Genomic DNA, 230,686 nt, shown 5'->3' on the forward strand with positions numbered 1-230,686 from the left:
AAGAGTTCCGCCGTCCAGAGTTTGCCTGTGTTCCGTTGTTCAAAGACGAAATGGTGTTAGTCGCCAGTAAAAAACATCCCCGTATGAATTCGCCGCTGCGTGAAAGCGATGTTTACAGTGAGCAACACGCCGTTGTTGCTCTTGACAGATATGCCTCATTCAGTCAGCCGTGGTATGACACCGCCGATAAACAAGCCTGCGTGGCTTATCAGGGAATGGCCATGGTCAGCGTATTAAATGTCGTTTCTCAGACACAGTTAGTCGCTATTGCGCCGCGCTGGCTTGCTGAAGAGTTCTCCGATTCACTGAATCTGCAAATTTTACCTCTGCCGCTCAAGCTTAATAGCCGGACCTGTTATCTTTCCTGGCATGAGGCTGCGGGTCGGGATAAAGGGCATCAGTGGATGGAAGAGCTGCTGATCAATATTTGCCGTCGCTAGGTTCTGGTGAATAAACCGCATGGCGTCATGCGGTTTATTCTGCGGTTTTTAAAACTGGCGATATTTTGTGCTGTGTTAATTTTTTCAGTTACTTATGCATGCTCAAAAATAGATGATTTCCTGATCCATCCTCTTTTTAAGAGATGAATTATTATTGTCTCCACTCATACCAGACGAATTCACCATATTCATGTCTGTCAGCTGTTTTTTCTGCTTTTATTGCTCATTCCCGCATCCCGTTTGCTAATTGCCTGCCTCATAACGAGCGGTTAAGGTATCCATCACTCTGCACATTATAAGATGGGTTTACCCTGTCAGAAGACGGCGCGGAAATGAATTCTGTAGACCGTCTATAACAAAAGCCTGGAGGCAAAGCATGGAGATGTTGTCTGGCGCGGAAATGGTCGTCCGATCGCTTATCGATCAGGGCGTGAAACAAGTGTTCGGCTATCCCGGAGGCGCGGTTCTCGATATTTATGACGCGCTGCACACGGTAGGCGGTATTGATCATGTTCTGGTTCGTCATGAACAGGCTGCTGTGCATATGGCTGACGGCCTGGCCCGCGCCACGGGCGAAGTGGGTGTTGTGCTGGTCACTTCCGGGCCGGGGGCGACCAATGCCATTACTGGCATAGCGACTGCGTATATGGACTCTATTCCACTGGTCATTCTTTCCGGACAGGTGGCGACGTCGCTGATTGGCTATGATGCGTTTCAGGAGTGCGACATGGTGGGGATCTCACGCCCCGTGGTGAAGCACAGCTTTCTGGTTAAACAAACTGAAGATATCCCGGGCGTACTGAAAAAAGCCTTCTGGCTGGCCGCCAGCGGTCGTCCTGGGCCAGTGGTTGTCGATCTGCCAAAAGATATTCTCAATCCGGGGAATAAACTGCCTTACCTTTGGCCTGAGTCGGTGAGCATGCGTTCGTATAATCCGACCACGCAAGGGCACAAAGGACAGATTAAACGTGCGCTGCAAACGCTGCTGGCTGCGAAAAAACCGGTGGTCTATGTGGGGGGAGGCGCCGTCAATGCAGCCTGCGAAACGCAACTACGCGAACTGATCGAGAAGCTTAATCTTCCTGTCGCGTCATCACTGATGGGGCTGGGGGCGTTCCCTGCCACGCATCGGCAGGCGCTGGGCATGCTGGGTATGCACGGCACCTACGAAGCCAATATGACGATGCACAATTCTGACGTGATTTTTGCCGTCGGCGTGCGTTTTGACGATCGCACCACGAACAACCTGGCGAAATACTGCCCGAATGCGACGGTGCTGCACATTGATATCGATCCTACTTCTATCTCTAAAACGGTGCCGGCGGATGTGCCGATCGTGGGAGACGCACGACAGGTGCTGGATCAAATGTTGGATCTGCTGGCGCAGGAGACCGCCTCTCAACCGCTGGACGAGATCCGCGACTGGTGGCAACAAATCGAGCAATGGCGTGGCCGTCAGTGCCTTAAATACGACACGCAAAGTGAGAACATCAAACCGCAGGCGGTGATCGAGACGATCTGGCGTCTGACCAATGGCGATGCGTATGTCACTTCTGACGTGGGCCAGCATCAGATGTTTGCTGCGCTGTATTACCCGTTTGATAAACCGCGTCGCTGGATCAACTCAGGCGGGCTCGGCACGATGGGCTTTGGTTTGCCCGCCGCGCTGGGGGTAAAGCTGGCGTTGCCAAACGAAACGGTTATTTGCGTAACGGGTGACGGCAGTATACAGATGAATATTCAGGAACTTTCCACTGCGCTGCAATATGAACTGCCAGTGCTGGTGCTGAACCTGAATAACGGTTACCTCGGCATGGTAAAACAGTGGCAGGATATGATTTATTCGGGCCGTCACTCCCAGTCCTATATGAAATCACTTCCGGACTTTGTCCGTCTGGCTGAAGCCTATGGTCATATTGGCATGCGGGTAACCGATCCGTCAGAGCTGGAAGCGAAGCTCGGCGAAGCGCTTGAGCACGTTAAAAACAATCGCCTTGTCTTCATGGACGTTATCGTCGATGGCACAGAGCACGTTTATCCGATGCATATTCGTGGCGGTGGTATGGATGAAATGTGGTTAAGCAAAACGGAGAGAACCTGATATGCGCCGGATATTATCTGTATTACTGGAAAATGAGTCGGGCGCACTGTCGCGGGTTATTGGGCTTTTTGCCCAGCGCGGCTATAACATTGAAAGCCTGACCGTCGCACCGACCGATGACCCTACGCTCTCGCGCATGACGATCCAGACTGTCGGCGATGCGAAAGTGCTTGAGCAGATCGAAAAGCAATTGCACAAGCTGGTGGACGTACTGCGCGTCAGCGAGCTGGGGCAGGGGGCTTACGTCGAACGTGAAGTGATGCTGGTGAAAATTCAGGCCAGCGGTTACGGCCGTGAAGAGGTCAAGCGCAACACGGATATTTTCCGTGGGCAGATTATTGACGTCACGCCTTCTATATATACTGTCCAGCTTGCCGGAACGAGCGATAAGCTGGACGCTTTCCTGGCCTCTGTCAGGGATGTGGCAAAAATTGTTGAAGTTGCGCGCTCTGGCGTTGTTGGCCTCTCGCGCGGCGATAAAATCATGCGTGAGTAGCGCAATAGGTTCGCCTCTTTCAGCCCGGTAGCCAAAGCCGGGCTTTTTTTTGCGTAATCCGCCGACAACGCAGACAAAAGCGGTTGCCGTGAAGGCTATTCTGCGTTTAGATGTTAAAATATTTAACCATAACCTTGACAGGGCCATGGACTCTTTTCTTTTTTTGAGGGGCAATTGTGAAACTGGATGAAATCGCCCGGCTCGCCGGCGTGTCGAGAACCACGGCCAGCTATGTGATTAACGGTAAAGCAAAGCAGTATCGTGTCAGCGATAAGACCGTTGAGAAAGTGATGGCAGTCGTTCGTGAGCATAATTACCATCCGAATGCTGTCGCAGCAGGTTTACGTGCCGGGCGCACCCGCTCTATTGGCCTGGTGATCCCGGACCTGGAAAACACCAGCTATACCCGCATCGCCAACTATCTGGAACGTCAGGCTCGTCAGCGGGGCTATCAGCTGTTGATTGCCTGCTCCGAGGATCAGCCCGACAACGAGATGCGCTGCATTGAGCATCTGCTGCAACGTCAGGTTGATGCCATCATCGTGTCGACCTCTTTACCACCCGAGCATCCGTTCTATCAGCGCTGGGCGAACGATCCGTTCCCGATAGTGGCGCTGGATCGTGCGCTCGATCGTGAACATTTCACCAGCGTGGTGGGTGCCGATCAGGACGATGCAGAAATGCTGGCTGCCGAGCTGCGTACCTTCCCGGCTGAAACGGTGCTGTATCTTGGCGCTTTGCCTGAACTTTCGGTAAGCTTCCTGCGTGAACAAGGGTTCCGTACGGCATGGAAAGACGATCCGCGTGACGTTCATTATCTCTATGCCAACAGTTATGAGCGCGAAGCGGCTGCCCAGCTGTTCGAGAAATGGCTGGAAACGCACCCGATGCCGCAGGCGTTGTTTACCACCTCGTTTGCTCTGTTGCAGGGAGTGATGGACGTGACGTTACGTCGCGATGGCAAGCTGCCATCCGATCTGGCGATTGCTACCTTCGGTGATAACGAACTGCTCGACTTCCTGCAATGTCCAGTGCTGGCGGTGGCTCAGCGTCACCGCGACGTCGCCGAGCGCGTGCTGGAGATTGTTCTGGCAAGCCTGGATGAACCCCGCAAGCCGAAACCCGGGCTTACGCGTATCAAACGTAATCTCTATCGGCGCGGAATTTTGAGCCGCCATTAATATTTCCACAGGGGCGGTATAACTGCCCCTTTTGCGGCGAATTTATTGCGATAAATAATTCCCGGATAAAAATTAGGATTTATCTCTAAGATTCATAGCCTGCTATTTTTCTGAATCCATTTTGGTGTTAAAAAGCACAATTATAAATTTTTGACTGACATTTCTTTGTATTGTTTTGTTACAAACAGGCGCCAGCCGATGAATATTCAGCCATTTTTCACTCTCCCTCCAGGCCTCAATGCACACGAACGAATCCATATTGCCTCGGGATTAAACTGGTGCTGTTATCCCCCGGCGATATGCCTTAAAATGCTGCCCGCGTCGCAAACTGACACTTTATATTTCCCTGCGATGATATTGAGTGAGTCTTAACGCTCGTGTGCATATTCGGTTTTTTTCTTACAAATATTCATAACGTTAATTTTGCCTCGCCAGTTGTTTAGTTATTAGCCAGGTCACTCTTGCTCTGTAAATAGGATGCTTTCGGGTCCGTACAGAGAGAGTCCTGGCTTGACAAGCTTTTCCCTCGCTCCGTAAACTCCTTCAGGTGGGAATTTGTGGGTTAAAGTGGTGAGGAGGGGTGAGGCTGGCATGTTCCGTGGAGCAACGTTAGTCAATCTCGACAGCAAAGGGCGTTTATCGGTACCAACCCGATACCGTGACCAGCTGATTGAGAACGCTTCGGGTCAACTGGTTTGCACCATTGACATCAACTCCCCCTGCCTGCTGCTTTATCCTTTGCCTGAATGGGAAATCATTGAGCAAAAGCTGTCGCGACTGTCGAGCATGAACCCGCAGGAACGCCGCGTACAGCGGTTGTTATTGGGACATGCCAGTGAATGTCAGATGGATAGCGCCGGGCGATTATTGATTGCGCCTGTGTTGCGGCAACATGCCGGTCTGACTAAAGAAGTGATGCTGGTCGGGCAGTTCAACAAGTTTGAACTGTGGGACGAAACGACCTGGTATCAACAGGTCAAGGAAGATATCGACGCTGAGCAGTCTGATTCCGCAACATTATCGGAACGGCTGCAGGACTTGTCTCTATAAATATGATGGAAAATTATAAACATACAACGGTGCTGCTGGATGAGGCCGTTAACGGCCTGAATATTCGTCCAGATGGCATCTATATTGATGGCACTTTTGGTCGCGGTGGCCACTCGCGTTTGATCCTCTCTCAGCTTGGAGCGGAAGGGCGCCTGCTGGCAATTGACCGCGATCCGCAGGCGATTGCCGTTGCGCAAACCATCGATGACCCTCGCTTTTCCATCGTGCATGGACCTTTCTCTGCGCTTGCGGATTATGTCGCCGAGCGCGGCCTGACCGGCAAAATCGACGGGATCCTCCTCGATCTTGGCGTCTCTTCACCACAGCTTGATGATGCAGAACGCGGCTTCTCCTTTATGCGCGACGGTCCGCTGGATATGCGTATGGACCCCACCCGCGGCCAGTCTGCCGCCGAGTGGTTACAAACTGCTGACGAAGCGGATATTGCCTGGGTGATCAAAACCTTCGGCGAAGAACGCTTTGGCAAACGTATTGCGCGCGCCATCGTGGAGCGCAACCGCGTTGAGCCAATGACCCGTACCAAAGAGCTGGCAGAAGTCATCGCGGCGGCAACGCCAGTGAAGGACAAGCACAAACATCCTGCGACCCGCACCTTCCAGGCGGTTCGTATCTGGGTAAACAGTGAACTGGAGGAAATAGAGCTGGCGCTAAAAAGCTCGCTCGACGTGCTGGCCCCGGGTGGGCGGTTATCCATCATCAGCTTCCATTCGCTGGAAGATCGCATCGTTAAGCGCTTTATGCGTGAACAGAGCCGCGGTCCGCAGGTTCCAGCTGGGCTGCCGATGACGGAAGAACAACTCAGAAAGCTGGGAGGCCGTCAGTTGCGAGCATTAGGCAAGTTGATGCCGGGCGAAGAAGAGGTGGCAGAGAATCCACGTGCCCGTAGTTCAGTGCTGCGTATTGCAGAGAGGACGAACGCATGATCAGCAGAGTGACAGAGACCCTAAGCAAAGTTAAGGGATCGTTAGGAAGCAACGAGCGCCATGCCTTGCCTGGCGTGATCGGCGACGATCTTTTGCGGTTTGGGAAGCTGCCACTCTGCTTGTTCATTTGCATCATTGTGACGGCAGTCATGGTGGTAACCACCGCTCACCATACCCGTTTATTAACTGCGCAGCGCGAACAGATGGTACTGGAACGCGATGCGCTGGATATTGAATGGCGAAATCTGATCCTTGAAGAAAACGCGCTCGGCGATCACAGCCGGGTTGAACGGATCGCAACGGAAAAACTGCAATTACAGCATGTCGATCCTTCGCAGGAAAATATCGTAGTACAAAAATAAGGGAAAACGCGACGCATGAAAGCAGCGGCAAAAACGCTAAAACCAAAACGCCAGGAAGAACAGGCCAACTTTATCAGTTGGCGTTTTGCGTTGCTTTGCGGCTGCATTTTACTGGCGCTGGGTTTCCTGCTGGGACGCGTGGCGTGGCTACAAATCATCGCGCCTGACATGCTGGTGCGTCAGGGGGATATGCGTTCTCTGCGCGTGCAGGAAGTTTCTACCTCTCGTGGGATGATCACCGACCGCTCCGGCCGCCCGCTGGCGGTGAGCGTACCGGTGAAGGCGATCTGGGCCGATCCTAAAGAGCTGCATGACGCAGGCGGGATCACCCTTGATAACCGCTGGAAGGCGCTCTCAGACGCGTTGAAAATGCCGCTGGATCAGCTGGCGTCACGCGTTAACGCCAACCCGAAAGGGCGCTTCATCTATCTTGCCCGTCAGGTGAACCCTGATATGGCTGACTACATTAAAAAACTCAAGCTGCCCGGCATTCATCTGCGGGAAGAATCCCGCCGTTATTATCCTTCCGGCGAAGTCACCGCGCACCTGATTGGCTTCACCAACGTGGATAGCCAGGGGATTGAAGGCGTTGAAAAAAGCTTCGACAAGTGGCTTACCGGCCAGCCTGGCGAGCGAATCGTGCGTAAAGACCGCTATGGTCGCGTCATTGAAGATATTTCCTCGACAGACAGCCAGGCCGCGCACAACCTGGCCCTGAGTATTGATGAGCGCTTGCAGGCGCTGGTCTATCGTGAGCTGAACAACGCCGTCGCGTTTAACAAGGCGGAATCGGGCAGTGCCGTGCTGGTGGATGTGGCGACAGGTGAAGTGCTGGCGATGGCCAGTAGTCCCTCATACAACCCGAATAATTTTGCCGGTACAGCAAAAGATGCGATGCGTAACCGCTCCATCACCGATGTGTTTGAACCCGGTTCAACCGTAAAACCTATGGTGGTGATGACGGCTCTACAGCGGGGCATCGTCAACGAAAATACCGTTCTGAATACGATCCCTTATCGAATTAACGGCCACGAAATAAAAGACGTGGCACGTTACAGCGAACTGACCCTGACCGGGGTCTTACAGAAGTCGAGTAACGTCGGTGTGTCAAAACTGGCGTTAGCGATGCCGTCCTCAGCGTTAGTAGATACTTACTCACGTTTTGGGCTGGGAAAGGCGACCAATTTGGGGTTGGTCGGAGAACGCAGTGGCTTATATCCTCAAAAACAACGGTGGTCTGACATAGAGAGGGCCACCTTCTCTTTCGGCTACGGGCTAATGGTAACTCCCTTACAGTTAGCGCGAGTCTACGCAACGATTGGCAGCTATGGCATTTATCGCCCGCTGTCGATCACCAAAGTTGATCCACCGGTACCGGGGGAACGTGTTTTCCCGGAATCTATCGTTCGTACCGTCGTACATATGATGGAAAGCGTCGCGCTGCCCGGTGGTGGTGGCGTGAAGGCCGCGATTAAGGGCTATCGTATCGCCATCAAAACCGGTACAGCGAAAAAAGTGGGGCCGGACGGCCGCTATATCAACAAATACATTGCCTATACCGCAGGCGTAGCGCCTGCAAGCAATCCGCGTTTTGCGCTGGTGGTCGTCATCAACGATCCGCAGGCGGGTAAATACTACGGCGGCGCCGTCTCCGCGCCTGTGTTCGGGGCTATTATGGGCGGCGTGTTGCGCACCATGAACATTGAACCGGATGCGCTGGCGACGGGCGAAAAAAGTGAATTTGTAATTAATCAAGGCGAGGGAACAGGTGGCAGATCGTAATTTGCGCGACCTTCTTGCTCCGTGGGTGCCTATGCTACCTGCGCGAGCACTGCGAGAGATGGTACTGGACAGCCGCGTAGCGGCTTCTGGCGATCTTTTTGTGGCAGTGGTAGGTCATCAGGCGGACGGGCGTCGTTATATCCCGCAGGCGATTGCGCAAGGTGTTGCTGCCATTATTGCTGAGGCCAAAGATGAGGCAACAGACGGTGAGATCCGTGAAATGCACGGCGTGCCGGTCATCTATCTCAGCCAGCTGAATGAGCGTCTCTCCGCGCTGGCAGGACGTTTTTACAACGAACCTTCCGACCAGTTAAAGCTGGTTGGCGTGACAGGAACCAACGGAAAAACCACCACCACTCAGCTGATGGCGCAGTGGGCTCAGCTGCTGGGTGAAACCGGTGCCGTCATGGGCACGGTGGGGAACGGTATTCTGGGCAAAGTAAGCCCGACGGAAAACACGACAGGCTCGGCGGTTGACGTGCAGCGTGTGCTGGCAGGCCTTGCAGAGCAGGGGGCGACCTTCGCGGCGATGGAGGTCTCCTCCCATGGTCTGGTACAACATCGCGTGGCGGCACTGAAATTTGCCGCCTCTGTCTTTACAAACCTGAGCCGCGATCACCTTGATTATCATGGTGATATGGAGCACTACGAAGCGGCGAAATGGCTGCTTTATTCCACTCACCACCACGGGCAGGCGATCATTAACGCCGACGACGAAGTCGGTCGCCGCTGGCTGGAAAAACTGCCAGATGCGGTGGCGGTGTCGATGGAAGATCGCATTAATCCGAACTGTCGTGGCCGCTGGCTGAAGGCAGTCGAAGTGAACTACCACGATAGCGGGGCGACGATCCGCTTTGCTTCCACCTGGGGTGAAGGTGAAATTGAAAGCCGCCTGATGGGGGCTTTCAACGTCAGTAACCTGCTGCTGGCGCTGGCGACGCTGCTGGCGCTGGGTTACCCGATGGTGGATCTGCTGAAAACGTCTGAGCGTTTGCAACCGGTCTGTGGCCGCATGGAAGTGTTCAGTGCGCCGGGCAAGCCGACGGTGGTCGTGGATTACGCCCATACGCCGGATGCGCTGGAAAAAGCGCTGGAAGCGGCGCGTCTGCACTGCGCAGGCAAGCTCTGGTGCGTGTTTGGCTGCGGTGGCGATCGCGACAAGGGTAAACGTCCGCTGATGGGCGCCATCGCTGAGCAGTTCGCGGATATTCCCGTGGTGACCGATGACAACCCGCGTACCGAAGAGCCGAGGGCCATTATCAACGACATTCTGGCGGGCATGCTGGATGCGGGTCGTGCGCGCGTGGTCGAAGGCCGTGCGGAGGCCGTGACTAACGCCATTATGCAGGCGCAGGAGAATGATGTGGTTCTGCTGGCCGGTAAAGGTCATGAAGATTATCAGATCGTCGGCAATCGTCGTCTGGATTACTCCGACCGCGTGACGGCAGCGCGTCTGCTGGGAGTGGTGGCATGATTAGCATTACGTTAAGCCAGGCCGCTGCGGTATTGCAGGGGATGCTGCATGGTCAGGATCTGACCATCGAGGCTGTGACCACCGACACCCGTAAGGTGACGGCGGGCTGCCTGTTTGTGGCGCTGAAGGGTGAACGTTTTGACGCCCACGATTTTGCGCAACAGGCTAAAGATAACGGCGCGGGTGCGCTGCTAGTCAACCGTAAGCTCGATATCGATTTGCCGCAGATTGTGGTGAAAGATACGCGCCTGGCGTTTGGTGAGCTGGCGGCATGGGTTCGCCAGCAGGTGCCAACACGCGTCGTGGCGCTGACGGGCTCGTCGGGCAAAACCTCCGTTAAAGAGATGACGGCGGCGATCCTTAGCCAGTGCGGAAACACGCTTTATACGGCGGGCAACCTTAATAATGACATCGGTGTACCGATGACGCTGCTGCGCCTGACCCACGAGCATGAATATGCGGTGATTGAGTTAGGGGCTAACCATCAAGGCGAAATCGCCTGGACCGTGAGCCTGACGCGTCCGGAAGCGGCGCTGGTGAATAACCTGGCGGCGGCACATCTTGAAGGTTTTGGTTCGCTGGCCGGTGTGGCGAAAGCGAAAGGTGAAATTTATACCGGCCTGCCGGATGACGGCATCGCCATTATGAATGCCGATAACAATGACTGGCTGAACTGGCAGAGCATCATTGGTTCACGCAAAACCTGGCGCTTCTCCCCGAATGCGGCAAACAGTGATTTTTCGGCGACCAACATTCATGTGACGTCACACGGCACCGAGTTCACCCTCATGACCCCAACGGGCGACATCGACGTGCTGCTGCCGTTGCCGGGTCGTCATAACATCGCCAATGCGCTTGCTGCGGCAGCGCTCTCAATGGCGGTAGGTGCCTCACATGCTGCGATAAAAACTGGTCTGGCAAATTTAAAAGCCGTGCCGGGGCGTCTGTTCCCGATCCAGCTGGCTGAAAACAAACTCCTGCTGGATGACTCCTACAACGCTAACGTCGGCTCCATGACGGCGGCCGTGCAGGTCTTGTCTGAGATGCCGGGCTATCGCGTGATGGTTGTTGGCGATATGGCCGAGCTGGGTGATGAAAGCGAAGCCTGCCACGTACAGGTTGGCGAAGCGGCGAAAGCTGCCGGGCTTGACCGCGTACTGAGCGCAGGCACGCTGAGCAAGGCCATTTCCGATGCCAGTGAAGTTGGCGAACATTTTGCCGATAAATCTGCACTGATCGAACGCCTGAAGGCATTGATTACAGAAAAACAGATTGTGACTGTTTTAGTTAAAGGTTCACGTAGTGCCGCCATGGAAGAGGTTGTGCACGCATTACAGGAGAACGGGACATGTTAGTTTGGCTGGCCGAACATTTGGTCAAATATTATTCAGGCTTTAACGTCTTTTCCTATCTGACGTTTCGCGCCATCGTCAGCCTGCTGACTGCGCTGTTCATCTCGTTGTGGATGGGCCCGCGCATGATTGCCCGTTTGCAAAAACTCTCTTTCGGCCAGGTTGTACGCAACGATGGTCCGGAATCGCATTTCAGCAAGCGCGGTACGCCGACCATGGGCGGGATCATGATCCTGACCGCGATTGTGGTGTCCGTTCTGCTGTGGGCTTATCCGTCTAACCCCTACGTCTGGTGCGTGCTGACTGTTCTGGTTGGCTACGGGATCATCGGTTTTGTTGATGACTACCGCAAAGTCGTGCGCAAAGACACCAAAGGTTTGATCGCGCGCTGGAAGTATTTCTGGATGTCGGTAATTGCGCTGGGTGTGGCCTTCGCGCTTTACCTGGCAGGAAAAGACACCCCGGCCACCGAGCTGGTGGTGCCGTTCTTCAAAGACGTGATGCCGCAGCTGGGGCTGTTCTACATTCTGCTGGCTTACTTTGTGATCGTCGGCACCGGCAACGCCGTCAACCTGACCGATGGTCTGGACGGCCTGGCCATCATGCCAACCGTGTTTGTCGCGGGCGGTTTCGCGCTAGTGGCGTGGGCGACCGGTAACATGAACTTTGCAAACTACCTGCACATCCCGTACCTGCGACACGCTGGTGAGCTGGTGATCGTCTGTACGGCGATTGTCGGCGCGGGGCTGGGCTTCCTGTGGTTCAACACCTATCCGGCGCAGGTCTTTATGGGCGACGTCGGTTCACTGGCACTGGGCGGCGCGCTGGGCATTATCGCCGTGCTGCTGCGTCAGGAGTTCCTGCTGGTGATTATGGGCGGTGTGTTTGTGGTTGAGACCCTGTCGGTGATTTTGCAGGTCGGTTCCTTCAAGCTGCGCGGCCAGCGCATCTTCCGTATGGCACCGATTCACCACCACTATGAACTGAAAGGCTGGCCGGAGCCGCGCGTCATTGTGCGCTTCTGGATTATTTCGCTGATGCTGGTGCTGATTGGCCTGGCAACGCTGAAGGTACGTTAATCATGGCAGATTACCAGGGCAAAAAAGTCGTTATCATCGGGTTGGGCCTTACCGGCCTCTCCTGCGTGGACTTTTTCCTTGCGCGTGGCGTGACGCCGCGCGTGATGGATACGCGCGTCTCTCCGCCGGGTCTGGACAAGCTGCCGGAGCAGGTTGAACGCCACCTGGGTGGTCTGAATGATGAGTGGCTGCTGGTCGCCGATCTGATTGTTGCCAGCCCGGGCATGGCGCTGGCGCATCCTTCGCTGAGTGCCGCGGCGGATGCAGGCGTTGAGATTGTTGGCGATATCGAACTGTTCTGCCGGGAGGCGCAGGCCCCGATCGTTGCCATTACCGGTTCAAACGGTAAAAGCACCGTCACCACCCTGGTGGGTGAGATGGCGAAAGCGGCGGGCAAAAATGTCGGCGTGGGCGGTAACATTGGTCTGCCCGCGTTGATGCTGCTCGATAAAGGGTGTGAGCTGTTTGTACTTGAGCTTTCCAGCTTCCAGCTGGAAACCACTTCAAGCCTGCATGCGGCGGCAGCGACGATCCTTAATGTCACCGAAGATCATATGGACAGATACCCGTTCGGCTTGCAGCAGTACCGCGCGGCCAAGCTGCGTGTCTATGAAAATGCCAAAGTCTGCGTGGTGAATGCCGATGATGCACTCACCATGCCGGTGCGTGGCGCAGACGATCGCTGCATTAGCTTCGGTATTAACATGGGTGACTATCACCTTAACCGCCAGCAGGGCGAAACCTGGCTGCGGGTGAAAGGTGAGAAGGTGCTGAACGTGAAAGAGATGATGCTCTCCGGCCAGCATAACTACACCAACGCGCTGGCGGCGCTGGCGCTAGCGGATGCCGTTGGCCTGCCGCGATCTTCAAGCCTGAAGGCGCTGACCACCTTTACCGGCCTGGCTCACCGTTTTCAGCTGGCGCTGGAACACAACGGCGTACGCTGGATTAACGATTCCAAAGCGACCAATGTGGGTAGCACCGAGGCGGCATTGAACGGTCTGCACGTTGAAGGCACACTGCATCTGCTGCTGGGCGGCGACGGTAAATCAGCCGATTTCTCCTCGCTGAAGCAGTACCTCAACGGTGATAACGTGCGCCTTTATTGCTTTGGCCGCGATGGCAGCGAGCTTGCGGCGTTGCGTCCTGAGGTCGCCGAACAAACCGAGACCATGGAACAGGCGATGCGCCTTATCGCCCCCCGCGTGAAGCCCGGCGATATGGTGCTGCTCTCGCCAGCCTGTGCCAGCCTCGATCAATTTAAGAATTTCGAACAGCGGGGCGATGTCTTTACCCGCCTGGCGAAGGAGTTAGGCTGATGCGTTTATCTCTCCCTCGCCTGAAAATGCCGCGTCTGCCAGGGTTTGGTATCCTGGTATGGCTGTTTACGGCGCTGAAAGGCTGGGTGATGGCTTCACGGGATAAAGATTCCGACAGCCTGATTATGTACGACCGCACGCTGTTCTGGCTCACGCTGGGGCTGGCTGCGACCGGCTTTATTATGGTCACCTCGGCGTCGATGCCTGTCGGACAGCGTCTAGCAAACGATCCGTTCCTGTTTGCCAAGCGTGACGGGCTGTACATCATTCTCGCGTTCTGCCTGGCAATGATCACCTTACGCCTGCCGATGTCGTTCTGGCAGCGGCACAGTACGGCCATGCTTATCGCCTCAATCATCATGCTGTTGATCGTTCTGGTCGTCGGGAGCTCCGTTAACGGGGCATCACGCTGGATCGCCTTTGGTCCGCTGCGTATTCAGCCTGCAGAGTTCACCAAGCTTTCGTTGTTCTGCTACCTGGCAAACTACCTGGTGCGTAAAGTCGACGAAGTTCGTAACAACCTGCGCGGCTTCTTAAAACCGATGGGCGTGATTCTGGTGCTTGCGATCCTGCTGCTGGCGCAGCCCGACCTCGGTACGGTTGTCGTACTGTTTGTCACTACGCTGGCGATGCTGTTCCTGGCGGGAGCAAAACTGTGGCAGTTCATTGCCATCATCGGGATGGGGATTTCGGCGGTGGTGCTGCTGATCCTCGCCGAACCATACCGTATCCGCCGTGTGACCTCGTTCTGGAACCCATGGGAAGATCCGTTCGGCAGCGGTTATCAGCTGACACAGTCGCTGATGGCGTTTGGCCGCGGCGAAGTCTGGGGCCAAGGCCTGGGCAACTCGGTGCAAAAACTGGAGTATTTACCGGAGGCGCATACCGACTTCATCTTCTCCATTATTGGGGAAGAACTGGGTTATATCGGTGTGGTATTGGCGCTATTAATGGTATTCTTCGTCGCTTTCCGCGCCATGTCGATTGGCCGTAAAGCGCTGGAGATCGATCACCGCTTCTCCGGTTTCCTGGCCTGCTCAATTGGTATCTGGTTTAGCTTCCAGGCACTGGTAAACGTTGGGGCCGCAGCGGGTATGCTGCCGACCAAAGGTCTGACGTTGCCGTTGATCAGTTATGGTGGTTCGAGTCTGTTGATCATGTCGACGGCCATCATGTTTTTGTTACGCATAGATTATGAAACGCGTCTGGAGAAAGCTCAGGCGTTTACACGAGGTTCACGATGAATCAACCGAAGCGGTTAATGGTGATGGCAGGCGGGACCGGCGGACACGTGTTCCCGGGACTGGCGGTTGCGCACCATTTAATGGAACAGGGCTGGCAGGTACGCTGGCTGGGAACCGCAGACCGCATGGAAGCCGACCTTGTACCTAAACACGGTATCGAGATCGACTTTATTCGTATTTCTGGCCTTCGTGGCAAAGGGATCAAGGCGCTGCTGCTGGCGCCGGTGCGCATTTTCAATGCCTGGCGTCAGGCGCGCGACATTATGAAGCGCTTTAAGCCTGACGTCGTTCTGGGCATGGGCGGCTACGTTTCCGGTCCGGGAGGACTGGCGGCGTGGTCACTGGGCATCCCTGTTGTTCTGCATGAGCAGAACGGTATTGCCGGGTTGACCAACAAATGGCTGGCAAAAATCGCCACCAAAGTTATGCAGGCCTTCCCCGGGGCATTCCCGAAAGCGGATGTCGTAGGGAACCCGGTGCGTGTGGACGTGCTGGCGCTGCCGCTGCCAGATGCACGTCTGGCGGGCCGAGAAGGGCCGGTGCGCGTGCTGGTTGTCGGCGGTTCCCAGGGCGCACGTATTTTAAACCAGACGATGCCACAGGTTGCGGCAAAACTGGGTGATGCGGTGACCATCTGGCACCAGAGCGGGAAGGGCGCTCAGCAGAGCGTTGAGCAGGCTTACGCGCAGGAAGGTCAGCCGCAGCATAAAGTGACTGAATTTATTGATGATATGGCCGCAGCCTATGCCTGGGCCGATGTCGTGGTCTGTCGCTCGGGCGCGCTGACGGTGAGCGAAATCGCCGCCGCCGGTTTGCCAGCGCTTTTTGTGCCGTTCCAGCACAAAGACCGACAGCAGTACTGGAATGCGCTGCCGCTTGAGAAAGCGGGTGCCGCAAAAATTTTTGAGCAGCCACAATTTACCGCTGATGCGGTCGCCACTACCCTGGCGGGCTGGAACCGGGATGTATTACTGGAGATGGCGCAACGCGCACGCGCGACCGCTATCCCGGATGCAACGGAACGGGTGGCAAAAGAAGTGAGCCTGGCAGCCCAGGCATAATTCTCGCAGCGCGTGTTGCGCTGCACGATTTTTTTGAAGTAGTCGATGGCGTTTAGAGAATGAATACACAACAACTGGCAAAACTGCGTTCTATCGTGCCCGAGATGCGTCGCGTCCGGCACATTCACTTTGTCGGCATCGGTGGTGCTGGCATGGGCGGTATTGCCGAAGTGTTAGCTAACGAAGGCTATCAGATCAGCGGGTCTGACCTGGCGCCAAACCCTGTTACGCAGCAGCTGGCGTCGCTGGGGGCGACTATCTATTTCAATCATCGCCCGGAAAACGTGAGCGATGCGAGCGTGGTTGTAGTGTCCAGCGCGATCTCCGCGGATAACCCGGAAATCGTTGCGGCGCATGAGGCGCGCATTCCGGTGATCCGTCGCGCGGAAATGCTGGCGGAACTGATGCGTTTCCGTCACGGCATTGCGGTGGCCGGTACGCACGGTAAAACCACAACAACAGCGATGGTCTCCAGCATTTATGCGGAAGCGGGTCTCGACCCAACGTTCGTTAACGGTGGTCTGGTGAAAGCCGCTGGCGTGCATGCGCGTCTGGGCCACAGCCGTTATCTGATTGCGGAAGCGGATGAAAGCGACGCGTCGTTCCTGCATTTGCAGCCGATGGTGGCTATCGTCACCAATATCGAAGCTGACCATATGGATACCTACCAGGGCGACTTCGAGAACTTAAAGCAGACCTTTATTAACTTCCTGCACAACCTGCCGTTCTATGGCCGTGCGGTGATGTGCGTGGACGACCCGGTGATCCGCGAGCTGCTGCCGCGCGTCGGGCGTCAAATTACCACCTACGGCTTCAGCGAAGACGCTGATGTACGCGTGGAAGATTATAAGCAGATAGGTGCGCAGGGACATTTCACCCTGGCACGCCAGGATAAAGAGCTCCTGCATGTCACCCTGAACGCGCCGGGACGTCACAATGCCCTGAATGCGGCGGCGGCGGTGGCTGTTGCAACGGAAGAAGGCATTGATGATGAGGCGATCCTGCGCGCGCTGGAAAGCTTCCAGGGAACGGGCCGTCGCTTCGACTTCCTGGGTGAGTTCCCACTGGAGCCGGTAAACGGTAAGCCCGGTTCTGCGATGCTGGTCGACGACTATGGTCACCATCCGACGGAGGTTGACGCAACCATCAAAGCGGCACGCGCGGGTTGGCCGGAAAAGAATCTGGTCATGATCTTCCAGCCGCACCGTTACACACGTACCCGCGATCTATATGACGATTTTGCCAACGTCCTTTCGCAGGTCGATACCCTGCTGATGCTGGATGTTTATGCCGCGGGCGAAGCGCCGATTCCGGGCGCGGACAGTCGGTCTTTATGTCGTACCATCCGCGGACGCGGTAAAGTGGACCCTATTCTGGTCCCCGACCCGGCGCAGGTAGCTGAAATGCTTGCCCCGGTCCTGACGGGTAACGATCTGATCCTGATTCAGGGTGCGGGAAATATCGGCAAAATCGCCCGTACCTTAGCTGAAATCAAACTGAAGCCGCAAACTCAGGAGGACGAGCGTCATGGCTGATAAGATTGCTGTCCTGTTTGGCGGCACTTCCGCCGAACGCGAGGTGTCTCTGAATTCGGGCGCTGCCGTGCTGGCGGGCCTGCGTGAAGGTGGCGTGGACGCGCATCCGGTTGATCCGAAAGAGGTGGACGTTACGCAGCTGAAAGCGATGGGCTTCGATAAAGCCTTTATCGCGTTGCATGGTCGCGGCGGTGAAGACGGCACGTTGCAGGGGCTGCTGGAGCTGATCGGTATGCCGTACACCGGCAGCGGCGTGATGGCATCCGCTATCTCCATGGATAAACTGCGCAGCAAACTGCTGTGGCAGGGGGCGGGTCTGCCCGTTGCGCCATGGGTTGCACTGACGCGCCGAGAATTTGAATTGGGCTTGTCGGACAGCGTTAATACACGCATTGCGGCACTGGGCTTACCGGTTATTGTGAAGCCTAGCCGTGAAGGGTCGAGTGTGGGAATGTCCAAAGTTGATAAAGCTGTAGATTTGGCTGACGCTTTAGCACTGGCATTTCAACATGATGAAGAAGTTCTGATTGAAAAATGGCTTAGCGGGCCGGAATTTACCGTCGCGATGCTTGGTGAAGAAATTTTACCGTCAATTCGCATCCAACCCGCCGGAGTCTTCTATGATTATGAGGCGAAGTATCTCTCTGATGAGACGCAATATTTCTGCCCAGCTGGTCTTGAAGCACAACGTGAAGCGGAATTACAGTCTCTGGTGCTTAAAGCCTGGAATGTTTTGGGATGCCGAGGCTGGGGACGAATTGATGTGATGCTTGACGGTGACGGGCAATTTTATCTGCTGGAAGCAAACACGTCTCCGGGTATGACCAGCCATAGCCTTGTGCCGATGGCGGCGCGTCAGGCGGGAATGAGCTTCTCGCAATTAGTCGTACGTATTTTGGACCAGGCGGGCTGATATGTCTCAGGCTGCGTTGAACACGCGCAACCGCGATGACGAAGAAGAATATTCTTCTTCGCGCCGGAGTAATGGAACGCGTCTTGCAGGGATTATCTTCCTGCTCGGGGTGCTGTGCACCGTGTTTATCAGCGGCTGGATGGTGCTGGGCTGGATGGAAGACGCACAGCGGTTGCCGCTGTCGAAGCTGGTAGTGACCGGAGAGCGTCACTACACGCGTAACGATGACATTCGCCAGTCAATTCTGGCGCTGGGGTCGCCTGGCACCTTTATGACGCAGGACGTCAACATTATCCAGAGTCAGATTGAACGTCTGCCGTGGATAAAACAGGCGAGTGTCAGAAAGCAATGGCCTGATGAATTGAAGATTCATCTGGTTGAATATGTGCCGATTGCGCGTTGGAATGATCAGCATATGGTTGACGTAGACGGAAATTCGTTCAGCGTCCCGAGCGATCGTGTCAACAAGCAGAATTTACCGATGTTGTATGGCCCGGAAGGCAGCGAAAACGAAGTATTGCAGGGTTTTCGTGAGATGGGGCAGGTGCTGGCTAAGGATCGCTTTACGTTAAAAGATGCTGCGATGACGGCGCGCCGTTCCTGGCAGCTGACCTTAACGAATGGCATTAAGCTCAATCTTGGCCGCGGCGACACAATGAAACGTCTGGCGCGTTTTGTAGAACTTTACCCGGTTTTACAGCAGCAGGCGCAGACGGATGGCAAACGGATAAGCTACGTTGATTTGCGCTATGACTCAGGCGCAGCAGTCGGTTGGGAGCCGGCTCCGGTCGAGGAACCTAATCAGCAACAAAATCAGGCACAGGTACAGGCAGAACAACAATGATCAAGTCGACGGACAGAAAATTGGTAGTAGGACTGGAGATTGGCACCGCGAAGGTTGCCGCTTTGGTAGGGGAAGTTCTGCCCGACGGTATGGTCAATATCATTGGCGTGGGCAGCTGCCCTTCCCGTGGTATGGATAAAGGTGGGGTAAACGACCTTGAGTCGGTGGTGAAATGCGTTCAGCGCGCCATCGACCAGGCTGAATTGATGGCAGATTGCCAGATTTCCTCTGTCTATCTGGCTCTTTCTGGTAAGCACATCAGCTGCCAGAATGAAATCGGTATGGTGCCGATTTCTGAAGAAGAAGTGACGCAGGAAGACGTTGAGAACGTTGTCCACACGGCGAAATCTGTGCGTGTTCGCGACGAGCACCGTGTGCTGCATGTGATCCCGCAAGAATACGCGATCGACTACCAGGAAGGTATCAAGAATCCGGTCGGTCTGTCGGGCGTACGTATGCAGGCAAAAGTGCACCTGATCACATGTCACAACGATATGGCGAAGAACATTGTAAAAGCCGTTGAACGTTGTGGCCTGAAAGTTGACCAACTAATTTTCGCCGGACTTGCCGCGAGCTATTCCGTGCTGACCGAAGACGAACGTGAACTGGGCGTCTGTGTGGTCGATATTGGTGGTGGTACAATGGACATGGCTGTCTATACCGGCGGTGCGTTGCGCCACACCAAAGTGATCCCGTACGCCGGGAATGTGGTGACCAGCGATATCGCTTACGCCTTTGGTACGCCACCGAGCGATGCAGAGGCGATTAAAGTCCGCCACGGTTGCGCGCTGGGCTCTATCGTCGGCAAAGACGAGAGCGTTGAAGTGCCGAGCGTAGGCGGTCGACCGCCGCGCAGCCTGCAACGCCAGACGCTGGCAGAGGTAATTGAGCCGCGTTATACCGAGCTGCTCAACCTGGTCAACGAAGAGATTTTGCAGTTACAGGAACAGCTTCGCCAGCAGGGTGTGAAACATCATCTCGCAGCGGGGATTGTATTAACCGGCGGGGCAGCGCAAATTGAAGGTCTTGCGGCCTGCGCTCAGCGCGTGTTCCATACGCAGGTGCGTATTGGTGCGCCGCTGAATATCACCGGTTTAACGGATTATGCTCAGGAGCCGTACTATTCAACGGCGGTGGGCCTGCTGCACTACGGGAAAGAATCCCATTTAAGTGGTGAGGCAGAGGTGGAAAAACGCGTCTCGGTGGGGTCGTGGGTCAAACGACTTAACACCTGGTTGCGAAAAGAATTTTAATTTTTTAAGAGACCGGAGAGAATTAGCGGTCTCGGGCGACAGGCACAACGGAGAGAGAGATTATGTTTGAACCTATGGAATTAACCAACGACGCGGTGATTAAAGTCATCGGCGTCGGTGGCGGCGGCGGTAACGCCGTAGAGCACATGGTGCGCGAGCGCATCGAAGGTGTTGAATTCTTCGCGGTGAACACCGATGCGCAGGCGCTGCGTAAAACGGCTGTTGGCCAGACGATTCAGATCGGTGGTGGCATCACCAAAGGTCTGGGAGCAGGGGCTAACCCGGAAGTGGGCCGCAACGCGGCTGAAGAAGATCGTGAAGCGCTGCGCGCTGCACTGGACGGTGCAGACATGGTCTTCATCGCAGCGGGTATGGGCGGCGGTACAGGTACCGGTGCAGCACCCGTTGTGGCGGAAGTCGCTAAAGATTTAGGTATTCTGACCGTTGCTGTCGTGACCAAGCCTTTCAACTTTGAAGGTAAGAAGCGTATGGCTTTCGCGGAGCAGGGTATCACCGAGCTGTCCAAGCACGTGGACTCTCTGATTACCATTCCGAACGACAAGCTGCTGAAAGTGCTGGGTCGCGGTATCTCTCTGCTGGACGCCTTTGGCGCGGCAAACGACGTGCTGAAAGGCGCGGTTCAGGGTATCGCTGAACTGATTACCCGTCCTGGCCTGATGAACGTTGACTTTGCAGACGTTCGCACCGTGATGTCCGAGATGGGCTACGCGATGATGGGCTCTGGCGTGGCGAGCGGTGAAGACCGTGCGGAAGAAGCCGCTGAAATGGCGATCTCTTCTCCACTGCTGGAAGATATCGATCTGTCTGGCGCGCGCGGCGTGCTGGTCAACATTACCGCTGGCTTTGACCTGCGTCTGGATGAGTTCGAAACCGTGGGTAACACCATCCGTGCATTCGCCTCTGACAACGCGACCGTTGTTATCGGTACGTCCCTTGACCCGGAAATGAACGACGAACTGCGTGTGACCGTTGTGGCCACCGGTATCGGTATGGACAAGCGTCCTGAGATCACCCTCGTGACCAACATACAGACTCAGCAGCCGGTGATGGATCGTTACCAGCAGCACGGTATGTCGCCTCTGACTCAGGAGCAAAAACCGGCTGCGAAAGTGGTGAACGACCCGACTCCACAAACGGCAAAAGAGCCAGATTATCTGGATATCCCGGCGTTCCTGCGTAAGCAAGCTGACTAAGAATTGGCTGGAATTTGGGGATTTGCGCTCTTTGTGCTAAACTGGCCCACCGTTAGTGATATACACTCTCGGTTGGATAGTTAATTTGGCGAGATTATACGATGATCAAACAAAGGACACTTAAACGTATCGTTCAGGCGACGGGTGTCGGTTTACATACCGGCAAGAAAGTCACACTGACGTTACGCCCTGCGCCGGCCAATACCGGGGTCATCTATCGTCGCACCGACTTGAATCCACCGGTAGATTTTCCGGCCGATGCCAAATCTGTGCGTGATACTATGCTCTGTACTTGTCTGGTGAACGAGCATGACGTGCGGATTTCTACCGTAGAGCACCTGAACGCCGCCCTGGCGGGTCTGGGTATCGACAACATTATGGTTGAAGTCGATGCGCCAGAAATCCCGATCATGGACGGGAGTGCTGCTCCGTTCGTTTATTTGTTGCTGGATGCCGGCATCGAAGAACTGAACTGCGCGAAGAAATTTGTTCGCATTAAAGAGACCGTTCGCGTCGAAGATGGCGACAAATGGGCTGAATTCAAACCGTACAATGGTTTCTCGTTGGACTTCACCATCGATTTTAACCATCCGGCGATTGACTCCAGCACCCAGCGCTATGCGATGAACTTCTCTGCGGATGCGTTCATGCGTCAGATCAGCCGAGCACGTACCTTCGGCTTTATGCGTGATATCGAATATCTGCAATCCCGCGGCTTGTGCCTGGGCGGCAGCTTCGATTGTGCCATCGTTGTTGACGATTATCGCGTACTGAACGAAGACGGTCTGCGTTTTGAAGATGAATTTGTTCGTCACAAAATGCTGGACGCGATCGGCGACCTCTTCATGTGTGGTCACAACATCATTGGTGCCTTTACCGCGTTTAAATCCGGTCATGCACTGAACAACAAACTGTTGCAGGCCGTCCTGGCAAAACAGGAAGCCTGGGAATATGTGACCTTCGAAGACGAAGCTGAACTGCCGCTGGCGTTCAAAGCCCCGACTATGGTCCTGGCGTAACGGTTAAAGCCGTTTCGTAAGAAAAGCGACTGGTTCACCTGGTACTCTCTCCGACCAGGGAAGCCAGTCGTTTTTATTTCTGCCCTTTCTGGATTTGTCTCTCTCACCCCTGGCCTGTGTTGGGTGCCAAATAACGGTGTGTTCGCTGCATTAATGACCGTTTTTACCTGCTGCAAGGTGTCATTCCTGCTGTCGTGTATTGGCTTTAGTGGTAATATCTGGGCGCTAAAAAAGAATAACTGAACTCAGCCTGCACTGGCGGGCGAACGTGGTGGAGCAAGTGAGCGGAATACTGACGCGCTGGCGACAATTTGGCAGACGTTACTTCTGGCCGCATCTCTTATTGGGGATGGTCGCGGCGAGTCTCGGCTTGCCTGTGCTCAGCAACAGCGCAGACGCGGCAACGCCAGCACGTTCCACGACGACCAAACACGATCTCACCACGCGGGTTAACTTCACTAATCTCGCATGGCTTGAAGCCAACCGTCGTCCCAATTTCTCCGTTGATTACTGGCAGCAACACGCGATTCGCACGGTTATTCGCCATCTGTCGTTCGCGATGGCGCCGCAGACGATGCCTGTTGCTGAAGAAACGCTGCCGGTCCAGGCTCAGCACCTTGCTCTGCTCGATACGCTCAATGCGCTTCTGACGCAGGACAACCAGCCGCCTGTGACCGTGAGTCAGACGGCGCAAACTGCTTTTGTTTCCCCCGCATCCTTCTCTGTTTCGACCTGGATTAGCCAGGTTCACGGCATCCGTGCCGGGCCTCAACGCCTCAGCTAAATTAACCCTTTTTCAATACCTTAATTTATCTGCCCGACTGGGGCGTTTGAGAATTTATTATGCTAATCAAATTGTTAACCAAAGTTTTTGGTAGTCGTAACGATCGTACCCTGCGCCGCATGCGCAAAGCTGTGAACGTCATCAACGGTATGGAACCGGCGATGGAGAAGCTCTCTGATGATGAACTGAAAGCAAAAACCGCGGAGTTTCGTGCGCGTCTGGAGAAAGGCGAAACCTTAGAAAGCCTGATCCCGGAAGCCTTTGCCGTAGTACGTGAGGCCAGTAAACGCGTGTTCGGCATGCGTCACTTCGACGTGCAGCTGCTGGGCGGGATGGTGCTCAACGAGCGCTGCATCGCGGAAATGCGTACCGGTGAAGGTAAAACCCTGACTGCAACGCTGCCGGCTTACCTGAATGCGCTGACGGGTAAGGGCGTTCACGTTGTTACCGTCAACGACTATCTGGCGCAACGCGACGCCGAAAATAACCGTCCACTGTTCGAATTCCTCGGCATGACCGTGGGCATTAACATGTCCGGCCTGCCGGCACCTGCGAAGCGTGAAGCCTACAACGCGGACATCACCTACGGCACCAACAACGAATACGGCTTCGACTACCTGCGTGACAACATGGCGTTCAGCCCTGAAGAGCGCGTCCAGCGTAAACTGCACTATGCGCTGGTGGATGAGGTTGACTCCATTCTGATCGATGAAGCGCGTACCCCGCTGATCATCTCCGGCCCGGCCGAAGACAGCTCCGAGATGTACCGTAAAGTCGACAAAATCATTCCACACCTGCTGCGTCAGGAGAAAGAAGACTCCGATACTTTCCAGGGTGAAGGTCACTTCTCCGTGGATGAAAAAGCGCGTCAGGTCAACCTGACCGAACGCGGCCTGGTGAAAATCGAAGAGCTGCTGGTGGCTGAAGGCATTATGGAAGAGGGCGAGTCTCTGTACTCCCCGAGCAACATTATGCTGATGCACCACGTAACGGCTGCACTGCGCGCGCACGCCCTGTTCACCCGCGACGTTGACTACATCGTTAAAGACGGTGAAGTCATCATCGTCGATGAACACACCGGTCGTACCATGCAGGGACGTCGCTGGTCCGATGGTTTGCACCAGGCCGTGGAAGCGAAAGAAGGCGTGGATATTCAGAACGAAAACCAGACGCTGGCCTCCATCACCTTCCAGAACTACTTCCGTCTGTACGAGAAGCTGGCGGGGATGACCGGTACCGCAGATACCGAAGCGTTTGAGTTTAGCTCCATCTATAAGCTGGATACCGTGGTAGTACCAACCAACCGTCCAATGATCCGTAAGGATATGCCGGACCTGGTATACATGACCGAAGCGGAAAAAATCCAGGCGATCATCGAAGATATTCGCGATCGTACCGCGAAGGGCCAGCCGGTTCTGGTGGGGACCATCTCCATCGAGAAATCTGAAGTGGTGTCTAACGAGCTGACCAAGGCGGGCATCAAGCACAACGTGCTGAACGCCAAGTTCCACGCTAAAGAAGCAGATATCGTTGCGCAGGCGGGTTACCCGGCTGCCGTAACCATCGCTACCAACATGGCGGGTCGTGGTACCGATATTATGCTCGGCGGTAGCTGGCAGGCCGAAGTGGCCGAGCTGGAAAACCCAACCCCGGAGCAAATCGCGCAGATCAAAGCCGACTGGCAGGTGCGTCACGACGCGGTGCTGGCATCCGGTGGTCTGCACATCATTGGTACCGAGCGTCATGAATCTCGTCGTATCGATAACCAGCTGCGCGGTCGTGCGGGCCGTCAGGGTGATGCCGGTTCTTCCCGTTTCTATCTGTCTATGGAAGATGCGCTGATGCGTATTTTCGCCTCTGACCGTGTGTCCGGCATGATGCGTAAACTGGGCATGAAACCTGGCGAAGCGATCGAGCACCCGTGGGTTACCAAAGCGATTGCCAACGCCCAGCGTAAAGTAGAAAGCCGCAACTTCGACATTCGTAAGCAACTGCTGGAATATGATGACGTTGCCAACGACCAGCGTCGTGCAATCTATACCCAGCGTAACGAACTGCTGGACGTGTCCGACGTGAGCGAAACCATCAACAGCATTCGCGAAGATGTGTTCAAAGCCACTATCGACGCGCACATTCCACCGCAGTCTCTGGAAGAGATGTGGGATATCGAAGGCCTGCAGGAACGTCTGAAAAACGACTTCGACCTCGAACTGCCAATCAAAGAGTGGCTGGACAAAGAGCCTGAGCTGCACGAAGAGACCCTGCGCGAGCGTATCTACGAAACCGCGCTAGACGTCTATAAGCGTAAGGAAGAAGTGGTTGGCGCTGAGATGATGCGTCACTTCGAGAAAGGCGTAATGTTGCAGACCCTGGACTCCCTGTGGAAAGAGCACCTGGCGGCGATGGACTACCTGCGTCAGGGTATCCACCTGCGTGGTTATGCGCAGAAAGATCCGAAGCAGGAGTACAAGCGTGAATCCTTCTCCATGTTTGCTGCCATGCTGGAGTCGCTGAAGTATGAAGTCATCAGCACTCTGAGCAAAGTTCAGGTGCGTATGCCGGAAGAAGTGGAAGCGATGGAGCAGCAGCGTCGTGAAGAAGCTGAGCGTCTGGCACAGATGCAGCAGCTGAGTCATCAGACCGATGAGAGCGAAGCCGCAGCGGCAATCGCAGCGCAGACGGGCGATCGTAAAGTTGGTCGTAACGATCCGTGCCCATGTGGTTCCGGCAAAAAATACAAGGCGTGCCATGGCCGTCTGAGCTAAGAACATAACAAAACGAAAAGGCGCAGATATCTGCGCCTTTTTTATGGAAGTGACATGATGAAAACACTGCAAATTGCTGTCGGGATCATTCGCAACCCGCAAAACCAGATCTTCATTACCCAACGTGCCGCCGATGCGCATATGGCCAACAAATGGGAATTCCCCGGCGGAAAAATCGAATCAGGTGAAACGCCGGAGCAGGCGCTGGTGCGTGAGCTTCAGGAAGAGGTGGGGATCACCCCGCTTGGCGCAACGCTGTTCGATAAGCTGGAGTACCAGTTTCCGGACAGGCACATCACGCTGTGGTTCTGGCTGGTGGAAAACTGGGAAGGTGAGCCATGGGGAAAAGAGGGGCAACCGGGTAACTGGATTGAGCTTCAGGCCAGCGATGCGGAAAAATTCCCGCCTGCCAATGAGCCTGTGATCCTCCGGCTGGTCGCACAACCGTAGGCCTGCTAAGCGAAGCGCCAGCAGGCTTTAAATGTTACTGCTGGTTTTCGCTCCAGTCATCGCTATCCGAGAGATCGCCTTCGCTCGGAATGCGTTTCTCTTCCGCCGCCCATTCGCCCAGGTCTATAAGTTGACAGCGTTTGCAGCAGAATGGGCGAAATGGACTCACTTCTCCCCAGACGACAGTTTTCCCACAGGTTGGGCAGTTTACGGTGGTTACGTCAGACATCGGCACTCCTTAACAACAGGCCAGTTCAAAATCGAGGCGTTCCGGCACGGTGCCATGCTCACTGTCCAGCGGCATAAAGCGGATCGCGAAACGGCTTTTATGTCCGGAAATTTGCGGGTAAAGCTGCTCGCCAAGAGAGAGATTCAAACGCAGAAGATCGGCGTCGTCGCCGTTATCCTGATAAAAACCGTTGAGACTGGTCTGCTTGCGGAACGGGGCAGAGTTACGCACAAGATCGAGGATCAGGGATAACGTTTGATTCATCGGCTCCAGACTGCCCATCCAGCTGTTTACCTGGCGATCGCGCTGTTCCTGCGGCATGTGCAGCCACATATGCAGCGTTGGAAGGTCAAAGCTACAGCAACCGCCCGGTATGCTCAGACGCTGACGCACCAGCGCAATCAGACGGTCCTCGCGTAAAAATTGTCCAACGCGCGGCGCGGCCATCAGCGTCGCGCTGCTGTTTTTTAGCTGCTGGCGTAAAGCGTCAATTCGACTTTGATCTACGCCCGGTACTTCGGCCCAGGCCTGTAATTTACGCTGCTGGCGCTCCAGCTCTTTCAACAGCTCAGTGCGGACATCGCCGCGTTCAATCACATCCAGCAGATCGCCCACGTTGCGGAAAAAATGCAGCGCGGTGGCATGATCGTTGACGGGCAGATGTTGTGAAAGTTGTTGAATAAGAAATTCTATGCGTAGCCAGGTACGCATTTTTTCGTTAAGCGGATGCTCAAAAAGGATATGAGTCGACATTATGGTTTTTCCTGTGCAACGGCCTGCGCGGCGAAGGTCAGATACTGCGCGTGCAGACGAGCAACATCCGATGCAATGGCATCTGGTGCGCCGTTATTATCAATAACATCATCCGCAACGGCGAGGCGCGCTTCGCGCGTGGCCTGTGCGGCAAGAATTTGTTCAGCATGCTCGCGTGAAACATGGTCACGCGCCATGGTTCTCTGGATTTGCGTTTCGCGGGAAACGTCAATCACCAGCGTTCTGTCTGCTTTATTTTGAAGCTGATTTTCCACCAGTAACGGGATCACCCACAACACATAGGGCGAACTGGCTGCGGCAATCTGACGCTGAGTTTTCTGGTGGATAATGGGGTGGAGCAGGGCATTAAGCCAGGCTTTTTCCGCCGGATCGGAAAATATGCACTCACGCAGCTGCCGACGATTCAGGGTGCCGTCAGCCTGTATCACACGGCGACCAAAATGCGCTTCGATGGCGTTTAAGGCGGGTGTATTGGGTTCTACCACCTGACGGGCAATGATATCGGCGTCGATAATCGTGATGCCGAGACGAGCAAACGCGTGCGCAACGGTGCTTTTACCACTACCGATGCCGCCGGTTAATGCGACGATATACCCCATTAAATCAGATCCTGGGAATTATTCAGTTTTAAAATCAGTTGTTTAAAATTCAAACTTACAACAGCCAATGTTTAGCTCTCTTTACCCGCTTTTTACCAGGTAAATTTATAGGATTGTAGCGTAAAAAAAGAGAATTTCGCAGTCTTGCGGAGCAGGTATTAGTGCGTATGATAGCGTCACTGGAGTTGTGCTTTTAATATATTTGCCTCTAACCCCAGGAATCCGCACATGCGTATTGAAGAAGATCTGAAGTTAGGTTTCAAAGACGTTCTTATCCGCCCTAAACGCTCTACATTGAAAAGTCGCTCAGACGTTGAACTCGAACGTCAATTCACCTTTAAGCATTCCGGTCAGACGTGGTCTGGCGTGCCGATTATCGCGGCCAACATGGACACCGTCGGGACCTTCGAGATGGCGACCGCGCTGGCGCAATTCGACATCCTTACTGCGGTACATAAACACTACAGCCCTGAGGAGTGGAATGCGTTTGTCGCCTCTGCCTCGGCTGACGTGGTGAAGCATGTGATGGTCTCGACCGGTACGTCTGATGCAGATTTCGAGAAAACCAAACAGATCCTGAACGCCAATCCGGCGCTGAATTTTGTTTGCATTGACGTGGCAAATGGTTATTCCGAGCATTTCGTCCAGTTCGTCAGCAAGGCGCGTGAAGCCTGGCCAACCAAAACCATCATCGCGGGCAACGTGGTGACCGGTGAAATGTGTGAAGAGCTGATCCTCTCCGGGGCCGACATTGTGAAAGTAGGCATTGGCCCGGGGTCCGTTTGCACCACGCGCGTGAAAACCGGTGTGGGTTATCCGCAGCTGTCTGCGGTAATTGAATGCGCTGACGTCGCGCACGGTCTGGGCGGCCAGATCATCAGCGACGGTGGCTGCACCATGCCAGGCGATGTGGCGAAAGCCTTCGGCGGCGGCGCGGACTTCGTGATGCTCGGTGGCATGCTGGCCGGCCACGAAGAGAGCGGTGGTACCGTGGTGGAAGAGAACGGTGAGAAATTCATGCTGTTCTACGGAATGAGCTCTGAATCTGCGATGACCCGTCACGTGGGTGGTGTCGCGAAATACCGTGCGGCGGAAGGTAAAACCGTTAAGCTGCCACTGCGTGGCCCGGTCGAAAACACGGCGCGCGATATCCTCGGCGGTCTGCGTTCTGCCTGCACCTACGTTGGGGCTTCCCGCCTGAAAGAGCTGACGAAACGCACGACGTTTATCCGCGTTCAGGAGCAGGAAAACCGCGTATTCAATAGCCTCTGACGGCTACGGCTGGCGCGCGTCCGTGCGCCAGCATTACCCCGCGCTCATTGCATCCCCCAGATGGAAAATTGGCAGATACATCGCCACCACCAGCGTGCCAATAATCAGACCTGTCACGACCAGTAGCAAAGGCTCAAGAAGCGCCGCCAGATTGTCTGCCTGCTGAAATGTCTGTTCCGTATGATGGCGGGCCAGATTCATCAGCATCACATCCAGTGAACCCGACACTTCTCCGGTGCGAATGAGCTGAATACACAGTGGCGTAAAAACAGAGGCCTTCTGGAAGGAGGACCACACGGGCATCCCCTGTTCGATATCGCTGCGTATCTCACGGAGTTTCTCCTGCCAGTAGCCACTCTCAACGGTTTCCTCCACACTCTCCACTCCTTGTAAAAAGGCAATCCCGGCCTGCTGGGTTAATGACAGCACTGTAAAAATTTGCCCCAGTTTTTGCCCACGCATCAGCGTGCCCATCACAGGTACATGTAACAGGACGTACTGCCAGCGCGGATGCCGCCGCAGCTTACAGGCGATGACAACCATTGCCACGAGCAGGGCCAAAAGGGTGAGCATATGCGCCTGAACCAGGGCCGCCAGCCTCATGACTGCCTGCGTGAGCAAAGGGAGCGGGGTGTTGAACGTTTTGTAGATTGCAGCAAACTCAGGCAACACCAGCGTGACCATCGCCAGCACCACGAAAACGGCCAGCGTCAGGATGATCAGCGGATAGCGCAGCGCTTTCTTCACCTTTGCACTGAGCTGCTGCTGGGATTTTTGTTGCTGCGCAAGCTGACGGCAGCAGGCTTCGAGCTTACCCGTCAGCTCACCCGTCTTCACCATCGAGACATAAAGGGGGCTAAACACCTCTGGCCATTTCTTCATGGCCTCTGACAGGGCGCAACCTTCGCTCAGGTCATCAGCAAGACTGTGCAGCAGCGCCTGCCAGTGCTTCAAAGGATGCTGTTCCGCCAGCATGTGCAGGCTTTGGGACAGCGTGAGTCCGGCCTGTAGCAGCGTGGCGAGCTGGCGAAAAATATCGTAGCAGTGCTGCACCTGCCATCGGTGGAGCTGCTGGCAGCGTTTTAGCGCCAGCGGGTGCAGTTGTTTAAGCACCAGAGCCGTGTAAGCTGCGTTACGGTCGATGGCCCAGAGGGTGCCGGTCTGCACCTCCCCCTCGGTGGTCAGGGCACGCCAGCGCCAGAGCGAATTAGCAGCCATCGGGCATTCCCAGGACGCGCAACAGCTCTTCGAGCGTGGTCAGCCCTTGCTCCACGGCCATGCAGCCATGCTCAAACAAAGATGTCATTCCCGCCTGACGTGCGCTGGACCCAATCACCTCCGTGCTTGCTCCGCTGGCGATGGCCTGCCGCAGCGTGTCGTCGATGACGAGCACTTCAAAAATGGCTACGCGACCATAAAAACCGTGGTAGCAGCGATCGCAACCGGTGGGTTGCCAGCGAGGAAGCGGCCGGGGCCACAGCGTGCGAGGTAATTCGGTGTGGCGGCTGGCTTCCTGTCGGCAGTACGGGCATAAACGACGCACCAGCCGCTGGGCAATCACCATCGAGAGCGCCGAAGAGATCATCCAGCGCGCGACGCCCATCTGTTGCAGCCGTACCAGCGTTTCAGTCGTCGAATTAGTATGAAGGGTGGACAGCACCAGATGCCCGGTTTGCGCCGCCTTAATGGCAATTTCTGCCGTTTCGCCGTCACGAATTTCACCCACCATAATGATGTCAGGATCCTGCCTGAGCAGGGCACGCAGCACGCTCTGGAAGGTCAGCCCCGCGCGCGGATTAATCTGCGTCTGGTTTAAGCCTGCAAGCGGGATTTCAACGGGATCTTCCACGCTGCAAATATTAACGTCAGGGGTATTTCGCGCCTGTAACGCGCTGTACAGCGTCACCGTTTTCCCGCTACCGGTCGGGCCGGTGACCAGAATCAACCCCTGAGGGCTGTTAAGCGCCCCGGCAAAACGGGCCTGCTGGTCTGCACTCATCCCCAGCAGTTCAAGCTCCAGTGCCTGCTGCACCTGGTGAAGCAGACGAAGCACGATTTTTTCTCCACCGCTACAGGGAAGGGTTGCGATACGAAAAGAGACGGGGACGCTTGCCAGCTCCACCGTAAACTGACCGTCCTGCGGCAGGCGGCGCTCCGCAATATCCAGTTGGCCCAGCACCTTCAGGCGTGCGGCAAGCGTCGTACCGAGGGCGGCGGAAACCGGCGGTTGCGGGTAGAGAACACCGTCGATTCGCAAACGGATCTGGTAGCCGTGCTCCGTCGGTTCAATATGGATGTCAGAAGCCCGCTGGTTCACTGCCTGCTGCAACGTTGTACTGAGCACGTCAGCGGCTGAGTTTGGCACTATTCCCGGCAGGTGTGATGATGAGAGGGACTGAAGCCGTTTTTCCATCCGTTCGGCCGTCCAGCACTCAATATCAATACGTTTCTGCGTGGCGAAGCGTAACGCTTCCATCAGCTCAGAGGCAGGATTACCCACCACCGCAATGCTGATCATCTCGGTGTCGCTTGCGAGTAGCAGTGCGTGATGGCGCTGACAGAGCGTCATAAGCTGTTCGGTGTTCATTGTCCACTCCTGTCAGTTGTTGTCGAAGCGGAAAACATCTTCACAGGCTTGTCTGAGCGCCGTGTCGGACGCAATGTTGCAGGCACGCGTCCAGCCCGTCATACCGTTACCATCGCTCCAGATCGGTGTCATGAGCACTTCAAGTCCGTTAAGGCTTTCCTGCCCTGTTAACGATACGACCCCCTTCGCCACGCTCATCGCTGAAACGTAACGCGTGGTTGTCGGGGAGGGGATGCCATTGGTTCCTGCGTCGCAGCGATCCACACCACCACGATCCAGGGCGCAAAGCTCAATGGCTGTGCGGTAGGGGATGAACGTTTGCAGCATATCGGTGAGCGCTGCTTTTCGCAGGTAGTTCTGATAAGCCGGGATGCCAATCGCGCTCAGGATGGCAATAATGCCAATGACCACCATTAGCTCAATCAGGGTAAATCCTTGTTGTCTGTTCATATCTGCTCCTTACGTTAAGTGGCGCTACTGTGGCAGTACCGGCGCGCAGAAACGAGGGGCAAAAGCGCGAACGTGAAAGGGCTTTCAGGGAAATGATTCAGTGTTGCAGAGAAGGACAGCGTAATTGCGAGCGGTTTCGTATTTCCCCTCTCCGGGGGGAGAGGGGAAGATCAGTTATTTGAAGCGCATCGAGAGGTCCAGGGCACGTACGTGCTTGGTCAGGGCGCCAACGGAGATATAATCGACGCCGGTTTCAGCAAATTCGCGGAGGGTGTCGAACGTCACGTTGCCGGAAACCTCAAGTTGCGCCTGGCCGTTTGTGCGTTTGACCGCTTCACGCATCAGCTCCGTGTCGAAGTTATCGAGCATGATGATGTCAGCCCCCGCTTTAATGGCCTCGTCCAGCTCATCCAGCGTTTCCACTTCCACCTCAACCGGCACATCCGGATGCAGCCAGAAGGCTTTTTCCACGGCCTGACGTACCGAGCCAGAGGCAATAATGTGGTTCTCTTTGATCAGGAAGGCATCGGATAGCCCCAGACGATGGTTGGCGCCGCCACCGCAGAGCACGGCGTATTTCAGCGCGGTGCGCAGGCCCGGCAGGGTTTTACGGGTATCCAGTAGCTGCGTGCGGGTGCCTGCCAGCAGGTCAACGTAGCGGCGTACTTCACTGGCAACGCCAGAGAGCGTTTGCACAAAATTGAGCGCGGTGCGTTCACCGGTCAGCAAGACGCGGGACGGGCCGTCCAGCTCGAACAGTAGCTGATTTGCCGTGACCGCATCACCGTCCTCAACGTGCCATGTTACCTGCACCTCGTCGCCCGCCAGCTGGGTAAAGACCTCCTCAACCCAGCGTTTGCCGCAGAAAACCCCCGCTTCGCGGGTGATGACTACCGCGTGCGACCGTGTCTCTTTTGGCAACAATTGGGCGGTAATATCGTTATCGGCACTGACGTCACCGCCGAGGTCTTCTCTCAGGGCATGGGCAACGCTTGCCGGGATATCACTATTAATACGTTCCAGAAGCGCGTCACGTCGGTGGTCGGGGTTATAGCGGCGAGGCGGCATGATAAAACTCCAAATTGGTAACGAATCATAATATTGAAACATGCTACTCTGAACCGAGTAACAGCACCATAGATAAGGAGTTCCAGCATGTTGTTAGAAAACGGATGGCTGGTGGACGCGCGACATGTACCGTCGCCGCACCACGATTGCCGCCCGGAGGATGAAAAGCCCACACTGCTGGTGGTTCACAACATAAGTCTCCCGCCAGGTGAGTTTGGCGGTCCGTGGATCGACGCGTTATTCACGGGAACGATAGATCCCGATGCTCATCCTTACTTTGCTGAGATTGCGCATTTGCGTGTATCGGCGCACTGCCTGATCCGCCGTGATGGCGAAGTGGTTCAGTATGTTCCTTTTGATAAGCGAGCCTGGCATGCCGGCGTGTCGATGTATCAGGGGCGCGAGCGGTGCAATGATTTCTCCATTGGAATTGAACTGGAAGGAACGGACACCACGCCTTACACCGATGCGCAATATCAGAAACTGGTTGCTGTGACGCAAACTTTAGTGGGGCTTTATCCCGCCATTGCAGACAATATTACGGGGCACAGCGACATCGCCCCCGAAAGAAAAACCGACCCCGGCCCGGCGTTTGACTGGTCCCGGTTTCACGCCATGCTTACCACGTCGTCAGATAAGGAGATAACATGACGTTGTTTACCATGCTGCTGGTTATGATCGCCGAACGCCTGTTTAAGCTCGGCGAGCACTGGCATCTGGATCATCGGCTGGAAGTGTTATTCCGCCGGATCAGGCATTTTTCCATGCTACGCACGCTGCTTATGACGGCAGGTGTGATGGTGATTACGTTCCTGTTGCTACGCTCACTTTACGGCCTCTTTTTCAACGTGCCGCTGCTGGTGGTATGGATACTGCTGGGCGTGTTGTGTATTGGCGCGGGCAAGGTGCGTTTGCACTATCACGCGTATCTGAAAGCTGCTTCCCGGGATGATGTCCACGCGCGCGGCGCGATGGCGAGCGAGCTGACGATGATCCACGGCGTACCGCCGGACTGCGATGAACGCGAATTTCTGCGCGAGCTACAAAACGCGCTGCTGTGGATTAACTTCCGTTACTACCTGGCGCCGCTGTTCTGGTTTGTGGTGGGCGGTCCATGGGGACCGGTACTGCTGATGGGCTATGCTTTTCTGCGCGCCTGGCAGACCGGGCTTGCCCGCTACCTTACGCCGCATGAACGTCTCCAGTCCGGCATTGATGCCATTCTGCACGTGCTCGACTGGCTTCCGGTGCGACTGGTCGGCGTGGTCTATGCCCTCATCGGTCACGGTGAAAAGGCGTTGCCAGCGTGGTTTGCCTCCCTTGCAGACCGCCATACCGCGCAGTATCAGGTCTTAACCCGACTGGCTCAATTCTCGCTGGCTCGCGAGCCGCACACGAACAAAGTCGAAACGCCTAAAGCTGCCGTCTCGATGGCGAAAAAAACGTCGTTTGTGGTGGTGGTGATTGTGGCGTTGCTGACGATTTACGGCACGCTGGTCTGACCCAGCGCGCCGAAGCCGTTACAGCGTATCCGCAGGCGGGATGCCGAAATCAGGCATCCCGTTGTCGTCCCAGCGGACGAGCTTCAGGCGAGTGTGGCGATTCGGATCGTAAAGCGGATCGCCTTCAATTTCAGTGTAGTTTCGCGCGTGGTAGACCAGCACATCGTCGCCTTCCGGCGTCTGCGTAAAGCTGTTATGGCCTGGTCCATACTGACGGTTTTCGTAGCTGGTGACGAACACCGGGCGCGGGGATTTATGCCAGTTAGCCGGGTTTTGCGGATCGGCATCTACGTCTATCCACAGTAATCCCATGCAGTAATTCTCGTCGGTGGCGCTGGCGGAATAGCTGATAAATAGCTTATCGCCATGGAACAGCACCGCCGGGCCTTCGTTGACCCAGAATCCGCGGCACTCCCAGTCATATTCCGGTTTACTGAGCATCACCGGCTCGCCTTTCAGCGTCCACGGATTTTCCATTTCACACAGGTAAAGATTGGAGTTACCGGAAATGTCCGGGGCTTTTTGCGCCCACAGATACCAGCGTTTGCCCTGATGCACAAAGGTAGTGGCATCCAGCGCGAAGGTGTCAAACGGGGTTTTGATTTGCCCTTTTTCCACCCATGTACCGGTGAGCGGATCGCGATCTGCGCATTCAATGGCGAACATGCGATGCTGGAACATCCCGAGTTCGTCGAGCGCCTGGGTATGTGTGGCGGCAAAGTAGATGTACCACTTGCCGTCGATATGATGCAGTTCCGGTGCCCAGATCAGCTGGCTCATCGGGCCGGTGTCGGGCTTGCGCCAGACAACTACCTCTTCGGCATTGCCTAAATCTTCCAGCGAGTCCGCGCGGCGGATCGCCAGCCGGTCATACTCCGGCACGGAGGCGATAAAGTAATATTGCCCATCGTGACGCAGGATATACGGGTCGGCGCGTTGTTCAATAAACGGGTTTGGCCAGGTTTGCATTCGGCTTTCCTTATTTAGTCTCAGCGGCTTTAAATTCCTGATAGTCGCTCAGTTCACGATAGTTGGTGCGACGCTTCTCCAGATCGGACTGGATTTGCTTCATGGTCTCACGGTCCACTTTCAGCAGACGTACAACGCCCGCGGTAATTAAATATCCAATGCCAGGGATGACGGTAAAGAGCAGCACAATGCCGTTGATGGCATCCGCGCTCTGCGCTTTTGCGCCCGCGTCATAACCGTACCAGGAGAGCAGGAAGCCAACCATCGCCCCGGCAATCGCCAGACCCAGCTTCAGGAAGAAGATGTTGCCGGAGAAGCTGATCCCGGTGATACGTTTCCCGGTTTTCCATTCACCGTAGTCGTCCACGTCGGCCATCAGTGACCAGTGCAGAGGGGATGGGATCTGGTGCAGGATATTCAGCAGGACGTAAAGCACAACAATGGTTGTCGTCGCTTTCGGGTCGAAGAAGTAGAAGGCGCAGGAGAAAATCGCCAGCGCGATGTTGGTCCAGAAGAAGACCTTCAGCTTGCACCAGCGGTCGGTCAGCACTTTCGCCAGCATACTACCGAACATCATGCCGACAACGCCCAGGCTGATAAACAGCGTGGCGAAATGGGTGCTTTGCCCCATTACCCAGGTGACGTAATACATGGTGGCCGCCATGCGGATAAAGCCCGGGCAGACGTTGCAGAGCGTCAGAAGCAGAATGCGCACCCACTGGTCATTCTTCCACACATCCTTCAGGTCGTTTTTCAGTTCGTCATGGGTTTGTACCGCCGGGCGAACGCGCTCGCGCACCGTGGCGAAGCAGAACAGGAACATGCAGGTACCAATCAGCGCCAGCACGGTCATCGCCATCTGGTAGCCTTTGGCTTTGTTATCCCCACCGAACCAGTCGGCCATTGGCAGGAGCGTAAGCGACAGCAGCAGCGTGGCGATACCGACCATAACAAAACGATAGGACTGGCAGGCAACGCGCTCTTTCGGGTCGTTGGTGATCACGCCACCGAGCGAGCAGTACGGAATGTTGATGGCGGTATAGGTCAGCGACAGCAGGAAGTAGGTGACAAATGCATAGATAACTTTGCTGTTATAGCTCCACTCTGGGGTGGTGAACATCAGGATGCTGAACAGCGCATAGGGGAAGGCAATCCACAGTAGCCATGGACGAAATCGGCCATATTTGCTGCGGGTACGGTCGGCAATCGCGCCCATGATTGGGTCCGTTACGGCATCAATCACGCGAACGGACAGCAGCAGTACCCCAACCAGCGCAGGCGCCAGACCAAAAATATCCGTATAAAAATAGTTAACAAATAACATGATGGCGCCAAAGATAATGTTGCATCCGGCGTCACCCATGCCATAGCCGATCTTTTCTTTTACTGACAGTTTGTTGTTATCCATCGACAGATCTCCGGGTTTCGGTATGGAGAGAATTATTCGCTGGCAAACGGATATATGCGTTGCAATATAAGGGCGGTGATATGGAGGATTTTGCTGTTGGCGTGAATTTGTGAGGAAGGTAACAAGACGCTATACCCGCAACCGCGGGTACAGCGAGAAAACACTTAGTGCGCTTTCACCGTTTTGGCGTTTTTCTGTTTCACCATATAGCCCACGCCGAGGATCGCAATCCACACCGGGATGAGGTAGACGGAAATCGCCATGCCTGGCGTGATGAGCATGATGACCAGCACGGCCGCCATGAACAGCAGGCAAACCCAGTTCCCCAGCGGATAGAGCAGGGCAGGGAAGCGCGTGGTTACGCCCTGCTGCTGCTTGGCGCGGCGGAACTTGATGTGCGCGAGGCTAATCATCGCCCAGTTGATCACCAGCGCGGAAACCACCAACGCCATCAGCAGGCCGAAGGCCGATTCCGGTGCCAGGTAGTTAATCAGAACGCAAAGCGCCGTCACGACCGCCGACACGATAATGGTGTTAACCGGTACGCCACGTTTATCAACGGTAAGCAGCGCTTTCGGTGCGTTGCCCTGTTGCGCCAGGCCGAACAGCATACGGCTGTTGCAGTAAACGCAGCTGTTATAAACAGAGAGCGCGGCGGTCAGCACTACGACGTTAAGCGCGTTCGCCACGAAGGTGTCGCCCAGCTCGTGGAAGATCAGCACAAACGGGCTGGTATCCGCCGTGACGCGTGTCCATGGCAGCAGGGAGAGCAGGACCGCCAGGGAGCCCACGTAGAAGATCAGAATACGGTAGATAACCTGATTTGTGGCTTTCGGGATGCTCTGCTCCGGGTTGTCGGCTTCCGCGGCGGTGATGCCCACCAGCTCCAGACCGCCGAAGGAGAACATAATGATCGCCATCATCATTACCAGGCCGGTCATGCCGTGCGGCAGGAACCCGCCCTGTTCCCAGAGGTTGCGCACGGTTGCCTGCGGGCCACCGTTGCCGCTGAAGAGCAGCCAGCCGCCAAAAATGATCATCGCTACAACGGCAATTACTTTGATAATGGCGAACCAGAACTCCATTTCCCCAAACACTTTCACGTTGGTCAGGTTAATGGCGTTGATCAGCACGAAGAAGACTGCCGCAGACGCCCAGGTGGGGATCTCCGGGTACCAGAATTGAATGTATTTACCGACGGCGGTGAGTTCCGCCATAGCAACCAGCACGTAAAGAACCCAGTAGTTCCATCCAGAGGCGAAGCCCGCAAAGCTGCCCCAGTATTTATAGGCAAAGTGGCTAAAAGAGCCTGCAACCGGCTCCTCAACGACCATTTCCCCTAACTGGCGCATAATCAAAAACGCAATGAAACCTGCAATCGCGTAACCCAGAATGATGCCCGGACCGGCCGACTGGATAACGGACGCACTGCCCAGAAACAGGCCAGTACCAATAGCACCGCCCAGGGCGATGAGCTGAATATGGCGGTTTTTAAGGCCGCGCTTTAGCTGATCGCCATGCTGTTGAGCTTCCATTTGAAACCTCGTGTGTGGTTGTTATGTTCACGCTGTGCGTGTGTAATTATGAAAGTCCATATTCTGTATTTATTTCTTTACGGTTAACGATACCGAAAAAAGCGGAGATGGCTTCCGTTAGCGCCAGAATAGTGGTAAGTGCCAGCGAATGCACCTGCTTTATGAAGGGATGATGACGACTTGAATAAAAAGAAACCAATTGTAAATCGGTACGTTAACCCCTCATACCCCAACCTATAGAATAGAAATGCGTCATAAGTGGGCGAATTTTCATATTTTGCCTTGTTGAATCGCTTCAGATTGCAAAATCCCTCGTTTAAATATGGTTAAAACTGCCCCTTTGGGAGTAACCATTTCATTTGTGCAAAGTTACATTCCTGAAACGTTAGTTCTGTAAGGTTGTTAAAATGTGCCGGGTTTCCTGATTTCAATCAAAACCAATATGGACAGAAGGTGAATACTTTGTTACTTTAGCGATACGAACATGAAATTGGTAAGACCAATTGACTCCGGGCAAAAAGGCGTAAGACAGGGAATATGGCCTACAGCAAAATTCGCCAACCAAAACTTTCCGATGTGATTGAGCAGCAGCTGGAGTTTTTGATTCTCGAAGGGACACTGCGCCCGGGCGAGAAACTCCCGCCAGAACGCGAGCTGGCAAAACAGTTCGACGTTTCACGCCCCTCTCTGCGTGAGGCGATTCAACGTCTCGAAGCAAAGGGCCTGTTGCTCCGTCGTCAGGGTGGCGGAACCTTTGTGCAAAACAGCCTGTGGCAGAGCTTCAGCGACCCGCTGGTAGAACTTCTCTCTGACCACCCAGAATCCCAGTTTGATCTGCTTGAGACCCGTCACGCGCTGGAAGGTATCGCGGCCTATTACGCCGCCCTTCGCAGCACTGATGAAGACCGCGTACGTATTCGCGAGCTGCATCAGGCCATTGAACGGGCACAGCAGTCCGGCGACTTAGACGCCGAATCCAGCGCCGTTGTCCAGTATCAAATTGCCGTCACCGAAGCAGCGCACAACGTGGTGCTCCTCCATCTGCTACGCTGCATGGAGCCCATGCTGGCCCAGAACGTTCGTCAGAATTTTGAATTGTTGTATGCCCGTCGGGAGATGCTCCCGCTGGTAAGCAACCATCGCACCCGAGTATTCGAGGCGATAATGGCCGGGGAACCGGAGCAGGCGCGTGAAGCGTCGCACCGCCATCTGGCTTTCATTGAGGAAATCTTGCTGGACCGCAGCCGTGAACAATCGCGTCGCGAGCGTTCATTGCGCCGCATACAGCAACGAAAGGATTAAGCGCCAGGTACTTTTAGAGCGCGGCAACTAAACGCAGAACCTGTCTTATTGTGCTCTTAACCGAGAGCACAATGGGACAGGTTCCAGACAAATCAACGTATTAGATAGATAAGGAATACCCCCATGTCAGAACGTCTCCAAAATGACGTGGATCCGATCGAAACTCGCGACTGGCTACAGGCGATCGAATCGGTCATCCGTGAAGAAGGTGTTGAGCGTGCTCAGTATCTGATTGATCAGCTGCTTTCAGAAGCGCGCAAAGGCGGCGTGAAAGTGGCTTCAGGTGCAGGGGCTAGCAACTACGTAAACACGATTGCCGTCGAAGACGAACCGGAATACCCGGGCAATCTGGATCTGGAACGCCGTATCCGTTCTGCTATCCGCTGGAACGCTATCATGACCGTTCTGCGCGCATCCAAGAAAGATCTGGAACTGGGTGGCCACATGGCGTCCTTCCAGTCCTCTGCAACCGTTTACGAAGTGTGCTTCAACCACTTCTTCCGTGCAGCCAACGAGAAAGACGGCGGCGATCTGGTGTACTTCCAGGGCCACATCTCTCCGGGCATCTATGCACGTGCCTTCCTGGAAGGTCGTCTGACTGAAGAGCAGATGAACAACTTCCGTCAGGAAGTTCACGGTAAGGGTCTGTCTTCTTATCCGCACCCTAAACTGATGCCTGAGTTCTGGCAGTTCCCGACCGTATCTATGGGTCTGGGTCCAATTGGTGCAATCTATCAGGCTAAATTCCTGAAGTACCTGGAACACCGTGGTCTGAAAGACACCTCTGAGCAGACCGTTTACGCCTTCCTGGGCGACGGTGAAATGGATGAGCCAGAATCTAAAGGCGCGATCACCATCGCGACCCGTGAGAAGCTGGACAACCTGTGCTTCATCATCAACTGTAACCTGCAACGTCTGGATGGTCCGGTAACCGGTAACGGCAAGATCATTAACGAACTGGAAGGCATCTTCGCGGGTGCAGGCTGGAACGTGATCAAAGTCATGTGGGGCGGTCGTTGGGATGAGCTGCTGCGTAAAGACACCAGCGGTAAACTGATCCAGCTGATGAACGAAACCGTTGACGGCGACTACCAGACCTTCAAATCCAAAGACGGTGCCTACGTTCGTGAGCACTTCTTCGGCAAATATCCTGAAACCGCAGCCCTGGTTGCAGACTGGACTGACGAGCAGATCTGGGCGCTGAACCGCGGTGGTCACGATCCGAAGAAAGTTTACGCTGCACTGAAAAAAGCGCAGGAAACCAAAGGTAAAGCGACTGTGATCCTGGCCCACACCATCAAAGGTTACGGCATGGGTGATACCGCAGAAGGTAAAAACATCGCTCACCAGGTTAAGAAAATGAACATGGACGGCGTGCGTTATATCCGCGACCGTTTCAACGTTCCAGTGACCGATGAGCAGGTAGAAAACCTGTCTTACATCACCTTCCCGGAAGGGTCTGAAGAGCACAAGTACCTGCACGAACGTCGTCAGGCGCTGAAAGGCTACCTGCCTGCTCGTCAGCCTAACTTCACCGAGAAGCTGGAACTGCCAGCCCTGGAAGACTTCTCTCAGCTGCTGGAAGAGCAGAACAAAGAGATCTCTACCACTATCGCTTTCGTTCGTGCCCTGAACGTGATGCTGAAGAACAAGTCAATCAAAGATCGTCTGGTTCCAATCATCGCCGACGAAGCGCGTACTTTCGGTATGGAAGGTCTGTTCCGTCAGATCGGTATCTACAGCCCGAACGGCCAGCAGTACACTCCGCAGGACCGTGAGCAGGTTGCATACTACAAAGAAGACGAGAAAGGTCAGATCCTGCAGGAAGGTATCAACGAGCTGGGCGCAGGCGCATCCTGGCTGGCTGCTGCGACCTCTTACAGCACCAACAACCTGCCGATGATCCCGTTCTACATCTACTACTCCATGTTCGGGTTCCAGCGTATCGGTGATCTGTGCTGGCAGGCAGGCGACCAGCAGGCTCGCGGCTTCCTGATCGGTGGTACTTCTGGTCGTACGACCCTGAACGGTGAAGGTCTGCAGCACGAAGATGGTCACAGCCACATTCAGTCTCTGACTATCCCTAACTGTATCTCTTACGACCCGTCTTACGCGTACGAAGTGGCAGTCATCATGCATGACGGTCTGCAGCGCATGTACGGTGAAGCGCAAGAGAACGTTTACTACTACATCACCACCCTGAACGAAAACTACCACATGCCGGCAATGCCAGCAGGTGCCGAGGAAGGTATCCGTAAAGGTATCTACAAACTCGAAACCATCGAAGGTAGCAAAGGTAAAGTTCAGCTGCTGGGCTCCGGTTCTATCCTGCGTCACGTTCGTGAAGCAGCGCAGATCCTGGCGAAAGACTACGGTGTGGGTTCCGATGTGTACTCTGTGACCTCCTTCACTGAACTGGCGCGTGATGGCCAGGATTGTGAGCGCTGGAACATGCTGCACCCAATGGAAACCCCACGCGTTCCGTACATCGCTCAGGTGATGAACGACGCGCCAGCGGTGGCGTCTACTGACTATATGAAACTGTTCGCTGAGCAGGTTCGTACTTACGTTCCAGCTGATGATTATCGCGTACTGGGTACTGACGGCTTCGGTCGTTCTGACAGCCGCGAAAACCTGCGTCACCACTTCGAAGTTGATGCTTCCTACGTGGTTGTAGCAGCACTGGGCGAACTGGCTAAACGTGGCGAAATCGATAAGAAAGTGGTTGCGGACGCAATCACCAAATTCAACATCGATGCAGATAAAGTTAACCCGCGTCTGGCGTAAGAGGTAAAAGAATAATGGCTATCGAAATCAATGTACCGGACATCGGGGCTGATGAAGTTGAAATCACCGAGATCCTGGTCAAAGTAGGCGACAAAGTTGAAGCTGAACAGTCGCTGATCACCGTAGAAGGCGACAAAGCCTCTATGGAAGTCCCGTCTCCTCAGGCTGGCATCGTTAAAGAGATCAAAGTCTCTGTTGGCGATAAAACCGAGACTGGCAAACTGATCATGATTTTCGATTCCGCCGACGGTGCAGCAGCTGCTGCACCTGCGCAGGAAGAGAAGAAAGAAGCCGCTCCTGCTGCTGCTCCAGCAGCGGCCGCGGCAGCGAAAGAAGTAAATGTGCCTGACATCGGCGGTGACGAAGTTGAAGTTACCGAAATCCTGGTGAAAGTGGGCGACACCGTTGCGGCTGAGCAGTCACTGATCACCGTAGAAGGCGACAAAGCCTCTATGGAAGTGCCAGCACCGTTCGCCGGTACCGTTAAAGAGATCAAGATCAACACCGGCGACAAAGTGTCTACCGGCTCGCTGATCATGGTCTTTGAAGTGGCGGGTGCAGCACCTGCCGCTGCGCCTGCTCAGGCTGCTGCTCCGGCTCCGGCCGCTGCACCAGCGGCTGCTGGCGGCGCGAAAGACGTTAACGTACCGGATATCGGCGGTGACGAAGTTGAAGTGACCGAAGTGATGGTGAAAGTGGGCGACAAAGTTGCCGCTGAACAGTCACTGATCACCGTTGAAGGCGACAAAGCTTCTATGGAAGTGCCTGCGCCGTTCGCCGGTACCGTTAAAGAGATCAAAATCAGCACCGGCGACAAAGTGTCTACCGGCTCTCTGATCATGGTCTTCGAAGTGGAAGGCGCAGCGCCGGCTGCCGCGGCTGCTCCGGCACCTGCTGCTGCACCGGCTCAGGCTGCTAAACCTGCTGCTGCCCCTGCTGCTAAAGCAGAAAAATCTGAGTTCGCTGAAAACGACGCTTACGTCCACGCGACTCCGCTGATTCGTCGCCTGGCGCGCGAATTCGGTGTGAACCTGGCGAAAGTGAAGGGCACCGGCCGTAAAGGTCGTATCCTGCGCGAAGACGTTCAGGCTTACGTGAAAGACGCGGTGAAACGCGCCGAAGCTGCACCTGCGGCAGCCGCTGGCGGCGGTATCCCGGGCATGCTGCCATGGCCGAAAGTGGACTTCAGCAAGTTCGGTGAAATCGAAGAAGTGGAGCTGGGCCGTATCCAGAAAATCTCTGGTGCTAACCTGAGCCGTAACTGGGTGATGATCCCGCACGTTACGCACTTCGATAAGACCGATATCACCGATCTGGAAGCGTTCCGTAAACAGCAGAACGCCGAAGCTGAGAAGCGTAAACTGGACGTGAAATTCACCCCAGTGGTCTTCATCATGAAGGCCGTTGCCGCTGCCCTTGAGCAGATGCCACGCTTCAACAGCTCCCTGTCCGAAGACGGCCAGAAGCTGACGCTGAAGAAATACATCAACATCGGTGTTGCGGTTGATACGCCAAATGGTCTGGTGGTTCCGGTCTTCAAAGACGTGAACAAGAAGAGCATTACCGAGCTGTCCCGTGAACTGACCACCATCTCCAAAAAAGCGCGTGATGGTAAGCTGACTGCCGGCGAAATGCAGGGCGGCTGCTTCACTATCTCCAGCATTGGCGGCCTGGGTACCACCCACTTCGCGCCGATTGTAAACGCGCCGGAAGTGGCTATCCTCGGTGTGTCCAAGTCCGCGATGGAGCCGGTGTGGAATGGCAAAGAGTTCGTGCCGCGTCTGATGATGCCAATCTCTCTGTCCTTCGACCACCGCGTAATCGACGGGGCTGATGGTGCGCGTTTCATCACCATCATCAACAACACCCTGAGCGACATTCGCCGCCTGGTGATGTAATCGAAAAGCCGGCCAGTCGGCCGGCTTTTTTCTGATAATCTCATGGGGTTTTTGAGGTTATTGGTGAAAGCGATAATTCGTGAGCCGTTTGTTGTTTCAAAATTGTTAACAATTTTGTAAAATACGGGCGGATAGAACGACCCGGTGGACGACGGGTATACATTAAGAGGTCATGATGAGCACAGAAATCAAAACTCAGGTCGTAGTACTTGGGGCAGGCCCGGCAGGTTACTCCGCAGCATTTCGCGCCGCGGATTTAGGTCTGGAAACCGTCATCGTAGAACGTTACAGCACCCTCGGCGGTGTTTGTCTGAACGTCGGCTGTATCCCTTCTAAAGCGCTGCTGCACGTAGCGAAAGTTATCGAAGAAGCCAAAGCGCTGGCTGAACACGGTATCGTCTTCGGCGAGCCGAAAACCGATATCGACAAAATTCGTACCTGGAAAGAGAAAGTTATCACTCAGCTGACCGGCGGTCTGGCGGGTATGGCCAAAGGCCGTAAAGTGAAAGTGGTAAACGGTCTGGGTAAATTCACCGGTGCGAACACCCTGGAAGTGGAAGGCGAAAACGGCAAAACCGTGATCAACTTCGACAACGCGATCATCGCGGCAGGCTCTCGCCCAATCGAACTGCCATTCATTCCACATGAAGATCCACGCGTGTGGGATTCCACCGATGCGCTGGAGCTGAAAACCGTTCCTAAGCGTCTGCTGGTTATGGGCGGCGGTATCATCGGTCTGGAAATGGGTACTGTGTACCATGCGCTGGGTTCAGAGATCGACGTGGTTGAAATGTTCGACCAGGTAATCCCGGCAGCCGACAAAGATATCGTTAAAGTCTTCACCAAACGCATCAGCAAGAAATTCAACCTGATGCTGGAAACTAAAGTGACTGCCGTTGAAGCGAAAGAAGACGGTATTTACGTTTCCATGGAAGGCAAAAAAGCCCCATCCGAACCACAGCGTTACGACGCCGTGCTGGTGGCTATTGGCCGTGTGCCGAACGGTAAAAACCTCGACGCGGGCAAAGCTGGCGTGGAAGTGGACGACCGTGGCTTCATCCGCGTTGACAAACAGCTGCGTACCAACGTGCCGCACATCTTTGCTATTGGCGATATCGTCGGTCAGCCTATGCTGGCGCACAAAGGTGTTCACGAAGGTCATGTTGCCGCTGAAGTTATCGCCGGCATGAAGCACTACTTCGATCCGAAAGTGATCCCATCTATCGCGTATACCGAGCCAGAAGTTGCATGGGTTGGTCTGACTGAGAAAGAAGCGAAAGAGAAAGGCATCAGCTACGAAACTGCCACCTTCCCGTGGGCTGCTTCTGGCCGTGCTATCGCGTCCGACTGCGCAGACGGTATGACCAAACTGATCTTCGACAAAGAGACTCACCGCGTCATCGGTGGTGCGATTGTCGGTACCAACGGCGGCGAGCTGCTGGGTGAAATCGGTCTGGCTATCGAAATGGGCTGCGACGCAGAAGACATCGCGCTGACCATCCACGCACACCCAACTCTGCATGAGTCCGTGGGCCTGGCGGCAGAAGTGTTTGAAGGTAGCATTACCGACCTGCCAAACGCGAAAGCGAAGAAGAAATAAGTTTCTTCAGATGAAAAAAGCGGCCTCAGGCCGCTTTTTTTATGCGCTGCGTTCAGGGTGTGACAGGCTGCCAGGTCTTATCCGGCTGGTATTCACTAAGAGCCTGCGCTTTCTGCGCCGAATCGTTGCCGAGATCTGCCTGATAAACCGCGTCATCCTGGTTAATTACAAAGCTCATTACCCCCGTCTGACCGTAGTTCACCGGCCAGGCGACCATGGCAAAGCCATTTTTATCCGGCAGGATGCGGAATCGGTAACCATGGTAACCCGCCCCCGACTGTGGAGGACTGAACGCCGGACCCAGTGGGCTGGGCGTTTCACCGGGAGCGACGGGCCAGTACAGTCCATCCTTTTTACCTTCAGAACTGACTATCTTCTGCGCGTACTTTTGGTTCATCGCAAAATAGCTCTGCTGGGCATCAACATAGGCGTGAAGCGCTTCGATGGCTGCGAGTTCGTTGCGCCCGATTTCGCGGGTCAGGATCTCTTCTGCGGCTTCCTGCATATCAAACTGCCAGCCAGATGCCGTTTTGACCACCGGGATCGGTAGCTGCCAGCCGTTATCGCCCACCACCAGGTGCGCCACGTTGCCACTGATGACGGTTTTATGATGAACGTTCCAGTCGCGCAGGAAGCGATCGACCGCATCAGGATCAACGCCTTCGGGCGGCAGAAAATCGCGCCAGTTTTCACCGAGCAAATTGTTCATCGCACTTTCGTTTTGCTCGCTGATGGCGCTTGCCAGCGCACTGGTCGCCTGTTCTGGCGAACTGAACGATTGCTGTGCCATGACGGCCGCCGAGACCATGAACAACACCATTCCACTGAGTAATTGACGTTTCATGTCGGCTCCCTTAACGATGACGGAATTCATGGCGTTCAGCGCGTTCACCAGTGAGCTGGCGCGGCTGATGTTGACGAGTAGCGAGCTGCCGGCTTTGCGCCCCGCGCTGCTGCTGGGCTTGCCAGTTGGCGGAGCGGCTGTCGTTGCCGCTCAGGGCATTGGCCCGATGCAGCCTGGCTGGCTGCTGTACCGTCTGTGAAACCCGCTTCTCCTGTCTGTGCATGTCAGTCTGATGATGTTCACGCTGCGGCGTGCTCGTCCGTTTTACGGCCTGTGGCCTGGTGTCATATCCACGATAGTTATTTCGCTGCGAGATCTGCTTCAACTGTTGCGTTGAGGCCAGACGTTGTGCGTCCCGCGTGGCTGTATGTACTGAGTGTGGGAGGGTTTTACCCGTTGATTTTTCCATCTGGCTGAGAGCGGCCTGGCGCTGGCTGTCGCGATTGACTGGATTTTGCTGCGTCGCGCTTAGCCCGGTGGCTGTATGTGTAGAGTGGAAGCGGTTAGCCAGCTGGTTATTCGGGTAAGGCACGCCTTCACGATAGGCAGGATTGTGCTGCCAGGTGTGGTTATTACCGTTCAGGTGCTGCCCGCTGATTCTGTTGAAATTATCCACGTTGATATTGATGTTGTTATCACCGTTGCGGTTATAACCGCCGTGATTGTCCCAGTCATCATCGTGATGATGGTGATCCCAGTCGTCGTCATCCCAGTCAATATTGCTGAAAATGGCGTAGGTTGTAGCGACCCCGAGGCTAAAACCTAATCCTTTAACCAGAGTGTCAGTGAATTGCTCGCCGGGTGAGGGCGGAAGATAGACCGGCGGGTAAGCGGTGTTAGGCCAGGTACCATAAACCGTATTCGGGTTATACGTGGGAACATACACCACCTGCGGATCGGCGGATTCAATCTTGATCACCGTTGGGCTGGTAGGCGTTGCGGTTGTCGTGGTTTTTGTCGATGCAGGTTTCGTGACGGTGGTGACCGTCTGCTGCGGTGTGGATTGTAGCGCACCCGTTTGTTGGGCCAGCAGGCGCAGCCGCTGTACGGAATCCATCACATCTTTCGGCTGTGCAAGGAAGGCGTCTCCCAGATTTTGTACCCATGGCGGATTTTCGCCCATCAACGACATCAGCTGAGGAAACGCAACCAGGGATTTTACGCTGGGATCCCACGGCTGGGTGGCTACCGCCTGCAGGGCGGCATCACCCTGCATTTTAGGATTGTCTTTCGACCACTGCGCGGCCTGAATAACATTTGACGGGTAGGTCGACGCCATCAAGATTTGCGACAGCAGGGCATCCGGGTAAAGCGCGACAGGGGCAACCCATTGGTCGATTTGCGCCGCAGTGTAGACCGGGGCAGCGACGGGCGCAGGCTGGGCTACCGGTGCGCCAGGTTGTTGTGTAACCGGAGCAGGCGTAGCAGGTTCCGTTGCGCGGCTTTTAACGTACATGACACCCGAGGCGGCAAACAGCCCCGCACTGCAAAGCAGAACAAGAAGATGTGGTTTAAAAGGCAACTTCATAGATTGACTCCAACGAGACGAGTGCAGTGCCGTGAGGCGTTGCTGTTGCCGCGAGTATCATTCACTCGTGTTTTACAGTTTTGACTATTGTTGGGAAACCTACCGGAGCGTCCGGATAAAGAGTGTGAGTATTTATTACACAATTATATCGGATAGCTGAAAAGGCGACGGGAAAGAGGATAAGATTCGCCTCGTCTCCCCGCTACACCATGCTTAACGATTCAGCAAATAATTTAATGTTGCTTTTTTGTAAACGGATTAACACTGTGCAGAAATCCTGCTATGCTGCCCGACGCGGTATCGGGCATTTACCCTACAAACTGCTGTCTCACAGGAGCGTGAAGAGAACGCCCGCCGCATATGACAATGAGAGCGAGGAGAACCGTCGTGCTAGAAGAATACCGTAAGCACGTAGCAGAACGTGCCGCCGAGGGAATTGTACCCAAACCTTTAGATGCAACCCAAATGGCCGCGCTCGTCGAGCTGCTGAAGAACCCGCCTGAGGGCGAAGAAGAATTCCTGTTAGATCTGCTGATCAACCGCGTACCGCCTGGCGTAGATGAAGCTGCCTACGTAAAAGCCGGATTCCTTGCTGCTATCGCCAAAGGCGAAGCCACCTCCCCACTGGTTACTCCTGAAAAAGCCATTGAACTGCTCGGCACCATGCAGGGCGGCTATAACATTCATCCGCTGATTGACGCGCTGGACAACGAAAAGCTGGCACCGATTGCTGCCAAAGCGCTCTCTTCAACGCTGCTGATGTTCGATAACTTCTACGATGTAGAAGAAAAAGCCAAAGCAGGCAACGTTTACGCGAAGCAGGTGATGCAGTCCTGGGCCGATGCCGAATGGTTCCTGAACCGTCCTGCGCTTGCTGAAAAAATTACCGTGACCGTCTTTAAGGTTACCGGTGAAACCAACACCGATGACCTCTCTCCGGCTCCGGACGCGTGGTCTCGTCCTGATATTCCCCTGCACGCTCTGGCGATGCTGAAAAACGCCCGTGAAGGCATCGAGCCGGATCAGCCGGGCGTAGTGGGCCCGATCAAACAGATCGAAGCGCTGCAACAAAAAGGTTTCCCGCTGGCCTACGTCGGTGACGTTGTGGGTACCGGTTCTTCCCGTAAATCTGCGACCAACTCCGTGCTGTGGTTCATGGGCGACGATATTCCGCACGTGCCGAACAAGCGCGGCGGCGGCCTGTGCCTCGGCGGCAAAATTGCACCGATCTTCTTCAACACCATGGAAGATGCGGGCGCTCTGCCAATTGAAGTGGACGTGAGCAACCTGAACATGGGCGACGTGATTGACGTTTACCCGTATAAAGGCGAAGTGCGCAACCACGAAACCAACGAACTGTTGGCAAGCTTCGAGCTGAAAACCGACGTGCTTATCGACGAAGTGCGTGCCGGTGGCCGTATTCCGCTGATCATTGGCCGTGGCCTGACCACCAAAGCGCGTGAAGCGCTGGGTCTGCCGCACAGTGACGTGTTCCGTCAGGCGAAAGACGTGGCGGAAAGCAATCGCGGCTTCTCGCTGGCACAGAAAATGGTCGGTCGCGCCTGCGGCGTCGCTGGTATCCGTCCTGGCGCGTACTGCGAGCCGAAAATGACCTCCGTGGGCTCTCAGGACACCACCGGTCCAATGACCCGTGATGAACTGAAAGACCTTGCGTGCCTGGGCTTCTCGTCTGACCTGGTCATGCAGTCCTTCTGCCACACTGCGGCATATCCGAAGCCGGTTGACGTCACTACGCACCACACGCTGCCTGACTTCATTATGAACCGTGGCGGTGTCTCCCTGCGTCCGGGCGACGGCGTTATCCACTCCTGGCTGAACCGCATGCTGCTGCCGGACACCGTGGGTACCGGCGGTGACTCTCATACCCGTTTCCCGATTGGTATCTCCTTCCCTGCGGGCTCCGGTCTGGTGGCGTTTGCCGCAGCGACCGGCGTGATGCCTCTCGACATGCCTGAATCCGTGCTGGTGCGCTTCAAAGGCAAAATGCAGCCGGGCATCACTCTGCGCGATCTGGTGCACGCAATCCCGCTGTATGCCATCAAACAGGGTCTGCTGACCGTTGAGAAGAAGGGCAAGAAAAACATCTTCTCTGGCCGCATTCTGGAAATTGAAGGTCTGCCGGATCTGAAAGTTGAGCAGGCGTTCGAGCTGACCGATGCCTCTGCCGAGCGTTCTGCGGCGGGCTGTACCATCAAGCTGAACAAAGAGCCGATTATTGAGTATCTGACCTCCAACATCGTGCTGCTCAAGTGGATGATTGCGGAAGGCTACGGCGACCGCCGTACGCTGGAGCGTCGTATTCAGGGCATGGAAAAATGGCTGGCGGATCCGCAGCTGCTGGAAGCTGACGCTGACGCAGAGTACGCGGCGGTGATCGACATCGATCTGGCGGATATCAAAGAGCCAATCCTGTGTGCGCCAAACGATCCGGACGATGCGCGTCTGCTCTCTGACGTACAGGGCGATAAGATCGACGAAGTGTTCATCGGCTCCTGTATGACCAACATCGGCCACTTCCGTGCTGCCGGTAAGCTGCTGGATACTCACAAAGGCCAGCTGCCGACCCGTCTGTGGGTGGCGCCGCCAACCCGTATGGATGCGGCGCAACTGACCGAAGAGGGCTACTACAGCGTGTTCGGTAAGAGCGGGGCGCGTATTGAAATTCCGGGCTGCTCCCTGTGCATGGGCAACCAGGCGCGCGTGGCCGACGGTGCGACAGTGGTCTCCACCTCCACCCGTAACTTCCCGAACCGTTTGGGTACCGGGGCGAACGTCTACCTGGCTTCTGCGGAGCTGGCAGCGGTTGCGGCGCTGATTGGCAAACTGCCAACGCCGGAAGAGTACCAGACCTTTGTGGCTCAGGTAGATAAGACGGCGGTGGATACCTATCGCTATCTGAACTTCGACCAGCTCTCTCAGTACACCGAGAAGGCTGACGGGGTGATCTTCCAGACCGCGGTATAAAAAACCAACCCCTCACCCCTAACCCCTCTCCCCAAGGGGCGAGGGGGATTTTATTCCCTCTCCCTTTGGGAGAGGGCCAGGGTGAGGGGTATTTTTTTTATTTTCATTCCTCCCACCTCTCCCGCTTTTTTTCTTCCTCTCTGCTGCGATAATTACCCTAATGGCTTTGCAGAGGAAAACGCTATGGATTACGAATTTTTGCGCGACATCACCGGCGTGGTGAAAGTGCGAATGTCGATGGGGCACGAAGCCGTTGGACACTGGTTTAACGAAGAGGTGAAAGAGAACCTCGCGCTGCTGGATGAAGTCGAACAGGCAGCGGAAACGGTGAAAGGCAGTGAACGCTCCTGGCAACGCGCCGGGCACGAATACACCCTGTGGATGGATGGCGAAGAGGTGATGGTGCGTGCCAATCAGCTTGAGTTCTCGGGTGATGAGATGGAAGAGGGGATGAGCTACTACGACGAAGAGAGCCTGTCGCTGTGCGGTGTGGAAGATTTCCTGAAAGTGGTGAACGCCTATCGCGACTTTATGAAACAGAAGTAACTCCCCGAAGCGTCCCTGCTTCGGGCCACGATTACACGGTCGGAATGTTACGGCCGTAGTAAATTTCGCGCATCTCTTTCCAGAGCAGGTCGGTAATGACCTTACGCTCTTCTTCGCTTAAATCTTCCGGCTTCGTGTGGAACATGTAGTGCTTAAGGTCGAATTCCTTAAGTAACATTTTGGTGTGGAAGATATTCTCCTGATAGACGTTCACATCCATCATGTCGTATAGCGACTTCATGTCGTCGGACATGAAGTTCTGAATGGAGTTGATCTCATGATCGATGAAGTGCTTCATGCCGTTGATATCACGGGTAAAACCGCGTACGCGATAATCAATAGTGACGATATCGGATTCCAGCTGGTGGATTAAATAATTCAACGCATTCAGCGGTGAAATCACGCCGCAGGTCGACACTTCAATATCCGCGCGGAAGGTACACAGTCCGCCTTCCGGGTGGCTTTCCGGGTAGGTGTGCACGCAGATATGGCTTTTATCCAGGTGGGCGACAACCACTTCTGGCAGTGGGCCGGGGTGCTCGGTTTTGTCGATAAGCTGCGGGTCAACCGGCTCTTCACTGACCAGAATGGTGACGCTTGCTCCCTGCGGCTCGTAATCCTGGCGCGCGATATTCAGGATGTTGGCGCCGATAATCGAGCAGGTCTCTGTCAGGATCTCGGTCAGACGGTTGGCGTTGTAGAGTTCATCGATATAGGCGATATAACCATCGCGCTCTTCTGCTGTTTTGGCGTAGCAGATATCGTAAATACAAAAACTCAGGCTTTTGGTCAGATTGTTAAAGCCATGCAGTTTAAGCTTTTTCAATTAGTTCACCTCCTTTGAGGACAGCGCGTCTTGCAGATATTGAGGCAACGCAAAGGCTGCGGTGTGGATCGCCGGGTTGTAGTATCGGCATTTGAGTCCGGCCTGGTGGAAGCGGGCCTGGATAATTTCGGTGGAGAGATGGCGCAGGACGTCGTTATCCGTCGCCCAGGCAAAGGTCATGATCCCGCCGTAGTAAGTGGGGATCGCCGCCTGGTAGAAGCTGACGTCAGCAAAATAGGTGCTCAGCTTACGGTGGCTATCAAGCGCTTCATCCTGTTGCAGGAAGCAAACGCCGTTTTGCGCCACAAAAATCCCGCCAGGCTTCAGGCAGCGCTTGCAGCCTTCGTAAAACGACGAGGTAAACAGCGACGCGCCGGGGCCGATAGGGTCGGTACAGTCAGAGATAATGACATCAAACGTTTGCGTGGTCTGGTTAACAAAATTGACGCCATCGTCGATAACCAGATTAAACCGCGGATCGTCATAGCTGCCAGCATTATGGTTGGGCAGATACTGGCGGCAGAACGACACCACACCGGCGTCGATTTCCACCATGGTGATGGTTTCGACATTCTGATGGCGAGAGACTTCACGCAGCATCGCGCCGTCGCCGCCGCCGATAATCAGCACGTCCTTCGCGTGGCCGTGGGCCAGCAGCGGGACGTGGGTCATCATTTCGTGATAGATAAACTCGTCGCGCTCGGTGGTTTGCACCACGCCGTCCAGCGCCATCACGCGGCCAAAGGCGGCGTTTTCGAAGATTATCAGATCCTGATGATCGGTTTTCTCATGATAGAGCACGTTATCCACGGCAAAATACTGACCAAACTGGTCATGCAGCGTTTCTTGCCATACCGTTTTTTCGGTCATGGGGAGCACCTCCTTCGTTAACATCCATTACATCCGGCAGATGGGCGCAACACAACACCGCCGTGAAGCGGTTAGCGGGTCAACAAGGGGCGTCGGGAAGGTTACTTCACGTAGGCGAGCAGGCTGAGTGAATCGCGAGCCAGCGCTTTGCATTTTTTAGCAGTGGGAATGCCAATACCGCTTAAATCACGGTAGCTGTCTTCACCAAGCGCCTTCATGTCGAAGCTGTCGTAGTTGCTGAGGTCCCATTGGTTCTGCTGGGCAAAAAAGACCAGTGCGCGACGAATTTGCCCATTGGGTAAATTCTGGTAACCACAATCGTTTTTCAGAAAAACAAAAACTGCCGTCAGATCGGCCATATCTTCCGCTTCGTTTTCACTTAGCGCGTAACTGTTCGCACACATCGCCATCAGGCTGGCGAACAAAATTGTTCTGAAAAACGTCTTCATTGCCTTTACCACTGCATCACGGAAAATTAACGTTAGCATACTTGATGCCAGGCCGACGATCTTTATTATTGCCGCCGTGCTTGACCTTCCGGTAAGGGGAGGGTTTATGCTCAAAAGATCGCCTGCTGGAAATAAGGAAATGCACATGCAACGTCGTGATTTTTTAAAATTTTCTGCCGCGCTGGGGGTTGCCAGCGCGTTACCGCTCTGGAGCCGCGCCGTTTTTGCCGCCGACAGACCTGCTTTACCCATACCTGAATTACTCGCCGCAGATGCCCGCAGCCGCATTCAGCTTGTGGTGCAGGCCGGTAAAACCACGTTCGGTCAGCACGCCGCCACGACGTGGGGTTATAACGGCAATTTGCTCGGCCCTGCGTTGCAGTTACGCAAAGGGAAGGCGGTGACGGTAGACATTCATAACACGCTAGCGCAAGAGACCACGCTGCACTGGCATGGGCTGGAAGTCCCGGGCGAAGTGGATGGGGGGCCTCAGGGCGTCATCAGGCCTGGTGGTAAACGCAGCGTCACCTTTACTCCTGACCAGCGTGCGGCGACCTGCTGGTTCCACTCGCATCAGCATGGCAAAACGGGCCATCAGGTGGCGATGGGGCTGGCCGGTCTGGTGCTGATTGAAGACGATGAAAGCCGCCTGCTGCGCCTGCCAAAACAGTGGGGTATCGACGATGTCCCGGTGATTGTGCAGGACAAAAAATTCAGCGCTGACGGGCAAATTGACTATCAGCTGGACGTAATGAGCGCGGCGGTAGGATGGTTTGGCGATACGCTGCTGACCAACGGCGCAATCTACCCGCAGCATGCCGCGCCAAAAGGCTGGCTGCGTTTACGCCTGCTAAATGGCTGTAACGCCCGCTCGCTGAACTTCGCCACCAGCGATAAACGCCCGCTGTATGTGGTGGCAAGCGACGGCGGCCTGCTGCCGGAACCGGTGAAGGTGAGCGAGCTGCCGATGCTGATGGGCGAGCGCTTCGAGGTGCTGGTGGATATCAGCGATGGCAAAGCGTTTGACCTGGTGACCCTGCCGGTCAGCCAGATGGGGATGGCCGTTGCGCCGTTTGATAAACCCCATCCGGTCCTGCGCATTCAGCCGCTACAAATCGCCGCTTCCGGTACGCTGCCGGACGCCCTCACCACGCTACCCGCACTCCCGACGCTGGACGGGCTTACGCAGCGTAAACTTCAGCTCTCCATGGACCCGATGCTCGACATGATGGGCATGCAGGCGCTGATGAAGAAGTACGGCAATCAGGCCATGGCGGGAATGCACCACGGCCAGATGATGGGCCATATGAATATGGACCACGGTAAAATGGGCGGCATGGATCACGGCGGCCATGGTTTCGATTTCCACGACGCCAACCGCATCAACGGCAAAGCGTTCGATATGAACACGCCCATGTTCGCCGCCACGAAAGGGCAGTTTGAACGCTGGGTGATTTCAGGCGAAGGCGACATGATGCTGCACCCGTTCCATATCCACGGCACGCAGTTCCGTATTCTCTCTGAGAACGGTAAAGCGCCGGACGCGCATCGCCGGGGCTGGAAAGATACGGTGAGGGTGGAAGGCGGTGTCAGCGAGGTGCTGGTGAAGTTCGACCACGAAGCGCCGAAAGAGTTTGCCTATATGGCTCACTGCCATCTGCTGGAGCATGAAGATACGGGGATGATGCTGGGCTTTACCGTATAAAAAAAGCCGGGTGGCGGCTTCGCCTTACCCGGCCTACATAGGACACCCGAAAGCCCGGTATGCGTTAGCGCCACCGGGCTTTTTCATTACTTAGCGTCGTCAGGCAGTGCATACGCGACAATATAGTCGCCCATCTTCGTGCCAAACGAACCGTGACCACCTGCGGAGATGACAACGTACTGCTTGCCATTCACTTCATAGGTCATCGGCGTAGCCTGTCCACCGGCTGGCAGACGGCCTTGCCACAGTTTTTCACCGTTGGTCATGTTGTACGCGCGCAGGTAGTTATCTGCGGTTGCCGCGATGAACAGCACGTTACCGGCGGTGGAGATTGGGCCACCCAGCATTGGCATACCCATATTGAACGGCACTGGAACAGGCATCGGGAACGGCATGCTGTCCTGTGGCGTACCAATACGTTTCTTCCAGACGATCTTGTTGGTCTTCAGATCCAGACCGGAGATGTAACCCCAGGCAGGCTGTTTACACGGCAGACCGAACGGAGAAAGGAACGGATTCAGGGTCACACCATAAGGAACGCCATACTGCGGCTGGATACCGGCTTCGGTACCGCTGCCTTTCGCATCTTTCGGCTGCTCCATTGGGTTACCCGGACCACGAGGGATCAGACGGGAAACGAACGGCAGCGCCATTGGGTTAGCGATGGCGACCTGACGGTTAGGGTCAACGGAGATCCCACCCCACTCGAACATCCCCAGGTTACCCGGGAAGACCAGCGTGCCCTGCTCTGACGGCGGCGTGAAGATGCCTTCATAGCGCAGCTGGTGGAACATCACGCGGCATACCAGCTGGTCAAACATCGTGGCACCCCACATGTCTGCACCGCTGAGGTCTTTCTCCGGACGGAAACTCAGATCAGAGAACGGCTGCGTTTTGGTGACGTAGTCGCCTTTGGCCGCACCCTGCGGAACCGGTTTTTCCGGCGCAGGAACAACCAGCTTACCGTTGCTGCGATCCAGCACGAAGATGTTGCCGGTTTTGGCCGGGGCGTAAATCACCGGAACGGTTTTACCGTTAACGGTAATGTCCGCCAGCGTCGGCTGGGACGGCATATCCATATCCCACAGATCGTGGTGAACGGTCTGGTAGCTCCATGCCAGTTTACCGGTCGTTGCGTTCAGCGCCACGATGGAGCTGGCGTAACGTTCCTGCTCCGGCGTACGGTTACCACCCCAGATATCCGGCGTGGTCACGCCCATCGGCAGGTAAACCAGGTCCAGCTTCGCGTCATACGCTGCCGGTGCCCAGGAGTTCGGTGAGTTAAAGGTAAAGGTGTGTTCATCCGATGGGATCGCGTTGGGATCTTTCGCGCCCGGGTCGAAGGCCCACAGCAGTTTACCGGTGTTCACGTCGAAACCACGGATAACGCCGGAGGTTTCGCGGGTAGAGAAGTTATCCGTTACCGAACCGGCAATCACGATGGTTTTATCGGTAATGATTGGCGGGGAGGTCGGCTCATACAGACCCGGCGTAGTGTCCGGCATGTTGGTCTGAAGATTCAGAATGCCTTTGTTAGCGAAGGTTTCGCACAGCTTACCGGTCTCAGCGTTGATGGCAAACAGGCGGCCATCGTTCACCGGCAGCATAATGCGGCGAGGACAGTCGGCAATGACTTCCGGGCTGGCATTATCAGCGCGCGCTTCGTGGTAAGAGACGCCGCGGCAGGTGATGTGCTGGAACGACGGGTTGGAGTTCAGCTGTGGATCAAAGTGCCATTTCTCTTTACCGGTGGCCGCGTCGAGCGCGAACAGACGCTGGTGCGCCGTACACAGGTAGAGCATGTTGCCCACTTTAATCGGGGTCACTTCATTGGTCAGCTCACCCGGATCGTTCGGCATTTTCAGGTCGCCGGTACGGAATACCCAGGCTTCCTTCAGGTTTTTCACGTTGTCCGCGTTGATCTGCTTCAGCGGGGAGTAACGTTGACCTTCCTGATTACGACCATAGGCTGGCCAGTCGCCGTCAGCCACCTGCGAAATAGCCGCAGCCGGTGTGGATTCAGTGTTCAGCGTACCGTGGATCTCCTGCGGGTCGTTGAATCCGGCCCAGGTCAGGATGCCGCCACTAATCAGCAGGGCAACGACCAGACCGGCTACAGCACCACTGGAAGGGACGATCAGACGACGCCAGACAAACGGCAGGATCAGCCAGATACCGAAGAAGACCAGAATGTCGCTGCGCGGCGTCAACGCCCAGAAGTCGAACCCGACCTCCCAGACGCCCCAGATCATGGTTGCGAGCAGTAACGCTGCGTACAGCCACAGAGCAGATTGTTTTCTGCGTAAAAGCAGGACGGTTACGCCAACCATAACCAGACCCGCAATCGGGTAGTACCAGGAGCCGCCAATCGCGACCAGCCATACGCCACCGATTAACAAATACAGCGCGCAGAATGCGGCAAACGCGGCTGTTAATGTCACCAGTAGACGCGGCTGTTTAGTTTTTGTTTCAGCCATAGAAAAGTACTCGTCAGTTTTGTTAATTATTTGCTAGCAATTAATTATAGGTATTAACAACTGTGATCGGAATCACAAATATTGCTTTTTATAACTCATACGCCAGGGCAATCCATTTACTGGTATAATGGCTGGCTTGCGTATCGATGCCGGAGCGAGAGTCATCCGCATTGAGAGATTTTCACTAAAATCATTTGGTTAGTAATATGAAACATACTGTTGAAGTGATGATCCCGGAAGCCGAGATCAAAGCGCGTATCGCCGAACTGGGTCGTCAAATCACCGAACATTACAAGGACAGCGGCAGCGAAATGGTGCTGGTCGGTCTGTTGCGTGGTTCTTTCATGTTCATGGCAGACCTGTGCCGTGAAGTGCAGGTGCCGCACGAGGTCGATTTTATGACCGCCTCCAGTTACGGCAGCGGCATGTCCACAACCCGTGATGTGAAAATCCTGAAAGATCTGGATGAAGATATTCGTGGCAAAGATGTGTTGATTGTTGAGGACATCATCGACTCCGGTAACACGCTCTCTAAAGTGCGTGAGATCCTGAGCCTGCGTGAACCAAAATCACTGGCGATTTGTACCCTGCTGGATAAGCCTGAGCGCCGTGAAGTGCAGGTGCCGGTGGAGTTCGTTGGTTTCTCCATCCCGGACGAATTCGTGGTGGGTTACGGCATTGATTACGCGCAGCGTTATCGCCATCTGCCGTATGTTGGGAAAGTAGTGATTCTGGACGAATAATTGCGGGCTGTTGCCCTCACCCCAGCCCTCTCCCACAGGGAGAGGGTGAAAACCCCCGGCTTTGTTATTTATGGTTCACATGCTTAAGCTTGAGGTTGGCAATTCCCGAGCGGTAACGCTGTTCCAGCGTTTCGCGGTTGGTGGCGGTCACTTCCAGATTGCGCAGCAGACCGTCGTGAATACCGTACGCCCAGCCGTGGATGGAGACCTTCTGCCCGCGTTTCCAGGCAGACTGCATAATCGTCGAGTGGCCCAGGTTATAGACCTGCTCCATTACGTTCAGCTCACACAGGGTGTCGAGACGGCGCTCCTGCGGCATTTCGCCCAGCAGTGAGCTATGTTTGAACCAGATATCACGAATGTGCAGCAGCCAGTTATCGATTAACCCCAGCTCTGTGTTTTCGACCGCCGCCTGCACGCCGCCGCAGCCGTAGTGGCCACAAATAATGATGTGCTCAACCTCAAGAACGTCAACGGCGTACTGCACAACCGAAAGGCAGTTGAGATCGGTATGAATAACCAGGTTAGCCACATTGCGGTGAACAAACAGTTCGCCAGGTTCAAGACCCGTCAGACGTTCGGCGGGGACACGGCTGTCAGAACATCCAATCCAGAGAAAGCGCGGGTTCTGCGCTTGCGCGAGTTTTCCAAAAAATCCGGGGTCTTCCTCCACCAGCATTTTTGACCATAGTGCATTGTTGCTGATGAGTGTATCTATGTCGTTCATGGAGGTTAGCGACCTGTAACCAAGTGATTGCGTTGCGCTACTATAGGGTAACCCGACTTTTAATGAAACCACACAACGTGTGTCAGAACTTAAGGTAAGTTGAATTCATGGCGATTGCACTGGAGCTTGAACAGCTCAAAAAAACCTACCCGGGGGGCGTTCAGGCGCTGCGCGGGATAGATCTTAAAGTCGAAGCGGGAGATTTCTACGCGCTTCTGGGACCGAACGGGGCGGGGAAATCCACCACCATCGGGATCATCAGCTCGCTGGTCAACAAAACCTCCGGCCGCGTCAGCGTGTTTGGCTACGATCTGCAAAAAGATGTGGTCAACGCCAAGCGTCAGCTGGGGCTGGTGCCGCAGGAGTTCAACTTCAACCCGTTTGAGACGGTACAGCAGATTGTTGTTAACCAGGCGGGTTATTATGGCGTTGAGCGCAAAGAGGCGCTTGAGCGCAGCGAAAAGTATCTGAAACAGCTCGACCTGTGGGAGAAGCGTAACGAACGCGCGCGGATGTTGTCCGGGGGGATGAAGCGCCGCCTGATGATTGCCCGCGCGCTGATGCACGAGCCAAAGCTGCTTATCCTTGATGAGCCGACTGCTGGCGTGGATATTGAACTGCGTCGTTCCATGTGGGGCTTCCTGAAAGATCTGAACGATAAAGGCACCACCATCATTCTGACCACGCACTACCTGGAAGAGGCGGAAATGCTGTGCCGCAATATCGGCATTATTCAGCACGGTGAGCTGGTGGAAAACACCTCGATGAAGAATCTGCTCTCCAAGCTCAAATCAGAGACCTTTATCCTCGATCTGGCGGCGAAAAGCGCGCTGCCGAAACTGGAGGGCTACAACTATCGCCTGGTCGATACCTCGACGCTGGAGGTAGAAGTGCTGCGCGAGCAGGGTATCAACAGCGTGTTCTCACAGTTGAGTGCGCAGGGCATTCAGGTATTAAGCATGCGTAACAAAGCAAACCGACTGGAAGAGCTGTTTGTCTCTCTGGTGCACGACAAACAAGGAGACAAGGCATGACGCATCTTTACTGGGTCGCGCTGAAAAGCATCTGGGCAAAAGAGATTAACCGCTTTATGCGTATCTGGGTGCAAACCCTGGTGCCGCCGGTGATCACCATGACGCTCTACTTCATCATTTTCGGTAACCTGATTGGCTCCCGCATTGGTGAGATGCACGGTTTTACCTATATGCAGTTTATCGTGCCGGGCCTGATCATGATGGCGGTGATCACCAACGCTTACGCGAACGTAGCGTCGTCGTTCTTTAGCGCCAAGTTCCAGCGCAACATTGAAGAGCTGCTGGTGGCCCCGGTGCCAACGCATGTGATCATCGCCGGTTACGTGGGCGGCGGCGTAGCGCGCGGGCTGTGCGTGGGGATTCTGGTGACGGCGATTTCGTTGTTCTTCGTCCCGTTCCAGGTGCATTCGTGGCTGTTCGTGGCGCTCACATTATTGCTGACGGCGATCCTGTTCTCCCTCGCCGGGCTGCTGAACGCGGTGTTTGCTAAAACGTTTGATGACATCAGCCTGATCCCGACCTTCGTGCTGACGCCGCTGACCTATCTGGGCGGGGTGTTTTACTCCCTGACGCTGTTGCCGCCGTTCTGGCAGGCGCTGTCGCACCTGAACCCGATTGTCTACATGATCAGCGGCTTCCGCTTTGGCTTCCTCGGCATTGCCGATGTCCCGCTGTTCACCACCGTTGTGGTGCTGGTGGTGTTTATCGTGGCATTCTATCTGCTGTGCTGGTATCTGATCCAGCGCGGACGCGGGCTGCGTAGCTAACCTTCTGCCCGGCGACGTTCTGTTTGCCGGGCACTTTCTTTGACAGTTATCACCGTAAACTAACCTTCACCTGGATAAACTACTCGCCTGCTAAGGAGAGACGTTATGCTGGGATGGGTGATCACCTGCCACGATGAAGAGGCACAGGAAATGCTGCTTAAGCTGGAGGCCCGATTTGGCCCCCTGGCGCAATGTCGTGCGGTAAATTACTGGCGAGGGCTGAGCACCAATATGCTCAGCCGGATGATGTGTGACGCGCTGCATGAAACCGACACCGGCGATGGCGTGATTTTTCTCACTGACAGATCCGGCGCGGCGCCATACCGTGCGGCTGCCCTAATGAGCCATAAGCACGATAACTGTGAAGTAATCTCCGGTATCAGCCTGCCTTTACTCGAAGCGATGTATCCGCTGCGCGCAACGTTGAGCAGCGCTGAGTTTCGTCACGCCATTGTGGCGCAGGGCTCGCCGGGCGTGAGCAGCTTGTGGCACCAGCAGCAGAAGAACCCGCCTTTTGTTCTGCTTCACGATCTGTATAAGCATTAAACATTGGTATTGATGCCGCTTTTGTTACAATGGCGGCTGATTTTCTGTGTCGATTTATATTCCATGCTCAAGCGCGTTATCTTTATCCTTCTGCTCGTGGTTTCCGGTGGTGCGTCTGCCAGCCTGACCAGCCAGCAAGGCCTTCCTGCTCAGTATATGCAAACCACCGAAGATGCGGCCATCTGGGCGCAGGTGGGAAATGCCGTTGTGAATGTGGGGAATGTCCGCGCCGGGCAGATCCTCGCTGTCTTTCCGGCCGCGGCGGATTACTATGAATTTCGTTTCGGATTCGGTACGGGGTTTATTGATAAAGACCACCTTGAAAAAGTTCAGGGCAAACAACGCGTTGAGGATAGCCTGGGTGACTTGAACAAGCCGCTCAGTAATCAAAACCTCATTACCTGGAAAGACACGCCGGTTTATAACGCCCCCAGCAGCGGAAGCGCGCCCTTTGGCACCTTAAGCGCTAATCTTCGCTATCCGATTCTGAATAAGCTGAAAGACCGCCTGAACCAGACCTGGTTCCAGATCCGTATCGGTAATCGTCTGGCATGGGTAAGCAGCCTGGATGCGCAGGAAGATAACGGGCTACCGGTTCTGACCTACCATCATATTTTGCGTGATGAAGAGAACACCCGTTTTCGACATACCTCCACGACGACCAGCGTACGTGCGTTTAATAATCAGATGGCCTGGTTACGCGATCAGGGCTACACCACGCTGACGATGTACCAGCTTGAAGGGTACGTGCGTAACAAGATGAACCTGCCCGCGAAAGCGGTGGTGATCACCTTTGATGATGGCCTCAAATCGGTGAGCCGCTATGCGTATCCGGTGCTGAAAGAATATGGCTTCAACGCGACGGCGTTTATAATTTCATCCCGAATCAAAGGCCATCCGCAGAAGTGGGATCCAAAATCGCTACAGTTTATGAGCGTTCAGGAAATCAAGGGCATCCAGGATGTGTTCGACATTCAGTCTCACACTCATTTCCTGCATCGCGTGGATGGCTATAAACACCCCATCCTGTTGAGCCGTAGCTATCACGTGATCCTGTTTGATTTTGAACGCTCACGTCGTGCACTGGCTCAGTTCAACCCGCGCGTATTGTATGTGTCGTATCCATTTGGCGGCTATGACAATAAAGCGATAAAGGCAGCGAATGACGCTGGTTTTCATCTGGCAGTGACGACGATGAAAGGGAAGGTGAAGCCGGGGGATAATCCGTTCCTGTTGAAGCGTTTGTATATCTTAAGAACGGATTCACTGGAGACGATGTCGCGGCTGATCAGTAATCAGCCGCAGGGATAGCGGTTAGTCGTATGAAAGGGTGAATACGCCGGTGGCTTTAAACGACCCCGGTTTCACTGTGTTTCCGTTTGCTACCAGTTGAGCAACATAATTAATTTGCTTGGATTCAGGGGTTTGGTAATCCGTTATGACATAGGATGAGTCAGGATTGTTCGGCAGAAGTTGAGAGGTTCCGTTATACATGATTTTCACGCCTGCGCCCTCAGCTCCGGACGTAAGCGTATTACCAAGAAGATCATTGTTTTTTCCGGTTAGCTTTGAGGTGGTGAGTTTGGTTGTGATATTTGCCACACCGGTACAATTGCTTAAGCTAATGGAAAAAGGGATATCCTTAACCCGATTGTTTTTAATGTCTGAAACATAATATTCTCCCAGGTTAACATTATTAGTACCATCCGATAGCATGGCCATGTCGCAGGTTGGAAGAACGATCGGGATCTGGAATGAGTCCTCGTTGACCATAAATGTCCATGGTTGGTTGTCACTATCATCTGGATTACCAATAGCCATTTTACCCAGAGTGCCGGGTTTGGGTCTGATTGAGGTTTCTTTGTTCGGGTTGCCTCTGTAACCTTCATCAATATAAATTTGAACTGAGGTGTTTATCCATTTTTCATCCCACGGGTCAGATTTTCCGGAGGAGGCAACGGTAGTCCAGCCAGTAGTATTCATAGCGAAGTAACCACCCATGCCTCCAGTGCTTTCTGCGGTGTGCACCCTTACGGAATAATAAATCCCCGGAATATTTGTTTCAAACATAGCCCTGCCATAACTACTCCCCATTAGCAAGGTCGGGTTTGTTTGTGACACGAGGTTAAAACCATCGTCCCCCGGACCACATTTGGCCTGAATGCCTGGTGTCAGGTTAACGTTAAAAAGAGTACTGGCGTAGTTACCCGGAGGGGGAAGACGTACGGTGCCACCTGAGTAGTCAGAATTGATTAGCGTGGTTGTGCCGCCTTTTCCATTATTCATTTGGCACTCCCCTGCCCAGCAGGAGTGGCTGAGGGTAAATAACGCGCTCGCCATGGCAAACGTCATTGTGCCTTTCACGTTGAAACCCTGTCTTATAAAGTTGAACATTCTCATCCTTTTTCCTGTTCTGATTATTATTCGTAAGTGACGTCAACCAATACTTTACTGGTAACGACACCACCAGCCACTACGCCAATATTTTGATATCGGGCATAGAACTGATAATCCGTTAAAAATGCAGTATCCTGACCGCTTACGTCAAAAGTGATTTTTGACGTGCCGTCGTTGTTTAAAACATTCTTTTTATATTTTTCAGAGAAAACGACGACGCCGACATTTTTTGCCGCGCCTGCGGCGGTATCATCACTTTTGAAAACCTGATTTTGTCCTGGCCAGAAACCCGACTGCGGCGAAAAGCTAAAACTCAGCTTTTTAGCCGTACCGCTGTCTCCATAGCAATCATCTACATGGATCTTAAAAGGCGTACCGCCTGCATCATCGGTTGCAGTAAAACGATCGCTACCATCCGAGTTATAAAACCAACTGCGCATCGCATTGGGGAGATAAATTTCGCCGTCATTTTCCACGGTCAACTTACAGGTGCTATTAACAATGTTAGCGGTAATATTTACGTCTAATCCTGAGCTTGCCTGGCTTACGCCAGGCAAAATGCCACCAGCCAAGCCCATAAGCAACACAAGACCGGGCTGGTATAAAATAAACGGTGATTGTTGCATACTGGTTCCTGGTATTATGGATAAGCGATAGTAAACGTGACTGGCGCAGTAACCGCCCCCGCGCCTACATCAGCAATGGTTTGGCCTTGCCCGATAACGATACGGGAATTCATCGGGAATTCACCGGTACCATCAGTAATGGTGACATCCTTAGCAGCCGGAGGCGTGTTACAGCTCATAAGCTCGCCAGTATCGACAACACCCGACCAGATCTCAAAGCCCGTTGCTAAGCCGCCAGAGTAAGAATCACCCGTCTTGTTGACGCCACTGCATTCACCACCAGCGCCTTTCGCAGCGGACACCGTTGCCTTGGTTACTCCAGAACAGTTGGTGAAACTAATCTTGAGCGGCTCGACACGGGTTTTGTTCACCAGATCGGATTTGTATACGTCGCCGAACGCAATTTCAGTGGAGGCTGTGCCTGCATCGTTAAGTACTTTTGCGGTACATGTGCCTGATACAATTTTTGATTTAATCGTTAATTCGACACTAGGGGTGCCTGTAATTGCTGCGCTTGCCATTCCCGAGAACAGAAGAGCAGAAACGGACAGGGCGATAAAAGTAGAATTGAATTTCATAATGTTGCTCCGTTTTCCTGCACTAATCACTCGTAGCTAAATTCAAAGGTCGCCACGGCCTGAAAATCACCAATGGTCATGCTGTTTTCTTTTGTTTCACGTAAGGTGGCCACCAGAGCAACTTCCTTATTCTGGATTTCTGTCGGACTCCAGACCAGGCGCTCTGAATCCAGGGTTGAGTTAATGATAAAAGGAGTATTTGGTGCATCGGCTCTGGCGATTTCAGCCGCAGAGTAATCAGCGCCACCGTTAGTTTTTGCAATCTGGTTAACAAGGCCGCTAGCTAAATAACCTGATTTGGTTCCTTTTACGGTTGTTTTTAACGAGGTCAGCGACGCCGGGCATTCAACGAGCACAATTTTGAAATTGGCATTTGCCGTTCCGGCTTTGACATCATCTAAACGTACCTGACCGTTATTACCGATAGTCAGCGTTTGCTGCGTATCTGAACCCGTACCGCCGACCAGTTTCATATCGCAGGTGGTTTCGCGGATATTGGCAGTGAAGTTAACATTGAGATCGGCTGCCGCAGCAGAACCTGACATCGCTAACATTGCTAATGCGATTAATGAATAACCGCAATGATTTTTCTTCATATTATTTCCCATGGGTGTGATTCCCTGTTTTAACATCATTACATTTGGCACTGTTGATTACTCAGAATCGTGGTTAAGCCTGCTTTCTTCGCATTTTCAGGAATCTGATAATGCACCGTGCAAGAGCTGGATCCATCGCTTCCCCATACCACCCGGAGAGCGCCTTTGTCTTCCACACCGCGTACATAAGCTTGTCCTGCCTGGCCTACCGTTCCGATAGATTCGTTTTTCTCATTCAGAACGTCTGCACCTAACGGAATAAAGCCGTTATCAGAACGTTGTAATTCCAGAACAAGCGAACGACCTTCATCCGTTTCAAAATTCACTAATACAACGGAGCCATTGCGAGGTACGGCAACTGCGCTGGTATTTTTGATTTCAACGTCTGCTTCGAGAGTGCTGATATCGAGCGATACTCGGTTTTCTCTGTAGGCTGACATATACGGCATAATCCCGTACCCGGAGCTGTTAATGCGGCTTTGGCCGTAACCCAGCCGAGCACCCGTTGCGCCACTTGCTTTTACCAGCGCAAGTGAATCCGTTTCGCCGATACTGCCGGATGTAAATACAACGCCACCCGAGTGAACAACCATTCCGCCGTTATAACTCGCGGAATACTGTTTACTATTGTCATCGCCAAAGGACGCTGAGACACCGAGCGGCCCGTAAGGACTGTTCCATGAGCTATAGCCACTGACCTGGTTCAGGTTGCCGTAGTTGCCCCCGCTTGATGAGGCGCTAACGGAATAGCTCACTTCACTGTTTTTGGAGTTGCCGCTTGCCGTAGAGTTAAAACTGGTACCGCCTTTTAAATCAGTGCGCAGGCTCATGTTGACGTTATTAAATCCGCCTGACTGCGCGCTATCTTTATTGAATATGCTGAATGGAATACTGACGTTTAAATAAACGCTGTCATCCTTTTCCCCTGTTTCGTTGTACGTGCGTTGCACAGAAACGCTATAGCTACCGTAAGCAAAACTATTGTTGTAACCCACGCTGTAGTCGGAGGTGGAGCTAGAGTCATTCCAGTAATCCTGCCAGGTACCGCTAATATAGAGTGAGCCGTATTCATCACCGTTAACATTCAATGGCTGGTTCAGGCTGACCTGTATCTGGTTTTTGGTACGCTGATAATCAGCATAAAGCTCGGCATTGCTGTCATAAGATCGATTGCCATATTCCTCGTGATGAATACTGTCCTGCAATGAGGCGGCATCGTTAAGGCTGAGATAATCTTCTGTAGAGAAGCGATAAGCTGCCACGTTAAGAGATGTGTTAGTAGCTTCAAGCATTTTGCTGTAGGTCAGCCGATAACTTTGCCCTTTAAGCGTGTCCAGCCCGTCGATATCGGCATAGGACCCGGTAACATCTAATGCGAATGCACCAATACGGGTATTCATAGCCAGACCAAGCAGGCCGGCGTAGAAATCCATATCCGTATATTGCGCACCCACGTAACCGGTAAAGGTATTATTCAGACCATACGCGTAAGTTGCGTAGCCAACGTTTGGCTTATCGTGCAATGAATCATCATTCAGCTCACCTAAACCCACATCCCAGCGGCTGGAGCCTGGGCGGAGCATTTGTGTAACTGAGGAGAACGGAACGGTAAACGTCCGTTTACTTCCATCGGCTTCCTCTACAGTGACAATCAAATCATTGCCATAGCCTGTTGTACTGAGGTCATTGATCTCGAAAGCACCGGGTGGAACGGTGGTTTCATAAATTTTATTGCCGCTTTGCGTTACGCTAACTTTGGCGTTACTGTTTGCCACACCACGAATTACTGGCGCGTAGCCAGAGGTGCCTTCCGGGAGCATGCGGTCATCGTTATACATACGCGCACCACGCAGGCTCACCGAGTCAAAGACATCACCGCGTGTGTAGGAATCACCCATTACCATCTGTGCGTTAAGTGGTGTGATGTCTCGCTGGAGGTAGATATCCTGGCTGGAATAATGTGTGCCATTATCGCTGTCCCAGTTCAGACTGCCGCGAGAACGTAAACGCCACGGCCCCACGTTCAGGCCATAATGCAAGCCCGCATAAGCGGTATCTGAATTGGTGCCGTTTGACTCGCTGTGCCAGGTATTAAGATCGTATGAGAGTAATCCGGCCGGAACACCATTATCCCATAATGAAGGATCGACATACCCTGCTGGAAGTTTAAGCACGTAGATTTGCGGGAAATTAAGATCCATTTCCTGCTTGCTACTATCAAAATTTTCAGAAGCACCGGGATAATATTTTTTGATATCTACGCAAGACGTTTCGTCGTTTTTAACATCATCGCCTAATATGCTGGTATCAACGCCTGCCTGTGTCAGCGTGAATTTAGTCAGACATGCTGAGGCACGTGGCGTTTTGTTATCAATGAATGTCATCTCGACCGTGGATTTTGAATTGCCATTCAAATTCACTTTTACACGGTAAGTACCTGGCAGAACTGGGTTGCCATAAGCATAACGATCGACATTGATACCTCCACCATTATCGATAAGGAACTGGTCATTAAATTCAATGGCCGATTCTGTTTCGGATGAGGTGTCTACAGCTTTTTTTTCAGTCTCGCTGGCATGCAGAGGAAATGCTGCACAGATTGCGAGACATAAAATTGATCGTTGAAATAGCATGCTTCATCCAGACAAGTCGTCGTATGAATGCTATGAATCATTCATACGTGTTATATTTATAATGTGGCGGTGGTGCGGTTATTAATTTACTTTGCTTTCAAAAGTATCAGAGCCGCCATTGTCATTAATGGTTTCGTAAGCAACAGTGCCGGTGGCAGTACTACCTAAACCTTTTACCTGCATAATTTGAGTACTAAACGGTGAAATAGATTTATGCTCAACCTGGTACTCTTTATTTGCTGATTTCAGCTTTACATTTGAAATAGAAACGTTGTAAGGGGAATCATTGTGTGCGATCAGGTTTAGCGTATTACCTTGTTTTTGTTGTGACCACGTTACTTTGGCTGCTGCATCTCCTGGCGTACCTTTCAGGCCGTCAGGTCGGAAAAAGAGTTTAATACGTGTGCGGAATGCCAGCTGGAGCTGGTTAGGATTTTCACCGTCTTTCACTTTTGACTTCGGTGGAATCTCGAGCACATTGAACCAGAATAGGGATTCGCGATCTTGCGGCAATGAACCACCCAGGTATGAGATCCGAACGGATTGACCTTTTTGCGGATCAATTCGGGATACTGGTGGAGTAATAATAAACGGTAGTTTTAATTCCTGTGGGTTGGTGTCATCGCGACCGTCATCGAGCCATGATTGAACTAATAGTGGCTTTTTGCCACGGTTGTCTAAAGAAACGATGACATCTTTTTGCGACTGCTGATAAACAATACGTGTTCCCGAAATAACGATATCTGCGCTTGCCTGGAATGACGCGACAGCAGCAGCTGTAAAGCAGGCAGCTTTAAATCCTTTATAAAATGATGTGCTTAACATTTTTCCACTTCCTGTTGGAATGATATCAATAGTCCCCTGACGTACGTCAGGGGATAATATGAGCATTTTATTTATGCGCTTAAAATTACTCGTAGATCATGGTGAATGCAGCTTGTGCCTGAACCACACCAGCTGACACTGGGTTGTTGGCCGCATCCCAGTTCTGACCCTGGGTATACGCTACACGGTAGTAAAGTGCGCCTGCGCCTGTGGTATCAATCGTTGCTTTCTGGGTATTGTTGGTCTGATCCAGTTTGATCTGATCGGTAGCGGAGTTGCCATCGTTTGACAGTACCAGATTGACGTTTTTAGCGGCGCCTTGAGTATTTGATGGTGGAACCAGCAGACCGCCGGAAGTTGAAGAAGAACCCGCCCAGGAATCAAACTGAGCAGATGCCTGGTTGACGGTAGCAGAATCACAACCTGTCAGGGTGAGGGAGAATTTCTTTTCTCCCAGGGTGCTGGTGGTACCCAGCGCATTAGCGAAGTCTTTTACAAACACGGTATCCAGGTTAACGTCAAAATCATTACCATCCTGGTCAATCTTCTGATCCAGGGATACTTTACAGGTGTTATTAGAAACCATACCGTGGAAAGTAATAGTGCCTGTATCTGAAGGAATATCAGCTGCCATTGCAGAACCCGCACTCAGAACCATTGCTACTACAGTTGCCAGACCTAATTTATTAAAAGACATTTTTTATATCCATATTTAAATGCTAGAAAAGTGAACATAAGCAAGGCTTATGTTCGTTCCGAACAGATGCTTCGGGAAAAGGATTCTAAGTGATGAGTAATGGTTGTGAGAAGCCGTTAGGCGTTAGAAATACTTAAACGATCTTTAAGTCAATATGATTATTTAATAGTGAATGATAATAATTGTTCATCATTTTGATGAGCAGGTGTTCGGCAGGGTGACTTGAATATATTAATAAAAATATATAAAAAGAACGCTATTCATTTTAATTATGTATAAATTACCCAACCTATTTGTCGGGTAATTTATAACAGTACTATTGGCTTAGGCAACCTGAACCGGAATTGCCTTCGCAATACGTTTCATTTCATTATCGCCTTCAAAGTATGCCACTTTTGGCTGCCAGCGACGTGCCTCTTCGTCAGACATCATCACAAAGCTGGCAATAATGACGATATCACCCACGTCCGCGCAGTGCGCCGCTGCCCCATTAACGGAGATGATTTTAGACCCGCGTTCAGCGGCAATCGCGTACGTTGAAAAGCGTTTGCCGTTATTAACGTTCCAGATATCAATAGCTTCGTTTTCGAGAATACCCGCCGCGTCGAGAAAATCCTGGTCGATCGCGCAGGAGCCTTCATAGTGCAGGTCGGCCTGGGTGACTTTCACACGGTGAAGCTTACCTTGTAGCATTTTGCGAATCATTACGTTTACCTTTCACTTCCGGGTAGTAAAACTACGCCAGTTCAACCACTTTGTTGTCGATAAGGCGGGCCTGGCCGAGCCAAGCCGCCACCAGAATTACCGCACGTTTGCTGGTATCTGAGAGTTCCAGAAGCGTATCGGCATCCCGAATTTGAACGTCGTCAGCACGAAGACCTTTCTCGTTCAGCGCCTGTTCAGCCAGAGCGATGATTTCTTCTGCGGTTAATTCTTTTGCCAGCAGTTGCTCTGCCATGGTATTCATGACTTTGCTTAAGCCTGGAGCAATTTTACGCTGTTCCGCAGTCAGATAGCCGTTACGGGAGCTAAGCGCCAGGCCATCTTTCGCACGTACAATCGGCACGCCGACAATCTCTATGTCGTAGCCCATATCGGCAACCATTTTGCGGATCAGCGCCAGCTGCTGGAAATCTTTCTCGCCAAAGCAGGCGATGTCCGGCTGCACCAGGTTAAACAGCTTGCTGACGATGGTGGAAACGCCGCGGAAATGGCCCGGACGGCTGGCACCCTCCAGCATGGTCGAAATACCCGGTACGTCGACGTAGGTCGCTTCAGTGGTACCCTGAGGATAAACATCTGCGGGGGCCGGTGCGAAGACGATATCCGCATGACGTTTTTTGAGCTTCTCGCAATCTTCCTGCAAGGTACGTGGATAGCGCGCCAGATCGTCTTCGCGATCGAACTGCATCGGGTTAACGAAGATACTGACTACCACGATATCTGCACGGGCTCTCGCTTCATCGACCAGCTTCATATGGCCGTCGTGCAGATTGCCCATGGTCGGGACGAGGGCGATACGTTTACCTTCCTGACGTGCACGGCGGATATGCTGGCGCAGCAGCGGCAGAGTTTCTATGATTAGCACACCTGGACTCCTTAATGGAAACTGTGTTCTTCGCCCGGATAAACGCCGGACTCAACCTCGGCAATATACTGCCGCACAGCAGCACGCATGTCGCCTGCTTCTGTCAGGAAATTTTTAGCAAATTTTGGAATGTGACCGCCGGTGATCCCGAAGGCGTCGTGCATGACCAGAATCTGGCCATCGGTGACGTTGCCCGCGCCGATGCCGATCACCGGAATCGACAGCGCCTCAGTGATACGCTTAGCCAGCTCAACCGGCACACACTCCAGCACCAGCAGCTGTGCACCAGCGGCTTCCAGCGCCAGGGCATCATCAAACAGCGTCTGCGCCGCATCGCCACGCCCCTGAACTTTATAACCGCCAAAGATATTCACGGATTGCGGCGTCAGCCCTAAGTGCCCGCAAACTGGCACGGCCCGTTCGGTGAGCATTTTCACCGTATCGACCAGCCAGTCGCCGCCTTCGATTTTGACCATATTGGCACCGGCGCGCATCACTGTTGCCGCATTTTCAAAGGCCTGTTCCGGGGTGGCATACGCCATAAACGGCAGATCGGAAAGTAGCAGGCAGGCGGGCGCACCCCGGCGCACGGCGCGGGTATGGTAAGCAATATCCTCGACCGTGACCGGCAGAGTGGAATCATGTCCTTGTACCGTCATCCCTAACGAGTCTCCGACCAGCATGACGTTGATCCCTTCTTCGGCAAACAGTTTTGCGAAGCTGTAGTCATACGCGGTGATAGTGGCGAAGCGTTTCTTTTCCTGTTTGCATTTCTGCAATAAGGAGATGGTAGTTGGTTTCATACTGTTTCCTGATGGCCCAAAAGCGGATCTTTGCGCATTCTAACAGTAACATTCGAGGGAACAATGATTTTAGGCAATCGATTAACCATATTTGACACATGGCTAATCGGGGGTGACACGGGATTACCAGCGGACCGGTTTTTCCGCGTTGAGGCTTTGCAGAACGGCGTTCAGCGAGGTGCCGTCAGGGAAGGTGAGATCGGGGGCGACTTCAAACAGTGGCCAGAGCATAAACGCACGGTTTTTCATGTCATAGTGCGGAACGGTGAGGCGCTCGGTGTTAATCACCTTGTGGCCGAAAAGCATAATATCGAGGTCGAGCGTGCGCGGTCCCCAGCGTTCGGCTTTACGTACGCGACCCTGCTGTAGCTCAATACGCTGGGTATTATCCAGCAGCGTTTCTGCGTCAAGGGCTGTTTCCAGCACCACGGCGGCGTTCAGATAATCAGGCTGATCCTGCGGGCCGAGCGGGGGCGTACGGTAAAAGGAGGAGACCGCCACGATATGGCTTTGCGGGATCTCCCCCAGCGCCTGAACGGCAGCGTTAACCTGCTCAAGCGGAGAGGCCAGATTGCTGCCGATGGCAATATACGCAAGGGTCATGCTGTGCCTTCACGACGCGGCGCGCGCTTGCGCGGGCGACGGTGACGACGGCGCGGTGCCGGCTCGTCATCCAGATCCGTGAGCATATCTTTTTGCTCCGGTGGTGCAGAGACCTGAAATTCTCCCCACCACTGCGCCAGGCGCTGTAGCTCCTGGTTTCTTTCGACTTCAGCACGCAGAGAGAGCAAATCGAACGCGGCGCGGAACTTAGGATGCTCCATCAGTTTCCAGGCACGTTTACCCTGACGGCGGGACATACGCAGTTGAAGCTGCCAGATATCACGCACCAGCGTGGTAATACGTTTCGGGATCGCCAGCGTGCGACAGCCTTCGTCCAGCACGTCGTTTGCCGCCAGCGCGAACGCATCATAATAGGCGAGGCCGCTCTCCTGGGTAATGCGCTGCGCCGTTTCCAGCAGCGGATACCAGAACATGGCCGCGAACAGGAACGCCGGATTCACGCGCATATCGTTATGAATACGGGTATCCGTGTTCTTCAGCACCTGTGCAATCATCCGCTCCATTGCGCTGTCACCGTTTTCGGTGAAGTAGCGGGTAATGGTCGGGAACAGCGGCTGGAACAGGTTGTATTCACGCAGCAAATTGTAGGTTTCAAACCCGTAGCCTGCCTGGAGCAGCTTTAACGACTCCTCAAACAGACGGGCAGGGGGGACGTCGTTAATCAGCGTCGCCAGGCGCGGGATCGGCTCTGCGGTTTCCGGGCTGATACGCATGTTTAGCTTGGCGGCAAAACGCACGGCGCGCAGCATCCGGACCGGATCTTCGCGATAGCGCGTTTCCGGCGTGCCGATCAGGCGAATCAAGCCGTCTTTCAGATCCTGCATACCGCCGACGTAATCGCGCACGGTAAAATCCGCCACGCTGTAGTAAAGGCTGTTGATGGTGAAATCGCGACGCTGAGCATCTTCTTCAATAGAGCCAAAGATGTTGTCGCGCAGCAGCATGCCGTTTTGGCCGCGCTGGGAAGTTGTGCGATCGTTGATGCCCGCTTCGTGGTGACCGCGGAAGGTCGCCACTTCAATAATTTCCGGTCCAAACATCACGTGCGCCAGACGGAAACGGCGACCAACCAGACGGCAGTTGCGGAATAATTTACGCACCTGTTCAGGCGTGGCGCTGGTCGTCACGTCGAAATCTTTTGGTTTTTTGCCCAGCAGTAAATCGCGCACCCCGCCGCCGACGAGATAGGCCTCGTAGCCTGCTTTATTCAGACGATAGAGCACCTTGAGGGCATTTTCACTGATATCTTTGCGGGAAATATTGTGCTGCTCACGCGGAATGACCGACATGTGTGGCTGTGCAATAGCATCATTCGCCATGCTCTCTTCGCGGCTCAGCACTTTACGGCAAAAATTAGCGACTCGGGTAAAAATAGTACACCTCGTAGTGTGTTTTGTTATCAAAAAAGCGGCTAATCATAGCTCAGCGCAACGCATTTGAGAATGCTGGATTTTTGGCACGGCCATAAGCGTCCAGTCAGCAATGGCCGTTTTCAGCAATTCATCCAGACTCAGATCCTGCCATTCCTGCGTTACATTCTGGTTGAGAAATCGCAGCGCGTCGATCAATACCGGGCGCGGATCGCCGTCAGGCAGCGCCGGGGCATGATTCTGTTTTGACAGCTTACTCCCCTGTTCATTGACCGCCAGCGGCAGATGAATGTAATCCGGCACCGTCCAGCCAAACTGCTGGTAAAGCGATATTTGCCGCACGGTAGGCTCAACCAAATCCGCCCCACGCACGATTTCCGTGACGCCCTGGAAATGGTCATCGACAACCACCGCCAGGTTATAGGCAAACAAGCCATCGCGACGGTGAATAATAAAATCTTCACGCGCCAGACGATCATCCGCCTGAATGGTTCCTGAGAGGACATCGGTAAACTGCGTCACCGGAGCGCGCTGTATCAGCCGTACGGCGGCATTCTCAGGGCCGTTGTGCCGCCGCGTACGGCAGTGGCCGTCGTAAACGCCACCCACGCTCTGAATTCGCGCACGCGTGCAGGTGCAGTTATAGGAAAGGCCCTGTTCAGCAAGCCACGCCAGACGTTCACGGTAGGCATCATGGCGTTGAGACTGCCAGAGTACGTCGCCGTCCCAGTGAAGACCGTAATGTTCCAGCTGACGCAGAATAGTTTCTGCCGCACCGGGAACTTCACGCGGAGGATCGATATCTTCAATGCGAACCAGCCATTTACCCTGACGGGCGCGAGCCTGTAGGTAGCTGCCGAGCGCGGCAATTAATGAGCCGAAGTGTAATTCACCGGAGGGAGATGGCGCAAAGCGCCCGATATAGTGAGATTCAGACATATCAACGGTAACAAGGCGGGAGAAACTCCCGCCTTAGAAGAGTAGTGAGAGGGAAGACGTTAGCCAGCCATCTGTTTTTCGCGGATTTCTGCCAGCGTTTTACAGTCGATGCACAGATCGGCTGTTGGACGCGCTTCCAGACGACGAATACCGATTTCAACACCGCAGGATTCGCAGTAGCCAAAATCTTCGTCCTCGACCTTTTTCAGCGTTTTCTCGATCTTTTTGATCAGTTTGCGCTCGCGGTCACGGTTACGCAGTTCGAGGCTGAACTCTTCTTCCTGAGCGGCACGGTCGACCGGATCCGGGAAGTTAGCAGCTTCATCCTGCATATGTGTAACGGTGCGATCGACTTCATCCCTGAGTTGATTACGCCATGCTTCAAGAATACGCTTGAAGTGCGACAGCTGGGCTTCGTTCATATACTCTTCGCCCGGCTTCTCTTGATACGGCTCCACCCCAGCGATGGCGAGAATACTCAGGGACGATGTTTTACGGTTTTGCCCTTCTTGCATGTTGCTTCTCCTTAACACGCACTATCGATCCCCGTGTTGGGGGAAAAATCAGGTCGCTATAAATAGCAGATGCTTTTCCGTATGGCAATTATCTAAACGTAACACTTGACAACCCTGTGAGGAAAAGCGTATTTGCGCACGCGGCCAGAACACTTATTAGTCAATCGTCTAATCCCTTATAGGACAATGGGAAGAGAGGATCTCAGAGTCATATTATCGGCAGAAAGTTCCGCTTTATAAGCGAAAATCTCTACCCCCTGCTTTTGTGCCTCATTCAACAATTGCGCGTATTTAGGATCAATATGACGGGCCGGGGAAAACCGTTCAATGGCTGAATGCAGAACCGCAAACAGCAACACGGCGCGCTTGCCCGCCGCCGCTACACTCATTAGCTCCCGCAGATGCTTCTGGCCACGTAGCGTTACCGCATCCGGAAAGAAGCCGTTTTCCTCTTCCGCTAACGTCACTGATTTCACTTCAATATAGCACTCAGGGCGGTCTTCCGCCTGTAACATAAAATCAATTCTGCTGCCTTCATCGCCATATTTCACTTCGCTTTTTTGCGTGCCGTAACCCACCAGTTCAGGAAGGATTCCATTTGTCAGGGCTTCCTTAACCAGCTGATTTGCGCGCAGGGTATTAACGCAAATAAATGCCCCGCTTTGCGTCTCGGTCATTTCCCAGGTATGAGGATATTTGCGTTTAGTATTTTCTGATGTGGAATACCAGACCGTGTCACCCGGCGTGGCGCAACCGGTCATGGCGCCGGTGTTAGGACAATGCAGCGTGAGCGTTTCGCCCTCAGGCGTGATCACGTCAGCGAGAAAGCGTTTGTAACGCTGGATCAGCGTGGCGGACTGGAGTGCAGGGCTAAACTTCATCAGGATTCCTTAACGTGTCGCCCAGCGACCAGCGCTGGAGCGGAGTGTAGCGGGTGCGTCCTTGTACAAAGGCAGATTCGTACAGCGCAAATTCATTCACCTGAAAGGACCAGTGGAAGCCCGGTGGCGGGATGGCAACAGCCTGACCCGCATCGCGCAGCAGGGTAATGTGGGGGTGAAACGGCTGCGGGCTCTGATAACAGCCGCTGCGCGCGGCCTGCGCCCGCAGCATGTTGGCGAGCTGGAGCAGTCCGCGGGGGGGCTGCCGCGTCCCCAGCCAGACCACCCGAGAGCGCAGCCATTGCCCGGCATCGTCAAGATGCAGCGTAAAACCCGGCTGAGAAATGCGTCCGGCCATTGCGCTTAACGCGCGCTGCTTTTCTGCGCTCACCTCGCCAAGAAAAGCTAACGTCAGGTGCATATTGGCGGCGACGACAGGGCGGCCCGCTTCCGCGGGGAAGTGGCTGGCGCGCCAGCGAACAATTTGCCGTTGAAGCGTGGTGGGTAATTCAATGGCGAAGAATAGCCGTTTTGACTCAGACATGCGCAAGACTCGGTAATGATATGCGCCGATGCTACAATGTACGCCGATTAATGTTAACCCTCTGGAGCCGTAAGTGTCCTCTTTGCCCGTCGCCGTCGTCCTTCCTGAGCTTCTCGCAGCCTTAGAACATGCGCCACAGGTTTTGCTCAGCGCGCCCACCGGAGCGGGTAAATCCACCTGGCTGCCCCTGCAAATTCTGCGCGAGGGGAGCATCAGCGGGAAAATTATCCTGCTGGAACCGCGCAGGCTGGCGGCGCGCAATGTGGCGCAGCGCCTGGCGGAACTGCTGAATGAAAAACCGGGCGAGACGGTAGGGTACCGGATGCGCGCCGAAACCTGCATTGGCCCGTCTACGCGGCTGGAGGTGGTCACTGAAGGCATTCTTACCCGTATGCTGCAAAACGATCCGGAGCTGAGCGGCATCGGGCTGGTGATCCTTGATGAATTTCACGAGCGCAGCCTCCAGGCCGATCTGGCCCTTGCGCTGCTGCTCGACGTTCAGCAGGGGCTGCGCGACGACCTTCGGCTGCTGATTATGTCGGCGACGCTGGATAACGAGCGGCTCCGGCAGACGCTCCCTGACGCGCCGATGATCTCCTCTGAAGGGCGTGCGTTCCCGGTCGAGCGCCGCTATCAGCCGCTGCCTGCCCATCAGCGTTTTGACGAAGCCGTTGCCATCGCCACCGCCGAATTGCTCCGTCAGGAACCCGGCTCGCTGCTGCTGTTTTTACCCGGCGTAGGCGAAATCCAGCGCGTACAGGAGCAACTGGCATCCAGGGTGAGCAGTGACGTTATGCTGTGCCCGCTCTACGGCGCGCTGCATTTGGCTGACCAGCGCAAGGCGATCCTTCCCGCACCGGCGGGGCAACGCAAAGTGGTACTGGCGACCAATATCGCCGAAACCAGTTTGACCATCGAAGGCATTCGCCTGGTGGTGGACAGTACGCAGGAGAGGGTGGCCAGTTTTGATCCGCGTACCGGGCTGACCAGGCTACTGACGCAGCGCATCAGCCAGGCCTCAATGGTGCAGCGCGCAGGCCGAGCAGGGCGTCTTGAGCCGGGTATTTGCCTGCATTTAACCAGCGCCGAGCAGGCGGAGCGTGCGGCATTGCAGAGTACGCCTGAGATTTTACAAAGCGATCTCTCCGGGCTGGTAATGGATCTGATGCAGTGGGGCTGCCCGGACCCTGACCAGCTCACCTGGCTTAATCCTCCGCCTGTTGTGAACCTTTCCGCCGCGCGCAGCCTGCTGACCCAGCTTGGCGCGCTGGAAGGCGAGCGACTGACGGCGCGCGGCCAGAAAATGGCGGCGCTGGGCAACGATCCGCGTCTGGCAGCGATGCTGGTGGCAGCACAAGGCGACGATGAAATTGCCACGGCGGCAAAACTGGCGGCTATTCTTGAGGAGCCGCCGCGCGGTGGCAGCAGCGATCTGGGACAGGCCTTTTCACGCCAGCAGGGAAACTGGCAACAGCGCGCGCAGCAGTTGTGTCACCGTCTGAAGAGCCGGGGAGGATCGCCTGACAGCGATAAAGTTATCCCTCTTCTGGCCCAGGCCTTCCCGGACAGAATCGCGCGCCGTCGCGGGCTTGATGGTCGTTATCAACTGGCGAATGGGATGGGCGCGATGCTTGACAGCGATGATGCTCTGACGCGTCATGAATGGCTGATCGCGCCGCTCTTACTCCAGGGCAGTCACTCCCCGGATGCGCGCATCTTGCAGGCGGTTGCCGTAGATATTGACGCCCTGACGCGTGCCTGCCCGCAGCTGCTTCAGCAATCTGACATCGTCGAATGGGATGATGCCCAGGGCACGCTGAAGGCGTTCCGTCGTAGCCAGATTGGCAAACTGACGCTCGGGACAAAACCGCTGGCTAAGCCGTCGGAGGAAGAGTTACACCAGGCGATGCTGAACGGCATTCGGGAAAAAGGGCTGAGCGTATTGAACTGGACGCCTGAGGCTGAACAATATCGTATACGTCTGCACTGCGCCGCGAAGTGGCTGCCGGAACAGGGGTGGCCAGCGGTGGATGATGAGACGCTGCTCGCGACGCTTGAACAGTGGTTGTTGCCGCAGATGAGCGGCGTACACTCCCTGCGCGCCCTTAAGGCGCTTGATGTTAAGGCAGCGTTACAGAATTTACTGGACTGGTCGTTACGTCAACGTCTGGATAGTGAACTGCCTGGGCATTACACTGTGCCAACCGGGAGTCGGATTGCCATTCGTTATCATGAGGATAATCCGCCAGCGCTGGCGGTTCGGATGCAGGAGATGTTTGGTGAGGCCACCACGCCGTCCATCGCTGAAGGGCGCGTGCCGTTAGTGCTTGAGCTGCTTTCGCCTGCGCATCGTCCCTTGCAGATCACCCGCGATCTGAGGGCGTTCTGGGCGGGGAGCTATCGTGAAGTGCAGAAAGAGATGAAGGGGCGATATCCCAAACACGTCTGGCCGGACGATCCGGCGAATACCGCGCCGACACGGCGCACGAAGAAATATTCGTAATGGGGGAGTGCGGCCTGAAAGGGAAAGTGCGGCCTGATGCCCTCACCCCGGCCCTCTCCCACAGGGAGAGGGAGAAAACACTAAAGACTTTCCTGTCAGGAAAGTCTTGCTGTTTATTTTGAGAGATTTCTTCTTTCACTGACCTGTGCAAGATAAGAAAATCTGGCCTTTGCGCCTGAATGTTGCGGAGAAAAAGCATGGCGGGGAATGACCGCGAGCCAATAGGACGTAAGGGAAAGCCGACGCGTCCGGCGAAAGAAAAGGTAAGCCGTCGTCGCCTCAGAGATGAGGAGTATGACGATGACTATGAAGACGATTATGAGGATGAAGAACCGATGCCGCGTAAAGGGAAAGGCAAAGGGCGTAAGCCTCGTGGTAAGCGCGGCTGGTTCTGGCTGCTGCTGAAGCTGTTTATTGTTTTTGTTGTTCTGATCGCGATTTACGGCGTTTATCTGGATCAGAAGATCCGCAGCCGTATTGACGGGAAAGTCTGGCAATTGCCTGCGGCAGTGTACGGCCGCATGGTGAACCTTGAGCCGGACATGTCCATCAGCAAGAATGAGATGGTGAAGCTGCTGCAAGCCACGCAGTATCGTCAGGTCACGAAAATGACCCGTCCGGGTGAATTTACCGTCCAGGCGAAAAGCATTGAGATGATCCGCCGTCCGTTCGACTTCCCGGACAGTAAAGAAGGGCAGGTGCGCGCGCGTCTGACCTTTGACGGCGATCGCCTGGAAACCATTGAGAACATGGATAACGATCGCCAGTTCGGTTTCTTCCGTCTCGATCCGCGTCTCATCACCATGCTGTCGTCCGCAAACGGCGAACAGCGCCTGTTCGTGGCGCGTAACGGCTTCCCGGATCTGCTGGTGGATACCCTGCTGGCAACCGAAGACCGCCACTTCTACGAGCACGACGGGATTAGCCTCTACTCCATTGGTCGTGCGGTACTGGCTAACCTGACCGCGGGGCGTACGGTGCAGGGGGCGAGTACCCTGACCCAGCAGCTGGTGAAAAACCTGTTCCTCTCCAGCGAGCGCTCTTACTGGCGTAAAGCCAACGAAGCGTACATGGCCGTGCTGATGGATGCGCGCTACAGCAAGGATCGTATTCTTGAGCTGTACATGAACGAGGTGTACCTCGGTCAGAGCGGCGATAACGAGATCCGCGGCTTCCCACTGGCGAGCCTGTACTACTTTGGCCGTCCGGTAGAAGAGCTGAGCCTTGACCAGCAGGCGCTGCTGGTGGGCATGGTAAAAGGCGCGTCGATCTACAACCCGTGGCGTAACCCGAAACTGGCGCTGGAGCGTCGTAACCTGGTGCTGCGTCTGCTGCAACAACAGCAGGTGATTGACCAGGAGCTGTACGACATGCTGAGCGCGCGTCCGCTGGGCGTTCAGCCGCGCGGTGGGGTGATCTCTCCGCAGCCTGCCTTTATGCAGATGGTACGTCAGGAGTTGCAGTCTAAGCTCGGAGATAAAGTGAAAGATCTCTCCGGGGTGAAGATCTTCACCACCTTTGACTCCGTGGCGCAGGATGCGGCAGAAAAAGCGGCGGTTGAAGGTATTCCGGTTCTGAAGAAGCAGCGTAAGCTGAGCGATCTGGAAACCGCGATGGTGGTAGTTGATCGCAACACCGGCGAAGTTCGCGCCATGGTGGGCGGCGCCGAGCCGCAGTATGCGGGCTATAACCGCGCGATGCAGGCGCGTCGTTCGATTGGTTCTCTGGCAAAACCGGCAACCTACCTGACCGCGCTGAGCCAGCCGAATCTCTATCGACTGAACACCTGGATTGCCGATGCGCCAATCTCCCTGCGCCAGCCTAACGGCCAGGTGTGGTCTCCGCAGAACGATGATAAGCAGTTCAGCGGCCAGGTGATGCTGGTGGATGCGTTAACCCGCTCGATGAACGTGCCGACTGTTAACCTCGGCATGGCGCTGGGCCTCCCCGCCATCACCGACACCTGGCAGAAGCTGGGCGTACCGAAAGATCAGCTGCACCCTGTGCCAGCGATGATCCTGGGGGCGCTTAACCTGACGCCAATCGAAGTGGCCCAGGCGTTCCAGACCATCGCCAGCGGCGGTAACCGAGCGCCGCTTTCCGCCCTGCGTTCGGTGATTGCCGAAGATGGCTCCGTGCTGTATCAGAGCTTCCCGCAGGCGGAGCGCGCTGTTCCGGCGCAGGCGGCCTATATGACGCTGTGGACCATGCAGCAGGTGGTCCAGCGCGGTACCGGGCGTCAGCTGGGGGCGAAGTATCCTGGTCTGCATCTGGCGGGTAAAACCGGGACTACCAACAACAACGTCGATACCTGGTTCGCCGGTATTGATGGCCGTGAAGTGGTGATCACCTGGGTGGGCCGCGATAACAACCAGCCGACCAAACTGTATGGTGCGAGCGGCGCGATGTCGATTTACCAGCGTTATCTGGCCAATCAGTCTCCGGTGCCGCTGAACCTCGTTGCCCCGGAAGATATCGTCGATATGGGCGTGGACAGCTCGGGTAACTTCATCTGTGGCGGCGGCGTGCGTTCGCTGCCGGTCTGGACGACCAACCCGGATGCGCTGTGCCAGCAAAGCCAGCCAGAAGAACCGACAGGTAACCCGTTCGATCAGTCTTCTCAGCCTCAGCAGCCGCAGCAGCAGGAAGAGAAGAAAGACAGCGACGGCGTCGCCGGTTGGATCAAGGATATGTTCGGCGGCAACTAGCCCTTATGACACCCCCTTCCCTGGAAGGGGGTGTTTTTTCACCTCAGCAACTCATTTCCTTAACCCTGTTTTCAATCCTTATTAACGACCCGTTTTCCGTTGATTATTTCTTAAACCCTCAATTCTTGTAGGGCCGCATATCGCTTGCTATGCCGTCAGCGTTTCGCATATTATTCTGCGGTCATAATAATAATTCTCGTTTACGTTATCATTCACCTTTTTCATCAGAGATCCATCATGGCGCTTTCCAATACTGCTCAGCCAATTAACACGTCGCTGCGTAAAATCGCAGCCGTCGTAGCCACAGCGGTTGCCGGCATGTCTGCTTATGCACAGGCCGCTGAAACCCCCAAGAAAGAAGAAACCATCACCGTGACTGCCGCACCGGCTGCACAGGAAAGTGCCTGGGGTCCTGCACCGACGATTGCGGCAAAACGCACTGCAACGGCGACGAAAACCGATACACCCATTGAGAAAACCCCGCAGTCTATTTCTGTTGTGACTCGTGAAGAGATGGACATGAAACAGCCGGGAACGGTTAAACAGGCCCTGGCCTACACCCCAAGCGTTTTCGCAACGCGCGGCGCCTCAACAACTTACGATGTGGTTTCGATTCGTGGTTTCACGACCTCCAGCACCGTGAATACCAACCAGTATCTGGATGGTATGAAGTTGCAGGGAGACAACTACTCTGAAGCGTCCATGGACCCGTACTTCCTTGAGCGCGTAGAGCTGCTGCGTGGCCCGACGTCTGTACTGTATGGCAAAAGCCATCCGGGCGGCGTAGTGAGTATGGTCAGTAAGCGTCCAACCACGGAACCGTTGAAAGAAATTCAGTTCAAAATGGGGACGGATAACCTCTGGCAGACGGGGTTTGATTTCAGCGACGCGATTGACGATGACGGCGTGTGGTCCTACCGTCTGACCGGTCTGGGACGTAGTGAGAACGCGCAGCAGGAAATGGTGAAATCTACTCGTTACGCGATTGCGCCGTCTTTCAGCTGGCGTCCTGATGATAAAACCGATTTCACCTTCCTGAGCAACTTCCAGAGCGATCCGGATGCGGGTTACTACGGCTGGCTGCCACGTGAAGGTACCGTTGTGCCTTACTATGATGCTAACGGAAAAGCGCACAAACTGCCGACCGACTTCAACGAAGGTGATGAAGACAATAAGATCTCCCGTCGTCAGAAAATGGTGGGTTACAGCTTCGCGCATGAATTCAACGACACCTTCACCGTGCGTCAGAACCTGCGTTATACCAAAATCAACACCCTTTACCGTTCAGTTTACGGTAACGGCTATATCGCCCCGGCCCAGATCAGCCGTGCCTACGTGCGCTCAGATGAAGACCTCAACTCGTTCACGGTTGATACACAGCTCCAGTCGAAATTCGCGACCGGCGCCGTTGACCATACCCTGCTGACGGGTGTGGATTACCTTCGTATGCGAAATGACATTGATGCTGACTACGGCACCGCCGATCCGATCAGCATGAACAATCCTCAGCACGGCAATGCGAACGTCAATGTGAACTTCCCGTATGCCATGCTCAATCGTCAGGAGCAGACCGGGCTCTATGCGCAGGATCAGGCTGAATGGGATAAGTGGGTACTCACCTTGGGTGGCCGCTATGACTTTGCGAAAACGTCTGCCTTTAACCGTAATAACGGAACCACCGCGGAAATTAACGATCAGGCATTTACCTGGCGCGGGGGGATTAACTACCTGTTCGACAACGGGATTACACCATACTTCAGCTACAGTGAATCTTTCGAACCGCTCTCTGGCACTACTCAGGGTGGTAAACCGTTCGATCCGGCGCGTGGCAAGCAGTATGAAGCGGGCGTGAAGTATGTTCCAAAAGATCTGCCTGTTGTAGTGACGGCAGCGGTATACCAGCTGACCAAGAACAATAACCTGACCGCCGATCCGGCGAACCCGACCAGCGGCTTTAGCGTGCAGGGCGGTGAAATTCGCTCCCGTGGCTTTGAGCTGGAAGCGAAAGCGGCGGTGTCGGCTAACGTGAACGTGACGGCGGCCTACAGCTACACTGATGCACAATACACCCACGATACCTGGTATGAAGGTCGTCGTCCGGCAGAAGTACCGCGCAACATGGCATCACTGTGGGCGGATTACACCTTCCACGAGACGGCGCTAAGTGGCCTGACCGTTGGTGCGGGTGCTCGCTACATCGGTAACACGGTGACGTACTACTCCTCAGCGTCGCCTAAAGCCTATGAGTCCTTTAACGTCGCGGGTTATGCCCTGGCGGATGCGACCGTGAAATACGATCTGGCGCGCTTCGGTCTGCCGGGCTCTTCCGTCGGCGTCAACGTGAACAACATCTTTGATCGTGAATACGTCTCCAGCTGCTACAGCGAGTATGCATGCTACTGGGGAGCAGGACGCCAGGTTGTTGCCACGGCGACCTTCCGCTTCTAACCTCTTTATGGGCACGGTTCGCCGTGCCCTTTTTATTTAAGTTGGCTGACATGCAGGATACTAAAACGCAATCCGACTCCACCTTCACGCTCAACAATCTCTCCTTTCGCGTACCCGGGCGCACCTTGCTGCATCCGCTCTCTTTGACGTTTCCCGCAGGTAAAGTGACCGGTTTAATCGGGCACAATGGTTCCGGTAAATCGACGCTGCTGAAGATGCTGGGCCGTCATCAGCCGCCGTCCGAGGGCGACATTCTGCTGGATGACCAGCCGCTGGCGAGCTGGAGCAGTAAGGCCTTTGCCCGCAAGGTGGCCTATCTGCCGCAGCAGTTGCCGCAGGCGGAGGGGATGACGGTGCGCGAGCTGGTGGCGATTGGACGTTATCCGTGGCACGGTGCGCTCGGGCGTTTTGGCGTCGCTGACAGAGAAAAAGTGGAAGAGGCTATCGCGCTGGTTGGGTTAAAACCGCTGGCGCACCGTCTGGTGGATAGCCTGTCCGGTGGCGAGCGTCAGCGCGCATGGATCGCGATGCTGGTAGCGCAGGACAGCCGCTGCCTGCTGCTCGACGAACCCACTTCAGCGCTGGATATTGCTCATCAGGTTGACGTCCTGGCGTTGGTGCATCGCTTAAGCCAGCAGCGCGGCCTGACTGTGATTGCCGTTCTGCATGATATCAACATGGCGGCACGCTACTGCGACTATCTGGTAGCGCTGCGCGGCGGTGAAATGATCGCTCAGGGTACGCCTGCCGAACTGATGCGCAGCGAAACGCTGGAACATATCTACGGTATTCCTATGGGCATTCTGCCTCACCCGGCCGGGGCTGCACCCGTGAGCTTTGTCTACTGATGCTGGATCCAACATTAATTAGCCGCCGTCGCCTGCTAACGGCCATGGCACTCTCACCTCTGCTGTTAAAGATGGGCCCGGCCCGCGCTGCCGCAGTCGATCCGCACCGCATCGTGGCGCTGGAGTGGTTGCCCGTCGAACTGATGATGGCGCTGGGCGTGACGCCTTACGGCGTGGCCGATATTCCCAACTACACCCTGTGGGTGAATGAGCCAAAACTGCCGGACTCCGTCATCGACATCGGTCTGCGTACGGAGCCGAACCTTGAGCTTCTCACCCAGATGAAACCGTCTTATTTATTCTGGTCTGCGGGGTATGGCCCGTCGGAAGAGACCATGGCGAAGATTGCGCCCGGACGGGGCTTTTCCTTTAGCGACGGTAAAAAGCCGCTGACCATGGCAAAAAATTCCATCCACGAGATGGCGCAGTTCCTCAACCGTGAGGCTGAGGCGAAAAAACATCTCAATGAATTTGATGCGCTGATTGATTCCCTTAAGCCGCGCTTTGCCCACCGTGGCGATCGGCCTTTGCTGATGGTGACCCTGCTGGATGCCCGCCATATGCTGGTCTTTGGAAATAACTGTCTGTTCCAGGAAGTGCTCGACAGCTTTGGCATTCGCAATGCCTGGGAAGGCGAGATGACGTTCTGGGGCAGTACCGCCGTGGGGATTGACCGTCTGGCGGCGTTTCGTGATGTGGACGTGCTGTGCTTTGACCACGGCAATGAGCGCGAAATGCAAACCCTGATGGCGACTCCGCTCTGGCAGGCAATGCCGTTCGTCCGCGAGCAGCGCTTCCTGCGCGCGCCAGCGGTATGGTTCTACGGCGCGACGCTGTCGGCCATGCATTTTGCCCGCGTGCTGGACAATGCACTGGGAGGCAAGGCATGAGCACGCGTATGGCCCGTTTCCCGATGTTACTGTTAGCGCTCATTTTTCTGGCTGCCCTGGCATTAACCGGCTTTAACCTGACCACGGCGTTACCGCGCGATCAGTGGGCAGCCGCGTTTGCCGCACCGGATATCGACAATATTCAGCAAATGCTGTTCCACTACAGCCTGCTGCCGCGTCTGGCTATCTCCCTGCTGGTCGGGGCGGGACTGGGACTGGTGGGCGTACTGTTTCAGCAGGTGCTACGTAACCCGCTGGCGGAGCCAACCACGCTGGGCGTGGCGACGGGGGCTCAGCTGGGGATCACCATCACCACGCTCTGGACCCTGCCGGGAGCGTTAACCTCGCAGTTTGCCGCGCTGGCAGGCGCATGCGTGGTCGGTGCGCTGGTCTTTGGCGTAGCCTGGGGAAAACGTCTCTCACCGGTCACGCTGATCCTCGCGGGGCTGGTCGTCAGCCTCTACTGTGGGGCGATCAACCAGCTGCTGGTGCTGTTTCACCACGACCAGCTGCAAAGCATGTTTATGTGGAGTACCGGCACGCTCACCCAGACCGACTGGAGTATCGTCCAGCGCCTGTGGCCGCAGCTGTTTGGCGGCGTGGTGCTGACGCTGCTGCTGCTGCGTCCGCTCACGCTGATGGGCCTCGATGACGGCGTGGCGCGCAATCTCGGGCTGGCGCTGTCGCTGGCCCGTCTGGCGGCCCTGACCCTGGCGATTGTGCTGAGCGCGTTACTGGTTAACGCCGTCGGCATCATCGGTTTTATCGGCCTGTTTGCGCCATTGCTGGCAAAAATGCTCGGCGCGCGCCGTCTGCTGGCGCGTCTGATGCTGGCGCCGCTGATTGGTGCGCTGATCCTCTGGCTTTCCGATCAGCTCATTCTCTGGCTGGCGCGCGTCTGGATGGAAGTTTCCACGGGCTCGGTGACGGCCCTGATCGGCGCGCCGCTGCTGCTGTGGCTGCTGCCGCGCCTGCGCAGCATTAGCGCTCCGGCGATGGATGCCGGCGATAAAGTGCATGCCGAGCGTCAGTCGGTGGTGTGGTTCAGCCTTGCCGGGCTGGCAGTGCTGGTTATCGCCTCGTTTGCCGCACTCTCGCTGGGACGCGACGCCACGGGCTGGCACTGGGCAACGGGGGATTTGTTGCATGAACTTATGCAGTGGCGCTGGCCGCGGATTTTCTCCGCGCTGATTGCGGGCGTCATGCTGGCGGTGGCGGGCTGTATTATCCAGCGTCTCACCGGCAACCCGATGGCAAGCCCGGAAGTATTAGGGATCAGCTCCGGGGCCGCGTTTGGCGTAGTGTTGATGTTGTTCCTCGTACCGGGAAATGCGTTCGGCTGGCTGATGCCTGCCGGGAGTATCGGTGCGGCAGTCACGCTGATGATTATCCTGATCGCCTCCGGGCGAGGTGGTTTCTCACCTCACCGCATGCTGCTGGCCGGGATGGCGCTCAGCACCGCGTTTACTATGCTGCTGATGATGTTGCAGGCGAGCGGCGATCCGCGCATGGCGCAGATCCTGACATGGATTTCCGGTTCAACATACAACGCCACCGGCAGTCAGGTGGTGCATACCGGGATTGTGATGATCGTGCTGCTGGCGATTGTGCCGCTGTGCCGCCGCTGGATGACCATTCTGCCGCTGGGTGGGGATACCGCCCGCGCGGTCGGGGTGGCGCTGACGCCAACGCGCATTGCGCTGTTGCTGCTGGCCGCGTGCCTGACGGCGACGGCCACCATGACTATCGGCCCGCTCAGTTTTGTCGGATTAATGGCGCCGCATATCGCCCGTATGATGGGTTTCCGCAGGACTTTGCCGCATATCGTGATCTCTGCGCTGACGGGCGGGGCGATCCTGGTCTTTGCTGACTGGTGCGGAAGGATGGTGCTGTTCCCGTATCAGATCCCGGCGGGCCTCCTGTCGACCTTTATCGGCGCGCCTTACTTTATTTATCTGTTGAGAAAGCAGAGTCGGTAATAAAAGTAAACGGCAATCCTTAGATTGCCGTTTCAGTGTTTGCTCCCTCTCCCTGTGGGCTGAGGGTTGGGGTGAGGGCATCAAGCCGCACATTTTACAGCTTCGCAAATACCTTACGCGCTGCGTCGATGGTGTTATTGATATCTTCTTCGCTGTGCGCCACGGACATAAAGCCCGCTTCAAACGCTGACGGGGCAAGATACACGCCTTCTCCCAGCATCAGGTGGAAGAAGCGTTTGAAGCGTTCCACGTCGCATTTCACCACGTCCTGATAGCAGGTCACGGTTTTCGCATCGGTGAAGAAAATCCCGAACATCCCGCCCACGTGGTTCACCACCAGTGGAATACCCGCATCTTCTGCGGCTTCCAGCAAACCGTTTGCCAGTTGCGTCGTCCGGTCCGTCAAGGTTTCGTGGATACCCGGCTGCGCCACTTCGGTCAGACAGGCAAAGCCCGCCGCCATCGCAATCGGGTTACCGGAGAGCGTACCCGCCTGGTAAACCGGACCGGTTGGCGCCAGCACGTCCATGACGTCCTTACGGCCGCCAAACGCGCCGACAGGCATGCCGCCGCCAATGATTTTGCCGAGGCAGGTCAGATCCGGCTCCACGCCATAATAAGACTGGGCACCCGCCAGCGCCACGCGGAAGCCGGTCATCACTTCGTCGATGATCAGCAGCGCGCCGAACTCATCGCACAGGGCGCGTAGGCCCGGCAGGAAATCCGGCTGCGGTGGGATACAGTTCATGTTGCCCGCAACTGGCTCAACGATGATGCAGGCGATCTCCTGCGGATACTGCTCGAACGCGGCGCGAACGGTGCTCAGGTCGTTATAGGTGCAGGTCAACGTGTGTTTCGCGAAATCAGCCGGCACCCCCGGGGAGTTCGGCTGGCCGAGGGTCAGCGCGCCGGAACCGGCTTTCACCAGCAGACAGTCGGCATGGCCGTGATAACAACCTTCGAACTTGATGATCTTGTCACGGCCGGTAAAACCGCGCGCCAGACGGATAGCGCTCATGGTCGCTTCGGTACCGGAGTTCACCATACGCACCATGTCCATCGTTGGCACCAGTTCGGTGACCAGCTCCGCCATTTTGACTTCCATCTCGGTTGGCGCGCCGAAGCTCAGGCCGCGCTGAGCGGCTTCAATCACCGCGTTGCGGATCGCCGGGTGGTTATGCCCCAGTACCATCGGGCCCCAGGAGCCGACGTAATCGACATAGGCTTTACCATCCACATCATACAGATATGCGCCATCCGCACGTTCGATAAACAGCGGGGTGCCACCCACGCCGGTAAAGGCGCGCACGGGTGAGTTCACGCCGCCTGGGATTAGCTCGCGGGCTGCGCTGTAGAGGTTTTCAGACTTGCTCATGGCGTCGTTCCTGGTTCGTAGAAATGAGTTAAGGCAACTATTCTAAGTGATTCGGAAGAGGTTATAAAATTTTTGCCCCATAGAAGGCTTAACAATTGTTAAGTATTTTTCAGGGGACGAGGGGATTGTCTCTGGTAGAATCCCTGCGGCCTTTTGTATGACGAAACAGAACAGGTAATGAACGAGAACACGCCTTCTTTTGAACAACAACAGTTTACGCGCGCGAAGCACCGGGTCAGTATCCGGCGGCTGCTCAACCGTGACAAAACCCCGTTAGCCATTCTGGTGGCAGCCGCCGTTGTGGGCACGCTGGCCGGGCTGGTAGGCGTCGCGTTTGAGAAAGCCGTCAATGCGGTGCTCAACTGGCGCATAGGCACCGTCGCCAGCTTCGCGGATCGTGAATGGCTGGTCTGGGTGTGGGCCTTTGGCCTTTCGGCCCTGTTTGCCATGGTGGGCTATTTTCTGGTGCGTAAATTCGCACCTGAAGCAGGTGGCTCGGGGATCCCTGAAATTGAGGGGGCGCTGGAAGAGCTACGCCCGGTTCGCTGGTGGCGCGTGCTTCCTGTGAAATTTATCGGCGGGATGGGAACGCTCGGAGCGGGCATGGTGCTCGGTCGGGAAGGACCAACGGTACAGCTGGGCGGTAACGTCGGGCGCATGGTCGGCGATCTGTTCCGTATGCGCAGCGCCGAAGCGCGCCATACGCTGCTGGCAACGGGGGCGGCGGCCGGGCTGTCTGCCGCGTTTAACGCGCCGCTGGCGGGTATCCTGTTTATCATTGAAGAGATGCGCGCCCAGTTCCGCTACAACCTGATCTCCATTAAAGCGGTGTTTACCGGCGTGATTATGTCGAGCATTGTCTTTCGCGTCTTTAACGGCGAAGGGGCGGTGATTGAAGTTGGCAAGCTAACCAATGCGCCGGTCAATACTTTGTGGCTGTATCTGATTCTTGGGATGATTTTTGGCGTCGTTGGCCCGCTTTTTAACACCCTGATTTTACGGGCGCAGGATATGTTTCAGCGCATCCATGGCGGAAATACCACGAAATGGGTGCTGGTGGGGGGCCTGCTTGGTGGCGTGTGCGGGATCCTCGGTTTTATCGAACCGAATGCGGCGGGCGGCGGTTTCGGTCTGATTCCCATTGCCGCGGCGGGGAATTTCAGCGTAGGCCTGCTGCTGTTTATGTTTATTTCACGCGTCATCACCACGGTATTGTGCTTCTCCTCTGGTGCCCCGGGCGGCATTTTCGCCCCGATGCTGGCGCTGGGGACGCTGCTGGGTACGGCGTTCGGGATGGCGGCGGCGGCGGGCTTCCCGGCCTACCATCTGGATGCGGGGACGTTTGCGGTTGCGGGAATGGGGGCGCTGCTGGCGGCCTCCCTGCGTGCGCCGCTGACCGGGATCGTGCTGGTGCTGGAAATGACCGACAATTACCAGCTCATTTTGCCAATGATCATTACCTGCCTCGGCGCGACACTATTAGCCCAATTCCTGGGTGGAAAACCGCTATACTCCACCATTCTTGCCCGTACCCTGGCGAAACAGGAAGCTGAACAGGCCCTGAAGCAGAATACTTGAATGAATTACCAGGGTATTAGATAATGACAAAAAGAATTGGGTGATTTTTACCCAATAGCAGTCGCAGTATTCATGGGAGCATAAGATGAGTGATGACGTAGCGTTGCCGCTGGAATTTACCGAAGCAGCAGCGAAAAAAGTGAAAACCCTGATTGCCGACGAGGACAATCCGGATCTGAAACTGCGTGTTTATATTACCGGCGGCGGCTGTAGTGGCTTCCAGTATGGTTTTACCTTTGACGACCAGGTTAACGATGGTGATATGACTATCGAAAAACAGGGCGTCGCGCTGGTGGTTGATCCGATGAGCCTGCAATATCTGGTGGGCGGTTCAGTGGACTACACTGAAGGTCTGGAAGGTTCGCGCTTTGTGGTGACTAACCCGAATGCGACCAGCACCTGCGGGTGTGGTTCTTCATTCAGTATTTAACCTGAATGCAAATTGTAGGCCCGGTAAGCGAAGCGCCACCGGGCTTATAAACGATACCTATCTTGAATTTTCATCCAGTGCAAACGTCGGCAGCTTCAGGTGCCAGCGTATCGCCGCTAAACGGATCACCAGCGTTACCACCATCCCCAGCATCGCCGCGTTTTCCAGCGGGACAGCAAAGGTATAATACGCCGTGGCGTGAACAATCCCCCCGATGATACAGGCCGTCGCGTAGATTTCCGTTCGCAGGATCATCGGGACTTCTCGCGCCAGAATGTCGCGAATAATCCCTCCGCCCACGCCGGTCAACACGCCCATACAGATCGCCACCAGCGGGCCAGTCCCGGCAATAAAGGCTTTATTCACGCCTATTCCCACAAAGACCGCCAGACCGACGGCATCCAGCACTGGCAATATCCATTTTGGTAGTCTGCGAGGCTGACGAACCAGCACGATGGTTAACAGGCAGGTGACCATCGCCACCACCAGATCCGTTGGATCTTTTACCCAGAATACCGGGCCGTTTGCCAGCGCCATATCGCGAATCGTTCCGCCGCCTACCGCCGTAACGACGCCGAGCACCAGTACGCCAAAAGGATCCATGCGTAGTTTTCCGGCAAGCAAAACGCCGGAGATAGCAAAAACGGCTGTGCCAAGAATATCCAGCCAATACACGAGCATCGTTAAATCCTCGAATAGGGTATTTATCTGTTTGAGTGACTCTCTGCCAGTTCGGCGCAGAGTTGTTTTGCGGCGAGGATAATACGCGGGCTGGCGCGTTCAAACCAGTCGCTGTTGAGTGCGATGACCGGAATTTTAAGCTGCCGATGCCAGAATTGTTCTATTTTAGGAATCTCGCTCGCATTTCCGACCACCACAATGGCCTGCGGTTGTCGCGCCAGAACCTGCTCACGACTGACCTGCGGCCAGGGGACCCGGCTTTCAGCAAAGATATTTTCACCTCCACAGATCTCAAGCACCTGGTTCTGGATCGAGCCTTTCCCGGTAGTGAACAGCGGCTGGCTGCCAAATTGCAGAAAAACGCGTTGTTTCGGTTGCGTGCCGTATCGGGTTTTTAGCGCAGCATAGTCGTTGAGCATCTGCTGTGCAGCGTGCTCGGCGCGTTGGGGGGTAGGGCTGAAGGGCGCGAGGTCACGGAGGGTTTGCGCCACCTGTTCGATGCTCACCGCATCTACCCATTTTACCGTTATTCCCAGCGAAGAGAGCTGGTCCACCTGTCGTTCGGCATTACCGCCGCGCCAGGCAAGAACCAGATCGGGCTTCAGCGCCACGATGCGTTCCAGGTTCATTCCCTGCCAGGTGGCAACCTGTTCGAGATGGGCGGCCTGCGGTGGATAATCGGAAAAGCTGCTCACCGCAACGGGCGTAATCCCGGCGGCAAACGCCAGTTCCGTATTGGCAGGGGAGAGTGTGATCACCCGCGGCGCGGCGATGAGCCAGGCCGGGGCGAGCAGAAGCAGGGCGACCAGCGCCCTGAATGACACCTTACCCACGCGCCAGTTTCTGCACCAGGGTTTCCACCATCACGGTGGACTGTTTGGCCGCAACGGCCAGGAACTCGTCGAAGCTGATGTGGGACTGCTGGTCCGCCACGTCAGAGATCGCGCGAACGACCACGAACGGCACGCTGAAGTTATGACACACGTGCGCAATGGCCGTGGCTTCCATCTCAACGGCCACAGCCTGCGGGAAGTTATGACGGATTTTCGCCAGACCAACAGAACCGTTGATAAAGGCATCGCCGCTGACGATCAGGCCACGCACCGCATTGAGGTTCAGCTCGTTAATGCAGCTTTCAGCGGCGGCAATCAGCTTATCATCCGCTTTAAACCCGGCCGGGCAGCCCGGAAGCTGACCATATTCGTAGCCGAATGCGGTGACGTCTGCATCGTGGTAACGCGCTTCGTCGGAAACCACGATATCGCCCACTTTCAGCGTCGGCGCCAGACCGCCCGCCGAACCTGTATTAATGATAACGTCAGGCTTGCAGCGCTCAAGCAGCAGGGTCGCGCCCAGTGCCGCTGCAACTTTACCGATGCCTGATTTCAGCAGAGCCACGTCAACGCCGTTCAGCTGGCCGGTGTAGATCTCACAGCCACCAAGGGAGAGGGTCTGACGGTTCTCAATTTTGTCACGCAGCAGCGTAACTTCTTCTTCCATTGCACCAATAATGCCGATTTTCATAGATTTACTCGCGATGTGCCTTGTTAAGATGCATAGTCTATCATGCGGTTAAGGGGAAACGCATTCTCACGCGGGGGAGCACATGGCACCAATCGATTTTCGCACCAAAATTAACTGGCACCGACGTTTCCGTTCGCCGCAGGGCGATAAGAGCGAACATGAGATCCTGCGCATTTTTGAAAGCGATCGCGGACGCATCATCAATTCGCCCGCCATCCGCCGGTTACAGCAAAAAACCCAGGTGTTCCCGCTGGAGCGTAACGCTGCGGTGCGTACGCGGTTAACGCACTCCATGGAAGTGCAGCAGGTGGGGCGCTACATTGCGAAAGAGATCCTCAGCCGTCTCAAAGAGCAACGTCTGCTGGAAACCTACGGGCTGGATGAACTGACCGGGCCGTTCGAAAGCATCGTTGAGATGGCCTGCCTGATGCACGATATCGGCAATCCTCCCTTTGGTCATTTCGGCGAGGCCGCCATCAATGACTGGTTTAAACAGCGGCTTTTTCCCTCTGACGCCATAAGCCAGCCGCTCAGCGATGACCGCTGTGTGGTACGCGATTTACGCCTGCGTGAGGGCGAAGATAGCCTGAACGATCTGCGCCGCAAGGTGCGTCAGGATCTGTGTCATTTCGAAGGTAACGCGCAGGGGATCCGTCTGGTGCACTCCCTGATGCGCATGAATCTGACCTGGGCGCAGGTGGGCTGTATTCTCAAATACACGCGTCCCGCGTGGTGGATGGGGGAAACGCCTGCCACCCATAGCTACCTGATGAAAAAACCGGGCTATTACCTGTCGGAAGAAGCGTACATTGAACGGTTGCGTAAAGAACTTTCGCTAACGCCGAATGGCCGTTTTCCATTGACGTGGATTATGGAAGCGGCTGATGACATTTCTTATTGCGTGGCCGATCTGGAAGATGCAGTGGAAAAAAGAATATTCAGCGTCGAGGAGCTGTATCAGCATCTTCACGATGCCTGGGGAGAGCATGAAAAAGGTTCTCTGTTTGCACAGGTCGTCGAGAATGCCTGGGATAAATCGCGTTCAAATTCGCTGAGCCGCAGTACCGAAGATCAGTTCTTTATGTATTTGCGGGTCAATACGCTGAATAAACTGGTGCCGTATGCGGCCGCCCGTTTCATTGATAATTTGCCGATGATATTTAGCGGGGAATTTAATCACGCCCTGCTGGAAGATGAGAGCAGTTTTAGTCAGCTGCTTGAATTATATAAAAACGTGGCTGTTCGCCATGTTTTCAGCCACCCGGATGTCGAACAGCTGGAGCTGCAAGGATACCGGGTTATCAGCGGGTTGCTGGAAATTTATGGCCCGCTGCTCCAGCTGACGGTCGATGAGTTTTGCGAGCTGGTCGAAAATGAACGTGTTCGCCGCCTGCCGATTGAATCTCGTCTCTATCAGAAGCTTTCAACCCGTCACCGGCTGGCATACATTGAGGCCGTCAGTAAAATAGATCGTCATTCTTCCCAATGGCCAGTCATGGAATATTATTATCGCTGTCGTCTTATCCAGGACTATATCAGCGGGATGACAGATTTGTATGCCTGGGATGAATACCGCAAGCTTATGGCCGTTGAATAAGCCATGAGTTTTGTAAAGACGACCAATAAATTTTTACTTTTTCCATAAACTTAATCCCGGAACTAAGCGGTATAAAACGAATCTGAGTTACACAGCAATTTTGCGTTATCTGGTAAATCGAGATTGAGAAACATGAAAAAAACCACATTAGCAATGAGTGCACTGGCTCTGAGTTTAGGTTTAGCGTTGTCCCCTCTGGCGACGGCGGCCGAGACAGCTTCCTCGGCAGCGACTGCACAGCAGATGCCAAGCCTGGCCCCGATGCTCGAAAAAGTGATGCCATCGGTGGTGAGTATTAACGTTGAGGGCAGCACAACCGTCAATACGCCGCGTATGCCGCGTAATTTCCAGCAGTTCTTCGGCGACAATTCGCCATTCTGCCAGGACGGTTCGCCATTCCAGAGCTCCCCGTTCTGTCAGGGCGGCGCAGGGGATGACGGTCAGGGCGGCGGCCAGCAGCAGAAATTCATGGCACTCGGCTCGGGCGTTATTATTGATGCAGCGAAAGGCTACGTGGTGACCAATAACCACGTGGTAGATAATGCTAACACCATTAAGGTTCAGATGAGCGATGGCCGTAAATTCGATGCCAAAGTGGTCGGTAAAGACCCGCGCTCCGATATCGCACTGATTCAAATTCAGGATCCGAAGAACCTGACGGCGATTAAGCTTGCCGACTCTGACGCGCTGCGCGTGGGTGACTACACTGTCGCCATCGGTAACCCGTTTGGTCTGGGCGAAACCGTGACCTCGGGTATCGTCTCCGCGCTGGGACGTAGCGGCCTGAATGCGGAAAACTATGAAAACTTCATCCAGACGGATGCGGCCATTAACCGTGGTAACTCCGGCGGTGCGCTGGTTAACCTGAACGGTGAACTGATCGGTATCAACACCGCTATCCTGGCACCGGACGGTGGCAACATCGGTATCGGCTTTGCTATCCCGAGCAACATGGTGAAAAACCTGACTGCGCAGATGGTGCAATATGGACAGGTGAAACGCGGTGAGCTGGGTATCATGGGGACCGAGCTGAACTCCGAGCTGGCGAAAGCGATGAAAGTGGACGCTCAGCGCGGCGCATTCGTGAGCCAGGTCATGCCGAACTCTTCAGCGGCGAAAGCCGGCATTAAAGCGGGTGACGTGATCACCTCTCTGAACGGTAAACCGATCAGCAGCTTTGCCGCCCTGCGTGCGGAAGTGGGTTCTATGCCAATCGGCAGTAAAGTGACCCTCGGCCTGCTGCGTGAAGGTAAGCCAGTTAACGTGAGCCTGGAACTGCAACAGAGCAGTCAGAATCAGGTGGATTCCAGCACCATCTTCAGCGGTATTGAAGGTGCTGAGATGAGCAACAAAGGGGCAGATAAAGGCGTGGTGGTGAACAACGTGAAAGCGAACTCACCTGCTGCCCGTATCGGCCTGAAAAAAGGTGATGTGATCATGGGCGCTAACCAGCAGCCGGTGAAAAACATCGCTGAACTGCGCAAAATTCTCGACAGCAAGCCGTCCGTGCTGGCACTGAATATTCAGCGTGGTGATACCTCTATTTATCTCCTGATGCAGTAATCTTCTTAAGCCCCTGTACGCAGGGGCTTTCTTTTTTCTGTGACCTTTCCCACAACTCCATACATCTCTCTCTGCCTTTGGGCATCTGCACAATGCAGCCTTAGCTGAACTTCCCTATGCTTGAGCTCTGCTCACGGGAGGGTTATATGGCTGGCTGGCATCTTGATACCAAAATGGCGCAGGATATCGTGGCGCGCACCATGCGAATCATCGATACCAATATCAACGTAATGGACGCCCGAGGGCGCATTATCGGCAGCGGCGATCGTGAGCGTATTGGTGAATTGCACGAAGGGGCGTTGCAGGTGCTCTCTCAGGGGCGCGTGGTCGACATTGATGACGCCGTGGCGAAACATCTGCACGGGGTCCGTCAGGGGATCAACCTGCCGCTGCGTCTGGAAGGAGAGATTGTTGGCGTTATCGGTCTGACCGGCGATCCTGAATCGCTGCGTAAATACGGCGAGCTGGTCTGCATGACGGCGGAGATGATGCTGGAGCAGTCGCGTCTGATGCACCTGCTCGCCCAGGACAGCCGCCTGCGTGAAGAGCTGGTGATGAATTTGATCCAGGCGGAGGAGCACACGCCTGCCCTGAGCGAGTGGGCGCAGCGTCTGGGTATCGACCTGAATCAGCCGCGCGTGGTCGCCGTTATTGAGGTGGATAGCGGCCAGCTTGGCGTGGACAGCGCCATGGTGGAGCTACAGCAGCTGCAAAATATGCTGGCGACGCCGGAGCGAAACAACCTGGTGGCAATCGTCTCTTTGACGGAAATGGTGGTGCTCAAGCCTGCGCTTAATCAGTTTGGCCGCTGGGACGCGGAAGATCATCGTCGCCGCGTTGAGCTGCTCATCGAGCGCATGAAGGAGAACGGACAGCTCCGTTTTCGCGTCGCGCTGGGAAATTACTTTACCGGGCCGGGAAGTATCGCCCGTTCATGGCGAACGGCGCGCACTACCATGATGGTGGGTAAACAGCGCATGCCGGAGAGCCGCAGTTATTTCTATCAGGATCTGATGCTGCCGGTTCTGCTCGACAGCCTGCGCGGTGGCTGGCAGGCCAACGAGCTGGCGCGCCCGCTTGTGCGTCTGAAAGCGATGGACAACAACGGGCTGCTGCGCCGCACGTTGCAGGCGTGGTTCCGGCATAACGTGCAGCCGCTGGCAACGTCAAAAGCGCTGTTTATTCACCGTAATACGCTGGAGTATAGGTTAAACCGGATCTCGGAACTGACGGGGCTGGATTTAGGGAATTTTGACGACCGGCTACTGCTGTATGTGGCGTTGCAGCTGGATGAACAAAGATGATGCTGTTTGCCGCGTGGCGGCTTCGCCTTACCCGGCCTACATGCGTTCGTAGGCCCGGTAAGCGAAGCGCCACCGGGCAATAAAACGGCTCATTTGTTACGCGTCAATTTCTCAAGATCAGCTTCAATTTCGCTGATCTTATGGGTAACAACACTTTCCAGGTGACGCAGGTCGTCAAGGATCTTACGTTTCAGATCGACTTCGCTGCGATCGCGCTGGCAGATTTGATCGAGTTCGTCGATAACGTAGCGCAGGTTAGGGCTGATTTCCTGTACTTCTTTATATCCCTGACCGATACCGTCAGCGACAACGGTCTTACGCTGGCGTGGGTATTTAAATTTCACGCTTTTGGCGAAGAACTCTCCTTTGTCCTTGTGAAAATAGATTTTCAAAATATCGTTATTGGCTTCCTGGCGGAGACTATAACGATCAATTTCATCAGGATTGGTAATGCCCAGACTTTTCAGATTATCGTACATAGCGGTACCCTTGATCTCAACATAACCTATGAATAATTAACGAAAAAATCTATTTTCGCCACCTTCGGATATAAAAAAAGCGGGGTTGCCCCCGCTTTTTGTTATACCCGATTAATCGATGGTGCGCAGCAGTTCATTGATGCCCACTTTACCGCGCGTTTTCGTATCCACTTTTTTCACGATGACCGCGCAGTACAGGCTGTATTTGCCATCTTTAGACGGCAGGTTGCCGGAAACCACAACGGAACCGGCTGGAACGCGGCCGTAGTGAATTTCACCGGTTTCGCGATCGTAAATACGGGTGCTCTGGCCAATGTACACGCCCATTGAGATCACAGAACCTTCTTCGACGATCACGCCTTCAACCACTTCGGAACGTGCGCCGATGAAGCAGTTGTCTTCGATGATGGTTGGGTTAGCCTGAAGTGGCTCCAGAACGCCACCAATGCCGACGCCGCCGGACAGGTGAACATTTTTACCGATCTGCGCGCAGGAGCCGACGGTAGCCCAGGTGTCCACCATGGTGCCTTCGTCAACGTAGGCGCCGATGTTCACGTAGGATGGCATCAGCACGGTGTTGCGTGCGATGTATGCACCCTGACGAACGGCTGCGGGTGGTACTACGCGGAAGCCCTCTTTCTGGAAGCGCGCTTCGTCGTAATCCGCAAATTTCATTGGCACTTTATCGAAGTAGCGGCTTTCTGCTCCGTCGATAACCTGGTTATCGTTGATACGGAAAGAGAGCAGCACAGCTTTCTTCAGCCATTGATGAGTAACCCACTGACCGTCGATTTTTTCTGCCACGCGCAGCGCGCCGGAATCCAGCAGGGAAATAACCTGGTTTACCGCTTCACGGGTCACGGTATCCACATTTGCCGGAGTGATGTCGGCGCGACGCTCAAAAGCGGACTCAATAACGTTCTGTAACTGCTGCATTGTTTACTCTTTCCATTTCACTAAAAAACACGTCACCCTTTATCGTTTGGATTGAGGGCTGCTGTCAACCGTTGTTGCACTTCAAGTTGCAGGTCATTATTAAGGGCACGCCGGTCGGCCGTCGCGATTATAAATAAATCTTCTACTCGTTCGCCAATGGTTGTAATTCGGGCGCCGTGAAGCGAAATTCCCAGATCGGCAAAAACCTGGCCGACGCGGGCGAGCAGCCCTGGCTGGTCGAGCGCAATCAGCTCAAGGAACGATTTACGGTCGGTATGGGTCGGCAGGAAATTGACCTCGGTATCGACGGTAAAGTGGCGCAGTTTTGCTGGCTGACGTCGCGGCTGCGGAGGTTGCCAGCTGCGCTGCGTAATCGCCTGCTCGAGGCCAAAGCGTATCCCCTCATGCCTGTCCGACGACAGCGGGCTGCCATCCGGCTCCAGTACAATAAAGGTGTCCATCGCCATGCCGTCGCGGGTGGTAAAAATCTGCGCGTCGTGAACGCTCAGGTTACGCCTGTCCAGTTCGGCGCAGACCGCCGCAAACAAATAAGGCCGGTCCGGGCTCCAGATAAAGATCTCCGTCCCGCCACGCGTGGCCTGCGGGCTGAGCAGAATCATTGGTTTCGTCAGGTCGTGCTTCAGCAGATGCCGGGCGTGCCAGGCAAGCTGGTTTGGGCTGTGGCGCACAAAGTAGTTGGCGCGACAGCGCGCCCAAATCTGATGTAGTGCCTCTTCGTTAATGTTATCCATGCGCAACAGGGCAAGCGCCTGCAACTGGTGGTGGCGCACGCGCTCGCGCATATCCGGGGTGTTCTGCATCCCGCGACGCAGCTGTTTTTCGGTGGCGAAGTACAGTTCGCGCAGCAGGCTCTGCTTCCAGCTGTTCCACAGGGTTTCGTTGGTAGCGCAGATATCGGCTACCGTCAGGCAGACCAGGTAGCGCAGGCGGTTCTCCGTTTGCACTTCCTCGGCGAACTGTTTGATCACTTCCGGATCCTGAATATCACGACGCTGAGCGGTAACCGACATCAGCAGATGATGGCGAACCAGCCAGGCAATAAGCTGCGTCTCACGTGAGTTCAGGCCGTGCAGCTCGGCAAATTTCAGCACGTCCTGGGCACCGAGTACGGAGTGGTCGCCGCCGCGACCTTTGGCGATATCATGGAACAGGGCGGCGATCAGGATCAGTTCGGGGTGAGAGAGGCGCGGCCACAAATCAACGCACAGCGGATGGCGGGATCGCGTCTCTTCTCTGGCAAAACTTTCCAGCTTCAGCATGACGCGGATCGTGTGCTCATCCACCGTATAGGCGTGAAACAGGTCGAACTGCATCTGCCCGACAATATGCGACCACTGTGGCATATAGGCCCACAATACACTGTGTCGGTGCATCGGCAGCAGACCGCGGCTGACGGCGCCCGGATGACGAAGCATGCTCAGGAATAGCGAGCGCGCCTCCGGGATGTAACACAGCGGCTGCTTCAGATGACGCCGCGCGTGGCGTAAATGGCGAAGGGTGGTGGAGTAGATCCCGGTGATCGTGCTGTTGCGCACCATGGTATAGAACATTCGCAGGATCGCTTCCGGTTCGCGGATGAACAGCGTTTCGTCGCGAAGATCGATCAGCGTGCCGCGCAGCTGAAATTCGTCATCAATCGGACGCGGTTTTTCGTCTGCCGTCAGCGCGAGGATCGCCTCATCGAACAGCTGTAACAGCATCTGGTTCAGCTCAGAGACGCGGCGAGTGACGCGGAAGAAATCCTTCATCATTTGCTCGACCGGCTCGTTGCCCTCGCCCTGGTAATTCAGGCGCTGCGCCACGCTAAGCTGCCGGTCAAACAGCAGGCGGTTATCGTAGCGGGTGACCTCCAGGTGCAGCGCAAAACGGATGCGCCAGAGCAGATGCAGGCACTCGTTGAGTTCGTTACGTTCGGCTTCGGTCAGAAAACCAAAACCGACCATTTCGTCCAGCGAGGTGGCCCCAAAATGGCGACGGGCGACCCATTGCAGCGTGTGGATATCGCGCAGGCCACCGGGGCTGCTTTTAATATCCGGTTCGAGATTATAGCTGGTGCCGTGATAGCGCTGGTGGCGCTGGTTTTGTTCTTCGACTTTCGCGGCGAAGAATTTTTCTGAAGGCCAGAAGCCGTCGCTAAAGATGTGCTTTTGCAGTTCGAGGAACAGCGCCACGTCGCCAATCAGCAGGCGGGTTTCAATTAAATTGGTGGCGACGGTCAGGTCAGATAACCCTTCCAGCAGACACTCTTCCAGCGTGCGCACGCTGTGACCCACTTCCAGCTTCACGTCCCAGAGCAGGGTCAACAGCTCACCGATTTTCTGCGCCCGATCGTCCGGCAGTTTTTTACGGCTTAAGATTAGCAGGTCGATATCAGAGAGCGGATGCAGTTCACCCCGGCCATATCCGCCGACAGCAACCAGCGCGACGTCGCTCACCTGCCCGAAACCGTAGTCGATCCACAGACGTTGCAGGAGCTGGTCGATAAATTCGGTGCGCGCTTCAATGAGCTGTTCGGCTGAGACGCCTGCATCAAATGCGCTACCCAGCCAGCGATGGAAAACCGCCATATGGGATTTGATATGTGCGCAGGTCAGCTCATGCGGTGGCCAGACGCCCGGGTTATCAGGCTGGTCGGGGAGGGTGGGAAGTGCTGTGTTAGCATACTGTTCGGGTAAGAGATTACTCATCGTGCGCCACCCATAAGAAAAAGCTATCGCCATTAAAAAAGCCGGCATTCGCCGGCTTCTTATCACTCAATGTTCGTCAGTATCGCCGGGATGGTGTCATCCTTGCGCAACGTCATAATTTCGCAGCCGTTGTCTGTAACCACAATAGTATGCTCGTACTGGGCAGACAAGCTTCTGTCTTTGGTTTTTACCGTCCAGCCATCTTTCATGGTACGGATGCGGTAATCGCCCGCGTTGACCATTGGCTCAATAGTGAAGGTCATGCCCTTTTGCAGCACTACGCCACCGTCGTCTGCATCATAGTGCAGAACTTGCGGTTCTTCATGGAACACACGACCAATACCGTGACCGCAATATTCACGCACCACGGAGAAACCTTCCGCTTCCACAAACTTCTGGATTGCGGCGCCGATGGTGCGCAGGCGGATGCCTGGCTTCACCATTTTCAGCGCCAGGTAGAGGCTGTCCTGGGTGACTTTACACAGGCGCTCGCCCAGAATCGTTGGCTTGCCAACGATGAACATCTTAGAGGTGTCACCGTGGTAGTCGTCTTTAATGACGGTCACGTCGATGTTGACGATATCGCCATCTTTCAGCAGCTTCTCGTCATCCGGAATGCCGTGGCAAACCACTTCATTAATAGAGATGCAGACGGATTTTGGAAAACCGTGATAGCCAAGGCAGGCGGAGACCGCGTGCTGCTCGTTGACGATATAGTCGTTACAGATGCGATCCAGTTCGCCAGTGCTGACGCCCGGTTTCACAAACGGTTCGATCATTTCCAGCACGTCAGCGGCCAGACGACCGGCGACGCGCATCTTTTCAATTTCTTCAGGTGTCTTAATAGAGATAGCCATGTAATCTGTCCATCGGTGTCGATTTTTTCGACAATACTAGTGTAAGTGTTGTCAATGGTATCAGTCAGGCGCACCCCGTGCCAAATTGAGAATCATTAACAGCACACTCCGCCAACAATTATTGGTTTCTGGCCGTGTTTTGTGATATAAAGCGCGCCGGACTTCCGATCCATCTCAGATACACAGGCTGGACGGGAGCGACAAATCTCACTTTGTGTAACAACACACACGTATCGGCACATATTCCGGGGTGCCCTTCGGGGTCGGTAATATGGGATACGTGGAGGCATAACCCCAACTTTCAATATAGAGGTTTTAAACATGGCAACTGTTTCCATGCGCGACATGCTCAAGGCTGGTGTTCACTTCGGTCACCAGACCCGTTACTGGAACCCGAAAATGAAGCCTTTCATCTTCGGCGCACGTAACAAAGTTCACATCATCAACCTTGAGAAGACTGTACCAATGTTCAACGAAGCCCTGGCTGAGCTGAGCAAGATCTCTTCCCGTAAAGGTAAGATTCTGTTCGTTGGTACTAAGCGCGCTGCAAGCGAAGCTGTGAAAGATGCTGCTAACAGCTGCGACCAGTTCTTCGTGAACCATCGCTGGTTGGGCGGCATGCTGACCAACTGGAAAACTGTTCGTCAGTCCATCAAGCGCCTGAAAGATCTGGAAACCCAGTCTCAGGACGGTACTTTCGATAAGCTGACTAAGAAAGAAGCGCTGATGCGCACTCGTGAACTGGACAAGCTGGAAAACAGCCTGGGCGGTATCAAAGATATGGGCGGCCTGCCAGACGCGCTGTTCGTAATCGATGCAGACCACGAGCACATCGCAATCAAAGAAGCTAACAACCTGGGTATCCCGGTATTCGCTATCGTTGATACCAACTCCGATCCGGACGGTGTTGACTTCGTTATCCCGGGTAACGACGACGCAATCCGTGCTGTTAGCCTGTACCTGAGCGCTGTAGCTGCTACCGTTCGTGAAGGCCGTTCCCAGGATCTGGCTTCTCAGGCGGAAGAAAGCTTCGTAGAAGCTGAATAATAAGGTTTTACCCCTTATTAGTACCGTGTATGAATAGGGGCCCATTATCGGCCCCTTTTTTCAATTTATACTGTTTGGCTCCCGGCCGGGCAGTTCACATCTCCCGAGGATTTAAGAATGGCTGAAATTACCGCATCCCTGGTAAAAGAGCTGCGTGAGCGTACTGGCGCAGGCATGATGGATTGCAAAAAAGCGCTGACCGAAGCGAACGGCGACATCGAGCTGGCAATCGAAAACATGCGTAAATCCGGTGCGATCAAAGCAGCTAAGAAAGCAGGCAACGTTGCTGCTGACGGCGTGATCATCACCAAAATCGACGGCAACTACGGCATCATTCTGGAAGTTAACTGCCAGACTGACTTCGTTGCTAAAGATGCTGGTTTCCAGGCATTTGCTAACAAAGTTCTGGACGCAGCGGTTGCAGGCAAAATCACTGACGTTGAAGTGCTGAAAGCACAGTTCGAAGAAGAGCGTGTTGCGCTGGTTGCTAAAATCGGTGAGAACATCAACATCCGTCGCGTTTCTTCCCTGGAAGGCGATGTTCTGGGCTCTTACCAGCACGGCGCGCGTATCGGTGTTCTGGTTGCGGCTAAAGGCGCTGACGAAGAGCTGGTTAAACAGCTGGCAATGCACATCGCTGCAAGCAAACCAGAATTCGTTAAGCCAGAAGACGTGTCTGCTGAAGTGGTAGAGAAAGAGTACCAGGTTCAGCTGGACATCGCGATGCAGTCTGGTAAGCCAAAAGAAATCGCAGAGAAAATGGTTGAAGGCCGCATGAAGAAATTCACCGGCGAAGTTTCTCTGACTGGCCAGCCTTTCGTAATGGATCCAAGCAAGTCTGTTGCTCAGCTGCTGAAAGAGCACAACGCTGACGTGACTGGCTTCATCCGCTTCGAAGTGGGCGAAGGCATCGAGAAAGTTGAGACTGACTTCGCAGCAGAAGTTGCTGCCATGTCCAAGCAGTCTTAATGATTGAAAAGGAGCCGCCTGAGGGCGGCTTCTTTTTGTCACCCGTCTCACGAAATCAGACAGGCTCCAGTATCGCTGTGCTGATATGCGACATATCATGTCGCCAGAATTAACCCCATCTTAATCGTTGACAGTCTCAGGAAAGAAACATGGCTACCAATGCAAAACCCGTGTACAAACGCATTCTGCTTAAGCTGAGTGGCGAAGCGCTGCAAGGATCGGAAGGCTTCGGTATTGACGCAAGCATCCTTGATCGCATGGCACAGGAAATCAAAGAACTGGTCGAACTGGGTATTCAGGTTGGCGTGGTCATTGGCGGTGGCAACCTTTTCCGTGGTGCTGGTCTGGCGAAAGCGGGGATGAACCGCGTAGTGGGCGACCACATGGGGATGCTGGCAACCGTGATGAATGGCCTGGCGATGCGTGATGCGCTTCATCGCGCCTATGTGAACGCTCGCCTGATGTCCGCTATTCCTTTGAATGGCGTATGCGATAACTACAGCTGGGCAGAGGCTATCAGCCTGCTGCGCAACAACCGCGTGGTGATCCTCTCCGCCGGTACGGGTAACCCGTTCTTTACCACCGATTCCGCAGCCTGCCTGCGCGGTATCGAAATCGAAGCCGATGTGGTGCTGAAAGCGACCAAAGTAGATGGCGTGTTTACTGCCGACCCGGCAAAAGATCCTTCAGCGACCATGTACGATCAGCTGAGCTACAGCGAAGTGCTGGATAAAGAGCTGAAAGTGATGGATCTTGCCGCCTTCACGCTGGCTCGCGACCATAAACTGCCGATCCGTGTTTTCAACATGAACAAGCCTGGCGCGCTGCGTCGCGTCGTGATGGGCGAAAAAGAAGGCACTTTGATCACGGAATAATTTCCGTCGGCGATAAATACAGGTAAGATTCCGCTTTACTTTGTAGTGGTATCTTACCTGGACGCGCCTTTGGCGCTGTCATGAATTAAACGCGACTATACTTAGCACACCTGTAGCGCTGTGCTGGCGGATAGTCTGCCTGAGACAAGTTTTCAAGGATTCGTATCGTGATTAACGACATCAGAAAAGATGCTGAAGTACGCATGGACAAATGCGTAGAAGCGTTCAAAAACCAAATCAGCAAAATCCGTACTGGCCGTGCTTCCCCAAGCCTGCTGGATGGCATCATCGTAGAATACTACGGTACGCCTACGCCACTGCGTCAGCTGGCGAGCGTGACGGTAGAAGATACCCGTACCCTGAAAATCAACGTGTTCGATCGCTCAATGAGCCCGGCCGTTGAAAAAGCGATCATGGCATCTGACCTGGGTCTGAACCCAAGCTCAGCGGGCGCGGATATTCGCGTTCCACTGCCTCCGCTGACGGAAGAGCGTCGTAAAGACCTGATCAAAGTCGTTCGCGGTGAAGCAGAGCAGGGTCGCGTTTCCGTGCGTAACGTGCGTCGCGATGCGAACGATAAAGTGAAAGCCCTGCTGAAAGAAAAAGAGATCAGCGAAGACGACGATCGTCGTTCTCAGGACGACATTCAGAAAATGACCGACGCGGCGATCAAGAAAATTGATGCGGCGCTGGCAGAAAAAGAAGCGGAACTGATGCAGTTCTGATTTTCGCTATACACTGATAAACGCCGTTCAGAAGGACATTGAGTCTTGCTGGCGGCGTTTTGCTTTTATCTGGTCTAACTTTTGGGCATCTCATGAAGCATCTCACTCTCCTCGGCTCGACCGGCTCTATCGGTTGCAGCACTCTCGACGTCGTACGTCATAATCCCGACAGCTACACCGTGACCGCACTTGTGGCCGGAAAAAACGTGCAGCGAATGGTCGAACAGTGCATGGAGTTTACCCCTCGTTTTGCGGTGATGGATGATGAAGAGAGCGCCCGCCAGGTGAAAGCGCTGTTGCAGGAGAAGGGCTGTCGTACCGAAGTGCTCAGCGGGCAACAGGCGGCTTGCGATATGGCCTCGCTTGATGAAGTTGATCAGGTAATGGCGGCAATCGTCGGGGCGGCGGGTCTTCTGCCGACGCTTGCCGCTATTGATGCGGGAAAAGATGTTCTGCTTGCAAATAAAGAGTCGCTGGTCACCTGCGGACGCCTTTTTATGGAGGCGGTAAAACAGCGTGGGGCGCGTCTTTTGCCGGTCGATAGCGAGCACAACGCGATTTTTCAGAGTTTACCCCAACCTTTTCAACAAAACCTGGGGTACGCTGACCTGGAGCAGAATGGCGTTGTGTCGATTCTGCTTACCGGGTCTGGTGGCCCGTTCCGTGAAACGCCACTGTCTGAATTGAGCGCAATGACGCCGGATCAGGCGTGTCGTCATCCGAATTGGTCAATGGGGCGTAAGATCTCCGTCGATTCGGCCACCATGATGAATAAAGGTCTGGAATACATTGAAGCTCGCTGGCTGTTCAATGCGTCGGCGAAACAGATGGAAGTGCTGATCCACCCGCAGTCGGTGATTCACTCGATGGTGCGCTATCAGGACGGCAGCGTGCTGGCCCAGTTGGGCGAGCCGGATATGCGTACGCCTATTGCTCATACGATGGCGTGGCCAAACCGCGTAAAATCGGGCGTTAAGCCTCTCGATTTTTGCAAGCTGAGTTCACTGACGTTTAGCGAGCCTGATTACGACCGTTATCCCTGCCTGAAACTGGCGATGACGGCCTTCGATCAGGGGCAGGCGGCGACAACGGCGCTTAATGCAGCCAATGAAGTGACCGTTGAAGCATTCCTGAATCAGCAGATCCGCTTTACTGATATCGCCGCGTTGAATTTATCCGTGCTGGAGATGATGGATTTGCGTGAGCCGCAGAGTGTGGAAGAGGTGCTGGCCGTGGATGAACAGGCACGTATTGTTGCGCGTAAACAGGTGACACGTCTCGCAAGCTGGTGATAAAGCAAGCACTAGTCGTCGTGCTATTTGTTAGCGTTGGGCTTCAGTGATATAGTCTGCGCCACCTGATCGCAGGTATTTGGCTTTAAGTGGTCAGGTAAGCCGTGGTATGACACGGCTTTTTTATGTATAGGCTTCAGTATTCCTGTGTACCGTTAAATCCTTTCAGGGACTAAAAACGCGTTATGTTGTCTGCGAATCAACCAATAAGCGAAAACTTGCCAGCACATGGCTGTCGCCATGTTGCAATCATCATGGATGGCAATGGCCGCTGGGCGAAAAGACAAGGGAAGATACGAGCCTTTGGGCATAAAGCCGGGGCGAAATCTGTTCGCCGCGCCGTTTCTTTTGCCGCCAATAACGGCATTGATGCGTTAACGCTCTATGCTTTTAGCAGTGAAAACTGGAATCGACCTGCGCAAGAAGTGACTGCGTTGATGGAACTGTTCGTGTGGGCGCTCGATAGTGAAGTAAAAAGCCTGCACCGCCACAACGTCCGCTTGCGTATTATTGGCGAAACCAGTCGTTTTAACTCACGTTTGCAGGAACGGATTCGCAAAGCTGAAGCGCTGACGGAAAATAATACCGGCCTGACGCTCAATATCGCGGCGAATTACGGTGGACGCTGGGATATTATCCAGGGGGTTCGGCATTTGGCTGAGCAGGTTCAGGAAGGGCTGTTAAGACCCGACCAGATTGATGAAGAGGCGCTGAGTCAGCAAATCTGCATGAATGAACTGGCTCCCGTGGATTTGGTTATAAGGACAGGGGGGGAGCATCGCATAAGTAACTTTTTGCTGTGGCAAATTGCCTACGCTGAACTTTACTTTACGGATGTTCTTTGGCCAGATTTTGATGAACAAGACTTTGAAGGTGCGCTGCATGCCTTTGCCAATCGAGAGCGTCGTTTCGGCGGCACCGAGCCTGGTGGCGATAACGCCTGATGGGGGTAGCTTTTGCTGAAGTATCGCCTGATTTCCGCTTTTGTATTAATACCCGTCGTTATCGCAGCGCTGTTTTTACTGCCTCCGGTGGGATTCGCTATTGTTACGTTGGTGGTGTGTATGCTCGCCGCGTGGGAATGGGGGCAGCTTAGCGGCTTTACCTCGCGCACTCAGCGGGTATGGCTGGCGGTACTCTGTGGTTTTTTACTGGCCCTGATGCTGTATACCTTGCCTGAATATCATCACGATGTTCACCAGCCGCTGGTTGCCGGATCCTTATGGATATCGCTGGCCTGGTGGATTGCTGCGCTTGTTTTAGTGCTTTTCTACCCGGGCTCTGCGGCGATCTGGCGTAACTCTAAAGTGTTGCGCCTTATTTTTGGTCTGCTCACGATTGTTCCGTTCTTCTGGGGTATGGTTGCGCTGCGCGCCTGGCACTATGACGAAAACCACTACAGCGGCGCAATATGGCTGCTTTATGTGATGATTCTCGTCTGGGGGGCTGACTCCGGAGCCTATATGTTTGGTAAACTGTTTGGCAAACATAAACTGGCGCCAAAGGTTTCTCCGGGCAAAACCTGGCAAGGCTTCATCGGCGGCCTGTTTACGGCAGCGATTATCTCCTGGGGCTATGGCGTCTGGGCGAATCTTGAGGTTGCCCCCTCCACGCTGCTGGTATGTTCGATTTTCGCGGCGCTGGCATCGGTACTGGGTGATTTAACCGAGAGCATGTTTAAGCGTGAAGCAGGGATTAAGGACAGTGGTCACCTGATTCCAGGACATGGCGGAATACTGGATCGCATTGACAGCCTTACCGCGGCTGTTCCCGTATTTGCTTGCCTGCTTTTACTGGTGTTTGGGACGATATAACGGAAGGTTTTATGCTGAGCATTCTCTGGAATCTGGCGGCGTTCATTGTTGCATTGGGTGTACTGATTACCGTGCATGAATTTGGCCATTTCTGGGTTGCCCGGCGCTGTGGTGTGCGGGTAGAGCGATTCTCGATTGGCTTTGGCAAATCGCTCTGGAAGCGCACCGATAAGCATGGCACCGAGTTTGTCATTGCTCTGATCCCCCTGGGCGGCTATGTCAAAATGCTCGACGAACGCGTTGAGCCTGTCGCCCCGGAACTTCGACATAGCGCGTTCAACAATAAAACTGTTGGCCAACGTGCTGCCATCATCGCTGCCGGACCGGTAGCCAATTTCATCTTCGCTATCTTCGCCTACTGGCTGGTGTTTATTATCGGCGTGCCTGGCGTACGCCCGGTTGTGGGTGAAATCACCACGGGTTCCATTGCGGCAACGGCGCAAATTACACCGGGAATGGAACTTAAAGCGATTGATGGTATCGAAACCCCTGATTGGGATGCCGTGAGGTTACAACTGGTTGCGAAAATCGGTGATGAGCAGACAACCGTCAGCGTATCGCCTTTTGGTTCCGACCAGCGGCAGGAAAAAGTGCTGGATTTACGCCACTGGCGCTTTGAGCCAGACAAAGAGGATCCAGTCGCTACACTGGGGATTCGCCCGCGCAGCGCGCAGATCGAGCCGGTGTTAGCCGAAGTACAGTCTAATTCGGCAGCGAGTAAAGCAGGTTTACAAGCGGGTGACAGGATCGTTAAAGTCGATGGTCAGCCATTAACACAATGGATGACCTTTGTTACTCTGGTGCGCGATAATCCAGGCAAGCCGCTCGCGCTGGAAGTGGAAAGGCAGGGGAGTTCGCTCTCACTGACCCTCACCCCGGATACCAAATCGGGCGGCGGTAAGGCAGAAGGGTTTGCCGGCGTTGTGCCGAAAGTGATCCCACTGCCAGATGAGTACAAGACAATACGCCAGTATGGGCCGTTTAGCGCCATCGTTGAGGCCACGGATAAAACATGGCAGCTGATGAAGCTTACGGTCAACATGTTGGGGAAATTGATAACCGGTGATGTGAAACTGAACAACCTCAGTGGGCCAATTTCGATTGCTCAGGGGGCTGGGATGTCAGCGGAGTTCGGGGTGATTTACTATCTCATGTTCCTTGCGCTGATTAGCGTGAACCTGGGGATAATCAACCTGTTCCCGCTTCCCGTATTAGATGGGGGCCATCTGCTGTTTTTAGCGATTGAAAAGCTAAAAGGCGGACCGGTATCCGAGCGAGTTCAAGACTTTAGTTATCGCATTGGCTCGATTTTGCTGGTGCTGTTAATGGGGCTTGCACTTTTCAATGATTTCTCTCGGTTGTAAGAGAGTTAGTTAGGAAGAACGCATAATAACGATGGCGATGAAAAAGTTGCTCATAGCGTCGCTGCTGTTTAGCAGCGCGACCGTATACGGTGCTGACGGGTTCGTAGTGAAAGATATTCATTTCGAAGGCCTTCAGCGTGTCGCCGTTGGTGCGGCCCTCCTCAGTATGCCTGTGCGCCCCGGCGATACGGTTAATGATGAAGATATCAGTAACACCATCCGTGCTCTGTTTGCCACTGGCAACTTTGAGGACGTCCGCGTCCTGCGCGATGGTGATACGCTGGTGGTTCAGGTAAAAGAACGTCCAACGATTGCCAGCATCACTTTCTCCGGCAACAAGTCGGTGAAAGATGACATGCTCAAGCAGAACCTTGAGGCATCGGGTGTTCGTGTGGGGGAATCTCTGGACCGCACAACCCTTGCAGACATTGAAAAAGGTCTGGAAGATTTCTATTACAGCGTCGGTAAATACAGCGCGAGCGTTAAAGCGGTTGTTACACCGCTGCCACGTAACCGTGTTGACCTGAAACTGGTCTTCCAGGAAGGTGTTTCTGCGAAGATCCAGCAGATCAACATTGTGGGTAACCACGCGTTCAGCACCGACGAATTGATCTCCAACTTCCAACTGCGTGACGAAGTGCCGTGGTGGAACGTGGTAGGCGATCGTAAATACCAGAAACAGAAACTGGCGGGTGACCTTGAAACCCTGCGCAGCTACTATCTGGATCGCGGTTACGCCCGTTTCAACATCGATTCAACTCAGGTGAGTCTGACTCCGGACAAGAAAGGTATCTACATTACCGTTAACATCACAGAAGGCGATAAATACACGCTTTCAGGTGTTGAAGTCAGCGGCAACCTGGCAGGACATTCTGCTGAAATTGAATCTCTGACCAAAATTCAGCCGGGCGATCTTTATAGCGGATCTAAAGTCACCAAAATGGAAGACAGCATTAAGAAGCTGCTCGGCCGTTATGGTTATGCGTATCCGCGTGTGCAAACGCAGCCGGAAATTAACGACGCGGATAAGACTGTTAAGCTTCACGTTAACGTTGATGCGGGCAACCGTTTCTACGTGCGTAAAATCCGCTTCGAAGGTAACGATACCTCTAAAGACTCCGTTCTGCGCCGTGAAATGCGCCAGATGGAAGGGGCATGGCTGGGAAGCGATCTGGTCGACCAGGGTAAAGAGCGTCTGAACCGTCTGGGCTACTTCGAAACGGTCGATACCGATACTCAGCGTGTACCAGGTCGTCCGGATCAGGTGGATGTTGTTTATAAAGTTAAAGAACGTAATACCGGTAGTTTCAACTTCGGTATTGGTTACGGTACTGAAAGTGGCGTGAGCTTCCAGGTCGGCGTTCAGCAGGATAACTGGCTGGGTACGGGTTACTCTGTCGGTATCAACGGGACGAAAAACGACTACCAGACCTACTCTGAGTTCTCCGTTACCAACCCATACTTCACCGTGGACGGTGTAAGCCTGGGTGGTCGTATCTTCTATAACGACTTTAAAGCGGACGACGCGGACCTCTCCTCGTATACCAACAAGAGTTACGGTCTGGATGGTACGCTCGGCTTCCCGGTTAACGAATACAACACCCTGCGTGCAGGTTTAGGGTACGTGCATAACGACCTGTCTAACATGCAACCGCAGGTGGCGATGTGGCGTTACCTGGACTCCATCGGTCAGTCTGCAAGTACGTCCAGCGATGACAACGGTTTCGCCGCGGATGACTTCACCTTCAACTACGGTTGGACCTACAACCGTCTTGACCGTGGCTACTTCCCGACGGAAGGTTCACGCGTTAACCTGAACGGTAAGGTGACGATCCCGGGCTCGGATAACGAGTTCTACAAGGTCACTCTGGATACGGCGTCCTACTTCCCAATTGATGACGACCACAAGTGGGTCGTACTGGGTCGTACCCGCTGGGGCTATGGTGACGGTATCGGAAGCAAAGAGCTGCCGTTCTATGAGAACTTCTACGCCGGTGGTTCAAGCACCGTTCGTGGCTTCCAGTCCAATAACATTGGTCCGAAAGCGGTTTACTACGGCGGTAATGACGAAGATAACTGCGCAAGCCGCGATTCAAAACAAGTCTGTAGCTCTGATGATGCGGTAGGCGGTAACGCCATGGCCGTGGCGAGCCTCGAGTTCATCACGCCGACGCCGTTTATCAGTGATAAGTACGCGAACTCTGTCCGTACCTCCTTCTTTATGGATGCAGGTACGGTGTGGGATACCAACTGGGAGAATACCGCCCAGATGCGTGCAGCGGGCGTTCCGGACTACAGCGATCCGGGCAACATTCGCATGTCCGCAGGTATCGCATTACAATGGATGTCACCGCTGGGGCCGTTGGTCTTCTCCTACGCCCAGCCGTTCAAGAAATACGATGGAGACAAAGCGGAGCAGTTCCAGTTTAACATTGGTAAAACCTGGTAATAATCCGCTGCAATGGAATGCGTTGGCAGTGTAGCGCTGACAACCGGCGATCGGTAAAACGGTCGCCTTGCCACGCAAAGAACGGCACCCCTCGGGTGCCAATGGGATGGTAAGGAGTTAATTGTGAAAAAGTGGTTATTAGCTGCAGGTCTCGGTTTAGCGATGGCAACTTCTGCTCAGGCAGCGGACAAAATTGCAATCGTCAACATGGGTAATTTGTTCCAGCAGGTTGCACAGAAAACGGGCGTTTCTGCAACGCTGGAAAACGAATTCAAAGGCCGTGCGAGCGAACTGCAACGTATGGAAGGTGATCTTCAGTCCAAGATGCAGCGTTTACAGCGTGATGGTTCTACCATGAAAGCGAGCGAGCGCAGCAAACTGGAAAAAGACGTCATGTCTCAGCGCCAGACCTTCTCTCAGAAAGCGCAGGCTTTCGAGCAGGATCGTCAGCGTCGTTCTAACGAAGAGCGTGGCAAGCTGGTGACGCGTATTCAGTCTGCCGTTAAAGCAGTAGCAGCCGATCAGAGCATCGATCTGGTTGTTGATGCGAACGCCGTTGCATTCAACAGCAGCGATGTTAAAGACATCACCGCTGATGTTCTGAAACAGGTTAAATAAGTAATGCCTTCAATTCGACTGGCTGATTTAGCTCAGCAGTTGGATGCAGAATTACACGGTGATGGCGATATCGTCATCACCGCTGTTGCGTCCATGCAATCTGCTAAAGCAGGCACTATTACCTTCATGGTAAGCCCTAAGTACCGTGAACACCTGGCTCAGTGCCAGGCGTCTGCCGTTGTTCTGACGCAGGACGATCTTCCGTTTGCCACTAACGCTGCACTGGTAGTGAAAAATCCCTACCTGACCTATGCACGCATGGCCCAAATTCTTGATACCACGCCGCAGCCGGCGCAGAACATTGCAGCCAGCGCTGCGATTGATCCAACGGCTCAGCTGGGTAACAACGTGGCAGTCGGCGCAAACGCCGTTATCGAATCCGGCGTTGTGCTGGGTGATAACGTGGTGATTGGGCCAGGCTGCTTTGTTGGAAAAAATACGAAAATTGGCGCAGGGACTCGTCTGTGGGCCAATGTTTCTGTCTACCATGAGGTTGAGATTGGCGAGAATTGCCTCGTACAGTCCAGCACGGTGATTGGTTCTGACGGATTCGGTTACGCCAACGATCGGGGTAACTGGGTTAAGATCCCGCAGCTGGGTCGCGTGATTATCGGCGATCGCGTTGAGATCGGCGCTTGCACAACCATTGACCGTGGTGCACTTGACGACACCATTATTGGTAACGGTGTTATCATAGACAACCAGTGCCAGATTGCACATAACGTTGTGATTGGCGACAATACCGCAGTTGCGGGTGGTGTTATCATGGCAGGCAGCCTGAAAATAGGCCGTTACTGCATGATAGGCGGTGCCAGCGTGATCAATGGCCATATGGAAATATGCGACAAAGTCACGGTGACGGGGATGGGTATGGTGATGCGTCCCATCACTGAGCCCGGCGTTTATTCCTCCGGTATCCCGCTGCAACCGAACAAGGTATGGCGTAAAACAGCTGCACTGGTGATGAATATTGATGATATGAGCAAGCGACTCAAAGCGATTGAGCGCAAAATCGATCAACAAGACTAAGCGTTCATCCGTTTAACGCTAAATTTCCCGGCCTGTCGACTTTGTTTATAAACCGGCAGGCCGTGTTATTATTGCTACTTAGTACATTTGACAGGAAGAGTATTTTGACTACTGACACTCATACTCTGCATATTGAAGAGATTTTAGAACTTCTGCCGCACCGCTACCCGTTCTTACTGGTAGACCGTGTGCTGGATTTTGAAGAAGGTCGTTTTCTGCGCGCAGTGAAAAATGTCTCCGTTAACGAGCCATTCTTCCAGGGGCACTTCCCTGGTAAACCTATCTTCCCGGGTGTGTTGATCCTGGAAGCGATGGCACAGGCTACCGGTATTCTGGCGTTTAAAAGCGTAGGTAAACTGGAGCCGGGTGAACTCTATTACTTCGCGGGTATCGATGAGGCGCGCTTCAAGCGTCCGGTCGTGCCTGGTGATCAAATGATCATGGAAGTCACTTTTGAAAAAACGCGTCGCGGCCTGACTCGCTTCAAAGGCGTAGCTATGGTTGACGGCAAAGTTGTTTGCGAAGCGACAATGATGTGTGCGCGTAGCCGGGAGGCCTGATACGTGATTGATAAATCCGCCTTTATTCATCCTACCGCCATTGTGGAAACGGGTGCCATCATTGGCGCAAACGTCCACATTGGCCCGTTTTGTATTGTTGGACCCCATGTCGAAATTGGTGAGGGTACAGTACTGAAATCTCACGTTGTCGTGAATGGTCATACCACCATTGGCTGCAACAATGAGATCTATCAGTTCGCCTCCATCGGCGAAGTTAACCAGGATCTTAAGTATGCTGGCGAACCGACCCGCGTGGAAATCGGCGATCGTAACCGCATTCGCGAAAGCGTCACCATTCATCGTGGTACAACGCAAGGCGGTGGATTGACGAAGGTGGGCAGCGACAACCTGTTTATGGTTAATGCGCATATTGCGCACGACTGTACCGTGGGTAGCCGCTGTATTCTCGCCAACAACGCAACGCTGGCGGGGCACGTATCGGTCGATGATTTCGCAATTATTGGCGGCATGACCGCAGTCCATCAGTTCTGCATCATCGGTGCACACGTGATGGTCGGCGGGTGCTCCGGTGTGGCGCAGGACGTCCCACCGTTTGTGATTGCGCAGGGCAACCATGCCACGCCGTTTGGCGTGAACATTGAAGGCCTTAAGCGTCGTGGCTTTAGCCGCGAAGCGATTACCGCGATCCGCAACGCGTACAAATTGCTGTACCGTAGCGGTAAAACGCTGGAAGAGGCGAAGCCGGAAATTGCCGAGCTGGCGAATAAGCACCCTGAAGTGAAAACGTTCATGGAATTCTTTGAACGTTCAACCCGTGGTCTGATTCGTTAATGGTCGACAGTCGTCCGCTTACTATCGCCCTGGTCGCCGGAGAAACCTCCGGCGATATTCTTGGTGCAGGTCTTATCCGCGCGCTTAAAGCCCGTGTACCCAATGCCCGCTTTGTGGGCGTGGCTGGGCCGCTGATGCAGGCCGAAGGCTGTGAAGCCTGGTATGAAATGGAAGAGCTGGCTGTGATGGGCATCGTCGAGGTGCTGGGCCGCCTGCGTCGCCTGCTGCATATTCGCGCCGATCTTACCCGCCGCTTTACCGACCTCAAGCCCGATGTCTTTGTCGGCATTGATGCACCTGATTTCAATATTACCCTTGAAGGGAACCTGAAAAAACAGGGGATCAAGACTATCCATTACGTCAGCCCGTCCGTGTGGGCGTGGCGACAGAAACGCGTTTTCAAAATCGGACGGTCCACCAATCTGGTGCTGGCTTTTCTGCCTTTCGAAAAAGCGTTTTACGACAGGTTTAATGTCCCGTGCCGTTTTATCGGTCATACCATGGCGGATGCCATGCCGCTGGACCCTGATAAAAATGCGGCGCGTGACGAACTGGGCATCCCGCATGATGTGCACTGTCTGGCGCTGCTGCCAGGGAGCCGGGGTGCGGAAGTTGAAATGCTCAGTGCCGATTTCCTGAAAACGGCGCAAATTCTCCGCAAGACGTACCCAGACCTTGAAGTGGTCGTGCCGCTGGTGAATGCCAAACGCCGCGAGCAGTTTGAGCGTATCAAAGCCGAGGTTGCCCCGGATCTTCACGTCCGCCTGCTGGACGGGAAAGGGCGGCAAGCCATGTTTGCGAGCGATGCCGCACTGCTGGCTTCCGGCACGGCTGCGCTGGAGTGTATGCTGGCAAAATGCCCAATGGTGGTCGGTTATCGCATGAAACCGTTTACCTTCTGGCTGGCAAAACGTCTGGTAAAAACAGACTACGTATCCCTGCCAAACCTGCTTGCAGGTCGCGAGCTGGTGAAAGAACTCTTGCAGGATGAATGCCAGCCGCATGCACTGGCTGATGCATTACTGCCGCTGCTGGCCAACGGTAATACCAGCCACCAGATGCATGATACTTTCCGTGAACTGCATCAACTGATCCGCTGTAATGCTGATGAGCAGGCGGCCGATGCGGTGCTGGAGTTAGCACAATGATGGAATTTATTTATCCCCATACCCACCTCGTTGCCGGTGTGGATGAAGTCGGTCGTGGTCCGTTAGTGGGTGCCGTTGTGACCGCGGCGGTGATCCTCGATCCAGCCCGCCCGATCCCTGGCCTGAACGACTCGAAAAAACTGAGCGAAAAGCGCCGCCTGGCGCTGTTCGATGAAATTAAAGAGAAGGCGCTGGCCTGGAGTCTCGGGCGCGCAGAGCCGGATGAGATCGACGATCTGAACATTCTGCACGCCACCATGCTGGCGATGCAGCGTGCCGTTGCGGGCCTGAAGATTGTGCCTGAGTATGTGCTGATCGACGGTAACCGTTGCCCGACGCTGCCGATGCCTTCAATGGCTGTTGTTAAAGGCGATAGCCGCGTCGCAGAAATCAGTGCGGCGTCAATCATTGCCAAAGTGACGCGCGATGCCGAAATGGCCGCGCTGGACCTCACTTATCCCGCGTATGGTTTCGCCCAGCACAAGGGATATCCAACGGCTTTCCATCTGGAAAAGCTGGCTGAACATGGCGCAACTGAACATCATCGGCGCAGCTTTGGCCCGGTGAAACGCGCGCTGGGACTGGTGTCCTGAATCAAGACGCAAGCAATTAAGTAACGCGGGATCTGAAGATGGCTGAACCACGTTTCGTACACCTGCGGGTGCATAGCGACTACTCCATGATCGATGGGCTGGCAAAGACCGGGCCGCTGGTAAAGAAGGCGGCCTCGCTTGGCATGCCTGCGCTGGCGATCACCGATTTTACCAACTTGTGTGGCCTGGTGAAGTTCTACGGAACGGCGCATGGCGCAGGATTAAAGCCCATCGTCGGCGCGGATTTCCACGTGCAGAGCGACCTGCTCGGCGATGAGATGACGCAAATTTCCGTGTTAGCCATGAATAACACGGGCTATCAGAACCTCACTCTGCTGATCTCAAAAGCCTACCAGCGCGGCTACGGCGCGCTGGGTCCATGGATTGACCGCGACTGGCTGGCGGAGCTGAACGAAGGTCTGCTGCTGATCTCCGGTGGCCGTATGGGGGATGTCGGCAAATGTCTGCTGCGCGGGAACAACGCGCTGGTGGATCAGTGCGTCTCGTTCTACGAAGAGCATTTCCCGGATCGCTATTACCTGGAGCTAATCCGTACCGGGCGTGCAGACGAAGAGAGCTATCTGCATGCGGCCGTCGCCCTGGCGGAAGCGCGTGGCCTGCCTGTAGTGGCCACCAACGATGTGCGCTTTCTTGAGCCGGGCGATTTTGACGCGCATGAAATTCGCGTCGCTATCCACGACGGCTTCACCCTCGACGATCCGAAACGTCCTCGCAACTACTCATCGCAGCAGTACATGCGCAGCGAAGAGGAAATGTGTGAGCTCTTCTCCGACATCCCGGAAGCGCTGGAAAACAGCGTAGAGATTGCCAAGCGCTGCAACGTCACCGTGCGTCTCGGCGAATATTTCCTGCCGCAGTTCCCGACGGGCGACATGACCACGGAAGATTTCCTGGTCATGAAATCGAAAGAGGGCCTTGAAGAGCGTCTGGAATTCCTCTTCCCGGATGAAGCGGTCCGTAAAGAGAAGCGTCCTGAATATGACGAGCGTCTGGATATTGAACTCCAGGTGATCAACCAGATGGGGTTCCCTGGCTACTTCCTGATCGTAATGGAGTTCATCCAGTGGTCGAAGGATAACGGCGTACCGGTTGGCCCGGGCCGTGGTTCAGGTGCCGGCTCGCTGGTGGCGTATGCGCTGAAAATCACCGACCTCGATCCGCTGGAATTCGACCTGCTGTTCGAACGTTTCCTTAACCCGGAACGTGTCTCCATGCCCGACTTCGACGTCGACTTCTGCATGGAAAAACGCGACCAGGTGATTGAGCACGTGGCCGATATGTACGGTCGTGATGCGGTTTCACAGATCATTACCTTCGGTACGATGGCGGCGAAAGCGGTTATCCGCGACGTGGGCCGCGTTCTGGGCCACCCCTATGGTTTTGTCGATCGAATCTCTAAGCTGGTGCCGCCCGATCCGGGCATGACCCTGGCGAAAGCCTTTGAAGCTGAACCTCAGCTGCCGGAAATCTACGAAGCCGACGAAGAGGTGAAAGCGCTGATCGACATGGCGCGCAAGCTGGAGGGCGTCACGCGTAACGCCGGTAAGCATGCGGGGGGCGTGGTTATCGCCCCGACCAAAATCACCGACTTCGCGCCGCTGTACTGCGATGAAGCGGGCCAGCATCCGGTCACCCAGTTCGACAAGAACGACGTTGAATACGCCGGGCTGGTGAAGTTCGACTTCCTTGGTTTGCGTACGCTGACCATCATCAACTGGGCGCTGGAGATGATCAACGCCCGCCGTGAGAAGAACGGCGAGCCGCCGCTGGATATCGCGGCTATCCCGCTTGATGACAAGAAAAGTTTCGACATGCTGCAACGCTCCGAGACGACAGCCGTCTTCCAGCTTGAATCCCGCGGCATGAAAGATTTGATTAAGCGTCTGCAACCAGACTGCTTCGAAGATATGATCGCGCTGGTGGCCCTGTTCCGTCCGGGCCCGTTGCAGTCGGGGATGGTAGATAACTTTATCGACCGTAAGCACGGGCGCGAAGAGATTTCCTATCCGGATGTGCAGTGGCAGCATGAAAGCCTGAAGCCGGTACTGGAGCCAACCTACGGCATCATCCTGTATCAGGAACAGGTCATGCAGATCGCCCAGGTGCTTTCTGGTTACACCCTTGGCGGCGCAGATATGTTGCGTCGTGCGATGGGTAAGAAAAAGCCGGAAGAGATGGCCAAGCAGCGTTCTATCTTTGAAGATGGGGCGAAGAAAAACGGCGTCGATGGCGAACTGGCGATGAAAATCTTCGACCTGGTGGAGAAATTCGCCGGGTACGGATTTAACAAATCCCACTCCGCCGCTTATGCTTTGGTGTCGTATCAAACGCTGTGGCTCAAGGCCCACTATCCCGCTGAGTTTATGGCGGCGGTAATGACCGCCGATATGGACAACACCGAAAAGGTGGTTGGCCTGGTGGACGAGTGCTGGCGCATGGGGCTGAAGATCCTGCCGCCGGATATTAACTCTGGCCTGTACCATTTCCACGTCAACGATGACGGGGAAATCGTCTATGGGATCGGCGCGATCAAGGGCGTGGGTGAGGGGCCGATCGAGGCGATCATCGAAGCGCGTAACAACGGCGGCTATTTCCGTGAGCTGTTCGACCTGTGCGCCCGCACCGATACCAAAAAACTGAACCGCCGCGTGCTGGAAAAACTGATCATGTCCGGTGCGTTTGACCGGCTGGGGCCACACCGCGCCGCGCTGATGAACTCGCTCGGCGATGCGCTGAAAGCGGCCGATCAGCATGCTAAAGCGGAAGCCATTGGTCAGGCGGATATGTTCGGTGTGCTGGCGGAAGAGCCAGAGCAGATCGAGCAGTCCTATTCCAACTGCCAGCCGTGGCCAGAACAGGTGGTGCTGGATGGGGAGCGTGAGACGTTAGGCCTGTACCTGACGGGACACCCGATCAACCAGTATCTGAAAGAAATTGAGCGATATGTCGGCGGCCACAGGCTTAAAGACATGCATCCGACAGAACGTGGTAAAATCACCACGGCTGCGGGGCTCGTGATTGCTGCAAGGGTAATGGTCACCAAGCGCGGCAATCGTATCGGCATCTGTACCCTGGATGACCGTTCCGGGCGTCTGGAGGTGATGTTGTTCACCGACGCGCTGGATAAATACCAGCAATTGCTGGAAAAAGACCGCATACTTATCGTCAGCGGACAGGTCAGCTTTGATGACTTCAGCGGGGGGCTTAAAATGACCGCCCGCGAAGTGATGTACATTGACGAAGCCCGGGAAAAATATGCTCGCGGGCTTGCTATCTCGCTGACGGACAGGCAAATTGATGACCAGCTTTTAAACCGACTCCGTCAGTCTCTGGAACCCCACCGCTCGGGGACCATTCCAGTACATCTCTACTATCAGAGGGCGGATGCACGTGCGCGGTTGCGCTTTGGTGCAACGTGGCGTGTCTCTCCGAGCGATCGTTTACTGAACGATCTCCGTGGCCTCATTGGTTCGGAGCAGGTGGAACTGGAGTTTGACTAATACAGGAATACTATGAGTCTGAATTTCCTTGATTTCGAACAGCCGATTGCAGAGCTGGAAGCGAAAATCGATTCTCTGACAGCCGTAAGCCGTCAGGATGAAAAACTGGATATTAACATCGACGAAGAAGTGCATCGTCTGCGTGAAAAAAGCGTAGAACTGACGCGCAAAATCTTTGCCGATCTCGGCGCATGGCAGATCGCCCAGCTGGCGCGTCATCCACAGCGTCCGTACACCCTGGATTATGTCCGCCTGGCGTTTGACGAATTTGACGAACTGGCAGGCGACCGCGCATACGCTGACGATAAAGCTATCGTCGGCGGTATCGCGCGTCTTGATGGACGTCCGGTGATGATCATTGGTCACCAGAAAGGCCGTGAAACCAAAGAGAAGATCCGTCGTAACTTCGGTATGCCAGCACCAGAAGGCTACCGTAAGGCCCTGCGTCTGATGGAGATGGCTGAGCGTTTCAATATGCCAATCATCACCTTCATCGACACACCGGGTGCTTACCCGGGTGTTGGCGCAGAAGAGCGCGGTCAGTCTGAAGCCATCGCACGCAACCTGCGTGAGATGTCTCGCCTGAAAGTGCCGGTCATCTGTACCGTTATCGGTGAAGGTGGTTCCGGCGGTGCGCTGGCAATTGGCGTGGGCGATAAAGTGAATATGCTGCAGTACAGCACTTATTCCGTTATCTCTCCTGAAGGCTGTGCCTCCATTCTGTGGAAAAGTGCCGATAAAGCGCCGCTGGCTGCGGAAGCGATGGGCATCATTGCCCCACGTCTGAAAGAGCTGAAGCTGATCGACACCGTTATCCCTGAACCGCTGGGTGGCGCGCACCGTAAGCCGGAAGTGATGGCTGCTTCCCTGAAAGCGCAGCTGCTGGCAGACCTGGCGGATCTGGACGTGCTGAGCACAGAAGATCTGCTCAACCGTCGTTATCAGCGTCTGATGACCTACGGTTACGCGTAAGCCTCACAATTATCCTAAAAGCCGCACATTGTTGCGGCTTTTTTTATACCTGCCGTTTACCTTAACTATGCTTATCTGATGTTTTTCAAGGAGGTAAACCATGAACATCATTGCCATCATGGGGCCACACGGCGTCTTTTATAAAGACGAACCCATCAAGGAGCTTGAGCAGGCCCTTAAAGCACGCGGATATCAGCTAATCTGGCCGCAAAACAGCGCCGACCTGCTGAAATTCATCGAACACAATCCGCGCATCTGTGGCGTGATATTCGACTGGGACGAATACGACATGGAGTTGTGCAGCGATATCAATAAGCTCAACGAATATCTTCCGCTGTACGCCTTTATCAACACTCACTCGACCATGGACGTCAGCGCCCATGATATGCGTATGGCGCTGTGGTTCTTCGAATACTCACTCGGCGTTGCCGAGGACATTGCGACCCGCATTCAGCAGTACACCGGTGAATATCTGGATAACATCACCCCGCCGTTTACGCGTGCGCTGTTCACCTATGTGAATGAAGGGAAGTACACCTTCTGTACGCCAGGCCACATGGCGGGAACGGCCTATCAAAAAAGCCCGGTGGGATGCCTGTTCTATGATTTCTTTGGCGGTAACACGCTGAAGGCGGACGTGTCGATTTCAGTGACCGAGCTGGGCTCGCTGCTGGATCATACCGGCCCGCATCTGGAAGCCGAAGAGTACATCGCCCGGACCTTTGGTGCCGAGCAGAGCTACATGGTGACCAACGGAACCTCAACGTCGAACAAGATCGTCGGCATGTACGCCGCGCCTGCCGGTAGCACGTTGCTGATTGACCGAAACTGCCATAAATCACTGGCGCATTTGCTGATGATGAGTGACGTCGTGCCGCTCTGGCTGTCTCCCACGCGTAATGCGCTGGGGATCCTCGGCGGCATTCCTCGCCGTGAGTTCGCGCATGAAGCCATTGAAAATAAGATCGCGGCGATCCCCGAGGCAAGCTGGCCTGTGCATGCGGTGATCACCAACTCCACCTATGACGGGCTGCTTTACAACACGAACTGGATCAAGCAGACGCTGGACGTGCCGTCGATTCACTTTGACTCCGCGTGGGTGCCTTACACCAATTTCCACCCGATTTACTCGGGTAAAAGTGGGATGAGCGGCGAGCGGGTGCCGGGTAAGGTGTTCTTCGAGACGCAGTCGACGCACAAAATGCTGGCCGCGTTTTCCCAGGCGTCTCTCATTCACATCAAGGGTGAGTACGACGAGGACACCTTCAACGAAGCCTTCATGATGCACACGACCACGTCGCCCAGCTACCCGCTTGTGGCGTCCATCGAAACGGCGGCGGCGATGCTGCGCGGTAATCCCGGGAAACGCCTTATTAATCGTTCGGTGGAGCGGGCGCTGCATTTCCGAAAAGAGGTTCAGCGACTTAAAGATGAAGCGGACGGCTGGTTCTTTGATATCTGGCAGCCGGAAGAGATTGATGAAGCAGAATGCTGGCCCGTCGCGCCGGGGGAGAGCTGGCACGGTTTTCGGGATGCTGATGCAGACCACATGTTCCTCGATCCGGTTAAGGTGACGATCCTGACGCCGGGTATGGATGAGCAGGGTGTGATGGGTGAGGAAGGGATCCCGGCTGCGCTGGTGGCGAAGTTCCTTGATGAACGCGGCGTGGTGGTGGAGAAAACCGGCCCCTATAATTTGCTGTTCCTGTTCAGTATCGGGATCGATAAAACCCGCGCGATGGGGCTGCTGCGCGGACTGATGGAGTTTAAGCGCGCGTACGATCTTAACCTGCGGGTGAAGAATATGCTGCCGGATCTCTACGCGGAAGATCCTGACTTCTACCGCAATATGCGTATTCAGGATCTGGCCCAGGGGATCCACAGGCTGATCCGCCAGCACGATCTGCCGCGCCTGATGCTGCAGGCATTTGATGTTCTGCCTGAAATGAAGCTGACGCCGCACAGGGCGTGGCAGCGCCAGGTGAAAGGGGAGGTTGAAACCATTGAACTGGAGAACCTGGTCGGGCGGTTATCAGCCAACATGATCCTGCCTTATCCGCCGGGCGTACCGCTGCTGATGCCGGGCGAGATGATCACCGAGGAGAGCCGGGCGGTGCTCGATTTCCTGCTGATGCTCTGTTCGATAGGGCGCCACTATCCGGGTTTTGAGACGGATATTCACGGTGCGAAACGCGATGATAACGGCGTGTACTGGGTGAGAGTCCTAAAATAAAAGGGGCCGCTTGCCAGGGGCGGGTTGTCGGTTGTAACGTTCAGGGCTCCATAAAAAGGAGAAACTATGCTGGGTTTAAAAGCTGTTCATCATATTGCGATCATTGCCACCGATTACGCGAAAAGTAAGGCCTTTTACTGCGACATTCTCGGCTTTACGCTGTTGAGCGAGGCCTACCGCGAGGAGCGCGATTCCTGGAAAGGCGATCTGGCGTTAAACGGACAATATGTGATTGAACTGTTCTCTTTTCCTTTCCCGCCAGCGCGTCCTTCGCGTCCGGAAGCCTGCGGCCTGCGCCACCTGGCCTTCAGCGTCGATAACCTGGACAGCGCGGTAAAGCATCTGGAAGCCCACGGCGTGGCCTGTGAAGCAATTCGCATCGATCCCTTCACCGATAAACGTTTCACTTTTTTCAACGATCCGGACGGTCTGCCGCTGGAGCTTTATCAGCAGTAATCGCCGTCATGTGTGATAATGCCCGTTCAGTTCGGGCATTTTTTATGTGTAATTTCCTATGACCTTACCCGCTATCGCGCACGCCGTTTCACCCTACCGCCAGCTGCTGGTGGGGTTCAGCGGTGGCCTGGATTCCACCGTTTTGCTGCACCGTCTTAAGCTCTGGCGCGACCGTGAGCCTGACGTCCAGCTGCGGGCGATGCATATCCATCACGGCTTAAGCCCCCATGCCGACGACTGGGTGGCGCACTGCGAAGCGGTGTGCTCAGGGTGGGCGATCCCGCTAATCGTTGAACGCGTCACGCTTGAGGATGAAGGGCTGGGTATTGAGGCGCAGGCGCGCAAAGCCCGCTACGCCGCGTTTTCCGGCGCGTTACAGCCTGGAGAAGCGTTGGTCACCGCGCAGCATCTGGACGACCAGTGCGAGACGTTTTTACTGGCGCTCAAGCGGGGCAGCGGGCCTGCGGGTTTATCCGCCATGCCTGAGCGTGCTGGTTTTGCTGAAACAGAGCTCATCCGCCCGCTACTGGGTGAGACGCGCGCATCACTGGAAGCCTGGGCGCAGCAACATCATCTGCGCTGGATTGAAGACGAAAGCAATCAGGACGACAGTTACGACCGTAACTTCCTGCGCCTGCGCGTCTTACCGCTGCTGAGTGAGCGCTGGGCCCATTTTTCCGAAGCGGTGGCCAGAAGTGCCATGCTTTGTGCTGAACAGGAAAGCTTGCTGGATGAGTTGCTGAGCGGGGAGCTGAATACGCTGACTACCGCTGACGGTGCCCTTAACATTGCGCCGTTGAAAGTGATGAGCCCCGTGCGTCGGGCTGCTCTGATTCGTCGCTGGCTGGCTTGCCACCGTGCGGTTATGCCGTCCCGGGCGATGCTCAACCGTATCTGGGAAGAAGTTGCACAGGCGCGGGAAGATGCCGCACCGTGTATACACCTGAATGGTTATGACGTCAGGCGCTATAAAGAGCAACTCTGGTGGGTGAAATCTGTGCCGTCGCTGGCTGACGTTGTGCTTGACTGGCCGTCGCCGGAAAAAGCATTAACGCTACCGTTGAATGCCGGTGTCGTTGCGTTAAGCCATTCGGGCAATGTGCGTCTACCTGAGCCGGACGAGAACGTCACCATACGCTTCAGGGCCAGCGGCATGCTGCATATCGTTGGGCGTAACGGCGGGCGTAAACTGAAGAAAATCTGGCAGGAACAGAACGTTCCGCCCTGGCGACGTGATACCACGCCGCTTCTGTTTTACGGCGACACGCTCATCGCGGCGGCAGGTGTGTTTATTACCCAGGAAGGGTGGGCTGAAGCGGGTGTCAATTTTCAATGGAAAGCGTAACGGGCAGCTTGGCTGCCCGTTGGTTATCAGGATTCGCTCACCACGACGGTGCCGATTTCCGGATGGCTGAAACTGGCAATTTTGTCGAGGCGTAGCTCACGCGTTGCACCTGCATCTTCCACAACCAGGTATTCCACATTTTTACGGGAAACCAGATCGCTGGCCTTTGCCTTTAGCACTTCGCCATCTTTTAGCTCCAGCGTCAGTATTAAATGATGCTGGCAGGCGAGTTCGAGGTTGTCATAGTCGTCACAATTGATGGGTTGATAGATATCATTCATCGACATAATCGCTCACCAGTAAATTCGCCGCAGCATACGCTGCTTTTTCCCTGACCGATTCTGAAAGGCTCTCATCAGAGGCCACTTCATTCAGCACGTTCAATACACAGCCCAACGCATCCGGGATGTACCCCAGATCTCCGCTGGCAATTTCCGCATACCGTCTGCGAATCAACTCACAATAATTATTCACATCACCTCCTGCCAGCGTACTGACTTACTGTGAGATATCATTAAGCCTACGAAGTTAAACTCGGTTTAGCAAGGTGACTATACCATACTCATTTAAGCAATATCAGCGCCTTGATAACGGGGTGCCACCACCTCGTAACAGCCTTTTGCTGCGGTTTTCGCTACAATGTACGCCTGATTCGAAAGGAGTTCTCTCATGGCGCTGAAAGCGACAATTTATAAAGCTGTGGTCAATGTGGCGGATCTTGACCGTAACCAGTTTCTGGATGCGTCATTGACGCTGGCGCGTCACCCTTCTGAAACCCAGGAGCGCATGATGCTGCGCCTGCTGGCGTGGATTAAGTATGCCGACGAGCGTCTGCAATTTACCCGTGGTTTAAGCGCGGAAGATGAACCGGAAGCCTGGCTGCGCAACGATCATCTGGGTATCGATTTATGGATTGAGCTTGGCCTGCCGGATGAACGCCGGATCAAAAAGGCGTGCACCCAGTCAGCTGAAGTGGCGTTGTTTGCCTATAACCAGCGCGCGGCGGAGATCTGGTGGCAGCAAAACAAAAATAAATGTGCGCAGTTCAAAAATCTTACCGTCTGGTATCTGGATGATGAACAACTGGCACAGCTGAGCGCATTCGCCAGCCGGACAATGGCGCTTCAGGCAACGATTCAGGACGGCGCCATCTGGCTTTCCGATTCTCAGAATAATCTGGAAATTCATCTCACGGCCTGGCAGCCCTTATCATGATTGAGTTGTCCCGAAACGTCAGCATCCCTGATCACGAGCTGGAGATCACCGCCATCCGTGCTCAGGGCGCAGGGGGGCAGCACGTTAACAAGGCCTCAACGGCTATCCATTTGCGCTTTGACATCCGGGCCTCCAGCCTGCCAGAGTATTTTAAAGAAAGCCTGCTCGCCGCCAGCCATCATCTGATCACCAGTGAAGGTGTGATTGTGATTAAAGCGCAGGAATATCGCAGCCAGGAAATGAACCGGGAAGCGGCACTTTCCAGACTGGCGGCGGTCATAAAAGAGCTGACGGCTGTACAAAAAAGTCGCCGGGCAACACGTCCAACGCGGGCATCGAAAGAACGTCGGTTGTCATCGAAGGCGCAGAAATCCACCGTAAAGTCACTGCGTGGCAAAGTCCGTCACCCGTAATGTGACGAAAGGGACACACTTTTTCATAAGGAATGTATTGTGAAAAAAGCATTATTATCAGCGCTGGCCGTGACAAGCCTGTTCGCGCTTTTTGGCTGTAACAACCGTTCAGAAACACAGGTACTACAGCTAACGCAAAACGAAGAATTGAAGCCGATGCAGCAGAGCTGGCGCGGCGTATTGCCATGTGCAGATTGTGAAGGCATCGAAACCTCTCTGTTCCTGCAAAAAGATGGCACCTGGGTGATGAACCAGCGCTATCAGGGGGCGAAAGAGCCGTCTTCTTTTGCAACATACGGAACATGGGCGCGTACGGCTGAAAAGCTGGTATTGACTGATACCACGGGCGATAAAACGTATTTCCGCGCCAAAGGCGAGGGGATGGAGATGCTCGATCGCGAAGGCAATCCGATTGAATCCCAGTTCAACTATACGCTGGCCCCGGTAAAAGCGACCCTGCCTGCAACCCCAATGGCGATGCGAGGGATGTATTTCTACATGGCGGATGCGGCAATCTTCACTGACTGTGCAACCGGGAAGAAAGTCAGCGTGGCGAACAATGCCCAGCTGGAGCGTGACTATGCCGTCGCGCGCGGTAACGACAGCAAACCAGTGTTGCTGACGGTTGAAGGGCATTTTACGCTGGAGCCAAACCCCGATAGCGGTGAGCTGGTGAAAACGCTGGTGGCAGATAAAGACGCGAAGTTTGCTGCGGGTAAAGACTGCGAAAGCAAATAAGTTATAGCCATTAAAAAACCCCGCACTGGCGGGGTTTTTTTGTTTCTTAGCCTTTGATGGCTTTCACCAGGTAATCAAGAATGTCGCCCGTCTTGAGCATCTGTTTTTCGCCGTTGCGACGGTACTTGTATTCAATCTCGTCGCTGTCGAGGTTACGGTCGCCGATGACGACGGTGTGTGGAATACCGATCAGTTCCATATCAGCAAACATCACGCCAGGACGCTCTTTACGGTCATCCATCAGCACGTCGATACCTTTCGCGCTCAGCTCAGCGTAGAGTTTCTCTGCCAGCTCCTGCACGCGGTAAGACTTGTGCATGTTCATTGGCAGGATCGCCACCTGGAACGGCGCGATGTTATCCGGCCAGACGATTCCGCGTTCGTCATAGTTCTGCTCGATAGCGGCCGCAACAACGCGCGTTACCCCAATGCCGTAGCAGCCCATGGTCAGAACCTGGTTACGACCATCTTCGCCCTGAACGGCAGCGTTCATTGCGCGCGAGTACTTATCGCCCAGCTGGAAGATGTGGCCTACTTCGATACCGCGTTTAATCATCAGGGTACCCTTGCCGTCCGGGCTTGGATCGCCTGCGACCACGTTACGGATGTCAGCCACTTCCGGCGTCGCCACGTCACGATCCCAGTTGATGCCGAAGTAGTGTTTACCGTCGATGTTTGCCCCTGCAGCGAAGTCGCTCATCGCCGCAACGGTGCGGTCAATCACTACAGGAATAGGCATATTCACCGGACCCAGAGAACCTGGGCCTGCGTTCACCACGGCGCGGATTTCGGCTTCCGTCGCGAAGGTCAGCGGGCTGGCAACCTGCGGCAGCTTCTCGGCTTTCACTTCGTTCAGCTCGTGATCGCCACGGACCAGCAGGGCTACCAGCGGGTAAGCGCTGCCTTCAGCCGATTTCACCAGCAGGGTTTTCACGGTTTTTTCGATCGGCAGATTAAACTGTTCAACCAGCTCGGCGATGGTTTTCGCGTTTGGCGTATCAACCAGCGTCATCTCTTGCGTTGCCGCGCCGCGTGGTTCTTTTGGTGCCAGCGCTTCTGCGAACTCAATGTTGGCGGCGTAATCAGAGGAGTCAGAGAAAATTACATCGTCTTCGCCGCTCTGCGCCAGAACCTGGAATTCATGAGAGGCGCTACCGCCGATTGAACCGGTATCAGCCTGTACAGCACGGAAATCCAGCCCCATGCGGGAGAAGATTTTGCTGTAGGCCACGTACATTTTGTCGTAGGTCTCTTGCAGTGATTCCTGAGAAGTATGGAAAGAGTAGGCATCTTTCATCAGGAATTCGCGAGAGCGCATCACGCCAAAGCGTGGGCGCACTTCGTCACGGAACTTGGTCTGGATCTGGAAGAAGTTCAGCGGCAGCTGTTTGTAAGAGCTCAGCTCGTTACGGATCAGATCGGTGATCACTTCTTCATGCGTTGGGCCGAGGACGAATGGACGATCGCCACGATCGGCAATACGCAGCAGTTCAGGACCGTACTGCTCCCAGCGACCGCTCTCCTGCCACAGTTCAGAGGGCTGAACGACCGGCATTAACACCTCGATAGCACCGGCGTTGTTCATCTCTTCACGCACGATGTTTTCGACTTTTTTCAGGACGCGCACGCCGGTCGGCAGCCAGGTGTATAACCCGGAGGCCAGCTTGCGGATCATCCCGGCGCGCAGCATCAGCTGGTGGCTGATCACCTCGGCGTCGGCAGGTGTCTCCTTCAGAGTGGAGAGCAGATATTGGCTAGTACGCATGTTGTTACGGTTCCATTTCGACGATTGGAACAGGCTGAAACACCAGCCTGACACAAAAAAAGTGGTTTAGTTTACCAGTGTGGCAAAGATGCCAAAAGAGAGGAGAACAAAATTACCTGGGTTCCAGGGCAAACACTTCAAAACCTGCATCAGTTACGCGCCAGCGCACGTTAAAGTCCAGCAGCCAGACGGCGTACGTTTTTCCTGCGTCTTCCTCTTTGCGGTAGGCGGGACGAGGGTCCTGCGCCAGGACTTCGACGATAAAGTCACGCAGACGAGGATAGCGCTTTTCCAGCTGGCTGATTTGCGTCGTTATTTCAGATGTGAAGTAAACCGGCATCTCTGCCTGTGGGGCGTCCTGAGCATAGCTTGCACGGGCATCCGGCAGCGCTTCGGCGAAGGGCAGGTAAGGTTTAATATCGATGACCGGCGTACCATCAACCAGGTCAAGGCTACCTAACTCCAGGATCACCCGATCTTTCTGACAGCGTATCCCTTTCAGTTCGACCAGCGACATCCCGACTGGATTCGGTCGGAACGTTGAGCGGGTGGCAAAAACTCCCATTCTGGCATTTCCGCCCAGACGAGGAGGACGCACGGTAGGACGCCAGCCGCCTTCCATGGTCTGGTGAAACACAAACACCACCCATAAATGGCTGAATGCCTCAAGCCCGCGCACTGCATCGGCCTGATTATACGGCGCGACAAGATGCAGCTCGCCGCCGCCGTTAAGGACCAGTCCCGGCTGACGCGGCACGGCGAACTTTTCTTTATAAGGGGAGCGGATAACGCCTATCGGCTCGAACTGAAATGAACTCATTTCGCCGTGATGTTAAGCGCAGAACCGATACATACCGCCTGACGGTAGCAGCCCGGCGTACCACTGGTGACCTCGCAACTGTGCAGCAGCACCGCGTTGGCTTTCATTTTCGACGCGTTGATTTGCATACGCTTGCGGGCTGTTGGGATATTTGGAGGGGAGTCCTGATTCGTTGCCTGGCAGGATTCGCCGCTCACTTCGCCCAGTTCACGGAATGGCTTACCGACCAGCTCGTCGGCTTTAGTAATAATACGTACCGGCGCAGCGCGAGGCGCTTTCGGTTTTGCTGGCTCCGCTTTTGGCGGGGTTGCAGTGCTTTGAACGGGTTCAACAGGAGATCTGCTTAGCATAGAACAGCCGCTCAGCATCAGTGCTAAAAGACAGATCGGTAAAGCACGCATAATAGTTCCTCAGTGGATAATCAAAACGTCAGATATTGAAGCAGTTGACCGCACAAATGACAAGACGGGCAAATGCCCGTCTTGATGATATTACACTGAGGTGAGATTACCAGCCTTTAACCGCGCCGCCGTTAAACACCTTATTGGCTTCCTGGTAAACTTCTTCAGACTGATATGCCTGCAGGAATTTCTTCACGTTTTCCGCGTCCTTGTTGTCTTCGCGAGTCACGATCAGGTTGACGTACGGGGAATCTTTGTCTTCAACAAAGATGCCATCTTTCGCAGGGGTCAAACCGATCTGGCTGGCGTAAGTGGTGTTGATAACGGCCAGCGCGATCTGTGCATCGTCCAGAGAACGTGGCAGCTGAGGGGCTTCCAGCTCAACAATTTTCAGATTTTTCGGGTTTTCGGTCACGTCCAGAACGGTCGGCAACAGGCCAACACCTTCTTTCAGTTTAATCAGGCCCACTTTCTGGAGCAGAAGCAGCGAACGGCCAAGGTTGGTTGGGTCGTTAGGGACGGCAACCTGTGAACCCGGCTGGAGTTCATCCAGAGATTTAATTTTCTTGGAATAACCGGCAATCGGGTAAACGAAGGTGTTACCGACAGCAACCAGCTTGTAGCCGCGATCTTTGATCTGTTGATCCAGGTACGGTTTATGCTGGAAGGCGTTAGCGTCAATGTCGCCTTTGCTCAGCGCTTCGTTCGGCAGAACGTAATCGTTGAAGGTCACCAGCTCAACGTCCAGGCCATATTTTTCTTTCGCGATTTTCTGCGCGGCCTCAGCAACCTGCTGCTCTGCACCGACGATAACGCCTACTTTGATGTGGTTCGGATCTTTTTCGTCCTGACCGCAACCCACCAGTGCCAGCGAACCAATCAGTGCGCCTACTGCTGCAAAGGTCTTAAATTTAAACGCCATGTTATATCCTTAACTCGTCGAGTTTGTGTTGTTTGTAACGTTATTTATGCGTAACAGCCCGGACGATACGATCGCCAGAGAATTGGATTAAGTAAACCAGCACAACCAGCAATACCAGAACGGTATTCATTACGGTAGCGTTATAGCCAATATAGCCGTACTGATATCCAATCTGGCCTAAACCGCCAGCACCCACGGCGCCGCCCATCGCGGAATAACCGACCAGGGTGATAAGCGTGATGGTTGCTGCATTCACCAGCCCAGGCAGCGCCTCAGGCAGCAGAACTTTGCGAACGATCTGCATTGGCGTCGCACCCATAGCGCGGGAAGCTTCAATCAGGCCTGTTGGGATTTCCAGCAGGGCGTTTTCCACCATACGGGCGATAAACGGCGCGGCGCCTACGGTTAGCGGGACAATTGCCGCCTGCAAACCAATCGACGTCCCGACAATAACGCGTGTAAACGGAATCATCCACACCAGCAGGATAATAAACGGTATAGAACGGAAAATGTTCACCAGCGCAGAGAGCGTGCGATACAGCTTCGCGTTTTCAATAATTTGACCCGGGCGCGTGACGTACAGCAGTACGCCGACCGGCAGCCCAATCACAAAACCAAAAAAGCCCGATACGAAGGTCATTGCCAGCGTTTCCCAAACGCCGCGAACCAGTAGCCACATCATCGGCTCAGACATAACCCAGCACCTCTACTTTTACGTGATGTTCTTGCAGCCAGGCAATTGCCGCCTGGGTTTCTTCCTGCGTGCCGTGCATTTCCGTCAGCATGATGCCGAACTTCACGCCGCCGGCGTAATCCATCTGCGCGCTAATAATGTTGTTATTCACGTTAAAGCGACGCGCGGTTTCGGACAGCAGCGGTGCGTCAACGGACTGGCCCGTGAACTCCATGCGCAGCATCGGGACGCTGTCAGGCGTTGCGTCTGTTTTTAAACGTTCCAGATAATCTTCCGGAATATCCAGATGCAGTGTGGACTGAATGAACTGCTGAGCCAGAGGCGTTTTCGGGTGCGAGAAGACTTCGCTGACCGTGTCCTGCTCAATCAGCTCACCGTTGCTGATGACGGCGACGCAGTCACAGATACGCTTCACCACGTCCATTTCGTGCGTGATAAGGAGGATAGTCAGGCCCAGACGACGGTTAATGTCTTTCAGCAGTTCCAGGATAGAACGCGTGGTGGCCGGATCTAACGCGCTGGTGGCTTCATCACACAGCAGCACTTTTGGGTTGCTTGCCAGCGCGCGAGCGATTGCTACACGCTGCTTTTGCCCGCCTGAGAGGTTGGCCGGGTAGCTGTCATGCTTATCACCCAGCCCAACCAGATCCAGCAGTTCGGTGACGCGTCGGGTAACCTCTTCTTTTGGTGTGTTATCCAGCTCCAGCGGCAACGCCACGTTTCCAAAAACCGTGCGTGAGGCCAGCAGGTTAAAGTGCTGGAAAATCATGCCAATCTGGCGACGCGCTTTGGTGAGTTCTTTTTCTGAGAGAGCGGTAAGCTCCTGGCCGCCAACTTCTACGCTGCCCTGGGTCGGGCGCTCAAGCAGGTTAACACACCGGATCAGCGTACTTTTACCCGCACCCGATGCGCCAATGACGCCATAAATCTGACCAGCAGGCACATGCAGGCTGACGTTGTTCAGCGCCTGAATGGTTCGGTTCCCCTGCTGGAACACTTTGGTGATATTGGAAAGTTTAATCATTAGATTATTTTTATCGTATGTAAGTTAGCCGTGGCATTTTCTTCTGCCAGATACGGGGAATGACCGTAAACAAAATGGATGTTAAGGCATCCAGACGTCTAAATCAATCCACCTCTGTGCGATGAGCACTTTATTGCGCTGCGATTCATGAGATACTAGCTGAACAAGCCTTTTTCAGGAGCAAACCGGTGGCAAAATCTGTACCCGCAATTTTTCTCGATCGTGACGGCACAATTAATGTGGATCACGGTTACGTCCATGAGATTGATGAGTTCGAATTTATTGAGGGCGTAATAGATGCCATGCGCCAGCTGAAAGAGATGGGCTATGCGCTGGTGGTGGTAACTAATCAGTCCGGTATCGCCCGGGGTAAATTCACCGAAGCGCAGTTCGAGACGCTGACGGAATGGATGGACTGGTCTCTGGCCGATCGTGGCGTCGATCTTGATGGCATCTATTATTGTCCGCATCATCCACAGGGAACAGTAGAAGCGTATCGTCAGACATGTGATTGCCGTAAGCCACACCCGGGCATGTTTATCTCTGCACAGGAATTCCTGCACATTGATATGGCCGCGTCTTTTATGGTGGGCGATAAACTGGAGGATATGCAGGCAGCGGCGGCGGCGGGTGTGGGAACCAAAGTATTAGTGCGGACCGGTAAACCAGTCACCCCAGAAGCAGAAAATGCAGCTGACTGGGTAATAACTAGTCTGGCAGATCTGCCAAAAGAGATTAAAAAGCACCAAAAATAGACATTTTGGTGAAAAGGTGAGCGGTTGAAATAAAAATGCATTTTTCCGCTTGTCATTCCTCGGCGGCTCCCTATAATGCGCCTCCATCGACACGGCGGATGTGAATCACTTCACAGACAACCCGGTCGGTTGAAGAGAAAAAATCCTGAAATAACGGGTTGACTCTGAAAGAGGAAAGCGTAATATACGCCACCTCGCGACATAGCGCTGAAGCGCGTCGCAACTGCTCTTTAACAATTTATCAGACAATCTGTGTGGGCACTCAAAGTGACATGGATTCTTAATGTCCTCGGACACTAAATGAATACCAAGTCTCAACGAGTGAACACGTAATTCATTACGAAGTTTAATTCATTGAGCATCAAACTTTTAAATTGAAGAGTTTGATCATGGCTCAGATTGAACGCTGGCGGCAGGCCTAACACATGCAAGTCGAACGGTAACAGGAAGCAGCTTGCTGCTTCGCTGACGAGTGGCGGACGGGTGAGTAATGTCTGGGAAACTGCCTGATGGAGGGGGATAACTACTGGAAACGGTAGCTAATACCGCATAACGTCGCAAGACCAAAGAGGGGGACCTTCGGGCCTCTTGCCATCGGATGTGCCCAGATGGGATTAGCTAGTAGGTGGGGTAACGGCTCACCTAGGCGACGATCCCTAGCTGGTCTGAGAGGATGACCAGCCACACTGGAACTGAGACACGGTCCAGACTCCTACGGGAGGCAGCAGTGGGGAATATTGCACAATGGGCGCAAGCCTGATGCAGCCATGCCGCGTGTATGAAGAAGGCCTTCGGGTTGTAAAGTACTTTCAGCGGGGAGGAAGGCGACAGGGTTAATAACCCTGTCGATTGACGTTACCCGCAGAAGAAGCACCGGCTAACTCCGTGCCAGCAGCCGCGGTAATACGGAGGGTGCAAGCGTTAATCGGAATTACTGGGCGTAAAGCGCACGCAGGCGGTCTGTCAAGTCGGATGTGAAATCCCCGGGCTCAACCTGGGAACTGCATTCGAAACTGGCAGGCTAGAGTCTTGTAGAGGGGGGTAGAATTCCAGGTGTAGCGGTGAAATGCGTAGAGATCTGGAGGAATACCGGTGGCGAAGGCGGCCCCCTGGACAAAGACTGACGCTCAGGTGCGAAAGCGTGGGGAGCAAACAGGATTAGATACCCTGGTAGTCCACGCCGTAAACGATGTCGACTTGGAGGTTGTGCCCTTGAGGCGTGGCTTCCGGAGCTAACGCGTTAAGTCGACCGCCTGGGGAGTACGGCCGCAAGGTTAAAACTCAAATGAATTGACGGGGGCCCGCACAAGCGGTGGAGCATGTGGTTTAATTCGATGCAACGCGAAGAACCTTACCTACTCTTGACATCCAGAGAACTTAGCAGAGATGCTTTGGTGCCTTCGGGAACTCTGAGACAGGTGCTGCATGGCTGTCGTCAGCTCGTGTTGTGAAATGTTGGGTTAAGTCCCGCAACGAGCGCAACCCTTATCCTTTGTTGCCAGCGGTCCGGCCGGGAACTCAAAGGAGACTGCCAGTGATAAACTGGAGGAAGGTGGGGATGACGTCAAGTCATCATGGCCCTTACGAGTAGGGCTACACACGTGCTACAATGGCGCATACAAAGAGAAGCGACCTCGCGAGAGCAAGCGGACCTCATAAAGTGCGTCGTAGTCCGGATTGGAGTCTGCAACTCGACTCCATGAAGTCGGAATCGCTAGTAATCGTGGATCAGAATGCCACGGTGAATACGTTCCCGGGCCTTGTACACACCGCCCGTCACACCATGGGAGTGGGTTGCAAAAGAAGTAGGTAGCTTAACCTTCGGGAGGGCGCTTACCACTTTGTGATTCATGACTGGGGTGAAGTCGTAACAAGGTAACCGTAGGGGAACCTGCGGTTGGATCACCTCCTTACCTTAAAGAACCTGCCTTTGTAGTGTCCACACAGATTGTCTGATGAAAAACAGCAGTAAAAAACCTCTACAGGCTTGTAGCTCAGGTGGTTAGAGCGCACCCCTGATAAGGGTGAGGTCGGTGGTTCAAGTCCACTCAGGCCTACCAAATTTTTGCTGATGCTGCGTTGCGGCGACACTCACATACATAAGTATGCTTCGTGTCACCACGCCTTGCCTCAACAAAAATTACCGGTACAGAGGTGACTACGATGGGGCTATAGCTCAGCTGGGAGAGCGCCTGCCTTGCACGCAGGAGGTCTGCGGTTCGATCCCGCATAGCTCCACCATCTTTTACTGCGAACACAAGAAAACTTCAGAGTGAACCTGAAAAGGTGCACTGCGAAGTTTTGCTCTTTAAAAATCTGGATCAAGCTGAAAATTGAAACGACACACAGCTCATGTGTGTTCGAGTCTCTCAAATTTTCGCAATCAGAAGTGAAACATCTTCGGGTTGTGAGGTTAAGCGACTAAGCGTACACGGTGGATGCCCTGGCAGTCAGAGGCGATGAAGGACGTGCTAATCTGCGAAAAGCGCCGGCGAGGTGATATGAACCTTTGACCCGGCGATGTCCGAATGGGGAAACCCAGTGCAATCCGTTGCACTATCGTTAACTGAATACATAGGTTAACGAGGCGAACCGGGGGAACTGAAACATCTAAGTACCCCGAGGAAAAGAAATCAACCGAGATTCCCCCAGTAGCGGCGAGCGAACGGGGAGCAGCCCGGAGTCTGAATCAGCTTGTGTGTTAGTGGAACGGTCTGGAAAGTCCGACGGTACAGGGTGATAGTCCCGTACACGAAAGCACACTTGCTGTGAACTCGAAGAGTAGGGCGGGACACGTGGTATCCTGTCTGAATATGGGGGGACCATCCTCCAAGGCTAAATACTCCTGACTGACCGATAGTGAACCAGTACCGTGAGGGAAAGGCGAAAAGAACCCCGGCGAGGGGAGTGAAAAAGAACCTGAAACCGTGTACGTACAAGCAGTGGGAGCCTCTTTATGGGGTGACTGCGTACCTTTTGTATAATGGGTCAGCGACTTATATTCTGTAGCAAGGTTAACCGTATAGGGGAGCCGAAGGGAAACCGAGTCTTAACTGGGCGTTAAGTTGCAGGGTATAGACCCGAAACCCGGTGATCTAGCCATGGGCAGGTTGAAGGTTGGGTAACACTAACTGGAGGACCGAACCGACTAATGTTGAAAAATTAGCGGATGACCTGTGGCTGGGGGTGAAAGGCCAATCAAACCGGGAGATAGCTGGTTCTCCCCGAAAGCTATTTAGGTAGCGCCTCGTGAACTCATCTTCGGGGGTAGAGCACTGTTTCGGCTAGGGGGCCATCCCGGCTTACCAACCCGATGCAAACTACGAATACCGAAGAATGTTATCACGGGAGACACACGGCGGGTGCTAACGTCCGTCGTGAAGAGGGAAACAACCCAGACCGCCAGCTAAGGTCCCAAAGTCATGGTTAAGTGGGAAACGATGTGGGAAGGCACAGACAGCCAGGATGTTGGCTTAGAAGCAGCCATCATTTAAAGAAAGCGTAATAGCTCACTGGTCGAGTCGGCCTGCGCGGAAGATGTAACGGGGCTAAACCATGCACCGAAGCTGCGGCAGCGACACTATGTGTTGTTGGGTAGGGGAGCGTTCTGTAAGCCGTTGAAGGTGTCCTGTGAGGGGTGCTGGAGGTATCAGAAGTGCGAATGCTGACATAAGTAACGATAAAGCGGGTGAAAAGCCCGCTCGCCGGAAGACCAAGGGTTCCTGTCCAACGTTAATCGGGGCAGGGTGAGTCGACCCCTAAGGCGAGGCCGAAAGGCGTAGTCGATGGGAAACAGGTTAATATTCCTGTACTTGGTGTTACTGCGAAGGGGGGACGGAGAAGGCTATGTCAGCCGGGCGACGGTTGTCCCGGTTTAAGCATGTAGGCGGAGGTTCCAGGTAAATCCGGTACCTTATTAACGCTGAGGTGTGATGACGAGGCACTACGGTGCTGAAGTGATAAATGCCCTGCTTCCAGGAAAAGCCTCTAAGCATCAGGTAACACGAAATCGTACCCCAAACCGACACAGGTGGTCAGGTAGAGAATACCAAGGCGCTTGAGAGAACTCGGGTGAAGGAACTAGGCAAAATGGTGCCGTAACTTCGGGAGAAGGCACGCTGATATGTAGGTGAAGCCCCTGCGGGCGGAGCTGAAATCAGTCGAAGATACCAGCTGGCTGCAACTGTTTATTAAAAACACAGCACTGTGCAAACACGAAAGTGGACGTATACGGTGTGACGCCTGCCCGGTGCCGGAAGGTTAATTGATGGGGTTAGCGGCAACGCGAAGCTCTTGATCGAAGCCCCGGTAAACGGCGGCCGTAACTATAACGGTCCTAAGGTAGCGAAATTCCTTGTCGGGTAAGTTCCGACCTGCACGAATGGCGTAATGATGGCCAGGCTGTCTCCACCCGAGACTCAGTGAAATTGAACTCGCTGTGAAGATGCAGTGTACCCGCGGCAAGACGGAAAGACCCCGTGAACCTTTACTATAGCTTGACACTGAACACTGGTCCTTGATGTGTAGGATAGGTGGGAGGCTTTGAAGCGTGGACGCCAGTCTGCGTGGAGCCAACCTTGAAATACCACCCTTTAATGGCTGGTGTTCTAACGTAGACCCGTAATCCGGGTTGCGGACAGTGTCTGGTGGGTAGTTTGACTGGGGCGGTCTCCTCCCAAAGAGTAACGGAGGAGCACGAAGGTTGGCTAATCCTGGTCGGACATCAGGAGGTTAGTGCAATGGCATAAGCCAGCTTGACTGCGAGCGTGACGGCGCGAGCAGGTGCGAAAGCAGGTCATAGTGATCCGGTGGTTCTGAATGGAAGGGCCATCGCTCAACGGATAAAAGGTACTCCGGGGATAACAGGCTGATACCGCCCAAGAGTTCATATCGACGGCGGTGTTTGGCACCTCGATGTCGGCTCATCACATCCTGGGGCTGAAGTAGGTCCCAAGGGTATGGCTGTTCGCCATTTAAAGTGGTACGCGAGCTGGGTTTAGAACGTCGTGAGACAGTTCGGTCCCTATCTGCCGTGGGCGCTGGAGAATTGAGGGGGGCTGCTCCTAGTACGAGAGGACCGGAGTGGACGCATCACTGGTGTTCGGGTTGTCATGCCAATGGCACTGCCCGGTAGCTAAATGCGGAAGAGATAAGTGCTGAAAGCATCTAAGCACGAAACTTGCCCCGAGATGAGTTCTCCCTGAGACTTTAAGTCTCCTGAAGGAACGTTGAAGACGACGACGTTGATAGGTCGGGTGTGTAAGCGCAGCGATGCGTTGAGCTAACCGATACTAATGAACCGTGAGGCTTAACCTTACAACGCCGAAGCTGTTTTGGCGAAGAGAGACAGACACGATTTTCAGCCTGATACAGATTAACAGAATTTGCCTGGCGGCTTTAGCGCGGTGGTCCCACCTGACCCCATGCCGAACTCAGAAGTGAAACGCCGTAGCGCCGATGGTAGTGTGGGGTCTCCCCATGTGAGAGTAGGGAACTGCCAGGCATCAAATTAAGTAGTAAGCCGGTGCATTAATCCGGTGGTTACAGAAGTATTCGGTGGAGCGGTAGTTCAGTCGGTTAGAATACCTGCCTGTCACGCAGGGGGTCGCGGGTTCGAGTCCCGTCCGTTCCGCCACTTATTAAAAGCCCTGAGCTAACGCTCAGGGCTTTTTTCTTATCTGTCGTTTAACTATTGCGAAATTAGCAAAAATCCTCTGCGTTTTACGATCTTTTTCGACATAACAACCACAGCGATAATCCTCCTCAGTTTACGAACATAACGATTGAGGAATGATATGACTATCCCTGCACTGGGTCTGGGCACTTTTCGCCTGAAGGACGACGTTGTTATCGCATCTGTTAAAACCGCACTCGAGTTGGGCTATCGCGCTATTGATACGGCGCAGATTTATGACAACGAAGCTGCCGTAGGTCAGGCTATCGAGGAGAGCGGCGTACCGCGCCATGAGCTTTTCATCACCACCAAAATCTGGATTGAGAACCTCAGCAAAGACAAGCTGATCCTGAGCCTGAAGGAAAGTCTGAAAAAGCTGCGTACTGACTATGTTGATCTGACGCTGATCCACTGGCCATCACCTGGCGATGCCGTCTCCGTAGAAGAGTTCATGCAGGCGCTGCTGGAAGCAAAAGAGCAGGGCTTGACGCGTGAAATTGGTATCTCGAATTTCACTATCCCATTGATGGAAAAAGCCATTGCCGCAGTGGGTAAAGAGAATATTGCTACTAATCAGATTGAACTCTCTCCTTACCTGCAAAACCGCAAAGTTGTGGACTGGGCGAAACAGCATGGCATTCACATCACCTCGTACATGACGCTGGCATATGGTAAGGCCCTGAAAGATGAAGTGATTGCACGCATCGCTGAAAAACACAAAGCAACAGCTGCACAGGTGATCCTGGCATGGGCGATAGGTGAAGGATATGCCGTGATCCCGTCTTCAACCAAACGTGAAAACCTGGCAAGTAACCTGTTAGCGTGGGATCTCCAGCTCGATGATGAAGATAAAAAAGCGATCGCTGCACTGGAATGCAACGATCGTCTGGTCAGTCCCGAAGGGTTAGCACCTAACTGGGATTAATAAAAACCCTCCCTCTGTACCCTTAAACCCTCACACAGCTCCTCCGGGAGCTGTTTTTATATGTTCGCTAAGGAAGTCGATAAAAGCGCGTATGCGCGTACTTACTGCTCTGTCACTGTAATACACCGCGCTAAAAGGCATCTCTACAGGTAAGCGTTTGTCAGCCATTAGCTCAACTAGCTGGCCCGCAGCTATTTCCTTATCAATCATATAGTCTGATAAACAGGCGATCCCGTTTCCTTCAAGACATAGCTGTTTCAGCGTTTCCCCGCTATTAGACGAAAGTCCGCAGGTGATCTCATGAAGTTGTCCGTCATGACAGGCCACGGGCCAGGTGTTCAGCGAGACAGGTTCCGTAAAGCCCAGGCACAGGTGCTGCTTCAGCTCCTCAACGGTCTCAGGTTTGCCATGCTCTGCAATATATTGCGGTGACGCGATAATTTTGCGGTAGCTGGTGAACAGAGGGCGAGCGCGTAAACTTGAATCCGTCAGGGTTCCCGCGCGGATCGCCACGTCAACTTTACGCTCAATCAGGTTAATAAACGTCTCAGAAGAGACCAGAGACAGGGTCATCTCCGGGTAGCGTTCGCGGAAGGGTTTAATCAACGGCATCAGGAAATGCAGCACGACCGGCGTCGCCGCATCTATGCGCAGCAGCCCACGCGGCGTGCTGCGTGATTCCATGATTTCCGTTTCTGCTGCCGCCATCTCCTGCAAAACGGACTGCACGCGTCGAAAATAACGTTCACCTTCTTCCGTCAGGCTGAGCTGCCGCGTTGTTCTGTTGAGCAGACTCACCCCGAGCTTCATCTCCAGCTTTTTCACCGAGCGGCTGATGGCGGAGTTCGCCTGTCCGAGCTGTTCGGCAGCACGGCTGAAGCTGCCGCTTTCAACAACGGCAACGAAGACAGTCAGTTCTTCCGATGTGGCTTTCATTATTGCATCACCTGCAAAATTCTATTGAGATTCTAACCATTTTTGTTATTTAAACACTGGCGCATACTGCCTGTCATCTTAATCCTGAAGAGACGGAGTATTTTATGCCACTGGCGCTTCTTGCCCTGACGATCAGTGCCTTCGCAATTGGCACGACCGAATTTGTTATCGTAGGACTTGTTCCTACCATTGCTGAACAACTCGCTATCTCGCTGCCTTCTGCCGGGCTGCTGGTATCTATTTACGCGTTAGGCGTCGCTGTTGGGGCGCCTGTGCTGACCGCACTGACTGGACGCTTTCCACGTAAACAACTGTTAGTTGCCCTGATGGTGCTCTTCACTGCTGGCAATATTCTGGCGTGGCAGTCACCGGATTACTCCACGCTGGTCATTGCCCGCCTGCTGACAGGCCTCGCGCACGGTGTCTTCTTCTCCATCGGTTCCACGATTGCAACCAGCCTGGTGCCAAAAGAGAAAGCGGCGTCAGCCATTGCGATTATGTTTGGTGGCTTAACCGTCGCGCTGGTCACCGGCGTGCCGTTAGGAACGTTTATCGGACAACATTTTGGCTGGCGTGAAACCTTCCTCGCGGTATCGCTGTTGGGCGTGATTGCTCTGGTAGCCAGCCTGCTGCTGGTGCCCTCCAGTATTCCGGGGCGCGCGAGCGTCAGCCTGAGCGATCAGGTTAAGGTTCTGACACACCCGCGCCTGCTGCTGATCTATGCCGTTACGGCCCTGGGTTATGGAGGTGTGTTCACTGCGTTCACCTTCCTTGCACCGATGATGCAGGAACTGGCTGGTTTTTCTCCGGGCGCGGTGAGCTGGATTTTACTGGGCTACGGTATCTCCGTCGCAATCGGCAATATCTGGGGCGGCAAGCTTGCGGATAAGCATGGTGCGGTACCGGCGCTGAAATTCATCTTCGCCGCCCTGGTTGCCCTGCTGATGATTTTCCAGTTCACCGCATCGATGCAATACGCCGCGCTGGTAACGGTGTTGGTTATGGGGATATTCGCTTTTGGTAACGTGCCGGGATTGCAGGTATATGTTGTGCAGAAAGCCGAACGTTATACGCCTAATGCGGTGGATGTCGCATCTGGGCTGAATATCGCCGCATTTAATATCGGTATCGCACTCGGTTCGGTTATCGGTGGGCAGGTGGTTGAACATGTTGGATTAACCCAAACGCCATGGATTGGTGCGGTAATTGTGCTTATCGCTTTCCTCCTTATTGGTCTTAGTGGACGGCTTGATAAACCCGCTCGCGTCGCACTTGGATAAGTATCAGTAAGTGCTTGCTTACAAAACTGGAAAGCGGTTTCTCAGTAATTGCGTTGAAAGTGTGACCTAAAATCCCTATAACATTAGAACCAGTCCGTTTTCCGGGCTGGTTCATGTTACAGAGGCCGTTTCCAAAAGTGCGAAAAAATACCTATGCCATGCGTTATGTTGCCGGAATGCCTGCGGAGAGGATCTTGCCTCCGGGGTCGTTTGCGAGCCTTAGCCAGGCATTACCAGCGGGCACTCCATTAAGCAGTGACGAAAAAATTCGCGTACTGGTGTGGAACATCTTTAAGCAACAGCGTGCGGAGTGGTTATCCGTACTTCAAAATTTTGGTAAAGATGCGCATCTGGTTCTGTTACAGGAGGCGCAAACCACGCCTGAACTGGTCAGGTTTGCAACGACGAACTATCTTGCAGCCGATCAGGTGCCTGCCTTTGTTCTGCCACAGCATCCTTCCGGGGTGATGACCCTTTCAGCCGCACATCCGGTCTATTGCTGCCCGCTGCGTGAACGTGAGCCGATCCTGCGTCTGGCAAAATCAGCGCTGGTCACGGTCTATCCGTTGCCCGACACCCGTCTGCTGATGGTGGTAAACATTCATGCGGTGAACTTCAGCCTGGGTGTTGATGTGTACAGTAAGCAGTTACTTCCCATCGGCGATCAGATTGCTCATCACAGTGGGCCGATCATTATGGCCGGGGACTTCAATGCCTGGAGCCGTCCGCGTATGAACGCGTTGTACCGCTTCGCGCGTGAAATGTCGCTGCGTGAAGTTCGTTTTAACGATGACCAGCGCAAGAAAGCGTTTGGTCGTCCTCTCGATTTTGTCTTCTATCGGGGTTTAAGCGTGCACGACGCCTCCGTTCTGGTGACGCGCGCCTCCGATCATAATCCTCTACTAGTCGAATTCAGTCCCGGCAAACCTGATAAATAATGGTGCGTCAGGTCTGCCGTGGGGCAGGCCTGTGCGGGTGCTGCCCTTTATTTTTTAACCCATAAAAGGACAGCAACATGACAACAACACACTCCCATCATGACAACGTCGAAAAACAGTTTGGTTCTCAGGCAAGTGCCTACCTGAGCAGTGCCGTACATGCCTCTGGCCGCGATCTGGTGCGTCTCGGCGAACGGCTCGCCGCGTTTCCTGACGCGCACGTGCTGGACTTAGGCTGCGGGGCGGGGCATGCCAGTTTTACCGCCGCACAGCAGGTTGCTCAGGTGACGGCGTATGACTTATCGAGCCAGATGCTGGATGTGGTTGCTGAAGCGGCGAAAGCGAAAGGACTGAATAACGTCACGACGCGCCAGGGCTACGCTGAATCTTTACCCTTTGAGGATGCATCCTTTGAGGCTGTGATTAGCCGTTACTCTGCACACCACTGGCATGATGTGGGGCAGGCATTACGGGAAGTGAAACGCGTGCTCAAACCGGGCGGAATATTCATCATCATGGACGTGATGTCTCCCGGGCATCCGGTACGGAATATCTGGCTCCAGACGGTTGAAGCGCTGCGTGATACCTCGCACGTGCAAAACTACTCCAGTGGAGAGTGGCTTACGTTTATCACCGAAGCTGGCTTGATTTCACGCTCATTGATAACCGACCGTTTGCCGCTGGAGTTCACGTCATGGATTGCACGGATGCGCACGCCGGAGGCATTAACTCAGGCGATCCGATTGTATCAGGAGAGTGCCTCTGCTGACGTCAAGGCGTACTTTGAACTGCATGACGATGGTTCGTTTACCAGCGACACCATTATGGCTGAAGCGCAAAAAGCGGGATAAACAAAAAAGGCACCGAGGGGAATCGGTGCCTTTTTAATAAGCGATCGTACTATCAGGAATCTGGCGTAGCGCTGTTTTTCACAAACAACGTCAGCTGGTCGCCAGGTTGCAGGTTGTCAGTATCGTTGTTCCAGCGCATCACATCTTTGATGTTTACGCCGTGACGCTTAGCAATACTGGACAGCGAGTCGCCTTTACGTACGCGATAGGTAATGCTATCGCTGTTTTTAGCGAGACGCTGTGCGCTGCTACCTGCACCTACGGTCAGCGTTTGACCCACTTTCAGACCGGATCCGCGCAGATTATTCCACTGCTGGAGATCTTTCGTATTCACGCCAAGACGTGATGCAATACCTGAAAGCGTATCACCTGAACGCACCTTATAGCTGCGGCTGCTTACAGGCGACGTATCAGCAATCAGCGTAGACTGAACGGCTGCAATTTCACCCGAAGCTAAAGACTCACGTAACTGCTCCGCGTGTTTCTGCGGAACCATCACATAGCGCGGGCCGCTTGCACCCAGCGTGGAGCCTTTAACACCTGCATTAAAGGTTTTAAGCTTACTTACCGACATACCCGTCATATCGGCAACCTGTTGAATATCAACAGGGCTGCTGAGGCGGACACGCGCCAGTGCACGACTTTCGTCTGGTGTTGGCAGTTGTACACCGTAACGTTTGCTGTTCTTGAGAATGTCACTCAGTGCCAGCATTTTCGGTACGTAAATCTTTGTTTCCTGTGGCAGTGAGAGCGACCAGAAGTCTGTGGATTTTCCACGCGCTTTATTCGCTTTCATTGCCTTCAGTACACGACCTTCACCACTGTTATACGCCGCGACAGTCAATAACCAGTCGCCGTCAAACATCTTGTTCAGACGTTGCATCATGTCGAGAGCGGCTGTCGTTGAAGCGACAACATCACGACGCGCATCGTAGTTGCGGGTCTGCTTTAAACCATAATTTCGCCCTGTGCTCGGAATGATCTGCCAGATGCCTGCTGCATTGGCGCCAGACGTCGCGTGCGGGTCAAAAGCGCTCTCCACTATGGGTAGTAGTACCAGTTCCATAGGCATGTTACGTTTCTTAACTTGCCCTGCTATCCAGTACATATACGGCTCTGCCCGTAATGTTACATCGTGGAGATAGCTCTTATTTCTCAAATACTTCTGTTTCTGTTCGCGAATCCGGCTGTTTTCCGGAATTCCCATCTTTAGCTCGTCGCCAATAGAGGCCCACAAGTCTTGTTCCTGCGCGAAGGATGTCCCATCGTCCAACCATCGCGCCTGACTCGTAAACTTCCCTGCTTCCCCTTGACCAGCCGCAGAAAGGCTCTGTGCGTGCTGTTGTACGTTGCTGCCGTTTTGTGACTGGCAACCTACAAGCAGGACAGAGGCGAGTAATATCGCTTTTGCCTTCATGTGTGTGTCAATAGTTGCTTAAAAGACGAGCGATGATAACGGCGAATTTTTGAAAAGGCAACCCGCAATTATCTGAAGTTATCTTTCTTTGACCTTAACCATGCAAATCGCGCTTCAGGTTGTAACAAATTTGTTTCTTGATTAATTTTATTAATTAAATCAACGTCATTCGTTCTTAAAAATAAATTTATTTGTCGCTCATTTTTCAGAATTACGGGGAGTGTTTTTTGGTTTTTTGCACGTAACTCCTTCACTTTCTGGTAATAATCCTGAATCGCCCGATCCTCTGGTAGTACGCTTGCAGCAAACTTCATATTCCCTAATGTATACTCATGTGCGCAACAAATTACGGTGTCGGCTGGCAGCGCATTAATTTTTTGTAAAGATTGATACATCTGTTCTGGCGTGCCTTCAAACAGCCTTCCACAGCCGCCGGAAAACAGCGTGTCGCCACAAAAAAGATAAGGTTTGCTGTAGAAACAGAGATGACCGGAAGTGTGACCTGGCGTAGCAAATACGGAAAACTCGCACCCGAGGATGAGGATACTTTCGCCTTCTTCGACAACTTGCGTCGTACCCTTATCCTGTGTCTCTGCTGGTCCGTAGACGGGAATATGGGGATAGCGCGCAAGGAGATCGGGAACACCGCCGACATGATCGTGATGGTGATGGGTAAGGAGGATCGCTTCAGGCTGCCAGTCGTTTTCTTCTATCGCGTGCAGGATCGGTACGGATTCGCCGGGATCAACAATGATGCATCTGCGATCGTCATCGACTAAAACCCAGATGTAATTGTCCTGAAAGGCGGAAATACTGATAAGATTCATGCATTACCTCTTATAGCGTGGCGGGTGTTTTGATGAAACCGGCAAGGATACCTCAGACTGTCGCACCACCGGAACGTTGGGCAGAGTTGCCCTGGGGTGAATATTATCGCGAGGCCTTAGAACTTCAGCTTAAACCCTGGCTCGCGAAAATGTATGGTTTTCACCTGCTTAAGATTGGCAATCTGAGCGCAGAAATCAATACCGAAAGCTGCGCTATCTCGCATCAGGTTAGCGTATCGCTTAATGGCTCCCCGGTTCAGGTAAAGGCTGATCCGCTGCATTTGCCGTTTGCGGAAAAATCCATTGATGCCTGTCTGCTCGCTCACACGCTGCCCTGGTGCAGCGATCCCCATCGTCTGCTGCGGGAAGCCGACCGCGTTTTGATTGATGACGGCTGGCTGATCCTGAGCGGTTTTAATCCGCTGAGTCTGATCGGGCTACGTAAACTGACGCCCGTTCTGCGCCGCACGCCGCCATATAACAGCAGGATGTTTACCATGATGCGCCAGCTGGACTGGCTTTCACTGTTAAATTTCGAAGTGCTGAGCTACGGGGGTTTTCAGGTCATCCCCTGGACGCGTAAAGGCGGGGTCTTATTAAGCACCCATTTACCCGCGCTGGGCTGCATGCAATTTATTGTCGCGCGTAAGAGGACGATCCCACTTACGCTCAACCCAATGAAGCAAAGCAAATCAAAAACGCGGATCCGCCAGACCGTGGGTGCCACGCGGCAGTACAAAAAACCGTGATCAGGATTCAGGTTGATAACCTGCATCCTCATGGGTTGGGTTTGATGCCGCCGCGCGAGCCAGCTCGTCACAGCGTTCGTTTTCAGGGTGACCGGCGTGCCCCTTTACCCACTCCCATTTGATTTCGTGCTGACCGAGGGCGGCATCAAGACGCTTCCAGAGATCGACATTCTTGACGGGTTTTTTCTCTGCCGTTTTCCAGCCGCGCTTTTTCCAGTTGTGGATCCATTGGGTAATGCCCTGGCGAACATACTGGCTGTCGGTACTCAGCACCACGTCACAATGTTCTTTTAAGGCTTCCAGCGCCACGATGGCCGCCATCAACTCCATGCGGTTGTTGGTGGTCAGGAAATAGCCTTCACTAAATGTTTTTTCATGCTGGCGATAGCGCATAATGGCACCATAGCCGCCGGGCCCTGGGTTACCGAGACAAGATCCATCGGTGAAAATTTCTACCTGTTTACGCATCTCTGGTAGACTTCCTGTATTTGAAACGTTCAGTAAAACGATAAGTCTGACATAAATGACCGCTATGAGCACTGCAATTACTCGCCAGATTGTTCTTGATACCGAAACCACCGGTATGAACCAGATTGGCGCCCACTACGAAGGGCACAAAATCATTGAGATTGGAGCCGTTGAAGTGGTGAACCGTCGTCTTACGGGCAACAACTTCCACGTTTACCTCAAACCCGATCGGCTGGTGGATCCGGAAGCGTTCGGCGTTCACGGGATTGCCGATGAGTTTTTGCTGGATAAGCCCACCTTCGCCGATGTCGCGGATGAATTTCTCGACTACATCAGAGGTGCGGAACTTGTCATTCATAACGCGTCGTTCGATATCGGCTTTATGGACTATGAGTTCAGCAAGCTCAACCGCGATATTCCAAAGACCAATACGTTCTGTAAAGTCACGGATAGCCTGGCGCTGGCAAGGAAGATGTTTCCCGGCAAGCGTAACAGCCTTGATGCCCTGTGCTCTCGCTATGAGATAGACAACACCAAGCGTACCCTGCACGGCGCATTGCTCGATGCCCAGATCCTGGCCGATGTATACCTGACCATGACCGGCGGGCAAACGTCGATAAAATTCAGTATGGAAAATGAATCCCAGCAGACGCGGGATGAAGGCGGCATTCAGCGTGTCGTGCGCCAGGCTAATCGCCTGCGGGTTGTTTTAGCCAGTGATGAAGAGCTAATGAACCACGAATCTCGCCTCGATTTAGTGCAGAAGAAGGGCGGAAGCTGTCTGTGGCGTGGATGAAAAAAGGCGGAAACGTTTGTTAAATCGCCGTTTGGGTGATTTTTGCAGCAAACGATTCAAAACCTGAGAAAAAGCGTTGACGAGTTCAGAGGCAAACCGTAATATTCGCCTCGTTCCCCAAACGGGAACAGTGGAGCGGTAGTTCAGTCGGTTAGAATACCTGCCTGTCACGCAGGGGGTCGCGGGTTCGAGTCCCGTCCGTTCCGCCACTATTCAGAAAGCCTGAATCAGAAATGATTCAGGCTTTCGTCGTTTTATACCCCCTAAAAACTCACCTATTCTCATTCTATTTTAATTAACAAAAATTTAATAAACAAAGTGCAATTTATTAACAAATGCACATTATTGGTGCGTAATTTGCACTGTTATTGTGCATTATGTCTCCATCTCACCTTCTGCCCTCATTTTGATATGTAATAATTATGTAAAAATAATTCATAAGAAATCATTCAGTTACCTGTCATTCTTCAGAAAACTCATGAACCAATACGTTATTGGTTCGCTTATTGCTTAATCATTAGCACGATAAGTAGTCTGTCATATCAATAACTTATCGTTAATAAAAATAAAGCCATGATGAAAGCGAGCGAACCAATATGGAAAAACCTTCACGGGTTTTAGCAAATTCCAGCACCGCGCTTGACCAGTTGCGCGGGCTTATCAACCAGCACGAGTCAACACCAGGCACTCCGCTGCCCACTGAACGTGAGCTATCGGAAACACTCGGCGTAGGACGACGCGAAGTGCGTCGCGCGCTGGACGTGCTGGAAGAAGAAGGGCGGATCTGGCGCAAGCAGGGCAAAGGTACCTTCATTGGTCCGGCTGCCCCTGTTGAGCCGTTGGCGCTTCAGGGATTGGTTCAGCAAACCAACCTGCTGGAAGTCATGGAAGCTCGACTACAGCTCGAACCCGGCTTAGCCCGACTTGCGGCACTGCGTGCCACCAGGGAAAACCTCGCGCTCATGCAGCGCATGCTGGAACGCATTGACAAGGTCAGCCCGGATGACCGCGATCTTAACGAACTGTGGGATAGCGCCTTTCATCGCGCCATTGCGGAAGCAGCCGGCAACCGCCTGATGCTAGGGCTTTTCGATGCGATAGATGCCGTCCGCCGGGAGCCCGGCTGGCAGTATTTACGCGAGCTTGCCCGCACCCCCGAACGTGTCGACAACTACAACGACCACCATCACAAAATCATGTCAGCGATTATTCATCGCCAGCCTAATGAAGCTGCGGCCGCCATGCGCGAACACCTGCTCAGCCTGCAAACCGCCCTGATTCAGGCCATCCACCTTGAGGACGATTCCACGCTATGACGACGATACCCTTTAAGGACTCCATGCCCGTACTGCGGCTGCAAAACCTCAACGTTAAATTCGCGGGCTCGCCGGTAAGCGTGCTCGAAGACATCTCGCTGACGGTAAGGGCGGGCGAAACGCTGGCGCTGGTGGGCGAGTCCGGCTGTGGTAAAAGCATCACTTCCCTGGCGCTGATGGGGTTATTGCCTGCCAGCGCCAGGATCGTCAGCGGGGAGATGCACTTCCGCCGCCACGATCTGCGCAAGCTCTCGCCGCGCGAGTATGCCAATCTGCGCGGCAGCGAGCTGGCGATGATATTCCAGGAGCCCATGACCTCGCTCAACCCGGCTTTCACGCTTGGCGATCAGCTCAGTGAAGCGGTGATGCGCCATCAAACGATCTCCCGGGCTGAGGCGATGACGGTTGCGCTACAGATCCTGGAGAAGGTGCAGATCCCGGCCGCAGAGATGCGCCTTAAGGTTTACCCGCATCAGCTTTCCGGCGGTATGCGCCAGCGCGTGATGATTGCGATGGCGCTGATAAACCATCCCAAATTACTGATCGCTGACGAACCCACTACCGCTCTGGACGTGACCATTCAGGCGCAAATTCTCGCTCTGCTCAATACCTTAAAAGAAGAAACGGGCACGGCGGTGCTGATGATCACCCACGATTTAGGCGTGGTGGCCGAAGTGGCACAGCAGGTGGCGGTGATGTATGCCGGCCAGGTAGTAGAGCAGGGAAGCGTCGAGGCGATATTTGCCGACCCGCAGCACCCGTACACAATTGGCCTGATGGGCTCGATCCCCTCCCTTGGCGTACGCAAGGGCCAGCTTTCCACCATTCCCGGATCGGTCCCGCTGCCGGAATCCATGCCTCAAGGCTGCCGCTTTGCCACCCGATGTCCCTTCGCGCAGACGCGCTGTCATGCTGAAAAACCACCGCTCACTATGCTCGGCACGGGTCATCAGGTTGCCTGCTTCCGCGTGCCGCTGGAACAACACATTGCCCTGGGAGAAATTGCATGACCACGCCCATTCTTGAAGCCCGGGATCTGAGCAAGCTTTTCCCCGGCCCGAAAAAACTGTTTACGCCGGCCCGCTTTGTCACGGCTGTTGACCGCGTTTCACTGTCGGTGCTGCCAGGCGAAACGCTGGCTATTGTCGGCGAATCAGGTTCCGGGAAATCCACCCTCGGCCGGCTGCTGCTGCGCCTGCTGGGCGCCAGCGAAGGGCGCGTATTTTATCAGGGTGAGGAGATCACCCACGCCTCAGGCGCACGTCTGAACCAGCTCCGGCGTGAGCTACAGATCATCTTTCAGGATCCCTTCGCCTCGCTGAACCCGCGCATGACGGTAGAACAGATTGTCGGTGAGCCGCTGTGGCTGCACCAGAACATGAAAAAAGCGGATCGCCAGTACCACGTCGCCGAGCTGCTCAGGACGGTCGGCTTGCCCGCGGCCTGGGCCGGACGTTATCCGCACGAATTTTCCGGCGGGCAGCGTCAGCGTATCGGCATTGCGCGCGCGCTGGCGTCAGGCCCAAAGCTGCTGCTGGGCGATGAACCGGTTTCCGCACTGGATGTTTCCGTCCAGGCACAGGTGGTCAATTTACTGGAAAGCCTGAAGCACAAGTTGGGGCTAACGATGGTGATCGTCGCCCACGGTCTGGCGGTTATCCGTCATATGAGCGACCGCGTGGCGGTGATGTATCTTGGGCAAATCGTCGAGCTGGCCACCGTCGACGATATCTTCGACGCGCCGCTGCATCCTTATACCCAGGCATTAATTGCCTCTGCGCCGCAAATGCAGCCAGGCGTAGCGCGGGATGCGCCGCTGTTGCAGGGTGATTTACCGAACCCGGCTAATCCGCCCTCCGGCTGCCGTTTCCACACCCGTTGCCCCTATGTTAGCGATGAATGTCGTCAGGTTGAGCCGATTCATCAGGTAATCGACGGCGGACGTCAGGTCGCCTGCCACCGCTGGCAGGAGATTAATCGCGATCGCAGCGTTATACAGATCGCACCGCCATCCGCCGCATTTTTGCGCCGCCGCGCGCTGTTTGAACACGCGGCTACTCACTCCTCCCTTCCTTCAAGGAACTCATGATAATGACAATGCGTAATTCTCTTTTGACCGTACTGGGAAGTGTTATGTTGCTTGGTGCGGCGCTGCCCGCCCATTCTGAAAGCGTGCTGCGAATCGGCCTGGGTGCAGATCCGGACATGCTGGACCCGCATCTGGCGCGTACCTATTATGGCCGCTTCGTCTTTGCTTCCCTGTGTGACCGGCTGGTGGACGTGGACGAGCACGAGCACCTCAAGGTGGTGCCGGGACTGGCGAAATCCTGGGCGTGGAGCGATGACGGCAAAACGCTGACCCTGGATCTCCGTGAAGGCGTGGCCTTCCACGACGGTGAAAAATTCGATGCCGCCGCCGCGAAATACAACCTCGACCGGGCCCTGACGCTAAAAGGCTCTCTGTGTAAAAGTGAACTCTCTTCCGTTGAGTCGGTGGAGGTCACCGGCCCGATGCAGATAGCCCTGCACCTGAAAACGCCGGATGCCGCACTTCTGATGCAGCTCACCGATCGCGCAGGCGCAATGATGGCGCCGGAAGCCGCGAAAAAAGCCGATTTTGCCGCCCATCCGGTCTGTTCCGGCCCGTATAAATTCGACAGCCGCGTGTCGCAGGACCGCATTGTGCTGACCCGCTTCGACAACTACTGGAACAAAGACGCCTACCACTTCGATAAAATTATCTATCTGCCGATCCCGGATGCCTCCGTGCGCCTGGCGAACCTGCGCGCGGGCGATCTCGACCTGACCGAAGGCATTGCCGCCAGCGACGTCAAAACCGTCGAAGCCGACAGCAAGCTGGCGCTGGCGAAGGTGACGGGCCTCGGATACCAGGGCATCACCTTCAATATTAACAATGGCAAAGTCCCGGCAAACGATCCCTTCAAAGATGCCCGCGTGCGTGAAGCATTTTCCCAGGCCATCGATCGCGATGCTTTAAACCAGGTAGTGTTCGAAGGGCTTTACACTCCGGCAAACCAGGCGTTTTCGCCGGTAAGCCCGTATCACGTCAATTTCCCGGTTCCCCCGCGTGACGTCGACAAAGCCAAAGCGCTGCTGAAAGCCGCAGGCGTCACCGCACCGCTGACCGTCAATCTACTGGTGCCGAACAACCCAACCTCGCAGCAGGTGGGCCAGGTATTGCAGGCGATGGTGGCAGAGGCGGGCTTTAACCTGAACCTGCAAATGACCGAGTTCGCCACGCTGCTGGATCGCCAGCAGAGCGGTGACTACCAGTTGAGCTTCTCCGGCTGGTCGGGTCGCCCGGATCCAGATGGCAGCATCTACGGCTTTATCAACAGCAAAGGCACCCTCAACGACGGCCGCTACAGCAATGCTCAGGTGGATGAATGGCTAACGCAGGCGCGCCAGAGCACCGATCAGGTCGCTCGCCAGCCGCTGTATGACAAGGTTGTGAAGCAGCTTCAGACCGATATGCCGATTGCATACCTTTACTTCGAACCGCGCATTTTTGGCCTGAACAAGCGCGTGCAGGGCTTTAAAGCGTACCCGGACGGCATTGTGCGTCTGGCTGGCTTAACGCTGGCGAAATAAACCTCCTGAGGAGAACCCATGCTGGAACTGATTTGCAAACGTCTGCTGCTGGCTATACCCACTCTGCTGCTGGTGAGCATGATGGTGTTCGGCCTGCAAAAGCTGCTGCCTGGCGATCCGCTGATTGCCATGGCCGGGGAGGAGCGCGATCCGGCGGTGATCGCCCAGCTGCGTGCTGAGCTGAATCTGGACGCGCCGATCCCCGTGCAGTATTTCAACTGGCTGACGCGGGCGCTGCAAGGCGATCTGGGTGTCTCCTTACGCACTCATGAGCCGGTCACGCAACTCATTGCCAGCAAGCTGCCGGTCACGCTGGAACTGTCGCTGCTGGCGATGATTATCGCGCTGGTGTTTGGTATCAGCATGGGGATCCTCGCGGCGGTGAACAAAAACAGCTGGATCGATCACGGGGCGAATTTTGTGGCGATCTCGGGGATCTCAATACCGCACTTCTGGCTGGGGATCCTGCTGATTCTGGTCTTTTCAGTAAACCTGCAATGGTTGCCTGCGTCCGGTTATGTGCCGTTCAGTGAAGATCCGATCCAGAACCTGCGGACATTGCTGCTGCCCGCGTCCGTGCTCGGAACCGGCCTGGCGGCGACGCTGATGCGCCATACCCGCGCGTCGATGATTGCGGTGCTGAAAGCGGATTACATCCGCACCGCGCGCGCTAAGGGGCTGCTGCCGAAAGCGGTGATCCTGAAGCACGCCTTTCGCAATGCGCTGGTGCCGGTGATCACCCTCACCACGTTGCTGTTCGGCGAGCTGCTGGGCGGGGCGGTGCTGACCGAGCAGGTGTTCACCATTCCGGGCTTCGGCAAAATGATCGTCGACTCGGTGTTCAACCGCGACTACGCGGTGGTGCAGGGCGTAGTGCTGATCGTGGCGATCGGTTTCCTGATGCTCAACCTGCTGGCTGACGTGCTCTACGTCCTTATCAACCCGAAAATGCGAGGTTAATCATGGCGGAACTGACGACGCAAACCGTGGCGCCCGCGCTGCCGCGCGCGCAAAACCGGGTGCTGAAAAAATTCCTCGCCAATAAAAGTGCGGTGATTGGCGCGCTTGTGGTGGGCTTTTTTGTGCTGGTGGCGCTGCTGGCGCCGTGGATCGCGCCATTTGACCCGGTCAAAGCTAACTTCCTCGCGGTGCGCAAAGCGCCATCGGCGATGTACTGGTTCGGCACCGACGAGCTGGGGCGCGATATCTTGTCCCGCATTATCTGGGGGGCGAGAACCTCGCTGATGGCGGGCTGTATGTCGGTGGCGATCGCGGTTGTCATCGGCGTGCCGCTGGGGCTGGTGGCGGGTTATTTCCAGAAGATGTGGGACGGGGTGATCTCCCGCTTTATTGAGGCACTGCTGGCCTGTCCATTCCTGATCATGGCGATCGCGCTGGGGGCATTCTTAGGCCCAAGCCTGACGAATGCCATGATCGCTATTGGACTCTCGGCAATGCCGATCTTCGCCCGCCTGACGCGCGGCCAGGTGATCGCCATTCGCAACGAAGAGTACATCGACGGCGCGCGGGCGATTGGCCTGCCGGACCGCTGGATCATCATTAAATACGTTCTGCCCAACGCGATGTCACCTATCCTGGTGCAGGCCACGCTGGCCATTGCCTCGGCGATTATCGCCGAAGCCAGCCTTTCGTTTTTAGGGTTAGGCCAACAGCCGCCGAACCCATCCTGGGGCTCCATGCTCAACACCGCAAAAGGGTTTCTCGAACAGGCGCCGTGGATGTCGGTTTTCCCCGGCGTGGCGATTTTCCTTGCCGTTCAGGGCTTTAATTTACTCGGCGACGGGCTGCGCGATGCGCTCGATCCGCGCCACGACTAAGGAGTCATGATGACCAAAGCGCTCGATTTTACAACCGGTTACGATTCACGACGCCCGCCGATGATGGGCCATAACGCCGTTGCCACCTCGCAGCCGCTGGCGGCACAGGCGGGAATGAAGATGCTACAGCTGGGCGGAAATGCCGTTGATGCGGCGATTGCGACCGCCATGGCGCTGACCGTTGTCGAGCCGACCGGCAACGGCATCGGCAGCGATGCTTTTGCCATTGTCTGGGACGGTGAAAAACTTCACGGTCTGAATGCGTCCGGTCGTTCGCCAGCCAGCTGGCATGCGGATCTGTTTGCCGGAAAAACCGCCGTACCTGAAATCGGCTGGGACGCGGTGACCGTGCCGGGTGCGGTGTCGGGCTGGGTGGCGCTGGCTGAACGTTTTGGCACGCTGCCGCTGACCACGCTCGCGCAGCCAGCCATTGATTACGCGCGTAACGGTTTCCCGGTCTCGCCGCTGATCGGCCATCTCTGGCAGCGCGGCTACAACAAGCTGAAAGATCAGCCCGGGTTTAGTGCCTGCTTTGCGCCGGAAGGCCGCGCGCCGCGCGTGGGGGAGATCTTCCGTAACCCGGCGCAGGCGAACTCACTGGAGCTGATCGCCAAAACCAACGGCGACGCGTTTTACCGTGGCGAACTGGCGCAGAAAATTGCCGCCTTCGCCAAAGCACATGGTGCACACCTGACCGAAGCAGACCTGGCGAATCACCGTGTGGACTGGGTGGAACTGCTATCGCGCGACTTCGCGGGCGGTTCGGTGCAGGAATTGCCACCAAACGGTCAGGGGATCGCCACCCTGATTGCGCTCGGCATTCTGGAGCAGTGCGGCATCGAGAAACATCACCCGGATTCCGTGCAGGGGCTGCACCTCTCTATAGAGGCAATGAAGCTGGCGCTGGCGGATCTCGATCGCTACGTTGCGGATGAAGAGCATATGGAGTTTGCCGCCAAAGCGCTGCTGAGCGACCATTATCTGAAGTCGCGCGCCGCGCTTATCAATCACGATAAAGCCTCTGATTTTGTGTACGGATCGCCGACGCAGAGTGGGACGGTTTACCTCAGCGCAGCGGATTCCAGCGGGATGATGATCTCCTTTATTCAGTCCAATTTTATGGGCTTCGGTTCAGGGATCGTGGTGCCGGATACGGGGATCAGCCTGCAAAACCGCGGCTGCGGCTTTGTGCTCGATCCCAAACACCCGAACGCGCTGGCAGGCAGCAAGCGTCCTTTCCACACCATCATTCCGGGCTTTGCGATGGACGGTAACGGCAAACCGCTGATGTCCTTCGGCGTGATGGGCGGCCCGATGCAGGCGCAGGGGCACATGCAGATGGCGCTGCGCATTATGCTGCACGGGCAAAACCCGCAAGCGGCGATTGACGCCCCGCGCTGGCGCGTGGTGCAGGGCAGGGAAGTGGTTGTTGAATCGACCTTCGATCGCAATACCATCGCGGCGCTGCGCGAGCGCGGACACCAGATCGTGGTGGAAGATCCGCTTCAGGATTACAATTTTGGCGGCGCGCAGGTGATTTACCGTATGCCGGAAGGGCACTACGTGGCTGCGACGGAGAGCCGCAAAGACGGGCAGGCGTTGGTGAGCTGATTTGTAGGCCGGGTAAGGCGCAGCCGCCACCCGGCTTTTTCTTATCCAATGCTAAATGGATCTGCATCCTGCCAGGCCGGAAACTTCTCCCGATACTCCTTTAACGCCGTTAACGAGATCTCAGCGTCAATTCGTGTCGCCTGATGCGGCTCGGCGGTGGCAATAATCTCACCCTGCGGACTGATCACCCGGCTGTCACCGCGATAGTGATGCCCGTTACCGTCCGTTCCTACACGGTTACAGCCAACGACATAAGCCTGATTTTCAATCGCGCGCGCGGTCAGTAAAGCCTGCCAGTGCAGGGAGCGTGGGGCGGGCCAGTTGGCGACGTACAACGCCAGGTCATAATCGTTGCGGTTGCGCGACCACACCGGGAAGCGCAGGTCATAGCAGACCAGCGGCAGAATACGCCAGCCGCGCCATTCAAATACCACGCGTTCGTTTCCGGCTTCATAATGTTGATGTTCATCCGCCATGCGGAACAGATGGCGCTTATCGTAGAAATGGACGTTTCCTTCCGGCTCGACCAGCAGGAAGCGATTGACCGGTCCGCGCCCGGTCTGGAGCGCGACGCTGCCGGCAATCAGCGCGTTTGTTTCCTGCGCCCTGGCGTGCATCCAGGCCACCACCTCGTCCTGCGGCATGGACTGTTTTGCTGCCTCCATCGCGAAACCTGTGGTGAACATCTCCGGCAGGACAATCACATCGCGTCCGGTAATCTCTTCCAGCTGGCGATCAAAATGGCGAAGGTTGGCGGGACCGTCCATCCACACTAAAGGTTGCTGCAAAACAGAAATCTTTAAACCAGGCACGATACAGGCTCCTTAATAAACACTTTTTGACACTGTAGCACGTCATTACCAGAATATGTGGCAATAAAAAACCCCGCGCGGGGCGGGGTTTGTGAGAGCAAAATACCTTATGCCGCTTCAGGTTTGCGGTGCTTCTCTGGCAGCTTTACCGGCTGAGTCGCCAGCTCTTCTGGTTCGAAATCATCCACGTTAATACTGCGCAGACGGCTCTCTTCGGCTTTCACCAGAATCGCAGCTTCGCTGTTGTCGATGATGCCACCCGCCAGCGCCTGTTTTGCCAGCTCATCCAGTCGTGTAAACGGCAGGTTTTTGCCCAGCTGTTTGCAGATCTTCTGGTGAATCGGGTCGGCGGCCATCACGTCAAGCAGCGCTTCTTCCAGCAAACCTACCGGGTTATGCGGGGTAGGTTCCAGGTATTGACCACGGCCAATACGGGAACGGGTTGCGCTTGGTACCTGGAGGATCTTCGCCACTTTATGATCCAGCTTGTCAGACGGTGCCAGATGGTGACGACCGGTCGGGAAGATCACCGCGCGCAGGGCGCCCGCCACGAAGCGGTTCGGGAAGTTTGCCAGCAGGTCGTCAATCGCCTGTTCCGCCTGATACATCGCATCCTGCACGCCCCAGTGCACCAGCGGCAGATCCGCTTCCTGACGGCCTTCATCGTCGTAGCGTTTCAGCACCGCAGAGGCCAGGAAGATCTGGCTCAGCACATCACCCAGACGGGCGGAGATGCGTTCGCGACGCTTCAGGCTTCCGCCTAGAACGGCCATGGAGACGTCAGACAGCAGCGCCAGGTTAGCGCTCAGACGGTTCAGGTGTTGGTAGTAACGTTTGGTTGCATCGCGGGTCGGCGTCGCGCTGGTCAGCCCCCGCGTCAGGCCGAGCCAGAAGCTGCGAACTTCATTGCTGCCAACGTGACCGATATGTTTGAACAGCAGCTTGTCGAAGGCATCCACGTCGTTATTCTGCGCGGCGGCCATCTCTTCCAGCACGTACGGATGGCAGCGAATCGCCCCCTGGCCGAAGATCATCATGCTGCGGGTCAGGATGTTTGCCCCTTCCACGGTGATGGCAATCGGTGCGCCCTGATAGCCGCGTGCCAGGAAGTTGCCTTCGCCAAGCATAATGCCTTTACCGCCTGCGATATCCATTGCATCAATAATTGACTGCTGTGCACGGTGGGTACAGTGGTACTTCACAATTGCCGACAGCACGGCGGGTTTCTCGCCCAGCATAATACCGTAGGTAATCAGCGAGGCTGCGGCGTCCATCACGTAGGCATTGCCCGCAATACGCGCCAGCGGCTCTTCGATACCTTCCATCTTGCCGATGGAGATTTTGAACTGACGGCGGATATGCGCGTAAGCCCCAATCCCCATCGCCACCGATTTCAGACCGCCGGTAGAGTTCGACGGCAGGGTAATGCCGCGGCCCACCGACAGACATTCCACCAGCATACGCCAGCCCTGACCGGCCATTTTCGGTCCACCGATGATGTAGTCAATCGGCACAAAGATATCCTGACCGCGAGTCGGGCCGTTCTGGAATGGTACGTTCAGCGGGAAATGACGACGACCAATTTCAACCCCCGGGGTCGAGGTTGGGATCAGCGCACAGGTAATGCCCAAATCTTCTTCACCGCCCAGCAGTTTTTCCGGGTCAGAAAGTTTGAACGCCAGACCGAGTACGGTGGCGATAGGCGCCAGGGTGATATAACGTTTGTTCCAGGTCAGGCGCATGCCCAGCACCTGTTCGCCCTGCCATTCGCCCATGCAGACCACGCCAGTATCCGGGATCGCACCGGCATCAGAACCGGCTTCCGGGCTGGTCAGCGCGAAGCACGGAATTTCCTGACCACGCGCCAGACGCGGCAGATAGTGATCTTTCTGCTCTTCCGTACCGTAATGCTGTAACAGCTCGCCCGGGCCTAAGGAGTTTGGCACGCCAACGGTGATCGCCAGGATCCCGGAAACACCCGCCAGTTTTTGCAGGACGCGAGCCTGAGCGTAAGCGGAGAATTCCAGACCGCCGTACTCTTTCTTAATGATCATCGCGAAGAAGCGATGCTCTTTCAGATATGCCCACAGCTCAGGCGGCAGGTCGGCCATTTCGTGAGTGATGGCAAAATCGTTCGCCATGCGGCAGGCTTCTTCCACCGGGCCGTCAATAAAGGCTTGTTCTTCGGCGGTCAGACGCGGCTGCGGGTAGTTGTGCAGCTTTTTCCAGTCCGGGTTGCCCTGGAACAGATCGCCTTCCCACCAGGTCGTGCCCGCATCAATCGCCTCTTTCTCCGTGCGCGACATCGGCGGCATCACTTTACGGAATCCCTTGAACACCGGCGCGGAGATCATCGACTTACGCATCGGCGTCAGGTTAAACGGCAGCAAAATGATTGCCAGGGGAACAAGTACCCAGATATTCCACAGGCCAGCGACGCCAAGTGCAGCCGTCCAGGCCAGAAGAATCAGGCTACTCAGGAATAAACTGACACGGTGATAGAACAACACCCCGAGCAGCACAACGGTTGCGAAAATGCTCAAAATCATCATAAAGAAAAGCTCCCTTGCTTGTAGGAGGTCTGACCACTTGTGATGATATGGTTGTAGTTGATGTCATTTCTTTTAGCAATGTGTTTACAAAATAATTACAACCTGGTTCACATTGTTCGCGTTTTAGCCGGCACAAAAAATCAAAACGCCGGACGATTCGCATGGCTTTAGCTTCTCGCTTTTACTGCTATCCGGTACACTCCACTGTGTTATTTCATCAATACTGAAGGATTATCCTCATGTACCAGGATCTTATTCGTAACGAACTGAACGAAGCGGCGGAAACGCTGGCGAATTTTCTGAAAGATGATGCCAATATTCACGCTATTCAGCGCGCGGCGGTCCTGCTTGCCGACAGTTTCAAAGCCGGCGGTAAAGTGCTTTCCTGCGGTAACGGCGGTTCCCACTGTGACGCCATGCACTTCGCCGAAGAGCTGACCGGACGCTATCGCGAAAACCGTCCGGGCTACCCGGCGATTGCGATTTCCGACGTGAGCCACATCTCCTGTGTAGGCAACGACTTCGGTTACGACCATATCTTTTCCCGCTACGTTGAAGCCGTAGGCCGTGAAGGCGACGTGCTGCTGGGGATCTCCACGTCCGGTAACTCCGCTAACGTGATCAAAGCGATCGCCGCCGCGCGTGAGAAGGGCATGAAAGTGATCACCCTGACCGGGAAAGATGGCGGTAAGATGGACGGTACAGCGGACATTGAAATCCGTGTACCACACTTCGGTTATGCGGATCGCGTTCAGGAAATTCACATCAAAGTGATCCACATCCTGATCCAACTGATCGAAAAAGAGATGGTTAAGTAAGACTTCGCTGGGGGGCGCCGGTGCCCCCCGCTGTTGTGGAGGTGTTCTATGTGCGAACTGCTCGGGATGAGCGCCAATGTGCCAACCGATATCTGCTTTAGTTTCACCGGGCTGGTTCAGCGCGGTGGAGGAACCGGGCCGCATAAAGACGGCTGGGGCATTACCTTCTACGAAGGCAAAGGATGTCGCACGTTTAAAGATCCACAGCCCAGCTTTAACTCACCCATTGCCAGACTGGTGCAGGACTATCCTATTAAATCCTGTTCGGTGATCGCCCATATCCGCCAGGCCAATCGTGGCGAAGTGGCGCTGGAAAATACCCATCCGTTTACCCGTGAACTGTGGGGACGTAACTGGACCTATGCGCACAACGGGCAGCTCTCGGGCTATAAATCACTGGAAACCGGCAATTTTCGTCCTGTCGGTGAAACGGACAGCGAAAAAGCATTTTGCTGGCTGCTGCACAAGCTGACCGAGCGCTACCCCCGTACGCCCGGCAACATGACCGCAGTATTTAAGTACATAGCGTCACTGGCGTCTGAGTTACGCGAGAAGGGCGTGTTTAATATGCTGCTGTCTGACGGACGCTACGTGATGGCATTCTGCTCGACGAATCTGTTCTGGATCACCCGACGTGCGCCGTTTGGCGTCGCCACGCTGCTCGATCAGGATGTGGAAATTGATTTTCAGAAGGAGACCACACCGAACGATGTGGTCACTGTCATTGCAACGCAGCCGCTGACGGGCAACGAAACCTGGCAAAAGATCATGCCAGGCGAGTGGGCGCTATTTTGTCTCGGGGACCGCGTAATTTGACGCCAGCTGAGGCTGAACCACTTCATGGCTGAGCGGTTTACTCACCACGTAACGGCCATTGACGATGGACACCACCGGCGGCTTATGGGTCTGCTCGAAGTAGTCATAACCCGGTTTTAGCTGTTTCCAGAAATCTGTGTAAACAGAGTACTTATGGCGCGCCATGTTGGCATCCGTCATACGGAACGGATAGATGCTGACCTGAACATTCGGCTGGCCGAAGACCAGTGCGCCCGTGACAAACTGGAAGATTTCATCAATGCCGGAATCCGTCATCGCATAACAGCCGACAGACACGCAGGCGCCGTGGATCATCAGGTATTTCCCTTCGTAACCGTGCGCACGGTCGAAGGCATTGGGGAAACCGATGTTAATCGCTTTATAGAAGCGGCTGTCCGGTTTTAGCTGGTTACGCTGAACGTTGTAAAACCCTTCCGGACTTTTGAAGTCACCCTGGCGCTGTTTCGGCCCCAGTCCGCCAGAATAGTTACAGATTTTGTAGCTATCGAGCAGTTGATACGTCTCGCCCATTTTGACAAACAGATCGAGTGTGCGCTCTTCCTTGAAGATTTGAATATAAACCGGGGATCCCATCAACTGCTGTTTATACTCTTTGCTGACCGGCGTCGTTGAACTATTACTGCCAAGCAGCCCGGCAAACGACATGCACGGTATCAGAAGCATCGCAATGAACAATGCGATTTTACGCATACTACTGGTTCCTTGATAAAACAATGACCAACTTGCCAGAACGGCAAAAGACACCCGAAATCAGACTAATCTGGACAGGAGCGCTCACATTAGCACCGATGGAGATTTTCGCAAGAGCCAACCTTTGCGTTTACAAATTAGTTTTACTTTATAACCCATTCATATCGTCCTGACTCCAGGAACTTTGCGCAATAGCTCGCATTTCGGCGCGCCAGACGGCGGATTTACTGCCCTTGGCAGGGCCGAAAATGGTACACTCCGGCCTCTCTGGATTGTTGTTCATGGATACCTGCTAACCACATGTTTAGAATCAGAAAAGGACTCGATCTGCCAATCTCTGGCGTGCCTGAACAGCACGTAACGACCGGCGCCAGTATTCATCATGTCGCTATTGTGGGTGATGATTACGTGGGCATGCGCCCCGCGATGCTTGTACAGGAAGGCGATCGTGTAATAAAAGGCCAGGCACTCTTCGAGGATAAAAAAAATCCTGGCGTTATGTTTACAGCCCCTGCCAGCGGTACCGTCGTCGCCATCCATCGTGGTGAGCGTCGCGTCCTGCAGTCGGTTGTCATTCAAATTGAAGGTGACGAAAAACGCGAGTTTGCGCGTTTTGACGCCGCCGATCTCGCTACCCTCAGCCACGACGCGGTGCAGACGCAACTGCTGGAGTCAGGACTGTGGACGGCGCTTCGCACGCGTCCCTATAGCAAAACGCCCGTACCTGGCACTGTGCCAGCCGCTATCTTCGTTACGGCCATCGACACCAACCCGCTCAGCGCGGATCCGCAGCCTCTTATCCTGGCGGAACGCAAAGCTTTCGATGCCGGCCTCACCGTGTTAACGCGCCTGACGCCGGGCAAAGTGCATGTCTGCCAGGCCAGCGGCGGTAAGCTGGGCGGGCATCCTCAAGGGCAGGTCGCCTTTAATGAATTTGCCGGCCCGCATCCGGCCGGACTGGTGGGAACGCATATTCATTTCCTGGAGCCGGTAAGCCTGACGAAACAGGTCTGGCATCTTAATTATCAGGACGTGATCGCTATCGGTAAGCTCTTCACCACGGGTGAGCTGTGCGCAGAACGCATTATTGCCATCGGCGGCCCTCAGGCAACCCAACCGCGTCTGGTTCGCACGCTGCTTGGTGCAGACCTGACGGCGCTGTTGGCTGGCGAAACGAAAGAAGGTGAGAACCGCATTATTTCCGGTTCGGTGCTGAGCGGCAGACACGCGACAGGCCCGATGGCCTGGCTGGGTCGTTTCCATCTTCAGGTGAGCGTGGTGCTTGAAGGGCGCGAGAAAGAGCTGTTCGGCTGGGTGGTGCCTGGCGCGGAAAAATACTCGGTAACCCGTACCACGCTCGGCCACTTTTTGCGTCGTAAGCTGTTTAACTTCTCCACCAGCACCAACGGCGGTGAGCGCGCCATGGTCCCGATTGGCAACTACGAACGCGTGATGCCGCTGGATATTCTGCCCACTGTGCTGCTGCGCGATCTGCTGGCCGGCGATACCGACGGTGCCCAGGCGCTGGGCTGTCTGGAGCTGGACGAGGAAGATCTGGCGCTGTGTACCTATGTGTGTCCAGGTAAATACGAATATGGACCCGTATTGCGCGAGGTGTTAACCCGCATTGAGCAGGAAGGATAACCATGGGCTTAAAACACCTCTTTGAAAAAATTGAGCCGCACTTTACCGAAGGGAAGCTCAAAAAGTACTACCCGCTGTATGAAGCGACAACGACCATTTTCTACACGCCGGGTCTGGTGACGAAAGGCGCGGCGCACGTTCGCGACGCCATCGACCTCAAGCGAATGATGATTCTGGTCTGGTTTGCGGTCTTCCCGGCCATGTTCTGGGGGATGTATAACGTTGGGTTGCAGACTATTCCGGCGCTGCACCATATGTACGATGCAGAGCAGCTGGCGCAGGTGATTCAGTCTGACTGGCACTATCGTCTGGCGCAGTCGCTGGGGGTGAGCTTTGCGGCAGATGCAGGCTGGATCAGCATGATGACGCTGGGCGCTGTCTTCTTCCTCCCCATCTATATGACTGTCTTTATTGTGGGCGGTTTCTGGGAGGTTCTGTTCGCTATTATTCGCAAACATGAGATAAACGAAGGCTTCTTTGTTACCTCTATTCTGTTTGCGCTGATTGTTCCGCCAACGCTGCCGCTCTGGCAGGCGGCGATGGGGATCAGCTTTGGCGTAGTGATTGCCAAGGAGATCTTCGGCGGGACCGGACGCAACTTCCTCAACCCGGCACTGGCAGGGCGCGCGTTCCTGTTCTTTGCTTATCCGGCGCAAATCTCGGGCGACCTGGTGTGGACGGCAGCAGACGGATTCTCCGGCGCGACGCCACTTTCACAGTGGGCGGCTGGCGGCGGCGAAACGCTGGTTAACAATGCAACCGGACAGCCTGTCACCTGGTTTGATGCGTTTATTGGCAATATTCCAGGCTCCATCGGTGAAGTGTCTACCCTGATGATTTTGATCGGCGGAGCCATCATCCTCTTTGGCCGCGTGGCGTCCTGGCGCATTGTCGCTGGCGTCATGCTTGGGATGGTCCTCACCGCCACGCTTTTCAATTTCATTGGTTCAGACACTAACCCGATGTTCTCCATGCCGTGGTACTGGCACCTCGTGCTGGGAGGCTTTGCGTTTGGCATGATGTTCATGGCCACCGATCCGGTCTCGGCTTCGTTTACCGACAGAGGAAAATGGTGCTACGGCGCGCTCATTGGGGTGATGTGTGTACTGATTCGCGTGGTCAACCCGGCCTATCCGGAAGGGATGATGTTGGCCATTCTGTTTGCCAATCTGTTTGCGCCGCTGTTCGACTATCTGGTCGTGCGCGCCAACATTAAGCGGAGGAAGGCGCGTGGCTGAGATCAAAAATAACGACAGTATCAGCAAAACGCTGCTGGTGGTGCTGGTACTGTGTCTGGTCTGTTCCATTGTCGTGGCCGGTTCTGCCGTTGGGTTGAAACCGCTACAGCAGGAGCAACGTGCGCTGGATAAACAGCGTAACATCCTTGCCGTTGCCGGGCTGATGCAGGAAGGCATGACGAAGGATGACGTCGCAGCGGTGTTTGCCGAACGCATTACCGCACGGCTGGTGGATTTAAAAACCGGGGAGTTAATGGATAAAGACCCGGCGAAATATAACCAGGCGCTGGCGCTAAAAGATCCGCAGATGAGCACCATGCTTGACGCCTCGCAGGATCCGGCAGGCATTAAGCGCCGCAGCAATGTCGCGGAGATTTACCTCGTCCGCGACGAGCAAAAGCGCATCCAGGAAATCGTGTTGCCCATCTATGGCAACGGTTTATGGTCAATGATGTACGCCTTTGTGGCGCTGGATACCGATGGCCGTACGGTCAAAGGCATTACATATTACGATCAGGGCGAAACACCAGGGCTGGGGGGCGAAGTTGAGAACCCTAACTGGCGGGCACAGTTTGTCGGTAAAAAAGTGCTCGATGACAACGGCCAGCCTGCGCTGAAGGTGGTGAAAGGAGGAGCGCGTCCCGGTGATGAATTTGCCGTTGATGGCCTTTCCGGCGCCACGCTCACTTCTAATGGGGTGCAGCACAGCTTTGATTTCTGGATGGGTGAACTGGGCTTTGGTCCCTTCCTGAAGAATGTACGTGAAGGAGCGCTGAACAATGGCTGATACGGGTGAACTGAAAGAAGTTAAAAAGGTGCTGATTGGCCCACTTTTAGCCAATAACCCGATAACGCTTCAGGTGCTGGGTGTATGCTCGGCTCTGGCGGTAACCACCAAGCTGGAAACGGCGGTGGTCATGACGCTGGCGGTAACGCTGGTGACAGCGTTTTCCAGCATGTTTATCTCAATGATCCGCCACCACATACCCAACAGCGTGAGGATCATTGTCCAGATGGCGATCATCGCCTCGCTGGTGATCGTGGTTGATCAGCTTCTGCGCGCCTTCGCTTATGAAACCTCGAAGCAGCTTTCGGTGTTTGTCGGCCTGATTATCACCAACTGTATCGTGATGGGGCGCGCTGAAGCCTATGCGATGAAAATGCCGCCACTGGCGAGCTTTATGGACGGTATCGGCAACGGGCTGGGTTACGGTGTGATCCTGTTGACGGTTGGTTTCCTGCGCGAACTTATTGGCAGCGGCAAACTGTTTGGCATTCCGGTGCTGGATACGGTACAGAACGGCGGCTGGTATCTGCCGAACGGTTTGTTCCTGCTGGCACCAAGCGCATTTTTCATTATCGGTTTGCTGATCTGGCTGATTCGTACGCTGAAGCCTGAACAGCAGGAAAAGGAGTAACCGACGATGGCTCATTACCTGAGTTTATTTGTGCGCGCGGTGTTTGTTGAAAACATGGCGCTCGCTTTCTTCCTGGGCATGTGTACGTTCCTTGCTGTTTCTAAGAAGGTATCGACGGCATTCGGTCTGGGTGTGGCGGTCACTGTTGTGCTGGGGCTTTCCGTTCCGATTAACAACCTGGTGTTCAACTTCGTGCTTCGCGATGGCGCGCTGGTGGAGGGAGTTGATCTTAGCTTCCTGAACTTCATCACCTTTATCGGGGTGATTGCGGCGCTTGTTCAGATCCTGGAGATGATCCTCGATAAATACTTCCCGTCGCTGTACAACGCACTGGGGATCTTCCTGCCGCTAATCGCGGTGAACTGCGCCATTTTCGGTGGCGTCTCATTTATGGTTCAGCGCGATTACAACTTCAGTGAATCGGTTGTGTATGGTTTCGGTTCCGGTATCGGCTGGATGCTGGCGATTGTCACCATGGCGGGGATCCGTGAAAAAATGAAATATGCCAACGTACCTGCGGGGCTTCGTGGCTTAGGGATCACCTTTATCACCACCGGCCTGATGGCGTTGGGCTTTATGTCCTTCTCCGGTGTGCAGCTATAAGGGCTAAAAGATGGAAATTATTCTTGGCGTGGTGATGTTCACGCTGATAGTACTGGTGCTGTCAGGGCTGATCCTGGCAGCGCGTGCGAAGCTGGTGAATTCCGGGGATGTGATCATTGATATCAATGACGATCCGCAGAATCAGATCCGTACCCCGGCAGGGGATAAGCTGCTTAATACGCTCTCCGGCAACGGGATTTTTGTCTCGTCTGCCTGTGGCGGCGGTGGCTCCTGTGGACAGTGCCGTGTGACGGTGAAAGAGGGAGGCGGTGATATTCTGCCAACAGAACTGTCGCATATCACGAAGCGTGAAGCGAAAGAGGGCTGCCGTCTGGCGTGTCAGGTCGCTGTGCGCCAGAACATGAAGATTGAGCTGCCGGAGGAGATCTTCGGCGTGAAAAAATGGGAGTGCGAAGTTATCTCTAACGATAACAAAGCCACGTTCATTAAAGAGCTCAAGCTGCGCGTTCCTGAAGGGGAGAGCGTCCCGTTCCGTGCGGGTGGGTATATCCAGATTGATTGTCCGGCACATACCGTGGCGTATGCTGACTTCGACGTGCCCGAGGAGTACCGGGCCGACTGGGATAAATTTAACCTCTTCCGCTTTGTTTCCGAAGTAAAAGAGCCCGCGCTTCGCGCTTATTCCATGGCTAACTACCCGGAAGAGAAGGGCATTATTATGCTCAACGTGCGTATCGCCACGCCGCCGCCGAATGTGCCTGATGCACCCCCTGGCGTCATGTCGTCCTATATCTGGTCCCTCAAGCCTGGCGACAAAGTGACGATTTCCGGCCCGTTCGGCGAATTCTTTGCCAAAGACACCGACGCGGAAATGGTCTTTATCGGCGGCGGTGCGGGTATGGCGCCGATGCGTTCGCATATCTTTGACCAGCTCAAACGACTTGGCAGCAAGCGCAAGATCAGCTTCTGGTACGGGGCGCGTTCACTGCGCGAAATGTTCTATGACGATGAGTTTGAACAACTGGCACGTGATAACCCTAACTTTACCTTCCATGTGGCGTTATCCGATCCGCAGCCGGAAGATAACTGGACAGGTTATACGGGCTTCATCCACAACGTGCTGTATGAAAATTACCTCAAACAGCACCCGGCACCGGAAGATTGCGAGTTTTATATGTGTGGTCCGCCAATGATGAACGCCGCCGTGATTAAGATGCTAAAAGATCTTGGCGTGGAAGATGAGAACATCATGCTCGATGATTTCGGAGGCTGATTATGCTGACCTTTCTGGCGACCTTTACGGTGTTTGTACTGGTGATATTCGGGATGTCCTTAGGCTGGATCATCAAGCGTAAAAGCATTCAGGGCAGCTGTGGAGGTATATCTTCCATCGGAATGGAAAAAGTGTGCGATTGTCCGGAACCGTGCGATGCGCGAAAAAAACGGATGGCTCGCGAGCAGCAACGCATTATTTAGTCTTGTATGTCGGGTAAGGCAACGCCGCCACCCGACAATTCCCACGCACACTTCTCAACCCTCATTTGTTTACTGTATACTTATCCAGTAATGAGTGAGGGCTTACTATGCGCAAAATAATCCATGTCGATATGGACTGCTTTTTTGCCGCAGTGGAGATGCGTGACAACCCGGCGCTGCGGGATATTCCCATCGCCATTGGCGGCAGCCGGGTTCAGCGCGGTGTCATCAGCACCGCCAACTATCCTGCTCGCAAATACGGTGTGCGCAGCGCCATGCCGACAGCGATGGCGCTAAAACTGTGCCCGCATCTCACTCTTTTGCCCGGACGTTTTGATGCCTATAAAGAAGCATCGAGCCACATTCGGGAGATCTTCTCCCGCTACACCTCTCTGATTGAACCGTTATCGCTGGATGAAGCCTATCTGGATGTCACCCACAGCGTGCACTGCCACGGATCCGCCACCCTGATGGCGCAGGAGATCCGCCAGACTATTTTTAACGAGCTGAACCTGACGGCATCGGCAGGCGTCGCGCCGATAAAATTTCTCGCCAAAATCGCCTCCGATTTAAATAAGCCCAACGGCCAGTACGTCATCACCCCGGAAGAGGTTCCGGCGTTTTTAAAGACGCTGCCGCTCAGCAAAATCCCCGGTGTGGGTAAAGTCTCCGCCGCAAAGCTGGAAAATATGGGGCTACGCACCTGTGAAGACGTTCAGCGCAGCGATCTGGCGCTGCTGCTTAAGCGTTTTGGTAAGTTTGGCCGCGTACTGTGGGAACGCAGTCAGGGCATTGATGACCGGGATGTGAACAACGAACGGCTGCGTAAATCGGTCGGCGTTGAACGCACGCTGAGCGAAGATATCCATGACTGGGCAGAGTGTGAAACCATTATTACGGAACAACTCTATCCTGAGCTTGAACGACGCTTACTGAAGGTCAAACCAGATCTGCTTATTGCCCGGCAGGGCATCAAACTGAAATTTAACGATTTTCAGCAGACGACGCAGGAGCATGTCTGGCCACGCCTCAACAAAGAGGATCTTATCGCGACGGCAAAAAAGGCATGGGAAGAGCGGCGGGGCGGACGAGGGGTAAGGCTGGTGGGGCTGCACGTCACATTGCTGGATCCGCAGCTGGAGCGTCAGCTGGTGCTGGGACTGTAGATTAGGCTAATCGTAGGCCCGGTAAGCGAAGCGCCACCGGGCATCAAACGGCTTATTACTTAACAGGGATTGCTTTCAGCAGCTCAGTCAGCAGCGTCCAGTAGTGACCGACGCTTTCAATGTGAACCTGCTCATCCGGGGAGTGCGGCCCCGTAATGGTCGGCCCGATGGAGACCATGTCCATATCCGGATACGGTTTCTTGAACAGACCACATTCCAGACCCGCGTGAATAACCTGAATGTTCGGGGTGCTGTTGAACAGTCTCTGATAAGTTTCACGCACCAGTGCCATGACCGGAGAACTTGCATCCGGCTGCCAGCCAGGGTAGCTGCCTTTTGCAGACGTTTTCGCGCCCGCCAGGGTACCCAGAGATTCCAGCATGCTCACAACGTAATCTTTACCGCTGTCGATCAGGGAACGGATCAGGCAAATGATCTCTGCGCTGTCGTCGCCCATGGTCACTACGCCCACGTTCAGGGAGGTTTCAACCACGCCTTTTGCGACGTCAGAATTGCGGATCACGCCGTTTGGCGTTGCGTTCAGCAACTGGACGAACGTGTCACGAGACTGAGTGGTCAGCGCGGCTTTATCCGTTGTAACGGACTCCAGTACCACCGTCAGGTTTTTCTCTTTCTCAGACAGCTCGTTTTTCAGGATATCCAGATACAGGCTGGAGAGTTTTTTCAGCTCTTCCGCTTTCGCCGCAGGCACCGCCACGGTCGCGAAGGCTTCGCGAGGGATCGCGTTACGCAGAGTGCCGCCGTTGAAGTCCACCAGACGCAGATCCAGTTCAGCGGCATGGCCCGCCAGGAAACGCGCCAGCAGTTTGTTGGCGTTGCCCAGGCCCAGGTGAATATCACCGCCGGAGTGACCGCCTTTCAGCCCTTTCAGCGTCAGCTTAAAGGTTTCGAATCCGGCAGGAATCGCTTCGCGGGACAGCGGCAGGGTAGAGATGAAATCGATCCCGCCCGCGCAGCCCATGTAGATCTCACCTTCTTCTTCGGAATCGGTGTTGATCAGAATGTCCGCTTGCAGCCAGTTTGCCTGGAGACCGAACGCGCCATCCATGCCCGCTTCTTCAGTCATGGTCAGCAGCACTTCCAGCGGACCGTGTTCAACGCTGTCGTCAGCCAGCACGGCCAGCGCGGAAGCCATACCAATACCGTTATCTGCGCCCAGGGTCGTGCCGCGCGCCTTCACCCACTCACCGTCGATGTACGGCTGAATCGGGTCTTTTGTGAAGTCGTGAACGGTGTCGTTGTTTTTCTGCGGAACCATGTCCAGGTGCGCCTGCAATACCACTGGCTTACGGTTTTCCATACCTGCGGTGGCAGGTTTGCGGATGAGAATATTGCCAACCTGGTCGCGCTCAGCGTGCAGACCTTTTTCCTTTGCCCAGCCCATAATATGTTCGGCAAGCTGTTCTTCGTGATAGGAAGGGTGCGGAATGGAGCAGATTTTGGCAAAAATATCCCACAGCGGCTGTGGAGATAATTGAGACAGTTCAGACACGATAGGTCTCCTTGTCGTTGCGCTGCAAAACAATGTTGCAGGTCACTGGGTTAGCAGGTTAATCGTTACCACAAGACGGGCTTGCGAGATGCATCTGAGAATACCACTTTCTCCCGTGGCTGGTAGCATTAAGCATGTAAAAACTCAGGCTCATGGCGCGTAACACTGGTTTTTAGTGCGTCAGATCTCTATAATCTCGCGCAACCTGGTTCACCCTCATTTTTTTAAGCCGTATATAAACAGGCTGGGACACTTCACATGAGCGAAAAATACGTCGTCACCTGGGACATGTTGCAGATTCACGCACGCAAACTGGCTGCGCGTCTGATGCCTTCCGAACAGTGGAAAGGCATTATTGCCGTCAGCCGTGGCGGTTTGGTACCGGGGGCGCTGCTGGCACGTGAGCTGGGTATTCGTCATGTCGATACCGTATGTATCTCCAGCTATGACCACGATAACCAGCGTGAGCTGAAAGTGCTGAAGCGCGCGGAAGGCGACGGTGAAGGCTTTATCGTTATCGACGATCTGGTGGACACCGGCGGTACCGCTGTGGCTATCCGCGAAATGTATCCAAAAGCGCACTTCGTCACTATCTTCGCGAAACCAGCGGGTCGTCCCCTGGTTGATGATTACGTCATTGATATCCCACAGGATACCTGGATTGAACAGCCATGGGATATGGGCGTGGTCTTCGTACCGCCTATCTCTGGCCGTTAATTTCAGTACGTAACTTTACACGCCCGGTTATGCCGGGCGTTGTTCTTTTTACCCTGCCACGCGTTACAATGGTCTCCAAGTGATGTATCCATGGAGGCAACGCAATGGCGCAGGCGAATCTCACCGAAACTCTTTTCAAACCCCGTTTCAAGCACCCTGAAACCTCGACGCTGGTGCGTCGGTTTAATCCGGGGACCATGCCTGCTGTACAGTCAGCGTTAGATGGTAAAAACGTGCCCCACTGGTACCGCATGATTAATCGCCTGATGTGGATCTGGCGCGGTATCGACCCGCGCGAAATCCTCGACGTGCAGGCGCGTATCGTGATGAGCGAGTCTGAGCGCACCGACAGCGATCTCTACGACACGGTGGTGGGCTACCGTGGCGGGAACTGGATCTACGAATGGTCAAAGCAGGCCATGCTCTGGCAGCAAAAAGCGAGCCAGGAAGAAGATGCCACTCTCAGCGGCAAACACTGGCTGCATGCGGCAAACCTTTACAGCATCGCTGCATACCCGCATCTGAAAGGAGACGAACTGGCGGAGCAGGCCCAGGCGCTGGCAAACCGGGCTTATGAAGAGGCCGCCCAGCGGCTGCCTGGCCGGATGCGTGAAATTGAGTTCGCCATTCCCGGCGGTAGCCCGGTGACTGGATTCCTGCATATGCCGGAGGGGGAAGGCCCGTTCCCGACGGTTCTGATGTGCGGCGGCCTGGATTCGTTACAAATTGATTATTACAGCCTGTATGAGCGCTACTTTGCCCCAAACGGGATCGCCATGCTGACGCTCGATATGCCATCAATTGGTTTTTCATCCAAATGGAAACTTACGCAAGACTCCAGCCTGCTGCACCAGCATGCATTAAAAGCGCTGGAGAATATCCCCTGGGTTGACCATACCCGGGTAGGTGCGTTTGGCTTCCGCTTTGGCGCTAACGTCGCGGTACGGCTGGCCTACCTTGAATCTTCCCGCCTGAAGGCCGTCGCCTGTCTTGGCCCGGTAGTGCATGCACTGTTAAGCGATCCTGCGCGTCAGGGTAGCGTTCCTGAAATGTATCTGGACGTGCTGGCGAGCCGACTTGGCATGCATGATGCTTCAGATGAAGCGTTACGCATTGAACTTAATCGGTATTCATTAAAAACGCAGGGCTTGCTGGGCCGCCGTTGCCCAACCCCGATGATGTCCGGTTTCTGGAAGAACGATCCATTTAGCCCGGAAGAGGAGTCACGCTTAATCACCTCGTCATCTTCGGATGGCAAATTGCTGGAGGTACCCTTCAGCCCGGTGTACCAAAATTTTGACAAAGCGCTTAAAGAGATCACACGCTGGATCACGCAGAGATTGTGTTAATAGTTTGCTAAATTTCGTTGGTTTGGTAAAACAGTGCTTCACAAAAGGAGATCGCAATGACGTTACCGAGTGGACACCCGAAAAGTAGACTGATTAAGAAGTTCATGGCTCTTGGCCCGTATATTCGAGAAGAGCAGTGTGAAGAGAATCGCTTTTTTTTCGACTGCCTGGCTGTTTGCGTCAACGTGAAGCCTGCACCCGAAAAACGTGAGTTCTGGGGCTGGTGGATGGAAATGGAAGCACAGGAAAACCGTTTTACCTATAGCTATCAGTTTGGCCTGTTTAATAAAGACGGGCACTGGCAGGCGACGAGCATCAAAGATCAGGAAGTGATCGATCGCCTGGAGCATACGCTAAAAGAATTTCACGGCAGAGCTCGCGACCTGCTGGCAACGCTGGATCTGAAGCTGGAGCCTGCGGACGATTTTTCCAGCGAAGCGGTGAAACTGAGAGCCTGATGATGTCACAGCGCCGGGTGGCTGCTACGCCTTACCCGGCCTAAAAACGTATTACTCCCCAGGTCCGGTAAGCACAGCGTCACCGGGCACAAAAAAACCGGCTCAGCGCCGGTTTTTTTATTACCACAACATCAGAACTGGTAGGTCATGCCCAGCGCAACGATATCATCGCTGCTTACGCCCAGTTTATTATCGTCATCGATCTGGTTGATTTTATAATCAACAAACGCAGACATGTTTTTGTTGAAATAATAGGTTGCACCTACATCGATGTATTTCACGATATCTTCATCGCCAATGCCTTCGATATCTTTGCCTTTAGACTGGACGTAACCCAGAGATGGGCGCAGACCAAAGTCAAACTGATATTGCGCAACCACTTCGAAGTTTTGCGCTTTATTTGCAAAGCCACCGGAAATAGGGGCCATATTACGGGTTTCAGAATAGAGAGTGGCCAGATATATATCGTTGGCATCATATTTCAGACCGGTCGCCCAGCCTTCTGCTTTTTTACCTTCGCCGCGTGCCTGAAGGTTTTGCTCATTGGTGCGATCGGAGCTGGCATACGCACCAATCACAGAGAAATCGCTGCCGCCGAAGTCATAGCTCAGGGAGGTACCGAAGCCGTCGCCGTTTTGCTTCTTCACGTCGCGGTTTTCATTTTTACCCTGGTATTGCAGGGTCATATTAAGACCGTCAACCATGCCAAAGAAATCGGTATTACGGTATGTAGCCAGACCGGAAGCGCGTTTCGTCATGAAATTATCGGTCTGCGCCAGGCCGTCACCGCCGAACTCCGGGAACATATCGGTGTATGCGGCGACGTCATACAGCGCACCCAGATTACGACCGTAATCAAAAGAACCAAAATCTTTCAGTTTAATACCCGCAAATGCCAGGCGCGTTTTTTGAGAAGAGTCGCTTTCTGCTTTGTTACCCGCGAACTCTGCTTCCCAACGTCCGTAGCCCGTCAGCTGATCGTTAATCTGCGTTTCACCCTTAAAGCCAAAACGAACGTAAGTCTGGTCACCATCCTTCGCGTCATCATCACTGAGGTAGTGCATTGCTTTTACTTTGCCGTACACGTCCAGTTTATTACCGTTTTTATTATAAACTTCTGCTGCGTGAACAGATGTGGATGCAACTACGCCCATTACCACTAATGCCAGAGTGCTCTTTTTCATTTTCAATCCTGATTTTATAAAAACGCGCTAATATTCGCTGAGCAATAAGATTCAACTTATTACCCCGTGAAAAACAGGAAGGGTTTTATCGTTAGTGGGTGAACGTTTTATGACAAAGTAAGAATATGTCTAAAAAAGTATGTTTTAATTTTTCGGTAATAAAATTGTCAAAATCTGCCGCTACGCTTCCTGATCCCGCGCAACAAAGTGACGGGTGATGTGCTAAGGCAGTTGGCAACGGGGCTGACACCTGTTAAAACGTTTGACTGACATCATTTTCCCTTATTGTTGAACGGCAGAGAATCATGAGTGACAGCCAGACGCTGGTGGTAAAACTCGGTACCAGTGTGTTAACAGGCGGATCGCGCCGCCTTAATCGTGCCCATATCGTTGAGCTTGTACGTCAGTGCGCTCAGTTGCATGCCGCAGGGCATCGTATTGTGATTGTGACCTCCGGGGCGATTGCCGCCGGGCGTGAACACCTGGGCTACCCCGAACTCCCCGCGACGATCGCCTCCAAACAGCTGCTGGCCGCCGTAGGACAAAGCCGACTCATACAGCTCTGGGAACAACTGTTCTCCATTTATGGCATTCACGTCGGGCAGATGCTGCTGACGCGTGCGGATATGGAAGACAGGGAACGTTTCCTGAACGCCCGCGATACGCTGCGCGCGCTGCTGGATAACCATATCGTTCCGGTCATCAACGAAAACGACGCTGTTGCCACCGCTGAAATCAAAGTAGGCGACAACGATAACCTCTCTGCGCTGGCGGCGATCCTGGCAGGGGCCGATAAGCTGCTGCTTCTGACCGATCAGCAGGGGCTGTTTACCGCTGACCCGCGTTCCAATCCACAGGCAGAACTGATCAAAGACGTTCACGGCATTGACGATGCGCTGCGTGCCATTGCGGGAGACAGCGTTTCTGGTCTTGGGACAGGCGGTATGGGCACCAAGCTCCAGGCTGCGGACGTGGCGTGCCGGGCCGGTATCGATACCATCATTGCCGCGGGCAGCCGTCCGGGCGTGATAGGTGATGTGATGGAAGGCATCTCTGTGGGCACACGCTTCCACGCCCAGGCCTCCCCGCTGGAAAACCGCAAACGCTGGATCTTTGGCGCGCCCCCGGCTGGTGAATTGACCGTGGATGAAGGCGCGACCGCCGCTATTCTGGAAAGAGGAAGCTCGTTGCTTCCAAAAGGAATTAAAAGCGTGACAGGCAACTTCTCGCGTGGTGAAGTGATCCGAATCCGTAACCTTGAAGGTCGCGACATCGCTCATGGCGTAAGCCGTTATAACAGCGACGCGCTGCGTCGGATTGCTGGCCACCATTCCCAGCAGATCGACGCCATCCTGGGCTATGAATATGGCCCGGTTGCCGTGCATCGCGACGACATGATTATTCGTTAAGGAGCCAGAACATGCTGGAACAAATGGGCGCAGCCGCGAAAGCCGCCTCGTATAAACTGGCGCTCCTTTCCAGCCGCGAGAAAAACCGCGTGCTGGAAAAAATCGCTGATTATCTGGAATCCCAGTCGCAGGAAATTTTGCTCGCCAACGAGCAGGATCTGCTGGAAGCGCGTCGCAACGGCTTGAGCGAAGCGATGCTCGACCGTCTGGCATTGACCCCGGCGCGTCTGAAAGGTATCGCCGATGACGTCCGTCAGGTGTGCAACCTCGCCGACCCGGTAGGGCAGGTGATTGACGGTGGGGTGCTCGACAGCGGGTTACGCCTTGAGCGTCGTCGTGTGCCACTCGGCGTCATCGGTGTGATTTACGAAGCGCGTCCAAACGTGACGGTGGATGTTGCCTCCCTGTGCCTGAAAACCGGTAACGCCGCTATCCTGCGTGGCGGGAAAGAGACCTGGCGCACCAACGCCGCGACGGTAAACGTCATTCAGCAGGCGCTGGAAGAGTGCGGCTTACCGGCGGCTGCCGTGCAGGCGATTGAAAGCCCCGACCGCGCGCTGGTCAACGAGATGCTGCGCATGGACAAACATATCGACATGCTCATCCCACGAGGCGGCGCGGGCCTGCACAAGCTGTGCCGTGAGCATTCCACCATTCCGGTCATTACCGGCGGTATCGGCGTATGCCATATCGTGGTGGATGACACCGCGGAGATCGAACCTGCACTGAAGATTATCGTCAACGCTAAAACTCAGCGTCCAAGCACCTGTAATACGGTGGAAACGCTGCTGGTGCATCAGGGCATCGCCAGTACCTTCCTGCCAGCGCTGAGCAAGCAGATGGCGGAAAGTGGCGTTACGCTGCATGCGGACGAGAAGGCTCTCGCCCTGCTGAAAGACGGTCCGGCGAAGGTCGTTCCGGTTAACGCGGAGCAGTACGACGATGAGTATTTGTCGCTGGATCTGAACGTGAAGGTAGTTGCGGATCTCGATGATGCTATTGCGCACATTCGTGAACACGGAACCCAGCATTCTGACGCGATCCTGACGCGCACCCTGCGCAATGCCGATCGTTTTGTGAATGAAGTGGATTCGTCTGCGGTTTACGTGAATGCCTCGACGCGCTTCACCGATGGCGGCCAGTTTGGTCTGGGCGCGGAGGTGGCTGTGAGCACTCAGAAGCTGCATGCCCGCGGTCCGATGGGGCTGGAAGCGCTGACCACCTACAAGTGGATCGGCTTCGGTGATGATACCATTCGTGCGTAAATAATCTCGGGTGATGCAAAAATAGCCGTTTGATTCAAAAGGGCATTGACGCATCACCCGGTTAGATCTACTCTTTTGCCCCGTGGTTACGCTCGTAACCGGCCTCTCAGGGCCGATATAGCTCAGTTGGTAGAGCAGCGCATTCGTAATGCGAAGGTCGTAGGTTCGACTCCTATTATCGGCACCATCAACAGAAAATCCCGTAAAAACAGCATTCTTTAGCATGTTTATCTAACGGTTTGTAACTTCTGTTCTAACGTCTGTTAGCACTGGTAAACGCCTTTGCGTTGTATCGGCTCAAGTATTGTACAACGTACTGGCGGGTAGTTACCAGGCTCAAGCCCGAACAGCATTAGAAATTATGCCATCCCTTGAAGCTAAAAGAGTTGCCGGACTCTCTAAACACATCACTTGAACCCTTAGCGATACGTTCCGCGCTTCGTGCGGCGCTCAATGATGCTACACGTCGAGATGACGTTGCAGAGAATAAACAGGCGTAATGTTGGGAAGACTAACCGGATCGGGAAAGAATCCGGCTCTGCCACGGTTTCGATCACCGGAGTATAACGATCACCTGATAAGAGAACGTGCTAAGGCTTTATCCTCCCTGCGAAGGGATTACACCCTGCGGAAGCGCTACGCGCCGCCTTTTCTTATGTGCCCAACACGGCACGTAATGGTCATCCATTATCTGCACCATTGTAACTTTCGTTGTACTGTCTCTCTGCTGTACGTTGAGCGCTGGCAGATTCAGCGGAGGTGATATCATGTCAAAAGCCACGAATAAGGCAGCCACTAAGCGCAACAACCGTAAGATTCACGCTCGTAAATTCCTTGCTACGCCAGAAGGTAAAGCTTGGCTTGCTAAGAAGCAGGAAGAGCGAGAGGAAATCAAGCTGGCGCGAACGGCTAACAACATGTTTTAAGCTACCCATCACGGTGCTAAATGGCTTATATCGTCTAAAATCTATTAGTTGCACAATTTAGTGGGCTCTTTCTTTGGAGACACTCACCTTGACTGGAGAGCAACGAGATTTTGTTGAGTCAATGTATCAGGATAATACTAACAGTAGGGGGATGGTAATGACCAATAAGCAGTTACGTATCCACTATGGGTTTCATGGAAAACATAAAGAGAAAATTATTGAATGGGACGGATGTGATCAAATCAATACCGTGTTGTCAGCGCTTGTTGAAGATTTGAATATACCGACAGCTACTCAGACAGTTAACCTCCTTGAGCATGGCATTGATGATGTGTTCTTCTTTGATGAAGTAAGCAAAAAGTGGGAAGAGATCCCTACAAAATGGTTGGCAAGGGCATAAGGGGGCGATGTCCCCTTTATTTTATTTTTTAATATCGCCAGTACATTGATACTCCATTGAGACCAGTGTTTCCATACATCCGCTTGAGGATGGTTGAGAACAAACTGAAGTATAACCGCCGAAAGGCTAAGCACCAGAATAGCCACATGCAGCGCAACGCTGTGCTGCTGCTTGAGCGCCTTGCTGGACGTTCACTTTAGGGGGGCGAACATCCCGAAAGAATAACTCGTTTTTACAGTCTCATCAGACTTGCTACCACCAGTTAGAACCTGTTGTTTCTATACAGCACACCCAGACAGAAGCAGAGAAGAAGCTAACAACATCAATAAACTTTTACGCATCAAGGATCATCCCTACCAAGAGTTTTTGTGTTAAGTTGTTGCGGTAAGATTGCTAACTTAAAATATAGCCTCAAAAACTGTAAGAGTTTTCTTAATGATTTCTGTCTGATTCTTGAAAGAAGGAATAATAGTTGCTGCGCGTGATAATGTTAATTGTTTCTATCTTGGCATTACCTGAAACATTAGGTTGCTCTTTTATTGTGTTCTTGTTTGTGAATAACTGGTTAAGTAAACAGGAGGCGATTGCCATCGCGCGTATTATTGCCGTCGAGATGCGTTCATCTGGTTATATAGATAGTTTCGAACTTCGTGTGAGCAGATTTGGGGCGAAGAAGTTTTTTAGTATGTTTGGGGAGTTTTACCTCAACCAATTTGATCCCGACACACGAGAGAGAAAGTATCAGGGGGATGTATCTCTGCAAGGTGTGGGTAATGTGTACTGTGAGTTCACTTATGATCACTACAAGTTTACCAAGTGCACCCTCACTGCTGGTGTGTTCTGATTGCTTTCCAAATGCTCTGGTGCGCCTTGCGTTAACCTTTCAGTCTCATGAGCGCCAGCGGCAGTACAATCACATGTTTCATACGTGCGTCCCTCTCTTAATGCCTGTTGAATACTTCGTTCGTAGTGCGTCCACTTTGGCCTGAGTGATCCCCAGGTAGGCGCGTGTGTGTTCGGTGGAGCGATGCCCTAACATTTTACTAATCACCTCTAAATCCTCATTGTTATTATGGGCAATCGTTGCCACGGTCTTACGTGCGCTGTGCATTGCGATCACTGCGTCCGGTGGAAGGAGGCCGCGCATCTTGAGCTTATCTACTGCATACTGAATCTCTGCATGGATTTTAGAACGGCTGATCGGCTTACCCTTGCTCCGGTTACTGTCATTCTGGAACACATATACATTATTCCCGCGCTCGTTATAACGAGCTTTCAACACCTCCCTTGCTGTCTCCGTGAGTTCCACTTCTACCGCTTCCTTTGTCTTGTCCTGTGTTATACGCAATACCTTGCTACCAATATTCAGTTCGTCCCAGCGCCAGGAACGCATATCCACGCCGCGAAGCTGTGTCTCTACTCCTATAAGGAAGAGATCCGCCACTGTCTGGCTCTTCTTCGCGATTTCCTCCACTACAATCTTCACCTGTTCGGCGCTCTCAAGTCCGTCTGTACGCTTTGCACCCTTACTGATTGCCATTCTCTACCTCCACAATCTGTCTTTATGGTGTAAATATTGATCAAAAACAGAAGGATAGCAAGATCATTTTGTTCGCATTTGCATAAATGTCTTATTGGTGGGGTTTAGGAAGTATTAAGTGGCATTAAACGCGATTAAAGCCGATTTGGGGGAGCGCGGTTGCGAGAAGTGCTTAACGGACTAAAACCAGGCCTCCCGATCTGGTGATTTCGTGAGTTTAAAATATCTTATTGATTTATAATGGTTTTATTTTTAACAATGATGTTTCATGGAAACTTTATTTTGTCAATATATTTATTTTTACACCCTGATTTTGCCCCAGGAATAGCCGAAAAAAGGCCAATAAATCGAGCTAAAATATAAGTGATTGTTTCTACTAAATGATGAATAGGACAGATAACCTGAATGTCCTATCGGAGTGAGATATCGCACGACAGATGATAATAATTCTCACATGAGTTGATTGCACCAAGAAATGATTAGAATGCTAATGAATTGGTGGGATTTGACATGGAAAAAGAAGCATCGTTTCAATTTAGAAAGCTCGTTCGACAAATCCGGCACGGGTGCAAAGTGGTTTTCATGACAAACAGCGCTGTATCCTGCGTTACACAACGGTTTGGCTAAGTGGGGGCATTCTCACATTGAAAGTGAACAATCTACTTTAGCTTACATTTACACCGATTCTTTACCTGTCATTTAAGATAGGTTTTGACGTTATTAATGTAGGGGTTTGATAGGGGTAATCTAAGATTTGCCCCTGGCTGTTCTTAGGATTGTTGCATGTGCGATTCGTAGTGAGCAGGGCGACGATCTACCGTTGGGTGAAATGGCGTTTTTTGCTATCTTGGCGGTAGGTTAGTCCACTGTGACATACGGGGTAGGTCTGAGTGATATAGGGGGTAGGTCAGGCTGACCTGGGGGGTAGGTCACGGTGACACATAATAAGATTAACTATAATACTAATAATAAGATCAGTTATTAGATCAGTGCCTTTTGCGCTTGTCGCAAAGATCATTTGCTGGCGGCTCTTCGCCGTCACTCCTGGCAAGCAGCCTTACTCCGCTACCTTTCGGGCTACGTTGGCTGGCCTCGTTCCGCCCACGACGCAGCAAAGCGTTATCTATACATTCTGTATGGTGCAATGGCGTTAGCCACCGTGAAAACGGTTGCACATGATCACTTCGCCGTGGGCGAATCTCTCTGCGCTGTGCGCGGTATGTAACCATCTACTAACCATCTAACGATGCTTACCAGATGCCAACTCTACCTACCTCCTATTACCTCCCCTACATCCTTTCGTCTGTAGTGGTGCTAATTCTCGAAGGTAGAGCAGCAGGGCTAAGGCTTCACTGTTCGCTGATAGCTCCAGTTCATCCAGCCTCAATCCAATACCAACACCTACTATCCTGATAACTACCGTTATCCCTCTGTAGTTGTGCTATTGGTTTCGGTAAGTGCCAGAGGGCGCACAGGAAGCCCATAGAGCGCTTTAAACGGTGCAGGGAATACCGATGTAGTGCATGTGTATGCAAACCTCGTATGACGCGATACAGCGCGTTTTATGGTGAATGGTAGAGGTTGATCCCAACTGGAGAGTGTGTTATGATCTGAAATGGGATAAATTAACATTTGCCTATTGACATTTGAATCATTTCATGATACAGTAACTAAGTAGGGTGATGAAAGCATTCATCCTGTCATCTTCTTAGGCATTCTGCCTACCCCGAAAATCCAAATTACACCGCACTATCAGGCAACGTTAATAACGTTCTCCCCTGGACGGTGTTTTCGTTTATCTCACGCAAGGAGAATCAACATTAAGTATTTTAATCCAGAACTTGTCTTCGAGGCTTTGAAAACTGGAGACAAGACCCGCAAGGCAATTAACAGCCAGCGAGCAGCAGCACAGCGTCAAGGATATTTGGAACACGCTGAAAGATTGCGTAAAGGAATCGAACTTTACGATCAATGGAAAGCTGAACAGGCTGAAACCACCGCCAACGAATAAACCAGAAGGAGAAACCATATGAGCGAGAAGAAAACCAAACTACCGCCGTCCACATCGTTAATGATCCCTGATGCGACATTTCAGATTCTATTCAAAGAAGCAAAGCGCCGAAAAATGAGCGTAAGCGCACTACTTCTTGAAGAGTGTCAAAACCTGGCGGTTAAATATTCGAAAGCTGGCGCGTAATAACCACGAGACAGCATTTACACCCACCCCACGAATGAGAAGCGGAGAAAACCAAATGAAGAGCATTCGTAAATTACTGAGCATACACAGGAGCAAACAACAATGGCAAAATCCCTCGCCCAGATTCAGGCAAAACATAAACACGACTATCAAGATGAAGATGGTAAAACTGTAACATCGCATACCTTTATTAAAGAATTTACCTTCTTCGAAGACATTGAACGCCTTTATTCGAACGATTTTCCCGATGGTAAAGTGATCGACAGTTTTCACGTCGCTTTGTATTGCCGCTTTTTGAGTTATCAAGCGAACGATAGTAATTGCTACGAGAGCCACGCTACGTTGGCGAGAAAACATAAAACATCATCTTCAACGGTAAAAAGACGTATTGAAGACCTAAGGAAGTTAGGTCTGGTGATAACAGACGAACACCCAGATCCCAATATTTCATCGCTGCTTTATACTGCATTACCACTTACTGATGCTCATGTTATCCCACCAGATCAATTACCAGCAGCACCCATTATCGTTTCTAACGAAGTGCCAGCCCCTGATCCAGTGAAGACAGTAGAAACCCACGAAGACATACCAGCAATAACGCCTCAAAGAATCCGTACTTCAGACGCAGTGAAACACCTGTTTGAAAATTTGTCACAACGGCGAGAGGACGAGAGCTTTTATTCCTGGTCATCAAGAGTGCTTCAACGAATCGGAATAGATCATTCAATGGGAATCGAGCAACTATTTCAGGAAACACACCCGTATGAATACACCCAGATTGAACAATCAACGATACCATTTTAACGGAGACCTAATTGATACAATATATAAAACTAAACAACACAAACCAGATACAGATCAACGATAGCGGGAAGGGCGTTTACTATGCCTTGGTTTGGTTCTGGAGAGGACGTAGGACACGCATTTCCTACGGCGAGCTATCTGATAAATCCGGTGTAAGTGATAACGGGATAAGGTTCTGGCTTCGTGCGCTGCGCAACATTGGTGTGATTGAGATAGACGATGAAAGCCATTATCTATCATTCACTCTGAAACACATCGAACGAGACAATGTAGAATTTATCTACTCTAATTTCTAAAACACACAATAGGGAAACTTTTATGATAACTGCTTTATGGTGGTTCACCATATTCTATGGCGTTCACGTTATGACAAGGAGGTTTCCCTCTACGAGGAATGAATGGGAAAAAGAAAACGTAACGTAGTTACAAAATTTGAACGAAACGCACAATCATTATTACGAACATCTGATTTTCAAAATCTATCTCGCCTTTCGAAGGAATACAATTCTGTTCCTGGTGAATGGCAAACTACAATAATTGAAGAGAATAGCCCTGCAATGTCTCCTGACGAGATGGGCGCATTACAGGATATTCTCAATAGCTGCCCTGGTGCATTCTGGAAACCCAGGAAGATTAAAATATTCAATGTGGATTCTTCAAACTTCCACAAATGGCAAATTCTTAATTTCTCCTCATACGAACATTATTGCGGATGGCTTTCGGTTAATCACCTTAACAATTTAACCCGCGACTTTGACACCCTATTTGATACCAAGGAACATTATGACTCTTAACACTATGGACACCGTGAACATCGTGAACATCGTGAACACCCTAATTAACTCTTTCCACGACATTTGGCATTTACCAGCCCTGCGGCTTGTTAATAAGGCGTGGTGTGAGAGAACGCCCTCCGCGCTCCTGGAAGCGATACAATACACTGAAGAGGCAATTACCGCCCTTGAGCACTGGAACGCTGCTGTAGAGCACCTGGTGCAGATGAACGGGGATACCGTCACCGTGGATCAGGCGTGGCGCATTGCCAATGATATGGAGGAGCTTGCCCTCGCTATGGAACACATCACCGTTGAACTCGGAGAGCTTGCCATCCAGATCGCGGAAGAATGCGCATAACATAAAAGTTACGAAATGTCTTGACTTATTGTGCTATTTGTGTCATAATAGAGGTATAGGGTAAGTATTCGAATCACTCACCCTCGTATGACAATACGCACTCCCTGAGAATGCCGTTTCCCATAGCGGCACTCTCTCCCTCTGAGTGCTATTTCTGAAAGTGTTGGTTCTTTCTTCTTTGTCTTGTTTGTTCCGAAGGAATGCGCGGGATGTAATGTCTCGTTGTGTTGGTATTGCATCGCAATCACCGCGCATCTCCGACTTTTTCAGAAAGGGCATTCGCTCTTTACTCATTCATTCCGTTAGGGTGAATGTAGTCAGACTGAATAAACGCCGTCAGCGGTAGTTACGTTCAGGCTGGCAAATTCTTATTACTATTCCAGGGTGATAAGAAATTCCATTCCCACTTCTCGCCATGACAGAAGGGCTTCTGTTCTGAAGTGGGAGCAAAGCACCCCCGATCTTTTTTTAATCTCCTAAGATATAAAACGGGGGTTCTTTTTTAGAAGTCACTCTTAACCTCATTCCTCCTGAAAATGATGTTAACAATGCCTCTCTAACAAGGTATTCCTCCAGGGGCTTAACCGCCCCTTTTTAATCGTCTGTGTGTAACATTTTCGTTATTAACGGCAGACACAACGCGAAGGAAACGAAGAATGTTTCTCTTAAACAATCGCGACCGAATCCTAAAATACAAATCCGAAGTGATTCAAGTTAATCCTGAGTTAATAGCTAAAGTGGCTGAAATGGCAGGATGTACCGTTGAGGAAATAGAAAAAGCTGTAGAACAGTATTTCCCTTCTGAGGACACACCTCAGCTTAGTATGCAGGAACGGATCGCAATCAAATCCAAGGAAATCAAACAACAATGATTGTAGACCTAACCGAACTTTTCCCAATTCGTAAGAGTTTCACGGACGTAGTGAGCTACGCCACTGATTCTTTTGCAGTCGTAGAAGGTCGTGTTTTCGACCTGCCAGCGGATATTCAATGCGCCGATGTCATCGGGGCTGATGGCGCTTTATACACCTCCGGCGATAATGCCTTTGTGGTGGTAAGTGATTTCGTGAGTGCTGGCGACGGTAAAACCGTGAATGTCCTACGTGCGCCTAATGTTGGCAGCTTCGTAGCGCTCAAAGCCGACAACCTGAATGCAGCTAACCACGCCGCAGCTATTACCACGCTCGAATCCAAAGGATTCGTATGCCGTCCATTCTTCACCTCTTAATCAAGGATGATCATTAATGACTAAAATCGTAATTGGGCGTGAGATGGTCGATTTAGCGCCAATCTTCCAGGCCCTGCCGGAACGTAACTACCTTATGAATGCCCTCGACCTCTTCGACGGAGTAGGTGTTCAGAATCCGAAAGTGGTGGTGACACAGCTTCTGGATGATAACTACAGCCTGTTTAACACCCCGCAGAGCCGTTATTCATCAAACCACGACACTACCGCGCGTCAGAATGGTAAAGAATATTTGGTGGAGATTCCTTGGTTTGCAAGGGAAGACACCTTCAAACCAGTAGACGTACAAGGGAAAAGGGTACAAGGCACTGATTACGAACAAACCGTTACAGACTTGTACACCGAATACACTGGGAAACATAAAATTGCTTACCTTCGTACCCGAGAATCGTACCTGGCCCGCTGCCTCTTCAAAGGTGAAGTGTACACCCCTGCAACTGATGACCTGCTGATCTCTTATGCTGAATTGTTTGGCGTTGTGCCAATGACAGCCAGCGTGAGTGCAGCGACAGCGGCACAGGATTTTGATGCCATCTTAGACAAAGTTCAGGCTGCCGCAGGTGGATTGGCTGGTCAGATTGAACGAGTGATCGTATTCGCTAAACCTGCTGCATTCAGCCAGATTCGCTTCTCTGACAGTATGTCTAAAGCGTTCCAGTATGTAGCGCCATATGACGACCGTAACCTGTTCTACCAGCGTCACGAGCTTCTCCCTGGTGTTTCAACCTTTAGCCTACCTGGTAGCCCAGTAGATTTTGTGAAGGTCACAGACACGCTGATCCTTGCACAGATGCCAGATGATGCTGACATGGTGGCGGTTCCGGTGTTCAGCAAGGGCAGTGGCAGTACAAACCCTTATCAGAACATCTACGGCGCTGCCTCTGGCAACTTTGCGCTGATTGATGCTGCACCTGCTGAATACTACTCCTGGGGCTACCTGAGCGAGCGCGGCGATGCTTACCACGTTATGCACGAAAACAGCGCACTGCCTGTAAACCATGCGTTAGGTATGCAGGTGAAAATCACCATCACTGCTTAATGAGCAAGCGGCAGCCTGCCGCTGGAAATAATCAGGCGTTTTAATGAGGGATGCTCACTAATCCACAGCGCAATTGTGGCTCTGGTTGCATCCCTTTTTTTATTTCCCCCATAACAAGAGGAAAAATAGAGGTGGAACTCATACTCAAATCCAATCGTGGCCTACACGTCCGACTGAGTGCAGACGATGCAGAAGGGCTGCTCAAGGTGAGCCAGCTTTGCGAGCTATTAGAGATATCGTATACGGGCGTTAGAGCGCGTATTTTCCGTGGTGAAACCGTCGAAGCGGCAATTCATCACTTCTTGGATCAGAAAGGCGGTGGTGATGCTTGATATCAACGTAGCTTCCATCAAGACGACCGTTTCCTTTGTGGTCGATAAACAAAGTCTGGCGGAAGCCCGTAAAGCTGGCGATGACCTGAAAAAATACTTTGAGAAAATAGCCGATCCGAAGATTCGCTTCCAGGCTCAAAAGCAGCGCAGACAGAAAGCCCGTCAACAAGCTGACGATGCACGTTTTAATGATAAACCTCGTGATACGAAGGAAATGAAAGCCCAACGTGCGGCGGAGAAGCAGAAAGTCAGGGATGAAAAGGCTAATCTGAAAGCGAAGCAGCAGCTACAGAAGCGCCAGGAAGTAGCCGAACTTAGACTTCGCCATGCAGGGCTGCAAATCTCTGGGATTAAAGGTAAATACGAGCTTGATCCTAAGTCTCAATATGAAGCGTTACGTTTCATACGTCAGCAAACAGAGGAATTTGCCAAAGGCAATCTGACCAGTGCCCGTATGAACGCATCTATTCGTGAGCGTGTAACTCTGTTACGCAGAGAAGCCGCACAACAAGCGAAAGTGACACAGGCACAGCGTACCCAGTATGCCGCAGCAGCCACTAAGCTAAAGGCTCAGAAGGGCGGGAATGCTCCTATCGTCGGTGGTGGGGTATTAGGAAGCCTTGCGTTAACGGCTGGCTCCCTCGGAGTGGGGCAGCGAATTGTTGACAAAGGGAATGATAACCTCGAACTGGTGAGAATGAGTGAACGTGTGAAAACCAACCCAAACGCCATAAAAACGATGGTAGCCTGGGGACAGCAACACGGTGTTGATTCAGCTAATACCTCAAAAGCCGTCGATAACATGAAAGATGTGCGTGAACGCCTCGCCATGACTGTTAACGATGCTCAAATGAAGAAAGGCGAATGGAAGGGTGGGGATGGTGGCATTACGTCGATAATGAACAAATTTGGATGGAGTAAGGATCAGATTTCCAAGTTCCAAGATTCACCACTCGATTTTGTTCAAGCTACGGTGAATGAAGGGCAACGCCGTGGTATGTCACAGGCTCAGATTGGTACGTTGATCGAGAGTTTAGGTGATGACCTGATGCACTACACCGATATGTTCATGAATAACGGTGCAGAGTATAACAAGACGCTGAAAACTCTCGTTGAATCGGGGCAGACGCTGAACGACGAGCAAATCCGCCAGGTATCCGCTTACGGCGATCTGTCCGTGGCAATGGGTAATCTGATGAATGGAGTAGACAATCAGTTGTTTACAGGCTGGATGAAAGGCTTTGCCGATGGGGGCGACGATCTGGTAAGGAAAACCAAAATTATCACCGAAGCGGCGGGAATGCTTGGAGAGGGCTTAGGCAATCTCTCGAAAGAAATCACTGGGTTTGTGGGTGAGATTTCCAGTGTTGTGAGTGATATCAATAAAGGGCTGAAAGAACGTTTCCCTGTATGGTTTGCTGAAAAAGATAAACCAGCGGCCCAGGCTCTCTATGATGGTGCTGTTACAGGCTCTGCCAACAGTGCTGCCGATTGGGTGCAGGACAAGACAGGGTTTGATACCCGTAGTGTAGGTCATGCTGTTAAAGATTGGTTAGGAATAGATGATCAGCCTACAGGGACAGCGGTAGAACAATACAGTCTGAATGGTGATTCTCTGCCAGGGGGATCGCTTCGTGATTCTGCTATATCATCCCTAACCAGCACCAATAGTGCGCCATCGTACAATCTTGCACCTGTATTCAATCTCAATCTTGAGGCGTCTGTTCCGCTCACAATTGCGAGTGATTCAAGTAGGCTTGCGGATTATGTGGATTTTACGGCGAAAGCTTCACAAGCGGCGTTTACTCAGTCACTAACCTTGTCAGCCTTGAGCGGTCAAAGCAGTACAGGCGGGTGATACATCAAAGGGGCGTAAGCCCCTTTTTTGATGGTTTCAACACTACAGCAATAAATCCACGTTTTTAAAAGGGACAGATTTAAAAAGATACCCCTGTAATCCCCAAACCCCCACCTCACGCAGTATTCCCAAATGTTCTCGATTCTCAATCCCTTCGATAATAACTTTGCCGCAGTGTTTTTTAATTGATGCAATTAACTGGTTGAAGGTTGGTTTTTTCACCTGCTCATTGAAGAAAATACGATCTATTTTTACCACTTCAAAGTAACCTTCTATCAAACTAACTACATTTGCATTACCTGCCCCAAGGTCATCGAGCCATAGCCCATTTACACCCTGGCTCAGCGATTTTAATAAGGGACTTTTCAATCCCTTATCCAAACCAGGGAAATGCTCAGAAAGTTCAAGTTTGATGAATGGCATCGATTCGAAAGTTTGTCTAAGTATGTAGTCATGACGTATTAAAAAAGCCATTTTCTGATCAATGTTCAGTGTACAAAATAGATTCTTTCGTTCGAACCACGTTTGCATAGTGGCAATGTTTCCACATTGTTCGTATAGGAAAAGCCGCTTCCTATCTAAATCCCAAGATGAAATTACGAATTCAGGGTGAAGGGGGCGTCCATCTGAGGCAATGAAGCGAGTGAGAAGCTCAACGCCTAACAACCTCTCGTCAATGCTCACTATAGGATCAGCAATGAATGTAGTATCCATAACAAATACCTTAAATTTTAATTAAAATTATATTGTAATTTTTATCACAATAAAGCAATAGTATTGCTAAAATTTATGGTACGGATGCAGGGTTTTGACTAAGTGATTGATATAAAATGACTTTTTACTTTGCGGTGGGTGTTTGCTGATTGTTATATATTAGTCTTGTGATGTATTTCTGGTTGTTTTTTTGCTCGGTTTTTTGTTTGATACTGGTTCATCTTCACCTAAATATATAAGTAATGTAATAATGTTCTATTCGATAAGTTAACGAGGGGCTTACGCCCCTTTTCTTATGGGTTGTCAATTTTTGAATAGCGTAGCAATTCGATGTACTGCTGTAGCTCAACAGGGGAGGCGGCATTCTTGCTGTATGTTTTGAAACTCTCCGTTTCTCCTCTCGAATGTCCCAGAAGAAGGGCTATGCGATCTTCTGGGACGGGGGTTAACTTATCTCGACCAACCCCGCCCCTATCCAGAGTTTGAGCAACGAGATGCCTGATCGAGTGAAACACCTTGTTTTCCTGCCCTGGGAGAATGTCGCGTTTAAGTCGTCCAAAGCGGTTTACATGCCACGAGGAGCGCTTGCCGTCCTCTCTCTTGGTCACACTTGCACGGTAGAATAAAAAACCGTTGTGCGGCTTCTGGCAGCGTTCCAGAACCATTGTTCTAATCGCACTATGAAGTGGAACCAACCGCGCCGCATTGCGTGTCTTACCCTCCGTAACCTCGAAACATAGCACCCCCTCTACTTCACAGATATTGTCTGATTTTAAACTGGCTATTTCATTAATGCGCATCCCGCTATAAGCGGCGATAGTGGTCACATCCCTTAGCTCGTCCTCTCCTAACTTGTTAAACGCGCTAATGAGCTTCGTAATATCCTCTTCCGTGAATGCCTCGTAACTCTGGCGGCTCTGCGCTGTGTTGAGTTTATGCCCCCTGAACACGTTACTTTCCAGCGGTGGGGCGTCCTGGTATCGGGAAGAGGCAAGATCGAAAATGTTTGCCATTGCTGATAGATAGTTAGCCACTGTCTGGACTGCCTTTGTCTCTCTGAGATGATCAAGCCAGCCTGTAACGGTGGTACGGTTGATATCGTTAAGTTCCACATCCTTCTTTCGCAGGTAATTCAGGAATAGTTCTACGGCTTTCCTGGTCTTGCTTAATGTTCCCATTTTCAGGCGATCAGCGTTATGCATAAGGTAGATCTCTAACATCTTAATCAGAGAAGGGCATTGGTAGATAATCGGCGCTGATGCTTTCGGGGCAGCTTTCGCGTACTTAGCCACGCTCTTTAAATAGCTGATCGTGTCCTGCAAGCTGTCCGGTTTTGGCGGCTCTGCAATTTGCCTGATGTGGTGAAATTCATCGGCTATAACATCACGCTTCCTACGAGCCACACGAAGATCGGAAGTTTTCAGACTACGGACGAGAGTTTTTCTTCCACCAAATGCATTACGGAGCCATACAGGAATTGAGATCCTGACGTAATAAACTCCGTAACTATCGGAAATGATGTATTGATCCGGCTTGTATTTCATTTTCCACCCCGTTAAAGTTGAGGGGCGTTTATCATGTGCAGGGTGAATGCCAGATTATCAGCGTGCGTAAAAATCGTTAAATCAGGTAGTTGCGAAGGTCGTAGAAGAAGACCCGAACACAAGATTTATCGCGTGTTACACTCCTATTATCGGCACCATTTCAAGCTCTTCCCAGGTCTACCGAAATCAACTAAAAGCCCGTATACTGCGGTTTCTGGCCCGTATCTTATCTCCTGTTATCAACTGTGCTCAACCGAAATCAAGTTACAGTTGGGGGCATAAGTGGGGGCATTCTGTGTTCGGTCCAGGGAGATGCCCCCAATGAAGCTAAATGCACGACAGGTAGACGCCGCTAAACCCAGAGAGAAGGCCTACAAGCTGGCAGATGGTGCTGGTTTGTATCTTGAGGTTGTTCCCTCTGGTTCCAGATACTGGCGGATGAAGTATCGCTTCAATGGAAAAGAGAAGCGTATGGCTTTTGGTGTCTATCCAGCAGTGTCCCTTGCACAAGCGAGGGCACTACGTGATGAAGCCAAGAAAAAGCTGGCTGAGGGCATCGATCCGTCTTTCGCTAAGAAAGAAGAAAAGCTGGTTCGCGATGTGCAGCTCAACAACACGTTTCAGGCTGTGGCGCTTGAATGGCACGGAACGAAGGTGAGCCGGTGGTCAGAAGGCTATGCCTCCGACATTATCGAAGCTTTCAATAAAGATATTTTCCCCTATATCGGCCAGCAGCCAGTGAATGAAATCAAACCGCTGGTTCTGCTTAATGTGCTGCGTCGAATGGAAAGCCGTGGCGCGACAGAGAAGGCTAAGAAGGTTCGCCAGCGCTGCAGCGAAGTCTTTCGTTACGCCATCGTTACCGGATGCGCGGAATACAATCCTGCTGCAGATCTAACCAGTGCGATGTCAGGGCATGAATCGAAACATTACCCCTTCCTTACCGTTGAGGAGTTACCAGACTTCTTTAAAGCCCTATCCAGCTATACAGGAAGCCCGCTAGTTGTTCTTGCCGCTCGGCTGCTGATCCTTACGGGAGTTCGTACAGGCGAGCTTCGAGGTGCTTTCTGGAGTGAGTTTGATCTTGAAAAAGCGGTGTGGGAAATACCTGCCGAGCGTATGAAGATGAAACGGCCCCATCTTGTCCCCCTTTCTACCCAAGCGCTGGAAATCGTACAGCAGCTCAAAGTGATGTCTGGGCAATATCCTCTGGTGTTTCCTGGGAGGAATGATCCCCGCAAAACAATGAGCGAAGCGAGTATTAATCAGGTGTTCAAGCGGATTGGATACACGGGGAAGGTAACGGGGCATGGTTTCCGTCACACGATGAGTACGATTTTGCATGAAGAAGGGTTCAATACGGCGTGGATTGAAACCCAGATGGCTCACGTTGATAAGAATGCGATTCGTGGGACGTATAACCATGCTCAGTATCTGGAAGGGCGTAGGGAGATGATGCAGTGGTATAGTGATTATTTAAAACTGTTATAAATAATATTTCATTACTAATGATTGTTTTTGGAAATTTTAATTTAATAAAATAAAGCCATTTTTAATATTTATATAACCCCATCTCTAATTAATTATTGATGGGGTTTCATGATTATAATTTTTTGTACTTACGGAGTAATTCAGCTTTTCTTGTCTCGATCTGTCGCATTATTAAGTCTTGTATTTCATTCAACCTCTCTTGAGAGGCCCCTTTCATTTTTATATTTACAACAGTAATGCATAATTCTGGATTGAGAGAGTTTTTACGTCCGTAATCGCTAAATTCATATGAGACTTTACAATCGCCCTCATATTTACCATGTGCAATTGTATAACTAGCTAATACTTTAGTTACTTTAACGTATGGGTGAATATGTTTCCATTTTATTGATATGATTTTATCAAGATCCCCTTTAACCCGATATTGCTCAATATCTTTTTCAAGGAAATTGGTTACTAATTGAGGTTGTGTAGAGTAATCTGCATCTTTATCTGGATTGAAATGAACATCATCAATTTTTTTATAGTAAAATTCGTACCCAATGTGCTGTTTAGCAAGTTCGCTTAAAAATGATACACGATATTCATTTTCAAAATCGTTAAAGAGTACTTTCCCACCATGAGGGGAGTCTTTGATGATTTGATCTTTAAGGAGTTTACTTTCAACTAACGACACAATTCGTTCAGATATTTCTTTTGTTTCTGGTGATGTATGATTCAATTTAACATTCATTAATAGTTGAGCACGTACGCCATCATAATCTTTCTTAATTTCTACAGAACCTCTGAAAAATTTCTCGGTGATATACCAATCGTCTAATATATCTTTACGACATAACTCGAACTCCATTATTATAGAGTTATTTGATTTGCCATCTAACGATGTAAAATCTTTAAAATCAGAAATTTCAATGTTAGTATATTCATTACTTATTAAATCATCAACATCGATACATCCACTAAGTTCTTCTAAAAGTTCAGCGTCATTGTCAATCTCAAAATTACGAAAATTAACTTTATCTAATTTTTCTTTTGTTTTGATGCTTTGGAGTAATTCATAGGATTCTTCAGGACTCAAAAAAGAAGTTATTAGATTGGGGACTGTTATGGTCTTTTCTGAAGAAGAGCAGAATACCCCTCTCTCCCGCAATATGTTATTAATTATTGTGGCTGTACAGTTCATTTGTCCAACTAGATTTTTTAATTCGTCACCAGATGGAATGAAGTCAATTTTATTTCTCATTTTTGATATTCCTGAAGTTAGAATTATAAGATGAGATTTGTACATCTATGCTCTCTATGATGTCATCATCTTCATTTATTTGTGACATTTTAACTTCATCTATTATAGGATCGTCGGTGAGCGCGTTATATTGTCTGAAGTATATTTCATAGTGGCTTGAAAAGTCAGAGCATAATTTTCTGGCTAAATTGAAAACAAGAATTAGGGACTCTTTACTAAAATCGAAATCACAAAGTAAAATAAATCTTCGACCATTTTCAGATGCAACAGATATAGGGATTATTGGTGATGTGATATATTCTACTGGCATAATTTTTGTGTGTGTTTTTGAAGATGCTATATTTAATGTTGTATTATTGCAAAAAAAATCGCAATCTTTATATTTTTTTCTAATGAAGTTTAATGACTCAAATAAAAATTTAGCTCTTGCATTATCAATGACATGAATTGTATTAAATTTTAATGTGCTATCTATTCTGGTATTTGCTATAGTGCCTTTAATATTATCTTTTTCTTCATTCTCATCATTGTTTAAATAAAACAATACACCAATATCTTCTTTTCGAGAACTGCCTTTAAAGTTTTTGGTAATGTTCCTTTTTAGTTGTGATTTATTGTAACATTCAATTGTGTTGGCAATATCTTTAAAATGATCTCTAAAGGTTGATTTGACACTAGTGTAAGATGATGCAGAGTATTTAGCAGAAACAACAACACTAACTAATGTCTGTTTTTGAAGTAGAGAATCATATACGTATAAAGCATCGACACCATGTGTTATTTTTTCATGTGTTGAAACACAGCAATCTACTTTTTTATTATTGCACATGTTCCGCCAACCAAATAGAGTTAGAAAATCATTGACAATATCTTCGCCTACTTCACCAACGTATTTTGAAAATTCACCCATAATCGTCATCACAAAGTTTAAAATAACAATATTTTACAGTAATTGATCAATGAGTGCTATGCATAATTTTCGTGATCTATATCACAATTTATGATTTTTATTCTATGCAATGAGGCACTTACTGACTTGAGTGGCTTATGCGTTAACCTTTTTAAGACTTGGAAAATCATAACAAGTGTATCGAAAATAGGGATTTAAAGATTAACGTTGATGGAGCCTTTGAGTTTTTTATTAATTTAATTAATTTTTCTTCTTAAATGGTTATGTTGAAGTTATATTCTCAATTTTTTATTGGTAACTAGAAAGTACCTTAGTAAATGTAATAAAGTCGTAGTGTCTACATGAATTTAAAAAGGTAAAGATTTGGACCTATCTTTAGTAATGGTCAACTTATTTATTTTCCGATACATCATGGGTGGGTATTTATAAGTTTTGGAAAAGACCCTCGTAAATGTCTGTTGGGAATCGTATCCATACTTATAAGCGATCTCCATAATTGATTCATTAGTATCAATAAGATCTTTGCTGCAAGTCTAAGTTTCGTATCTCTTATGTACTTTCCAAGGCTAACTTCTTTCACCTGTACAAAAATACGCTGAAGATGCCACTTGGAGTATCCTGCCCGCGCAGCAACATCCTCTATCTTCAGCGGCTTATGTAAGTTTGAATCAATCCATTGAGTTATCTCATCAATGATGTCTTCTGTTCTGAACATAAATCGACGCTCACTATAAGAGGGCTGAGACACATCCTGTTCGAGATGCTAATGATTTACTTATAGATTTCAGCAACCCCGTGCAGTCGATTATTCCCCGTGGTTGACAGAATTTTGAACGACGTTGCTCCTTGCTCATCAGCCTTACGAGAGAGCGCATCCGATAACTCATCAAGTGTATAGGCATTGCTTGCCGAGACGACACCGATCTTTTCTTTCCCATCTGCATGATTAATTTCTTGAGCAGCAGAAACGGAATTCACAGAAATAAATCCCATGACCAATGTAGCAATAAGTAGTGCTTTCATATCTAATACCTCTTTAAACTCTATGTTTGAAACTGAACTCGTATCAGGGGGGAACGCCCACTGTCTATATATTCAAATATACAGACCTAAGCTGTCATGAGACTGACCGCTATATGACAAAATTGTCAGGGTTGTAGATTAGTTAAATTTTGAATACAAATTCAGCTCGTTAACAATGCACTCCGGTTCTTCCCTGAGAGGCATATTGTCTATGTCTAAAACCCCATCATTTTTTTGTGGATCATCAGCCTGCAGGTCTGCAAACAGTGGGTTAAGATCCTGCTGTGCTTCACCTCGTTCAGCCACCAGCTCGAACGTTTTATTTTTTGCCTCGTCGTGGGTCAGGGCACTGACGAGAACCAGGGCGATTTGTTCCCGGGATATCACACCATCTTCCGGTGTTCCTGCATGGCGACGATCTCCCTGAAGCATAACGATTCGGTGTTCATCATCATTGTTGTAATCAAACCAGCCGGGCCTGACGATGGTATAGGGGTGACCAGTGGCCCTGACCAGACGCTCGGCACGTCTTTTCCAGTCATGAACCTCAGTGCGTTGATTCCAGGTGCTGAGTCGTTCAGTCACGCCAATCGTGCTCATCAGGCTGATACGAACAGATACATCCCTGAATATTCGTAAAATATTGCGCACTCCGCCATAATCTATCGCCCTGGCACCAATACGACCCTGACCATCGGAACCGAGAGTGAAGATGATGGCATCGATATCTTTCGGTAATTCGGTGAGTGTTTCAGGCAATGAAACATCGCCGTAAAAAATATCTGTTCCCCGAGGAAGCGATTTCACTTTGCGCTTATTTCGGATCAGCGCTACAGGCTGATGGCCCATTTTGATAGCGGTATTGACGACATGAAGGCCAATACTTCCTGTCGCCCCTGCAACGAGTATTTTCATGATAAACCTACTGATAATTCAGACTTATTTTCGATACGGTCAGAATATCAATTATCATTAATGTCAGTAATGGGGCTAAAATGATTGTGTCTATGAACACCCTTCATGAGTGTGCGATGAAGGGAATGCCTCCATAAGGAAATCGCCGATGCTCAAAGAAAATTTCAACGAACTGCAAATCTTTCTTGTGGTGGCAAGGGAGCGAAGTTTTACCAAAGCGGCGGGTAAACTGGGCGTTTCTCAATCTGCACTCAGCCACGCGATGAAGGCCCTGGAGGAAAGGCTGAATATCCGCCTTCTGACCCGCACGACCCGAAGCGTTGCCCCTACAGAGGCCGGTGAGAGAATTATTGCCTGCCTTGAACCGCGTATTGCCGATCTTGAACAGGAACTGGAATCGCTGGTTCAGCTGAACGGCACTGCCTCCGGCAATATCCGTTTATCTGCCGGGGAGCATGCCGCGCGAAGTCTGGTATGGCCGAAGCTAAAGCCTTTTCTGCGGGAATACCCGGAAATCAATCTCGAACTGGTGGTGGATAACGGCTTTGTCGATATTGTTGAGGGGCGTTTTGATGCCGGGATCCGTCTGGGCGAAAGCGTGGATAAGGACATGATTGCGGTAAGAATTGGGCCGGACATGAGAATGGCTGTGGTAGGAGCGCCGTCTTATTTCGCTGCAAATCCTGCACCTGAAACGCCGCACGAACTACAAAATCATCGGTGTATCAATATGCGCCTGCCGACAGCCGGTGGGCTTTACCACTGGGAGTTTGAGAAGGAAGGGAAACCGTTGCGGGTCAGAGTGGAGGGGCAGGTAACCTTTAATCTGCAGGCAGAAAGGATTGATGCGGCGTTATCCGGTTTTGGCCTCGCCTGCATACCTGAAGACAGGGTGCAGGATTATATAAAGTCAGGAGAGCTTATTCAGGTTTTGCAGGACTGGTGCCCATCTTTCCCCGGATATTACCTCTACTACCCGAGCCGCAAGCAGCATCCGCCTGCTTTTGCGCTGATGATCGATGCACTTCGCTACCAGGAATAACGGGTCCGCCAATTGCAGCGGACCCGTCCGGGTATTAACGGCCTACGCGAGCCTGGTGCTCAGGAGAGTAACGTTCGCCGACGATTTCAATCGTTTCAAGCGCCTGGGTTATCTGTCGCGAGTCATCCTGAGAAAGGATGATGTCGGCGGCCCCCAGGTTTTCCTCCATCCGGTGCAGTTTCGTGGTACCAGGGATAGGCACAATCCACGGCTTTTGTGCCAGCAGCCACGCTAGCGCGATTTGTGCAGACGTCACACCTTTCTCTGCCGCCAGTTCACCCAGCAATGAGACCAGCTTTTCATTGGCTTCAATCGCCTGCTCGGCGAAACGCGGCACGGTGCTGCGGTAATCATCCTTGCCAAAAATGGTTCCTGGCTTAATCGATCCCGTCAGGAATCCTTTGCCTAATGGGCTGAAGGGCACAAAACCAATACCCAGTTCCTCCAGTAACGGCAGGATCTCCTGCTCAGGCTCGCGCCACCACATTGAGTATTCGCTTTGCAGGGCAGTGACAGGTTGTACGGCATGCGCACGACGAATGGTTTGCGCACCCGCTTCGGACAGACCGAAATGTTTGACTTTGCCTTCAGCGATCAGGTCCTTCACTGTTCCCGCAACATCTTCAATCGGGACATCTGGATCGACACGGTGTTGATACAGCAGATCAATGACATCAGTCTTTAGACGGCGTAATGATCCTTCAACGGCTTTACGGATATGCTCAGGACGGCTGTTTAAAATCTGCTGCTTGTTGTCGTCGCCAAAAGTAAAACCAAACTTAGTGGCGATGACCACGCGGTCACGAAACGGTTTTAAGGCTTCGCCGACAACTTCTTCATTGAGGAAGGGGCCATATACTTCAGCGGTATCGAAGAAGGTGACGCCACGTTCAACCGCTGCGCGAATGAGCTCGATAGCCTGTCGGGTATCGGTCGCCGGACCATAGCCGTGGCTTAAGCCCATGCAGCCGAGCCCAAGCGCGGAAACTTCGAGTCCGGATTGACCCAGATAACGTTTTTGCATTGAATGAAACCTCTCTTATCGCGACTTAAACATCAAGTTTGCGGCCAGTCAGCCATTCCACCATTGCCGGGTCACGGTGAGAGAAGAAGGCGCTGGTTGCAGTGTCGAGTGCGGCAATCTGCAGCATATCTTCAGAGCTGAGTTCAAAATCGAGAATATTGATGTTCTCAGCCATGCGTTCTTTGCGCACCGACTTCGCCAGTGAAATGATGCCTCGCTGGAAGATCCAACGCAGTACAACCTGGCCCACGCTTTTGCCGTACTTCTGGCCAATTGCCGTTAACACGGGATGCTGGAACAGGCCATTTTTACCCTCAGCAAACGGTGCCCAGGCTTCTGGCTGAATGCTATGGCTTTGATTCCATGGAACCGCATGCAGCTGCTGGTTGAAGGGGTTAACTTCAATCTGGTTCACCGCAGGGGCAACTTTGTTGAAGGCGATAAGGTCGGCCAGTCGGTCAGGATGGAAATTGCTGACACCAATGGCGCGAATTTTGCCTGCCTGCTGCAGTTCTTCCATAGCACGCCATGCCCCATGGACATCGCCATAAGGCTGGTGAATCAGATACAGGTCGACGTAATCAAGTTGCAGCCGGTTCAGGGAGCGTTCGAACTGTGATTTCGCGCCTTCGTAATTGGTATCCTGTAGCCAAAGTTTGGTCGTTACAAAAAGTTCGTTACGTGCGATACCGGTCTGTTTCAGTGCGTTCCCGACCTGGGTTTCATTCTGGTAAGACGCGGCGGTATCGATCAGGCGATATCCCGTATCGATGGCATCAATAACGGCTCTTTCGCATTCAGCGGGATCAGACATCTGAAACACACCAAAGCCCAGCAGGGGCATTTCAATACCGTTGTTCAGTTTTGCAGTTTGCATGACGTTATCCTTCAGCTGTTGTGTTGGAAAAGCATAACGCAAAGTGATTTATTCGATTAGATGGGGTAATTAGCTAGGGTTTATTAGATGTGCTCATTAATTTAGAGAGGATGAAGAGCTGTTTTGTGTCAGAAGCGAGCATGGTAATCCTCTGTTCGGATACCTAAATTCAGTAAACCACATAATTTCGAGTGCATCCCAAAGTATATTGGACAGAAAATAACCTCTTATGATATATGGTTAAACGTTAGTCACCAAAAAAGTTAACGGAGGGAAGTGATGCCGATGGGTGTTAAAAAAGAACATACTGGACTGCCTGAAAGCTACTGCCATCGCGGCGATGAAGTGAAATCAGCCATAGTTAGAGATTATATTATTCAACCAGTGGCCCATCTGAAATTAATTCCGGGGCAGGTAAAGACAAGTTATTCCAAATACCCGCTAACGGACCAGTACTATTGTTTTGCTTTCCAGGGACGAATATACAAAGAACACTCAGGCGCTTTCTTCTGTGGAAAAGACGTCGCCAAAGATTTTATTCAACTGATCAATGGAACTGAGTTGCCTTTGTTTAACCCTCTAAAATCTGAGAGTACTACAGATGGAAGTAGTTCTGGTTCATCATCAGGTGGTTCCAGTGCAGGTATCAAACCAAATGCAGATAAGAGACTTTTTATAGATGCTGCAAGGTTGCTGATGATGTTATGGGACTCCACCAGTAAAGGCCAAACTCCATTAGCATATGTTCTAAACGAAGCCATCACTGACGGAATAGATAAACGCCCAGAGTTTAAGCATGTACTTAGCGTTAACACAATGCTGGGAAATACAAATAATACCCTGACAGGTTTACTCGCCGAGGCGAGAACTAAGTATCCCAATGTTTCATTCAGAGATTTTGATTTCTCACCTCTTAACGAAATCGTAAAACGCTCAAAGTACTACGATAAACATGTCCCGTGCTATTAAGCTTCCACATGTTGATCTGCCGGAAGAGCAATGAGCAAGTACATCAGTGTTCGCTCAAGGTCGAAAATCATGTTAAACGGTTTTTTGTCAACATGAGGCCAGTTAATTTTTTTGAAAAAAACTGATTTTTGTATTGAGCCTTCAATAATGAAGGCTCAATACTACCGCTTCCTACTGCAGATCTTTTTCCTTCAAAAACTGACTCACCAAATCAGCAATCTGCACATTATTTAAATCAGAGAACGGGAAGTGGGTATTCCCTTTGATTCCCACTTCAGGTAGATGCGTCACCGTCACATCACCGCCATGCTTGTTCACCACGTCGCGCCACTCCCGAGCCATTGCAAGGCGTACGCGCCAGCTGTCCTGCGCGGGCATGGCGACAGGTTTATCCGGTATGTTATCACCGTAAATAATCAGAATCGGGATTTTGGTCAGAGCCATAAACTGCTCCATTGGCACAGGCTCACCCTTCAGCGTGTCGAACGCGCTTGGCATAGGGGCTGGGAGTTCTTTTTCCGGGAAGACAAAGCTGCTGCCAGGCTCAAAAGCGACAATGGCTTTGACCTTGTCATTTTTCATCGCCGTGTACCAGCCTGGTCCACCGCCCTGAGAGTGAGTGAAGAGGATAGCGGGGCCGGATTTATCCACGACGGCGGACATCGCATCAGAGATGACATTGATATCAAACGGCCCGGTATTCGGGGTCATCTGACGGAAATACTGATTCAGTGCTTCTTTGTCGTGAGAAAACTGAACGCCCTTAAAATACTCTGGCCACACGCCAACGCGGAACTGGTTGAACCACATCTGTTCATCCGGTTTAGGCGTAACAGTACCTTCTACAGTCGTGCGCCCAGCGCTGCCCCGACGCGGCTGATCGACAAGATAGGTTGAGAACCCGCGACGCAGGAAGATGTTCTGGAACCCTTCGCGACCATCTGGAGTACTTTCCCAGGTACGGGAGAACTGACCTGCACCGTGCAGCATGACGATAGGGTATTTATGCGGATTTTCCGGAATTTGGTAGAACACTGAGGCATGATCGCCATGATAAGTTTGGCCAGCAGAATCCAGCGGCTTCTTCGCGTCAAACTTACCCGGGGCAGTGGTGATAGTTCCGCCAGCAGAAAAGCTTCCATGTTCCTGAATGACCAGCGGCGCTGCGTATACCGACTGAACCACCAGGCCACTCGCTATCATGCAGACGGACAGTGTTTTTAAAAGTGTCTTCAAGGGTATCTCCTCATATCAATGAATCAGCTGCGTATTGTCTCTAACCAACTTGTTACCGTTTCAGTGGTTCTTCGCTCCTGATCGCATTCAATGACCAGCGGTTTTTCCCGACGCGCAGTTGGGGCGAGACTGGCAAGGATGTCGTCGCTGTCTCCTTTACCGTAGCCACCGTGAGTAATAAAGGGGATGAGTAATTTGCCCGCAAGGTTGTGGCTGCTGAGAAATGCTTGCACTACAGGCGGCACGCTGGTCCCCCAGATCGGAAAGCCTAAATACACGGTCTCGTAGCGTGAGGTATCTGCAACGCTATTTTTTAATGCCGGTTTTACGCCTCGCTCACGCTCATTTTTCGCCTGTTCAACGGTCTGAAAATAGTCTTCCGGATAAGGCGTAGCTGGTTCGATTTCAAACAGATCGGTATTCAGGCTGCGGTGAATGACGCCCGCAATGACTCGTGTATTTCCGCTGCGGGAAAAGTACGCCACCAGAACACGGCTTTTACCCTGCACGTTTGCGGTTCCGGTCGCAGCTGAGGCAAAAGAAACGTTCGCCAGCGTCAGCCCGGCAAGTGCGGTGATTAACATTCTGCGGTTGGGATCATGCTCCATAATCCACTCCTAATTGTTTGCGAGCGCCTGCTGCAGCGCCTTTTCAGCTCGCGTTGCTGCATCACTTTCGCCATGTTCACGCAGAACCTGTGCCAGCTGGCGCAGCTGCGACACCGTCAGGCCGACCCGCATGCTTGCTCGCGTATGCGACAGCAGTTGTGATTCGACGCCCGGCGTGGCCGCTAATGCGCCAACCGTTGCCAGCTCGCGGCTTTGCCAGTCAAGGTTATCACGGGCGAAAATGTCGCCGAAAAGGTGCGTTTGCAGAAACTGGTTAATCACCGGGGCAAAATCAAACAGTGGGCCCTGGACGGGAGCGCCTGAGATTTTTGTCTGGTTTGCGGTACCGACACGGCGAAGCTCATCCCCGACAGGGATCGGGGCAACCGGTTCTTTACCCTCAACGTCTTTGATACCACGTTGTTTACGTGCTTCGACGACCTTCATCAGTTCACTAAGCGCATTCAGGCTACGGGGGAAGCCCGTATAGGCATAAAGCTGGACGAGAATCTCTTTGGTTTCGTTTCTCGTGAGCCCTGCGTCAAGACCCTGATTCAGGGCTGCATTCAGCTTATCCATCTGACTGCTGGCCATTGATGCCGCAATCAACGGGATGGCCTGTTGGCTGGCTGACAGCGTATCTGAAACCTTTTTTTCGTGGTTCATTTCTGAGGCTCCTTTATTGACGGGCGCAGCATGTGCCGCGAGACCAAAACCAAAGGTCAGCAGTACCGATGCCGCTAATGCTTTAATGGGCGTGGTATTGTTCATCTGTCACTTTCTCCATCCAGTTAACGCTTTTGCCATCCACAATCCCGGTTATCGCCAGATGCGTCATCGCGCTGCCGGGGGCCGCCCCGTGCCAGTGTTTGACGCCCGCCGGGCAAGAGACAACGTCACCGGCGCGGATAACCTGCACCGGCTGGCCTTCTTGCTGGGTGAGCCCAACACCCGAGGTCACAATCAGCCGCTGACCTGCCGGATGCGTATGCCAGGCGGAACGAGCGCCGGGTTCAAACGTGACATAAGCCCCGGAAACAGGGATGTCGTTATCCGGTTTGAAGAGAGGATCAACCCTGACAAGACCGGTAAAGTTCTCGGCTGGCCCGAACACCGCGTTCTGACTTCCTGCGGGGGCGATATGGACAGCGGGATTTTGTTCCGCTGCCCAGGATGAAAATGTGTAGAAGGGCAGTAACAGCCCGAGGTAACGTAAATGTCCGATCATGCAAAGCGTCCTTATCAATGAAGAGGGGATTGCCTGCGATGATTTTATCGGGAGGGTAATGACGTCAGGCTGACGCCCCCCTGACAATTCTGTCAGTTAACCCGGGTCCCGGCTCAGCGCCGGATTGTGCATTGCCCGCCGCTTTATCCGCTTGTATCGCAAAGGTGAGGCCAAATGTATTGATGCCACCTTCACTACGCGCAAAGACATCTCCCCGGTGCATAATGGCGACGGCGCGTACGATCGACAGGCCCAGTCCATGATGGGTATTACTCCTGGCCCGGGAGGTGTCAACGCGATAGAACCGCTCGAAAAGCCGGTGTAAGTGCTCTGGTGCTATTGGATCGCCCGGGTTTGACACTTCAACACAGGCTTGATGACCGGTTTCGCTTAACCGCACCGTAACCGTACTGTTGGAGGGGGAGTGTCTTGCGCTGTTTTCCAGTAAATTGGCCAGTGAACGGTGGAACAGTCGTCGGTCGATGTCCGCGGTGACGTCGCCCTGAACATCGAGAGAGAGCTGTTTTTCAGCAAAAGAGGGTTCCACATACTCCGCTGTTTTTAGGGTTTCTTCGCGCAGGGAGACTTGGGTAAGCTGGGATGCATGTTCACCCGCATGGGCATGGGAAAGGAACAGCATGTCGTTAACAATAGACGTCATGCGTTCAAGTTCTTCCAGATTGGAACCCAGTAACTCTTCCAGTTCATCATGTGAACGGCGGCGCGAAAGCCCCAGCTGCGTCTGGCCGATCAGGTTAGTCAGCGGAGTCCGGAGTTCATGCGCAACATCGGCATTAAAGCTTTCGAGCTGCCGCCAGGCGACCTCCTGCCGTTCCAGCACGCCATTAAAAGATGATGCTAACTGCTGTAATTCGTCAGGTAATGCTTCGGTATTCAGGCGCTGTCCATGGTCCCCGGGAGCGAGTTGCCGAGCCTGTTTACTGAGCGCCCCAACGGGACGAAGACCGATCCTTGACACGACGTATCCCAGTAAGGCGACAATCACGACGCCCAGTGCGGTAATGATCAGCAATGTCCGCGTGAACGCATCGAGTGTGCCCATATACGGCGTGGAGTCGATGGCAACCACATAGCGCAGCTCAGGCCTTTCACCGTTGGCGGGGATCGTTTTCACTAACAGAAACAGCGAGCATGCACCTTCTGATGCACCTGGTACTTTATTAAAGCCTTCCTGTAAAGAAGACCACTGAACACCCACCGGTGGTGTTCCCCCCATGCTAAAGCGTGGGTTATCGCTTACTATCCAGTAGCGAACGCGCTCACCTTCAGAATTGGTTAATACGGTAAATTTATTGGCAAGCAGTGACCAGCCGTCAGCAGAGGTTCGGGCGGTGATCCACGGACTCATTAATGATTCGCGGAACAGCAGCTCGTTGTGCATCTGCTTTTGCAAAGAGTCATGCAAGGAGCTTCTGAGCAGGATGCCGATAACGGAAACAATCAGTAGCGCGGATAAGGCAAACATCAGCGCCAGGTGAACGGAGATGGAACGCTTAAGCATGTTTATCCCCTTCATTTATTCGGACCGGACTTCGAGGACATACCCCATGCCACGAACGGTATGTAACAGCTTGATATCGAACGGCGCATCCACTTTGGCCCGAAGTCGTTTAATGGCCACTTCAACCACGTTGGCATCGCTGTCGAAATTCATGTCCCATATCTGCTCAGCTATCATCATTTTTGAAAGAATCTCTCCCTGATGCCGGGCCAGAAGGCTCAACAGGGAAAACTCTTTCGCGGTCAGCTCCAGCCGTGTTCCGGCACGAAATACGCGGCGAGCCAGCAGGTCGAGATGCAGATCGTGAATTTGCAGTTGGGTGATGTCCGCACCATCCGTAGAACGACGACGTACCAGTGCCTGTATACGCGCCACCAGCTCAATCAGCGAGAAGGGCTTGGGCAGATAATCATCCGCGCCAAGACGAAGCCCTTTAACGCGCTCGTCGACCGAGCCGCGAGCCGAAAGCATCAGCACAGGCGTCTGTTTTGCTGCTCGCACCCCCTCGAGTACCCGGTAGCCGTCCATCCCCGGTAGCATCACATCCAGTATTATCGCGTCGTAGTCGAACTCCAGCGCGTAATGAAGACCTTCAGCGCCATCTGCAGAGACATCTACCGTAAACCCGGACTCACCCAGCGCACGGGAGAGATAGGTTGACGTTTTTTCTTCATCTTCGACTAACAACAGGCGCATAACGGGACTTCCTCTTAACTTTTCATCGGTGCTTCAACATCGGAATAAACCTGCACGGCATCCGGCAGACGTTGACCCTGGATAGTGATGGCGTCCAGTGAGCGGGTGAGCTCGGTCATCTCAGCGGAAGTCAGCGATACGCCGGTAGCCGCTGTGTTTTGCAGCATATGGTCTTTATTGGTGGTGCCAGGAATGGGAACAATCCAGGGTTTACGGGCCAGGAGCCATGCCAGTGCAATCTGCCCCGGCGCGGCATTTTTTCTTATTGCCCAGGATTTCAGTAGTTCAACCAGCTGTAAGTTGTGTGGCAGGTTGTCAGGCGAGAAGCGTGTTTCTGTCGCGCGGAAATCACCGGTAGCGAACCGGGTATTCTCATCAATCCAGCCCGTTAAAAATTGCACGCCGAGTGGGCTCCATGGCACGAACCCAATGCCCAGTTCTTCACACACCGGAAATACCTGCTTTTCAGGGCCACGCCAGAGCATGGAGTATTCACTTGGTACAGCTGTAACGGGTAATGCTGCATGAGCGCGTCTCAACGTGTTGATGCCCATTTCAGACAGACCCCAGTGCAGGACTTTTCCTTGATCCATTAAATCCTTAACCACACCGGCGACATCTTCGATCGGGATCTGAGGATCAACCCGGTGTTGGTACAGTAAATCGATACGATCGGTACGCAGGCGTTTGAGCATGTTTTCGACGACCTGCCTGATATGCTCCGGCCTGCTGTTAAGGCCCGGCAGACGCTTTCCCGTCTGTTGGTCAATGTTCCAGCCAAACTTGGTGGCGATAACGATTTTGTCCCTGAACGGGGCGACGCCTTCCCCGAGAATTTTTTCGACTTCAAACGGGCCGTAGGCTTCAGCTGCGTCGAAGAACGTTACCCCTTCATCAAATGCCCGACGGATAACATTGATCATCTCAGGACGCCAGGGAACGGAGGTGTCGTATTTGCGACTCATGTTCTGCACGCCCAGACCGACGGCAGAAACTTCCAGCCTCCCGAGTTTACGCTTGCCCTGAGCAGTATTGCGTTGGCTGGGTGGTCTGGATGAATCTACCTGAGAGGATTGGCTCGCCGCCGATACGTGGGGAATCAGCGAGGCGGCGGCAATACCCGCCCCGGCGGCTAATAGCTTGCGTCGCTCTGGCATTGTAGGGTCATTCTGGTTTTTCATTGATCGCTCCTTTTCTCAGAAAACTGAACATGAATCGCATTTAAGCGAGACCATTCTGCCTTCTGATTGCCAACATAAAGCTGACGGTTACCTGACAGCGTTGTCAGAAACACTTATCTATCCCAGCCCGTTTCCTGACAAAAATGTTATTTCCCTGTCACGATGTTGACAGCCCTCTCCGCCTACTCTGAGCCTGCAAATTTGATTCCGCGAGCCTGTATAACCAGGCCAATACTCATCGGGAGAGATCATGAAATTCACGCTTATCAGTGCAATGCTACTCACGGCAATGGCCGGAGTGACCTCAGCCAATGCGGCTGATTACAAAAAAAATCCATTCACACTCGTCTATGACGGTGCCATAACTGAGAACGTCAAAGGCAAGGTCAACATTCATCCGGTGAAATACGATCTGCATGGCATTCAGATTGCTGCGAATGTCTATACCCCTGCTAACTACGATCCCGCCAAAAAATACCCTGCGGTGGTGGTTGCACATCCTAATGGTGGCGTAAAAGAGCAGGTCGCCGGGTTGTATGCCCAGCGTCTCGCCGAGCAGGGCTACATCACCATTACCGCCGACGCGGCTTATCAGGGTGCCAGCGGTGGGATGCCTCGCAGCGTGGATAAACCCGCTAATCGCATTGAGGATATCCACGGCATGGCTGACTACATAAGCCAGTATCCTGGTGTAGATACCGCCCGCCTTGGTCTGCTGGGTATTTGCGGTGGCGGCGGTTATTCACTTGTTGCGGCTGAAACTGACAAGCGGTTTAAATCGATAGCAACCATCAGCATGTTTAATTCAGGCCTTGTGCGCCGCAACGGCATGCAGGATTCACAGCTGGATACTATCCAGCAGCGTCTTCAGCAGGCTTCTGACGCACGTGCTCAGGAAGCCGCCGGAGGAGAAGTGCTTTACTCCGGCGATGCCAACCTGACTGATGAACAGATTGCTAAATTACCCTTTGCCTTGTATCGCCAGGGCTACGAGTACTACTGGAAAACCCACGCGCATCCGAACTCCACGTTTAAATACACCACCAGCAGTCTTCTGGATTTGATGAGCTTTGACGTAACGGACCATATCAACCTCATCAATAAACCGCTGCTGATGATTGCCGGTACAAAGGCGGATACGCTCTATATGACTGAAGATGCGTTCGCGAAAGCCACAGGCACGAAGGACAAAGAACTCTTCCTGATCGATGGCGCTACCCATATCGAGACGTATTGGGTGCCAAAATACGTTGACCAGGCAATGCAAAAGTTAGACGTCTTCTTCGATAAGAATATTTAGTTAGCCTCCGATGACGCCCCAGACGCGCAGGCTGGGGTGTGTCCATCAGCTGTAGCCACTTCCCGCTTGCGTGTTCACGCGATAGACCCAGATTAACGAAGTTGCGGTTAAAGATAATTACGCTGCTTAAATAGACGCTATGAATGGAATTCATAGACCTAATCTGGAACCGGGAATGAAAACGATGAGCCTGATGTGACAGGATGGCTCGGGAGAGAGTGAATCATTCACTTCAAATTACTTTCAGGCGGAGAAGCAAATGAGTACGCAAGAGCCAACATTTAGTGAGGTAGTTAAAAACAGGTACTCGGCAAGAGCCTTTCTTCCATCTCCTGTCCCCAGCGATATCCTCAATGACATTTTGCTCGAAGCGCAATGCGCACCATCCAACTGCAATACTCAACCCTGGTCCATGCATATCGTTGCAGGAGATAAACTTCGTGAATTAAGCCATGCACTGACGGAAGCTTTAAGAGCTGGGAACTACAGCCTTGATTTTACCTTTGATAAAGAAGCTTATCCCGAGCCATTCAGGCAACGGGCTTCGGAGCAGGGGCGCTCGTACTATCAGGCACTGGGCGTTGCGCGGGGGGATAACTTAAGTCGCTCAGAAGTGGTCGAGCGTAATGTGAGATTTTTCGGCGCGCCCCATGTTGCCTTGCTGTTCATTCCTGCTGTAGGGGACAATGTTCGCGTAGCCTCGGACGCCGGTATGTATGCCCAGACATTCCTGCTTTCCCTGGCAGCTCGCGGTTACGCAGGCGTTCCACAGGCAGTGCTGAGTTATTTTGCCCAAACGGTGCGTAGGCTATTGAATATGCCTGAAGGTTTCAGGCTGCTTTACGGTATTTCTTTTGGGATCCCAGATAAAACGCATCCCTCCCTGAGCTACAGGGAAGGGCGGGTATCTCTGGACGAAAGTGTCGTCTGGCATCAATAACGACGTTTTATTTTTTTATCTGAACGGTCAGTGCCATCAGGGCGCTGGCTGCTGTAAACAACGCAATTATCCAGCCCATCGTCCATGGTGTGCCGTCACTGAACAGGGCAAGAAGAAGTGAAGAGATGATGCCGCTGCCGTATTGTAACGCACCCATTAGCGCCGATGCGGAGCCAGCCACATTAGGCACTGCGTCCAGAGCGCAAGCCGTGGATGTCGCCGCGATGATGCCATTCATAGAGAAGAACACGAACACAGCGCCGACAATCACGGTGATTCCACCCACACCCAGGCCGGTGGTGACTGCCAGCACTATTGCCGCAATAGCGGCGATGAATACGGCATTCCTGAGCAACGCTTCCAGTGGATAGCGGTGAACCAGACGTCTGTTGACCATGCTCACCGCCATCAGTCCAACAATGTTTACTGCAAACAGCCAACCGTAATGCTGCGGGTCAACGCCGAAGTACGTGATGTACACAAACGGGGAACCGGTGATAAAGGCGTAGGCAGCAACGTAGTAGAACGTCAGGCACAGAGTAAACCGCATGTATCTGGCGTTGGTGAGCAAGGCATAGTAGTTGTGAAAAGCTCTGGTTACGGAGGCTTGCGAGCGTTTTTCAGCAGGTAATGTTTCGGGTAACCAGAATAAAGACATCAGCATTAATGTTCCGATAATCGCCAGCAGCCAGAAAATGGCATGCCACGAGGTGACTTTAATCATCTGCCCCCCTATCAGGGGCCCGGCAATCGGCGCGATGGCCATGATGATCATCAGTGTCGAAAGCATTTGTGCTGCACGAGTACGGCTAAACAGGTCACGGATCATTGCTCGAGCCAGCATCGGCCCGGTACAGGCACCTAACGCCTGAAAAACACGCCAGAAGACTATTTGCACGATATCTGTTGATAACGCGCAGCCCACCGAGCCGATGATGAACAGACCTAAACCGATAAATAGCGGTAGACGGCGTCCATGACGATCGCTAATTGGTCCCCAAATCAGTTGTGCAATGCAAAAACCGATAAGGAACCCTGTGATTGTCAGCTCTGCATCACCCTGTAAATCTTTGGCCATGACCGGCATAGCCGGAAGATAGATGTCGGTTGATAAAGAGGTTACAGCCATCAGGGCGCTGAGAATGAGTAGAAACGATAGACCGGTTTTTTTAGCTGTACCCGACTGTGTTTGTGCCTGTTGATTAAGCATGGGGATCCGTTGGACATGAAGAGATAGGGGTATGTTAACGGGTTTGTGTTCGCTGATAATCACAGGGGGAGGATAGGGACTATGAGTGATATTCATTAATCGAAAAGATTAGTGCAGGTTTTTTGGGGCCAGCGATAAGCAGTATTCTTATAGTGTTACCTCTTCCTGCATGTTGCTAAAATCACCAGTACAACATGTCAGGCAATAACGTTCAGATGACCGCTACCGTCGAAAGCAATACTGACAGAACTGTTCATGTTGTGACATATGATGATCCTTATGGTGATGTCCTGATTAATAAACATACGGAATATGTATTGTGTAGGTGATGCTTCAGATTAAAATAAAGGCTAAGCCCCGTATCTCCAGTCAGAAATACCGGGCTTATTGTTACCTGGCAATTAGCGCGAACACGCCCCAGCCAAAGTATTCCCGCGCGTAAGTTACGTGGCGTTTCGGCGAGAGTGATAGCTCGGCCCTGACTTCGGCGGCGAAGCCGTCGTCAGGATTCGCTTCCAGCCAGCGGCGCATGGTCAGCCATTTCGCGGCTTCATACCGGTCCCAGCCTTCCTGGTCTGCCAGTACCATTTCCACCACGTCGTAGCCGAGTTCATCGAACGCGTTGACAAGCCCTGGCAGCGTCAGGAAATCGGTCGTCGAGCTGACGCCGCAGGCCTGGGCAATCTCTTCCGTCGCAGGTAGCTGACGCCAGTAGGGTTCGCCGATAAGCATGATCCCGCCCGGTTTCAGGCTTTGTGCCAGCAGCTCGACGGTCCCGGCAAACCCACCGGCTATCCATGTCGCACCGACACAGGCTGCCACATCGCATTTCTCTTCTGTAACGTATCCGGCGGCGTCGTTATGTATGAACTGAACCCGGTTGCTGACGCCGAGCTCTTCGGCGCGGCGTCTGGCCTGCTCGCTGAACAACTGGCTCATATCGATACCGACACCGGTAATGGCGTGATCCCGGGCCCAGGTGCAGAGCATCTCGCCCGAGCCGCTGCCGAGGTCAAGAATGCGGGTCTCCGGCTTCATGCGCAGCACGCGGCCAAGCGTGGCGTACTTTTCTTCGGTGAACGGGTTGTGGATGCGGTGTTCGCTTTCACTGATGGTAAAAATACGTGGGATATCCAATGTGGAATTCCTTTTATTGCGTTGAGTATTAAGAGGGCGTTTCTCTGAGGTATTTGCTTTTTCAGCCAGCAGAGCAAACAGCTTTCCTTCAAATGTCTCGCTGACTGGCCAGTCGTGGCTTTCAGGAGGAGGAAGCAGGGCAAACCCGGCATTACCGAGCAGGCTGACGTACTCATCATCGCGCCAGGCCGTCATCTGGCTGCCGAAACGGGTGGTTTGACCGTTTGCTTCTATGGCCCAGAACTGCGTTGAGCTGGTCTGTGCTTCTTCATCCCAGCCATGTTCCGTCAGCAGCAGGTGAGGGACGCCCAGAAACAGCCCGTCGGGACAGCGTTGCCAGCTCGGTTCAGCCATTCCCTGACGCTTAACTTCGTCGAAAGTATGTACTTCAGTGAGCAGCCTGCCACCCGGCTCCAGCCACAGCGCGCAGCGGCTGACGAGTGAGCGCGCATCCGCCGTGCTAAACACATTCAGTTCCCCGAATGTCATCATGATGAAATTGAACGATTTATCCGGCCAGTATGCGCGGACATCCTGCTGAACATAATCGATATTCACTCCGGTGTTCTGCGCCTGCTGACGGGCCCAGCTCACGGATGCCGGTGAGAAATCCACGCCGGTGCAGTGAAATCCACGTTCCGCTAAGCGGTGGGTATAAAAGCCGGGGCCGCAGCCAAGATCGAGGATATGTGCGCCAGGTGGTAACTGGCTGGCGATCCATTCGACCTGCTGCTCAATAACCTCCTGCCTGCGGCTGGCCCAGTCGTGCTCCTGCGACAAATGGTTCGCCAGCATGCGCTGGCTGAAGGCCGGTTCGTCCCAGGGAATTTTACTTTCCTGCGCCGACAGGTGAATGTGCCGGGATGAGGAAATAAGGGTGCTGATATCCATCATCCTCTCCTTAACGGTTATCAAGCTGCGCGCCAACGTTGTTCAGCCCGGTAGTGTTAATGCGGTAGGGCTGACCGTTAACGGATTTGATCAGCTTTTTGGTTTTGAGCTTTTTGAAAACGGCGAGCGTGCAGTCAGCCAGCAGTAGCCCTTCGCGGCTATAGCATTCAACGGCGGTGACGCGGCCGGAGGTATTGCGGACGTGCACAATACGGCCACCTTTGGCGAGAACGTGTAAGGTACGTTGTTCCTGACGGGATAAATTCATACTGGAAAACCTGTTTAATCATCATGTGCAAAACGTGCAAACACACAGCGGTGTCCGCATTCGATTTCGGCGCATTGATAATCAGTCCGGCCTGGAAAGGTCGGGAAGCTGATTATCAGATGATTACATTCTCCAGCATCAAAGCCTCGGGTTGAGTTGAAAGGTATTTACGGGGTGAATGATAACACCTGATTTTTATAAGTGAATACCCAGGGGTGAAAAACGTGATCACGGTTGGCATCGGGCTGAGGAGAGGGATTCATTCCTGGCCGCTCTTAATTTTGCTGTCGACCTGAGGCTGTGGTTTGCTGAAAAGATATCCTTGCACAAGCTCGCAACCCAGAGCCTGAAGCCGCTCAAGCTGCTCTTCGGTCTCAACGCCCTCGGCTATAACGCCCATATTAAGGCTCTTAGCCATACCGGTAATAAGCTTCACAATATTAAGCGCATCTTCTTGTGTAGATATCGGATTGACAAAAGATTTATCGATCTTGATTTTATCAAAATTCAGTTCGCTGAGTCTGGAGAGCGACGAATAACCCGTGCCAAAATCATCAATGGAAATTCTTACGCCCAGTGCGCGGAGTTTTTTCAGAATCGCAATGGGGTTATTTCTGTCACTAAAGAGGGATGACTCCGTGACCTCTAACTCAAGACGGTTAGCCGGGAGCCCGGTCTCAGCCAGAACGGTCTGCACCGTATTAATAAATGATTTACTGCCTAATTGAACAGGCGAGACGTTTACGGAGATCCTGGCCGGAACAGCCCAGGAGACCGCTTCCCTACAGGCCAGTTTAAGTACGGTTTTACCTATCTCGTTGATCATGCCTGTTTTTTCAGCGGCGAAAATAAAGCTATCCGGGGAAAGCATTCCCTTTACAGGATGCATCCAGCGAATAAGCGCTTCATAGCCGTAAATTTCCTTGCTGACGGAATTCACAATAGGCTGGTAATAAACAATAAACTCATTGTTTTCAATCGCCCTTGCCATATCATTTTCAAGCGTTCTGCTCTCCTGTAACTTCTGAAGCATTCGCTGACGGAAAACTTTAATCTGCTGTGAGCCTGCCTTTTTGGCTTCATAGAGCGCCAGATCGGCGAACTTATAAAGATAATCAGCACGTCGTTCATTATCTGATAAAACAATACCCACGCAGGTGGCAATTTTTATGAGCTGGTTATTAATCGTATAGGGTTTACTGATATTCTCGCTGATTTCTCTAGCGCGCAAAACGGCTTCGCTTTCGTTTAACCCACTGGCTAAAAAAGCAAACTCGTCTCCGCCTAAACGGTAAAATCTGTCTGAAATATTGCTCATGGCGGTCAATCGCCTGGATACCTGACGTAACAGTAAATCGCCAGCATCATGACCATAGGTATCGTTGACCTCTTTGAATCGGTCTAAATCAAATAACATTACCGTAACGGGAACATGATTTTCTTCGGCCTCAAGATTGAGTTTGCTGAGCTCATCCCAGAAGTACAGACGGTTTTTCATGCCAGTGAGGGAATCATGGTAAACGTCATACTCTAGTTTTGAATTCTGAATCTGTAGGGTCTCCTTGGATAACTGGAGTTCTTCTGCAAGACTTTCAACCTGCCTGTGCGCTTTAAGGATGTTTTTATTTTGATAGATCGTTAAAAAACCCAGGATAATACTCAGAATGATCAGCAGTAAAGAGAGGGCTGAGTAAATATAATACAGGATCTGTATTTTATGGTTGCTACTGTTAATCGTGCTAATGTCTTTCGTTAACGCGCTTGATGAAAGCTGACTGAGTGGAGCATCCAGCAAATGCATGGTATGAAGGTATGTTTTTACATCCGAATGGCTCATTTTTTCGAGGTTAGCATCCAGATACGTAAGGATTTTATCAAGGCTTAACGCGAGGTCATGATGTGCCTGAACGTTTTTAATGTAATGTCCTAAATCCCCCTCCTTAAACAGATCATTCTGGCTTAGCATAATTTCCAGCCGCATCCGGACCTGGTCTATCGTAACGTCATCGGAATCGGTTGCGTACAGACCAAGCCATGATTCAAAGCGGTAATATTCGGATACCAGTTGGGCGACAGACCATGACTCCGTGTAATGAGTCAGTTTTTGGAGCTCCTGCTGTCGATCGTAAACAAGAAAAGCAATATATCCAGTCGTGATAAAAAGAGAAAAAATGATACCAACCAGTATCCTGTTCATTATGTTCTCCTGAACTGCTATTCAATCTTCATTTTGCTGACCTGCCATGCCGATCGCGAATAATATATCTGATTATTTAATTCAGGAAGACTGTCGTAGGGATATACAATGAATGCCGGACCTTTATCTCGGATGCGCATATATTCACTATTAACCTTCAAAGCGAGTATGGCATTATATTTTTTAAAGTCGCTCAGCGGGATGGCTGTCGCGTAATCATTAAGCGCTATAACATTAACCACGTTACCCTTTGCGCCAATATAATCCATGAGTTTGCTCATTGGAACACCCTCAAACTTTGTGCGGCCATTATACCAGGGGGATGATGTCTGGAAGCTCACCATACCGAGTTTTTCAAGGCTGGCGATATCAAACACGGCTTTTCCACTTTCATTCGTGTTCTCGATATTACCGTAAATCGTTAAAATGGGTTTACCAGCAGGTTTTGGCAACTCACCAGCCAGGGTGACGCTTTGCACTAAAAAGCAGCACAGCATTAGGATTAATCGCATTTCAGCCTCCACGTTTTAACATAAGTATAAGAATTATAATTTAGTTATCCTACTAGTTTATATATTTTATCTCTCCCCACGTTTATCCATCATAATCAGGATGTAAAAACGCCGTCAGTCGGCAGCCACCCGAGCGATGCTTAACCTTCTTACCGCAGACGCATGACAAGGAACCGTCCATCATGAAAAAAGATAGCTATGCCTTTTTAATTCCACTCATCGTTGGCGGGTTAGCGTTGATATTTGGCTTTGTTGTCTGGTCAATCGAGATTTATCGCGTGACATTTCTTACGGCCCTGGGGGAACAGTATCTTGCGGCTGTCACATTGCTGCTGCCGCTGGTGGCGATGGTGATGTTCGCCGCGAAGAGGGCGTTTAAAGACAAAACCCTTGTTGACGTTGTCAAACTTTACCTCGGCCTCATCATCTTCAGCCTGCCGGTTGCCATTTTCGTCATCTTTACCGCGGCCTGGCTACTGAACGGAGAATACTCTGCCTGGAGCCAACCTTACCGGTATGAATCCGGCAGCAGAAATAGCTGTTCGGGGGCGGAAGTCTATGAGCCGGAACTCAAGAGAGAGATCCGCATCTGTTATCCTCAGGGATATTATTTAATCGATGGCACCCTGTACGTGGAAAAGCGGAGTAATTCGCTGGGTATGGTGGTGCTTTGGGCGATCGCGCGATCCTGAACCTCAGGCTCGAATAACCCCTTTAGCCCGCCTCCAGCATCCCAAAGCTGACAATCCGCGAGCGGCCCAGCTCTTTCGCCCGGTACAACGCGACGTCCGCCGCGCGCAGCAGATTATCGCTCTGCGCGTGCTGCGGATAGCTGGCGATCCCGATCGACACATCCACCGGGCCAATCTCCGAAAGCCCGTAGCGCAGCGAAAGCGCATGCACGCCGTTGTAGATCTCCGTTGCAGCGGCGTGCGCTGCTTCCTCATCTGCACCGGTAAGAAGCACCAAAAACTCTTCACCCCCATAGCGGAAGGCCAGCCCGCTATCATGTACCGCCCGTTGAATAATGGCTGCCACGCTTTTGATCACCAGATCGCCAGCCTCATGACCAAAGCGGTCATTAATGCTCTTGAAGTGATCGATATCGATCATCAGGCAGCTTACCGGCTCTTCGTTACGCACGGCCTGCTTCATTTGAGTACGTAACGTATCTTCCAGATGGTGGCGGTTACGCAGCCCCGTCAAGGGATCGAACAGGGCTTTTTCCAGCAGCGCATCGCGCAGCCGCTGGTTGGCCAGCGCCAGTCCCAGCGCCTCGGCCATCAGTTCCAGATAGGCGCGGGACGGCGCGGTTTCAGGCGTGATGTTCTGGAATGAGAGCAATCCAATCGCCTCGCCCTGAGCAATCAGGGGAACGCACAGCGATTGCTGCGCCTGTGATTCGGGCAGATGATAACAGCCGATATCCGGCTCGCCATTCACTGGCGGATGGCTTTGACCACGCCGGACGGCCCAGCATTCGTCAGGATGGAACGGCTTTTTATCCCCTTCTGGCGATAGCCATTCGGCCGTACAGCGCATCTGCCACGGCTCGCGTTCCAGAATATACAGACGCCCTGAAACCCCCGGCGCAATATTGGGTGCAAACAGCTCCGCCACATTCATCACGTCGGCAAAGTTTTCACAGCCCTGCAACCGCTGGGTCATTCGCGCCAGCAGTTCGCGGATGGCCCAGTCAGCATCGCGCTCTTTTTCCAGCCGCTGCCTTGCCAGCCCGTTCTCACGGAAGATGCGGATGGCCTGCGCCATATCACCGATTTCATCAACCTGGGTAAAGTTCGGCGTTTCGACGGCGTAATCCTGCGATGCAAGACGATGAACAACATCACTCAGACGCACCACCGGACGGAGTACGCGGCGCTTGAGGATGAAAACCATCACAAACAGGAAGAGCAGGGCGGTCAGGCCGACCATCACCTCAGAGGCCGTTCGAAGCGTTTTGGACGTTTTGGTTGCGGCCTGCACGTCGGCAATAATGCGCTTGTCCAGCAGCATGCGAAAGCGTTCGATAGTGTTGTGTGCCCGTTCGAGTTCCAGCTCATAGCTCTTACCAAACAGCAGCGAAACGGCCTGCTGTTCCTCGCCACGGGCGATGCCGTCAATGGCTGCCTGCTGTTCATCCTGGAGATCGTCTACAATTTTCAGTCCGTCGTACAGCAGCGCCAGCTCTTCGCCCGATGCCCCCGTATTTTTGAGCTGTCGCAGCGTGTGTTCGATATTCTTCAGCTCGGCTTCTTTCGCCTGATATTTCTCAAGCACCTCGGGCTCTTTTTGGATGACGTAAAGCCGCGCCAGATCGGAGAGCATCCAGGTGTCTGTCTCGATCTCCTCCGTCAGCTGATCGAAGACCTGGCGTTGTTTAACGGCTTCACGTTCGATGTTATCGGCGTGGGAAGCCATCAGCATGACGATGCCGGAGGCAATGGTCAGGCACACCGTGACACCATAAGCCCAGTTCGTGATCGTGGCGATTCGCACCTGTTGGATCCTTCTACGACAAATGTGAAAGAGCGTTCATTTCAGATTATAGAAAACCTCTGATTTATCGCGAAAAAAAAGGCGGCACAGGGCCGCCTCACAGAACGCCTTTCTTTATAGATCCGGAGAATTTCTCCCCTCTTCGATAAAGTCTGCGTCCAGCTCCTCGGCGTTGCCTGCGTGGTCGCGGCCGGAGAAGAGGTTCCAGCAGGCGATAAACAGAGCGGCAATCAGCGGCCCAATCACAAAGCCGTTGATGCCGTACAGCTCCATACCGCCGAGCGTGGTAATCAGTATCAGGTAGTCCGGCATTTTGGTGTCTTTGCCCACCAGCAGCGGACGCAACAGGTTGTCCACCAGCCCGACGATAATGACGAAGAAGCCCACAATGAACAGACCCTGCCACAGCTGGTGAGTGGCAAACAGGAAGATGGCGGCGGGAACCCAGACGATGGCCGACCCAACGGCAGGCACCAGGGAGAGAAATGCCATCAGTGCGCCCCACAATACGCTGCCGTCAATACCGACAATAGCAAAGGCGATACCACCGAGCGTGCCCTGAACCACCGCCACGACCGCCGTGCCTTTTACCGTGGCGCGCGACACGCCGACAAACTTAGCGAACAGGTGCTGTTTGACGAAGTCAGACAGCGGCAGCGAGTCGAGGATCTGGCGCACCAGATACGGCCCGTCTTTCAGCAAGAAAAACAGCAGATACAGCATAATGCCAAAGCTGATGGCAAAGCCGAACGTCCCTTTCCCAATCAGGAACGCGCTGCCCGCCAGATACTGCCCGCCCTGTAACGCGACATCGGAGAGTTTTTTCTGGATCTGCGCGGCGTTGGTCAGGTTGTGATCCGCCAGGAAGCCGCTGGCCCAGTCCGGCAGGCGGTTGAAAATACCGGCGATCACTTCCGGGAACTGCGTGTTGTTCTGTTGCAGCCTGGTGTAAACCATGTTCAGTTCCACCGCGAGCGAGGAAAGGATCACCATCAACGGAATAAACACGATCAGGCAGATAATGCCGAGTGTGAGGAGTGAAGCCAGCCCGTTGCGATCGCCCAGCGCGGTACGCAGTTTGTTTTTCACCGGGTTGAAAATGATGGTCAGGATCGCGGCCCACAGAATCGCCGAGAAATAGGGAGACAGCACGTCAAAGAAGGCCCAGGTTACAAGGGCCAGGATGAGAATAAAGAAACCTTTGGTCAGTCCGTTAAATCGCATAGTGAGTCCTGGTGAAGAAGAAACTGTGTCGACTATAGAACTGATTTAAGGATTTACCAATAATTGCGCTGAAGTCGCGCCGGGTGGCTTTTTGTTAACAATCGCGGTATAACACTCCTTCTTTGGATGTTTAGATGTCCATACGTTTAGAAGGTAACATGCAAACACAACAAGAAAACGGGCAACTTAAGCGCACCATGAAAACCCGCCACCTGATTATGCTCTCGCTGGGTGGCGTTATCGGCACAGGGTTATTCTTCAATACCGGATATATCATCTCGACAACCGGCGCGGCGGGCACGCTGCTGGCATATCTTATCGGTGCGCTGGTGGTCTGGCTGGTCATGCAATGTCTGGGCGAACTTTCCGTGGCGATGCCGGAAACCGGCGCGTTTCACGTCTATGCCGCCCGCTATCTCGGCCCGGCGACGGGGTATACCGTGGCGTGGCTCTACTGGCTTACGTGGACAGTGGCGCTGGGATCGAGCTTTACCGCGGCCGGGTTCTGCATGCAGTACTGGTTCCCACAGGTTCCCGTCTGGACGTGGTGCGTTGTCTTTTGCGCTGTGATTTTTGGTCTTAACGTGATTTCCACGCGCTTTTTCGCGGAAGGGGAATTCTGGTTCTCGCTGGTCAAGGTTATCACCATCGTCGCCTTTATTATTCTCGGCGGCGCGGCCATCTTTGGCTTTATCCCGATGGCGGACGGCTCTGCCGCGCCGGGACTAAGCAACATTACCGCCGAAGGCTGGTTCCCGCACGGTGGCCTGCCGATCCTGATGACCATGGTGGCGGTCAACTTTGCCTTCTCAGGAACGGAGCTTATCGGCATCGCGGCAGGGGAAACGGAAAACCCACACAAGGTTATTCCGGTTGCTATTCGCACCACCATCGCCCGGCTCATCATCTTCTTTATTGGCACCGTGTTTGTGCTGGCGGCGTTGATCCCGATGCAGCAGGCTGGCGTGGAGAAAAGTCCGTTCGTGCTGGTGTTTGAAAAGGTCGGCATTCCGTATGCGGCGGATATCTTTAACTTCGTGATCCTGACGGCGATCCTCTCGGCGGCGAACTCGGGTCTGTACGCCTCTGGCCGTATGCTTTGGTCTCTGTCTAACGAGAAAACGCTGCCGCGCTGCTTTGTCCGCGTCAACAAAAACGGCGTGCCGCTGACGGCGCTTTCTGTTTCCATGCTGGGCGGCGTGCTGGCGTTGTTCTCCAGCGTGGTCGCGCCGGATACGGTGTTTGTGGCCCTGTCAGCCATTTCCGGTTTTGCGGTGGTGGCGGTGTGGATTAGCATTTGCGCGTCGCACTTCGTGTTTCGTCGCCGTCACGTGCAGTCCGGCCAGCCGCTATCCGCGTTGCAGTATCGCGCGCCATGGTATCCGCTGGTGCCCGTGCTTGGCTTTATCCTCTGTCTGGTGGCCTGCGTCGGCCTGTGGTTTGACCCAAGCCAGCGTATTGCCCTTTATTGCGGGCTTCCGTTTGTCGCCCTGTGTTATGGTGCGTACTACCTGACCCGAAATCTGACCACGCAGGAACCTGAACATGTCGCAGAATAATCCGCTTACCGCCCTCCTTGAAAAACAGCCGTTTGTCGTGCTGGATGGGGCGATGGCAACGGAGCTGGAAGCGCGCGGTTGTAACCTTGCCGACAGTCTCTGGTCGGCCAAAGTGCTGATGGAAAATCCGGAGCTGATCCGCGACGTACACCTCGACTACTACCGCGCGGGGGCACAGGTGGCGATCACCGCCAGCTATCAGGCGACACCCGCAGGCTTTGCCGCTCGCGGGCTGGACGAGTCGCAATCCCGGACGCTGATCGGCAAAAGCGTAGAGCTGGCACGCAAAGCGCGCGAAGCGTACCTGGCTGAGAACGCAAATGCAGGCACTTTGCTGGTGGCGGGATCTGTGGGCCCTTACGGCGCGTATCTGGCCGATGGTTCCGAGTATCGCGGCGATTATGTGCGTAGCGCTGAAGAATTTACCGCCTTCCACCGCCCGCGTGTAGAGGCGCTGTTGGATGCGGGCGCGGACCTCCTGGCCTGTGAAACGCTGCCTTCGTTCACTGAGATTAAGGCGCTGGCGGCGTTGCTGACGGCGTTTCCGCGCGCCCGGGCATGGTTCTCATTTACCCTGCGTGACAGTGAGCACCTGAGCGACGGAACGCCGCTGCGGGATGTTGTTTCTGCGCTGGAAAGCTACCCGCAGGTTGTCGCGCTGGGGATTAACTGTATCGCGCTGGAAAACACCACTGCGGCGCTGACGCATCTGCACAGCCTGACGTCGCTGCCCCTGGTGGTCTATCCGAACTCCGGCGAGCATTACGATGCGGTGAGTAAAACCTGGCATCACCGCGGTGAAACGTGCGAGACGCTGGCGGGGTATTTACCGCAGTGGCTGGAAGCAGGTGCGAAGCTGATTGGCGGCTGCTGTCGGACCACGCCGCAGGATATTGCTGCGCTGACGGTTCAGCGCTGAGGCCTTTGCCGGGTGGCGGCTGCGCCTTACCCGGCCTACAAATTGCACGAACCGTAGGCCGGGTAAGCGCAGCGCCACCCTGCGAAACAACCGCACAAAATTCACTATCCTTTCCCGCTTTTTTTCTAAAAACGAATCGTCATTAGCGATTCTTTTTTATTCCTTTATCAAAAATCCCATGCCGGAAATACTGCCCTTATAACAACAAGGGGAGCAGACGGTATGGCAATTTCATCGCGAATCACGTTACTTGGTGCACTGGCGCTGTGGGTATTTCAGGCGCAGGCGGTGGACGTCACCGTGGCGTATCAGACTTCTGCGGAACCGGCGAAAGTCGCGCAGGCGGATAACACCTTCGCCAAAGCGAGCGGGGCGAACGTCGACTGGCGCAAGTTCGACAGCGGCGCGGCAATTGTGCGGGCGTTAGCCTCGGGCGACGTGCAGATTGGCAACCTGGGTTCCAGCCCGCTGGCGGTGGCCGCCAGCCAGCAGGTGCCGATTGAAGTCTTCCTGCTGGCATCGCAGCTCGGAAATTCCGAAGCGCTGGTGGTGAAGAAAAGCATCACGAAACCCGAAGATTTGATTGGCAAACGCATCGCGGTGCCGTTTATCTCCACCACGCATTACAGCCTGCTGGCAGCGCTGAAACACTGGGGCATTAAGCCGGGCCAGGTGCAGATCATCAACCTGCAACCTCCAGCGATTATTGCCGCCTGGCAGCGTGGCGACATTGACGGAGCATACGTCTGGGCGCCCGCCGTCAACGAGCTGGAAAAAGACGGCACCGTGCTGACCGACTCCGAAAAAGTGGGGAAATGGGGGGCGCCAACACTTGATGTCTGGGTCGTTCGTAAGGACTTTGCCGAAAAACACCCTGAAGTGGTGAAAGCCTTCGCCAAAAGCGCCATCGAGGCCCAGCAGCCTTACATCAGCAACCCGGATGAATGGCTGAAACAGCCCGCCAACCTGGAGAAGCTCTCACGTCTGAGCGGTGTGCCGGAAGCTGACGTGCCGGGGCTGGTGAAAGGCAACACCTATCTGACACCTGCGCAGCAGGTCCAGCAGCTGAACGGGCCGGTGAGCAAAGCGATTGTCGACACTGCGACGTTCCTGAAAGAGCAGGGCAAAGTGCCTGCGGTGGCAGCGGATTACAGCCGGTTCGTGACCGACCGCTTTGTGAAATAAGGGGGCTGCGATGCTGAACATTACAAACCTGTCTGCCGATTACGGCGGCAAACCCGCCCTGAAAGAGATCAACCTGACGCTGGACAGCGGTGAACTGCTGGTCGTACTGGGGCCGTCCGGCTGCGGGAAAACGACGCTGCTGAACCTGATCGCCGGGTTTGTACCGTATCAGCACGGCACGATCCAACTCGAAGGAAAACGGGTAACGGGGCCGGGCGCAGAGCGCGGCGTGGTCTTCCAGAACGAAGGGCTACTTCCGTGGCGAAACGTGCAGGAAAACGTTGCGTTTGGTCTGCAACTGGCCGGCGTAGCGCATGAACAGCGTCTGAATACGGCGCGCGACATGTTGAAAAAGGTCGGGCTGGAGGGGGCTGAAAAACGCTTTATCTGGCAGCTTTCAGGCGGGCAGCGTCAGCGCGTCGGGATTGCCCGTGCGCTGGCGGCTAACCCTCAGCTGCTGTTGCTGGACGAACCTTTCGGGGCGCTGGATGCCTTTACCCGTGAGCAGATGCAAACCCTGCTGCTGCGCCTGTGGCACGAAACCGGCAAGCAGGTGCTGTTAATCACCCACGATATCGAAGAGGCCGTGTTTATGGCGACGGAGCTGGTGCTGCTCTCACCGGGACCGGGACGCGTGCTGGAGCGTCTGCCGCTTGAGTTTGCCCGGCGCTATGTGGCGGGAGAGCCAGTACGCAGCATTAAATCAGACCCGCTATTTATCGAAAAACGGGAATACATCCTGAGCCGTGTGTTTGAACAGCGGGAGGCGTTCTCATGAGCATTGTCTTCAGTGAAAAAACGCGGCGGACGCGCCGTGCCTTACGCTGGCCGTTCTCTCGCCAGCTCACCTTAAGCGTCAGCACGCTGGTGGTGTTGCTGGCGGTATGGTGGGCGGTTGCCGCGCAGCAGTGGATCAGCCCGCTGTTTCTGCCCCCGCCAGGCCAGGTTCTGGAAAAACTGATCGCCATCGCCGGACCGCAGGGCTTTATGGATGCCACCCTCTGGCAGCATTTAGGCGCCAGTCTGACGCGTATTCTGGTGGCGCTGCTGGCGGCGGTCATTATTGGCGTTCCGGTGGGGATTGCGATGGGACTGAGCCCGACGGTGCGCGGCATTCTCGACCCGCTGATAGAGCTTTACCGTCCCGTACCGCCGCTGGCTTATCTGCCCCTGATGGTGATCTGGTTTGGCATCGGCGAGACGTCAAAGATCTTACTGATATATCTGGCTATTTTTGCGCCGGTAGCAATGTCGGCTCTGGCTGGCGTAAAGAGTGCGCAGCAGGTACGCATACGTGCGGCGCAGTCGCTCGGCGCCAGCCGCGCGCAGGTACTGCTGTTCGTCATTTTACCAGGTGCGCTGCCGGAGATATTGACCGGGTTGCGCATCGGCCTTGGGGTGGGCTGGTCAACGCTGGTGGCGGCAGAGCTGATTGCCGCCACGCGCGGCCTTGGGTTTATGGTGCAGTCGGCGGGAGAGTTCCTGGCGACTGACGTGGTACTGGCAGGGATCGGGGTCATCGCCGCGATCGCCTTTGGATTAGAACTGGGACTGCGCACGCTACAGCGTCGCCTGACGCCCTGGCATGGAGAAATACAATGAGTGAACGTCTGACGATTATCCCGTTGGGGCCGTACATTGGCGCGCAGGTGTCGGGCCTGGACGTAACCCGTCCGCTGAGCGATAACCAGTTTGAGCAGCTGTACCACGCGGTGCTGCGCCATCAGGTGGTGTTCCTGCGCGATCAGGCCATCACCCCGCAACAGCAGCGCGCGCTGGCCCTGCGTTTTGGCGACTTGCATATCCACCCGGTCTACCCGCATGCGGAAGGGGTGGAGGAAATTATCGTGCTGGACACTCATAACGATAACCCGCCCGATAATGACAACTGGCATACGGATGTTACCTTTATCGACACACCGCCAGCCGGGGCGATTCTGGCAGCAAAACTACTGCCAGAGACCGGCGGCGATACGCTGTGGGCGAGCGGCATTGCGGCGTTTGAGGCGCTCTCCGCGCCGTTCCAGACCTTGCTAAGTGGCCTGCGGGCGGAGCATGATTTTAAAAAATCGTTCCAGGAGTATAAGTACCGTAAAACGGAAGAGGAGCACCAGCGCTGGCTGGATGCGGTCGCAAAGCATCCGCCGCTGTTGCACCCAGTGGTGCGTACCCATCCGGTGACCGGCAAGCAGGCGCTGTTTGTGAATGAAGGGTTTACCTCGCGCATTGTGGACGTAACGGAAAAAGAGAGCGAGGCGCTGCTCAGCTTCCTGTTTGCGCATATCACGAAGCCGGAGTTTCAGGTGCGCTGGCGCTGGCAGGAGAACGATCTGGCGATCTGGGATAACCGCGTCACGCAGCATTACGCCAATGCGGATTACCTGCCGCAGCGAAGGATTATGCAGCGGGCGACGATTTTGGGGGATAAGCCGTTCTACCGTGCGGTTTGAGCCCCTCACCCTAACCCTCTCCCCAAAGGGGCGAGGGGACTGACCGGTGCGGTTTTCACCCTCTCCCTTTTAGGGAGAGGGCAGGGGTGAGGGTATTAAGTGCGCCTCTATATACCGCTGATAGCGGTTCGCCTTCAGATAACACAGATCCACCAGCACCAGCCCGTCGATACAGTTATTGAACGCCGGATCGCTGCCGAAATCGATAAACTGCACGCCGCCTGGCTCGCATAGCTCGGAATATTGTTTATAAAGCGGCGGAATACCGCAGCCCAGATTGCCGAGCAGGGATTTGAGCTTTGTCAGGTCATCCACGTAATCCACCCCGCTAAATTGCGCCAGCACGTCCGGGAGTGACGCCGGGTAGGGTTGACGCGAGGCGGCTAACGGGTGGCTGGCCGGAAACCAGAGACGATAAAACGCGACCAGCAGATCCCGGGCGGCAGGCGGTAAGCCGCCGGAGATGGACACCGGACCAAACAGGTAACGGTAATGTGGATAGCGCGCCAGATAGGCGCCAATGCCTGACCACAGGTAGTCCAGACCGCGACGTCCCCAGTAGCGCGGCTGTATAAAGCTGCGCCCCAGCTCAATGCCGTGCTCCAGTATGTCCTGCATTTTTTCGTCGTAGTGGAACAGGCTGTAACTGTACAATCCCTCGACGCCGCACTTTTCAACCTGCATGGCCGTTGGCATAAAGCGGTACGCGCCGACAATCTCGAGGTCATCATCATCCCACAGAATAAGGTGCAGATAGTCATCATCGTAGCTGTCGGTATCCCGGCGCTTTCCGCTGCCTTCCTCCACGGCGCGAAAGGCAATCTCGCGCAGTCGCCCCAGCTCGCGCAGCAGAGGCGCCTCTTCCTGCCCGTTGCGCTGCCACAAATAGATGGTTTTACCATCGCTGGTTTTGCCCAGACATTCGGCCTGCGCCAGCTCCCGCTTCAGCGTGGCCCTGTCTTCCGGGCGGGCAATGGCGCACTGGGTTTTAAAGACGCCAGGCAATCCCTTGCCAAGTCGTATCACGTGCTGACGGCACTGCTCGGCCATCTCACGCGATGAAAGGGTAGAGCTAAACCGATCATT

The 230,686-nt window shown here is 53.5% G+C and carries 207 protein-coding genes, 5 tRNA genes, 3 rRNA genes and 1 pseudogene (2 of these 216 cut by a window edge); 133 read left to right on the forward strand and 83 right to left on the reverse strand.

The annotated features are described in order from the left end of the window. The 23 genes from leuO to mutT form a co-directional block, all read left to right on the forward strand. Positions 1-440 carry the 3' portion of a transcriptional regulator LeuO gene (gene leuO, locus ACQG2Q_RS03515; protein ID WP_038415328.1) on the forward strand. Its footprint begins 505 nt before the window's first position, so only the last 440 of its 945 coding nucleotides appear in the window; its start codon lies off the left edge, out of view; it ends in the stop codon at positions 438-440. A gap of 376 nt (positions 441-816) precedes the next feature. Then, complete coding sequence (gene ilvI / locus ACQG2Q_RS03520; RefSeq protein ID WP_023299318.1) at positions 817-2,541, forward strand: acetolactate synthase 3 large subunit; 1,725 nt, start codon at positions 817-819, stop codon at positions 2,539-2,541. Between the two features lies 1 nt (position 2,542). Next, a complete protein-coding gene (gene ilvN, locus ACQG2Q_RS03525) occupies positions 2,543-3,037 on the forward strand; it encodes an acetolactate synthase small subunit (RefSeq protein ID WP_001252742.1) in 495 nt (164 codons plus the stop codon). A gap of 176 nt (positions 3,038-3,213) precedes the next feature. Next, complete coding sequence (gene cra / locus ACQG2Q_RS03530; RefSeq protein WP_003856369.1) at positions 3,214-4,218, forward strand: catabolite repressor/activator; 1,005 nt, start codon at positions 3,214-3,216, stop codon at positions 4,216-4,218. Between the two features lie 591 nt (positions 4,219-4,809). Beyond that, a complete protein-coding gene (mraZ, locus tag ACQG2Q_RS03535) occupies positions 4,810-5,268 on the forward strand; it encodes a division/cell wall cluster transcriptional repressor MraZ (RefSeq protein ID WP_014830641.1) in 459 nt (152 codons plus the stop codon). A gap of 2 nt (positions 5,269-5,270) precedes the next feature. Further along, the gene (gene rsmH, locus ACQG2Q_RS03540) at positions 5,271-6,212 is read left to right on the forward strand and encodes a 16S rRNA (cytosine(1402)-N(4))-methyltransferase RsmH (protein ID WP_003856366.1); all 942 of its coding nucleotides are present in this window, start codon (positions 5,271-5,273) and stop codon (positions 6,210-6,212) included. Then, entirely contained in the window at positions 6,209-6,574 is a 366-nt protein-coding gene (gene ftsL / locus ACQG2Q_RS03545; protein WP_003856363.1) for a cell division protein FtsL, read from the forward strand. The genes rsmH and ftsL overlap by 4 nt, the downstream gene beginning before the upstream one ends. Before the next feature lie 15 nt (positions 6,575-6,589). Further along, complete coding sequence (gene ftsI, locus ACQG2Q_RS03550; RefSeq protein WP_022647040.1) at positions 6,590-8,356, forward strand: peptidoglycan glycosyltransferase FtsI; 1,767 nt, start codon at positions 6,590-6,592, stop codon at positions 8,354-8,356. Continuing rightward, positions 8,343-9,830 carry a UDP-N-acetylmuramoyl-L-alanyl-D-glutamate--2,6-diaminopimelate ligase gene (gene murE, locus ACQG2Q_RS03555; protein ID WP_046619892.1) on the forward strand — a complete coding sequence of 496 codons (1,488 nt, stop codon included), beginning with the start codon at positions 8,343-8,345 and terminating at the stop codon, positions 9,828-9,830. Before ftsI ends, murE begins: the two co-directional genes overlap by 14 nt. After that, complete coding sequence (murF, locus tag ACQG2Q_RS03560) at positions 9,827-11,185, forward strand: UDP-N-acetylmuramoyl-tripeptide--D-alanyl-D-alanine ligase (protein WP_038415337.1); 1,359 nt, start codon at positions 9,827-9,829, stop codon at positions 11,183-11,185. The genes murE and murF overlap by 4 nt, the downstream gene beginning before the upstream one ends. Continuing rightward, entirely contained in the window at positions 11,179-12,261 is a 1,083-nt protein-coding gene (gene mraY / locus ACQG2Q_RS03565) for a phospho-N-acetylmuramoyl-pentapeptide-transferase (RefSeq protein WP_003856353.1), read from the forward strand. Before murF ends, mraY begins: the two co-directional genes overlap by 7 nt. A 2-nt stretch (positions 12,262-12,263) precedes the next feature. Further along, positions 12,264-13,580 (forward strand): UDP-N-acetylmuramoyl-L-alanine--D-glutamate ligase, encoded by a 1,317-nt coding sequence (gene murD / locus ACQG2Q_RS03570; RefSeq protein ID WP_023299321.1) that lies wholly within the window; start codon positions 12,264-12,266, stop codon positions 13,578-13,580. After that, on the forward strand, positions 13,580-14,824 hold the full coding sequence (gene ftsW, locus ACQG2Q_RS03575) for a cell division protein FtsW (protein ID WP_022647044.1): 1,245 nt from the start codon (positions 13,580-13,582) through the stop codon (positions 14,822-14,824). The genes murD and ftsW overlap by 1 nt, the downstream gene beginning before the upstream one ends. Further along, the gene (murG, locus tag ACQG2Q_RS03580) at positions 14,821-15,885 is read left to right on the forward strand and encodes an undecaprenyldiphospho-muramoylpentapeptide beta-N-acetylglucosaminyltransferase (protein ID WP_038415340.1); all 1,065 of its coding nucleotides are present in this window, start codon (positions 14,821-14,823) and stop codon (positions 15,883-15,885) included. The genes ftsW and murG overlap by 4 nt, the downstream gene beginning before the upstream one ends. 59 nt (positions 15,886-15,944) lie before the next feature. Further along, complete coding sequence (gene murC / locus ACQG2Q_RS03585) at positions 15,945-17,420, forward strand: UDP-N-acetylmuramate--L-alanine ligase (RefSeq protein ID WP_023299323.1); 1,476 nt, start codon at positions 15,945-15,947, stop codon at positions 17,418-17,420. Next, positions 17,413-18,333: a D-alanine--D-alanine ligase gene (locus tag ACQG2Q_RS03590; protein WP_023330111.1), complete on the forward strand. Its 921-nt coding sequence runs from the start codon at positions 17,413-17,415 to the stop codon at positions 18,331-18,333. Before murC ends, ACQG2Q_RS03590 begins: the two co-directional genes overlap by 8 nt. Position 18,334: 1 nt before the next feature. Further along, complete coding sequence (gene ftsQ, locus ACQG2Q_RS03595) at positions 18,335-19,177, forward strand: cell division protein FtsQ (protein ID WP_003856342.1); 843 nt, start codon at positions 18,335-18,337, stop codon at positions 19,175-19,177. Next, positions 19,174-20,430: a cell division protein FtsA gene (gene ftsA, locus ACQG2Q_RS03600; RefSeq protein WP_003856340.1), complete on the forward strand. Its 1,257-nt coding sequence runs from the start codon at positions 19,174-19,176 to the stop codon at positions 20,428-20,430. The genes ftsQ and ftsA overlap by 4 nt, the downstream gene beginning before the upstream one ends. Before the next feature lie 62 nt (positions 20,431-20,492). Beyond that, on the forward strand, positions 20,493-21,644 hold the full coding sequence (gene ftsZ, locus ACQG2Q_RS03605; protein ID WP_426759063.1) for a cell division protein FtsZ: 1,152 nt from the start codon (positions 20,493-20,495) through the stop codon (positions 21,642-21,644). Positions 21,645-21,745: 101 nt separating this feature from the next. Beyond that, positions 21,746-22,663 carry a UDP-3-O-acyl-N-acetylglucosamine deacetylase gene (gene lpxC / locus ACQG2Q_RS03610; RefSeq protein ID WP_003856337.1) on the forward strand — a complete coding sequence of 306 codons (918 nt, stop codon included), beginning with the start codon at positions 21,746-21,748 and terminating at the stop codon, positions 22,661-22,663. Positions 22,664-22,943: 280 nt separating this feature from the next. After that, positions 22,944-23,447 (forward strand): secA translation cis-regulator SecM, encoded by a 504-nt coding sequence (secM, locus tag ACQG2Q_RS03615; RefSeq protein WP_032621757.1) that lies wholly within the window; start codon positions 22,944-22,946, stop codon positions 23,445-23,447. Between the two features lie 59 nt (positions 23,448-23,506). Then, entirely contained in the window at positions 23,507-26,212 is a 2,706-nt protein-coding gene (gene secA / locus ACQG2Q_RS03620) for a preprotein translocase subunit SecA (protein ID WP_022647050.1), read from the forward strand. Positions 26,213-26,269: 57 nt separating this feature from the next. Continuing rightward, positions 26,270-26,662 carry an 8-oxo-dGTP diphosphatase MutT gene (mutT, locus tag ACQG2Q_RS03625; RefSeq protein ID WP_046619985.1) on the forward strand — a complete coding sequence of 131 codons (393 nt, stop codon included), beginning with the start codon at positions 26,270-26,272 and terminating at the stop codon, positions 26,660-26,662. A gap of 34 nt (positions 26,663-26,696) precedes the next feature. Here mutT and yacG read toward each other — a convergent pair whose 3' ends face one another. The 3 genes from yacG to coaE are packed head-to-tail and all read right to left on the reverse strand — an operon-like array spanning position 26,697 to position 28,264. Continuing rightward, a complete protein-coding gene (gene yacG / locus ACQG2Q_RS03630) occupies positions 26,697-26,891 on the reverse strand; it encodes a DNA gyrase inhibitor YacG (protein WP_003856332.1) in 195 nt (64 codons plus the stop codon). A gap of 9 nt (positions 26,892-26,900) precedes the next feature. Continuing rightward, positions 26,901-27,644 (reverse strand): cell division protein ZapD, encoded by a 744-nt coding sequence (gene zapD / locus ACQG2Q_RS03635; protein ID WP_063146424.1) that lies wholly within the window; start codon positions 27,642-27,644, stop codon positions 26,901-26,903. Further along, positions 27,644-28,264 (reverse strand): dephospho-CoA kinase, encoded by a 621-nt coding sequence (coaE, locus tag ACQG2Q_RS03640; protein WP_063849757.1) that lies wholly within the window; start codon positions 28,262-28,264, stop codon positions 27,644-27,646. The genes zapD and coaE overlap by 1 nt, the downstream gene beginning before the upstream one ends. A gap of 228 nt (positions 28,265-28,492) precedes the next feature. Between coaE and ACQG2Q_RS03645 the strand changes: the two genes are divergently transcribed. Next, on the forward strand, positions 28,493-29,536 hold the full coding sequence (locus tag ACQG2Q_RS03645) for a GMP reductase (RefSeq protein WP_426759064.1): 1,044 nt from the start codon (positions 28,493-28,495) through the stop codon (positions 29,534-29,536). A gap of 33 nt (positions 29,537-29,569) precedes the next feature. Here ACQG2Q_RS03645 and hofC read toward each other — a convergent pair whose 3' ends face one another. The 4 genes from hofC to nadC form a co-directional block, all read right to left on the reverse strand. Continuing rightward, positions 29,570-30,754 carry a protein transport protein HofC gene (hofC, locus tag ACQG2Q_RS03650; RefSeq protein WP_063849758.1) on the reverse strand — a complete coding sequence of 395 codons (1,185 nt, stop codon included), beginning with the start codon at positions 30,752-30,754 and terminating at the stop codon, positions 29,570-29,572. After that, positions 30,744-32,123 carry a type II secretion system protein GspE gene (gene gspE / locus ACQG2Q_RS03655; protein ID WP_063849759.1) on the reverse strand — a complete coding sequence of 460 codons (1,380 nt, stop codon included), beginning with the start codon at positions 32,121-32,123 and terminating at the stop codon, positions 30,744-30,746. The genes hofC and gspE overlap by 11 nt, the downstream gene beginning before the upstream one ends. 12 nt (positions 32,124-32,135) lie before the next feature. Further along, entirely contained in the window at positions 32,136-32,573 is a 438-nt protein-coding gene (gene ppdD, locus ACQG2Q_RS03660; protein ID WP_023299332.1) for a prepilin peptidase-dependent pilin, read from the reverse strand. A gap of 174 nt (positions 32,574-32,747) precedes the next feature. Next, positions 32,748-33,641, reverse strand: coding sequence for a carboxylating nicotinate-nucleotide diphosphorylase (nadC, locus tag ACQG2Q_RS03665; protein WP_063849760.1), 894 nt, complete (start codon positions 33,639-33,641; stop codon positions 32,748-32,750). Between the two features lie 87 nt (positions 33,642-33,728). On the opposite strand from nadC, the gene ampD reads away from it, so the two are divergent. Both ampD and ampE read left to right on the forward strand, forming a co-directional pair. Further along, positions 33,729-34,292, forward strand: a complete 564-nt coding sequence (gene ampD, locus ACQG2Q_RS03670; RefSeq protein WP_022647059.1) for a 1,6-anhydro-N-acetylmuramyl-L-alanine amidase AmpD — start codon at positions 33,729-33,731, stop codon at positions 34,290-34,292. Further along, the gene (gene ampE, locus ACQG2Q_RS03675; protein ID WP_096216780.1) at positions 34,289-35,143 is read left to right on the forward strand and encodes a beta-lactamase regulator AmpE; all 855 of its coding nucleotides are present in this window, start codon (positions 34,289-34,291) and stop codon (positions 35,141-35,143) included. The genes ampD and ampE overlap by 4 nt, the downstream gene beginning before the upstream one ends. Before the next feature lie 18 nt (positions 35,144-35,161). On the opposite strand, the gene ACQG2Q_RS03680 is transcribed toward ampE, so the two are convergent. The 3 genes from ACQG2Q_RS03680 to aroP form a co-directional block, all read right to left on the reverse strand. Further along, a complete protein-coding gene (locus ACQG2Q_RS03680) occupies positions 35,162-36,112 on the reverse strand; it encodes a glycoside hydrolase family 43 protein (protein ID WP_038415349.1) in 951 nt (316 codons plus the stop codon). 10 nt (positions 36,113-36,122) lie between these two features. Next, on the reverse strand, positions 36,123-37,520 hold the full coding sequence (locus ACQG2Q_RS03685; RefSeq protein WP_022647062.1) for a glycoside-pentoside-hexuronide (GPH):cation symporter: 1,398 nt from the start codon (positions 37,518-37,520) through the stop codon (positions 36,123-36,125). A 164-nt stretch (positions 37,521-37,684) separates the two neighbouring features. Next, a complete protein-coding gene (gene aroP, locus ACQG2Q_RS03690) occupies positions 37,685-39,055 on the reverse strand; it encodes an aromatic amino acid transporter AroP (RefSeq protein WP_023299335.1) in 1,371 nt (456 codons plus the stop codon). Between the two features lie 537 nt (positions 39,056-39,592). Between aroP and pdhR the strand changes: the two genes are divergently transcribed. The 4 genes from pdhR to lpdA all read left to right on the forward strand — a co-directional run bounded on the left by pdhR (position 39,593) and on the right by lpdA (position 46,642). After that, on the forward strand, positions 39,593-40,357 hold the full coding sequence (pdhR, locus tag ACQG2Q_RS03695; protein ID WP_006173806.1) for a pyruvate dehydrogenase complex transcriptional repressor PdhR: 765 nt from the start codon (positions 39,593-39,595) through the stop codon (positions 40,355-40,357). Positions 40,358-40,480: 123 nt separating this feature from the next. Then, entirely contained in the window at positions 40,481-43,144 is a 2,664-nt protein-coding gene (gene aceE, locus ACQG2Q_RS03700; RefSeq protein WP_022647064.1) for a pyruvate dehydrogenase (acetyl-transferring), homodimeric type, read from the forward strand. 14 nt (positions 43,145-43,158) lie between these two features. After that, positions 43,159-45,042 (forward strand): pyruvate dehydrogenase complex dihydrolipoyllysine-residue acetyltransferase, encoded by a 1,884-nt coding sequence (gene aceF, locus ACQG2Q_RS03705; protein ID WP_063849761.1) that lies wholly within the window; start codon positions 43,159-43,161, stop codon positions 45,040-45,042. A gap of 175 nt (positions 45,043-45,217) precedes the next feature. Next, positions 45,218-46,642, forward strand: a complete 1,425-nt coding sequence (gene lpdA / locus ACQG2Q_RS03710; RefSeq protein WP_003856313.1) for a dihydrolipoyl dehydrogenase — start codon at positions 45,218-45,220, stop codon at positions 46,640-46,642. Positions 46,643-46,694: 52 nt separating this feature from the next. Here the strand turns inward: lpdA and ACQG2Q_RS03715 are convergent, their stop codons facing one another. Both ACQG2Q_RS03715 and ACQG2Q_RS03720 read right to left on the reverse strand, forming a co-directional pair. Next, positions 46,695-47,486, reverse strand: coding sequence for a DUF2950 family protein (locus tag ACQG2Q_RS03715; RefSeq protein WP_032625516.1), 792 nt, complete (start codon positions 47,484-47,486; stop codon positions 46,695-46,697). A gap of 10 nt (positions 47,487-47,496) precedes the next feature. Further along, complete coding sequence (locus ACQG2Q_RS03720; protein WP_063849762.1) at positions 47,497-49,014, reverse strand: DUF3300 domain-containing protein; 1,518 nt, start codon at positions 49,012-49,014, stop codon at positions 47,497-47,499. 387 nt (positions 49,015-49,401) lie between these two features. Between ACQG2Q_RS03720 and acnB the strand changes: the two genes are divergently transcribed. Both acnB and yacL read left to right on the forward strand, forming a co-directional pair. Then, complete coding sequence (gene acnB / locus ACQG2Q_RS03725) at positions 49,402-51,999, forward strand: bifunctional aconitate hydratase 2/2-methylisocitrate dehydratase (protein WP_063849763.1); 2,598 nt, start codon at positions 49,402-49,404, stop codon at positions 51,997-51,999. 183 nt (positions 52,000-52,182) lie between these two features. Beyond that, entirely contained in the window at positions 52,183-52,545 is a 363-nt protein-coding gene (gene yacL, locus ACQG2Q_RS03730) for a protein YacL (RefSeq protein ID WP_022647069.1), read from the forward strand. 31 nt (positions 52,546-52,576) lie between these two features. On the opposite strand, the gene speD is transcribed toward yacL, so the two are convergent. The 3 genes from speD to ACQG2Q_RS03745 form a co-directional block, all read right to left on the reverse strand. Continuing rightward, on the reverse strand, positions 52,577-53,371 hold the full coding sequence (gene speD, locus ACQG2Q_RS03735; RefSeq protein WP_022647070.1) for an adenosylmethionine decarboxylase: 795 nt from the start codon (positions 53,369-53,371) through the stop codon (positions 52,577-52,579). Next, positions 53,372-54,241, reverse strand: coding sequence for a polyamine aminopropyltransferase (speE, locus tag ACQG2Q_RS03740; protein ID WP_022647071.1), 870 nt, complete (start codon positions 54,239-54,241; stop codon positions 53,372-53,374). 101 nt (positions 54,242-54,342) lie between these two features. Next, entirely contained in the window at positions 54,343-54,690 is a 348-nt protein-coding gene (locus tag ACQG2Q_RS03745) for a YacC family pilotin-like protein (RefSeq protein ID WP_003856306.1), read from the reverse strand. A gap of 145 nt (positions 54,691-54,835) precedes the next feature. On the opposite strand from ACQG2Q_RS03745, the gene cueO reads away from it, so the two are divergent. After that, positions 54,836-56,395: a multicopper oxidase CueO gene (gene cueO / locus ACQG2Q_RS03750; protein ID WP_063849764.1), complete on the forward strand. Its 1,560-nt coding sequence runs from the start codon at positions 54,836-54,838 to the stop codon at positions 56,393-56,395. A gap of 86 nt (positions 56,396-56,481) precedes the next feature. Here cueO and ACQG2Q_RS03755 read toward each other — a convergent pair whose 3' ends face one another. Continuing rightward, positions 56,482-58,872 carry a glucose/quinate/shikimate family membrane-bound PQQ-dependent dehydrogenase gene (locus ACQG2Q_RS03755; RefSeq protein ID WP_023299340.1) on the reverse strand — a complete coding sequence of 797 codons (2,391 nt, stop codon included), beginning with the start codon at positions 58,870-58,872 and terminating at the stop codon, positions 56,482-56,484. A gap of 206 nt (positions 58,873-59,078) precedes the next feature. On the opposite strand from ACQG2Q_RS03755, the gene hpt reads away from it, so the two are divergent. Next, the gene (gene hpt, locus ACQG2Q_RS03760; RefSeq protein ID WP_003856303.1) at positions 59,079-59,615 is read left to right on the forward strand and encodes a hypoxanthine phosphoribosyltransferase; all 537 of its coding nucleotides are present in this window, start codon (positions 59,079-59,081) and stop codon (positions 59,613-59,615) included. 64 nt (positions 59,616-59,679) lie between these two features. Here the strand turns inward: hpt and can are convergent, their stop codons facing one another. Next, the gene (gene can / locus ACQG2Q_RS03765) at positions 59,680-60,342 is read right to left on the reverse strand and encodes a carbonate dehydratase (protein WP_003856301.1); all 663 of its coding nucleotides are present in this window, start codon (positions 60,340-60,342) and stop codon (positions 59,680-59,682) included. A 107-nt stretch (positions 60,343-60,449) separates the two neighbouring features. Here can and ACQG2Q_RS03770 point away from each other — a divergent pair, with 107 nt between their 5' ends. The 4 genes from ACQG2Q_RS03770 to ACQG2Q_RS03785 all read left to right on the forward strand — a co-directional run bounded on the left by ACQG2Q_RS03770 (position 60,450) and on the right by ACQG2Q_RS03785 (position 64,000). Beyond that, entirely contained in the window at positions 60,450-61,376 is a 927-nt protein-coding gene (locus ACQG2Q_RS03770; RefSeq protein ID WP_003856300.1) for an ABC transporter ATP-binding protein, read from the forward strand. Next, entirely contained in the window at positions 61,373-62,143 is a 771-nt protein-coding gene (locus tag ACQG2Q_RS03775; protein ID WP_022647074.1) for an ABC transporter permease, read from the forward strand. The genes ACQG2Q_RS03770 and ACQG2Q_RS03775 overlap by 4 nt, the downstream gene beginning before the upstream one ends. A 105-nt stretch (positions 62,144-62,248) precedes the next feature. Next, on the forward strand, positions 62,249-62,689 hold the full coding sequence (locus ACQG2Q_RS03780; RefSeq protein WP_022647075.1) for a PTS sugar transporter subunit IIA: 441 nt from the start codon (positions 62,249-62,251) through the stop codon (positions 62,687-62,689). 63 nt (positions 62,690-62,752) lie between these two features. Beyond that, complete coding sequence (locus ACQG2Q_RS03785; protein WP_032670914.1) at positions 62,753-64,000, forward strand: polysaccharide deacetylase family protein; 1,248 nt, start codon at positions 62,753-62,755, stop codon at positions 63,998-64,000. Positions 64,001-64,003: 3 nt separating this feature from the next. On the opposite strand, the gene ACQG2Q_RS03790 is transcribed toward ACQG2Q_RS03785, so the two are convergent. The 16 genes from ACQG2Q_RS03790 to thpR all read right to left on the reverse strand — a co-directional run bounded on the left by ACQG2Q_RS03790 (position 64,004) and on the right by thpR (position 78,305). Next, positions 64,004-65,089, reverse strand: coding sequence for a fimbrial protein (locus ACQG2Q_RS03790; RefSeq protein ID WP_050581694.1), 1,086 nt, complete (start codon positions 65,087-65,089; stop codon positions 64,004-64,006). Between the two features lie 20 nt (positions 65,090-65,109). Then, the gene (locus tag ACQG2Q_RS03795; protein ID WP_063849765.1) at positions 65,110-65,712 is read right to left on the reverse strand and encodes a fimbrial-like protein; all 603 of its coding nucleotides are present in this window, start codon (positions 65,710-65,712) and stop codon (positions 65,110-65,112) included. A 14-nt stretch (positions 65,713-65,726) separates the two neighbouring features. Beyond that, a complete protein-coding gene (locus ACQG2Q_RS03800; protein WP_023299346.1) occupies positions 65,727-66,290 on the reverse strand; it encodes a hypothetical protein in 564 nt (187 codons plus the stop codon). A 26-nt stretch (positions 66,291-66,316) separates the two neighbouring features. Further along, positions 66,317-66,886, reverse strand: coding sequence for a fimbrial protein (locus tag ACQG2Q_RS03805; RefSeq protein WP_032625598.1), 570 nt, complete (start codon positions 66,884-66,886; stop codon positions 66,317-66,319). Positions 66,887-66,924: 38 nt separating this feature from the next. Continuing rightward, complete coding sequence (locus ACQG2Q_RS03810) at positions 66,925-69,519, reverse strand: outer membrane usher protein (RefSeq protein WP_096216779.1); 2,595 nt, start codon at positions 69,517-69,519, stop codon at positions 66,925-66,927. Positions 69,520-69,600: 81 nt separating this feature from the next. Beyond that, complete coding sequence (locus ACQG2Q_RS03815; protein ID WP_058645843.1) at positions 69,601-70,344, reverse strand: fimbrial chaperone; 744 nt, start codon at positions 70,342-70,344, stop codon at positions 69,601-69,603. A gap of 85 nt (positions 70,345-70,429) precedes the next feature. Then, positions 70,430-71,041: a fimbrial protein gene (locus tag ACQG2Q_RS03820; protein WP_023299349.1), complete on the reverse strand. Its 612-nt coding sequence runs from the start codon at positions 71,039-71,041 to the stop codon at positions 70,430-70,432. Between the two features lie 324 nt (positions 71,042-71,365). After that, positions 71,366-71,746 carry an aspartate 1-decarboxylase gene (panD, locus tag ACQG2Q_RS03825; RefSeq protein WP_022647084.1) on the reverse strand — a complete coding sequence of 127 codons (381 nt, stop codon included), beginning with the start codon at positions 71,744-71,746 and terminating at the stop codon, positions 71,366-71,368. Between the two features lie 31 nt (positions 71,747-71,777). Further along, positions 71,778-72,629 (reverse strand): pantoate--beta-alanine ligase, encoded by an 852-nt coding sequence (panC, locus tag ACQG2Q_RS03830; RefSeq protein ID WP_022647085.1) that lies wholly within the window; start codon positions 72,627-72,629, stop codon positions 71,778-71,780. Positions 72,630-72,640: 11 nt separating this feature from the next. Further along, positions 72,641-73,432 (reverse strand): 3-methyl-2-oxobutanoate hydroxymethyltransferase, encoded by a 792-nt coding sequence (panB, locus tag ACQG2Q_RS03835; protein ID WP_022647086.1) that lies wholly within the window; start codon positions 73,430-73,432, stop codon positions 72,641-72,643. Between the two features lie 123 nt (positions 73,433-73,555). Continuing rightward, on the reverse strand, positions 73,556-74,035 hold the full coding sequence (gene folK, locus ACQG2Q_RS03840; protein WP_023305457.1) for a 2-amino-4-hydroxy-6-hydroxymethyldihydropteridine diphosphokinase: 480 nt from the start codon (positions 74,033-74,035) through the stop codon (positions 73,556-73,558). Next, a complete protein-coding gene (gene pcnB / locus ACQG2Q_RS03845) occupies positions 74,032-75,429 on the reverse strand; it encodes a polynucleotide adenylyltransferase PcnB (protein ID WP_071892880.1) in 1,398 nt (465 codons plus the stop codon). Before pcnB ends, folK begins: the two co-directional genes overlap by 4 nt. Positions 75,430-75,471: 42 nt before the next feature. Further along, complete coding sequence (gene gluQRS, locus ACQG2Q_RS03850; RefSeq protein WP_063849767.1) at positions 75,472-76,365, reverse strand: tRNA glutamyl-Q(34) synthetase GluQRS; 894 nt, start codon at positions 76,363-76,365, stop codon at positions 75,472-75,474. A gap of 59 nt (positions 76,366-76,424) precedes the next feature. Next, positions 76,425-76,880, reverse strand: coding sequence for an RNA polymerase-binding protein DksA (dksA, locus tag ACQG2Q_RS03855; RefSeq protein WP_001155232.1), 456 nt, complete (start codon positions 76,878-76,880; stop codon positions 76,425-76,427). A gap of 176 nt (positions 76,881-77,056) precedes the next feature. Further along, positions 77,057-77,761: a DNA/RNA nuclease SfsA gene (gene sfsA, locus ACQG2Q_RS03860; protein ID WP_063849768.1), complete on the reverse strand. Its 705-nt coding sequence runs from the start codon at positions 77,759-77,761 to the stop codon at positions 77,057-77,059. Next, the gene (thpR, locus tag ACQG2Q_RS03865) at positions 77,751-78,305 is read right to left on the reverse strand and encodes an RNA 2',3'-cyclic phosphodiesterase (protein ID WP_032625550.1); all 555 of its coding nucleotides are present in this window, start codon (positions 78,303-78,305) and stop codon (positions 77,751-77,753) included. Before thpR ends, sfsA begins: the two co-directional genes overlap by 11 nt. A gap of 73 nt (positions 78,306-78,378) precedes the next feature. On the opposite strand from thpR, the gene hrpB reads away from it, so the two are divergent. The 6 genes from hrpB to fhuB all read left to right on the forward strand — a co-directional run bounded on the left by hrpB (position 78,379) and on the right by fhuB (position 89,681). Then, on the forward strand, positions 78,379-80,808 hold the full coding sequence (gene hrpB / locus ACQG2Q_RS03870) for an ATP-dependent helicase HrpB (RefSeq protein ID WP_096216778.1): 2,430 nt from the start codon (positions 78,379-78,381) through the stop codon (positions 80,806-80,808). 197 nt (positions 80,809-81,005) lie between these two features. After that, the gene (mrcB, locus tag ACQG2Q_RS03875; RefSeq protein ID WP_063849770.1) at positions 81,006-83,516 is read left to right on the forward strand and encodes a bifunctional glycosyl transferase/transpeptidase; all 2,511 of its coding nucleotides are present in this window, start codon (positions 81,006-81,008) and stop codon (positions 83,514-83,516) included. Positions 83,517-83,753: 237 nt separating this feature from the next. Then, entirely contained in the window at positions 83,754-85,964 is a 2,211-nt protein-coding gene (fhuA, locus tag ACQG2Q_RS03880; protein WP_045623153.1) for a ferrichrome porin FhuA, read from the forward strand. Positions 85,965-86,014: 50 nt separating this feature from the next. After that, on the forward strand, positions 86,015-86,812 hold the full coding sequence (gene fhuC, locus ACQG2Q_RS03885) for a Fe3+-hydroxamate ABC transporter ATP-binding protein FhuC (RefSeq protein ID WP_022647093.1): 798 nt from the start codon (positions 86,015-86,017) through the stop codon (positions 86,810-86,812). Beyond that, entirely contained in the window at positions 86,812-87,702 is an 891-nt protein-coding gene (fhuD, locus tag ACQG2Q_RS03890) for a Fe(3+)-hydroxamate ABC transporter substrate-binding protein FhuD (protein ID WP_023299359.1), read from the forward strand. The genes fhuC and fhuD overlap by 1 nt, the downstream gene beginning before the upstream one ends. Further along, entirely contained in the window at positions 87,699-89,681 is a 1,983-nt protein-coding gene (gene fhuB, locus ACQG2Q_RS03895; RefSeq protein WP_032625558.1) for a Fe(3+)-hydroxamate ABC transporter permease FhuB, read from the forward strand. Before fhuD ends, fhuB begins: the two co-directional genes overlap by 4 nt. Positions 89,682-89,775: 94 nt before the next feature. Here the strand turns inward: fhuB and hemL are convergent, their stop codons facing one another. Continuing rightward, the gene (gene hemL / locus ACQG2Q_RS03900; RefSeq protein ID WP_038415373.1) at positions 89,776-91,056 is read right to left on the reverse strand and encodes a glutamate-1-semialdehyde 2,1-aminomutase; all 1,281 of its coding nucleotides are present in this window, start codon (positions 91,054-91,056) and stop codon (positions 89,776-89,778) included. A 177-nt stretch (positions 91,057-91,233) separates the two neighbouring features. Between hemL and clcA the strand changes: the two genes are divergently transcribed. Next, positions 91,234-92,634, forward strand: coding sequence for a H(+)/Cl(-) exchange transporter ClcA (gene clcA, locus ACQG2Q_RS03905; RefSeq protein WP_022647097.1), 1,401 nt, complete (start codon positions 91,234-91,236; stop codon positions 92,632-92,634). 85 nt (positions 92,635-92,719) lie between these two features. Continuing rightward, positions 92,720-93,064: an iron-sulfur cluster insertion protein ErpA gene (gene erpA / locus ACQG2Q_RS03910; protein ID WP_003856230.1), complete on the forward strand. Its 345-nt coding sequence runs from the start codon at positions 92,720-92,722 to the stop codon at positions 93,062-93,064. Between the two features lie 57 nt (positions 93,065-93,121). Here the strand turns inward: erpA and ACQG2Q_RS03915 are convergent, their stop codons facing one another. From ACQG2Q_RS03915 to mtnN, 3 genes are read right to left on the reverse strand one after another with little or no spacing between them, the layout of a single operon-like run. Then, positions 93,122-93,745: a TRIC cation channel family protein gene (locus ACQG2Q_RS03915; RefSeq protein ID WP_003856227.1), complete on the reverse strand. Its 624-nt coding sequence runs from the start codon at positions 93,743-93,745 to the stop codon at positions 93,122-93,124. 23 nt (positions 93,746-93,768) lie between these two features. Further along, a complete protein-coding gene (btuF, locus tag ACQG2Q_RS03920; protein WP_023305464.1) occupies positions 93,769-94,578 on the reverse strand; it encodes a vitamin B12 ABC transporter substrate-binding protein BtuF in 810 nt (269 codons plus the stop codon). Further along, entirely contained in the window at positions 94,571-95,269 is a 699-nt protein-coding gene (gene mtnN, locus ACQG2Q_RS03925; RefSeq protein ID WP_003856223.1) for a 5'-methylthioadenosine/S-adenosylhomocysteine nucleosidase, read from the reverse strand. Before mtnN ends, btuF begins: the two co-directional genes overlap by 8 nt. An 82-nt stretch (positions 95,270-95,351) precedes the next feature. Between mtnN and dgt the strand changes: the two genes are divergently transcribed. The 3 genes from dgt (at position 95,352) to ACQG2Q_RS03940 (ending at position 99,733) form a co-directional block, all read left to right on the forward strand. Next, a complete protein-coding gene (gene dgt / locus ACQG2Q_RS03930; protein WP_023299363.1) occupies positions 95,352-96,866 on the forward strand; it encodes a dGTPase in 1,515 nt (504 codons plus the stop codon). 132 nt (positions 96,867-96,998) lie between these two features. Beyond that, positions 96,999-98,429 carry a serine endoprotease DegP gene (degP, locus tag ACQG2Q_RS03935; protein ID WP_023299364.1) on the forward strand — a complete coding sequence of 477 codons (1,431 nt, stop codon included), beginning with the start codon at positions 96,999-97,001 and terminating at the stop codon, positions 98,427-98,429. 146 nt (positions 98,430-98,575) lie between these two features. Beyond that, a complete protein-coding gene (locus tag ACQG2Q_RS03940; RefSeq protein ID WP_426759065.1) occupies positions 98,576-99,733 on the forward strand; it encodes a CdaR family transcriptional regulator in 1,158 nt (385 codons plus the stop codon). Between the two features lie 89 nt (positions 99,734-99,822). Here the strand turns inward: ACQG2Q_RS03940 and ACQG2Q_RS03945 are convergent, their stop codons facing one another. The 4 genes from ACQG2Q_RS03945 to map all read right to left on the reverse strand — a co-directional run bounded on the left by ACQG2Q_RS03945 (position 99,823) and on the right by map (position 104,713). Continuing rightward, positions 99,823-100,212: a DUF3461 family protein gene (locus ACQG2Q_RS03945; RefSeq protein WP_022647102.1), complete on the reverse strand. Its 390-nt coding sequence runs from the start codon at positions 100,210-100,212 to the stop codon at positions 99,823-99,825. A gap of 111 nt (positions 100,213-100,323) precedes the next feature. Next, positions 100,324-101,148, reverse strand: a complete 825-nt coding sequence (gene dapD / locus ACQG2Q_RS03950; RefSeq protein WP_096216777.1) for a 2,3,4,5-tetrahydropyridine-2,6-dicarboxylate N-succinyltransferase — start codon at positions 101,146-101,148, stop codon at positions 100,324-100,326. A 32-nt stretch (positions 101,149-101,180) separates the two neighbouring features. Then, positions 101,181-103,856: a bifunctional uridylyltransferase/uridylyl-removing protein GlnD gene (gene glnD, locus ACQG2Q_RS03955; protein ID WP_032676702.1), complete on the reverse strand. Its 2,676-nt coding sequence runs from the start codon at positions 103,854-103,856 to the stop codon at positions 101,181-101,183. A gap of 62 nt (positions 103,857-103,918) precedes the next feature. Continuing rightward, the gene (map, locus tag ACQG2Q_RS03960) at positions 103,919-104,713 is read right to left on the reverse strand and encodes a type I methionyl aminopeptidase (RefSeq protein ID WP_022647104.1); all 795 of its coding nucleotides are present in this window, start codon (positions 104,711-104,713) and stop codon (positions 103,919-103,921) included. A 321-nt stretch (positions 104,714-105,034) separates the two neighbouring features. On the opposite strand from map, the gene rpsB reads away from it, so the two are divergent. The 20 genes from rpsB to tilS all read left to right on the forward strand — a co-directional run bounded on the left by rpsB (position 105,035) and on the right by tilS (position 128,515). Beyond that, positions 105,035-105,760, forward strand: a complete 726-nt coding sequence (rpsB, locus tag ACQG2Q_RS03965; protein ID WP_022647105.1) for a 30S ribosomal protein S2 — start codon at positions 105,035-105,037, stop codon at positions 105,758-105,760. A gap of 117 nt (positions 105,761-105,877) precedes the next feature. Continuing rightward, on the forward strand, positions 105,878-106,729 hold the full coding sequence (gene tsf, locus ACQG2Q_RS03970; RefSeq protein WP_015572722.1) for a translation elongation factor Ts: 852 nt from the start codon (positions 105,878-105,880) through the stop codon (positions 106,727-106,729). A 149-nt stretch (positions 106,730-106,878) separates the two neighbouring features. Continuing rightward, on the forward strand, positions 106,879-107,604 hold the full coding sequence (pyrH, locus tag ACQG2Q_RS03975; RefSeq protein WP_008501910.1) for a UMP kinase: 726 nt from the start codon (positions 106,879-106,881) through the stop codon (positions 107,602-107,604). 167 nt (positions 107,605-107,771) lie between these two features. Next, positions 107,772-108,329, forward strand: a complete 558-nt coding sequence (gene frr, locus ACQG2Q_RS03980; RefSeq protein WP_003856180.1) for a ribosome recycling factor — start codon at positions 107,772-107,774, stop codon at positions 108,327-108,329. A 92-nt stretch (positions 108,330-108,421) separates the two neighbouring features. After that, a complete protein-coding gene (gene ispC, locus ACQG2Q_RS03985) occupies positions 108,422-109,621 on the forward strand; it encodes a 1-deoxy-D-xylulose-5-phosphate reductoisomerase (protein WP_023299367.1) in 1,200 nt (399 codons plus the stop codon). Between the two features lie 185 nt (positions 109,622-109,806). Then, positions 109,807-110,565: a (2E,6E)-farnesyl-diphosphate-specific ditrans,polycis-undecaprenyl-diphosphate synthase gene (ispU, locus tag ACQG2Q_RS03990; protein ID WP_003856176.1), complete on the forward strand. Its 759-nt coding sequence runs from the start codon at positions 109,807-109,809 to the stop codon at positions 110,563-110,565. A gap of 12 nt (positions 110,566-110,577) precedes the next feature. Next, positions 110,578-111,435 carry a phosphatidate cytidylyltransferase gene (cdsA, locus tag ACQG2Q_RS03995; protein ID WP_003856175.1) on the forward strand — a complete coding sequence of 286 codons (858 nt, stop codon included), beginning with the start codon at positions 110,578-110,580 and terminating at the stop codon, positions 111,433-111,435. A gap of 11 nt (positions 111,436-111,446) precedes the next feature. Next, complete coding sequence (gene rseP, locus ACQG2Q_RS04000) at positions 111,447-112,799, forward strand: sigma E protease regulator RseP (protein WP_022647108.1); 1,353 nt, start codon at positions 111,447-111,449, stop codon at positions 112,797-112,799. A gap of 31 nt (positions 112,800-112,830) precedes the next feature. Next, positions 112,831-115,248, forward strand: coding sequence for an outer membrane protein assembly factor BamA (gene bamA, locus ACQG2Q_RS04005; protein WP_022647109.1), 2,418 nt, complete (start codon positions 112,831-112,833; stop codon positions 115,246-115,248). A 123-nt stretch (positions 115,249-115,371) separates the two neighbouring features. Further along, positions 115,372-115,866 (forward strand): molecular chaperone Skp, encoded by a 495-nt coding sequence (gene skp / locus ACQG2Q_RS04010; protein ID WP_006810039.1) that lies wholly within the window; start codon positions 115,372-115,374, stop codon positions 115,864-115,866. Between the two features lie 3 nt (positions 115,867-115,869). After that, a complete protein-coding gene (gene lpxD, locus ACQG2Q_RS04015) occupies positions 115,870-116,895 on the forward strand; it encodes a UDP-3-O-(3-hydroxymyristoyl)glucosamine N-acyltransferase (RefSeq protein ID WP_022647110.1) in 1,026 nt (341 codons plus the stop codon). A gap of 104 nt (positions 116,896-116,999) precedes the next feature. Beyond that, complete coding sequence (gene fabZ / locus ACQG2Q_RS04020) at positions 117,000-117,455, forward strand: 3-hydroxyacyl-ACP dehydratase FabZ (RefSeq protein WP_003856165.1); 456 nt, start codon at positions 117,000-117,002, stop codon at positions 117,453-117,455. Positions 117,456-117,458: 3 nt separating this feature from the next. Beyond that, positions 117,459-118,247, forward strand: coding sequence for an acyl-ACP--UDP-N-acetylglucosamine O-acyltransferase (gene lpxA, locus ACQG2Q_RS04025; RefSeq protein WP_003856164.1), 789 nt, complete (start codon positions 117,459-117,461; stop codon positions 118,245-118,247). Continuing rightward, positions 118,247-119,395: a lipid-A-disaccharide synthase gene (gene lpxB, locus ACQG2Q_RS04030; RefSeq protein WP_063849771.1), complete on the forward strand. Its 1,149-nt coding sequence runs from the start codon at positions 118,247-118,249 to the stop codon at positions 119,393-119,395. The genes lpxA and lpxB overlap by 1 nt, the downstream gene beginning before the upstream one ends. Further along, positions 119,392-119,988 carry a ribonuclease HII gene (gene rnhB / locus ACQG2Q_RS04035; RefSeq protein WP_023305468.1) on the forward strand — a complete coding sequence of 199 codons (597 nt, stop codon included), beginning with the start codon at positions 119,392-119,394 and terminating at the stop codon, positions 119,986-119,988. Before lpxB ends, rnhB begins: the two co-directional genes overlap by 4 nt. A gap of 38 nt (positions 119,989-120,026) precedes the next feature. Further along, positions 120,027-123,509, forward strand: a complete 3,483-nt coding sequence (dnaE, locus tag ACQG2Q_RS04040) for a DNA polymerase III subunit alpha (protein WP_063849772.1) — start codon at positions 120,027-120,029, stop codon at positions 123,507-123,509. A 12-nt stretch (positions 123,510-123,521) separates the two neighbouring features. After that, positions 123,522-124,481, forward strand: a complete 960-nt coding sequence (accA, locus tag ACQG2Q_RS04045; RefSeq protein WP_003856154.1) for an acetyl-CoA carboxylase carboxyl transferase subunit alpha — start codon at positions 123,522-123,524, stop codon at positions 124,479-124,481. A gap of 100 nt (positions 124,482-124,581) precedes the next feature. Next, positions 124,582-126,714 (forward strand): lysine decarboxylase LdcC, encoded by a 2,133-nt coding sequence (locus ACQG2Q_RS04050; RefSeq protein ID WP_063849773.1) that lies wholly within the window; start codon positions 124,582-124,584, stop codon positions 126,712-126,714. A 66-nt stretch (positions 126,715-126,780) separates the two neighbouring features. After that, the gene (locus ACQG2Q_RS04055; RefSeq protein ID WP_022647115.1) at positions 126,781-127,170 is read left to right on the forward strand and encodes a VOC family protein; all 390 of its coding nucleotides are present in this window, start codon (positions 126,781-126,783) and stop codon (positions 127,168-127,170) included. A gap of 58 nt (positions 127,171-127,228) precedes the next feature. Further along, a complete protein-coding gene (tilS, locus tag ACQG2Q_RS04060; protein WP_063849774.1) occupies positions 127,229-128,515 on the forward strand; it encodes a tRNA lysidine(34) synthetase TilS in 1,287 nt (428 codons plus the stop codon). A 26-nt stretch (positions 128,516-128,541) separates the two neighbouring features. On the opposite strand, the gene rof is transcribed toward tilS, so the two are convergent. Together rof and ACQG2Q_RS04070 are read right to left on the reverse strand one after the other, a co-directional pair. After that, the gene (gene rof, locus ACQG2Q_RS04065) at positions 128,542-128,802 is read right to left on the reverse strand and encodes a Rho-binding antiterminator (protein WP_023305471.1); all 261 of its coding nucleotides are present in this window, start codon (positions 128,800-128,802) and stop codon (positions 128,542-128,544) included. Then, on the reverse strand, positions 128,789-128,989 hold the full coding sequence (locus ACQG2Q_RS04070; RefSeq protein ID WP_003856146.1) for a YaeP family protein: 201 nt from the start codon (positions 128,987-128,989) through the stop codon (positions 128,789-128,791). Before ACQG2Q_RS04070 ends, rof begins: the two co-directional genes overlap by 14 nt. Before the next feature lie 195 nt (positions 128,990-129,184). On the opposite strand from ACQG2Q_RS04070, the gene ACQG2Q_RS04075 reads away from it, so the two are divergent. Genes ACQG2Q_RS04075 through nlpE form a run of 3 tightly spaced genes read left to right on the forward strand, consistent with a single transcriptional unit; the run spans position 129,185 to position 130,881 of the window. Further along, complete coding sequence (locus ACQG2Q_RS04075) at positions 129,185-129,730, forward strand: YaeQ family protein (protein WP_063849775.1); 546 nt, start codon at positions 129,185-129,187, stop codon at positions 129,728-129,730. Further along, entirely contained in the window at positions 129,727-130,143 is a 417-nt protein-coding gene (gene arfB / locus ACQG2Q_RS04080) for an alternative ribosome rescue aminoacyl-tRNA hydrolase ArfB (protein WP_426759066.1), read from the forward strand. The genes ACQG2Q_RS04075 and arfB overlap by 4 nt, the downstream gene beginning before the upstream one ends. 39 nt (positions 130,144-130,182) lie before the next feature. Then, on the forward strand, positions 130,183-130,881 hold the full coding sequence (gene nlpE / locus ACQG2Q_RS04085; protein ID WP_063849776.1) for an envelope stress response activation lipoprotein NlpE: 699 nt from the start codon (positions 130,183-130,185) through the stop codon (positions 130,879-130,881). Positions 130,882-130,927: 46 nt separating this feature from the next. Here nlpE and proS read toward each other — a convergent pair whose 3' ends face one another. The 6 genes from proS to metN all read right to left on the reverse strand — a co-directional run bounded on the left by proS (position 130,928) and on the right by metN (position 136,507). After that, positions 130,928-132,646, reverse strand: a complete 1,719-nt coding sequence (proS, locus tag ACQG2Q_RS04090) for a proline--tRNA ligase (protein ID WP_063849777.1) — start codon at positions 132,644-132,646, stop codon at positions 130,928-130,930. A 112-nt stretch (positions 132,647-132,758) separates the two neighbouring features. Beyond that, positions 132,759-133,466: a tRNA (N6-threonylcarbamoyladenosine(37)-N6)-methyltransferase TrmO gene (gene tsaA, locus ACQG2Q_RS04095; RefSeq protein ID WP_023299375.1), complete on the reverse strand. Its 708-nt coding sequence runs from the start codon at positions 133,464-133,466 to the stop codon at positions 132,759-132,761. After that, entirely contained in the window at positions 133,463-133,867 is a 405-nt protein-coding gene (gene rcsF / locus ACQG2Q_RS04100) for an Rcs stress response system protein RcsF (protein ID WP_003856133.1), read from the reverse strand. The genes tsaA and rcsF overlap by 4 nt, the downstream gene beginning before the upstream one ends. Before the next feature lie 106 nt (positions 133,868-133,973). Beyond that, positions 133,974-134,789 (reverse strand): methionine ABC transporter substrate-binding lipoprotein MetQ, encoded by an 816-nt coding sequence (metQ, locus tag ACQG2Q_RS04105; RefSeq protein WP_006810023.1) that lies wholly within the window; start codon positions 134,787-134,789, stop codon positions 133,974-133,976. A gap of 40 nt (positions 134,790-134,829) precedes the next feature. Next, a complete protein-coding gene (locus tag ACQG2Q_RS04110) occupies positions 134,830-135,483 on the reverse strand; it encodes a methionine ABC transporter permease MetI (RefSeq protein WP_003856130.1) in 654 nt (217 codons plus the stop codon). After that, entirely contained in the window at positions 135,476-136,507 is a 1,032-nt protein-coding gene (gene metN, locus ACQG2Q_RS04115; protein ID WP_006810022.1) for a methionine ABC transporter ATP-binding protein MetN, read from the reverse strand. The genes ACQG2Q_RS04110 and metN overlap by 8 nt, the downstream gene beginning before the upstream one ends. Positions 136,508-136,695: 188 nt before the next feature. On the opposite strand from metN, the gene gmhB reads away from it, so the two are divergent. The 8 genes from gmhB to dkgB all read left to right on the forward strand — a co-directional run bounded on the left by gmhB (position 136,696) and on the right by dkgB (position 143,861). After that, entirely contained in the window at positions 136,696-137,262 is a 567-nt protein-coding gene (gene gmhB, locus ACQG2Q_RS04120) for a D-glycero-beta-D-manno-heptose 1,7-bisphosphate 7-phosphatase (RefSeq protein WP_022647122.1), read from the forward strand. Between the two features lie 371 nt (positions 137,263-137,633). After that, positions 137,634-139,175, forward strand: a 16S ribosomal RNA gene (locus ACQG2Q_RS04125). Positions 139,176-139,245: 70 nt separating this feature from the next. Next, a tRNA-Ile gene (locus tag ACQG2Q_RS04130) sits at positions 139,246-139,322 on the forward strand. Positions 139,323-139,427: 105 nt separating this feature from the next. Continuing rightward, positions 139,428-139,503 (forward strand) — tRNA-Ala (locus ACQG2Q_RS04135). Positions 139,504-139,673: 170 nt separating this feature from the next. Beyond that, positions 139,674-142,578, forward strand: a 23S ribosomal RNA gene (locus tag ACQG2Q_RS04140). Positions 142,579-142,649: 71 nt separating this feature from the next. Beyond that, positions 142,650-142,765 (forward strand): 5S ribosomal RNA (gene rrf, locus ACQG2Q_RS04145). The 16S, 23S and 5S rRNA genes sit together here with 3 tRNA genes alongside, the layout of an rRNA operon. Before the next feature lie 55 nt (positions 142,766-142,820). Continuing rightward, a tRNA-Asp gene (locus tag ACQG2Q_RS04150) sits at positions 142,821-142,897 on the forward strand. Positions 142,898-143,057: 160 nt separating this feature from the next. Next, entirely contained in the window at positions 143,058-143,861 is an 804-nt protein-coding gene (gene dkgB, locus ACQG2Q_RS04155) for a 2,5-didehydrogluconate reductase DkgB (protein WP_063850114.1), read from the forward strand. A gap of 30 nt (positions 143,862-143,891) precedes the next feature. Here the strand turns inward: dkgB and yafC are convergent, their stop codons facing one another. Further along, entirely contained in the window at positions 143,892-144,797 is a 906-nt protein-coding gene (gene yafC, locus ACQG2Q_RS04160; RefSeq protein WP_022647124.1) for a DNA-binding transcriptional regulator YafC, read from the reverse strand. A gap of 104 nt (positions 144,798-144,901) precedes the next feature. Here yafC and ACQG2Q_RS04165 point away from each other — a divergent pair, with 104 nt between their 5' ends. The 3 genes from ACQG2Q_RS04165 (at position 144,902) to ACQG2Q_RS04175 (ending at position 147,866) form a co-directional block, all read left to right on the forward strand. Next, entirely contained in the window at positions 144,902-146,077 is a 1,176-nt protein-coding gene (locus ACQG2Q_RS04165; protein WP_023305476.1) for an MFS transporter, read from the forward strand. A gap of 137 nt (positions 146,078-146,214) precedes the next feature. Further along, positions 146,215-147,015, forward strand: a complete 801-nt coding sequence (locus tag ACQG2Q_RS04170; RefSeq protein ID WP_032621812.1) for an endonuclease/exonuclease/phosphatase family protein — start codon at positions 146,215-146,217, stop codon at positions 147,013-147,015. A gap of 77 nt (positions 147,016-147,092) precedes the next feature. Continuing rightward, positions 147,093-147,866 (forward strand): class I SAM-dependent methyltransferase, encoded by a 774-nt coding sequence (locus ACQG2Q_RS04175; RefSeq protein ID WP_022647127.1) that lies wholly within the window; start codon positions 147,093-147,095, stop codon positions 147,864-147,866. 52 nt (positions 147,867-147,918) lie between these two features. Here the strand turns inward: ACQG2Q_RS04175 and mltD are convergent, their stop codons facing one another. Both mltD and gloB read right to left on the reverse strand, forming a co-directional pair. Further along, positions 147,919-149,283 carry a murein transglycosylase D gene (gene mltD / locus ACQG2Q_RS04180; RefSeq protein ID WP_022647128.1) on the reverse strand — a complete coding sequence of 455 codons (1,365 nt, stop codon included), beginning with the start codon at positions 149,281-149,283 and terminating at the stop codon, positions 147,919-147,921. Positions 149,284-149,351: 68 nt separating this feature from the next. Beyond that, positions 149,352-150,110: a hydroxyacylglutathione hydrolase gene (gene gloB / locus ACQG2Q_RS04185; protein ID WP_022647129.1), complete on the reverse strand. Its 759-nt coding sequence runs from the start codon at positions 150,108-150,110 to the stop codon at positions 149,352-149,354. A 32-nt stretch (positions 150,111-150,142) separates the two neighbouring features. Here gloB and ACQG2Q_RS04190 point away from each other — a divergent pair, with 32 nt between their 5' ends. After that, the gene (locus ACQG2Q_RS04190) at positions 150,143-150,859 is read left to right on the forward strand and encodes a class I SAM-dependent methyltransferase (RefSeq protein ID WP_023305478.1); all 717 of its coding nucleotides are present in this window, start codon (positions 150,143-150,145) and stop codon (positions 150,857-150,859) included. Here ACQG2Q_RS04190 and rnhA read toward each other — a convergent pair whose 3' ends face one another. Further along, positions 150,860-151,438, reverse strand: a complete 579-nt coding sequence (gene rnhA / locus ACQG2Q_RS04195; RefSeq protein ID WP_160840538.1) for a ribonuclease HI — start codon at positions 151,436-151,438, stop codon at positions 150,860-150,862. On the opposite strand from rnhA, the gene dnaQ reads away from it, so the two are divergent. The 9 genes from dnaQ (at position 151,392) to ACQG2Q_RS04240 (ending at position 160,500) form a co-directional block, all read left to right on the forward strand. Then, positions 151,392-152,123, forward strand: a complete 732-nt coding sequence (gene dnaQ, locus ACQG2Q_RS04200; protein ID WP_072201000.1) for a DNA polymerase III subunit epsilon — start codon at positions 151,392-151,394, stop codon at positions 152,121-152,123. The two genes, rnhA and dnaQ, sit on opposite strands and share 47 nt — an antisense overlap. Before the next feature lie 132 nt (positions 152,124-152,255). After that, positions 152,256-152,332 (forward strand) — tRNA-Asp (locus ACQG2Q_RS04205). 387 nt (positions 152,333-152,719) lie between these two features. Then, positions 152,720-153,439 carry a FadR/GntR family transcriptional regulator gene (locus ACQG2Q_RS04210; protein WP_022647132.1) on the forward strand — a complete coding sequence of 240 codons (720 nt, stop codon included), beginning with the start codon at positions 152,720-152,722 and terminating at the stop codon, positions 153,437-153,439. Then, on the forward strand, positions 153,436-154,449 hold the full coding sequence (locus ACQG2Q_RS04215; protein WP_045623443.1) for an ABC transporter ATP-binding protein: 1,014 nt from the start codon (positions 153,436-153,438) through the stop codon (positions 154,447-154,449). The genes ACQG2Q_RS04210 and ACQG2Q_RS04215 overlap by 4 nt, the downstream gene beginning before the upstream one ends. Continuing rightward, the gene (locus ACQG2Q_RS04220; RefSeq protein ID WP_063850116.1) at positions 154,446-155,528 is read left to right on the forward strand and encodes an ABC transporter ATP-binding protein; all 1,083 of its coding nucleotides are present in this window, start codon (positions 154,446-154,448) and stop codon (positions 155,526-155,528) included. Before ACQG2Q_RS04215 ends, ACQG2Q_RS04220 begins: the two co-directional genes overlap by 4 nt. Positions 155,529-155,530: 2 nt before the next feature. After that, on the forward strand, positions 155,531-157,051 hold the full coding sequence (locus ACQG2Q_RS04225; protein WP_176486861.1) for an ABC transporter substrate-binding protein: 1,521 nt from the start codon (positions 155,531-155,533) through the stop codon (positions 157,049-157,051). A gap of 18 nt (positions 157,052-157,069) precedes the next feature. Continuing rightward, on the forward strand, positions 157,070-158,011 hold the full coding sequence (locus ACQG2Q_RS04230; RefSeq protein ID WP_038415390.1) for an ABC transporter permease: 942 nt from the start codon (positions 157,070-157,072) through the stop codon (positions 158,009-158,011). Between the two features lie 2 nt (positions 158,012-158,013). Beyond that, the gene (locus tag ACQG2Q_RS04235) at positions 158,014-158,889 is read left to right on the forward strand and encodes an ABC transporter permease (RefSeq protein WP_063850118.1); all 876 of its coding nucleotides are present in this window, start codon (positions 158,014-158,016) and stop codon (positions 158,887-158,889) included. A gap of 9 nt (positions 158,890-158,898) precedes the next feature. Further along, on the forward strand, positions 158,899-160,500 hold the full coding sequence (locus tag ACQG2Q_RS04240) for a gamma-glutamyltransferase family protein (RefSeq protein ID WP_032624798.1): 1,602 nt from the start codon (positions 158,899-158,901) through the stop codon (positions 160,498-160,500). A gap of 41 nt (positions 160,501-160,541) precedes the next feature. Here ACQG2Q_RS04240 and ACQG2Q_RS04245 read toward each other — a convergent pair whose 3' ends face one another. Beyond that, positions 160,542-161,312, reverse strand: coding sequence for an amidohydrolase (locus ACQG2Q_RS04245; RefSeq protein WP_023305484.1), 771 nt, complete (start codon positions 161,310-161,312; stop codon positions 160,542-160,544). Between the two features lie 107 nt (positions 161,313-161,419). Continuing rightward, the gene (gene fadE / locus ACQG2Q_RS04250; RefSeq protein WP_023299388.1) at positions 161,420-163,864 is read right to left on the reverse strand and encodes an acyl-CoA dehydrogenase FadE; all 2,445 of its coding nucleotides are present in this window, start codon (positions 163,862-163,864) and stop codon (positions 161,420-161,422) included. 239 nt (positions 163,865-164,103) lie between these two features. On the opposite strand from fadE, the gene lpcA reads away from it, so the two are divergent. Continuing rightward, positions 164,104-164,682: a D-sedoheptulose 7-phosphate isomerase gene (lpcA, locus tag ACQG2Q_RS04255; RefSeq protein ID WP_003863232.1), complete on the forward strand. Its 579-nt coding sequence runs from the start codon at positions 164,104-164,106 to the stop codon at positions 164,680-164,682. 48 nt (positions 164,683-164,730) lie between these two features. Continuing rightward, entirely contained in the window at positions 164,731-165,498 is a 768-nt protein-coding gene (locus ACQG2Q_RS04260; protein ID WP_017383120.1) for a class II glutamine amidotransferase, read from the forward strand. Here the strand turns inward: ACQG2Q_RS04260 and dpaA are convergent. Then, a complete protein-coding gene (gene dpaA, locus ACQG2Q_RS04265) occupies positions 165,469-166,209 on the reverse strand; it encodes a peptidoglycan meso-diaminopimelic acid protein amidase (RefSeq protein WP_006810008.1) in 741 nt (246 codons plus the stop codon). The genes ACQG2Q_RS04260 and dpaA overlap by 30 nt on opposite strands. Before the next feature lie 300 nt (positions 166,210-166,509). Between dpaA and ACQG2Q_RS04270 the strand changes: the two genes are divergently transcribed. The 8 genes from ACQG2Q_RS04270 (at position 166,510) to dinB (ending at position 173,715) form a co-directional block, all read left to right on the forward strand. After that, positions 166,510-167,853 carry a Na(+)-translocating NADH-quinone reductase subunit A gene (locus ACQG2Q_RS04270; protein ID WP_063850120.1) on the forward strand — a complete coding sequence of 448 codons (1,344 nt, stop codon included), beginning with the start codon at positions 166,510-166,512 and terminating at the stop codon, positions 167,851-167,853. Positions 167,854-167,855: 2 nt separating this feature from the next. Then, the gene (locus ACQG2Q_RS04275; protein ID WP_022647143.1) at positions 167,856-169,091 is read left to right on the forward strand and encodes an NADH:ubiquinone reductase (Na(+)-transporting) subunit B; all 1,236 of its coding nucleotides are present in this window, start codon (positions 167,856-167,858) and stop codon (positions 169,089-169,091) included. Beyond that, positions 169,084-169,878, forward strand: coding sequence for a Na(+)-translocating NADH-quinone reductase subunit C (locus tag ACQG2Q_RS04280; protein ID WP_022647144.1), 795 nt, complete (start codon positions 169,084-169,086; stop codon positions 169,876-169,878). The genes ACQG2Q_RS04275 and ACQG2Q_RS04280 overlap by 8 nt, the downstream gene beginning before the upstream one ends. Next, positions 169,871-170,509 (forward strand): NADH:ubiquinone reductase (Na(+)-transporting) subunit D, encoded by a 639-nt coding sequence (locus ACQG2Q_RS04285; RefSeq protein ID WP_003863219.1) that lies wholly within the window; start codon positions 169,871-169,873, stop codon positions 170,507-170,509. Before ACQG2Q_RS04280 ends, ACQG2Q_RS04285 begins: the two co-directional genes overlap by 8 nt. Before the next feature lie 6 nt (positions 170,510-170,515). Further along, entirely contained in the window at positions 170,516-171,112 is a 597-nt protein-coding gene (gene nqrE, locus ACQG2Q_RS04290; protein WP_003863217.1) for an NADH:ubiquinone reductase (Na(+)-transporting) subunit E, read from the forward strand. Between the two features lie 10 nt (positions 171,113-171,122). Beyond that, the gene (gene nqrF, locus ACQG2Q_RS04295; protein ID WP_015571374.1) at positions 171,123-172,346 is read left to right on the forward strand and encodes an NADH:ubiquinone reductase (Na(+)-transporting) subunit F; all 1,224 of its coding nucleotides are present in this window, start codon (positions 171,123-171,125) and stop codon (positions 172,344-172,346) included. Positions 172,347-172,348: 2 nt separating this feature from the next. Continuing rightward, the gene (gene nqrM / locus ACQG2Q_RS04300; RefSeq protein WP_063850122.1) at positions 172,349-172,549 is read left to right on the forward strand and encodes a (Na+)-NQR maturation NqrM; all 201 of its coding nucleotides are present in this window, start codon (positions 172,349-172,351) and stop codon (positions 172,547-172,549) included. A gap of 107 nt (positions 172,550-172,656) precedes the next feature. Further along, positions 172,657-173,715, forward strand: a complete 1,059-nt coding sequence (dinB, locus tag ACQG2Q_RS04305; RefSeq protein ID WP_046620608.1) for a DNA polymerase IV — start codon at positions 172,657-172,659, stop codon at positions 173,713-173,715. 55 nt (positions 173,716-173,770) lie between these two features. On the opposite strand, the gene pepD is transcribed toward dinB, so the two are convergent. After that, on the reverse strand, positions 173,771-175,228 hold the full coding sequence (pepD, locus tag ACQG2Q_RS04310; protein ID WP_046620606.1) for a cytosol nonspecific dipeptidase: 1,458 nt from the start codon (positions 175,226-175,228) through the stop codon (positions 173,771-173,773). A 258-nt stretch (positions 175,229-175,486) separates the two neighbouring features. On the opposite strand from pepD, the gene gpt reads away from it, so the two are divergent. The 3 genes from gpt to crl all read left to right on the forward strand — a co-directional run bounded on the left by gpt (position 175,487) and on the right by crl (position 177,752). Then, on the forward strand, positions 175,487-175,945 hold the full coding sequence (gene gpt, locus ACQG2Q_RS04315) for a xanthine phosphoribosyltransferase (RefSeq protein WP_003863205.1): 459 nt from the start codon (positions 175,487-175,489) through the stop codon (positions 175,943-175,945). A 104-nt stretch (positions 175,946-176,049) separates the two neighbouring features. Continuing rightward, on the forward strand, positions 176,050-177,294 hold the full coding sequence (gene frsA / locus ACQG2Q_RS04320) for an esterase FrsA (RefSeq protein ID WP_038415404.1): 1,245 nt from the start codon (positions 176,050-176,052) through the stop codon (positions 177,292-177,294). A 56-nt stretch (positions 177,295-177,350) separates the two neighbouring features. After that, on the forward strand, positions 177,351-177,752 hold the full coding sequence (gene crl / locus ACQG2Q_RS04325; RefSeq protein ID WP_022647149.1) for a sigma factor-binding protein Crl: 402 nt from the start codon (positions 177,351-177,353) through the stop codon (positions 177,750-177,752). A 131-nt stretch (positions 177,753-177,883) separates the two neighbouring features. On the opposite strand, the gene phoE is transcribed toward crl, so the two are convergent. After that, a complete protein-coding gene (gene phoE / locus ACQG2Q_RS04330) occupies positions 177,884-178,936 on the reverse strand; it encodes a phosphoporin PhoE (protein WP_022647150.1) in 1,053 nt (350 codons plus the stop codon). Positions 178,937-179,241: 305 nt separating this feature from the next. On the opposite strand from phoE, the gene proB reads away from it, so the two are divergent. The 6 genes from proB (at position 179,242) to ACQG2Q_RS04360 (ending at position 183,780) form a co-directional block, all read left to right on the forward strand. Further along, positions 179,242-180,345, forward strand: coding sequence for a glutamate 5-kinase (gene proB / locus ACQG2Q_RS04335; RefSeq protein ID WP_015571369.1), 1,104 nt, complete (start codon positions 179,242-179,244; stop codon positions 180,343-180,345). Between the two features lie 11 nt (positions 180,346-180,356). Continuing rightward, positions 180,357-181,610: a glutamate-5-semialdehyde dehydrogenase gene (gene proA, locus ACQG2Q_RS04340; protein ID WP_022647151.1), complete on the forward strand. Its 1,254-nt coding sequence runs from the start codon at positions 180,357-180,359 to the stop codon at positions 181,608-181,610. A gap of 111 nt (positions 181,611-181,721) precedes the next feature. Further along, positions 181,722-181,797: transfer RNA gene (locus ACQG2Q_RS04345), tRNA-Thr, on the forward strand. Positions 181,798-182,377: 580 nt separating this feature from the next. Continuing rightward, positions 182,378-182,536, forward strand: coding sequence for a hypothetical protein (locus tag ACQG2Q_RS04350; protein WP_023303150.1), 159 nt, complete (start codon positions 182,378-182,380; stop codon positions 182,534-182,536). Between the two features lie 157 nt (positions 182,537-182,693). Then, complete coding sequence (locus tag ACQG2Q_RS04355) at positions 182,694-182,936, forward strand: hypothetical protein (RefSeq protein ID WP_023303151.1); 243 nt, start codon at positions 182,694-182,696, stop codon at positions 182,934-182,936. Positions 182,937-183,408: 472 nt separating this feature from the next. Then, positions 183,409-183,780: a hypothetical protein gene (locus ACQG2Q_RS04360; protein WP_023303152.1), complete on the forward strand. Its 372-nt coding sequence runs from the start codon at positions 183,409-183,411 to the stop codon at positions 183,778-183,780. A gap of 78 nt (positions 183,781-183,858) precedes the next feature. Here the strand turns inward: ACQG2Q_RS04360 and ACQG2Q_RS04365 are convergent, their stop codons facing one another. Then, positions 183,859-184,476: a tyrosine-type recombinase/integrase gene (locus ACQG2Q_RS04365; protein WP_045259856.1), complete on the reverse strand. Its 618-nt coding sequence runs from the start codon at positions 184,474-184,476 to the stop codon at positions 183,859-183,861. A 1,855-nt stretch (positions 184,477-186,331) separates the two neighbouring features. On the opposite strand from ACQG2Q_RS04365, the gene ACQG2Q_RS04370 reads away from it, so the two are divergent. The 9 genes from ACQG2Q_RS04370 to ACQG2Q_RS04410 all read left to right on the forward strand — a co-directional run bounded on the left by ACQG2Q_RS04370 (position 186,332) and on the right by ACQG2Q_RS04410 (position 193,086). After that, positions 186,332-186,487 (forward strand): hypothetical protein, encoded by a 156-nt coding sequence (locus tag ACQG2Q_RS04370; protein WP_163358893.1) that lies wholly within the window; start codon positions 186,332-186,334, stop codon positions 186,485-186,487. An 18-nt stretch (positions 186,488-186,505) separates the two neighbouring features. Beyond that, positions 186,506-186,673 (forward strand): hypothetical protein, encoded by a 168-nt coding sequence (locus tag ACQG2Q_RS04375; RefSeq protein ID WP_163358892.1) that lies wholly within the window; start codon positions 186,506-186,508, stop codon positions 186,671-186,673. Between the two features lie 102 nt (positions 186,674-186,775). After that, complete coding sequence (locus ACQG2Q_RS04380) at positions 186,776-187,477, forward strand: hypothetical protein (RefSeq protein ID WP_096216925.1); 702 nt, start codon at positions 186,776-186,778, stop codon at positions 187,475-187,477. Between the two features lie 398 nt (positions 187,478-187,875). After that, complete coding sequence (locus ACQG2Q_RS04385; RefSeq protein WP_176486865.1) at positions 187,876-188,271, forward strand: hypothetical protein; 396 nt, start codon at positions 187,876-187,878, stop codon at positions 188,269-188,271. Further along, positions 188,261-188,611 (forward strand): hypothetical protein, encoded by a 351-nt coding sequence (locus tag ACQG2Q_RS04390; RefSeq protein ID WP_045259859.1) that lies wholly within the window; start codon positions 188,261-188,263, stop codon positions 188,609-188,611. Before ACQG2Q_RS04385 ends, ACQG2Q_RS04390 begins: the two co-directional genes overlap by 11 nt. 656 nt (positions 188,612-189,267) lie before the next feature. After that, entirely contained in the window at positions 189,268-189,483 is a 216-nt protein-coding gene (locus ACQG2Q_RS04395) for a hypothetical protein (protein WP_003862898.1), read from the forward strand. Beyond that, complete coding sequence (locus ACQG2Q_RS04400; RefSeq protein ID WP_023303159.1) at positions 189,480-189,839, forward strand: hypothetical protein; 360 nt, start codon at positions 189,480-189,482, stop codon at positions 189,837-189,839. Before ACQG2Q_RS04395 ends, ACQG2Q_RS04400 begins: the two co-directional genes overlap by 4 nt. A 25-nt stretch (positions 189,840-189,864) precedes the next feature. Then, positions 189,865-190,896: a major capsid protein gene (locus ACQG2Q_RS04405; RefSeq protein WP_176486866.1), complete on the forward strand. Its 1,032-nt coding sequence runs from the start codon at positions 189,865-189,867 to the stop codon at positions 190,894-190,896. Between the two features lie 324 nt (positions 190,897-191,220). Further along, positions 191,221-193,086, forward strand: coding sequence for a cell envelope integrity protein TolA (locus tag ACQG2Q_RS04410; RefSeq protein WP_045259862.1), 1,866 nt, complete (start codon positions 191,221-191,223; stop codon positions 193,084-193,086). Between the two features lie 42 nt (positions 193,087-193,128). Here the strand turns inward: ACQG2Q_RS04410 and ACQG2Q_RS04415 are convergent, their stop codons facing one another. After that, positions 193,129-193,800: an EAL domain-containing protein gene (locus tag ACQG2Q_RS04415; protein WP_023303163.1), complete on the reverse strand. Its 672-nt coding sequence runs from the start codon at positions 193,798-193,800 to the stop codon at positions 193,129-193,131. A 293-nt stretch (positions 193,801-194,093) separates the two neighbouring features. Beyond that, positions 194,094-195,344 (reverse strand): DUF6538 domain-containing protein, encoded by a 1,251-nt coding sequence (locus ACQG2Q_RS04420; protein WP_045259863.1) that lies wholly within the window; start codon positions 195,342-195,344, stop codon positions 194,094-194,096. Between the two features lie 321 nt (positions 195,345-195,665). On the opposite strand from ACQG2Q_RS04420, the gene ACQG2Q_RS04425 reads away from it, so the two are divergent. Beyond that, positions 195,666-196,835 carry a tyrosine-type recombinase/integrase gene (locus ACQG2Q_RS04425; protein WP_426759067.1) on the forward strand — a complete coding sequence of 390 codons (1,170 nt, stop codon included), beginning with the start codon at positions 195,666-195,668 and terminating at the stop codon, positions 196,833-196,835. A 112-nt stretch (positions 196,836-196,947) separates the two neighbouring features. On the opposite strand, the gene gapS4b is transcribed toward ACQG2Q_RS04425, so the two are convergent. The 5 genes and pseudogenes from gapS4b to ACQG2Q_RS04450 form a co-directional block, all read right to left on the reverse strand. Next, a complete protein-coding gene (gapS4b, locus tag ACQG2Q_RS04430) occupies positions 196,948-198,078 on the reverse strand; it encodes a GapS4b family protein (protein WP_180238042.1) in 1,131 nt (376 codons plus the stop codon). Beyond that, positions 198,068-198,988, reverse strand: a complete 921-nt coding sequence (gene gapS4a / locus ACQG2Q_RS04435) for a GapS4a family protein (protein ID WP_074169646.1) — start codon at positions 198,986-198,988, stop codon at positions 198,068-198,070. The genes gapS4b and gapS4a overlap by 11 nt, the downstream gene beginning before the upstream one ends. 347 nt (positions 198,989-199,335) lie before the next feature. Further along, a pseudogene (locus ACQG2Q_RS04440) lies at positions 199,336-199,703 on the reverse strand (helix-turn-helix domain-containing protein). Between the two features lie 56 nt (positions 199,704-199,759). Continuing rightward, complete coding sequence (locus ACQG2Q_RS04445) at positions 199,760-200,011, reverse strand: DUF1471 domain-containing protein (protein ID WP_063850127.1); 252 nt, start codon at positions 200,009-200,011, stop codon at positions 199,760-199,762. 138 nt (positions 200,012-200,149) lie between these two features. Then, positions 200,150-200,926, reverse strand: coding sequence for an SDR family oxidoreductase (locus tag ACQG2Q_RS04450; RefSeq protein ID WP_426759068.1), 777 nt, complete (start codon positions 200,924-200,926; stop codon positions 200,150-200,152). A gap of 148 nt (positions 200,927-201,074) precedes the next feature. Between ACQG2Q_RS04450 and ACQG2Q_RS04455 the strand changes: the two genes are divergently transcribed. Then, positions 201,075-201,968 carry a LysR family transcriptional regulator gene (locus ACQG2Q_RS04455; protein ID WP_063850131.1) on the forward strand — a complete coding sequence of 298 codons (894 nt, stop codon included), beginning with the start codon at positions 201,075-201,077 and terminating at the stop codon, positions 201,966-201,968. Between the two features lie 34 nt (positions 201,969-202,002). Here ACQG2Q_RS04455 and ACQG2Q_RS04460 read toward each other — a convergent pair whose 3' ends face one another. Both ACQG2Q_RS04460 and ACQG2Q_RS04465 read right to left on the reverse strand, forming a co-directional pair. Beyond that, positions 202,003-202,992, reverse strand: coding sequence for an aldo/keto reductase (locus tag ACQG2Q_RS04460; protein ID WP_063850133.1), 990 nt, complete (start codon positions 202,990-202,992; stop codon positions 202,003-202,005). A gap of 25 nt (positions 202,993-203,017) precedes the next feature. Then, a complete protein-coding gene (locus ACQG2Q_RS04465; protein WP_063850136.1) occupies positions 203,018-203,869 on the reverse strand; it encodes an aldo/keto reductase in 852 nt (283 codons plus the stop codon). A 285-nt stretch (positions 203,870-204,154) separates the two neighbouring features. On the opposite strand from ACQG2Q_RS04465, the gene ACQG2Q_RS04470 reads away from it, so the two are divergent. Continuing rightward, a complete protein-coding gene (locus tag ACQG2Q_RS04470; RefSeq protein ID WP_237764273.1) occupies positions 204,155-204,838 on the forward strand; it encodes a hypothetical protein in 684 nt (227 codons plus the stop codon). A gap of 171 nt (positions 204,839-205,009) precedes the next feature. On the opposite strand, the gene ACQG2Q_RS04475 is transcribed toward ACQG2Q_RS04470, so the two are convergent. From ACQG2Q_RS04475 to ACQG2Q_RS04505, 7 genes are all read right to left on the reverse strand, one after another. Then, complete coding sequence (locus ACQG2Q_RS04475; RefSeq protein ID WP_096216789.1) at positions 205,010-206,074, reverse strand: alpha/beta hydrolase; 1,065 nt, start codon at positions 206,072-206,074, stop codon at positions 205,010-205,012. 23 nt (positions 206,075-206,097) lie between these two features. Beyond that, positions 206,098-206,682, reverse strand: a complete 585-nt coding sequence (locus tag ACQG2Q_RS04480) for a flavodoxin (protein ID WP_063146708.1) — start codon at positions 206,680-206,682, stop codon at positions 206,098-206,100. 9 nt (positions 206,683-206,691) lie between these two features. Further along, positions 206,692-207,453, reverse strand: a complete 762-nt coding sequence (locus ACQG2Q_RS04485) for a carboxymuconolactone decarboxylase family protein (RefSeq protein ID WP_063850140.1) — start codon at positions 207,451-207,453, stop codon at positions 206,692-206,694. Next, positions 207,431-207,910 carry a (R)-mandelonitrile lyase gene (locus ACQG2Q_RS04490; protein WP_063850142.1) on the reverse strand — a complete coding sequence of 160 codons (480 nt, stop codon included), beginning with the start codon at positions 207,908-207,910 and terminating at the stop codon, positions 207,431-207,433. The genes ACQG2Q_RS04485 and ACQG2Q_RS04490 overlap by 23 nt, the downstream gene beginning before the upstream one ends. A gap of 64 nt (positions 207,911-207,974) precedes the next feature. Next, positions 207,975-209,432 carry a heavy metal sensor histidine kinase gene (locus ACQG2Q_RS04495; RefSeq protein WP_063850144.1) on the reverse strand — a complete coding sequence of 486 codons (1,458 nt, stop codon included), beginning with the start codon at positions 209,430-209,432 and terminating at the stop codon, positions 207,975-207,977. A 15-nt stretch (positions 209,433-209,447) separates the two neighbouring features. Beyond that, positions 209,448-210,128 (reverse strand): heavy metal response regulator transcription factor, encoded by a 681-nt coding sequence (locus tag ACQG2Q_RS04500; protein ID WP_063216386.1) that lies wholly within the window; start codon positions 210,126-210,128, stop codon positions 209,448-209,450. Positions 210,129-210,142: 14 nt separating this feature from the next. Beyond that, entirely contained in the window at positions 210,143-211,309 is a 1,167-nt protein-coding gene (locus ACQG2Q_RS04505) for an aldo/keto reductase (RefSeq protein WP_176486850.1), read from the reverse strand. 250 nt (positions 211,310-211,559) lie between these two features. On the opposite strand from ACQG2Q_RS04505, the gene ACQG2Q_RS04510 reads away from it, so the two are divergent. After that, positions 211,560-212,609, forward strand: coding sequence for an alpha/beta hydrolase (locus tag ACQG2Q_RS04510; RefSeq protein ID WP_063850145.1), 1,050 nt, complete (start codon positions 211,560-211,562; stop codon positions 212,607-212,609). Positions 212,610-212,868: 259 nt separating this feature from the next. Further along, the gene (locus ACQG2Q_RS04515) at positions 212,869-213,549 is read left to right on the forward strand and encodes a nitroreductase (protein ID WP_063850146.1); all 681 of its coding nucleotides are present in this window, start codon (positions 212,869-212,871) and stop codon (positions 213,547-213,549) included. 7 nt (positions 213,550-213,556) lie between these two features. Here the strand turns inward: ACQG2Q_RS04515 and ACQG2Q_RS04520 are convergent, their stop codons facing one another. From ACQG2Q_RS04520 to ACQG2Q_RS04540, 5 genes are all read right to left on the reverse strand, one after another. Beyond that, complete coding sequence (locus ACQG2Q_RS04520; RefSeq protein WP_063850148.1) at positions 213,557-214,759, reverse strand: multidrug effflux MFS transporter; 1,203 nt, start codon at positions 214,757-214,759, stop codon at positions 213,557-213,559. Between the two features lie 390 nt (positions 214,760-215,149). Beyond that, positions 215,150-216,790 (reverse strand): class I SAM-dependent methyltransferase, encoded by a 1,641-nt coding sequence (locus ACQG2Q_RS04525; protein ID WP_096216790.1) that lies wholly within the window; start codon positions 216,788-216,790, stop codon positions 215,150-215,152. Between the two features lie 7 nt (positions 216,791-216,797). Next, on the reverse strand, positions 216,798-217,055 hold the full coding sequence (locus ACQG2Q_RS04530) for a YjhX family toxin (RefSeq protein ID WP_426759069.1): 258 nt from the start codon (positions 217,053-217,055) through the stop codon (positions 216,798-216,800). Between the two features lie 259 nt (positions 217,056-217,314). Then, on the reverse strand, positions 217,315-219,252 hold the full coding sequence (locus tag ACQG2Q_RS04535; RefSeq protein ID WP_063850154.1) for a putative bifunctional diguanylate cyclase/phosphodiesterase: 1,938 nt from the start codon (positions 219,250-219,252) through the stop codon (positions 217,315-217,317). 17 nt (positions 219,253-219,269) lie between these two features. Further along, positions 219,270-219,764 carry an oxidoreductase gene (locus ACQG2Q_RS04540; protein WP_426759070.1) on the reverse strand — a complete coding sequence of 165 codons (495 nt, stop codon included), beginning with the start codon at positions 219,762-219,764 and terminating at the stop codon, positions 219,270-219,272. A gap of 182 nt (positions 219,765-219,946) precedes the next feature. On the opposite strand from ACQG2Q_RS04540, the gene ACQG2Q_RS04545 reads away from it, so the two are divergent. Next, complete coding sequence (locus ACQG2Q_RS04545; protein ID WP_022647188.1) at positions 219,947-220,456, forward strand: hypothetical protein; 510 nt, start codon at positions 219,947-219,949, stop codon at positions 220,454-220,456. A 22-nt stretch (positions 220,457-220,478) separates the two neighbouring features. Here ACQG2Q_RS04545 and ACQG2Q_RS04550 read toward each other — a convergent pair whose 3' ends face one another. Both ACQG2Q_RS04550 and ACQG2Q_RS04555 read right to left on the reverse strand, forming a co-directional pair. Next, positions 220,479-222,263 carry a diguanylate cyclase gene (locus ACQG2Q_RS04550; RefSeq protein ID WP_048966040.1) on the reverse strand — a complete coding sequence of 595 codons (1,785 nt, stop codon included), beginning with the start codon at positions 222,261-222,263 and terminating at the stop codon, positions 220,479-220,481. 114 nt (positions 222,264-222,377) lie between these two features. After that, positions 222,378-223,487 carry an AI-2E family transporter gene (locus tag ACQG2Q_RS04555; RefSeq protein WP_022647190.1) on the reverse strand — a complete coding sequence of 370 codons (1,110 nt, stop codon included), beginning with the start codon at positions 223,485-223,487 and terminating at the stop codon, positions 222,378-222,380. Positions 223,488-223,645: 158 nt separating this feature from the next. Between ACQG2Q_RS04555 and mmuP the strand changes: the two genes are divergently transcribed. From mmuP to tauD, 6 genes are all read left to right on the forward strand, one after another. After that, complete coding sequence (gene mmuP / locus ACQG2Q_RS04560) at positions 223,646-225,046, forward strand: S-methylmethionine permease (protein WP_063850155.1); 1,401 nt, start codon at positions 223,646-223,648, stop codon at positions 225,044-225,046. After that, positions 225,033-225,965 (forward strand): homocysteine S-methyltransferase, encoded by a 933-nt coding sequence (mmuM, locus tag ACQG2Q_RS04565; protein WP_096216791.1) that lies wholly within the window; start codon positions 225,033-225,035, stop codon positions 225,963-225,965. The genes mmuP and mmuM overlap by 14 nt, the downstream gene beginning before the upstream one ends. A gap of 222 nt (positions 225,966-226,187) precedes the next feature. Then, on the forward strand, positions 226,188-227,150 hold the full coding sequence (gene tauA, locus ACQG2Q_RS04570; protein WP_063850157.1) for a taurine ABC transporter substrate-binding protein: 963 nt from the start codon (positions 226,188-226,190) through the stop codon (positions 227,148-227,150). Positions 227,151-227,160: 10 nt separating this feature from the next. After that, on the forward strand, positions 227,161-227,928 hold the full coding sequence (gene tauB, locus ACQG2Q_RS04575) for a taurine ABC transporter ATP-binding subunit (RefSeq protein WP_096216792.1): 768 nt from the start codon (positions 227,161-227,163) through the stop codon (positions 227,926-227,928). Then, on the forward strand, positions 227,925-228,752 hold the full coding sequence (tauC, locus tag ACQG2Q_RS04580) for a taurine ABC transporter permease TauC (RefSeq protein ID WP_046620593.1): 828 nt from the start codon (positions 227,925-227,927) through the stop codon (positions 228,750-228,752). Before tauB ends, tauC begins: the two co-directional genes overlap by 4 nt. After that, positions 228,749-229,600 (forward strand): taurine dioxygenase, encoded by an 852-nt coding sequence (gene tauD / locus ACQG2Q_RS04585; RefSeq protein ID WP_022647196.1) that lies wholly within the window; start codon positions 228,749-228,751, stop codon positions 229,598-229,600. The genes tauC and tauD overlap by 4 nt, the downstream gene beginning before the upstream one ends. A 69-nt stretch (positions 229,601-229,669) precedes the next feature. On the opposite strand, the gene ACQG2Q_RS04590 is transcribed toward tauD, so the two are convergent. Beyond that, a protein-coding gene (locus ACQG2Q_RS04590) for a lysophospholipid acyltransferase family protein (protein ID WP_032624780.1) crosses the window boundary here: on the reverse strand, positions 229,670-230,686 show its 3' portion. Its footprint extends 708 nt past the window's final position; only the last 1,017 of its 1,725 coding nucleotides appear in the window; the start codon falls outside the window, past its right edge; the stop codon is at positions 229,670-229,672.

It is taken from the genome of Enterobacter cloacae complex sp. 370H10 (assembly GCF_050031535.1).
Classification (GTDB): domain Bacteria; phylum Pseudomonadota; class Gammaproteobacteria; order Enterobacterales; family Enterobacteriaceae; genus Enterobacter; species Enterobacter intestinihominis.

What these genes read in the sequence shown, in the direction of transcription:
- metQ (WP_006810023.1), bottom strand. Translation starts at nt 134,789, where the DNA reads ATGGCGTTTAAATTTAAGACCTTTGCAGCAGTAGGCGCACTGATTGGT.
- pdhR (WP_006173806.1), top strand. Translation starts at nt 39,593, where the DNA reads ATGGCCTACAGCAAAATTCGCCAACCAAAACTTTCCGATGTGATTGAG.
- arfB (WP_426759066.1), top strand. Translation starts at nt 129,727, where the DNA reads ATGATTGAGTTGTCCCGAAACGTCAGCATCCCTGATCACGAGCTGGAG.
- ACQG2Q_RS03755 (WP_023299340.1), bottom strand. Translation starts at nt 58,872, where the DNA reads ATGGCTGAAACAAAAACTAAACAGCCGCGTCTACTGGTGACATTAACA.
- ACQG2Q_RS03645 (WP_426759064.1), top strand. Translation starts at nt 28,493, where the DNA reads ATGCGTATTGAAGAAGATCTGAAGTTAGGTTTCAAAGACGTTCTTATC.
- lpcA (WP_003863232.1), top strand. Translation starts at nt 164,104, where the DNA reads ATGTACCAGGATCTTATTCGTAACGAACTGAACGAAGCGGCGGAAACG.
- nqrE (WP_003863217.1), top strand. Translation starts at nt 170,516, where the DNA reads ATGGCTCATTACCTGAGTTTATTTGTGCGCGCGGTGTTTGTTGAAAAC.
- ACQG2Q_RS04050 (WP_063849773.1), top strand. Translation starts at nt 124,582, where the DNA reads ATGAACATCATTGCCATCATGGGGCCACACGGCGTCTTTTATAAAGAC.
- ACQG2Q_RS04355 (WP_023303151.1), top strand. Translation starts at nt 182,694, where the DNA reads ATGACCAATAAGCAGTTACGTATCCACTATGGGTTTCATGGAAAACAT.
- ACQG2Q_RS04400 (WP_023303159.1), top strand. Translation starts at nt 189,480, where the DNA reads ATGATTGTAGACCTAACCGAACTTTTCCCAATTCGTAAGAGTTTCACG.
- ppdD (WP_023299332.1), bottom strand. Translation starts at nt 32,573, where the DNA reads ATGAACAGACAACAAGGATTTACCCTGATTGAGCTAATGGTGGTCATT.
- ACQG2Q_RS03770 (WP_003856300.1), top strand. Translation starts at nt 60,450, where the DNA reads ATGGCGATTGCACTGGAGCTTGAACAGCTCAAAAAAACCTACCCGGGG.
- ampD (WP_022647059.1), top strand. Translation starts at nt 33,729, where the DNA reads ATGTTGTTAGAAAACGGATGGCTGGTGGACGCGCGACATGTACCGTCG.
- mtnN (WP_003856223.1), bottom strand. Translation starts at nt 95,269, where the DNA reads ATGAAAATCGGCATTATTGGTGCAATGGAAGAAGAAGTTACGCTGCTG.
- fhuB (WP_032625558.1), top strand. Translation starts at nt 87,699, where the DNA reads ATGAGCACGCGTATGGCCCGTTTCCCGATGTTACTGTTAGCGCTCATT.
- sfsA (WP_063849768.1), bottom strand. Translation starts at nt 77,761, where the DNA reads ATGAAGTTTAGCCCTGCACTCCAGTCCGCCACGCTGATCCAGCGTTAC.
- panD (WP_022647084.1), bottom strand. Translation starts at nt 71,746, where the DNA reads ATGATTCGCAAAATGCTACAAGGTAAGCTTCACCGTGTGAAAGTCACC.
- ACQG2Q_RS04490 (WP_063850142.1), bottom strand. Translation starts at nt 207,910, where the DNA reads ATGATCGGACATTTACGTTACCTCGGGCTGTTACTGCCCTTCTACACA.
- ACQG2Q_RS04175 (WP_022647127.1), top strand. Translation starts at nt 147,093, where the DNA reads ATGACAACAACACACTCCCATCATGACAACGTCGAAAAACAGTTTGGT.
- ACQG2Q_RS03680 (WP_038415349.1), bottom strand. Translation starts at nt 36,112, where the DNA reads ATGCAAACCTGGCCAAACCCGTTTATTGAACAACGCGCCGACCCGTAT.
- erpA (WP_003856230.1), top strand. Translation starts at nt 92,720, where the DNA reads ATGAGTGATGACGTAGCGTTGCCGCTGGAATTTACCGAAGCAGCAGCG.
- nqrM (WP_063850122.1), top strand. Translation starts at nt 172,349, where the DNA reads ATGCTGACCTTTCTGGCGACCTTTACGGTGTTTGTACTGGTGATATTC.
- ACQG2Q_RS03820 (WP_023299349.1), bottom strand. Translation starts at nt 71,041, where the DNA reads ATGTCTTTTAATAAATTAGGTCTGGCAACTGTAGTAGCAATGGTTCTG.
- dinB (WP_046620608.1), top strand. Translation starts at nt 172,657, where the DNA reads ATGCGCAAAATAATCCATGTCGATATGGACTGCTTTTTTGCCGCAGTG.
- ACQG2Q_RS04275 (WP_022647143.1), top strand. Translation starts at nt 167,856, where the DNA reads ATGGGCTTAAAACACCTCTTTGAAAAAATTGAGCCGCACTTTACCGAA.
- ftsW (WP_022647044.1), top strand. Translation starts at nt 13,580, where the DNA reads ATGCGTTTATCTCTCCCTCGCCTGAAAATGCCGCGTCTGCCAGGGTTT.
- dapD (WP_096216777.1), bottom strand. Translation starts at nt 101,148, where the DNA reads ATGCAGCAGTTACAGAACGTTATTGAGTCCGCTTTTGAGCGTCGCGCC.
- crl (WP_022647149.1), top strand. Translation starts at nt 177,351, where the DNA reads ATGACGTTACCGAGTGGACACCCGAAAAGTAGACTGATTAAGAAGTTC.
- lpdA (WP_003856313.1), top strand. Translation starts at nt 45,218, where the DNA reads ATGAGCACAGAAATCAAAACTCAGGTCGTAGTACTTGGGGCAGGCCCG.
- cueO (WP_063849764.1), top strand. Translation starts at nt 54,836, where the DNA reads ATGCAACGTCGTGATTTTTTAAAATTTTCTGCCGCGCTGGGGGTTGCC.
- ACQG2Q_RS04395 (WP_003862898.1), top strand. Translation starts at nt 189,268, where the DNA reads ATGTTTCTCTTAAACAATCGCGACCGAATCCTAAAATACAAATCCGAA.
- ACQG2Q_RS04515 (WP_063850146.1), top strand. Translation starts at nt 212,869, where the DNA reads ATGAGTACGCAAGAGCCAACATTTAGTGAGGTAGTTAAAAACAGGTAC.
- ACQG2Q_RS03795 (WP_063849765.1), bottom strand. Translation starts at nt 65,712, where the DNA reads ATGCAACAATCACCGTTTATTTTATACCAGCCCGGTCTTGTGTTGCTT.
- tsf (WP_015572722.1), top strand. Translation starts at nt 105,878, where the DNA reads ATGGCTGAAATTACCGCATCCCTGGTAAAAGAGCTGCGTGAGCGTACT.
- ACQG2Q_RS04055 (WP_022647115.1), top strand. Translation starts at nt 126,781, where the DNA reads ATGCTGGGTTTAAAAGCTGTTCATCATATTGCGATCATTGCCACCGAT.
- ACQG2Q_RS04520 (WP_063850148.1), bottom strand. Translation starts at nt 214,759, where the DNA reads ATGCTTAATCAACAGGCACAAACACAGTCGGGTACAGCTAAAAAAACC.
- ACQG2Q_RS04525 (WP_096216790.1), bottom strand. Translation starts at nt 216,790, where the DNA reads ATGATGGATATCAGCACCCTTATTTCCTCATCCCGGCACATTCACCTG.
- dksA (WP_001155232.1), bottom strand. Translation starts at nt 76,880, where the DNA reads ATGCAAGAAGGGCAAAACCGTAAAACATCGTCCCTGAGTATTCTCGCC.
- ACQG2Q_RS04425 (WP_426759067.1), top strand. Translation starts at nt 195,666, where the DNA reads ATGAAGCTAAATGCACGACAGGTAGACGCCGCTAAACCCAGAGAGAAG.
- ACQG2Q_RS04240 (WP_032624798.1), top strand. Translation starts at nt 158,899, where the DNA reads ATGACCAAAGCGCTCGATTTTACAACCGGTTACGATTCACGACGCCCG.
- ampE (WP_096216780.1), top strand. Translation starts at nt 34,289, where the DNA reads ATGACGTTGTTTACCATGCTGCTGGTTATGATCGCCGAACGCCTGTTT.
- ACQG2Q_RS04230 (WP_038415390.1), top strand. Translation starts at nt 157,070, where the DNA reads ATGCTGGAACTGATTTGCAAACGTCTGCTGCTGGCTATACCCACTCTG.
- fhuD (WP_023299359.1), top strand. Translation starts at nt 86,812, where the DNA reads ATGCTGGATCCAACATTAATTAGCCGCCGTCGCCTGCTAACGGCCATG.
- ACQG2Q_RS04530 (WP_426759069.1), bottom strand. Translation starts at nt 217,055, where the DNA reads ATGAATTTATCCCGTCAGGAACAACGTACCTTACACGTTCTCGCCAAA.
- ACQG2Q_RS04190 (WP_023305478.1), top strand. Translation starts at nt 150,143, where the DNA reads ATGAAACCGGCAAGGATACCTCAGACTGTCGCACCACCGGAACGTTGG.
- ACQG2Q_RS04465 (WP_063850136.1), bottom strand. Translation starts at nt 203,869, where the DNA reads ATGCAAACTGCAAAACTGAACAACGGTATTGAAATGCCCCTGCTGGGC.
- ACQG2Q_RS03785 (WP_032670914.1), top strand. Translation starts at nt 62,753, where the DNA reads ATGCTCAAGCGCGTTATCTTTATCCTTCTGCTCGTGGTTTCCGGTGGT.
- ACQG2Q_RS04375 (WP_163358892.1), top strand. Translation starts at nt 186,506, where the DNA reads ATGAGCGAGAAGAAAACCAAACTACCGCCGTCCACATCGTTAATGATC.
- ACQG2Q_RS04415 (WP_023303163.1), bottom strand. Translation starts at nt 193,800, where the DNA reads ATGGATACTACATTCATTGCTGATCCTATAGTGAGCATTGACGAGAGG.
- ACQG2Q_RS03940 (WP_426759065.1), top strand. Translation starts at nt 98,576, where the DNA reads ATGGCTGGCTGGCATCTTGATACCAAAATGGCGCAGGATATCGTGGCG.
- aceE (WP_022647064.1), top strand. Translation starts at nt 40,481, where the DNA reads ATGTCAGAACGTCTCCAAAATGACGTGGATCCGATCGAAACTCGCGAC.
- bamA (WP_022647109.1), top strand. Translation starts at nt 112,831, where the DNA reads ATGGCGATGAAAAAGTTGCTCATAGCGTCGCTGCTGTTTAGCAGCGCG.
- clcA (WP_022647097.1), top strand. Translation starts at nt 91,234, where the DNA reads ATGAACGAGAACACGCCTTCTTTTGAACAACAACAGTTTACGCGCGCG.
- phoE (WP_022647150.1), bottom strand. Translation starts at nt 178,936, where the DNA reads ATGAAAAAGAGCACTCTGGCATTAGTGGTAATGGGCGTAGTTGCATCC.
- yacG (WP_003856332.1), bottom strand. Translation starts at nt 26,891, where the DNA reads ATGTCTGACGTAACCACCGTAAACTGCCCAACCTGTGGGAAAACTGTC.
- ftsZ (WP_426759063.1), top strand. Translation starts at nt 20,493, where the DNA reads ATGTTTGAACCTATGGAATTAACCAACGACGCGGTGATTAAAGTCATC.
- nqrF (WP_015571374.1), top strand. Translation starts at nt 171,123, where the DNA reads ATGGAAATTATTCTTGGCGTGGTGATGTTCACGCTGATAGTACTGGTG.
- tauB (WP_096216792.1), top strand. Translation starts at nt 227,161, where the DNA reads ATGCTGAACATTACAAACCTGTCTGCCGATTACGGCGGCAAACCCGCC.
- dnaQ (WP_072201000.1), top strand. Translation starts at nt 151,392, where the DNA reads ATGAGCACTGCAATTACTCGCCAGATTGTTCTTGATACCGAAACCACC.
- ACQG2Q_RS04385 (WP_176486865.1), top strand. Translation starts at nt 187,876, where the DNA reads ATGGGAAAAAGAAAACGTAACGTAGTTACAAAATTTGAACGAAACGCA.
- rseP (WP_022647108.1), top strand. Translation starts at nt 111,447, where the DNA reads ATGCTGAGCATTCTCTGGAATCTGGCGGCGTTCATTGTTGCATTGGGT.
- ACQG2Q_RS04235 (WP_063850118.1), top strand. Translation starts at nt 158,014, where the DNA reads ATGGCGGAACTGACGACGCAAACCGTGGCGCCCGCGCTGCCGCGCGCG.
- frsA (WP_038415404.1), top strand. Translation starts at nt 176,050, where the DNA reads ATGGCGCAGGCGAATCTCACCGAAACTCTTTTCAAACCCCGTTTCAAG.
- ACQG2Q_RS04285 (WP_003863219.1), top strand. Translation starts at nt 169,871, where the DNA reads ATGGCTGATACGGGTGAACTGAAAGAAGTTAAAAAGGTGCTGATTGGC.
- ACQG2Q_RS03720 (WP_063849762.1), bottom strand. Translation starts at nt 49,014, where the DNA reads ATGAAGTTGCCTTTTAAACCACATCTTCTTGTTCTGCTTTGCAGTGCG.
- ACQG2Q_RS03945 (WP_022647102.1), bottom strand. Translation starts at nt 100,212, where the DNA reads ATGTACGATAATCTGAAAAGTCTGGGCATTACCAATCCTGATGAAATT.
- ACQG2Q_RS04210 (WP_022647132.1), top strand. Translation starts at nt 152,720, where the DNA reads ATGGAAAAACCTTCACGGGTTTTAGCAAATTCCAGCACCGCGCTTGAC.
- ispU (WP_003856176.1), top strand. Translation starts at nt 109,807, where the DNA reads ATGTTGTCTGCGAATCAACCAATAAGCGAAAACTTGCCAGCACATGGC.
- tilS (WP_063849774.1), top strand. Translation starts at nt 127,229, where the DNA reads ATGACCTTACCCGCTATCGCGCACGCCGTTTCACCCTACCGCCAGCTG.
- ACQG2Q_RS04510 (WP_063850145.1), top strand. Translation starts at nt 211,560, where the DNA reads ATGAAATTCACGCTTATCAGTGCAATGCTACTCACGGCAATGGCCGGA.
- fadE (WP_023299388.1), bottom strand. Translation starts at nt 163,864, where the DNA reads ATGATGATTTTGAGCATTTTCGCAACCGTTGTGCTGCTCGGGGTGTTG.
- mmuM (WP_096216791.1), top strand. Translation starts at nt 225,033, where the DNA reads ATGTCGCAGAATAATCCGCTTACCGCCCTCCTTGAAAAACAGCCGTTT.
- ACQG2Q_RS03780 (WP_022647075.1), top strand. Translation starts at nt 62,249, where the DNA reads ATGCTGGGATGGGTGATCACCTGCCACGATGAAGAGGCACAGGAAATG.
- rof (WP_023305471.1), bottom strand. Translation starts at nt 128,802, where the DNA reads ATGTCGATGAATGATATCTATCAACCCATCAATTGTGACGACTATGAC.
- secA (WP_022647050.1), top strand. Translation starts at nt 23,507, where the DNA reads ATGCTAATCAAATTGTTAACCAAAGTTTTTGGTAGTCGTAACGATCGT.
- ACQG2Q_RS04350 (WP_023303150.1), top strand. Translation starts at nt 182,378, where the DNA reads ATGTCAAAAGCCACGAATAAGGCAGCCACTAAGCGCAACAACCGTAAG.
- ACQG2Q_RS03815 (WP_058645843.1), bottom strand. Translation starts at nt 70,344, where the DNA reads ATGTTAAGCACATCATTTTATAAAGGATTTAAAGCTGCCTGCTTTACA.
- hpt (WP_003856303.1), top strand. Translation starts at nt 59,079, where the DNA reads ATGAAACATACTGTTGAAGTGATGATCCCGGAAGCCGAGATCAAAGCG.
- tauD (WP_022647196.1), top strand. Translation starts at nt 228,749, where the DNA reads ATGAGTGAACGTCTGACGATTATCCCGTTGGGGCCGTACATTGGCGCG.
- ACQG2Q_RS04220 (WP_063850116.1), top strand. Translation starts at nt 154,446, where the DNA reads ATGACCACGCCCATTCTTGAAGCCCGGGATCTGAGCAAGCTTTTCCCC.
- dgt (WP_023299363.1), top strand. Translation starts at nt 95,352, where the DNA reads ATGGCACCAATCGATTTTCGCACCAAAATTAACTGGCACCGACGTTTC.
- tsaA (WP_023299375.1), bottom strand. Translation starts at nt 133,466, where the DNA reads ATGAGTTCATTTCAGTTCGAGCCGATAGGCGTTATCCGCTCCCCTTAT.
- ACQG2Q_RS04480 (WP_063146708.1), bottom strand. Translation starts at nt 206,682, where the DNA reads ATGGAGCATGATCCCAACCGCAGAATGTTAATCACCGCACTTGCCGGG.
- fhuC (WP_022647093.1), top strand. Translation starts at nt 86,015, where the DNA reads ATGCAGGATACTAAAACGCAATCCGACTCCACCTTCACGCTCAACAAT.
- lpxD (WP_022647110.1), top strand. Translation starts at nt 115,870, where the DNA reads ATGCCTTCAATTCGACTGGCTGATTTAGCTCAGCAGTTGGATGCAGAA.
- accA (WP_003856154.1), top strand. Translation starts at nt 123,522, where the DNA reads ATGAGTCTGAATTTCCTTGATTTCGAACAGCCGATTGCAGAGCTGGAA.
- ACQG2Q_RS03590 (WP_023330111.1), top strand. Translation starts at nt 17,413, where the DNA reads ATGGCTGATAAGATTGCTGTCCTGTTTGGCGGCACTTCCGCCGAACGC.
- ftsA (WP_003856340.1), top strand. Translation starts at nt 19,174, where the DNA reads ATGATCAAGTCGACGGACAGAAAATTGGTAGTAGGACTGGAGATTGGC.
- ACQG2Q_RS03790 (WP_050581694.1), bottom strand. Translation starts at nt 65,089, where the DNA reads ATGAGAATGTTCAACTTTATAAGACAGGGTTTCAACGTGAAAGGCACA.
- ftsQ (WP_003856342.1), top strand. Translation starts at nt 18,335, where the DNA reads ATGTCTCAGGCTGCGTTGAACACGCGCAACCGCGATGACGAAGAAGAA.
- murC (WP_023299323.1), top strand. Translation starts at nt 15,945, where the DNA reads ATGAATACACAACAACTGGCAAAACTGCGTTCTATCGTGCCCGAGATG.
- ACQG2Q_RS04270 (WP_063850120.1), top strand. Translation starts at nt 166,510, where the DNA reads ATGTTTAGAATCAGAAAAGGACTCGATCTGCCAATCTCTGGCGTGCCT.
- map (WP_022647104.1), bottom strand. Translation starts at nt 104,713, where the DNA reads ATGGCTATCTCTATTAAGACACCTGAAGAAATTGAAAAGATGCGCGTC.
- coaE (WP_063849757.1), bottom strand. Translation starts at nt 28,264, where the DNA reads ATGGGGTATATCGTCGCATTAACCGGCGGCATCGGTAGTGGTAAAAGC.
- speE (WP_022647071.1), bottom strand. Translation starts at nt 54,241, where the DNA reads ATGACCGAAAAAACGGTATGGCAAGAAACGCTGCATGACCAGTTTGGT.
- glnD (WP_032676702.1), bottom strand. Translation starts at nt 103,856, where the DNA reads ATGAGTAATCTCTTACCCGAACAGTATGCTAACACAGCACTTCCCACC.
- mltD (WP_022647128.1), bottom strand. Translation starts at nt 149,283, where the DNA reads ATGAAGGCAAAAGCGATATTACTCGCCTCTGTCCTGCTTGTAGGTTGC.
- aceF (WP_063849761.1), top strand. Translation starts at nt 43,159, where the DNA reads ATGGCTATCGAAATCAATGTACCGGACATCGGGGCTGATGAAGTTGAA.
- ACQG2Q_RS04165 (WP_023305476.1), top strand. Translation starts at nt 144,902, where the DNA reads ATGCCACTGGCGCTTCTTGCCCTGACGATCAGTGCCTTCGCAATTGGC.
- mraZ (WP_014830641.1), top strand. Translation starts at nt 4,810, where the DNA reads ATGTTCCGTGGAGCAACGTTAGTCAATCTCGACAGCAAAGGGCGTTTA.
- mmuP (WP_063850155.1), top strand. Translation starts at nt 223,646, where the DNA reads ATGCAAACACAACAAGAAAACGGGCAACTTAAGCGCACCATGAAAACC.
- gapS4b (WP_180238042.1), bottom strand. Translation starts at nt 198,078, where the DNA reads ATGAGAAATAAAATTGACTTCATTCCATCTGGTGACGAATTAAAAAAT.
- folK (WP_023305457.1), bottom strand. Translation starts at nt 74,035, where the DNA reads ATGACCCTTGCGTATATTGCCATCGGCAGCAATCTGGCCTCTCCGCTT.
- ACQG2Q_RS04445 (WP_063850127.1), bottom strand. Translation starts at nt 200,011, where the DNA reads ATGAAAGCACTACTTATTGCTACATTGGTCATGGGATTTATTTCTGTG.
- murD (WP_023299321.1), top strand. Translation starts at nt 12,264, where the DNA reads ATGGCAGATTACCAGGGCAAAAAAGTCGTTATCATCGGGTTGGGCCTT.
- thpR (WP_032625550.1), bottom strand. Translation starts at nt 78,305, where the DNA reads ATGTCTGAGTCAAAACGGCTATTCTTCGCCATTGAATTACCCACCACG.
- ACQG2Q_RS03745 (WP_003856306.1), bottom strand. Translation starts at nt 54,690, where the DNA reads ATGAAGACGTTTTTCAGAACAATTTTGTTCGCCAGCCTGATGGCGATG.
- ACQG2Q_RS03800 (WP_023299346.1), bottom strand. Translation starts at nt 66,290, where the DNA reads ATGAAATTCAATTCTACTTTTATCGCCCTGTCCGTTTCTGCTCTTCTG.
- ACQG2Q_RS04110 (WP_003856130.1), bottom strand. Translation starts at nt 135,483, where the DNA reads ATGTCTGAGCCGATGATGTGGCTACTGGTTCGCGGCGTTTGGGAAACG.
- ACQG2Q_RS04545 (WP_022647188.1), top strand. Translation starts at nt 219,947, where the DNA reads ATGAAAAAAGATAGCTATGCCTTTTTAATTCCACTCATCGTTGGCGGG.
- ACQG2Q_RS04455 (WP_063850131.1), top strand. Translation starts at nt 201,075, where the DNA reads ATGCTCAAAGAAAATTTCAACGAACTGCAAATCTTTCTTGTGGTGGCA.
- proA (WP_022647151.1), top strand. Translation starts at nt 180,357, where the DNA reads ATGCTGGAACAAATGGGCGCAGCCGCGAAAGCCGCCTCGTATAAACTG.
- can (WP_003856301.1), bottom strand. Translation starts at nt 60,342, where the DNA reads ATGAACGACATAGATACACTCATCAGCAACAATGCACTATGGTCAAAA.
- dpaA (WP_006810008.1), bottom strand. Translation starts at nt 166,209, where the DNA reads ATGCGTAAAATCGCATTGTTCATTGCGATGCTTCTGATACCGTGCATG.
- gluQRS (WP_063849767.1), bottom strand. Translation starts at nt 76,365, where the DNA reads ATGTCTGAATCTCACTATATCGGGCGCTTTGCGCCATCTCCCTCCGGT.
- ACQG2Q_RS04365 (WP_045259856.1), bottom strand. Translation starts at nt 184,476, where the DNA reads ATGGCAATCAGTAAGGGTGCAAAGCGTACAGACGGACTTGAGAGCGCC.
- ftsL (WP_003856363.1), top strand. Translation starts at nt 6,209, where the DNA reads ATGATCAGCAGAGTGACAGAGACCCTAAGCAAAGTTAAGGGATCGTTA.
- ACQG2Q_RS04410 (WP_045259862.1), top strand. Translation starts at nt 191,221, where the DNA reads ATGCTTGATATCAACGTAGCTTCCATCAAGACGACCGTTTCCTTTGTG.
- murG (WP_038415340.1), top strand. Translation starts at nt 14,821, where the DNA reads ATGAATCAACCGAAGCGGTTAATGGTGATGGCAGGCGGGACCGGCGGA.
- hemL (WP_038415373.1), bottom strand. Translation starts at nt 91,056, where the DNA reads ATGAGCAAGTCTGAAAACCTCTACAGCGCAGCCCGCGAGCTAATCCCA.
- mutT (WP_046619985.1), top strand. Translation starts at nt 26,270, where the DNA reads ATGAAAACACTGCAAATTGCTGTCGGGATCATTCGCAACCCGCAAAAC.
- ACQG2Q_RS03805 (WP_032625598.1), bottom strand. Translation starts at nt 66,886, where the DNA reads ATGAAGAAAAATCATTGCGGTTATTCATTAATCGCATTAGCAATGTTA.
- ACQG2Q_RS04225 (WP_176486861.1), top strand. Translation starts at nt 155,531, where the DNA reads ATGACAATGCGTAATTCTCTTTTGACCGTACTGGGAAGTGTTATGTTG.
- ilvI (WP_023299318.1), top strand. Translation starts at nt 817, where the DNA reads ATGGAGATGTTGTCTGGCGCGGAAATGGTCGTCCGATCGCTTATCGAT.
- tauA (WP_063850157.1), top strand. Translation starts at nt 226,188, where the DNA reads ATGGCAATTTCATCGCGAATCACGTTACTTGGTGCACTGGCGCTGTGG.
- fhuA (WP_045623153.1), top strand. Translation starts at nt 83,754, where the DNA reads ATGGCGCTTTCCAATACTGCTCAGCCAATTAACACGTCGCTGCGTAAA.
- ACQG2Q_RS04075 (WP_063849775.1), top strand. Translation starts at nt 129,185, where the DNA reads ATGGCGCTGAAAGCGACAATTTATAAAGCTGTGGTCAATGTGGCGGAT.
- gpt (WP_003863205.1), top strand. Translation starts at nt 175,487, where the DNA reads ATGAGCGAAAAATACGTCGTCACCTGGGACATGTTGCAGATTCACGCA.
- mrcB (WP_063849770.1), top strand. Translation starts at nt 81,006, where the DNA reads ATGGCGGGGAATGACCGCGAGCCAATAGGACGTAAGGGAAAGCCGACG.
- degP (WP_023299364.1), top strand. Translation starts at nt 96,999, where the DNA reads ATGAAAAAAACCACATTAGCAATGAGTGCACTGGCTCTGAGTTTAGGT.
- proS (WP_063849777.1), bottom strand. Translation starts at nt 132,646, where the DNA reads ATGCGTACTAGCCAATATCTGCTCTCCACTCTGAAGGAGACACCTGCC.
- nadC (WP_063849760.1), bottom strand. Translation starts at nt 33,641, where the DNA reads ATGCCGCCTCGCCGCTATAACCCCGACCACCGACGTGACGCGCTTCTG.
- ACQG2Q_RS04500 (WP_063216386.1), bottom strand. Translation starts at nt 210,128, where the DNA reads ATGCGCCTGTTGTTAGTCGAAGATGAAGAAAAAACGTCAACCTATCTC.
- ACQG2Q_RS04260 (WP_017383120.1), top strand. Translation starts at nt 164,731, where the DNA reads ATGTGCGAACTGCTCGGGATGAGCGCCAATGTGCCAACCGATATCTGC.
- dkgB (WP_063850114.1), top strand. Translation starts at nt 143,058, where the DNA reads ATGACTATCCCTGCACTGGGTCTGGGCACTTTTCGCCTGAAGGACGAC.
- rsmH (WP_003856366.1), top strand. Translation starts at nt 5,271, where the DNA reads ATGATGGAAAATTATAAACATACAACGGTGCTGCTGGATGAGGCCGTT.
- ACQG2Q_RS04540 (WP_426759070.1), bottom strand. Translation starts at nt 219,764, where the DNA reads ATGCGATTAATCCTAATGCTGTGCTGCTTTTTAGTGCAAAGCGTCACC.
- ACQG2Q_RS03715 (WP_032625516.1), bottom strand. Translation starts at nt 47,486, where the DNA reads ATGAAACGTCAATTACTCAGTGGAATGGTGTTGTTCATGGTCTCGGCG.
- ACQG2Q_RS03810 (WP_096216779.1), bottom strand. Translation starts at nt 69,519, where the DNA reads ATGCTATTTCAACGATCAATTTTATGTCTCGCAATCTGTGCAGCATTT.
- ftsI (WP_022647040.1), top strand. Translation starts at nt 6,590, where the DNA reads ATGAAAGCAGCGGCAAAAACGCTAAAACCAAAACGCCAGGAAGAACAG.
- ACQG2Q_RS03685 (WP_022647062.1), bottom strand. Translation starts at nt 37,520, where the DNA reads ATGGATAACAACAAACTGTCAGTAAAAGAAAAGATCGGCTATGGCATG.
- ACQG2Q_RS04535 (WP_063850154.1), bottom strand. Translation starts at nt 219,252, where the DNA reads ATGAACAGGATACTGGTTGGTATCATTTTTTCTCTTTTTATCACGACT.
- ACQG2Q_RS04450 (WP_426759068.1), bottom strand. Translation starts at nt 200,926, where the DNA reads ATGAAAATACTCGTTGCAGGGGCGACAGGAAGTATTGGCCTTCATGTC.
- gspE (WP_063849759.1), bottom strand. Translation starts at nt 32,123, where the DNA reads ATGAACACCGAACAGCTTATGACGCTCTGTCAGCGCCATCACGCACTG.
- ACQG2Q_RS04420 (WP_045259863.1), bottom strand. Translation starts at nt 195,344, where the DNA reads ATGAAATACAAGCCGGATCAATACATCATTTCCGATAGTTACGGAGTT.
- ACQG2Q_RS04495 (WP_063850144.1), bottom strand. Translation starts at nt 209,432, where the DNA reads ATGCTTAAGCGTTCCATCTCCGTTCACCTGGCGCTGATGTTTGCCTTA.
- mraY (WP_003856353.1), top strand. Translation starts at nt 11,179, where the DNA reads ATGTTAGTTTGGCTGGCCGAACATTTGGTCAAATATTATTCAGGCTTT.
- ACQG2Q_RS04390 (WP_045259859.1), top strand. Translation starts at nt 188,261, where the DNA reads ATGACTCTTAACACTATGGACACCGTGAACATCGTGAACATCGTGAAC.
- gloB (WP_022647129.1), bottom strand. Translation starts at nt 150,110, where the DNA reads ATGAATCTTATCAGTATTTCCGCCTTTCAGGACAATTACATCTGGGTT.
- proB (WP_015571369.1), top strand. Translation starts at nt 179,242, where the DNA reads ATGAGTGACAGCCAGACGCTGGTGGTAAAACTCGGTACCAGTGTGTTA.
- ACQG2Q_RS04555 (WP_022647190.1), bottom strand. Translation starts at nt 223,487, where the DNA reads ATGCGATTTAACGGACTGACCAAAGGTTTCTTTATTCTCATCCTGGCC.
- rnhB (WP_023305468.1), top strand. Translation starts at nt 119,392, where the DNA reads ATGATGGAATTTATTTATCCCCATACCCACCTCGTTGCCGGTGTGGAT.
- yacL (WP_022647069.1), top strand. Translation starts at nt 52,183, where the DNA reads ATGGATTACGAATTTTTGCGCGACATCACCGGCGTGGTGAAAGTGCGA.
- zapD (WP_063146424.1), bottom strand. Translation starts at nt 27,644, where the DNA reads ATGTCGACTCATATCCTTTTTGAGCATCCGCTTAACGAAAAAATGCGT.
- lpxB (WP_063849771.1), top strand. Translation starts at nt 118,247, where the DNA reads ATGGTCGACAGTCGTCCGCTTACTATCGCCCTGGTCGCCGGAGAAACC.
- murF (WP_038415337.1), top strand. Translation starts at nt 9,827, where the DNA reads ATGATTAGCATTACGTTAAGCCAGGCCGCTGCGGTATTGCAGGGGATG.
- tauC (WP_046620593.1), top strand. Translation starts at nt 227,925, where the DNA reads ATGAGCATTGTCTTCAGTGAAAAAACGCGGCGGACGCGCCGTGCCTTA.
- ACQG2Q_RS03915 (WP_003856227.1), bottom strand. Translation starts at nt 93,745, where the DNA reads ATGCTCGTGTATTGGCTGGATATTCTTGGCACAGCCGTTTTTGCTATC.
- lpxC (WP_003856337.1), top strand. Translation starts at nt 21,746, where the DNA reads ATGATCAAACAAAGGACACTTAAACGTATCGTTCAGGCGACGGGTGTC.
- ACQG2Q_RS04485 (WP_063850140.1), bottom strand. Translation starts at nt 207,453, where the DNA reads ATGAACAATACCACGCCCATTAAAGCATTAGCGGCATCGGTACTGCTG.
- ACQG2Q_RS04505 (WP_176486850.1), bottom strand. Translation starts at nt 211,309, where the DNA reads ATGAAAAACCAGAATGACCCTACAATGCCAGAGCGACGCAAGCTATTA.
- metN (WP_006810022.1), bottom strand. Translation starts at nt 136,507, where the DNA reads ATGATTAAACTTTCCAATATCACCAAAGTGTTCCAGCAGGGGAACCGA.
- rcsF (WP_003856133.1), bottom strand. Translation starts at nt 133,867, where the DNA reads ATGCGTGCTTTACCGATCTGTCTTTTAGCACTGATGCTGAGCGGCTGT.
- gapS4a (WP_074169646.1), bottom strand. Translation starts at nt 198,988, where the DNA reads ATGGGTGAATTTTCAAAATACGTTGGTGAAGTAGGCGAAGATATTGTC.
- dnaE (WP_063849772.1), top strand. Translation starts at nt 120,027, where the DNA reads ATGGCTGAACCACGTTTCGTACACCTGCGGGTGCATAGCGACTACTCC.
- hofC (WP_063849758.1), bottom strand. Translation starts at nt 30,754, where the DNA reads ATGGCTGCTAATTCGCTCTGGCGCTGGCGTGCCCTGACCACCGAGGGG.
- ilvN (WP_001252742.1), top strand. Translation starts at nt 2,543, where the DNA reads ATGCGCCGGATATTATCTGTATTACTGGAAAATGAGTCGGGCGCACTG.
- panB (WP_022647086.1), bottom strand. Translation starts at nt 73,432, where the DNA reads ATGAAACCAACTACCATCTCCTTATTGCAGAAATGCAAACAGGAAAAG.
- ACQG2Q_RS04380 (WP_096216925.1), top strand. Translation starts at nt 186,776, where the DNA reads ATGGCAAAATCCCTCGCCCAGATTCAGGCAAAACATAAACACGACTAT.
- yafC (WP_022647124.1), bottom strand. Translation starts at nt 144,797, where the DNA reads ATGAAAGCCACATCGGAAGAACTGACTGTCTTCGTTGCCGTTGTTGAA.
- pyrH (WP_008501910.1), top strand. Translation starts at nt 106,879, where the DNA reads ATGGCTACCAATGCAAAACCCGTGTACAAACGCATTCTGCTTAAGCTG.
- ACQG2Q_RS04470 (WP_237764273.1), top strand. Translation starts at nt 204,155, where the DNA reads ATGGGTGTTAAAAAAGAACATACTGGACTGCCTGAAAGCTACTGCCAT.
- ACQG2Q_RS03775 (WP_022647074.1), top strand. Translation starts at nt 61,373, where the DNA reads ATGACGCATCTTTACTGGGTCGCGCTGAAAAGCATCTGGGCAAAAGAG.
- ispC (WP_023299367.1), top strand. Translation starts at nt 108,422, where the DNA reads ATGAAGCATCTCACTCTCCTCGGCTCGACCGGCTCTATCGGTTGCAGC.
- aroP (WP_023299335.1), bottom strand. Translation starts at nt 39,055, where the DNA reads ATGGAAGCTCAACAGCATGGCGATCAGCTAAAGCGCGGCCTTAAAAAC.
- ACQG2Q_RS04215 (WP_045623443.1), top strand. Translation starts at nt 153,436, where the DNA reads ATGACGACGATACCCTTTAAGGACTCCATGCCCGTACTGCGGCTGCAA.
- ACQG2Q_RS04460 (WP_063850133.1), bottom strand. Translation starts at nt 202,992, where the DNA reads ATGCAAAAACGTTATCTGGGTCAATCCGGACTCGAAGTTTCCGCGCTT.
- rpsB (WP_022647105.1), top strand. Translation starts at nt 105,035, where the DNA reads ATGGCAACTGTTTCCATGCGCGACATGCTCAAGGCTGGTGTTCACTTC.